We start from the raw sequence: 183843 nt of genomic DNA, 5'->3' as shown, positions 1-183843 counted from the left end.
CCCCCACCCCCGAAACACCCCCGAGCACCCCACTGGAGGCCCGCAGTGAACGACGCTCTCGACGTCGCCCTGCGACTCCTGATCGTCTTCGTCGTCTTCCTCACCTTCCCCTTGATCATCGGCCAGACCGAGCACAAGGTGATGGCCCACATGCAGGGCCGCCTTGGCCCCATGTACGCCGGCGGCTTCCACGGCTGGGCACAACTCGTCGCGGACGGCGTCAAGTTCGCCCAGAAGGAAGACGTCGTCCCGGCGGGCGCGGACCGCCGCATCTTCCAACTCGCCCCCGCCGTCGCCCTCCTGCCCTACCTCCTCGTCCTCCTCGCCATCCCGATCGGCCCCGGCGAGGGCGCCGTCGGCGAGGTCGTCGACGCGGGCGTCTTCTTCGTGCTCGCCGTGATGGGTGTGGGCGTCCTCGGTTCCCTCATGGCCGGCTGGGCCTCCGCCAACAAGTTCTCCCTCCTCGGCGGCCTCCGCACCGCCGCCCAGCTCCTCGCCTACGAACTCCCGATGCTGCTCACCGCCGCCTCCGTGGCGATGGCCGCCGGGACCGTCTCCCTTCCCGGCATCCTCGACGCCTTCGAGTGGTGGTGGCTGCCCTGGCAGATCGTCGGCGCGGTCGTCTTCTTCATCGCCGGCCTCGCCGAACTCCAGCGCCCTCCCTTCGACATGCCCGTCGCCGACTCGGAGATCATCTTCGGTGCCTACACCGAGTACACCGGCCTCCGCTTCGCCCTGTTCCTCCTCGCCGAGTACGCCGGAATCGTCGTCCTGTGCGGCCTCACCACCGTCCTCTTCCTGGGCGGCTGGCACGGCCCCTGGGGCGCCGACGGCCTCGGCTGGGTCTGGACCCTCCTCAAGACAGCCCTGCTCGCCTTCCTCGTCATCTGGCTTCGCGTGACCTACCCCCGCCTGCGCGAGGACCAGCTCCAGAAGCTCTCCTGGACCCTCCTCGTCCCCCTCTCCCTCGCCCAGATCGCCCTCACCGGCATCGTCAAGGTGGTGATCCAGTAGCCATGGCCCCGATTCCTGGCAGCGGCCTCGCCAAGGGCCTGGCCGTCACCCTGCGCACGATGACGAAGAAGACCGTCACCGAGCAGTACCCCGACACCCAGCCAGACCTCCCGCCCCGCACTCGCGGAGTGATCGGCCTGTTCGAGGAGAACTGCACGGTCTGCATGCTGTGCGCGCGTGAGTGCCCCGACTGGTGCATCTACATCGACTCCCACAAGGAGACGGTCCCCGCCGCGACTCCCGGTGGCCGCGAACGCAGCCGGAACGTCCTCGACCGTTTCGCCATCGACTTCTCCCTCTGCATGTACTGCGGTATCTGCATCGAGGTGTGTCCTTTCGACGCCCTGTTCTGGTCCCCCGAGTTCGAGTACGCCGAGACCGACATCCGCGACCTCACCCACGAGCGGGACAAGCTCCGCGAGTGGATGTGGACCGTCCCGGCCCCACCCGCCCTCGACCCCGGCGCGGAGGAACCGAAGGAGATCGCCGCCGCCCGCAAGACCGCCGAAAAACTGGCCACGACCCAGCCCGAGCCTGCGGACCCGACCGGATCCAACGCCGAGCCGAAGGACTCAGCTGGGCCCAAGTCCGGCCCGATGGACCCAGCTGGGCCAAAACCCGGACCGACGGACCCAGCCGGATCGACGGACCCAGCCGGACCGACGGACCCAGTCGGACCGACGGGCCAAGCCGGATCGAAGCCTGAGCCCGCCGAGCCGCGCCCCCGGCCGACCGAGCCGCCGACCCAGCCGCCCGCCGGGCCGACCGCCCCTGAGGGAGACGCCCCGTGACCCTCGCCTCAGCCACCGCGACGGCGGCGCACCCCACGCTCACCACAGTCGCCGCCGCATCCCACGGCTTCCTCTCCCCGACCGGCGTCGAGGTCGCCTTCCTGCTCGTCGGCCTGGTCACCTTCGGCGCCGCGCTCGTCACCGTCACCACCAAGCAGCTGGTGCACGCGGCCCTGTGGCTGGTGGTGGCCCTCGGCGGTCTCGCCGTCGAATACCTCCTGCTCACCGCCGAGTTCATCGCCTGGGTCCAGGTCCTCATCTACGTCGGTTCCGTAGTCGTCCTCCTTCTGTTCGGTCTGATGCTCACCAGGGCCCCCATCGGCCGTTCTCCGGATGCCGACTCCGGCAACCGCTGGGCCGCCCTCGTGGTGGCCGTCGCCGCGGCCACGGCTCTGGTCTGGGTGGTCGCCGACGCCTTCCGCACCACCTGGATCGACCTGGACGGCCCCGCCGCCGGCTCCACCGAGGTCACCGGCGCCAGCCTCTTCCAGAACTGGGTCCTCCCCTTCGAGGCCCTCTCCGTCCTGCTCCTCGCGGCCCTGGTCGGCGCGATCGTCCTGTCCCGCAAGGCGAAGGCGGAGTCGAGCTCTCCTCCTCTGAACTCCCGAGCCGCGACCGGTAGTTCCCCATCCGCTCCGAATTCCCGTAATCACCCGATCGGGCGAAATGGGCGATCGGAGGCAACCCGATCGGCGGCGGGAACCGAGCCGACGGCCAGGGGAGCCGAGCCGACGGCCAGGGGAGCAGCGTCGACGACCAAGGAAACCGGGCCGGCCGAAGCAACCAACCCGGCCGAGGAAACCAACCCGGCCCGGCAGGAAGGCGCCCGCTGATGCACCTCGCCTATCCCGCCGTACTCGCCGCCCTCCTCTTCTGCACCGGCCTCTACGGAGTCCTCGCCCGCCGCAACGCGATCCTCGTCCTGATGTCGGTCGAGCTGATGCTCAACGCCGTCAACCTGAACCTGGTCGCCTTCGACGTCTGGCTCAGCAAGGCCGCCGAGGAGACCCTGCACTCCGGTCAGGCCCTGACTCTGTTCACCATCGCCATCGCCGCAGCCGAGATCGGCATCGGCCTCGCGATCGTCCTCGCCGTCCACCGCAACCGCGGCACCGCCGACATCGACAAGCTCCGCGACACCGCCGAGGGCCACGGCCCCGACGACACCGACGACGACGCCCCCACGGCCGAGACGGCCGCGGAGACCGGGCGGACCGGGAAGGCTGAGGCCACCGCGTGACCACGACCACCCTCGCCGTCCTCGTCCCCCTCCTTCCGTTCCTGGGTGCCGCGGCCGGCCTGCTCCTGGGCCGCACCGCCCCCGGCTTCGTGCGCCCCCTCGCTGTCGTCCCGACGCTGGCCGCCCTCGCGCTGGCGGCGGTGGTCGCCGTACGCCAGGGCGGGGACCAGGCGGTGAACGCGGCCACCGAACTCACCCCGACCGGCTCGGTCCCGATCGAACTCGCCCTGTACATCGACGGCTTCGCCGCCCTCGTCGCCGTCCTGGTGGCCTTCGTCGCCACCTGCGTGCAGATCTACTCGACGGGCTATCTGCGCGACGACCCGCGCTACCCCTCGTACGCCGCTCTCGTCTCCCTGTTCACCTCCGCGATGCTGCTCGTCGTCTACTCCGGCGACCTGATCGTGCTGCTGGTCGGCTGGGAGGTCATGGGCATCTGCTCGTACTTCCTCGTCGGCCACTACTGGGAGACCCCCGAGGCCCGCGCCGCCTCCCTCAAGGCCTTTCTGGTGACCAAGCTCGGCGACGTCCCCTTCCTGATCGGCCTGTTCGCGCTGGCCACCGACGCCGGGTCCTTCCGGATCACGAAGGTCCTCGACGCCGTCGCGCACGGCGGACTCGACCACCCGACCCTGATCGCCCTGCTCCTCCTGGCGGGCGTGGCGGGCAAGTCGGCGCAGTTCCCGCTGCACACCTGGCTTCCCGACGCGATGGCGGGCCCCACGCCCGTCTCCGCGCTCATCCACGCCGCCACGATGGTCGCCGCCGGTGTCTACTTCATCGCCCGTCTTCTTCCGGTCTTCGAGGCCTCCCGGGCCGCGATGGTGGTCCTCGCCGTCATGGCCGCCGTGACGATGCTCGGCTCCGGTCTCGCCGCGCTCGCCCAGGACGACATCAAGCGCGTCCTCGCCTATTCGACGATCGGTCAGCTCGGCTACATGACCGGCGCCCTCGCCGTCGGCGACCGCGGCGCCGCCGTCTTCCACCTCCTGTCCCACGGCGCCTTCAAGGCGCTCCTGTTCCTCGCGGCGGGCGTGATCATCCACGCGGCCGGCACCAACTCACTGGCCGCCATGTCCCGCATGAAGGACCTGCGCCTCCGCATTCCCGACGCCTTCTGGACGATGACCGTGGCGCTCCTCGCGCTCGCCGCGATCCCGCCCTTCAGCGGCTTCTTCTCCAAGGAGTCCGTCCTCGGCGCCGCCGAGCACGTCGCCACCGGCCACACCGAGCACGTCCCCGGCGCCGCCGGCTGGATCACCCTGGTCGCCGGCCTGATCACAGCCCTGCTCACCGCGGCGTACGCGACCCGCCTGTGGCTGCTGGCCTTCCACGGGCGAGGCGCCGAAGCGCCCGACCACGGCCGCCAGCCGCTGACGATGAACGTGGTGCTGTGGGTTCTCGCAGTCCCCTCCCTCGCCCTCGGCGCCTTCGCCTACCGCGTGCTGCCCGACTGGTTCGACGGACGCGACCTCACCCCGACCCTCACCACCTCCGTCCTCGGCACGGGCGTGGCCCTGATCGGCGGCCTGGTCACCTACGCCGCCTGGCGCCACACCAGCGCGGTCGCGGCCCGCGTCCCGCTGGGTGCGGTCGCCGCCCACCCCGAGGGCGACGCCGGACTGGTCGAGGCCGAGGCCATCGCCACGCACGAGCCCGCCTACGGGGACGTGGCCTACGCGTCCGACCCCGCCGACCCCGGACGGCTGCTGCTGGGGCCCCTGCACCGCCACGCGGCCGTCGGCTTCCACCTGGACGCCCTCTACACGGCCGTCCTCGTCCGCCCCGTCCAGGCCGGAGCCACCCTTGTGCGGTTCCTGGACCGGGAGGTCGTCGAGACGTACGTGCGCGGCGCGGGCGCGTTGCCCCGCTGGCTCGGCGTCGCCGTTCGGCGAGCCCAGACCGGCAATCTCCAGACCTATGTGAGCGCGCTGCTCGCCGGCACCGTCGTCCTCGCGGTCGCCGTCGTCCTCGTCGCCACGGGAGCGTGAGCAGGCGTGATCGATATCAACGAGTCCGTGATGCAGTTCCTTCTGGCATTGATCGTGGCCGGTCCGCTCCTCGGCGCCGTCACGGCCCTGCTGCCCGCCCCGCCCGGACTGAAGGGGAAGTCGCCCGAGCAGGCGGTGCTGCGGCACGGCGTCACGGTCACCGGCGTGATCCTCATCGCCGCGATCGTCCTCGCGCTCGGCTTCGACCACGACCATCCGTCGAAGATGCAGGCCACGACCGACATCGGCTGGATCCCTGCTCTCGACGTGCGCATCCACCTCGGCATCGACGGCATCTCCCTCCCCCTTCTGGTCCTGACCGCGCTGCTGACCTTCCTCTGCGCGCTCTACTCCTACTTCAAGCAGCAACATCAGCCGCTGACGCGGCGGGCTTCGGGGCCGACCCCGAAGGCCTTCGTCGCGCTGCTGCTCGTCCTCGAGTCCGGCACCCTCGCAACCTTCGCCGTCCTCGATCTGCTGCTGTTCTTCCTCGCGTTCGAGACGGTGCTCATCCCGATGTACTTCCTCATCGCCCGCTGGGGCGGCGCGGAACGCCAGGCCGCCGCCTGGCGCTTCATCCTGTACACCCTGCTCGGTTCGGTCGTCATGCTGCTCGGCCTGCTCCTGATCGGGATCAGGGCGGGCACATTCGACATGGTGGCACTCGCCACTGACAACGGCCGGTCACTGACCACATCCGTGCAGGTCATCGCCGTTCTGGCGATCGGAATCGGGCTCGCGGTCAAGACCCCGATGTGGCCGTTGCACAGCTGGCTGCCCGACGCCCACACCGCCGCCCCCACCGTCGGCTCGGTCCTGCTGGCCGGTGTCCTGCTGAAGATGGGTACGTACGGGTTCGTCCGCATTCTGCTGCCGGTCGCACCCGACGGCTTCCGCGAGTTCGCGCCGTACCTCGCCGCGTTCGCCGTGGTGGGGATCATCTACGGGTCCCTGGCCTGCCTCGCCCTCGCCAAGAGAGGAGCGAAGGGCGACCTCAAGCGCCTCATCGCCTACTCCTCCGTCGGCCACATGGGCTTCGTCCTCCTCGGCATCGCCACCATGACCCCGACCGGCGTGAACGGCGCCCTGTTCGCCAACATCGCCCACGGCCTCATCACCGGACTCCTGTTCTTCCTGGTCGGCGCGCTGAAGGACCGTACGGGCACCACCGATCTCGACACCCTCGCCGAGGACACCGGCGCCGCCCTGTACGGCAAGGCCCCCCGTCTCGGCGGCCTGCTGGCCTTCGGAGCGGTCGCCTCGCTGGGGCTCCCCGGGCTCGCCGGGTTCTGGGGCGAGATGCTGGCCCTGTTCGGCGCGTTCAAGCCCGCCGACGACCTCAGCCGCCCCGCCTTCCTCACCTTCATGGCGATCGGCGCGTTCGGCACCCTCCTGACGGCCGCGTACATGCTCGTCGTGGTCCGCCGCGTCTGCATGGGCGCCGTACCCCAGGACGCCCCGCAGCTCGCCGACGTCCACACGTACGAGTTCGCCGCATGGACGCCACTCGTCGCCCTCACCGTCGTAGCGGGCCTGTGGCCGAAGGCCCTCCTGGGCCTGACCGACCCGGCCGTGCAGCAGCTCCTCGCAGGAGGCAAACGATGAGCACCCTGGCCGCCGTGGCCCAGCCATTGGCATCCACGGCCGAGTCGCCGGCCGCGATGGCCGCGAACCTCGTCCAGTCCGTCGACTGGCTCGCCATCGCACCCCCCACCCTCGCTGCCGTCGTCGGGCTTGTCGTCCTGGTCGCCGACCTGTTCGTGGGCGACCAGAAGAAGGCGCTGCTCGGCTGGCTGTCGGTGGCGGGCCTCGCCGCCGCCGCGCTCCTGCTGCTGCCCCTCCTGGACGCTGACCGCAGCACCTTCTGCCTGACCGGCGACACACGCGTGTGCAGCTACACGGTGGACCGGTTCACACTCGTCATCCAGTTCCTCGTCCTCGGCGGCGCCCTTCTGGCGGCCCTCCTGTCGGTCACCACCCTCAAGGACGCCGACAAGCAGCTCCCCGAAGGGGAGTACTGGTTCCTGCTGCTCTCCTCCGCGGCCGGCGCCGCCCTCCTGCCCGCCTCCCGCGACCTGGCCACCCTGATCGTCGCCCTGGAGGTCGCCTCCCTGCCCGCCTTCGCGCTCGTAGGCATCCGGCACGGCGACAGCAAATCGTCCGAAGCGGCCCTGAAGTTCTTCCTGTCCTCGGTCACCGCGACCGCGGTCAGCCTCATGGGCATCAGCTTCGTGTACGCCTCGACGGGCACCCTGTACCTCACTCAGGTCGCCGACCGCATCCAGCATGTCGACGGACAGCTCCACACCCTCGCTCAGACCGGCGTCGTCCTCACCCTCGTCGGCTTCGCCTTCAAGACGGCCGCGGTGCCCTTCCACTTCTGGGTGCCCGACACGTACGTGGGCGCGCCCCTCCCGATCGCCGCCTACTTGTCGGTCGTCGGCAAGGCGGTCGGTTTCTCCGGCCTGATCCTCATCACCGTCGTGGCCCTGCCGTCGTACGCCGACGTCTGGGGCCCTGCACTCGCCGCGCTGGCCGCCCTCACCATGACCGTCGGCAATCTGGGCGCATTGCGGCAGCAGGCCACGCGCGCGTACAGCGCGGTACGACTGCTCGCCTGGTCCTCGGTCGGCCAGGCCGGCTACCTCCTCGTCCCGATCGCCGCGGCCGCGTACTCCGACGATGCCGAGCGGTCCGTGGGCTCCACCGTCGCCTACGCCCTCATGTACGCCGCCGTGAACCTCGGCGCCTTCGCGGTGGCCGCGCTGGTGGGCCGTACGAGGACCGCGAACCGCCTCTCCGACTACCGCGGCCTCTACGCGTCCAACCCCCTCGCTGCCCTCCTCCTGGCGTTCTTCCTGCTCTGCCTTGCCGGGTTGCCACCGGGGATCATCGGCCTGTTCGCCAAGGTCACCGTCTTCTCGGCGGCCGTGGACGCGGGACTCGGCTGGCTCGCCGTGGTCATGGCCGTCAACGTCGTGATCGCGCTGTTCTACTACCTCCAGTGGACGACCCAGCTGTTCCGGGCCCCCGAGGGCGCACCGGCCGCGCACCGCGTTCCCGCCCCCCTGACCGCAGCGCTCGCCCTGACCGGCGTCCTCGGTCTCGCCCTCTCCGGCGCACCCCAATTGGTGCTGCGCTTCACCGACACCGGCCTCTTCTGAAGCCACCGGCACAGAAGCGAGCCGTCGCCCTCCCGGAACCCGAACCCCGACCTGTCTCCCGACCCGTCACCCGGACGGCCCACCTGGGCCTCCACGCCCACCAGGGAACTCGTGGCCTCCGCCTGGCGTTGAGGAGAACGGAAGGGTCCACTGGACGTGACACCACGGACCAGTGGCTCGGAAGACATCGGAGACCAGTAAGCAAAGGTTCCTCTGCGGCACCACTTGGAGGGCGCACCGTGCACCGCCGGCACAACGGGCTCAGGACCGCAGTCCTCCTCGGGGGGCTGTCCGCACTCATCATCGTCATCGGCAGCTTCTTCGGCCGCATGGGGCTGATCGTGGCGGTCCTGATCGCGCTGGGCACCAACGCGTACGCGTACTGGAACAGCGACAAGCTGGCTCTACGCGCGATGCGCGCTCGTCCGGTGAGCGAGTTCGAGGCGCCGGCCCTGTACCGCATGGTCCGCGACCTCTCCACCCAGGCCCGCCAGCCCATGCCGCGCCTGTACATCTCGCCGACGGAGGCACCCAACGCCTTCGCGACCGGCCGCAACCCGCGCAACGCCGCGGTGTGCTGCACCGACGGCATTCTGCGGATCCTGGACGAGCGCGAACTGCGCGGTGTCATCGGCCATGAGCTCAGCCATGTCTACAACCGCGACATCCTGATCTCGTCGGTCGCCGGCGCGCTCGCCTCCGTGATCATGTTCCTGGTCAACTTCGCCTGGCTGATCCCGGTCGGCCGTTCCGACGACGACGACGGCCCGGGCCTGCTCGGCATGTTGCTGATCATGATTCTCGGGCCGCTGGCGGCCAGCCTCATCCAGCTGGCGATCAGCCGCTCCAGGGAGTACGAGGCGGACGCCTCCGGAGTCCAGCTCACCGGCGACCCCCTCGCGCTCGCCAGCGCCCTGCGCAAGCTCGAAATGGGCACCCAGCAGCTGCCGTTGCCCCCGGAACCACGCATCGAGACCGCGAGTCACATGATGATCGCGAACCCCTTCCGCCCTGGCCAGGGACTGTCCAAGATGTTCTCGACGCACCCGCCGATGGCGGAGCGCATCGCCCGGCTCGAGAAGATGGCAGGTCGCCCCCAGTGAAAACCATCCTGAACGTCATCTGGCTCATCCTGAGCGGCTTCTGGCTCTTCCTCGGATACCTGGCCGCGGGTGTGCTGCTCTGCATCACGATCATCGGCATCCCGTTCGGGGTGGCCGCCTTCCGTATCGGCGTCTACGCCCTGTGGCCCTTCGGGTACACCACGATCGAGCGCCGGGACGCGGGCGCGCCCTCCTGCCTGGGCAACGTCCTGTGGCTGGTCCTCGCGGGCTGGTGGCTCGCCCTGGGCCACATCGCCACCGGACTCGTCCTCTGCCTGACGATCATCGGAATCCCGTTCGGCATCGCCAACTTCAAGCTGATCCCCGTGTCCCTCTTCCCTCTGGGCCGGGAGATCGTCCCCACGGACGTACCGTTCGCGGCCCGCTGACGGGCGGGCCGGGGGAGTAGGGGCACCGAAGTACGTCCTGCTGTCGTACGACCGCCAGGCCGAGTCGGACCGGTAGTTGTCCACAGGTCGATGGTTGTCCACAGGCCCGCCCGACTGTCGGTGCCGCCCTGCATCATGAATGCATGACCGAGAGCGAGCAGTTGCTGGCGCGGGTGGCGGACAAGGCCCGCAACACCCGTCCGTGGGGCTGGGCTTCCCTCCCCGAGCCGGTGGACGCGGCCACCCTGAGCCGCGCCGAGGCCGCGCTGGGCTTCCGCCTGCCCCCGCTGCTCGCGGATCTCTACCTGCACATAGGAGACGGTGGATTCGGCCCGGAGTACGGGCTGTTGACCCTTCTCGACAGCCCGCCGGCCGGCGAGCCCGCGGCTGTCGTGCAGTACCTCGCCAACCGCAAGAGCGGCCGCAAGGACCCCGACTGGCCCTGGCCCGAAGGCGTCCTGCCCATATCCCACTGGGGCTGCGCGATGTACGCGTGCGTGGACTGCCACACCGAGGGAGCCCCGGTTCTGCTCTTCGAGCCCAACGCGGGCGACTGCGAGCACTCCTGGTTCGTCGACAGCGCCACCCTCGCCGACTGGCTGCGAGCGTGGGTCGACGGCACGGGCTGGTACGAGGAGATGAACGAGGAACTGGAGATGACCCCTTGGGCGGAGTTCCGAATACGCACGAGCCGGTCAGTTCAGGCGTCCTGACGACACAGGGGACCCCGACGCCGCACGCCGCGGTGCGGCGAGTGCGACTCGGGCGGGGTTGACAACAGGCCGCGCGGGCCACGCCCGGCCCCCGGTAGGGCACGCACCACGGCCGAACTGTCAGCCGCACTGCCCCGACGGAGCCGCCCCACGTACGCCGCTGCTTCCCCCTACCGCGTCCGCCACTTCCGTACGCCGTACGCGACCGCCCCGACGCCCAGTACTCCCGCCCCCACAACCACCGAAACCGCCGGCAGCGCGAACGCCAGCACCCCGCACCCGAGGAGACCCACCGCCGGAACGACCCGAGCCACCGAACCCCAACCCCCACCCGAACCCGAACCTGCATCCGAAGCCGAACCCGCAGACGATCCCGATCCCGATCTCGAAGGCGAACCCAGCGTCCACGCCGATGCGTTGGCCACGGCGTAGTACGCCAGCACACCGAAGGAGGAGAACCCGATCGCGCCCCGCACGTCCACCGTGGCGGCGAGGACCGCGACCACCGCACCCACGGCCGCCTCAGCCCGGTGCGGCACCTGGAAACGGGGGTGGACGGCGGACAGCGCGCGGGGCAGATGTCCGTCCCGTGCCATGGCCAGCGTCGTCCGTGAGACACCCAGGATCAGGGCGAGCAGCGAGCCGAGCGCGGCCACGGCGGCACCGACCCGCACCACCGGCGCGAGCCCCGGCACCCCGGCCGCCCGCACCGCCTCGACCAGCGGCGCACCCGCACGTCCCAGAGCATCGGCACCGAGCACGGAAAGGACAGCCACCGCCACCGCCGCGTAGACGACCAGCGTGATGCCCAGGGCCAGGGGGATCGCGCGGGGGATGGTGCGCGCGGGATCCCGTACCTCCTCGCCGAGGGTTGCGATGCGCGCGTAACCCGCGAACGCGAAGAACAGCAGGCCGGCAGCTTGCAGCACCCCGCCCGCGCCGCCGGAGGCCCCCACGTCCAGCCGCCCGGCCTCGGACGCGCCCGACCCCAGACACACGACCACGACGGAGGCGAGGACAGCGAGGACCACCGCCACGATCACCCGGGTCAGCCAGGCGGACTTCTGGATGCCGCCGTAGTTCACCGCGGTCAGTGCCACCACGGCCGCGACGGCCACGGCATGAGCCTGTCCCGGCCAGACGTACGCCCCCACCGTCAGAGCCATCGCCGCGCAGGAGGCCGTCTTCCCGACCACGAACGACCAGCCCGCGAGGTAGCCCCAGAACGGGCCGAGCCGTTCGCGTCCGTACACATACGTGCCGCCCGAGGCGGGGTACAGGGCGGCCAGCCGAGCCGAGGACGTGGCGTTGCAGTAGGCGACCACGGCGGCGACGGCGAGTCCGAGCAGCAGCCCGGAACCGGCGGCCCCGGCAGCCGGACCGAGGGCGGCGAAGATGCCGGCGCCGATCATCGAACCGAGCCCGATCACGACGGCGTCGGTCACCCCCAGGGTGCGCCGCAGTTCGGCAGCGGATTGCGTCATGAGCCGCACCCTACTGACCGAATGCAACCGCGGAGTGTGGCCCTGACGTCCTCTTCGGCAGGATCCGCATGGTTCGCCGGGACGTAGATCACAGTCCTCGGACCGTGCGGGCACAGCGCGGGAAGGGCAGGTTCAGGGCATGAGCATCATCGGCTGGATCATCCTCGGGCTGTTGGCCGGAGCCATCGCCAAGTTCCTGCTGCCGGGGCGCGACCCGGGCGGCATCCTCGGGACGACACTCATCGGAGTCGCGGGCGCGTTCATCGGCGGCTGGATATCGGCCCGTTGGCTGGACCACCCGATCTCGAAGGACTTCTTCGACGGCGCCACCTGGGCGGCCGCGATCGGCGGCTCACTCGTTCTCCTGATCGCCTACCGCCTCCTGTTCGGCAACTCCCGCGACTGAGTCACCCCGAACCGCAGCCAGCAGGCGAGAAGGGTGGGCACCGGCCAGGCGCCCACCCTTCCTCGTGAAGCCGAAGCCGTGAAGCCGAAGCCGTGAAGCCGAGAAGCCGTCGGTTCAGCGGCCTGGTGGCTCAGTGGCTCACCGGTAGTTCACGAACTGGATCGCGAAGTCGAAGTCCTTGCCCTTCAGCAGGGCGATGACGGACTGAAGGTCGTCGCGGCTCTTCGAGCTGACCCGCAGCTCGTCGCCCTGCACCTGGGCCTTCACACCCTTCGGACCCTCGTCACGAATGATCTTCGCGACCTTCTTCGCGTTGTCCTGGGAGATGCCCTCCTCGATCGACGCGAAGATCTTGTACTCCTTGCCGGAGAGCTGCGGCTCGCCCGCGTCGAGCGCCTTCAGCGAGATCCCACGCTTGATCAGCTTGGACTGGAAGACGTCGAGGACCGCGTTGACCCGGTCCTCGGAGTTCGCCTCCATCAGGATCTTGTCGCCGGACCACGAGATCGAGGCACCCACGCCCTTGAAGTCGTAGCGCTGGGAGATCTCCTTGGCGGCCTGGTTGAGGGCGTTGTCGACCTCCTGCCGCTCGACCTTCGAGACGATGTCGAAACTGGAGTCGGCCATGTCCTGTGGCTCCTTGTATCGGGGTGCGTGTCTGCGTGCGTACGGATGCGTATCGGCGTACGTGGGGGCGGGCGCCGAGCCCGTCGTGGACCCGGGCCGCATCCGCCCAAGCCTAGTCACCCCACGCCCCGCGGGCGCAGATCAATCGGGTGGCGAAGCACCCCTGGGCATCGGGTATTGTTTACGTCGTTGCCACGGAGCACCGCCGAAAGACGGTTCGAAGTGCAGCATCCCCGGCGGTGTGCCCGAGCGGCCAAAGGGAGCAGACTGTAAATCTGCCGGCTCAGCCTTCCCAGGTTCGAATCCTGGCGCCGCCACGCTGAGAAAGAGACCCCCTCCGAACTGCGGAAACGCAGAGCGGAGGGGGTCTCTTCGTGTGCTGGGGTACGAGGTGATTTGCCTCACCGGGGTGGGGCGGGGCGGGGCGCCGGATCAGGACACGTGTTCGTGTTCTTCCCGCAAGGCCGAGCGCATGTAGCCGTAACGCTCCATCGTGCGGCGGCGCATCCAGAGGATCCAGAGGCAGAAAGCTGCCGTGCCCAGGGTGAAGACGAGCGGGAAGACCAGCGAGCCGGTGACCGCTCCCAGGGCGAGCAGCGCGGCCGCGGCCAGACCCATGAGGCCCAGCCAGTACGGCAGCCAGCGGGCGCTGCGTTCGAGCCGTTGCTGCTGGTCGTCCACCAGCTTGCGCATGGCCGCCCGTTCCCCGGGGTCGGTCGGCACCTCGCGATGGCGGATCCGGCGGCCCAGTTCGGCGAGTCCGCGTGCGTCGGTGCCTGCCGCGCGGCGGGCCCTGCGGCGCTGTACGGCGACGATCGTCACGGCGATGGCGGTGTAGAGCGCCGCTCGCACCACCCACAGCACCGGGTCCCGGTCCCAGCGGATCAGGGCCGTGACGCCCACGCACACAAGAAAGATCAAGACCGCCTGTGCGGCCAGACTGCGGTCGAGCCAGCGCTTGAAGGAGCGCACGGCACGTACCTCCTCGGAATCGACGGTTACCGCTGTCGTTTCCGAATACCCCTTCGGGGATGGCCTATTGGGGCGAGGGGAGCGAGCGGGTGGGGCAGTGCCGGTCGAGTCCGTCGGCACGCCCCGAACCCTCCGCCCGCCCACGGTCCCCGAACCCTCCGCCCGCCCACACCCCCTTAACCCTCCGCGCGCCCACGGTCCAGGTGCTCAGACCGCCCACGGTCCCCGGCCCTTCGACCGCCCAAGACCCCGGATCCTCCGACCCGCCCGCGGTCCCAGACGCACGATCCCCGCTCGTCCGGGGCACACTGACTGCATGTCCAGTCGTCGCAGGCTCTGCCCCGAGTGCCGTCGAGAGATCGCGGTCGTCGCCGGTCGCTTCGCACGGCACGATCCGCCCGGAGCCCGCGAAAGAGGTCAGCTGGTCTCCTGCCCGGGTTCCCGTAGACAGGCGGAACTCGGAGCGGCACAGCCGTCGTTGGACGGGTACACGGTCCCCGTGGTCCCCGGCCAGCTCCCGCTGTTCTGAACGCCTCCCCAGTCAACCTCAGTTGCCCGCCACCGACTTGACCGCCACCGACACCGGCGTGGAACCGCTGATCAGTTCCAGCGTCAGCCCGGCCGTCGCGGGTGTGTCCAGCAGTTCCGCGAGTACGGCGGCCACGTCGTCGCGCGGGACCGGACCCCGCCCGGTGTGCGCCTCCAGCCGTACGAGGCCCTTGCCGGGGTCGTCCGTGAGGGCGCCCGGGCGCAGGATCGTCCAGTCCAGGGCGTGCAGGCCGCTCACATGGGCGTCCGCCTCACCCTTGGCGCGCAGGTACACGTCGAAGATCTCGTCGCCCTCGTGGTGCGGGTCGGCGCCCATGGACGACACGATCACGAAGCGCCGTACGCCCGCCCGTACCGCCGCGTCCGCGAACAGCACCGCCGCGGCCTTGTCCACCGTGTCCTTGCGAGCCACTCCGCTGCCGGGGCCCGCGCCCGCCGCGAAGACCGCTCCGTCGGCGCCTCGCAACGAAGCCGCGACCTCCTCGACCGAGGCCGACTCCAGGTCCAGCACGACCGGTTCGGCGCCGGCGTCCCGAAGGTCGTCGCCCTGTTCCGCGCGGCGGATGATCCCCGCGACCTCGTCTCCGCGCGCGGCGAGCAGCCGCTCCAGCCGCAGCGCGATCTGACCATGTCCACCAGCGATGACAATGCGCATGTCTTCGACCGTACGCCCCAACAGCCGCATCCGCCTGTGCCGTCCGGCGGACACGGACCCGCTGCGGCCGACCGCTCGGCGACCGCTCAGGCGACCGCTCAGGCACCTCGTGGCGCCCAGGCGCGGCCTGCGTCTCCACGTCCCGCGACCGCTACGGCACCTCCCCCCGCCCCTGCCGAGGCAGCCCCGACTCCGCTGTCCCCGCCGAGTTGCAGTACTCCCGTACCGCGCTTGTCCGTGCCACCACGCGCCCCCTGTGCACCACGATCCGGCTGTACGCGAGGGAGAGCGCGCCGGCCAGGCGGTCGCCGCGTACCGCGAGCAGCTCGGCCGGGAATCCCGCCTCCACGCGCACCTCGGGCAGCCCGAGGACGGCCCGCGCTGAGCCGCTCACCGTGTCGTAGGCGTCCTCGGGCCGCAGCCCGTGCCGGGAGGCGAGCTGATACGCGGCCTCCAGGGGGTCACCGCGCCCCACCGGGTTCGAGACGTCCCGCAGCGCACCGCTTCCGGCCGCCACCCGGACCCCGGCCGCCCGCAGCAGCCGTACCGGAGCCGCGGCCGCCGTGGCCGTCGTGTCCCTCCGGTCGACGCCGGCGCAGCCGCCCTGCGGCAGGCACACCACCGCCACCCCGGCCGCCGCGAGCTGGTCGGCGGTCCGGGACACCACCTCGGCGGGCAGCCGGTCGAGACCCGCGCAGGGGCCGAGGGTCACACCGGGCCGCAGTCCGCCGGCCATCGCGGCGAGGCGGGCCAGGCGGGCCGGGTCGGCGGCGTCGGTGTGCAGGTCGACGGCGCAGCCGTACTCCGAGGCCACCTCCAGGACCGCCTCCGCGTAGCCCGTCGGATCGGGGTCGAGGTCCGGGCAGCCGCCCACCACCGACGCGCCCATCTTCAGCGCGTCCCGCAGCATCGCCAGCCCCTCGGCCCCGGCCGCCCCGGTCAGCACCCGCGGCATCGCCACCGCCGTCAGCTCGGCGAGCCCGCGCAGCGAACGCCGTGCCTGGAGCACGGCCGCCAGTGCGCTCAGCCCCTGGACGTCCCCCACGCGCACATGGGCCCTGAGCGCGGTCGCGCCGTGTCCGAGCTGGAGCAGGGCGGCCTCGGTGGCCCGGCGCTGGACGTCGTGGGGGTCGTACGAGAGCGGTCCCTCGACGTCGGCCGACAGGGCGGTGTCGCCGTGGGCGTGCGGTTCGGCGGGGGCCGGCAGCAGCAGATAGCCGGTGAGGTCCACACGCGCCCCACGCGCGCGTGGCCCGCCCGCGGCCAGGCTCCCGGCCGTACCGACCGCCTCGATGCACCCGCCGCCCAGCCGCACGTCCACGGTCCGGCCGTCGGTGAGCCGCGCCCCGCACAACAAGAGGCCGGCTGCGTCCGGTCCGCCCGACGAGGGGGCACCCGACCAGGACGACGAGGAGTGGTGCGGCTGCGGCTGGCTGTCGGGCATCGCGCTCCAGGGGCTCGGGGCTGCGCTGCCCGGAGCCGCCGGAACCGCGCAAGGGACGCAAGATCACGCAGAGTGAGTCGAGCCTAGGGCGGCGCCGCCGCCGTCACCGGGAGGAGCGCAATAGTCGTACCGGTGTGGTCCGCCGTGCCGGAGAGGCTCCAGAGGCCTTCGGGAAGGCCGTGGATCAAGGCACCCGGGGCGCCACGAAACGGATTTGGGCGAACGGCTGCGGACCGTGTAATGTCTTCATCGCTCGCCCCAATAGCTCAGTCGGCAGAGCGTCTCCATGGTAAGGAGAAGGTCTACGGTTCGATTCCGTATTGGGGCTCTGGTGTGTGAGGTTCCCGTCGTAAGGCGGGAACGGATCGCATCACAGCGGTGTAGCTCAGTCGGTAGAGCAAGCGGCTCATAATCGCTGTGTCACCGGTTCAAGTCCGGTCACCGCTACAGACAGTAGCCGATTGTGGGGTCGGTCCTTCGATCGGCTACTCTTCTATGCGTTAAACCTGTCCCATCCGTTCGTCAAGGAGCACTCACGTGGCTGCCACCGACGTCCGCCCGAAGATCACGCTGGCCTGCGTGGAGTGCAAGGAGCGGAACTACATCACCAAGAAGAACCGGCGTAACAACCCGGATCGTATGGAGATGAAGAAGCACTGCCCGCGTTGCAACGCGCACACCGCGCACCGCGAAACGCGATAAATCAGGCTCGTACGCGAGGCCGTCCCCGAGAAATCGGGGGCGGCCTCGCGTCGTTGAGGGACCCCGTACCGGCCAGTAGAGCAAGCAGGAGGTGCCGAGCCCATGGCGCTCGACCAGTCCTTCGTGGGGCGGAGCTACCCGCCCACCGACCCCTACGAGGTGGGCCGGGAGAAGATCCGCGAGTTCGCCGAGGCGGTGGGGGACACCAACCCCGCGTACACGGACCCGGAAGCCGCCAAGGCGCTCGGCCACCCCGATGTGATCGCCCCGCCGACCTTTGTCTTCTCCATCACCTTCAGGGCGGCCGGACAGGTCGTCCAGGACCCGCAGCTCGGCCTGGACTACAGCCGCGTGGTGCACGGCGACCAGAAGTTCGCCTACGTCCGCCCGGTCAGGGCCGGCGACCGCCTCACCGTCACCTCCACCATCGAGGCGATCAAGTCCATGGCGGGCAACGACATCATCGACATCCGCGGTGAGGTCCACGACGAGGCGGGCGAGCACGTCGTGACCGCGTGGACCAAGCTGGTCGCCCGCGCGGCCGAGGGGGCGTGACGAGGAACATGACGGCGAAGATCGCATACGGCGACGTCGAGGTCGGCACCGAGCTGCCTGCCCAGTCCTTTCCCGTGACCCGTGCCACTCTCGTCCAGTACGCGGGCGCTTCCGGGGACTTCAACCCCATCCACTGGAACGAGAAGTTCGCCAAGGAGGTCGGGCTGCCGGACGTCATCGCGCACGGCATGTTCACCATGGCCGAGGCGATCCGTGTGGTGACCGACTGGACCGGCGACCCGGGCGCGGTCGTCGAGTACGGCGTCCGCTTCACCAAGCCCGTCGTCGTCCCCAACGACGACCAGGGCGCCACGATCGAGGTCAGCGCCAAGGTCGCCGCCAAGCTCGACGACAACACGGTCCGCGTCGACCTCACCGCGACCAGCGCCGGCCAGAAGGTCCTGGGCATGTCGCGAGCGGTCGTACGACTGGCCTGAGGCCCGGCCGCCAACTGCCGATGTGCCGCGTGAACCGGTGGCGATGACTGCGCGTGACCCGGTGGCGGTGACCCAGGTGCCGATGTAAGGAGCGCCCTCCATGGTGGGGCGCTCCTTACATCCCCTGCCCTGTCCAGCCCTTGCCAAGTTAGTGATTGAGTACTAACTTACCCGCATGGCCAGGATGAGTGCAGAAGAGAGGCGCGAGAGCGTCATCCGTGCGGCGATGATCGAGTTCGCCCGCGGCGGCTACCACGGCACCTCGACCGAGGCGATCGCCAAGCGGGTCGAGGTCTCGCAGCCGTATCTCTTCCGGCTCTTCCCTGGCAAGAAGGCGATCTTCCTGGCGGCGGCGGAGCGCTGCGTGGAGGACACCATCCGTACCTTCGAGGAGGCGTCCAAGGGCCTGGAGGGCGAAGAAGCCCTGCATGCCATGGCGGACGCGTACACCCGGGTCATCACGGAGCACCCCGAGCGGCTCCTGATGCAGATGCAGATGTACGTCGCAGTGGGCGCCGCCGAGCAGGAGGGCGACCACGAGTTCGGCGAGGCGGTGCGGACCGGCTGGATGCGGCTGTGGGACACCGTCCACCTGCCGCTCGGCGCCGACGTCGAGGAGACGACGACCTTCCTGTCGTACGGAATGCTGATCAACTGCCTGGTGGCGATGGGGTTCCCACCCCAGCACCGGGTATGGGAAGGGCTCTACCCGTCCGCGCGGGTCACGGGCCGGCTGGAGAAATGAGCTCGGGAGAAAGCGTCAACGGCGCCTTTTCATGATCGCGAAACTTAGTAATCAATAACTAATCAAACTGAGCTCGCTGGAGGAGCGATGTCACAGCAAGAGCGAGAGCAGGCCCTGCCGACCGCACGCCGCGGGGGAGCCGTCTGGGCCCTCGTCATCACCAGCGTCGCCGGATTCATGGCGGCCCTCGACAACCTCGTCGTCACCACCGCCCTGCCCTCCATCCGCGAGGACCTCGGCGGAGCGCTGCACGACCTCGAATGGACCGTCAGCGCCTACACGCTCACCTTCGCCGTCCTGCTGATGACCGGCGCGGCACTCGGCGACCGCTTCGGCCGCCGTCGCCTCTTCCTCGTCGGCATCGCGATCTTCACCGGGGCCTCGACCGCGGCGGCCCTGGCCCCCGGCATCGACTCCCTCATCGCCGCCCGCGCGGTCCAGGGCGTCGGAGCGGCGATCATGATGCCCCTCACGCTGACCCTCCTCACCGCGGCCGTGCCCGCCGCCCGGCGTGGAATGGCGTACGGCATCTGGGGCGCCGTCAACGGACTCGCCGTCGCCTCCGGCCCGCTGATCGGCGGCAGCCTCACCGAGCACGTCTCCTGGCAGTGGATCTTCTGGCTGAACGTCCCGCTCGGCCTCGTCCTGCTGCCCCTGGCCCGCCTCCGCCTCGCCGAGTCCCACGGCACCGGCGCACGCCTCGACATCCCCGGCACGCTGCTCGCCAGCGGCGGTCTCTTCGGTGTCGTCTACGGCCTGGTCCGCGGCCCGTCCGACGGCTGGACCGACGCGCTGGTCCTGCTGGCGCTGTTCGCCGGCGCGGCCCTGCTCGCGGCCTTCGTCCTCTACAGCACGCGGGCCAAGAACCCCATGCTCCCCATGCGGCTGTTCCGCTCCCGGGCCTTCTCCGGCATCAACGCGGCCAGCCTCCTGATGTTCCTCGGCATGTTCGGCTCGATCTTCCTGCTCAGCCAGTACATGCAGGGCGTCCTCGGCTACTCGCCCACCGAGGCGGGGCTGCGGATGCTGCCCTGGACCGGCATGCCGATGCTCGTCGCGCCGATCGCCGGGATCCTCTCCGACCGCATCGGCGGGCGCCCCGTCGTCGCCACGGGGCTCTTCTTCCAGGCGGCGGGCCTCGCCTACATGGCCTCCGTGGTCACCGTCGACGCGTCCTACGGCTCGCAGCTGCCCGGTCTCATCCTCAGCGGCATCGGCATGGGCCTGTTCTTCGCCCCCGCGTCCAACCTGGTCATGTCGAGCGTGCGCGCCTCTGAGCAGGGGATCGCGTCCGGAGCCAACAACGCGCTGCGTGAGGTGGGCGGGGCGCTGGGAATCGCCGTCATGGCGTCGATCTTCTCCGCGCAGGGCGGCTACGAGACCGGCCAGTCCTTCGTGGACGGCCTCCAGCCGGCGCTGGTCACGGGAGCGGCGGTGGTGGCGGCCGCGGGGGTGGCGGCGCTGCTGATTCCCTCGCGGGGGGCGGTTGCGGCGGATGTGGTGCGAGGGGCGTCTGAGGGGGCGCGGGAGTTGGAGACGGTGAGCTGACTTAGTGGTGCCGACGGTCCCGTCCGGGGGAGGGCGGGGCCGTTTCGCTTGAGCGGGGCGCCTACTGAGCTGCCGGGTACGGTTCGTGGGCGGTTGCGGGCCGTCGTGGCTGGTCGCGCAGTTCCCCGCGCCCCTAGGGGGTTGCAGTCACGTACGCCGCAACAGAGCCCTTGGTCACGTGCGCCAGGACGAAACCTCAGCAGCCGCGCCCGCCCCCACCGGACCCATTCGCCGCTCGCGCCCGCCCACCTGACCGTCAGCCGCGCGCCCGCCCGCAGCGGCCGGCGTCCGGAACCGGGCCCTGTGAAAAGAGACCGAGCCGCCGGACCGAGGACGGACACCCCCCACCCCGGCACCGACCCACCCACCGGGCCGCACGCGCTACGCACGCCCCCACCGAAGCCGGACGGGCCGCCGCAGGCATTTCAGGGGCGCGGGGAACTGCGCAAAACGCCCGCCCCCACCCAGCCGCAGACAACCAACCACCCCCACCCCCGTACCCTGTACCGCGTGCAGGAACGACACGACGCCCCCCTCGCCCCCCTCACCACCTTCCGTCTGGGCGGCCCCGCCACCCGCCTCGTCACCGCGACGACCGACGCCGAGGTGATCGAAGTCGTCCGTGAGGCCGACCGCACCCGCACCCCCCTCCTCGTCATCGGCGGCGGCTCCAACCTCGTCATCGGGGACAAGGGATTCGAGGGCACCGCTCTCGTCATCGGCACCCAGGGCTTCGAACTCTCCGGCACCCACCTGGAACTCGCCGCCGGCGAGGTATGGACCGACGCAGTCGCCCGCACCGTCGACGCCGGACTCGCCGGCATCGAGTGCCTCGCCGGCATCCCCGGCTCCGCAGGCGCGACCCCCATCCAGAACGTCGGCGCCTACGGCCAGGAAGTGTCCTCCACCATCTCCGAGGTCATCGCCTACGACCGCCGCACCGGAGAGACCGTCACCCTCACCAACGACGAGTGCGCCTTCTCCTACCGCCACAGCCGTTTCAAGGAAGACCCGACCCGGTACGTCGTCCTGCGCGTCCACTTCGAGCTGCAAGACGCCGACGGTCTCTCCGCGCCCATCAAGTACGCCGAGACCGCCCGCACCCTCGGCGTGGAACCGGGCGACCGCGTCCCCCTCGCCGACGCCCGCGAGAGCGTCCTCAAGCTGCGCGCGGGCAAGGGCATGGTCCTGGACCCCGACGACCACGACACCTGGTCGGCCGGCTCCTTCTTCACCAACCCGATCCTCACGGACACCCAGTTCGCCGAGTTCCACGCGCGCGTGAAGCAGCACTTGGGCGCGGACGCCGAACCCCCCGCCTACCCCGCGGGCGACGGCCACACCAAGACCTCCGCGGCCTGGCTGATCGACAAGGCCGGCTTCACCAAGGGCTACGGCAACGGCCCCGCCCGTATCTCCACGAAACACACCCTGGCCCTCACCAACCGGGGTGACGCGACCACGGAGGACCTCCTCGCCCTGGCCCGAGAGGTCGTGACGGGCGTACGGGACACCTTCGGGATCACCCTGGTCAACGAGCCGGTGACGGTGGGCGTCAGCCTGTAGGGCAAGGACGCGGCAGCCTCTAGGGCAAGGACGCGGCGGAAACCCGGTTGTCGGTACCCGCCCCCGACGACCACCCTGGACACATGCCGACCAGGACCCCCGTATGCGGCTGAACCTCACCGAGTTCAGACCCCGCACCGGCCCCCGAGAACACCGCGTCGTCCAGCCCCGCGACACCCTGCGCCACACCTCGCTGACCGCCCCGGAACCGGTCGGCATGATCCTCGGCGACCACGACGGACTGAACCGGCTCGCAGGCCTGTTCTCCTTCGCCGCGTACTCACGCCACACCGTCGTCCACATACCGCTGCGGGACGGGGTCCCGCCCGACGAGGGATGGGGGCAGCGGGTCGATCTGGTCCTGTCGCACCACTCGTACGGACTGCGCCCCAGCAAGTGGCCCGAGCTGCGGCACGCCCTCACGGCCGGCTGCCCCCTGTCCGTACGGACCGACGAGGCCCGCACCGAGCGGGACGCCGTCGGCTGGCGCCGGCGCTGGGGGCGCGCGGACTTCCGGGACCACCTGCGGCACACCACGCACGCGCGGACGTTCTTCCTCTTCGGCAGCCGGGACGTCTTCGCCGAGTCGGCCATGGCCCTCGCCCACGCGGCGGGCTGGGGTCCGCGGCAGGAACGTGTCGCCCAGGGGTACTCGGCCCTGGTCTCCGGGATCGCGGGCCTGACGCAGCCGCCCGGCGGCGGACATCCCTACGAGGTGATGGTCTGCTTCAAGGCCTATCCGCCCTACGCCCACTTCAAAAGGCCCGGTGCCTGAGCCGCGTCGCCCCTAGGCGTCCGGGTGACCGAGCCAGTCGTCCACCCCCGACAACAGCTTCGCCTTCACGTCCTCCGGTGCCGCCGAGGCGCGGATCGACTGGCGGGCCAGTTCCGCGAGTTCCGGGTCCGTGAAGCCGTGGTACCGCCGGGCGATCTCGTACTGCGCGGCCAGCCGTGAACCGAACAGCAGGGGGTCGTCGGCGCCCAGCGCCATCGGCACCCCCGCCTCGAACAGTGTCCGCAGCGGCACGTCCTCCGGCTTCTCGTAGACACCGAGCGCCACGTTCGACGCCGGACACACCTCGCACGTCACCTGCCGGTCCGCCAGCCGCTTCAGCAGCCGCGGGTCCTCCGCCGCGCGCACCCCGTGCCCGATCCGGTTGGCGTCCAGGTCGTCCAGGCAGTCCCGTACCGACGAGGGGCCGGTCAGCTCACCGCCGTGCGGTGCCGAGAGGAGACCGCCTTCCCGTGCGATGTGGAAGGCGCGGTCGAAGTCCCTTGCCATGCCCCGGCGTTCGTCGTTCGACAGGCCGAAGCCGACCACGCCCCGCTCCGCGTACCGCACCGCGAGCCGGGCCAGTGTGCGCGCGTCCAGCGGGTGCTTCATGCGGTTCGCGGCCACCAGCACCCGCATCCCGAGCCCGGTCTCCCGCGAGGTCGTCTCCACCGCGTCCAGGATGATCTCCAGCGCCGGGATCAGCCCCCCGAGCCGGGGCGCGTACGACGTGGGGTCGACCTGGATCTCCAGCCACCCCGAGCCGTCGCGCACGTCCTCCTCCGCGGCCTCCCGCACCAGCCGCCGGATGTCCTCGGGCTCCCTGACGCACGAGCGGGCGGCGTCGTACAGCCGCTGGAACCGGAACCAGCCCCGCTCGTCGGTGGCCCGCAGCCTCGGCGGTTCCCCGCTGGTCAGTGCGTCGACCAGCGCCTCGGGCAGTCGTACCCCGTACTTGTCGGCCAGTTCCAGAACCGTCCCCGGGCGCATCGAGCCGGTGAAGTGCAGATGCAGATGGGCTTTCGGCAGCTCAGAGACATCACGTACACGCTCCATTCGCCGATCCTGCCGTACGTCACGGGCGTCCCGGTACCGCTTTCCCCTTTAGTGGTCTTGCTCGCACAAAAAAAGGGACCAGCCACTCGCGTGAGCAGCTGGTCCCCTGTGCAGCGATCTCAGTCCCGCGCCTCCGCCAGCAGCTTCTGGATCCGGCTGACGCCCTCGACGAGATCCTCGTCACCCAGCGCGTACGACAGCCGCAGGTAGCCCGGCGTGCCGAAGGCCTCGCCCGGGACGACCGCGACCTCGGCCTCCTCCAGGATCAGCGCGGCCAGCTTGACCGAGTCCTGCGGGCGCTTGCCGCGGATCTCCTTGCCGAGCAGCTCCTTGACCGACGGATAGGCGTAGAAGGCGCCCTCGGGCTCCGGGCAGAGGACGCCGTCGATCTCGTTGAGCATGCGGACGATCGTCTTGCGCCGGCGGTCGAAGGCCGTGCGCATCTCCGCCACCGCGTCGAGGTTGCCGGAGACCGCGGCGAGGGCGGCGACCTGGGCGACGTTCGACACGTTGGAGGTGGCGTGCGACTGGAGGTTGGTCGCGGCCTTGACGACGTCCTTCGGGCCGATGATCCAGCCGACCCGCCAGCCCGTCATGGCGTACGTCTTGGCGACACCGTTGACGACGATGCACTTGTCGCGCAGTTCGGGCAGGAGCGCGGGCAGCGAGGTGAACTTCGCGTCGCCGTAGACGAGGTGCTCGTAGATCTCGTCGGTCAGCACCCACAGGCCGTGCTCGACGGCCCAGCGGCCGATGGCCTCCGCGTCGGCCTGGCTGTAGACCGCGCCGGTCGGGTTGGAGGGGGAGACGAAGAGGACGACCTTGGTCTTCTCGGTGCGGGCCGCCTCCAGCTGCTCGACGGAGACCCGGTAGCCGGTCGTCTCGTCGGCGACCACCTCCACCGGGACACCGCCGGCCAGCCGGATCGACTCCGGGTAGGTCGTCCAGTACGGCGCCGGGACGATGACCTCGTCGCCCGGGTCGAGGATCGCGGCGAAGGCCTCGTAGATCGCCTGCTTGCCGCCGTTGGTCACCAGGATCTGGGACGGGTCGACCTCGTAACCGGAGTCCCGCAGCGTCTTCGCGGCGATCGCGGTCTTCAGCTCGGGGAGGCCGCCGGCCGGCGTGTAGCGGTGGTACTTCGGGTTCGAGCAGGCCTCGATCGCGGCCTGGACGATGTAGTCCGGGGTCGGGAAGTCCGGCTCACCGGCGCCGAAGCCGATCACCGGACGCCCGGCGGCCTTGAGGGCCTTGGCCTTGGCGTCCACGGCGAGGGTGGCGGACTCGGAGATCGCGCCGACTCGGGCGGAGACCCGGCGCTCGGTGGGAGGGGTTGCAGCGCTCATGGGACCCATCGTTCCAGACCGGAAACTCCCCCGGCACACGGGTTTCACAGACTGAACATCGGTTGAACAACCGTCCGGATTCGGACCGCACGCTGGGCGATCTTCCGTCCCCAAGGCCCGTACGGGCGCTTTCTGTTCGACGGAGGGCCGCGGACCACGTACACTCACACCTCGTTGGCCTTCAGCAGCCGCCCCGGCAGGTGCACACCGAGCACCTGGTTGGATGCGGTACGTTGGGGGGCACACAAAGGGTCGTAGCTCAATTGGTAGAGCACCGGTCTCCAAAACCGGCGGTTGGGGGTTCAAGTCCCTCCGGCCCTGCAACACACACACCTTCGCCAGGATGTGTGCGCATGTACGTACAGCAATGCACCGCCGTGCGGCTCCAACCGGGCGCGGCACGGCCACGACCCGGGAACAGGTGAGGACGAATGGCGGACGCCGTGGGCTCCATCGACACGCCTGGCGCCCAGGACGAAGCGCCGGAGACCCAGAAGAAGGCCCGCAAGGGCGGCAAGCGTGCCAAGAAGGGCCCGCTGAAGCGTCTGGGGACCTTCTACCGGCAGATCGTCGCAGAACTCCGCAAGGTCGTCTGGCCGACGCGGAACCAGCTGACGACGTACACGACCGTGGTGATCGTCTTCGTTCTCGTCATGATCGGTCTGGTGACCGTGATTGACTATGGACTGAACCACGCCGCCAAGTACGTATTCGGCTGAGCACAGAGCGAAGGGCGCCGAGGTTACCGGCGCCCCTTTTCGCATGTTCCACCCCTTGTATCCAGGAAGAAGCAGCCACCGTGTCTGACCAGAACCTGAACGACGCCATCGAGCCCGACGAGTCTGTCGACGACGAGCTCGACATCGTCGAGGGCGCGGACGAGGACCTGGACGAGGTCGAGGCTGCCGACGCCGAGGCGGGCGAGCCCGCCGAGGAAGCCGCTCTCCACGCCGAGGACGACACCGAGGACGACTCCGAGGAGGAGTCCGGCGGTGACGTCGAGGCCGTCGAGGACGAGATCGAGGAAGAGCCGGCCGAGCCGGTCGATCCGGTCGCCGCCCTGCGCGAGGAGCTGCGGACCCTGCCCGGCGAGTGGTACGTCATCCACACCTACGCCGGTTACGAGAACCGCGTGAAGACCAACCTCGAACAGCGTGCCGTCTCGCTGAACGTCGAGGACTACATCTTCCAGGCCGAGGTGCCGCAGGAAGAGGTCGTCCAGATCAAGAACGGCGACCGCAAGACGATCCGTCAGAACAAGCTCCCCGGCTATGTGCTGGTGCGCATGGACCTGACGAACGAGTCCTGGGGCGTCGTCCGCAACACCCCCGGCGTGACCGGCTTCGTGGGCAACGCCTATGACCCGTACCCGCTGACCCTGGACGAGATCGTCAAGATGCTCGCCCCGGAGGCCGAGGAGAAGGCCGCCCGCGAGGCCGCCGAGGCCGAGGGCAAGCCGGCTCCGGCCCGCAAGGTCGAGGTCCAGGTCCTGGACTTCGAGGTCGGCGACTCGGTCACCGTCACCGACGGCCCCTTCGCCACCCTCCAGGCCACGATCAACGAGATCAACGCCGACTCCAAGAAGGTCAAGGGCCTGGTGGAGATCTTCGGCCGCGAGACTCCGGTCGAGCTGTCCTTCGACCAGATCCAGAAGAACTGAGCCGCTTGGCCGACCCAGCCAGAACCGACGAGGGCGTCCCCCCGGTGCAGACCGGCAGGGGGCGTCTTCGTCGCTTTCGGCTGCCCGTGATCCTTCTGGTGCTGGCGGCGCTCTTCGCGACGGCTCCCGTCTCTGTGTGGGTCGTCCAGGGGCGGCGGGTGACCCAGGTCGAGGACGGGGTGCGCGCGGTCGGGACCTTCCACGCGGAGGGTGCCAACTGCTGGCGGCACCGGTGCTGGGTCGACTTCGTGGCCGACGGCAAGCGGGTGGAGGCCGATCTGCCCGCCCTCACCGCGGCCCGGAAGAACAAGGTCGCGCGTGACGGTGAACCGATCACCGTCCGGTACCTGGCCTCGGACCCGACGGTGGTCGCCGAGGAGCGCGGCACGGGCTACGTCCTCGCCATGACCGCACTCACCGGGATTCCGGCGTTTGTGCTGTTCGCAGCCGCGTTGACCAGCGGATTTCATGTCCGGAGGGCCAAGCGGCTATCGTAGTGCGGTATGCCATTTGCTGGATGAATCATCCAATTGACGCATCCGATTGACGCAGGTGGCACTCAACCTCTCACTAAGGACCCGGAGAGAGCATGCCTCCCAAGAAGAAGAAGGTCACGGGGCTCATCAAGCTCCAGATCCAGGCCGGTGCCGCCAACCCGGCTCCGCCGGTCGGCCCCGCGCTGGGTCAGCACGGCGTCAACATCATGGAGTTCTGCAAGGCGTACAACGCCGCGACCGAGTCGCAGCGTGGCTGGGTGATCCCGGTGGAGATCACGGTCTACGAGGACCGCTCCTTCACCTTCATCACCAAGACGCCGCCGGCCGCGAAGATGATCCTCAAGGCCGCGGGCATCGAGAAGGGCTCCGGCGAGCCGCACAAGACCAAGGTCGCCAAGATCACCGAGGCGCAGGTCCGCGAGATCGCCACCACCAAGCTCCCCGACCTCAACGCCAACGACCTGGACGCCGCCGCGAAGATCATCGCCGGTACCGCGCGTTCCATGGGCGTCACCGTCGAGGGCTGAGCCCCAACCCCCCGTACAAAGCAGAAGTGGCAGGGCCGGCTCGGCCCGTACCACGACTCCTAAGAACACACAGGAGCAGTTGTGAGCAAGCGCAGCAAGGCCCTTCGCGCTGCGGACGAGAAGATCGACCGGGAGAAGCTGTACGCCCCGCTCGAGGCCGTCCGTCTCGCCAAGGAGACCTCCACGACCAAGTTCGACGGCACCGTCGAGGTCGCCTTCCGTCTGGGTGTCGACCCGCGCAAGGCCGACCAGATGGTCCGTGGCACCGTGAACCTCCCGCACGGCACCGGTAAGACCGCCCGGGTCCTGGTCTTCGCGACCGGTGACCGTGCCGAGGCCGCTCGTGCCGCGGGCGCCGACATCGTCGGCGCCGACGAGCTCATCGACGAGGTGTCGAAGGGCCGTCTGGACTTCGACGCCGTCGTCGCCACCCCGGACCTCATGGGCAAGGTCGGCCGCCTCGGCCGCGTGCTCGGTCCCCGTGGTCTCATGCCGAACCCCAAGACCGGCACCGTGACCCCGGACGTGACGAAGGCTGTCACGGACATCAAGGGCGGCAAGATCGAGTTCCGCGTCGACAAGCACTCGAACCTGCACTTCATCATCGGCAAGACGTCCTTCGAGGACACCAAGCTGGTGGAGAACTACGGCGCGGCCCTGGAGGAGATCCTCCGTCTGAAGCCGTCCGCCGCCAAGGGCCGCTACATCAAGAAGGCCGCCATCAGCACCACGATGGGCCCCGGCATCCCGGTCGACTCCAACCGCACCCGCAACCTCCTCGTCGAGGAGGACCCGGCCGCGGTCTGAGACACCGGCAGGTTCACGGGCCCCGCACCTTTCGAGGTGCGGGGCCCGTTCCCATGTGCGGTGCCAGTGCTCTGAGTTAGCGTGCGAGCAGGGCACTTGTACCGGGGGGACGTATGAACAGGACGACGGCTGCGGTCCGGGTCGCGGCGGTCGCCGCGCTGACGGGACTGGCCGCCTGCACCTCCTCCGGCGCACCCGACGGGCCGGAAGCCGGGCACACCGCCTCGGCCCCCGCCGCCCTCCCTGCCCTGCGCACGGCCGAACGCTCCACCCACCAGGCCGGGACGGCCCGGGTGCGGTCCACCACCGTGATGGGCAGCCAGCTCTCCCTCACCGCCGACGGCCTCCTCGCCTGGCGCGACGGGCTCTCAGGCAGCCTCACCCTCCGCTACACCGGCGGCACCGCGGCCACGACCATGCGCGGTCTCGGTGTCACCTCCATGCAGGCCCGCTACCTCCACGACGCCTACTACGCGCGCATGGGCGACGCCTTCGCCGCGAAGACGGGCGGCAGACACTGGCTCAGGTACGGCTACGAGGACCTGAAGAGTCTCGGCGGCGGCGCCGACCTCGCCGAGCAGATGCGCTCCACCACCCCCGACCAGTCGGTGCGGCTGCTGCTGGACTCCGAGGACGTCCGCGCGGTCGGCGAGGAGACCGTGGACGGCCGGGCCGCCACCCACTACTCCGGCACCGTCGCGGTCGGTGACGTCACCGACGCCGGGCTCCGGCAGCGCCTCCAGAGCGCCGGCGTCACCGGGGAGAGCCTCGACATCTGGATCGACGAGAAGAACCTCCTGGTCAAGAAGGTCGAGAAGAGCAGCGCGGCAGGCGGCAAGGTCACCCAGACCGCCCACTACAGCGACTACGGCGTCACGGTCGCCGTGCGCAGGCCGCCGGCCGCGGACACCCAGGACTTCAAGGCGCTCCTGTCACAGTCAGGCACCAACCCCTCCTGAGCGCCGGAGAATTCACCGACCCCTCCCTTCACTCTCGGATAGGCTCGCGGTCTTGCTGTGAATCGACCATGTGTTCCTTGGGGGGAATCAATGGGTACCTCTGTACGACGTTCCGCGCGCTGTCGGACCATCGGTGTCGGCCTCGCCGCCGTGGCCCTCGCCTCGGGTGCGGTGAGCTGTTCCAAGGGGAGCGACGAGTCGCCGGAGATGTCTCCCGCGGCCGCCGTCGCCAAGGCGGCGAAGAACACGGAGGAGATCACCTCCTTCCACTACCGCATGAAGGGCGAGATGCCCGAGGCCGGGCAGGTCCAGGCCGAGGCCGCCATGCGCACCAAGCCCGACCTCGCGATGAGCATGAAGATGACCGCGGCCGGTCAGGGCTCCGCGGAGATCCGTCTCGTCGACAAGGCCATGTACATCGGGGGCAACCCCGAGCTGGCCAAGGAGATGGACGGCAAGAAGTGGATGAAGTTCGACCTGTCCGCGCTCGGCAAGGACGGCGGCCTCGGCGCTGCCGCTCCCGGCGCCGGCCAGGCCGACCAGAACCCGGCCTCCATGTCCTCCTTCCTCAACGGCGCCAAGGACGTGAAGAAGGTCGGCACCGAGACGATCGACGGGGTCAAGACGACCCACTACGCCGGCGACGTCACGCTGGCCGAGCTCAAGGCCTCCTTCAAGGACGCCGACAAGTCGGTGCGCGAGCAGCGCGAGAAGAGCACCGAGCAGCTCGAGAAGCTCGGCCTGGACAAGTTCACGATGGACATGTGGGTCGACGCCCAGCAGCACGCCAAGCAGTTCCGCATGCAGGGCGACGCCACCAAGGGCAAGTTCGACATGACCTTCACGTTCCTCGACTACAACAAGCCCGTCACCGTCGAGGCCCCGCCGGCCAACGAGACGGCGGACCTGGCCCAGATGATGAAGGAACTCCAGAGCAGCTGATCGTCGTAGGACCGGATTTGCTTGACAGGGATCCGGTCACGTACGCTCCTCCAGAAGCCAAAGACCGCTGGTCGTTGTCGTGTCCTCGCGAGAGGGTGCGGTGGCCGAAGGATCCGCTGAGAATCGCGGACGACCCGCGCAGGTGACTGTGGAAGTTGCTCCTGGATCTCGCTGCCTCAGGGTCGCGTGTTCCGGTAGAGCTACGCCCCGTGCGCCTGCGCCGGGGCGTTTCGTTTTGTTCAGCCCCTTCTGAGCGGTCCTCATCACCCGGAAGGAGGCCACGCTTATGGCAAGGCCCGACAAGGCTGCCGCGGTAGCCGAGCTCGCGGACCAGTTCCGCAGCTCGAACGCCGCTGTGCTGACCGAGTACCGGGGTCTCACCGTGGCGCAGCTCAAGACGCTGCGTCGTTCGCTCGGTGAAGACGCCCAGTACGCCGTGGTGAAGAACACGCTGACCAAGATCGCGGCCAACGAGGCCGGGATCTCGACGCTCGACGACCTGTTCAACGGTCCGACGGCGGTTGCCTTCATCACCGGTGACCCGGTGACGTCGGCGAAGGGTCTTCGTGACTTCGCCAAGGACAACCCGAACCTCGTCATCAAGGGCGGTGTCCTTGACGGCAAGGCGCTGTCCGCCGACGAGATCAAGAAGCTTGCGGACCTCGAGTCCCGCGAGGTTCTGCTCGCCAAGCTGGCGGGTGCCTTCAAGGGCAAGCAGACTCAGGCTGCTCAGGTCTTCCAGGCGCTCCCGTCGAAGTTCGTCCGCACCGCGGAGGCGCTTCGTGCCAAGCAGGCCGAGCAGGGCGGTGCCGAGTAATTCGGCTCGCGCATTGATCCGCGTCGCATGACGCGCGGGTCGTAGCGGGCCGTCAGTACGCCCGCCGTATCGATACATCCGGCACCAGCCGAATTAGTGGAAGGATCGCCCCTCATGGCGAAGCTCAGCCAGGAAGACCTGCTCGCGCAGTTCGAGGAGATGACCCTCATCGAGCTCTCCGAGTTCGTGAAGGCCTTCGAGGAGAAGTTCGACGTCACCGCCGCCGCGGCCGTCGCCGTCGCGGGCCCGGCCGGTCCGGCCGCCCCCGCCGAGGCCGCTGAGGAGCAGGACGAGTTCGACGTCATCCTCACGGGTGCCGGCGACAAGAAGATCCAGGTCATCAAGGTCGTGCGTGAGCTGACCTCCCTGGGCCTGAAGGAGGCCAAGGACCTCGTGGACGGCGCCCCGAAGCCCGTTCTCGAGAAGGTCGCCAAGGAGGCCGCCGAGAAGGCTGCCGAGTCCCTCAAGGGCGCCGGCGCCTCGGTCGAGGTCAAGTAACACCCCACAGGTCCCGCTGGGCCTGTAACGCGTAAGCGCCGAGGAGCGATCATCCATCCGGGTGGTCGCTCTTCGGCGTTCCTGGAGGCGCGGTCACGGTTGCCTTGCGACCTCTTGGGCGAGGGGTATGGTGATCTTCGTCGTGTCTCCCGAACCCCGGGTTCGGGCGGGGAGGCCTTGACGAACCGCACGCAGCGCGCAATTCTCAGGACGCGTCGCCAGAACGGTCCGAATCCGAGGCATGGATCGGCGACGAAGAGGGCAGTATCAACGTGCGTTGAGGGCACCATGCCGAGGACGTTGAGGGCAGCGAGAGTTTTTGAAGACCGGACAGAAAAGCAGGGCTGGACATCAGTGCGCCAAGTGGCTACACTGACCCTTTGCGCTGCCTGTTAGCTGTCCCCTGCCCGTCACCAGGGGTCTGCCCTCGCCCCAGCATCGATGATCAGACCATCTCTGACCTGGCCTTTTGGTCAAATCGGCGATAGCTGTCTCTGTGCCGTGGGAGAGGGTCCGGGGAGCGCGTAGTGAGTCCGAGCCCTCGGAAGGACCCCCTCTTGGCCGCCTCGCGCACTGCCTCGACCGCGAATACGAACAACGCCGCCAGCACAGCCCCGCTGCGCATCTCTTTTGCAAAGATCAAGGAGCCTCTCGAGGTTCCCAACCTGCTCGCGTTGCAGACCGAGAGCTTTGACTGGCTGCTCGGGAACACCGCCTGGCAGAGTCGGGTCGAGGAGGCTCTGGAGTCAGGTCAGGACGTCCCCACCAAGTCCGGTCTGGAGGAGATCTTCGAGGAGATCTCTCCGATCGAGGACTTCTCCGGGTCGATGTCGCTGACGTTCCGCGACCACCGTTTCGAGCCGCCGAAGAACAGCATCGACGAGTGCAAGGACCGCGACTTCACGTACGCGGCCCCGCTCTTCGTGACGGCCGAGTTCACCAACAACGAGACCGGCGAGATCAAGTCCCAGACGGTCTTCATGGGCGACTTCCCGCTCATGACCCACAAGGGCACCTTCGTCATCAACGGCACCGAGCGTGTCGTGGTGTCGCAGCTGGTCCGCTCGCCGGGTGTCTACTTCGACTCCTCCATCGACAAGACGTCCGACAAGGACATCTTCTCGGCCAAGATCATCCCGTCCCGGGGTGCCTGGCTGGAGATGGAGATCGACAAGCGCGACATGGTCGGTGTCCGCATCGACCGCAAGCGCAAGCAGTCCGTCACCGTCCTCCTGAAGGCTCTCGGCTGGACCACCGAGCAGATCCTCGAGGAGTTCGGCGAGTACGAGTCGATGCGCGCCACCCTGGAGAAGGACCACACCCAGGGCCAGGACGACGCGCTGCTCGACATCTACCGCAAGCTGCGCCCGGGCGAGCCGCCCACGCGTGAGGCCGCGCAGACGCTTCTGGAGAACCTGTACTTCAACCCGAAGCGCTACGACCTCGCCAAGGTGGGCCGTTACAAGGTCAACAAGAAGCTGGGTGCGGAGGCTCCGCTCGACGCGGGCATCCTGACCGTCGAGGACATCATCTCGACGATCAAGTACCTGGTGAAGCTGCACGCGGGCGAGACCGAGACGGTCGGCGACAGCGGCACGAACATCGTCGTCGAGACCGACGACATCGACCACTTCGGCAACCGTCGTCTGCGCAGCGTCGGCGAGCTCATCCAGAACCAGGTCCGCACGGGTCTGGCTCGTATGGAGCGCGTCGTCCGTGAGCGCATGACGACTCAGGACGTCGAGGCGATCACGCCGCAGACCCTGATCAACATCCGGCCGGTCGTCGCCTCCATCAAGGAGTTCTTCGGCACCAGCCAGCTGTCGCAGTTCATGGACCAGAACAACCCGCTGTCGGGTCTCACCCACAAGCGCCGCCTGTCGGCTCTTGGCCCGGGTGGTCTCTCCCGTGAGCGGGCCGGCTTCGAGGTCCGTGACGTGCACCCCTCGCACTACGGCCGCATGTGCCCGATCGAGACGCCCGAAGGCCCGAACATCGGTCTGATCGGTTCGCTCGCCTCCTACGGCCGCGTCAACGCGTTCGGTTTCGTGGAGACGCCGTACCGCAAGGTCGTCGACGGCCAGGTCACCGACGAGGTGGACTACCTGACGGCCGACGAGGAGGACCGCTTCGTCATCGCGCAGGCCAACGCCACGCTCAACGACGACATGCGGTTCGAGGAGGCCCGGGTCCTGGTCCGCCGTCGTGGCGGAGAGGTCGACTACGTCCCCGGTGACGACGTCGACTACATGGACGTCTCGCCGCGCCAGATGGTGTCGGTCGCGACCGCCATGATCCCGTTCCTCGAGCACGACGACGCCAACCGTGCCCTCATGGGCGCGAACATGATGCGTCAGGCCGTGCCGCTCATCAAGAGCGAGGCCCCGCTCGTCGGCACCGGCATGGAGTACCGCTCCGCCGTCGACGCCGGCGACGTGGTCAAGGCCGAGAAGGCGGGTGTGGTCCAGGAGGTCTCCGCGGACTACATCACCACCGCCAACGACGACGGCACGTACATCACGTACCGCCTGGCCAAGTTCGCCCGCTCCAACCAGGGCACCTCGGTCAACCAGAAGGTCATCATCGACGAGGGCGACCGCGTCATCGAGGGCCAGGTCCTCGCCGACGGCGCGGCCACCGAGAACGGTGAGATGGCGCTGGGCAAGAACCTGCTCGTGGCGTTCATGCCGTGGGAGGGTCACAACTACGAGGACGCGATCATCCTGTCGCAGCGCCTCGTGCAGGACGACGTCCTCTCCTCGATCCACATCGAGGAGCACGAGGTCGACGCCCGTGACACCAAGCTCGGCCCCGAGGAGATCACCCGGGACATCCCGAACGTCTCCGAGGAGGTCCTCGCCGACCTCGACGAGCGCGGCATCATCCGCATCGGTGCCGAGGTCATCGCCGGTGACATCCTCGTCGGCAAGGTCACGCCCAAGGGTGAGACCGAACTGACGCCGGAGGAGCGCCTGCTGCGGGCGATCTTCGGTGAGAAGGCCCGTGAGGTCCGTGACACCTCGCTGAAGGTGCCGCACGGCGAGACCGGCAAGGTCATCGGCGTCCGCGTCTTCGACCGCGAGGAGGGCGACGAGCTTCCCCCCGGTGTGAACCAGCTGGTGCGCGTGTACGTGGCGCAGAAGCGCAAGATCACCGACGGTGACAAGCTCGCCGGCCGACACGGCAACAAGGGTGTCATCTCGAAGATCCTGCCGATCGAGGACATGCCGTTCCTGGAGGACGGCACCCCGGTCGACATCATCCTCAACCCGCTGGGTGTCCCGTCCCGAATGAACCCGGGACAGGTCCTGGAGATCCACCTCGGCTGGCTCGCCAGCCGCGGCTGGGACGTCTCCGGCCTCGCCGAGGACTGGGCGCAGCGCCTCCAGGTCATCGGCGCCGACCAGGTCGCCCCGGGCACCAACGTCGCCACCCCGGTGTTCGACGGTGCGCGTGAGGACGAGCTCGCGGGTCTGCTGAACCACACCATCCCGAACCGCGACGGCGAGCGCATGGTGCAGCCGACCGGCAAGGCGAGGCTGTTCGACGGCCGCTCCGGTGAGCCGTTCCCGGACCCGATCTCGATCGGGTACATGTACATCCTCAAGCTGCACCACCTGGTCGACGACAAGCTGCACGCCCGCTCGACCGGTCCGTACTCGATGATCACCCAGCAGCCGCTGGGTGGTAAGGCCCAGTTCGGTGGCCAGCGCTTCGGTGAGATGGAGGTGTGGGCGCTGGAGGCTTACGGCGCCGCGTACGCCCTCCAGGAGCTGCTGACCATCAAGTCCGACGACGTGACCGGCCGCGTGAAGGTCTACGAGGCCATCGTCAAGGGCGAGAACATTCCCGAGCCCGGCATCCCCGAGTCCTTCAAGGTGCTCATCAAGGAGATGCAGTCCCTGTGCCTCAACGTGGAGGTGCTGTCCTCGGACGGCATGTCCATCGAGATGCGCGACACCGACGAGGACGTCTTCCGCGCTGCGGAAGAGCTCGGCATCGACCTGTCCCGGCGCGAGCCGAGCAGCGTCGAAGAGGTCTGACGGGAGTCCGGCCGGAGGACCTGGTGAGGATCCTCCGGCCGGCCCCAGGACCCCCGTATCAGACCCCGTGACTTACAACCCTGAGAGGGATTGACGCATAGTGCTCGACGTCAACTTCTTCGACGAGCTCCGGATCGGCCTGGCCACCGCTGACGACATCCGTCAGTGGAGCCACGGCGAGGTCAAGAAGCCCGAGACCATCAACTACCGCACCCTCAAGCCCGAAAAGGACGGACTCTTCTGCGAGAAGATCTTCGGTCCGACCCGGGACTGGGAGTGCTACTGCGGCAAGTACAAGCGCGTCCGCTTCAAGGGCATCATCTGTGAGCGCTGCGGCGTCGAGGTCACTCGCGCCAAGGTGCGTCGTGAGCGGATGGGTCACATCGAGCTGGCCGCTCCCGTCACCCACATCTGGTACTTCAAGGGCGTTCCGTCGCGCCTTGGCTACCTGCTCGACCTCGCTCCGAAGGACCTGGAGAAGGTCATCTACTTCGCGGCGTACATGATCACGTACGTCGACGAGGAGCGCCGCACCCGCGACCTGCCCTCCCTGGAGGCGCACGTCTCCGTGGAGCGCCAGCAGGTCGAGAACCGCCGGGACGCCGACCTCGAGGCCCGCGCCAAGAAGCTGGAAAGCGACCTGGCCGAGCTCGAGGCCGAGGGTGCCAAGGCCGACGTGCGCCGCAAGGTGCGCGAGGGTGCCGAGCGTGAGATGAAGCAGCTGCGCGACCGTGCGCAGCGCGAGATCGACCGTCTCGACGAGGTGTGGACCCGCTTCAAGAACCTCAAGGTCCAGGACCTCGAGGGTGACGAGCTGCTCTACCGCGAGCTGCGGGACCGCTTCGGTACCTACTTCGACGGTTCGATGGGTGCCGCGGCGCTTCAGAAGCGCCTGGAGTCCTTCGACCTCGACGAGGAGGCCGAGCGTCTCCGCGAGATCATCCGTACCGGCAAGGGCCAGAAGAAGACCCGTGCGCTCAAGCGCCTCAAGGTCGTCTCCGCGTTCCTCCAGACCAGCAACAGCCCCAAGGGCATGGTGCTGGACTGCGTGCCGGTCATCCCGCCGGACCTTCGCCCGATGGTGCAGCTGGACGGTGGCCGCTTCGCGACCTCCGACCTGAACGACCTGTACCGCCGTGTGATCAACCGCAACAACCGCCTGAAGCGGCTTCTCGACCTCGGCGCGCCCGAGATCATCGTGAACAACGAGAAGCGCATGCTCCAGGAGGCCGTCGACGCGCTCTTCGACAACGGCCGTCGTGGTCGCCCGGTCACGGGCCCCGGCAACCGTCCGCTGAAGTCGCTGTCCGACATGCTCAAGGGCAAGCAGGGTCGCTTCCGTCAGAACCTGCTCGGCAAGCGTGTGGACTACTCCGCGCGTTCCGTGATCGTCGTCGGTCCGCAGCTGAAGCTGCACCAGTGCGGTCTGCCGAAGGCGATGGCGCTGGAGCTCTTCAAGCCGTTCGTGATGAAGCGCCTGGTCGACCTGAACCACGCGCAGAACATCAAGAGCGCCAAGCGCATGGTGGAGCGCGGCCGCACGGTCGTGTACGACGTCCTCGAAGAGGTCATCGCCGAGCACCCGGTGCTGCTGAACCGTGCTCCCACCCTGCACCGCCTCGGCATCCAGGCCTTCGAGCCGCAGCTGGTCGAGGGCAAGGCCATCCAGATCCACCCGCTCGTCTGCACCGCGTTCAACGCGGACTTCGACGGTGACCAGATGGCCGTGCACCTGCCGCTGTCCGCGGAGGCGCAGGCCGAGGCCCGCATCCTGATGCTGTCCTCGAACAACATCCTCAAGCCCGCCGACGGCCGTCCGGTGACGATGCCGACCCAGGACATGGTCCTCGGTCTGTTCTTCCTCACCACCGACGGTGAGCTGCGTGACACCAAGGGCGAGGGCCGCGCGTTCGGCTCCACGGCCGAGGCGATCATGGCGTTCGACGCCGGTGAGCTGGCGCTCCAGTCGCCGGTCGACATCCGCTTCCCGGTGGGCACCATCCCGCCGCGTGGCTGGACGCCGCCGGTGGCCGAGGAGGGCGAGCCGGAGTACCAGTCGGGCGACAGCTTCCGGCTGCGCACGACCCTGGGCCGCGCGCTCTTCAACGAGCTGCTGCCCGAGGACTACCCGTTCGTCGACTACTCGGTGGGCAAGAAGCAGCTCTCCGAGATCGTCAACGACCTGGCCGAGCGCTACCCCAAGGTCATCGTGGCGGCGACGCTCGACAACCTGAAGGCGGCCGGCTTCTACTGGGCGACCCGTTCCGGTGTCACCGTGGCCATCTCCGACGTCGTCGTTCCCGAGGCGAAGAAGGAGATCGTCAAGGGCTACGAGGCGCAGGACGAGAAGGTCCAGAAGCAGTACGAGCGCGGTCTGATCACCAAGGAAGAGCGCACTCAGGAGCTCATCGCGATCTGGACCAAGGCGACCAACGAGGTCGCCGAGGCGATGAACGAGAACTTCCCCAAGACGAACCCCATCTTCATGATGGTTGACTCGGGTGCCCGAGGAAACATGATGCAGATGCGGCAGATCGCCGGTATGCGTGGTCTGGTGTCGAACGCCAAGAACGAGACGATCCCGCGTCCCATCAAGGCGTCCTTCCGTGAGGGCCTGTCCGTGCTGGAGTACTTCATCTCCACGCACGGTGCCCGTAAGGGTCTGGCCGACACCGCCCTGCGTACCGCCGACTCGGGTTACCTGACCCGTCGTCTGGTGGACGTCTCGCAGGACGTCATCATCCGCGAGGAGGACTGCGGCACCGACCGCGGCCTCAAGCTCAACATCGCGGAGGTCGGCGCGGACGGCGTGCTGCGCAAGGCGGACGACGTCGAGACGTCCGTGTACGCGCGCTGCCTCGCCGAGGAGATCGTCGTCGACGGCAAGGTGCTGGCCCCGGCCGGCACCGACCTGGGCGACGTGCTCATCGACGAGCTGGTCCGCCACGGTGTCTCCACGGTCAAGACCCGCTCGGTCCTGACCTGCGAGTCCGCCGTCGGCACCTGCGCCATGTGCTACGGCCGCTCGCTGGCCACCGGCAAGCTGGTCGACATCGGTGAGGCGGTCGGCATCATCGCCGCCCAGTCCATCGGTGAGCCCGGTACCCAGCTGACGATGCGTACCTTCCACACCGGTGGTGTGGCCGGTGACGACATCACCCAGGGTCTGCCGCGTGTCGTCGAGCTCTTCGAGGCCCGTACCCCGAAGGGTGTCGCCCCGATCTCCGAGGCCCAGGGCCGCGTGCGGATCGAGGAGACCGAGAAGACCAAGAAGATCGTCATCACGCCGGACGACGGCAGCGACGAGACGGCGTTCCCGATCTCGAAGCGCGCGCGTCTTCTGGTCAGCGAGGGCGAGCACGTCGAGGTGGGCCAGAAGCTCACCGTGGGTGCCACCAACCCGCACGACGTGCTGCGCATCCTGGGCCAGCGTGCCGTCCAGGTCCACCTGGTCGGCGAGGTCCAGAAGGTCTACAACTCGCAGGGTGTGTCGATCCACGACAAGCACATCGAGATCATCATCCGGCAGATGCTGCGCCGCGTGACGATCATCGAGTCCGGCGACGCCGAGCTGCTGCCCGGTGAGCTGGTCGAGCGCTCGAAGTTCGAGACCGAGAACCGTCGTGTGGTCCAGGAGGGCGGTCACCCGGCCTCCGGTCGTCCGCAGCTGATGGGTATCACCAAGGCCTCGCTGGCGACGGAATCCTGGCTGTCGGCCGCCTCCTTCCAGGAGACGACCCGAGTCCTGACGGACGCGGCGATCAACGCCAAGTCCGACAGCCTCATCGGCCTCAAGGAGAACGTCATCATCGGTAAGCTCATCCCGGCCGGTACGGGTCTGTCCCGCTACCGCAACATCCGGGTGGAGCCGACCGAGGAGGCCAAGGCCGCGATGTACTCGGCCGTCGGCTACGACGACATCGACTACTCGCCGTTCGGCACGGGGTCCGGCCAGGCTGTTCCGCTGGAGGACTACGACTACGGGCCGTACAACCAGTAAGGCCTGCGTCTGAACGACTGAAGGGCGGTCACCCCGTTTCGTACGGGGTGACCGCCCTTCGGCGTGCTCGGCGGAGTCCCGTGGCGTCTCGGAGCGTCCTGCCGGAGTGCAGGTGATGCGGAACCTGTCCCGGTATCGCAGCGTTGGAGCATCATGGAGGCATTCGACCTCTCAGGGGGTGCTCCGTGTCGCAACCGTCGTGGCAGTCGTGGCAGGACAAGGACGAGTGGCCGTCAGGGCCGGGCAGAGACGCTCCGGTGGACGTTCCGGCCGCCCGGCCCTGGACCGGTCCGCGCGGCCCTGTGGCGCGGCCCTGGCCCGGGTACGCGGCCCCGCAGCCCGGTGCCTCCCCGTACCCCGGTGCCTCCGCCATGCTCGCCTCCCATGCCGACCGTGAGCGGGCCGTGGACGTGTTGCGGGCCGGGTACGGCGAGGGGCGGCTGGAGAAGGGGGAGTTCGACAAGCGGGTGGAGCGGGCGTACGCGGCGCGGACCGTGGGGGAGCTGGCGCTGCTCGTGTCCGATCTGCCGCTCGGGCCGGTGCCGCAGCCGGCGCCCTTCACCGCCGTGCCCCGGACGTTCCTGCCGCCTCCGCGGCCGCGGGCGAACGGGAAGGCGGTCGGAGCCGCGGTGTGCGGGCTGCTGTGCGTGCCGACGTTCGGGTTCACCGGCATCCCCGCGGTGATCCTCGGGCACGCGGCGCGGGCGGAGATGGAGCGGACGGGGGAGAGCGGCGACGGGCTCGCGCTGACCGGGCTGGTGCTCGGCTGGCTCTCGGTCGCCGCGTGGTCGGTGCTGGTGACGTTGATGGTGGCGGTGGGGCTCGCTTCCGGGTGACGCCGGAGGGGTGGGGGGCGGTGGTCCTGCCTGCGGGTGGCTCCGGCCGGTGGTCTTGCCTGCGGGTGCGGGTGCGGGTGCGGGTGCGGGTGCGTGACGTCCGCGGGTGCGGGTTCGGTGGGGGCGGGCGTTTTTGCGCAGTTCCCCGCGCCCCTGAAATGCCTGCGGCGGCCCCTTGCGGTCCGGTGGTCCTGCCGTGGTCCTGTCCGACCGTGGTTCTCCATGTGCGGATCGTGAAATCGAAGATCGTCCGCGGCGTAGGGGCTTGACATGGAGTGCATAACGATGCGGCCCGACCCCATTTGTTTTGACCGCAGCGAATGAGCTAGGTACGCTCAGACCTTGTGCCTGGGGTGTGCCCTGGCTCTCGTGCGTGCCTTCAACCGCATCGCGAGCTGTGAGCGGCCACCGTAATCTGTGCTCTTTTCGCCTTGCGGCGGGAGTCCGCCGGATTCGACACACCCGACCGCGTGGGTCGGCGACGTTCCAGGTTAGCTTCACCATTCGGCACACAGAAACCGGAGAAGTAGTGCCTACGATCCAGCAGCTGGTCCGCAAGGGCCGGCAGGACAAGGTCGAGAAGAACAAGACGCCCGCACTCGAGGGTTCCCCTCAGCGTCGTGGCGTCTGCACGCGTGTGTTCACGACCACCCCGAAGAAGCCGAACTCGGCCCTGCGTAAGGTCGCGCGTGTGCGTCTGACCAGCGGGATCGAGGTCACTGCTTACATTCCGGGTGAGGGACACAACCTGCAGGAGCACTCCATCGTGCTCGTGCGCGGCGGCCGTGTGAAGGACCTGCCCGGTGTTCGCTACAAGATCATCCGCGGCTCCCTTGACACCCAGGGTGTCAAGAACCGCAAGCAGGCCCGCAGCCGCTACGGCGCCAAGAAGGAGAAGTAAGAATGCCTCGTAAGGGCCCCGCCCCGAAGCGCCCGGTCATCATCGACCCGGTCTACGGTTCTCCTCTTGTCACGTCGCTCATCAACAAGGTGCTGCTGAACGGCAAGCGCTCCACCGCCGAGCGCATCGTGTACGGCGCCATGGAGGGCCTGCGCGAGAAGACCAGCAACGACCCGGTCATCACGCTGAAGCGCGCGCTGGAGAACATCAAGCCCACGCTTGAGGTCAAGTCCCGCCGTGTCGGTGGCGCCACCTACCAGGTGCCGGTCGAGGTCAAGCCCGGCCGCGCCAACACGCTGGCGCTGCGCTGGCTGGTCGGTTACTCCCGCGCCCGTCGCGAGAAGACCATGACCGAGCGTCTGCTCAACGAGCTTCTCGACGCTTCGAACGGCCTCGGTGCGGCCGTCAAGAAGCGCGAGGACACCCACAAGATGGCCGAGTCCAACAAGGCCTTCGCGCACTACCGCTGGTAGTCGCAGACCCCATCGAGACCGAGAGAAGACCGAAGCCTTATGGCTACCACTTCACTTGACCTGGCCAAGGTCCGCAACATCGGGATCATGGCCCACATCGACGCGGGCAAGACGACCACCACCGAGCGGATCCTCTTCTACACCGGCGTCAGCTACAAGATCGGTGAGGTCCACGACGGCGCCGCCACCATGGACTGGATGGAGCAGGAGCAGGAGCGTGGCATCACGATCACCTCTGCTGCCACCACCTGTCACTGGCCGCTCGAGGACAACGACTACACGATCAACATCATCGACACCCCCGGGCACGTCGACTTCACGGTCGAGGTGGAGCGTTCGCTCCGCGTTCTCGACGGTGCCGTCACGGTGTTCGACGGTGTCGCGGGTGTGGAGCCGCAGTCCGAGACGGTGTGGCGTCAGGCCGACCGTTACGGTGTGCCGCGCATCTGCTTCGTGAACAAGCTGGACCGTACCGGCGCCGAGTTCCACCGCTGCGTGGACATGATCTCGGACCGTCTGGGTGCCGTCCCGCTCGTCATGCAGCTGCCGATCGGTGCCGAGATGGACTTCAAGGGCGTTGTGGACCTGGTCCGCATGAAGGCGCTCGTGTGGTCCGCCGAGGCGGCGAAGGGCGAGATGTACGACGTCGTCGACATCCCGGCCACGCACACCGAGGCCGCCGAGGAGTACCGCGGCAAGCTGGTCGAGGCCGTCGCCGAGAACGACGACGAGATCATGGAGCTGTTCCTGGAGGGCCAGGAGCCCACCGAGGAGCAGCTGTACGCCGCGATCCGTCGCATCACGATCGCGTCCGGCAAGTCCGACGGCGTCACCGTCACCCCGGTGTTCTGTGGCACCGCGTTCAAGAACAAGGGCGTCCAGCCCCTGCTCGACGCGGTCGTGCGCTACCTGCCGACCCCGCTCGACGTCGAGGCCATCGAGGGCCACGACGTCAAGGACCCCGAGGTCGTCGTCAAGCGCAAGCCGTCCGACGACGAGCCGCTGTCCGCGCTGGCGTTCAAGATCATGAGCGACCCGCACCTGGGCAAGCTCACCTTCGTCCGGATCTACTCCGGTCGCCTGGAGTCCGGCTCCGCCGTGCTGAACTCCGTCAAGGGCAAGAAGGAGCGCATCGGCAAGATCTACCGTATGCACGCGAACAAGCGTGAGGAGATCGAGTCGGTGGGCGCTGGCGACATCGTCGCCGTCATGGGCCTGAAGCAGACCACCACCGGTGAGACGCTGTCCGACGACAAGAACCCGGTGATCCTGGAGTCCATGGACTTCCCGGCGCCGGTCATCCAGGTCGCCATCGAGCCCAAGTCCAAGGGTGACCAGGAGAAGCTGGGTGTCGCCATCCAGCGTCTCGCGGAGGAGGACCCCTCCTTCCAGGTCCACTCGGACGAGGAGACCGGCCAGACCATCATCGGTGGTATGGGCGAGCTGCACCTCGAGGTGCTGGTCGACCGTATGCGCCGTGAGTTCAAGGTCGAGGCCAACGTCGGCAAGCCGCAGGTCGCGTACCGTGAGACGATCCGCAAGGCCGTCGAGCGCGTGGACTACACCCACAAGAAGCAGACCGGTGGTACCGGTCAGTTCGCCAAGGTGCAGATCGCGATCGAGCCCATCGAGGGCGGCGACGCCTCGTACGAGTTCGTGAACAAGGTCACCGGTGGCCGTATCCCGAAGGAGTACATCCCTTCGGTGGACGCCGGTGCGCAGGAGGCCATGCAGTTCGGCATCCTGGCGGGCTACGAGATGACGGGCGTCCGCGTCACGCTCATCGACGGTGCCTACCACGAGGTCGACTCCTCCGAGCTCGCGTTCAAGATCGCCGGCTCGCAGGCCTTCAAGGAGGCCGCGCGCAAGGCGTCCCCCGTGCTGCTCGAGCCGATGATGGCCGTCGAGGTCACCACGCCCGAGGACTACATGGGTGAGGTCATCGGCGACATCAACTCCCGCCGTGGTCAGATCCAGGCCATGGAGGAGCGGGCCGGTGCCCGCGTCGTGAAGGGCCTCGTGCCCCTCTCGGAGATGTTCGGCTACGTCGGAGACCTCCGCAGCAAGACGTCGGGTCGCGCAAGCTACTCGATGCAGTTCGACTCCTACGCCGAGGTTCCGCGGAACGTCGCCGAGGAGATCATCGCGAAGGCCAAGGGCGAGTAACGCACCGCGTTCGCACGCTTTAGGCTTGACTCCGGAGCCCGGAGGGGCATTCACCCGCATTTGTGGGAGAGTGCCCCCGGGCCGAGGCTTTCCAGCAAAGATCACCTGGCGCCGATGAAGCAAGGCGTTCAGAACCACTCCACAGGAGGACCCCGTGGCGAAGGCGAAGTTCGAGCGGACTAAGCCCCACGTCAACATCGGCACCATCGGTCACATCGACCACGGTAAGACGACCCTTACGGCCGCCATTACCAAGGTGCTGCACGACGCGTACCCGGACCTGAACGAGGCCTCGGCCTTCGACCAGATCGACAAGGCTCCCGAGGAGCGCCAGCGCGGTATCACCATCTCCATCGCGCACGTCGAGTACCAGACCGAGACGCGTCACTACGCCCACGTCGACTGCCCCGGTCACGCGGACTACATCAAGAACATGATCACGGGTGCGGCGCAGATGGACGGCGCCATCCTCGTGGTCGCCGCCACCGACGGCCCGATGCCGCAGACCAAGGAGCACGTGCTCCTGGCCCGCCAGGTCGGCGTTCCCTACATCGTCGTCGCCCTGAACAAGGCCGACATGGTGGACGACGAGGAGATCCTGGAGCTCGTCGAGCTCGAGGTGCGTGAGCTCCTCTCCGAGTACGAGTTCCCGGGCGACGACGTTCCCGTCGTCAAGGTCTCGGCGCTCAAGGCTCTCGAGGGCGACAAGGAGTGGGGCCAGTCGGTCCTGGACCTGATGGCCGCCGTCGACGAGGCGATCCCGCAGCCCGAGCGTGACGTCGACAAGCCGTTCCTGATGCCGATCGAGGACGTCTTCACGATCACCGGTCGTGGCACCGTCGTCACCGGTCGTATCGAGCGTGGTGTCCTCAAGGTCAACGAGACCGTCGACATCATCGGCATCAAGACCGAGAAGACCACCACCACGGTCACCGGCATCGAGATGTTCCGCAAGCTGCTCGACGAGGGCCAGGCCGGTGAGAACGTCGGTCTGCTCCTCCGTGGCATCAAGCGCGAGGACGTCGAGCGCGGCCAGGTCATCATCAAGCCGGGTTCGGTCACGCCGCACACCCAGTTCGAGGCCCAGGCCTACATCCTCTCCAAGGACGAGGGTGGCCGCCACACGCCGTTCTTCAACAACTACCGTCCGCAGTTCTACTTCCGTACGACGGACGTGACCGGCGTGGTGACCCTCCCCGAGGGCACCGAGATGGTCATGCCGGGTGACAACACCGAGATGAAGGTGGAGCTCATCCAGCCCGTCGCCATGGAAGAGGGCCTGAAGTTCGCCATCCGTGAGGGTGGCCGGACGGTCGGCGCCGGCCAGGTCACCAAGATCACCGCCTGATCTTGACCTGACAGGTCTCCGAGACCTCTAGGTCTCTGAAGGGGCCCGTACGACTTCGGTCGTACGGGCCCCTTCGCCTGTCCGGCGGCCTGTGTGGCGCCTGTCCGGTTGCATGCGGAGCGGGTGAAGAGTCGGCGAACTCTGCGGGACGTTCCTTGGATGCTTCGGCCAACTCCCCGCCGAGGGTGCCCTGAATGTTCCTGTCTGGTCGCTGTGAGGTGGTTGTGGCGGTCGTAGCCTGAGGCGTCCGGTCGCCGCTCCGGCCCGGACTCGGCCGAGAGGACGGACGGACCCGCAGGTGTCGATGCAGGATGCGCAGCGCAGAACGTCGATACCCCGACGGGTCCTGAGCGGCCTGCACCAACCGCTTCCGCCGGGCACCGTGCCGGTGCGGCCCACCGCCCGTGCCACGCCTCGTGCCGCCGTGGTACGCGAACGCGCCGGCCGTCGGCTCTACGCCATCGACGGCATCCGGCTCCTGGCCGCCCTCATGGTCGCGGTGCACCACTACGCCGGCACCAACCGGGTGGACCAGCCCGGCAACCGGGTCTGGGACCGGCCGGTGTCCGACATCATGCCCACGGTCTTCCGGTTCGCCTCCTACGGCTGGATCGGTGTCGAGATCTTCTTCGTGATCAGCGGCTTCGTGATCTGCATGTCGTGCTGGGGTCGCAGTCCGCGCCAGTTCTTCGTGTCACGGGTGATCCGCCTCTACCCGGCGTACTGGTTCGCCGTCGCCTTCACCACCGTCGTCCTGACGCTGCTGCCCGGCGTCTGGGACCGCCTGCGCACCCGGGACGTCCTCCTCAACGTCACGATGCTCCAGTCCGGTTCGGGCGTCATGAACGTCGACGGCGTCTACTGGACCCTGTGGTCGGAGCTCCGCTTCTACCTGCTCTTCCTGGTCGTGGTGTGGACGGGCCTGACCTACCGCAAGGTCGTCGTCTTCTGCTGCGTCTGGGGCGCCGCGGCGATGCTCGCCCCGATCTCCAAGCTCCCCCTGCTCGAACTGGTCGCCAACCCGGAGGGCGCCTGGTACTTCATCGCCGGCCTCGCCCTGTACCTGATGCACCGCTTCGGCCAGGACGTGCTGCTGTGGGGCATCCTCGCGATGGCCTGGCTGATGGGCCAGCGCGAACTGGGCATCCGGATCGACGAGGTCGAGCATGTGTCGGGATGGCGGGGAAGCGTGCTGATCTTCACCGTGTTCCTGCTGGCCATGGTCGCCATCGCCCTCGGCGCCACGGACCGCGTCCGCGGCAGGTGGCTGGTGACGGCGGGCGCGCTGACGTATCCGCTGTACCTGATGCACTACGCGGCCGGCACGACGCTGATCAACCGCCTCCGCGACACGATGGACGCCCGTCTGCTGGTCGTCTCCGTCATCGCCGGGTTCATGCTGCTGAGCTGGCTGGTGCACCGGTTCGTGGAGCGGCCGGTGGCGGGACTGCTGAAGCGGGGGCTGGACACGTCGTTCGCGCGGCTGCGGAACGCGGGGGCCTGAACTCCGTCGCGCCGACGGTTCTTTCTGAGTACGAACGCTCATGCGGCCGGGGATGTCCGCGCGCTGTGATGGACCCATGCCGGACCTCATACCCGACGACGACCGCGCGACCGGAGCCTGGGTCGCCCCGCTGGTCTCGACGCTTCTGACCCTGCCCGCCTGTGTGCTCGTGTACTTCATCGGCGGCTTCTCGGCGATGGCCTGCGACTCCTGCTCGGCCCCCGAGGCCGACCGCTTCGAGTCGAGCTTCGGCGTCGCGTTTCCGGTGCTGCTCGGGGGGCTGGGCCTTGCGCTGTTCCTGCTGGCCGCCGGATGGGCGTTGCCGTGGGAGCGTCGCAACGCGGCCCGGCGAGCAGGGCTCGCACTCGCGGCACCGGCGCTGGTGCCGGTCGTGTACGTCCTGTTCGCGGCGCTGGTGGACTGGCCTTAGCCCTGGAGTCAGACCCCCGTGCCCGCCGGTTCGTGTCGGCCGACAGGCGAGGAAGGCTCCGGCGCGGCGGGCCGCAGCCGGTCGTGGGCTTTGACTCCCTGCCGCAAGCGGGACAGGAGGAGGCCGCGTCCGGTGCCGAGCGCGGGCGTGACTCCCCTGGGCGCGTCGGCGACGGCCGAGTCGACGGCGAGACGCGTCCTTTCGGTTTCCCGTCGGTAGCGGACCCCGGACACGTTCGCGCGGTTGCTCACCCGCATCAGCGTGGTGTCGTGGCCGACGTGCTCGATGTGCTCCAGCTTCGCGAACAGCCACTCGCGCCGGGTACGGCCCATGAACACCAGCCGCTGGTCGGTGACCACCAGGGTTCCCGAGTCGCGTACGGCGATCTCCTGGCCGTTCGTGGCGGGCTGAACCATGTCGGCGTCGGTCACCCACCACACGGACTCGTCCCGTCGTCGCCGGCCCCAGGCCGCGAGCCATCCCCCGGTACCCGACCCCTCCTGCCCCAACTCGGCGGCGAACTCGGCGAGTTCGACCAGCCGGGCCCGCTCGCGCTCCCAGCCGGCCAGGTCCCGCTCGTACTGGTCGACCGCACGCCTGGTCCGACGCGCCTCGCGGGCCGGCCGGGTGCGGCGGAGGATGTACAGGACGGCGACGATCAGTCCGAGGAGCAGGAACAGCTGCACCAGCAGGACCAGCCAGTCACCGGCGGTACGCCGGTCGTCCACCGTCACGCTGAGCCTCTTGGTCGTGACATTGCCGTAGGGGTCCGTGGCGGTGACCGTCACTCCGTACGTACCGGGGGAGAAGGCCCTGCTCACCGTGGTCGCCTGTCCCGAGGCGGTGAAGTGGTCCTGGACGTCTGCGTCGTATGCCACCGTGATCCGGGTGCGTGCCTCGGCTGTCACGGCCAGAGACAGGTCACCGTGAGCTGCGCGGTTGCTGTCCGGCCTGACCGTCAGCACTGGAGCGACGGTGTCGACGACCAGCTTCCGGCCGCTTGTACGCCCCTGGCGCCCGTAGCGGTCGGTGACCTCGACGACCGGTGCCGGATATCTGCCGTCCGGCAGCTCCGCGCTGACCTCGGCCAGCCCGTGGCTGTCCGTCGTGAAGACCCGTCGCACGGTGTCGCCCAGGGTGAGGCTGCCCCTGCTCTGCGGCGGGGCGGTGACAGTGAACCGCACATGGTCGGCCCCCGACGCCTGTTCGGCAGTCAGCCGAGGGGCGAGCTCGCCGAGGGCCACGCGCAGCTTCCGTTCTGCATGCCTGGCGTTGCCCGCTGCGTCCGTGACCGTGAGCCGGAGGGTGTAACTGCCGTCGGGGAGGACGAGTGCTGCGTCCGAGACACTGCCGCCGCTGTCGATCGTGCCGGTCAGCCGCTCCTTGCGGCCCGACACGGTCAACGCGTATGCGGCACCGGCCTCGGAGTCGAACGACACCGCGGCGGTGGCGCTGGTCGGATCCGGATCGGTGGTGGAGAAGCCCGCGATCTCAGGGGCCTCGGCGTCCACGTCCACGGTGATGTCGTCCGCGGCGTCACTCACGTTGTCGGCGCTGTCCGTGGCGGTGACCGCATAGGTGTGGCTGCCGTCGCCTGCCTTGAAGGTGATCGTCTGGGGGCCGCCGGTGGCCGTGGCCGTCGCCACGGTGTCCTCGGCGATGCCGAACCCGTCGGTCTCGGCCACCTCGATCCGTGAGCCCTTTTCCGCCGTGACGGTCAGACGGACCCGCCCTCCGCTGACCGCGTGCGGCCGGGCGATCCTCGGCTGCTCCGGTGCGGTCAGGTCCAGGGACTCCGACAGCCCGCCTCCTCCTGAGCCCCCGCAGTAGGTGTCGTAGCCGAGGTCCCCGCAGACGTACGACCCCGTGTCGGACGGGCATGAGTGCCAGCGGTGGCACCCGTCGCGGTGCGCCTCGGCGGTGACCGGCAGCAGCCCGAGGATCAGGACGGCCGTACCCATGGATATTCCCGCCCGCAAGAGCGGGCGACCGGATCTGCGCAGCACTGATGACATGTGCAAGCCCCCAACCCCCCGAGCGCGTCCCCACGCGCTCTGTGTGCACCAGGCGACACAGCGTAGACCAGCACCGGAAGGCATACGTCCGGTCCGGCGTTTTCCGGCGGAGAGAGGGACCTATGTTTGACCTGCGTCACTCTCGGGGTATTGTCTCCCGCTCGATTGGCCAGGCCCGTGCCCCGTATGGCAGACTAGCGGGGTTGCTCGGTCGAGTGTTGATGCTGCGCGCCTCCCGCCGGGGGGACCGGAAGCGAGTCCCACAGTACTCGTCGTTCCAACTGCCGTAAGGCAGCGCTGGGGCGGACGTACGGGAATCTTCCGGGAAGTGTCAGTGCGGCGCCGACCAGGCACCCGGTGGACCTCTTTCTCAGGCAAAAGATGTTCGAACAAGGGACATCTGTGTCAGTGAGGGTGCGACACACCCGACCGCGTGGGTCGGCGGAAGTCAAGGGAACACCGGGTTCCAGAGCTGTAGAGAGACAGGACTAACGAGTAGCCATGGCGGGACAGAAGATCCGCATCCGGCTCAAGGCCTACGACCACGAGGTCATCGACTCCTCGGCGAAGAAGATCGTCGAGACGGTGACTCGCACTGGTGCGTCGGTCGCGGGCCCGGTGCCGCTGCCCACTGAGAAGAACGTGTACTGCGTCATCAAGTCGCCGCACAAGTACAAGGACTCGCGCGAGCACTTCGAGATGCGCACGCACAAGCGCCTGATCGACATCCTCGACCCGACCCCCAAGACCGTTGACTCTCTGATGCGACTCGACCTCCCGGCCGGTGTCGACATCGAGATCAAGCTCTGAGGCCGGTGATCTGAACGATGGCTAAGCAGATCAAGGGCATCCTGGGCGAGAAGCTCGGCATGACGCAGGTGTGGGACGAGAACAACCGTGTTGTTCCGGTCACCGTCGTCAAGGCCGGCCCCAATGTCGTGACCCAGGTCCGTACGAACGATGTCGACGGCTACGAGTCCGTCCAGATCGCGTTCGGCGAGATCGACCCGCGCAAGGTGAACAAGCCCCTCAAGGGCCACTTCGCCAAGGCCGATGTCACCCCGCGTCGTCACCTCGTCGAGATCCGCACCGCGGACGCCTCCGAGTACACCCTCGGCCAGGAGATCACCGCTGAGGTGTTCGAGGCCGGGATCAAGGTCGACGTGACCGGCAAGAGCAAGGGCAAGGGCTTCGCCGGTGTCATGAAGCGTCACAACTTCAAGGGCCTCGGCGCCGGTCACGGCACCCAGCGCAAGCACCGCTCGCCCGGTTCCATCGGTGGCTGCGCCACCCCGGGCCGCGTGTTCAAGGGCCTCCGCATGGCGGGTCGCATGGGCAACGAGCGGGTCACCACCCAGAACCTGACCGTTCACGCCGTTGACGCGGAGAAGGGCCTGCTGCTCATCAAGGGCGCGGTTCCTGGTCCGAACGGCGGCCTCGTCCTGGTCCGCACCGCGGCCAAGGGGGCCTGAGGATATGAGCACCATTGACATTCTGTCGCCCTCCGGCGACACCGCCGGGACCGTCGAGCTCCCGGCCGAGATCTTCGACGTCGAGAAGGTCAGCATCCCGCTGATCCACCAGGTCGTCGTCGCGCAGCTGGCCGCTGCCCGTCAGGGCACGCACAAGACCAAGACGCGTGGCGAGGTCCGTGGTGGCGGCAAGAAGCCGTACCGCCAGAAGGGCACCGGCCGCGCCCGTCAGGGTTCGACCCGTGCGCCGCAGTTCGCCGGCGGTGGCGTCGTCCACGGCCCCGTGCCGCGTGACTACTCGCAGCGGACCCCGAAGAAGATGAAGGCCGCGGCCCTGCGCCACGCCCTCACCGACCGGGCCCGTCACAACCGGATCCACGTCGTCTCCGGCGTCGTCGAGGGTGCGAACCCGTCGACGAAGGCCGCCAAGACGCTGTTCGGCAAGATCTCGGAGCGCAAGAACCTGCTCCTGGTCGTCGACCGCGCCGACGAGGCCTCGTGGCTGTCCGCCCGCAACCTGCCCCAGGTCCACATCCTGGAGCCGGGCCAGCTGAACACGTACGACGTTCTCGTCTCGGACGACGTGGTCTTCACCCAGGCCGCTTTCGAGTCCTTCGTGTCCGGCCCGAAGGCCAATGACACCGAAGGGAGCGAGGCCTGATGGCTACGCGTCACCCGAGCATCGCCTCCAAGGCTGCGAAGGCCGCCAAGGCCGCGCGCGTCGCCAAGGCGCGCCGCCACGCCGCCGAGGGCAAGAACACCGTCGTCACCGCGCCGAGCAAGGCGTTCACGGACCACCGTGACGTGCTGCTGAAGCCGGTCGTGTCCGAGAAGAGCTACGCGCTTCTCGACGAGGGCAAGTACACGTTCATCGTCGCCCCCAACGCCAACAAGACCCAGATCAAGCAGGCCGTCCAGGCGGTCTTCTCGGTCAAGGTCACCGGCGTGAACACGCTCAACCGCCAGGGCAAGCGCAAGCGCACGAAGACCGGTTTCGGTCAGCGTGCGGGCAGCAAGCGCGCGATCGTGACCCTTGCCGAGGGCGACCGTATCGACATCTTCGGCGGTCCGACCGCGTAAGCGGGTCGGATCGTCCGATATCGGACGAGGACTGAGAAATGGGAATCCGCAAGTACAAGCCGACTACGCCGGGCCGTCGTGGCTCCAGCGTCGCCGACTTCGTCGAGGTCACGCGGTCCACGCCGGAGAAGTCGCTGGTCCGCCCCCTGCACAGCAAGGGCGGCCGTAACAACGCCGGTCGTGTGACCGTTCGCCACCAGGGTGGCGGACACAAGCGCGCCTACCGCGTGATCGACTTCCGTCGTCACGACAAGGACGGCGTGCCGGCGAAGGTCGCGCACATCGAGTACGACCCCAACCGCACCGCGCGCATCGCGCTGCTGCACTACGCGGACGGCGAGAAGCGCTACATCCTCGCCCCGCGCAACCTCCAGCAGGGTGACCGCGTCGAGAACGGTCCCGGGGCCGACATCAAGCCGGGCAACAACCTGGCGCTCCGCAACATCCCGGTCGGTACCACGATCCACGCGATCGAGATCCGTCCCGGTGGCGGCGCCAAGTTCGCCCGCTCCGCCGGTGCCTCGGTGCAGCTGCTCGCGAAGGAGGGCACCATGGCCCACCTCCGCATGCCGTCCGGTGAGATCCGCCTGGTCGACCAGCGCTGCCGCGCCACGGTCGGCGAGGTCGGCAACGCCGAGCAGAGCAACATCAACTGGGGCAAGGCCGGCCGCAAGCGCTGGCTGGGCGTCCGCCCGACCGTCCGCGGTGTGGCGATGAACCCGGTTGACCACCCCCACGGTGGTGGTGAGGGCAAGACCTCCGGTGGTCGCCACCCGGTCAGCCCCTGGGGTCAGAAGGAGGGTCGTACTCGTTCGCCGAAGAAGGCTTCGAACAAGTACATCGTCCGCCGCCGCAAGACGAACAAGAAGCGCTAGGAGCGGGTTTAGATGCCGCGCAGTCTCAAGAAGGGGCCCTTCGTCGACGACCACCTGATCAAGAAGGTGGACGCCCAGAACGAAGCCGGTTCCAAGAACGTCATCAAGACCTGGTCCCGTCGCTCGATGATCGTCCCGGCCATGCTCGGCCACACGATCGCGGTGCACAACGGCAAGACCCACATCCCGGTGTTCGTCACCGAGTCGATGGTCGGCCACAAGCTCGGCGAGTTCTCGCCGACGCGCACCTTCCGGGGTCACGTCAAGGACGACCGGAAGTCGAAGCGCCGCTAGTAGCGGATCGCATTCAGACACGTAAGTAACTGAGAGGGACAACCATGGAAGCCAGGGCCCAGGCGCGGTACATCCGCGTTACGCCCATGAAGGCCCGCCGAGTGGTGGACCTTATCCGTGGCATGGATGCCACGGAGGCTCAGGCTGTTCTGCGATTCGCTCCGCAGGCAGCCTCAGTGCCCGTCGGCAAGGTGCTGGACAGCGCCATCGCCAACGCCGCGCACAACTACGACCACACCGACGCCGACAGCCTCTTCATCTCCGAGGCGTACGTCGACGAGGGCCCGACCCTGAAGCGGTTCCGTCCGCGTGCCCAGGGCCGTGCCTACCGGATCCGCAAGCGGACCAGCCACATCACCGTGGTCGTCAGCAGCAAGGAAGGAACCCGGTAATGGGCCAGAAGGTAAACCCGCACGGGTTCCGGCTCGGTGTCACGACCGACTTCAAGTCGCGTTGGTACGCCGACAAGCTGTACAAGGACTACGTCAAGGAAGACGTCGCCATCCGTCGGATGATGACGTCCGGCATGGAGCGCGCCGGCATCTCCAAGGTGGAGATCGAGCGCACCCGTGACCGTGTGCGTGTGGACATCCACACCGCTCGTCCGGGCATCGTGATCGGCCGCCGTGGCGCCGAGGCCGACCGCATCCGCGGTGACCTCGAGAAGCTCACGGGCAAGCAGGTCCAGCTGAACATCCTCGAGGTCAAGAACCCCGAGACGGACGCTCAGCTGGTTGCTCAGGCCGTTGCCGAGCAGCTCTCCTCCCGCGTCTCCTTCCGTCGCGCCATGCGTAAGAGCATGCAGTCGGCGATGAAGGCCGGCGCCAAGGGCATCAAGATCCAGTGCGGTGGCCGCCTCGGTGGCGCCGAGATGTCCCGCTCGGAGTTCTACCGCGAGGGCCGTGTGCCCCTGCACACGCTCCGCGCGAACGTGGACTACGGCTTCTTCGAGGCCAAGACGACCTTCGGCCGCATCGGTGTGAAGGTCTGGATCTACAAGGGCGATGTCAAGAACATCGCCGAGGTCCGCGCCGAGAACGCTGCGGCCCGTGCGGGTAACCGCCCGGCCCGTGGTGGCGCCGACCGCCCGGCCCGTGGTGGCCGTGGTGGCGAGCGCGGCGGGCGCGGTCGTAAGCCGCAGCAGGCTGCCGGCGCCGAGGCCCCCAAGGCCGAGGCCCCCGCCGCCGCCGCTCCGGCTGAGAGCACCGGAACGGAGGCCTGACCGACATGCTGATCCCCCGTAGGGTCAAGCACCGCAAGCAGCACCACCCGAAGCGCCGTGGTCAGGCCAAGGGCGGTACGACGGTCGCGTTCGGCGAGTACGGCATTCAGGCCCTCACGCCGGCGTACGTGACCAACCGCCAGATCGAGGCGGCCCGTATCGCGATGACCCGCCACATCAAGCGTGGCGGCAAGGTCTGGATCAACATCTACCCGGACCGCCCGCTCACGAAGAAGCCTGCCGAGACCCGCATGGGTTCCGGTAAGGGTTCGCCGGAGTGGTGGATCGCGAACGTGCACCCGGGCCGGGTCATGTTCGAGCTGTCCTACCCCAACGAGAAGATCGCCCGTGAGGCCCTGACTCGCGCAGCCCACAAGCTGCCGATGAAGTGCCGGATCGTCAAGCGCGAGGCAGGTGAAGCGTGATGTCGGCCGGTACCAAGGCGTCCGAGCTGCGCGAACTGGGTGACGAGGAGCTGCTGAACAAGCTCCGCGAAGCCAAGGAAGAGCTGTTCAACCTCCGCTTCCAGGCGGCGACCGGTCAGCTCGAGAACCACGGTCGGCTCAAGGCCGTCCGTAAGGACATCGCGCGGATCTACACCCTGATGCGTGAGCGCGAGCTGGGCATCGAGACGGTGGAGAGCGCCTGATGAGTGAGAGCAACGTGACTGAGCAGACTGCAGAGGCCCGCGGCTTCCGCAAGACCCGTGAGGGTCTCGTCGTCAGCGACAAGATGGACAAGACCGTCGTCGTCGCCGTCGAGGACCGCGTCAAGCACGCGCTGTACGGCAAGGTCATCCGCCGTACCAACAAGCTCAAGGCGCACGACGAGCAGAACGCTGCCGGCGTCGGCGACCGGGTCCTCCTCGCGGAGACCCGCCCGCTGTCGGCGACCAAGCGCTGGCGCGTCGTCGAGATCCTCGAGAAGGCCAAGTAATTCCTGCGGGGATCATCCAGCAGGACAGTTCCGCCAGGCTCCGGGCGGGTGTGTAACTTGCACACCCGCCCGGGGAACCGGCAGACAAACAGGAGATAGACGTGATCCAGCAGGAGTCGCGACTGCGTGTCGCCGACAACACTGGTGCGAAGGAGATCCTTTGCATCCGTGTGCTCGGTGGCTCCGGTCGCCGCTACGCGGGCATCGGTGACGTCATCGTCGCCACCGTCAAGGACGCGATCCCCGGTGGCAACGTGAAGAAGGGTGACGTCGTCAAGGCGGTCATCGTTCGCACCGTCAAGGAGCGCCGCCGTCCGGACGGCTCGTACATCCGCTTCGACGAGAACGCCGCCGTCATTCTGAAGAACGACGGCGACCCTCGCGGCACCCGCATCTTCGGCCCGGTCGGGCGTGAGCTGCGCGAGAAGAAGTTCATGAAGATCATCTCGCTGGCTCCGGAGGTGCTGTAAGCATGAAGATCAAGAAGGGCGACCTGGTCCAGGTCATCACCGGTAAGGACAAGGGCAAGCAGGGCAAGGTCATCGCGGCCTTCCCCCGCGAGGACCGCGTCCTGGTCGAGGGTGTCAACCGGGTCAAGAAGCACACCAAGGCCGGTCCGACCGCTCGCGGTTCGCAGGCCGGCGGCATCGTCACGACCGAGGCCCCGATCCACGTCTCCAACGTCCAGCTGGTCGTGGAGAAGGACGGCAACAAGGTCGTCACGCGTGTCGGTTACCGCTTCGACGACGAGGGCAACAAGATCCGCGTTGCCAAGCGGACGGGTGAGGACATCTGATGGCTACCACCACGACTCCGCGTCTCAAGACGAAGTACCGCGAGGAGATCGCGGGCAAGCTGCGTGACGAGTTCAAGTACGAGAACGTCATGCAGATCCCCGGCCTCGTCAAGATCGTGGTCAACATGGGTGTGGGCGACGCCGCCCGCGACTCCAAGCTGATCGAGGGCGCCATCCGCGACCTCACCACGATCACCGGTCAGAAGCCGGCCGTCACCAAGGCCCGCAAGTCCATCGCGCAGTTCAAGCTGCGTGAGGGCCAGCCGATCGGTGCCCACGTCACGCTCCGTGGCGACCGCATGTGGGAGTTCCTGGACCGCACCCTGTCGCTCGCGCTGCCGCGCATCCGCGACTTCCGTGGTCTGTCCCCCAAGCAGTTCGACGGCCGTGGCAACTACACCTTCGGTCTCACCGAGCAGGTCATGTTCCACGAGATCGACCAGGACAAGATCGACCGTACCCGGGGCATGGACATCACCGTGGTGACCACGGCGACCAACGACGCTGAGGGCCGCGCGCTCCTTCGTCACCTCGGCTTCCCCTTCAAGGAGGCGTGAGCGAGATGGCGAAGAAGGCTCTGATTGCCAAGGCTGCTCGCAAGCCCAAGTTCGGTGTGCGTGCGTACACCCGCTGCCAGCGCTGCGGCCGTCCGCACTCCGTGTACCGCAAGTTCGGCCTGTGCCGCGTGTGCCTTCGTGAGATGGCTCACCGTGGCGAGCTGCCGGGCGTGACCAAGAGCTCCTGGTAATCCCCTAGTTGGGGTTACCTGAAGCTCTCGGTAAGCAAAGGGTTTGGTCAGGGGCCCACCCCTCCATGGCTTAGGCTAGGAGGGTTGGGCGCCCTGACGCCCGTACGACTTACTACGCCGTAGGTCCACCGCACCGCACCCGCCTCGTCTCGGATCGAGGAGAGGGATGGGCACCTGGAAACCCCGGCGAGAGAGGCCGAAGGCCAATTCATGACCATGACTGATCCGATCGCAGACATGCTTACGCGTCTGCGGAACGCGAACTCGGCATACCACGACTCCGTGACGATGCCGGCGTCCAAGATCAAGTCGCACATCGCGGAGATCCTCCAGCAGGAGGGCTTCATCACGGGCTGGAAGGTCGAGGACGCCGAGGTCGGCAAGAACCTCGTCCTCGAGCTGAAGTTCGGCCCGAACCGTGAGCGCTCCATCGCGGGCATCAAGCGGATCTCCAAGCCCGGTCTCCGGGTGTACGCGAAGTCCACCAACCTGCCGAAGGTGCTCGGCGGCCTGGGCGTGGCCATCATCTCCACGTCCCACGGGCTCCTCACCGACAAGCAGGCCGGCAAGAAGGGCGTAGGCGGAGAAGTCCTCGCCTACGTCTGGTAGCGGAAAGGAATCGGAGGAAACAGCTATGTCGCGTATTGGCAAGCTCCCCATCACGGTTCCCGCCGACGTGGACGTCACCATCGACGGCCGTACGGTTTCGGTGAAGGGCCCCAAGGGCACCCTCTCGCACACCGTCGCTGCGCCGATCGACATCGCCAAGGGTGAGGACGGCGTTCTCAACGTCACCCGCCCCAACGACGAGCGTCAGAACAAGGCCCTGCACGGCCTGTCCCGCACGCTGGTGGCGAACATGATCACCGGCGTGACCCAGGGTTACGTGAAGAAGCTCGAGATCAGCGGTGTCGGTTACCGCGTGACGGCCAAGGGTTCGAACCTCGAGTTCGCTCTCGGCTACAGCCACCCGATCACCGTCGAGGCCCCCGAGGGCATCACCTTCAAGGTGGAGGCCCCCACCCGGTTCTCGGTCGAGGGCATCGACAAGCAGAAGGTCGGCGAGGTTGCGGCCAACATCCGCAAGCTGCGCAAGCCCGACCCGTACAAGGCCAAGGGCGTCAAGTACGAGGGCGAAGTCATCCGCCGCAAGGTCGGAAAGGCGGGTAAGTAAGCCATGGCATACGGACAGAAGATCCTGAAGGGCGACGCCTACAAGCGCGCCGCGATCAAGCGCCGTCACATCCGGATCCGCAAGCGGATCTCCGGTACGGCGGAGCGTCCCCGTCTGGTCGTTACCCGCTCCAACCGCCACATCGTGGCCCAGGTGATCGACGACATCAAGGGTCACACCCTGGCGTCGGCGTCCACCCTGGACACCACGGTGCGCGGTGGCGAGGGCGACAAGTCGGCGCAGGCCAAGCAGGTCGGTGCCCTGGTCGCCGAGCGCGCCAAGGCCGCCGGTGTCGAGGCTGTCGTGTTCGACCGTGGTGGCAACCAGTACGCCGGGCGCATCGCCGCCCTGGCGGACGCCGCCCGCGAAGCCGGCTTGAAGTTCTGAGCCGTTCGTAGCTAGCGGAAAAAGAGAGAGGTAATTCCAATGGCTGGACCCCAGCGCCGCGGTGGCGGTGCCGGTGGCGGCGAGCGGCGGGACCGGAAGGGCCGTGACGGCGGCGCTGCTGCCGCCGAGAAGACCGCGTACGTTGAGCGCGTTGTCGCGATCAACCGCGTCGCCAAGGTTGTGAAGGGTGGTCGTCGCTTCAGCTTCACCGCGCTGGTCGTGGTGGGCGACGGTGACGGCACCGTGGGTGTCGGTTACGGCAAGGCCAAGGAGGTGCCGGCCGCCATCGCCAAGGGTGTTGAGGAGGCCAAGAAGCACTTCTTCAAGGTCCCCCGTATCCAGGGCACCATCCCGCACCCCATCCAGGGTGAGAAGGCTGCCGGCGTTGTGCTCCTGAAGCCCGCGTCGCCCGGTACCGGTGTTATCGCCGGTGGTCCGGTGCGTGCCGTGCTCGAGTGCGCCGGTATCCACGACGTGCTGTCGAAGTCGCTCGGCTCCGACAACGCGATCAACATCGTGCACGCGACCGTGGAGGCCCTGAAGGGTCTGCAGCGTCCCGAGGAGATCGCGGCCCGCCGTGGTCTGCCGCTCGAGGACGTCGCTCCCGCGGCTCTTCTCCGTGCGCGTGCCGGGGCGGGTGCGTAATCATGGCGCAGCTCAAGATTACGCAGGTCAAGTCCTACATCGGCAGCAAGCAGAACCACCGTGACACCCTGCGCTCCCTTGGTCTCAAGGGCATCAACACGCAGGTCGTCAAGGAGGACCGCCCCGAGTTCCGCGGCATGGTGCACACCGTCCGCCACCTCGTGACGGTCGAGGAGGTCGACTGATCATGGCGGAGAACAACCCGCTCAAGATCCACAACCTCCGTCCCGCCCCGGGCGCCAAGACCGCCAAGACCCGTGTGGGTCGTGGCGAGGCGTCGAAGGGTAAGACGGCTGGTCGTGGTACCAAGGGCACGAAGGCCCGCTACCAGGTTCCGGAGCGCTTCGAGGGTGGGCAGATGCCCCTCCACATGCGTCTCCCGAAGCTGAAGGGCTTCAAGAACCCGTTCAAGACCGAGTTCCAGGTCGTGAACCTCGACAAGCTGGCCGCGCTCTACCCCGAGGGTGGCGAGGTCACCGTCGAGGGTCTGGTGGCCAAGGGTGCCGTTCGCAAGAACAGCCTCGTCAAGGTCCTCGGCCAGGGCGAGATCTCCGTGGCGCTTCAGGTGACGGTCGACGCCGTCTCCGGCTCCGCCAAGGAGAAGATCACCGCCGCCGGCGGCACGGTCACCGAGCTCGTCTGAGCGCGATGACGTAAAGCAGTACCCACCGGGGATACCTCACAACGAGGTATCCCCGGTTGGTCGTTCCACGGGGGGCCGTGTCGCCGGTAAGGTGGCCTGCACTGCTTTCTCTCATATTCGTCGAACCTCAAGACCGTCACCCTTGACGCAGTAGCGCGGGGGTCGCAGGAGGCACCGTGCTCACCGCGTTCGCCCGGGCGTTCAGGACGCCCGACCTGCGCAAGAAGCTGCTCTTCACGCTCGCCATCATCGTGGTGTACCGCGTGGGTACCCACATTCCGATCCCTGGCGTCGACTACAAGTCCGTCCAGGAGTGCGTGGACCAGGCGTCCGGCAACACGGGACTCTTCGGTCTGGTCAACATGTTCAGCGGTGGCGCGCTGCTCCAGATCACGATCTTCGCGCTCGGCATCATGCCGTACATCACGGCGAGCATCATTCTCCAGCTGCTCACCGTGGTCATCCCTCGTCTGGAAGCCCTCAAGAAGGAGGGCCAGGCCGGTACGGCGAAGATCACGCAGTACACCCGTTACCTCACGGTGGCGCTCGCCATCCTCCAGGGCACCGGTCTGGTGGCCACCGCCCGCAGCGGCGCGCTCTTCTCCGGCTGCACCGTGGCGTCGAGCATCGTCCCGGACCGCGCGATCTTCACCACGATCGTCATGGTCATCACGATGACCGCCGGTACCGCCGTCGTCATGTGGCTCGGTGAGCTCATCACCGACCGCGGCATCGGCAACGGCATGTCGATCCTGATGTTCATCTCGATCGCCGCGACCTTCCCGTCCGCGCTGTGGGCCATCAAGAAGCAGGGCACCCTGGCCGACGGCTGGATCGAGTTCGGCACCGTCATCCTGGTCGGCCTGGTCATGGTCGGTCTGGTGGTCTTCGTCGAGCAGGCCCAGCGCCGCATCCCGGTGCAGTACGCGAAGCGCATGATCGGCCGCCGGTCCTACGGCGGTACGTCGACGTACATCCCGCTGAAGGTCAACCAGGCGGGTGTGATCCCGGTCATCTTCGCGTCGTCGCTGCTCTACATCCCGGCTCTGGTCGCGCAGTTCTCGAACGGCAACTCGGGCTGGAAGACCTGGATCGAGCAGAACCTCGTCAAGGGCGACCACCCGATCTACATCACGCTCTACTTCTTGCTCATCGTTTTCTTCGCGTTCTTCTACGTGGCGATCTCCTTCAACCCCGAGGAAGTCGCCGACAACATGAAGAAGTATGGTGGCTTCATCCCGGGCATCCGGGCTGGCCGACCGACCGCTGAGTACCTCAGCTACGTACTCAACCGGATCACCTGGCCGGGTTCGCTGTACTTGGGTCTGATCGCTCTTGTGCCAACGATGGCGTTGGTCGGCTTCGGGGCAAGCCAGAACTTCCCGTTCGGCGGTACCAGCATCCTGATCATCGTGGGTGTCGGTCTCGAGACGGTGAAGCAGATCGAGAGCCAGCTCCAGCAGCGCAATTACGAAGGGTTCCTCCGCTGATGCGTATCGTCCTCGTCGGGCCGCCGGGTGCCGGCAAGGGAACGCAGGCCGCGTTCCTCGCCAAGAACCTGTCGATCCCGCACATCTCCACGGGCGACCTGTTCCGCGCCAACATCAGCCAGCAGACGGACCTCGGCAAACTCGCGAAGTCCTACATGGACGCCGGCAACCTGGTTCCGGACGAGGTCACCATCGGGATGGCCAAGGACCGCATGGAGCAGCCCGACGCCGAGAACGGCTTCCTGCTCGACGGCTTCCCGCGCAACGTCTCGCAGGCCGAGGCGCTCGACGAGATGTTGCACACCGAGGGCATGAAGCTGGACGCGGTGCTGGACCTGGAGGTACCCGAGGAGGAGGTCGTCAAGCGCATCGCCGGCCGCCGCATCTGCCGCAACGACTCGGCGCACGTCTTCCACGTCTCGTACAAGGCGCCCCAGCAGGACGGCGTCTGTGACGTCTGCGGCGGCGAGCTGTACCAGCGCGACGACGACTCCGAGGAGACCGTCCGCAAGCGGCTGGAGGTCTACCACACCCAGACCGAGCCGATCATCGACTACTACAAGGCCCAGGGCCTGGTGGTCACGATCTCGGCGCTCGGCAAGGTGGAGGACGTCACCGGTCGCGCGATGGAGGCCCTCAAGCGCGAGGACCACGCCGCGTAGCGGTTTCACGGCGTATTGCAGCCGCGGTCCCCTTCCGAGGGGGCCGCGGCTGCTGTGTGGGTGCACGTATCGTTGATGGCGCCCGTCCCTCTTTCTCCGAAAGGCCCCCGCAGCATGGTGCAGATCAAGAACCCCGAGCAGATCGCCAAGATGCGTGAGGCGGGGCTGGTCGTCGCCGCCATCCACGCGGCCACCCGTGAGGCCGCGGTGCCCGGGGCCACGACCAGGGATCTCGACCAGGTCGCGCGCAAGGTCCTCGCGGAGCACGACGCCAAGCCGAACTTCCTGGGGTACGGCGGCTTCCCGGCGACGATCTGCACCTCGGTGAACGAGGTCGTCGTCCACGGCATCCCGTCGGACGAGGTGGTCCTCAAGGACGGCGACATCATCTCCATCGACTGCGGCGCGATCATCGACGGCTGGCACGGGGACGCGGCGTTCACGGCGTTCGTGGGCTCTGGTCACGCCCCGGAGCTGATCGAGCTCTCCCGGGTGACCGAGGAATCCATGTGGGCCGGGATCGCGGCGATGAAGCAGGGGAACCGGCTGGTCGACGTCTCCCGGGCCATCGAGACGTACATCCGCCGCCAGCCGAAGCCGGGCGGCGGCAAGTACGGGATCATCGAGGACTACGGCGGCCACGGCATCGGCACCGAGATGCACATGGACCCGCACCTGCTGAACTACGTCGACCGGCGGCGGGGGAAGGGGCCGAAGCTGGTGCCGGGGTTCTGCCTGGCGATCGAGCCGATGGTGTCGTTGGGTACGCCGAGGACCGAGGTCCTGTCGGACGACTGGACCGTGATCACGACGGACGGGACGTGGTCCTCGCACTGGGAGCACTCGGTTGCGTTGACGGAGGAAGGGCCCTTGGTGCTCACGGCTCCGGATGGCGGCAAGGCGAAGCTTGCGGAGCACGGGGTTGCCGCGGCGCCGGATCCGCTTGCCTAGGTCGTATGCCCTCAGCGCTTAAGGATCTCCCTGGCGGGGCATGGATCCTCGATTCGTCTTTTCTGGTAGTGCTGACGTAGACTGACTCGTCGACTCTCGTGTGCCCGCATGTCTTCATGCGTTGGCGGGAGTCGATCAAGGTAGTCGATTCGAAGGGCGAAGCGTGGCCAAGAAGCAAGGTGCCATCGAGATCGAGGGCACTGTCGTCGAGTCTCTTCCGAACGCCATGTTCAAGGTCGAGCTCCAGAACGGCCACCAGGTCCTGGCACACATCAGCGGCAAGATGCGGATGCACTACATCCGTATCCTCCCTGACGACCGGGTCGTGGTGGAGCTGTCTCCGTACGACCTGACGCGTGGCCGGATCGTCTACCGGTACAAGTAGATCCCTCTGACTCGGAGAACCTCGATCCCATGAAGGTCAAGCCGAGCGTCAAGAAGATCTGCGACAAGTGCAGGGTGATCCGCCGTCACGGCCGGGTCATGGTCATCTGCGAGAACCCGCGCCACAAGCAGCGCCAGGGTTAATCGCAAACCGGCCTCACCCTCTGCATCCGCAGAGATTCGCGCGACGCGAGCTGAATATGTAAATACGCGGAACCCGGGCGGCCAGTGCACGCCCGACACCCTCGGTTCGGAGGCCGAGGACCCGATTCGTACCTGGTACGGCGGTCGGGATCCGGTTCTGCGTCAGACCTCCGAAGATCAACTGGAGCCATTGAATGGCACGCGTTTCCGGTGTTGACATCCCGCGCGAAAAGCGCGTGGAGGTCGCCCTGACCTACGTGTTCGGCATCGGCCGGACTCTTTCGCAGCAGACGCTGGCGGAGACGGGTATCGACCCGAACACCCGTGTTCGTGACCTGAGCGAAGAGCAGCTCGTCGCGATCCGCGAGTACGTCGACAACAACATCAAGACCGAGGGTGACCTCCGTCGCGAGATCCAGGCCGACATCCGCCGCAAGGTCGAGATCGGCTGCTACCAGGGTCTGCGCCACCGCCGTGGTCTGCCTGTCCGTGGTCAGCGCACCAGCACGAACGCCCGCACCCGCAAGGGCCCGCGTCGCGCCATCGCCGGCAAGAAGAAGCCGGGCAAGAAGTAGTCCTCAGCGGACAACGCTTCATCAGCGGTCTTCGCTGTAGGACCGACCACCTCCCCGTAGGAGTTTGTAGATGCCCCCCAAGGGTCGTCAGGGCGCTGCCAAGAAGGTGCGCCGCAAGGAAAAGAAGAACGTCGCTCACGGCCACGCGCACATCAAGAGCACGTTCAACAACACGATCGTCTCCATCACGGACCCGTCCGGCAACGTGATCTCCTGGGCCTCCGCCGGCCACGTCGGCTTCAAGGGCTCCCGGAAGTCCACGCCGTTCGCCGCGCAGATGGCCGCCGAGTCGGCTGCCCGTCGCGCGCAGGAGCACGGCATGCGCAAGGTCGACGTGTTCGTGAAGGGTCCGGGTTCCGGTCGCGAGACCGCGATCCGTTCGCTCCAGGCCACGGGCCTCGAGGTCGGCTCCATCCAGGACGTCACCCCGACCCCCCACAACGGCTGCCGTCCGCCTAAGCGTCGTCGCGTCTGACCTCGCTTTATTCGGGCTTCTCGGGCGGTACGGCTCTGTAAGGGTCGTATCGCCCGTACCCTTGTAGCAGTACCTCAGGGCATCAAATAGTGGGTGCCCCTGAACTGAAGGATTCACATGCTGATCGCTCAGCGTCCCTCGTTGACCGAAGAGGTCGTCGACGAGTTCCGCTCCCGGTTCGTGATCGAGCCGCTGGAGCCGGGCTTCGGCTACACCCTCGGTAACTCCCTCCGCCGCACCCTCCTGTCGTCGATCCCCGGCGCTGCTGTCACCAGCATCCGCATCGACGGCGTCCTGCACGAGTTCACCACCGTGCCGGGCGTCAAGGAGGACGTCACCGACCTGATCCTCAACATCAAGCAGCTGGTCGTCTCCTCGGAGCACGACGAGCCGGTCGTGATGTACCTGCGCAAGCAGGGCCCGGGTCTGGTCACCGCCGCCGACATCGCGCCCCCGGCCGGTGTCGAGGTGCACAACCCCGACCTCGTCCTCGCCACGCTCAACGGCAAGGGCAAGCTGGAGATGGAGCTGACGGTCGAGCGTGGCCGCGGTTACGTCTCCGCCGTGCAGAACAAGCAGGTGGGCCAGGAGATCGGCCGTATCCCGGTCGACTCCATCTACTCGCCGGTTCTCAAGGTCACCTACAAGGTCGAGGCGACCCGTGTCGAGCAGCGCACCGACTTCGACAAGCTGATCGTCGACGTCGAGACCAAGCAGGCCATGCGTCCCCGTGACGCCATGGCGTCGGCCGGTAAGACCCTGGTCGAGCTGTTCGGTCTGGCCCGCGAGCTCAACATCGACGCCGAGGGCATCGACATGGGCCCGTCCCCGACGGACGCCGCCCTGGCCGCCGACCTGGCGCTGCCGATCGAGGAGCTGGAGCTCACCGTTCGGTCGTACAACTGCCTCAAGCGTGAGGGCATCCACTCCGTGGGTGAGCTCGTCGCCCGCTCCGAGGCCGACCTGCTCGACATCCGCAACTTCGGTGCGAAGTCGATCGACGAGGTCAAGGCGAAGCTGGCGGGTATGGGCCTGGCGCTCAAGGACTCGCCTCCCGGGTTCGACCCGACTGCTGCGGCGGACGCGTTCGGCGCGGACGACGACGCGGATGCCGGGTTCGTGGAGACCGAGCAGTACTAAGAGCTCGGGCTGTACGGTTCGATTTCGGGTGCGGGTGCGCTGTGGCTTGTCGCGCAGTTCCCCGCGCCCCTTCCGGACGATGCGCCCCTTCGGGGCTTGTCGTCCGGATCTCTGACAGGCGACCGTCTGCTCAGATACTGACTCCGGTACCTGGTACGGCCGGGGCAGACACCTAGGAGAAACATCATGCCGAAGCCCACCAAGGGTGCCCGTCTGGGCGGCAGTGCCGCGCACGAGAAGCTGCTGCTCGCGAACCTCGCGAAGAGCCTCTTCGAGCACGGCCGTATCACCACCACCGAGGCGAAGGCCCGTCGGCTGCGGCCGTACGCCGAGCGTCTGGTCACCAAGGCGAAGAAGGGCGACCTTCACAACCGCCGTCAGGTGCTCCAGGTGATCACGGACAAGAGCGTCGTCCACACGCTCTTCACCGAGATCGGCCCGCGCTACGAGAACCGTCCGGGTGGTTACACCCGTATCACCAAGATCGGTAACCGCCGTGGCGACAACGCGCCCATGGCCGTCATCGAGCTGGTCGAGGCGCTGACGGTCGCGCAGCAGGCCACGGGTGAGGCCGAGGCCGCCACCAAGCGTGCCGCCAAGGACGCCGAGGCTGCTCCGGTCGCCGAGGAGACCAAGGTCGACACGGCCAAGGCCGAAGAGACCGAGGCTGCGGAGACCGAGGAGTCGAAGGAGGCGTAAGCCGTCCTTTGGCTGCCGGTCCGTCGTGGCTGGTCGCGCAGTTCCCCGTGCCCCTGAAGGGGCGCGTCAGCGGGTCCGTTCCTTTCGAGGGGCGGGCCCGCTTCGGTGTTCTTGAGAGGATCTGTGGGTGAGTGACGAAGTAGCGCCCGGTCATGTCCGTGTCCGTCTCGACCTGTCCTACGACGGGACCGAGTTCTCCGGCTGGGCCAAGCAGGCCGGTGGTCGGCGGACCGTGCAGGGGGAGATCGAGGACGCGCTGCGGACCGTGACGCGGTCCGGGGACGTGACGTACGAGCTGACGGTGGCCGGGCGCACCGACGCCGGAGTGCATGCGCGGGGGCAGGTGGCGCATGTGGATCTGCCCGTGGAGTTGTGGGAAGAGCATCGCGGGAAGCTGCTGAAGCGGCTCGCCGGGCGGCTGCCCAAGGACGTGCGGGTGTGGTCCCTGCGGGAGGCCCCAGCCGGGTTCAACGCCCGGTTCGCGGCACTGTGGCGGCGATACGTCTACCGGGTGGGGGACCGGCCCGGTGGTGTGGACCCGCTGCTGCGCAACCATGTGCTGTGGCACGACTGGGAGCTGGATGTCGCCGCCATGGACGCCGCCGCCGAGTCCCTCGTCGGGGAGCACGACTTCGCGGCGTACGCGAAGAAGCGTGAGGGAGCGACGACGATCCGCGAGATCCTCGACTTCGGGGTGCGGCGGCGGGCGGACGGGGTCGTGGAGATCGAGGTCCGGGCCGACGCGTTCTGCCACAACCAGGTGCGGTCCATGGTCGGCGCGCTGCTGTTCGTGGGGGACGGGCACCGGGGCGTGGAGTGGCCGCGGAAGGTGCTGGACGCGGGTGTCCGGGACAGTGCCGTCCATGTCGTACGGCCGCACGGGCTGACGCTCGAGGAAGTCGGGTATCCGGCGGACGAGTTGTTGGCGGCACGGAACAAGCAGGCGAGGAACAGGCGGACGTTGCCTGCGGCCGGCTCCTGAACCGGCCGCAGGCGGAGCTCACGTCCTGACGGTGAAGTACTGCCAGGCTCCCCACGTGTCGAGGTTGGTGTTGTCCCGGCTGCTGTGCACGTACTGCGCGGCCACCCGGTACCGGTTGTTCAGCCCGTTGGTGAGGGACATCTTCTGGCGGCCGGTGCTGCTGGAGCTGAGGGCCGCGCAGGCCGACGTGGACTGCGTGTGCCAGGCACCGCTGTAGTACCGCTGCACCCGGTACTTGACGCACTGGCCGGCCTTGTTGGGCGCGACGGTGACGTCGAGCTGCTCCTTGGCGGTGCGGTGGTACACCCGGTAGACGGTGCTCCCGATGGTCGTGTTCGTGTAGTAGCCGGACAGCTTCTGCGAGACCCCCGCGTAGGTGTGCACGGCGCGGGCGGCCGTCTTCGGGGCGTACCGGTGGTCGCCCGTGAACACCGCGCTGAACGTGGTGTTGCGGGTGAGCTTGTACGACGCCGTCAGGTTGCCGTTCGAGTCCACCTTGGCGGACTTCACCAGGACCTTGCTGCCGCTGTACGGCTGCGCGTAGATCGCCACCGTACGGCTGTTGTAGGTGGTGCCGAGATGGGCGGTGACCTTGGCGGTCTGGCCGTACTTGTACGTCCCGTGGTCGGTGGCCACCGTCAGGGACGTGGCGGCCCGGGACACCTGGACGGTGGCGCTGCCGCTGCCCTGGGTGTGCGAGAGGTCGCCGCCGTAGGACACCTTGTACACGTTGGCGCCGCCGATCTGCGGGGTGTCCGGGAAGGAGAACGAACCGTCCGCGGCGACCTTCGCGTCCGCCAGCGCGGTGCCGGACGTGTGGCCCAGGTCGGTCTTCGTGACCTTGACGACCCCGCCGGCGGCGAAGGGCGCACCGGAGAGCTTGCCCGACACGGTCAGCTTCTGCGCACGGGGGGCCGTGGCCGGGGCCGTCACGCTGACCGAGGTGGTCAGCTTGGTCACCTGGACGAGACCGGTGGCGTTCGCCGCCGCGTGGGTCGCGTCGCCCGCGTAGCTCGCGGCGTAGGTGTAGGTGCCCTCCGCCGGCGGGGTGTCGGTGAAGGCGAAGGTGCCGTCCGCCTTCGTCGTCACGTCGGGCAGCGCGGTGCCGTTCCGGGTGAGGTGCGCGACCTGGCCCGCGGGAAGGGCCGCGGTCGAGGTCAGGGTGCCGGTGACGGTGAGCTGCCGGCCCGGGACGCCCTTGCTCGGAGCGGTGAGCTGGAGCGAGGTGCTCGCTTTCGGCTCGGTGACTGGCGCCGCCTCGCTGACGACCGGGCCGCTCACCGTCTGCACGTCGGCGGTGTCGCCAGTGGCACCGGAGAAGGCCAGGAGCGCGGTGGACGTCAGCGTCGGTGTCGCGTCCATCACCTGCGTCCCGTCGATCCAGACGTACAGATGGCCGGCGGCGACCTGGAGGTCGACCTGGTGCGTGCCCTGGCGCAGGGCGATCCCGAGGGTGTTCGCCGACGGGTAGTCGATCGCCGGGGAACCGGCCGTGCTGCGGCCCACGGCGACGAAGTTCTGCGTCTTGAGCGTGTCGTTCCAGCCGGTGCCGAACGCCACCACCGTGCCCGGCCGCCCGGCGATGCCGAGGCCGTCACCGGAGTCGCCCAGTGCGGAGGCGGAGTCCTGGGCCGGGTCGAGGAGGGCGAACGTCATGCCCTTCCCGCTGGTGCCGGGGCCGAACTTCGCGGTGAAGGTGGCGCGCAGACCGTCGGTGCGCACCGGCTGGGTGTACACCGCCGAGCCCGCCTGGTAGCTGGTGGCCGGGGTCAGCTGGACCCCGCCGCCGTCGGCGGGTACCGCCGAGCCGTTGGTCTGCCACTTCCCGTCGGCGGTCGAGGTGGTCGTGGCGCTGCCGGTGCCGGTGCCCTTGATCTGCACGTACATGGCGCCCTGGCTGCTGCCGTTCGCGTCGGTGCCGGTGCCGGTGACCTCGTAGAAGGCGCTCAGGTCCGTGCCGGAGCGCGGGGTGAACGTCACGCTCTGCACCGCGGTCTGCTCGGGGCCGATGACCAGGCCCTCCGAGAGCTGCACCGGGCTGTTGAAGTCACCGGTGGGTGCCTTGGCCTTGGTCACCTTCACCGGGATGTTGCCGGTGTTGGTGATCGTGAACGACAGCGACTTCGAGCTGCCGACCGGGACCTGGCCGAAGTCCAGCGAGTCCGTGGAGAACTCCAGGTGTCCCTGACCGGTGATGGCCGTCGCGGTGAGCGGCACGCTGAGCGTGTGCGTGGCGCCGCCGCCGCTGCTGCTGACCACGAGCGCGTCGGTGTCGACCTGGTCGCCGTCCGGTGTGTAGGTGACCGAGAGCACGAACGAGCCGCCGGCCGGTACGACCGTGCCCGTGCCGGGCAGCCCCGAGGCGGAGAAGGCGCCGCCGGGCGCGTCGACCGCGTCGATGGTCTCGGGGGCGGTGCCGGTGTTGGTGACCTGGAGGTTCAGCGTGGAGGTGCTGCCGGTGGGGACTTCCCCGAAGTCCAGGGCGCCGGGTGCGGCTCCGAAGCCGGGCCGGGTGCCGACGCCGTGGACGGCGAAGACCAGCTTCTGGCCGTCGGAGAGGTTCGCGGTCAGGGTGCCGTTGATGCCACCGGTGGTGGTGGGGGCGAAGCTGATCGGTACGTCCAGGGTGGCGTCCGTGGCCAGCGCGGTGGGCCGGTCGGGGGTGGGCACGGCGGACGGGTCGACCGAGAACGCCCCGGAGGCCTTGAGGCCGGTGATGCTGACGTCCTGCGTGGCGGTCAGCTTCATCGTGGCCGCGCTGCTGTCACCCATGCCGACCTGGCCGAAGTTCAGCGAGGCCGCGGTCAGAGCGGTGCGCGCGGGGCTGCCGAAGCCGTAGAGGACACCGTCGCGGGTGCCGACGTAGACCTTGCCGTGGTCGGCGGTCGGGGTGCTGAACTTGGTGGCGGTGCCGATGGGCGCGGACCACAGCAGCTGGAGCAGGCCGTTGCCGTCGGGGGTGGGGCTGTAGGCGCGCAGGCTGCCGTCGGCTCCGGAGGTGTTGCTCGCGGAGGTCATCCACACCAGGGCGCTGGACTCGTCGTCGCCGTCGGAGGTGACCAGGGGGGAGCCGCTGGTGTAGCCGAAGGTGTCCTGGCTCTGGCCGGTCAGGGTCAGCGTGGGCGTACCGCCGTTGCGCACGCCGTACTTGAGGGCGCGCAGCGGACCCTGGTTGCCGACGACGTAGACGTAGCCGCCGTCGCCGCCCCAGAACGCGGGGTGGCCCCACATGCCCTGGTAGGGGCCGGACACGCTCACCGCTGCGTCGCCGCCCTGGGGGCCCTGGCCCATGCCGCCGAGGTTGTCGCGGTCGAGCAGGAAGACCCGCCCGTCCTTGCCCTGCTGGACCAGCAGATGGGGGTGGCCGGCGGTGCCGAAGCCGTCGGGGAGCGCCATCGGGGCGCCCGAGGAGATGTCCTGGTCGGTCAGGTCCAGGGTCGCGGCGTCGCTGGGGCTGAAGAAGTCGGCGGTGCTGAGGCTGTTGTCCGCGCCGACCTGGAGGCGGACGACGGACTCGGCCAGGGTGCCCTGGACGGTCTTGCCGGGGCCGGGCGCCGGGCTGATGCCGTTGCCGGTGCTGAAGAAGATCCGGCCGGAGCCGTCCGAGACCAGTCCGCCGCCGGACTGCCAGATGCCGGCGCCGCCCGTGGTGGCACCGGTCACCGTGGCCCACATCGAGCTGATGTTGTGTCCGGTGGTGCTTACGCCGACGACGTAGCCGCGGTACGGCCAGGCGTCGCAGTGGGCGCCGAAGCCGGCGTAGACGATGCCGTCCATCAGCAGCAGGCCGGGGCGCTGCTGCTGGTAGTAGGCGTCGAAGCTGACGCTCGGGTCGTTGACGGGGCTGCCGGCGATGGTGACCGGCCATCCCGGGCGCTCGGTCCCGGACGCCGGGTCCACGGAGTGCATCAGCCACTTCGGGTTGCGGTGCGTGGCGGTGCCGTCGTCGACCTTGGTGGTGAAGTAGAGGGAGCTGGTGGCGGGGTCGTAGACGGGGGTCGCGGTCGCCCCGATGTCGGGCGTCAGGTCCCCGCAGCCGATCGCCGAGGCGGGCCAGGACGGTCCGTAGTTCTTGCTCCACTCGATCGCGCCGGTGGTGCGGTCGAGGCCGTACAGGGTGTTTCTCTCCGTGACCGCGATCACCTGGTCGCCGAGGACCAGCGGCTGGGCGTAGATCTGCCCGTCCAGCTTGGTGGCGAAGAGCCGGCCGAAGGCGGAGGACTGGACGACCGCGGGGGAGAGCGCGGATTCGTCCTGGTCCCAGTTGGTGCGGAGGTTGTCCACACCCGCGGTGTTCTGGTCGGCCTGGGCGGAGGACGCGATCAGGCTGATCATCGTGCCGATCAGCGCCGCGACGGCCGTGGCGACGACGGACAGCAGCCATGTGCGCCGCCGACCGCGGTGCCTGCCGGTGCGTGCGGGCATGGAAAACCCGGGCAAGACGGAACCCCCCTCTGGTGTCCGCGCCCGGAACGGTCACAGGTACGGCACAAACGTGAAGACTGAGTGGTTGTTCTTATCATCTGTTGACCCGATTGCCCACTGGGGCGACAGCTGTTACCCGTGTGATCCGTGATGAAACCCTCACTTAACAAGAAAGTTGAGGCGTAAAGCGCAAAGCCGGTTATGCTTTCGCGGTCCGGCTGAGAGTTCGATTTATGGGGATGGTCGGTCATCCGGAGGGGTAGGCAGGGCCGGTTCGGCCCTGGGGGGTTTGATGACTAGTGCAGTCGGCACCGCCGCGCGTTCTCGCCGGCGCAGGCGAGTCGAGGAGACCCACGGGCTCCTGCCGCAGCCGCCGGACGACGTGGAGAAGTACTCCTACACGCGCCGCCACCTGTGGGTCCTGACGGCGGGTTCGCTGATCAGCTTCGCCTGCCTCGCGGTGAGCCAGCTCCTGTTCACGGCGTCCAGCCCCTGGTTCTGGCTGACCCTGCCGCTGCTGGCGTTCGTCATCGCGGACTACCTGATCTCGCTGTACCTCGACGGGCTCAGCAAGGACTTCGACGTCAAGAAGCACAAGCGCCTCGTCCGCGCGTGGCAGCCCGCCCGGTACCCGAGCGTGGACATCTTCCTGCCGGTGTGCGGTGAGCCCCTGGAGGTGCTGCACAACACCTGGGTCCATGTGAACCGGCTGGCCGGCAGCTACCAGGGCGTGGTGCGCACCTACGTCCTCGACGACGCCGCCGAGGACGAGGTCGGGGCCATGGCCGCCGACTTCGGCTTCCACTACGTGGTGCGGCCCAACCGCGGCTGGTTCAAGAAGGCCGGCAACCTCAACCACGCCTTCGAGAAGACCGACGGCGACCACATCCTCATCCTGGACGCCGACTTCGCACCGCGCGCCGACCTGCTCGACGAGCTGCTGCCGCACATGGACGACGACGAGAAGGTCGCCATCGTGCAGTCGCCGCAGTTCTTCCGCATCGTCGACGCGCAGAACTGGATCGAGCGGGGCGCGGGCGCCGTGCAGGAGCAGTTCTACCGCTCCGTGCAGACCTCCCGTGAGGACCACGACGGGTCCATCTGCGTCGGCTCGTGCGCCATCTACCGGCGCGCGGCCCTGGAGCAGACCGGCGGCATCACGCTGATCGAGCACTCCGAGGACATGTACACCGGCTTCGACCTGCGGGCGCTGGGCTGGAAGCTGCGCTACGTGCCGGTGGCGCTGTCCGCCGGCGTGTGCCCGGACACGGCAGGCGCCTTCCACAACCAGCAGTACCGCTGGTGCATGGGTTCGCTGGAGCTGCTCACCAGCAAGCGGTTCTGGGAGATGGACCTCAAGTTCAAGACGCGGCTCTGCTACGTCTCGGGCTTCCTCTACTACCTCCAGACCGCCCTCGCCACGTTCATCGCGCCGATCATCCCGCTCGGCCTGATGATCCTGCGCCCGGACCTGATGCGGGCCGAGGCCACCCTCTGGGTGCTGCCGAGCGTCGCCTACGTCACGCTGGTGCTGCCGCTGTGGCACCGGGCGCCGTACCGGCTGGAGGCCTGGGCCGTCCGTGTCATGTACGGGTGGTCGCACGTCTTCGCCGTCTGGGACGTGATGCGGGGCCGCCCCATGGGCTGGAAGCCCACCGGTTCGGCGGGCGCCAAGAAGAACGGCATGCGCCGCTACTGGAACTGCATGATCTTCTGGACCGGCGGCACCGCCGTGGCCTGGATCCTCGTCGCGGCCTGGCGCATGCTCACCCTCTATCCGCCGGACTTCGCGCTGATGATGTCCGCCGGCCTCTTCTACGCCATGGTCGTCGGCCGTGTTCTCGTCCAGCCGCACGCCCAGGAAGTGCAGGAAGCGACCGCATGAGTTTCTCCGTACGCCAGGTACGAGCCCCGCGTCCGGTACGGGCGCTGGCCGCCGTCCTGCTCGCCGGCGCCCTGCTGGCCGGATGCAGCACGTTCTCCGACGAGGGCCGCGCCCAGTACGAGCGCGGCCAGGGCGAGAACCCGGACGCCACCGGCACGGCCGAGGCCACCGGGTCGGCGAAGCCCGAGCCGCCGTACGACGTGCGGCCGCTGCTGGACCCGGAGAAGAAGTACCTGGGGGTGGCCGCCGACGGCGCCCCCGCCAAGATGACGGCCGTCCAGGACTTCGCGAAAAGGGCCGGCAAGAAGCCCAACCTGGTGGAGTTCTACTCGGCCTGGGGTGACCAGTACGAGCAGCGGCTCGTGCAGAACTCCTGGGACTACGGCGCGGTGGCGTTCATCGCCTGGGAGCCGTTCAAGACGAGCCTGAAGGACATCGCCTCGGGCAAGCAGGACGCCTACATCCGCGAGTACGCGCAGTCTGTCGCGGACCTGAACCTGCCCGTGGCGATCAGCTTCGGGCACGAGATGAACGGCTTCTGGTACCCGTGGGGCACCAAGAAGGCCACCGCCGCGCAGTTCACCGCCGCGTACAAGCACATCCACGACATCTTCGACGACGAGGGCGCCACCCAGGTCATCTGGGTGTGGAGCCCGAACGTCACGCACCCGATGCCGGACGTGAAGCTCAAGCCGTTCTGGCCGGGCGACGACTACGTCGACTGGGTCGGTGTCATCGGCTACTACGGGGCCACCGGTCCGAACACGTACAAGACGCTGTACGGCCCGACGATGACCGAGATCCGCGGCTTCACGAAGAAACCGTTCATCATCGCGGAGACCGCCGCCCAGGCCGGTGAGCGCAAGCCCGCCGACATCACGTCCCTCTTCCAGGGGACCGCCGACCGCGACGACGTCATCGGGTTCGTCTGGTTCAACTTCGACAAGGAGACGGACTGGCGCATCAACAGCGGTCCGCTGTCCGAGAAGACGTTCAAGGAGCAGGCCGCGAACCCGGACTTCGGATTCGATGTGACGAAGCCGTGAGCGATCGCACCACGCCCACGTGGGCGGACGAGCCCGAGGTGCACGACCCGTACGGATACGGGCAGCAGTACGGCGACGGCGGCCACGGACCCGCGCGACAGGACCGGCGGCAGGAGCAGCGGGAGAGCCTGCGGCAGTACGCGCAGCAGGCCCCGGCCCGCCCCCGGGCGCAGCAGGCCCACGCGCCCGCGGGGGAACAGGCCGGCGACTACCAGCCCGGCTACTTCACCGAGACCGGCAGCTGGCGCTTCGACGTCCAGGGCCGGACGTCCCAGTACACCGACCAGCAGGCCTACGACACCTTCGCGCCCTTCGACCCGTACGCCTCCTACACCGCCGTCGAGCCCGCACAGGCGGCACCCGCCGCCGCGGAGCCCGAGCCGAAGAAGCCCGGATACACGCTGCCGCCCGTGGCCGAGTCGTCGTGGGCGGTGGACACCCGGCGCAGCAAGCTGCTCGGGCGCGGGGTGCTGCTGTTCATCCTGCTCGTTCAGGCGGGGCTCTCCCTGCGGCTGACCGGGACGGCCTTCCAGGACGAGGCGCTCTACGTCGCGGCGGGCCACTACGAGCTGGCCAACCTGCTGCACGGCACCAAGCTGCCGGTGGACTTCGCGGCCTACTTCTCCGGGCACCCCAAGCTGTACCCGGTGCTCGCCGGTGCCGTGGACAGCTACTTCGGCCTCGCCGGCGTACGCGTGGTCAGCCTGCTGTTCATGCTGGGCGCCACCGCGCTGCTGTACGCGCTGACCCGGCGCCTGTTCAACCTGCGAGCCGCGCTCGGCGCGGCCGCGCTCTTCTCGGTGCTCCAGTCGACGATCGTGCTCGGCAACTTCGCCACCTACGACGCGGCCGCCATCTTCCTGCTCGCGCTGTCCGCCTGGGCGGTGGTGCGCACCGACCGGATGAAGGCCTTCGCCGTGCTGCTCGCGGCCCCGCCGGCCGCGCTGGCGTTCGGCGTGAAGTACGCCTCCGGTCTGTACCTCCCGACCCTGGTGGTGCTCGCGGTGATCACCGCGCACCGGCACCGCGGCATCCGCGCCCTGGGCCGCGGTGTGGTGCTGGGCACGGGCATCGCCGCCCTGCTCGGGATCGGCTACTGGTTCTCCGGTCCGCTGGGCGGCATCAGCTCCACCACCACCGACCGCGCCAAGGGCACGGACACGGCGGCCACGATGCTCCAGCACAGCGCGGAGTGGGGCGGGCTGGTCTTCCTGGCCGCGCTCGGCGGCACGATCGCCTACGTGCTGCGCGGGCGGATGGGCGAGATGCCCTGGATCGAGGGCGAGACCCCGGGGCGCGTACGGCGCGCCGCGCTCGGCCTGGTCCTGACGGGCACCGCGCTGCTCGCTCCCGCCTACCAGATCCACCTCCACACCGAGATCTCGCTCTACAAGCACGTCGGCTTCGGACTGTTCTTCGCGGCGCCGCTGGCCGGCCTCGGCATGGCCCGGCTGGTCGGCCCGCACTTCCGGCATCCGCAGCTCGGGATCCTGCTGTACGTCGCCACCCTCGTGTTCGGCATGGTGCAGGCCCAGCGGGCGTACAGCTTCCCGGACTCCACGCAGATGACCGCGTACCTGAGCACGGTCGTCGACAGGAAGGGCACCTACCTCGCCGAGGAGCAGGAGGTCCCCGCCTACTACCTCCGGGACAAGACCAACTGGACGCAGTGGCAGAACACCTACTTCATGGACTACCGGGGCAAGGACGGCAAGCAGTACACCGGCCCCGACGCGTTCCGCCAGGCCGTCCGTGACGGAAAGTTCGACGCGATCGTGATGCACGGCGACGTCAGCCCGGTGACGTACCAGGCGGTGAAGGAGGGGTTGAAGAACAACTCCCACTACCGGCTGGCGGCCGTGTTCCCGTACACCACGAGCAGCGGAGAGCACGCCTACCGGATTTGGGTGAAGCGATGAGTCCGCACGCCCCCGCTCCCTACGGAGGCGGGTACCCCGACCCCTCGGGCGGCCACGATCCCTACGCCGGGCAGGGCACGTACGCCGGCTCGGCGCAGGGCACCTACGCCGACCCGGGCGCGTACGGCGCTCCCGGGCAGTACGCCGACCGGGGCGGGTATCCGGGAGGGCAGGACACGTACGCCCCCGAGCCCACCGCCCCCGAACCGGTCGACCCTCAGCCGCCCACGGACGAGCCGGCCGCCGAGGAGCCCGCGGCCCGGAAGGGCGGACGGCTCGCCGCCGCGGTGGTCTTCCTGGTGCCCACGGCGCTCGCCCTCGCGCTGATCCTGCACGGGATCGGCGACCGCGAGCTGTGGCGCGACGAGCACGCCACCTGGTGGGCGGCCACGCTGTCCTTCCACGACCTGAGCCTGCTGATCCGCTCCATCGACGTCGTCTTCACGCCGTACTACGTGCTCATGCACCTCTGGATCGCCGTGGCCGGGGACTCCCCGACCGCGATGCGTATCCCGGGTGCGGTGGCCATGGCGGCCTCCGCGGGCCTGCTCGCCCTGCTCGGGCGGCGGCTGTTCACCCCGCAGGCCGGACTGCTCGCGGGGCTCGCCTTCGCCGTCGTGCCGACCACCACGCGGTACGGGCAGGAGATCCGCCCGTACGCCTTCGCGGTGGCCGCGGTGCTGCTGTCGACGCTGCTGCTCGCCAGGGCGCTGGACAAGCCCTCGTTCAAGGTGTGGGTCGCCTACACGCTGTCGGTACCCATGATCGGCTGGAGCCACCTGGCCTCGATGGCCGTCCTCGGCGCGCATCTGGTGATGATCCTCATCGCCCGGCGGTCCGGTGACAAGATCGTGGGCTGGGCCTTCGCCGCGGCCTGCACGCTGGGCCTGTGCTTCGTCATCCCCATGGCCGTCTCCGGCTCGGGGCAGAGCGGACAGATCGCCTGGAACAATCCGACGGTCAAGGACCTGCTCGACTTCCCGAAGAACCTCTTCGGGACCTGGGCGGTGGCCGTGCCGGTCATGGCGCTCGGCGCGCTCGGGCTGTTCTTCGCCGGACGGCGTGCCCTTCCGCTGGCCGTCTGGATCGTGCTGCCGCCCGTGGCGACCTACGCCACCGCCGCGCAGCTGCACCTCTTCCTGCCGCGCTACCTGCTCTTCACCGCACCCGCCTGGGTCCTGCTCGCGGCCGTCGCCGTGGTGCGGATCGCGGGACCGGTGGCCGGGGCGAAGGCCGGCACGGGAGCGGCGGTGCGGCGGGGCTTCGGCTGGGTACTCGTGGCGGCGGCAGTCGCCGGGCTCGCCTTCCAGGCCCTGCCCGGCATCCGTGAGACCCGGTACAACGCCCTGGGCGAGCCCGACTTCCGCGGCGCCGCCCAGCTCATCGAGGCCGGGCAGAAGAAGGGTGACGGCATCGTCTTCAGCGGTGTGATGTCCGAGCGCCGGGCCATGGACTACGAACTGCGCGACGACGCCGGCCGCCCGCGCGACTCGCTGATGTACCGCACGCCCCAGCAACTGGGGTCGTTCGGCGCGCTCGAATGCCCGGACGCCGCGAGGTGCCTGGCCAAGGCCGACCGGCTGTGGCTCGTGTCGACGACGCTCGACGGACAGCCGTTCAGCGGCATGCCGAAGACGACGGCGAAGGCGATCCGGAAGAGCTTCAAGGTCGTGCGGACCAAGAAGCTGCCATACCTCCAGCTCGTGCTCCTCGAAAGGACACGCGCGGCGACGGACGACCCGTCCGCGGACAGGGACGACGCCGCCAAGCGCAAGGTGCATACCTGAGTTGGGTTCCGGACGCGGGACGACCCGTGTCCGGCGGGGGGAGCAATCAATTGGGGAGGGAAAAGAAGATGACGTACGACGTGGGGGCGGACGTGGCTGTCACCGTGGTGATGCCCACGTACAACGAGGCCGCCAACCTGCCGCGCATGGCGGAGCTGGTGCTCGGGCTGCCCATCGAGGGGCTGCACCTGAAGGTCGTCGACGACTCCAGTCCGGACGGCACCGGACGGATCGCCGAGGAGCTCGCCGAGAAGTACAACTGGGACGGGCGGCGCCGGATGAGCGTGCTGCACCGGACCGAGAAGGACGGTCTCGGCCGGGCGTACGTCGCCGGCATGAGCGCCGCGCTCGACGAGGGCGCCGAGTACGTCGTCCAGATGGACGCCGACGGCAGCCACCCCGTGGAAGCGGTCCCACGCATGCTCGGTACGGCCCTGGCGTCCGGGGTCGGCCTGGTCGTCGGCAGCCGGTACGTGGAGGGCGGCTCGCTGGACGAGGACTGGGGCAGGCACCGCGTGCTGCTCTCGCGCTTCGCCAACCGCTACGCCCGGACCGTGCTCGGCACCAAGATCAGGGACATCACCGCCGGGTTCAACCTGTGGTCGGCCGCCACGCTGCGGGACATCGATCTCACGACCCTGGACAGCGCCGGCTACAGCTTCCAGGTCGAGCTGAAGTTCAAGGCCGTCCGGGCCGGACACAGCGCCGTGGAGATCCCGATCCGCTTCGAGGAGCGCACCGAGGGCGTCTCGAAGATGAATCTCTCGACGCAGATCGAGTCGGCGGTGATGCCCGTACGGCTGCGACTGCGCAACCGACGGGGCTGAACGGGACGGTGAGCAGCGGACGTCACGCGCTTCCCTCCCGATTCGGGAAGCTGTACCGCGAGATCGCGAAGTTCGGCATGGTGGGTGCCTCGGGCTTCGTGGTCAACCTCGCGGTCTTCAACCTCATCCGGACCGTCACCGAGTGGCAGACCGTCCGGGCCAGTGTCCTGGCCACGGTCGTCGCGATCCTCAGCAACTACCTGGGCCTGCGGTACTTCGCGTACCGCAACCGTGACCAGGAGGACCGCAACAGCCGCAGGAAGGAGCTGACGCTCTTCCTGCTGTTCAGCGCGATCGGCCTGGTGATCGAGAACTCGGTCCTCTACGCGACGACCTACGGGCTCGGCTGGGACGGCACGCTCGCCACCAACGTCAGCAAGTTCCTCGGCATCGGGATCGCGACCCTCTTCCGGTTCTGGTCCTACCGCACCTGGGTCTTCAGGGCCACGGGGAGCCGACGGACCGCTGACGAGTCCCCCGACCCCGTCGTGCCGTACCCCGAGCCTGCTCTGAGCGGCTCCTGGGAGCGTGGCTGACCTGAGTCGGCCGCTGATCTGATCCGGCCGGAGTGACCCGGCGCGCCCTCGGGGGGCGCCGGGTCACTCGCCCGCCGCGGTGGAGGCCTGCGCCTCGCCCCGGCGGTGGATCTGGCGGAAGGTGAACTCGGCCAGGTTGTCGCCGATGCTGAAGACCGCGGTGTCCTTCTCCGTGACGTTCTTGCCGCCCGCGAAGCCGGAGATGGTGAAGTAGGCGTAACGGCCGTAGGAGTTCGAGGTCGTGCGGCAGATCGCGGCGTTGCAGAACGGCTTGACCGCGCCGCCGGACAGCGACTTCACGATGTCCTTCTTGGTGTCGACCTGCCCCTTGGCCTTCTGCGCCTGGGCCTCGGTGTCGAAGACCGCCACACCGACCGTCACCGAGACGCCGTCCTTGGTGTAGCTGACGCGCATGAACTGGGTGCAGCCGTCGGCCTTGAGGATCTTGCCGAGGCTCGCCTGGACGGTGTCCGCGGCCGCGCAGTTCTTGGTGTCGGAGGTCTCGCCCTTCTTGTACACGGTGGAGCCCATGGTCAGCTGGGTCCCCGGGAAGAGGAGCCTGGCGCTGAGCGGGGCCGTGTCCTTGGCCTTGCTGGCGATGAACTCCTTCGGGTCCAGCGGCGGCGGGGCGCTGGTCGGCGCGAACGACGGCGCGGTCCCGGTGGCGCTCGGGATGTCGGCGGTCGCCGGCAGCGACGAGGTCGGCTTGTTGGCCTGGTCGTCTCCGTTGTTCGCCGACACGACGGCCATCGCGACGGCGGTGCCTATGCCGACCGTGGCGAGCGCGCCGCCGACGATGAAGAACAGCCGACGGCGCCTGTTGCGGATCTCGGAGGCCTCGGCGAGCGCGGCCCAGTCCGGAGTCTGCTCGCCCCCGCCGCTGCTCCACGGCTGCTGCGACTGCGGTTTCCAGGGATCCCACTGGGACGGGGGTCCCCCCTGCTGCCCAAAGCTCATGGGGCGCATCTTAGACGGGGGACGGAGGGTGCTGTCGGGCCTGTGGACACCGGCCCGGGGGACCTTTCCGGCACCCGTGCACATCTCGGCCGCGAAGCTTTCCGCGACGGCCGGAAAGGTGTCTGCACCGGCCCGCCCGAGGGGTGGCTCGGGGCTCGTTTTGACCCGTCCGTGGGGGCGCGGGTATCCTGCTTCTTCGTTGTGTATAGGCGCGCTCGTTCTCATGCGAGAGGCCTCTACCTAGGTTCCCTGGAGCAGTTACCAGTGGGCGGCATACGGGCATCGTCCCGGCATATTTGTCGTCCCCAGCTGCACGATCGCTTCAGTGATGCCATGTGTCAGCACCCATCCACTGAAGAAGAAGGCTGCGAAGTGCGTACGTACAGCCCCAAGCCCGGTGATGTGACTCGCCAGTGGCACGTCATTGACGCTCAGGACGTCGTCCTGGGCCGTCTGGCTACCACTGCCGCGAACCTCCTCCGTGGCAAGCACAAGCCGACCTATGCCCCGCACATGGACATGGGCGACTTCGTCATCATCATCAACGCCGACAAGGTTCACCTGTCCGGCAACAAGCGGACCCAGAAGATGGCGTACCGCCACTCCGGCTACCCGGGTGGTCTGCGCTCGGTCCGTTACGACGAGCTCCTCGACAAGAACCCCGAGAAGGCCATCGAGAAGGCCGTCAAGGGCATGATCCCCAAGAACAGCCTGGGCCGTCAGATGCTCACCAAGCTGAAGGTCTACTCGGGCGACCAGCACCCGCACGCTGCCCAGCAGCCGGTGCCGTTCGAGATCACCCAGGTCGCGCAGTAAGTCCGGCCACCCCCTAAGACTGAAGAGAATCTGAGGAGCATCGTGGCCGAGACCACCGTCGAGACGCCCGTCGAGGGCGAAGAGATCGTCGACATCGACAGCTACACCACCGAGTCCGAGGTCCCCGTCGAGGGCGACTACACCTCGGAGTCGCTCGCGGGCCGCTTCGGTGACCCGCAGCCCGCGGCCGGCCTGGGCCGTCGCAAGAACGCCATCGCCCGCGTCCGGATCGTCCCGGGCACCGGCAAGTGGAAGATCAACGGTCGCACCCTCGAGGACTACTTCCCGAACAAGGTGCACCAGCAGGAAGTCAACGAGCCCTTCAAGGTGCTCGAGCTCGAGGGCCGCTACGACGTCATCGCCCGCATCGCGGGTGGCGGTGTCTCCGGTCAGGCCGGTGCCCTGCGCCTCGGCGTGGCCCGCGCGCTGAACGAGGCCGACGTGGACAACAACCGCGGCGCCCTCAAGAAGGCCGGCTTCCTCCGCCGCGACGACCGTGCGGTCGAGCGCAAGAAGGCCGGTCTCAAGAAGGCCCGCAAGGCCCCGCAGTACAGCAAGCGTTAAGCTTCGCTGCCTGTCTGCTCGTACCGGCTCGTATCCGCGGGTCAGCAGTACGTCCGTTCGCCCCGGCGGCACGCCACAGTGCCGTCGGGGCGTTCGTTTATCACTGCCTGAGGCGTATAACGGCACAAGGCGCTCAAAGGCTCATGTGATCGGATGATCTCCGTAACTGACGCTTCCCCAGGAGGACAAGTGGGACGACTCTTCGGCACGGACGGCGTGCGCGGTGTCGCCAACGCGGATCTGACGGCTGAGATGGCGCTCGGTCTGTCGGTCGCGGCGGCGCACGTGCTGGCCGAGGCGGGTTCGTTCGAGGGCCACCGGCCTACGGCGGTCGTCGGACGTGATCCCCGCGCGTCCGGGGAGTTCCTGGAGGCCGCCGTCGTCGCGGGCCTCGCGAGCGCCGGCGTGGATGTGCTGAAGGTCGGCGTCCTGCCCACGCCCGCGGTGGCGTACCTCACCGGCGTCCTCGGCGCCGACCTCGGCGTCATGCTCTCCGCGAGCCACAACGCCATGCCCGACAACGGCGTCAAGTTCCTCGCCCGCGGTGGCCACAAGCTCGACGACGAGCTGGAGGACCGGATCGAGGCGGTCTACGACGCGCACCGGCACGGTGAGCCGTGGGAGCGGCCGACCGGTGCCGGAGTCGGCCGGGTGCGGTCCTACGGCGAGGGGTTCGACCAGTACGTGGCGCACCTCATCGCCGTACTGCCGAACCGGCTGGACGGGCTGAAGATCGTCCTCGACGAGGCGCACGGCGCCGCCGCCCGGGTGTCGCCGGAGGCGTTCTCGAGGGCCGGGGCCGAGGTGATCACGATCGGGGCGTCTCCGGACGGCCTCAACATCAACGACGGCTGCGGGTCCACCCACCTCGACCTGCTGAAGGCGGCGGTCGTCGAGCACGGGGCCGCGCTCGGCATCGCGCACGACGGGGACGCGGACCGGTGCCTGGCCGTCGACCACACCGGTGCGGAGGTCGACGGCGACCAGATCATGGCCGTGCTCGCGCTGGCCATGAAGGAGCGGGGCGCGCTGCGGTCCGACACGGTCGTCGCCACGGTCATGTCCAACCTCGGGTTCAAGCTGGCGCTGGAGCGGGAGGGGCTGCGGCTCGTCCAGACCGCGGTGGGGGACCGGTACGTCCTCGAGGAGATGAAGGAGCACGGCTACGCGCTCGGGGGCGAGCAGTCCGGGCACGTCATCATCCTGGACCACGCGACGACCGGGGACGGGACGCTGACCGGGCTGATGCTTGCCGCTCGGGTCGCGGAGAGCGGGCGGTCGCTGCGGGAGCTGGCGGGTGTGATGGAGCGGCTGCCGCAGGTTCTGATCAACGTGCCTGACGTGGACCGGTCCCGGGTGTCGACGTCCGCGGAGCTGGCGTCCGCGGTGGCGGAGGCGGAGCGGGAGCTCGGTGAGACGGGGCGGGTGTTGTTGCGGCCGTCGGGTACGGAGCCGTTGGTTCGGGTGATGGTCGAGGCGGCGGACATTGATCAGGCGCGGTCTGTTGCCGGGCAGTTGGCGGATGCGGTGAAGTCTGCGCTCGGCTGATCTCCGGGTTCGGGGGGGGGGTCTGTGCTTTGCGGGCTGCGGCGCCGTCGTGGCTGGTCGCGCCCACGCGGCGGAGCCGCATATCGGACAGAGCCCCGCGCCCCTAACGGGGCTTTCGCCAGAGCCACTTCTGGAGGAGCAGGGTCGTGATGCCTGCCAGGACGATGCCCAGCAGGTTCAGCAGGAGTTGTTCCGTGGACCCCCAGGCCTGCTTGTACTCGCTGTAGCTGAAGGCCACCGCGGCGTTGGCGGCCGCGGGGACCGTGGTCACCGAGATGGCCACGCCCACCAGGGCACCCGACTTGGCCGAGGTCAGGGAGAGGGTGCCCGCGCAGCCCGCGAGGACGGCCACGACGAACGAGAACCAGTCGGGGCGGTAGATGAAGTTGGTGTTGGGGCGTTTCGCGTCCAGCTGCTCTGCGCTGAACAGGTGCACGGCGTCCATGAAATAGCTGAAGCCGACCGTCACGAGCATCGCCGCCGCGAAGCCCACGAGCAGCGCCGTCAGGGACCGCAGCGCCAGGCGGGGATGACGTTGGACCAGGGCCGTGCAAACGCCTGCCAGCGGGCCGAACTCCGGGCCCACCGCCATCGCGCCCACGATGAGGATCGCGTTGTCGAGGACCACGCCGCAGGCCGCGATCATCGTGGCGAGGACGAGGAAGGCGAGGTAGGTGACGGAGAGCGTCGACTCCTCGTGGGTGGCGTCCGTGAGGTGCTCCCACAGGACCGCGTCGGCGCCCTCGCCGGGGGCTTCGTCCTCGGCCTTGTCGGCCCGCTTGGAGAGCGACAGGTCGATGTTCTCCACGGCGATGGAGCCGGACTTGTCGAGGTCCAACTCCCGTAGTGCACCGATGAGTTCGTCACCGGCTTCGCGGGCCACGTCACACATCACGACGTCGCCGGCCGGGTTGCGGGCGGCGCCCGGCAGCACGACGAGGTGGGTGGTGCCGACCGTGTTCTCGATCAGGCGGACCACGTCGTCGGTCTTCCCGGCCGGTGTGATGAGGCGCAGATGCAGCATGACGCCCTTTCTAACAGGCGCCCGTGATCAGAGTTTGCGGAGGCTGAGCTTGCGCACCTTGTGGTCCTGGCCCTTGCGGATGACGAGGGTGGCCCGGCCGCGGGTGGGGGCGATGTTCTCCACCAGGTTGGGCTTGTTGATGGTGCGCCAGAGGGTGCGGGCGTAGTCGAGGGCCTCCTCCTCGGACACCTGGGTGTACTTCCTGAAGTACGACTCGGGGTCCTGGAAGGCGGTCTGGCGGAGCTTCTTGAACCGGCTCAGGTACCAGCGCTCGATGTCCTCGGTGCTCGCGTCGACGTACACGCTGAAGTCGAAGTAGTCGGCGAGACCGACGCGGGTGCGGCCGTCCGTGCCGGGGAGAGCGGGCTGGAGGACGTTCAGGCCCTCGACGATCAGGATGTCGGGGCGGCGGACGGTGAGCTTCTCGCCGGGGACGATGTCGTAGATCAGGTGGGAGTAGACCGGCGCCGAGACCTCGTCCTTGCCCGCCTTGATGTCGGCGACGAAACGGGTCAGCGCCCGGCGGTCGTACGACTCGGGGAAGCCCTTGCGGGACATCAGACCGCGGGCCTGGAGTTCCCGGGTGGGGAGCAGGAAGCCGTCCGTGGTGACGAGCTCGACGCGGGGGTGCTCGGGCCAGCGGGAGAGCAGGGCGCGCAGGAGCCGGGCGACGGTGGACTTGCCGACGGCGACCGAGCCCGCGACGCCTATGACGAAGGGGGTGCCGGACTGGGAGCCCTGTTCGCCGAGGAACGTGTTCAGCGCCCCTCGCAGCCCGTCCGTGGCACCGACGTAGAGGTTGAGCAGCCGGGACAGCGGGAGGTAGATGTCCCGCACCTCGTCGAGGTCGATGACGTCACCGAGACCGCGCAGCTTCTCGACCTCCTCGGCGTTCAGCGGAAGCGGCGTCTTCTCACGCAGCGCACTCCACTCGGCTCGGGTGAGGTCGACGTAGGGAGTCGCCTCCGGCTTGTGCCGGTGGGCGCTCCGGGGCATCGGGGAGACCGGAGAGATCACAGTCCATTGTTAACGGAGTTTGAACGGGGTGGGGGGTGGGGTGGGTCACGTCGGCGGCGGTGCCGCAGGTGACGCAGTACGGACGGATGCCGGAGGCCGGGGCGGCTGTGGCCTGGATCGGGCCCCTACGGACCCAGCCTCGTTCCTGGCCGCAGCGGAGGCAAGGGAAGTCGGACGTCTTCAGGTGACCGGTCGCCTACGGGTCGGGGCGGTACGGGAACCAGGGGGTGACCGGGCGAGGGCGGGCTCCGGCTGGGGGCGACGACCTGCGCGATCGCCCGTCCCGTGAGGGCCGCGGGCGGAACCGTGATCGCCTCGGCCGGGAAGTACCCCCCGGGGGGGGGTGTCTGCGGTCGGCCTCGTTCGGCAGGATCGTCGGGCAGTCCGGCGGCATGACCATCGTGCCAGTGCGGCAGATCGGTTCCGGACGCCGTCAAGGAGCGCGCCGCCGGAGACATCGGTCTCCCGTCCTGCGCGGCGGGCCCTCGCCGAAGCCGGTACAGCTCGGCTTCGGCGAGGGCCCGCCGGTCGGATCAGGGCTGGGAGCCCGTGACCCGGACGAGACTTCCATGGGTGTGGCCGTCCGGTACCTCGACCTGGAACCCCGCCGAGGCGAGGATGCCGACAAGGGCATCCTGCATGGTCTTGACGACGGTGTTGTGGTGGCGGACGACCGGAGGCGGATTCGAGTAGTCGATTCCCTCCGCGAACAGGTCGAGAGCGGCGGTGCTCAGTTCGGCGTCGGTGTTCCAGTCCACGTACACCCCGCCATCCACATGGCGTGTCGCGTACACCTTTGCCCCTGGCTGTCCGTGGGGACCGTCGCCGAGGTCGCTCCGGTGAACGGGAAATCCGGCGCGGGCCAGTTCACGGCACACCTTGTCAGCCAGTGCGCTGCGCTTGGCGACGACTCCCGGAGGGGCTTGGGGAGGCAGGCCGGATTCGGGTTCACTCATGTGCTTCTTCCTCCGCAGCCCGCTGACCTTCTGTCTTGGAACGTGCCAGCCCCCTGCCGTCGGCCCGCCTGACGTACTGGTCCAGCAGCTCCCGTGCCGCTTCCGCGTAGTCGGGGTGGTAGGGGACCGACCAACTGACGGGTGTGCCCGGCGGGAGGGCGTCGTCCAACTCCGAGGCGCAGACGGGGCAGGGCTTGCGTTCCGTGTACAACCCCTTGATCTTGCTGAAGTCGACCTTCTCCGCTCTCAGCATGTCAAGGATCTGCGTCTCCGAGTGACCGTTGAAGCCGCTGCTGGCGTACACGTAGCCGACCTTCTGGCCCTTCCAGCCCTCCACCATCGCGACAGCGACGTTGTGGTCCCCCTCGTAGAATCCGGAGTCTTTCCTGAACTGGTACGCCCGCCTGCTGAGGTCGTCGCTGTTGTAGCGCACGATCCCCGTGGGGCATCCCTCGGCGGCCATGGCCGCTCGTGAGAGCAGGGGGGTTCGGACCTTGACGCAGGTCTCGACGAATTCATCGAGTCCCTTGACCCCGATCGAGAGGGCCACGTCCTCGGCCAGGCCGAGGGTACGGAGGGCCTGGTAGGCCTCGGTGAAGCCGATACCGGTCCGCGCGGCCGCGTCCACCGCCCTGACCGCGTCCGCGATGGGACGGAGGATCTTGCCCGCGAAGAGGCTGGCGACGTCCACGGCCGCCCAGGCGCAGCCGGTCCAGTTGCCCCCCGAGACGCCGGGGGTGACCTTCTTGATGCAGTTGATCCAGCTGCCGAAGAGGATGTCGATCGGGTCGATGTTCTCCTGGTACTCGGCGATCGTGATGGTGTGCGTGACCTCGGTGGAGAGTTCCTTGGTCGGGTATTCGCCGAGGTAGACCGTCGCACCGGTGGGGCACATGTACCGCTGCGGGTCCATGTCCTGCGCCGTGCACATGTACAGGTCGAGGACCGCCTTGAACCGGATCTTCGAGGTGATCGTGCAGTCGCCCTTGTAGGCGAGCTTGTCGATCCAGCCGTCGCAGCCGCCCGTCTTCTTCACGACCTCCGGATCGCCGACCTTCTCGATGTGGTCGACGGTGTAGAACATGCCGCCGATGAGCGCACCGGTCTCGTCGGGGACGGTTCCCGCCTCGATCTGGTCCGCGTGGCCCTGTCGCTCGGTCCGGTCGGCTGCGGCCTGAGCTTCGTCGGCGTACCTGTCCGCGTCCTTCGCCGCCTGCTCCGCCTCCGTCGCCGCCGCGTCCGCGCGGTCGGCTGCGGCTCGGGCGTCCTTGGCCGCCTGTTCGGCCTCCGTCGCGGCCGCGCGCGCCGCCGCCGCGTCCAGGGCGGCCTGGTCGGCCGCCGCGCGGGCGGAGGAGGCGTAGCCCTCGGCGCGGCCGGCTGCCGCGTCGGCGGCTGCCGCGTCTTCGGTGGCCTGGCGGTCGTACTCGGTCGTGCGGGCCAGGGACTGGGTGGCCTTGGCGGCCGCCTCCGCCGCGTCGGCCGCGTAGCCCAGCGCCTCCTTGGCATAGCCGCGGGCGTCCCGCGCGTAGCCGGCGGCCTTGGCCGCGTGCTGGAGGGCCTCCTTCGCGTCGGCCGACGCCTGGTCGGCGATGACCTGGGCGGCGGCAGCCTCCTCCTGCGCGTTCTTCGCGTGGGCGTCGGCCACCGCCTGCTGCTGCTCGGCGATGGTCTTCGAGGCCTGCCCGCTCAGGACGACCAGGGAGGCCGCCGCGTCGGTGGTGACATACGGCGAGCCCAGCTGGATCGCGTCGTTGGCCGGGGCCGCGACCTGTTCGGCGGACTTCGCCGCGTCCACGGCCGCCTGGGCCGTCACGTGGGCGAAGCCGAGGGACCTGGCCGCGGCGAGACGCGCGTTCGCGGCCTCCTTGAGAGCCTCGTTCGCGTGGCCCCTGGCCTCCTTGGCGTGCGCCTCCGCCTCGTCGGCCAGCTTGACGGCCGTCTTCGCCTCCTCGGCGGCGTGCGCGGCGGCCTTCACGGCGTCGGCGACCGCCGCGGTGGCGGTGCGCACGGCGGCGTCGGCCTTCAGCTTGGCGGCCTGGGCGGCGTCCGAGTCGGCGCGCGCCCGCTTGGCGGCGGCCTCGGCACGGGTGGCGGCCGCGTCCGCCTCGGCGGCGGCACGCGTGGCGGCGTCGGCGGCGGAGCGGGCATTGGCCGCGGCCGTCTCGGCGGCATCCGCCTGCCGGTCCGCCTCGTCGGCGGCGGCCCGGGCGGCGGTGGCCGCGTCGCCCGAGTCCAGCGAGTCGGCGTAGGCGCCCTTGGCGTCTGCCTTCGCACGAGCGGCGTCGGCCTTCTGCTCGGCGTCCCAGGCGTCGTCCCGCTTGGCCTTGGCCTTGTCGCGGGCCCCGACCGCGTCGTCCCGTCTGCTCTGGGCGGTCCGCTCGGCGGACTCGGCCCTGTCCTTGGCGTCGTTCGCCTTCGACGCCTCGGCCTGGGCGGTCTGCTTGTACTGGTTCGCCTCCGCCTGCTTGGCCTCGGCGGTCTCCTTCTCCTTCTTCGCGGTGGCTTCCTCGGCCTCGGCCGCAAGACGCCGGGCGTGCGCCTCGGCGGCGGCGGCCTTGGCGTCGCCCTCCGCGTTCAGGGCCTCGGTGAGCTTGGCCTCCGCGGTCTCCTTGTCCTTCTTGGCGTTGTCGCGGTGGACCTTGGCCGCGTCCGCGGCGGCCTTCGCCTGGAGTTCGGCCTTGGCGGCGGCCTCCTTGCGGAACTCCGCCTTGACCTGCGCGGCCTGGGCGAGCGCCCGCTGGGTGATGGTCGCGCTGTCCGCGGCGGCGGCGCGCGTGGCCGCCTCGGCGGTCTCGCCGGCCTTCACCATCGCCGTGAGAGCGGCGACGGCACCCTTGGTGACCTGTGCCTTCTGCTGTCCTACGAGCAGTCCGCGGCCCCGGGGCGCACCTTGGCCGTCCGCGATCGTGTACGCGGCCTGCTCTGCGGTGTCGGAGGCGGTGGCCGCCTTCTGCGCGGCGGCTAGCTGGCTCTTCACGGCGGCGAGCTTGTTCGCGGCGGCGGCCTGCGCCTTGGCGATGTTGGCCTTGGCCTTGGTGAACTGGGCGGCCGGCGGCACGGTCCCGGTGTGCCCGGACGGCTTGACCGTGACCTTCTGCGGGGTCCCGCCGGAGCAGGTCCACAGCCGGGTGTCCTGACCGCTGTCGTAGGTCGCCAGGTCCAGGCACTTCCCGGTGCCGACGTTCTTCAGCGGGGTGGCGGCGCGGACGTTGTACTCCCAGGTCTGTGCCGGGGAGCCGCTGCACGTCAGCAGCTGGATCTTCGTGCCGTTCGCGGAGTTGTTTCCGGCCACGTCCAGGCACTTGAGGGACTTGACGTTGCGCAGGTGCAGGCCCTTGTCGTCGCCCTCGACCCGCCACTGCTGTCCGGCCGCGCCGTTGCAGGTGTAGATCTGGACGACCGTGCCGTTGGCCGTGGCGCCGCCCGCCGCGTCGAGGCACAGGCCCGACTTGCCGGTGACTCCGATGGTGGTCGGCGCGTCGCCGATCCAGCCGACGCCGCCCTCGGACCAGTAGTCCTGCCAGCGGGTGAGGCGGTCGGCGGCCCAGGACTGGCCGAGCAGGTCGCCGAGCGCCTTGGAACCGGCGGCGAGGGCCGCGACGGTGTCCTTGTTGGCGGTCAGGATCTGGTTGCGCTGGGCGGCCTGGGAGGCGATCTCCTGCTGCCACTCGGCGGCCGCGGTGGCCGTGGCGTCGGAGAGCACGCCGTTCGGGTCGAGCGGGTCACGCCAGGCGCAGCCCGCGAAACGGGACTTGAGGTTCTCGACGGCGATCCGGTACTCGGCGCTGTCGGACGCGGGGGCGGTGCGGGGGAAGCCGCCGGACTCCAGGAAGATCCGGGCGTCGTCGGCGCCCGCGTTGGTCCCGGGGCCGCCGTGCATCCACTCGAAGGCGCTGCGTTCCGCGAGGGCGCGGTTCCATTCACCTGTCGGCAGGCTCGGGTCCGGAGCCGTGCCGTAGAGCGGGGTGCCCAGGGCGTCGACGGCGTTGAGCGTTTTGCCGTCGGCGCTGGGTGTCGCGTCCTCGTAGAAGTCGTCGTCGTCCTGCCAGAACCGGTCGGAGATCCACTTGGTCAGGCCGGTCTGGCCGTAGAAGCTCTGCTGTCCGTCGTTGTTGGTGCCGGGCGGCCAGTGGAAGCCGGTATCGGTGAACCCGGCCGGGGTGGTCAGTCCCTCGACGGGAACCTTCCAGGCGTCCCGGAGGGCGTTGATGGCGTCGAGTTCCCGAGCCGAGGAGTCGCGGTCCTTCTGGTACGCCGTCGCCAGCGGCGTCTGCTCCCAGTGGGCCCGGTCGGCCAGGGTGTGCAGCTTGTCCTGCGGCTGGTTGAGCGCGTCCTGCGCGGTGGCGGCCATGGAGGTCCCGCCGAGGCGCAGGACGTCGGTCATCAGGCACTGGTCCTGCCGGAGCTGCTCGGCGGCGGTGTCCTGGTACCAGGGGTAGCTGTCGCTCGCGGGGGCGGCGTCCCGGCCGATGTCCTGGACGACGGGACCCGAACCGACGGCTATGCCGGCGAGGAGCGCGGTGGCGAGGACGGGCGGGAGGAGTCGGGCGGTCGCCCTGGCGGCGATCCGTCCCGGTCTGGTGGACGGACTGGGTCTCAGGCGCACGTGTGGTTCCCCTGTCAGGGGGAAATCCGCGCATCGCGCACGGCGGAGGCCCGTGCGCAGGCTCTGCGGCCATGCTTGCGTGACCCCGTGGCGGCGACGTTGTTCCCCCGGTCGCTGGCGTGAAATGCGCGCCGACGGGCTGGTCATGGTCCAGTCAAGCGCGCGTCACTTTAGGCAGCTGATGGGTGGTTCGGGCAAGAACTTTCGGTCAGTTGGTCGACGGTGGCGCGAAGTCGCCGGTGGCCTTCGGGTGGCTGTGTGCCGATGTGGATTCGTCTGAGCGCTGGAGTGTTCCGTGGTGCTCCTGTGGTTTTCCTGTGTGCGCGTGACGCCTTGGACAGCAAAGTTGGCTGGATCGCGCCCCCGGCCGCAATATCCGAAACCGGGCACCAAGTGCCGTGTCCCGTCGCCCTCCGCCCCCTAGGCTGCCCCGCATGTGCGGAATCGTGGGATACGTGGGGGCGCAGTCGGCGCTCGATGTCGTGATGGCCGGGCTGAAGAGGCTGGAGTACCGGGGGTACGACTCGGCGGGGGTCGCCGTGCTGGCGGACGGGGGTCTTGCCGCGGCCAAGAAGGCCGGGAAGCTGGTGAATCTGGAGAAGGAGCTGGTCGACCGGCCGTTGCCGTCGGGGCCCACCGGGATCGGGCACACGCGGTGGGCGACGCACGGCGGGCCCACGGACGCCAACGCGCATCCGCATCTGGACAACGCCGGCCGGGTGTCCGTCGTCCACAACGGGATCATCGAGAACTTCGCCGCGCTGCGCGCCGAGCTGGAGGACCGGGGGCACACCCTCGCCTCCGAGACGGACACCGAGGTCGTCGCGCATCTGCTCGCCGAGGAGTTCTCCGCCACCGCCGATCTCGCCGAGGCCATGCGGCTGGTGTGCCGGCGGCTGGAGGGGGCGTTCACGCTGGTCGCGGTGCACGCCGACGAGCCGGACGTGGTCGTCGGGGCGCGGCGGAACTCACCGCTCGTCGTCGGGGTCGGCGAGGGGGAGGCGTTTCTCGCCTCCGACGTCGCCGCCTTCATCGCGCACACCCGGTCGGCCATCGAGCTGGGGCAGGACCAGGTCGTGGAGCTGCGGCGCGACGGCGTGACCGTCACCGGGTTCGACGGGCGGCCCGCCGACGTCCGCTCCTACCACGTCGACTGGGACGCCTCCGCCGCCGAGAAGGGCGGCTACGACTACTTCATGCTGAAGGAGATCGCCGAGCAGCCCAAGGCGGTCGCCGACACCCTGCTGGGCCGGATCGACGCGGCCGGCTCGCTCAGCCTGGACGAGGTGCGGATCCCCACCGCCGAACTGCGGGAGGTGGACAAGGTCGTCATCGTCGCCTGCGGTACGGCCTTCCACGCGGGCCTCATCGCCAAGTACGCCATCGAGCACTGGACCCGTATCCCCTGCGAGGTGGAGCTGGCCAGCGAGTTCCGCTACCGGGACCCGATCCTGGACTCCCGGTCCCTCGTCATCGCCATCTCCCAGTCCGGGGAGACCATGGACACCCTCATGGCGTTGCGGCACGCCCGCGAGCAGGGCTCCAAGGTGCTGGCGATCTGCAACACCAACGGGTCCACGATCCCCCGGGAGTCCGACGCCGTGCTGTACACGCACGCCGGGCCCGAGGTCGCCGTGGCGTCGACGAAGGCGTTCCTGACCCAGCTGGTGGCCTGCTACCTGGTCGCGCTGTACCTCGGACAGGTGCGCGGGACCAAGTGGGGCGACGAGATCTCCGCCGTGATCCGGGACCTGTCGCGCATCTCCGGTGAGGTCGAGCGGGTGCTGGAGACCATGGAGCCGGTGCGGGCGCTGGCGCGGTCGCTGGCCGACAAGAACACCGTGCTGTTCCTCGGCCGGCACGTCGGCTACCCGGTGGCCCTCGAAGGCGCGCTCAAGCTCAAGGAACTCGCCTACATGCACGCCGAGGGCTTCGCGGCGGGCGAGCTGAAGCACGGGCCGATCGCGCTGATCGAGGAGGACCTGCCGGTCGTGGTCGTCGTGCCGTCGCCGCGCGGGCGGTCGGTGCTCCACGACAAGATCGTGTCCAACATCCAGGAGATCCGGGCCAGGGGTGCGCGCACCATCGTCATCGCGGAGGAGGGGGACGAGACGGTGGTGCCGTACGCCGACCACCTGATCCGGATCCCGGCCACCCCGACCCTGCTCCAGCCGCTGGTGGCGACGGTGCCGTTGCAGGTGTTCGCCTGCGAGCTGGCCACGGCCCGCGGCAACGAGGTGGACCAGCCGCGGAACCTGGCGAAGTCGGTGACGGTCGAGTAGGGCTGGGACGCCGTTACTTCCTCCGGCCGGTCCGCAGCAGCCGGGTCATGAGCGACTCGCCCCGCACGGCCCCCGTCTTCTTCCGGTTCCGGGGGGCGGCGGGTGGCCGGGGGCCGGCACCCTCGCGCGGCTGAGGGACGTCCGCCGCGGGGCGTGCGGGCAACGGGACGATCGCGGCGGGCGGAACGGACTTGTCCAGTACGGCGATCCGCTCGTCCGTGACATCCCCGAACAGGGTCGGTTCCACGCTCACCTGGAACCCGTCGAGACCGATCAGGCACCGGCCTCCGTCGGGGCGAGTGGTCATCGCGGCACAGTTGTCGTACCGCACGGTGACCAGACCGGCCGGCGTCGACAGGGTTACGCCCGCGGCCCCGATGATCAGCGTGACGTCGTCGTCCTCCAGGGACGGGTGCAGGGTGCCGGAGACCCCGGACGGTGAGAAGTGGGGGGCCTGGGTGAGACCCGCCCAGTCGGCACCCGCGCCCGGCACCTGGAGCAGCCCGCCGTCCCACGCCTCGCGGGCGACCTCGCGCAGATCCTCGACCGTGACCGCCCGCAGTTCCTCCCGGTATCGATCGGGAGTCAGGATCCGGTGGCCGGTCAGCAGGCTCAGCGCGTACGACGGCAACAGGGCCGCGCCCAGGTCGGGGACGTCGTAGCGCTTGAGCAACTTGCCGCGCGCGGAGTCCAGTTCGGACCGCTCGATGCGGCCCGCGCGCAGCCGGGCGAACGCGTCGACGAACCCGCCGACCGCCGCGTCCTGCTTCTGCGGCAGCGCGTCGGCGTACGCGGTGACGGTGGCGAAGTCGGCGTCGCGCGGGGAGCAGTCGGCCTCCGCCGAGTACGAGTAGCCGCCTTTCTGCCGCAGGTCCTGGAAAAGGGCGCGGCCCAGCACCTCGGCGAACACGGAGGCCGCGGTGGAGCGGCGGACGACGGAGGTGAAGACGACATGGCCGTCCTCGCCGTGCAGCCAGGCGGGGGTGACGGGGAGCGTGCTGGTCGCGGGCGGGGTGGGGAAGCGGCGGCCGGCGGGCAGGGTGAGGTCCAGGCCGTCCGGGACGCGGTCCGCGGTGAGGAACAGGACGGCGTTGTCCCGGGTGAAGCGGGTCTCGGCCCAGTCGCGCACCTGGTCGGCGGTCAGGCTCCAGGTGCCGAGCTCGTCCTGGCTCCCCAGGCCGTAGCCCTGGGCGCCGTAACGCCACAGCGGCATCCGGGACAGCGGACCCTTGCCGCGGCCGCCCGCCTCGGTGCGCAGGATCTCCTTCTCCGTCTCCATCCGGCCCATCGGGAGGTCATGCAGGGCCGCGCACACGCCGTTGAGATACGTGACGACCTCGTCCTCGTCACCCGTGACGTGGAAGAGCGTGTACGTGCTCGCCGTGGCGCCGTTGTAGTGCAGGTCGGACAGGCCCAGGTGGTGGAGCGCGAGGTGCTCGACGAGGTGGGTGATGCCCCTGGTGGGCAGGGTCTCGTCGGCGTGGCCGACCCGGAAGGTGAGACCGGCGGTGATCTGGCGGTCGGAACTCGGGGCGAAGAGGGTGGGGATGCCGTGGATGGTGGTGCGGCGGACGAAGCCGTCGAGTGCGTCGAAGCCGTCGGGGGCGGCGAGGCAGTTCGCCGTCGGGACGGTCGGGTGCTCCTGTGCGGTCATGTCGGGGGTCCCCTCCCTCAGAGCGTCGCCAGTGCGGCGGCGCGGTACTCGGTGAACCGGGTCCGCCAGTCGCGCACGTTCCGCCAGAAGGACTCCGACACCGTGTCGCCCAGGGTGGCGAAGTGCGGGACGGCGTTGCCGACATGGCCGCCGAGGGAGAAGGCCAGGGCGAAGGCGCTGTGGCTGTCGGTCCAGTGCCAGCCGCGGCGGTGGTCCGGGTGCAGGACGGACGCGCGGGCGGCGCGGAGCAGTTCGTCGTGGACGGCCGTGCTCCGCAGGTACTCCTCGGCCTCGGCACCCTCCAGCGCGGCCCAGTGCGCGAGGTGGGCCTCGGCGACCAGGACCCCGGCGTGCGATCCGTCCGGTGCGGCGCTCGCGCACTCCTCGGCGAAGCCGTGGGCCGCCTCCCAGGAACCGCCCCACTCGGGGGACAGCTGCCGCAACAGCTCCGACTGCGCGCGGACGTGGTGCGGGTGGTGCTCGGCCAGCCGGTCGTAACGCCGCCGCGCCTCGGACTGCCCGAGCCCCAGCCCACGCGCGGTCCCCAGCCGGGCCGTCCACGCGGGGACGCACGCGGGCTGCTCCGCGCACACCTCGATCAGCAGCAACTCCGCCTTGCACAGCCGCTCATGGCACTGCTGAGCGGCGTCCCACGAGACGCTCTCGGCGGGGCCGCGGCCGCGGGCGCGCCAGCCGAGGTGGATGTACCGCTCGGCGAGGAGCGTGCGGGGGAGGGGGTCGGCGGGCCGGTCCTGCACCGCCTTCTCCAGAAACCACTCGGTCCGCTCGACCCCGGCGAGAAGTGCGGCGGCGAAGGACACGTCCTCGACGCCGGTGGCCTCGTCGGTGGGGATCCCCTCGAAGAACGCCCGCACGGCCGCCCAGTCCCCGTCCCATGCGGCGTCCCGGAGCGGGGCGAGGGCGGGCTCGGCGTCGAAGGGATCGGTGACGAGGGGTCTGTCCCCGCCGACAGTACGTTCGCCCATACGACGGTCCCCCTGGCCTTTGTCGCGTGCGGTGTGCTGCGCAGGCTAACAGGAGGGGTTACGCGGGGTTACCGGGTTTCGGGAGTGCGCTTGAGGGCGTCGAGGAAGGTGGTGAAGGCGGGGGCGGGGAGGGTGAGGGTGGCTCGGGTGGGGGCTTTGGAGTCGCGGATGGATACGTGGGTGGGGGAGGTGGATATCTCGACGCATTCGTTGCCGTCGCCCTCACCCGAGTAGGAGGACTTCTGCCAGTGGTCCATGGGGGCTCACAGCTCCTTTGCCAGCCGGTGGATGAAGTCGCGGGACTCGTTCGGTTCGAGTGATACGGCCTCCACCATATGGAAGCGGGTGCGGTAGATGGAGAGTTGTGCTTCGGAATCGATGAGGACCGAACCATGAGGCGCGTCTCGCACCACGGTGTCCAGCCTGGGCAGGGGGCCGCCCGCGTACGTCATCGTGCTGGAAGCGACGAAGCCGTCCAGGTCGAAGGGGATGGCGCGCAAGGTGACGTGGTCCGCTTCCGAGAGCTCGAGAAGCCGTGCGAGCTGTGCCTTTGAGGTGGCGCGGTCTTTGACCCGGATCCGAAGGGCCGCCTCATGGATCAGCGCCTGGTACGGGATGGTGATCTGCTGGCGCGCCTTTCGGTGCTGGATGCGCAACTCCAGCTCCTCATCGGGCAGTTCGGGCAGCCTGGACGAGAAGACGGCACGGGCGTAGTCCTCCGTCTGCAACAGGCCCGGCACGTACAGGACGGCCACGTGGTGCAGGAACCGGGCATGGTGCTCCAGCTCGGACAGGTCGAGGAAGGGGGTGGGCAGCAGGCCCCGGTACTCCTCCCACCAGCCGCGTGTCCGGTCGGTGGCCATGGCGACCAGCGCGTCGATGAACTCCTGGTCGGTGCAGACGTAGTGGGAGGCGAGGCGGCGCACCCGTTGCTCGCTCACGCCGGTGATGCCGGATTCGATGTGTGTGATCTGAACCCGGTTCACCCCCAGCAGTGCCGCGGCTTCGATGGTGGTCAGCCCTGCGGCTTCACGGAGCCTTCGGAGTTCGATACCGAGGCGCATCTGCCGTGCGGTCGGTTCGCGCCTCTGGACCATCTACCACTCCTCGTTCGGGGTCGGTTTCCCTGATCGCCTTGCTCCGACACACATGTTACTCCTACTCTCGGTGACGCAACGCTCACTCTGCGGAAGTGCACCGCTCCGTCCTGCCATGACGGACGCGGCACCGCCACCGCACCCAACCCCCGCTCACCGATACGGAGTTGACCCATGCCCTCAGCCGACCCCTGGGAGTACACGCTGTACATCCCCAACGACCTCCGAGCAGTCACCGTCGCCCGCAGAACCCTCCGTCTCATCCTGACGATGCACGGCCTGATCCGCCTCGTGGACACCGCGGAGCTCCTCGCCGCGGAGTTGGTCTCGAACGCCGTACGGCATACGAAGGGCCCGGCCGCGCTGCGGGTGCGGTGGTCGGCCGGGGTGTTGCGGATCGGGGCGTGGGACGCGGACCCCGAACCTCCTCCGCCGCCCGGTGAGTTGGAGGTGCCGGGGGAGGAGGGGAGGGGGTTGGCCTTGGTCGCGGCCTGTGCGGATCTGTGGGGGTGGCAGCCGTTGGCCAGACACGGCAACCGGGGGAAGTACGTGTGGTGCGAGCTGTCCGCGGCCTGAACGAGGGCGTCAGACGTGGGACTCGGGCGGGAAGCCGGTCCAGCGCAGGTCGGCGGGCAGGTGGCGCATGTCGTTGGTGACGAGGACGGCAGGGGCCCGGTCGGGCGGGTAACGGATCACCGTGAGCGCCGCGTTGGCGTGGTTGAGACCGAGCCAGCGCCACCTGGGGGCGTGCAGGGCGTCCCGCACGAGCCAGGCGACGAGGAAGTTGTGGGTGACGACCACCTCGTGCCGGTCCTCGTCGCCGTCGACCGGGCCGGTGAAGAGGTCGAGCGCCTGGTCTGCCAGCACGGCACCTCGCTCACGCTCCTCGTCGGTGGTGCCGGCGAGGAAACGGAGGTAGAAGTCGGCGGATGCTGAGGGGAGTTCGACCGCCGGGGGAACGTAGGGGACGTAGTCGCCGGCGACGTCCGAGGCGAGCAGGGGGACGTTCGTCAGCTGCTCGTGGACCAGACGGGCGGTCTGCACTGCCCGTGGCAACGGCCCGTGGTGAACGGCCGTGAGCGGGACACGCCGAAGCCGCCGACCGAGCAGCACGGCCTGCTGCCGGCCCGCCTCGGTCAACCCGCTCTCATCCGGCAGCGCCTCACCGTGCCGGGCGAGATAGAGGTAGCGGGTGGCTCTGCCGTTCATCGCGGGCTCCTCCGCGCACGCTGGTGATCATGCACATCGACGGACGCGTCGTCCCCGGTCCCCGGTTCCCGCGTGATCGTAAAGTGCCCGCATGAGCATCATCGGGGTAGGTATCGACGTCGCCGAGATCGACCGGTTCGCCGCGTCGTTGGAGCGGACGCCCGGGCTGGCGCAGCGGCTGTTCGTGGACGGTGAGTTGCTGTTGCCGAGCGGGGAGCGGCGAGGGGTCGCCTCGCTGGCCGCCCGGTTCGCCGCCAAGGAGGCGCTGGCCAAGGCGCTCGGGGCTCCGGCCGGGCTGTACTGGACCGACGCCGAGGTGTACGTCGAGGACAGCGGGCAGCCCCGGCTCCGGGTGACCGGGACCGTGGCTGCGCGGGCCGCCGAACTCGGGGTCCAGTCCTGGCACGTGTCGCTCAGCCACGACGCGGGGGTCGCCTCGGCGGTGGTGATCGCGGAGGGGTGACGGCGCTGCGGAACAGCGACCGCCCCTGAACCTGGGCGCTCGGCAACCGCTCCTCAACCCCGCTCAGCCGCCCCCACCGCCGCGAACAACTCCTCCAGCGGGGCCGGCACCCGGTCCGCCTCCAGCGCCTCGACCAGCAGATGGCCGTAGCGGATCTTGCGGCCCTTCTTCGTGCCCAGGAAGCGCCGCAGCTGCTGGTCGCGAGGGCGGCCGTGCTGGGCGGGCTGGGAGAGGAAGGTCTGCCAGGGGCGCAGGTCGCCGTCCGCCTCGACGATCTCCTCGACCCTCGCCGTACCCAGCGCGCGGATCAGCTCGTCCTCCAGGTCCGCCACGCACACGAAGTACACCGCGTCGGCCGCGCCCGCCCGCTGGAGGCCCCGCTCGTAGAAGGGCTCCTCGCGGACGTCGCACAGGCCCGTCAGGCGCAGGTCGAGGCCCGGCGGTCCGAGTACCGCGGCGAAGCGGGCGATGCTCATCGCGCCGCCCATCGACACCGCGGCCACCCCCTCCGCGGCCAGGTCCCGGCCCCGCCGCGCCGCCAGCGTCTCCACGGCCGCCAGATCGCTCGGGCCCTCCAGCAGCACCGCCGCCCGTACCCCCAGCCGCTCGGCCAGTTCACGCGCCGCCTCGCCGGAACCCCCGTTCGCCCAGTCGGTCACCGCGTCCCGGAACGCCCCCATGTCTGCCATGTGCCGAGTCTGCACCCCCGGTCCGGGCGACGGCACGGAATATCCGGGTACCACGAGAGGCAGCCGGGACCACGGAAGGAAGGGGAGACTCGGACCCATGCGAACTGCGTACAGCGTGGAGACGGTCAGGGCGGCCGAGCGGGAGCTGATGGCCCGGTTGCCGGAGGGTGCGCTCATGCAGCGGGCGGCAGCCGGGCTCGCGGCGGCCTGCGCGGACCTGCTGGGTCGGGTGTACGGCCGCCGGGTCGTGCTGCTCGTCGGCAGCGGCGACAACGGCGGGGACGCCCTCTACGCGGGCGCACGCCTCGCGCGGCGCGGCGCCGGGGTCACCGCCGTGCTCCTCGCGCCCGAGCGGGCCCACGCCGGGGGGCTCGCCGCCCTGCGCCGGGCCGGTGGGCGAACCGTCGACATCATCGAGACCGCCGACACTGCCCAGACCATCGAGACCGCCGAGCACGCGATCCGGGATGCCGACCTCCTCCTCGACGGCATCGTCGGGATCGGCGGGAAGGGCGGGCTGCGGCCCGACGCGGCACGGCTGGCCGCGGTCGCCGACGGCGCGCGCTGTGCCGTCGTGGCCGTGGATCTGCCGAGCGGGGTCGACGCCGACACCGGGGAGGTGCGGGGGGCCGCCGTACGGGCCGACCTCACCGTCACCTTCGGGACGCACAAGCCGGGGCTGCTGGTCGATCCGGCGCGCGAGTACGCCGGGTCCGTACGGCTGGTCGACATCGGCCTCGACCTTCCCGGGCAGCCCGTCCTGGAGGCCCTCCAACACGCCGATGTACGGCGGCTGTTGCCGGTGCCGTCCGGAGAGAGCGACAAGTACCGGCGCGGTGTCGTCGGCATCGCCGCCGGATCCGCGCGCTATCCCGGGGCCGCCGTGCTCGCCGTGGCCGGGGCGCTGCGCGGCGGCGCCGGGGCCGTGCGGTACGTCGGGCCCGCCGGGGACGCCGTGCTCGCCCGCTTCCCCGAGACCCTCGTCTCCGACCGGGGGCCGCAGCAGGCCGGACGGGTACAGGCCTGGGTGGTCGGGCCGGGGGCCGGTGACGACGCCTCGGCCGTCGGTGAGGTGCTGGCCTCCGACGTGCCCGTGCTCGTCGACGCGGACGGGCTGCGCCTCGCCGACCGGGACGCCGTACGCGCGCGGACCGCGCCGACCCTCATGACCCCGCACGCCGGCGAGGCCGCCGCGCTCCTCGGGGTGCCCCGGGAGGAGGTCGAGGGGGCCCGGCTGGCCTCCGCGCGGGAACTCGCCGCCCGCTATGACGCGACCGTGCTGCTCAAGGGCTCGACCACACTCGTCGCCGACCCGGGCGGCGGGGCCGTACGCGTCAATCCGACCGGGACGGCCTGGCTGGCCACCGCCGGCAGCGGAGACGTGCTGTCCGGTCTCGCGGGCTCCCTGCTGGCCTCGGGGCTCGGTGCCCTGGACGCCGGCAGCACGGCGGCGTACCTGCACGGGCTGGCCGGGCGGTTCGCGGCGGACGGGGCACCGGTGGGGGCGCACGACGTCGCCGAGGCGGTGCCGGAGGCCTGGCGGGACGTGACGGACCTCAACGACTGACGGAGGCGTGAGCGCGGGGCGGCAAATGGACGACGGGCCCCGAACTACTACCTGATGGGACCAATACCGCTCGGTCGAATATGCGGCGCCGAAAGAGCGATGTTTCGCTGGCCGCATGGATGAGCCAAATATACGCGGCACCACCCGGCGTGAGTGGCTGGGCGGCGCGGCAGTCGTTCTGGGGAGTCCCGTTCTCGGTTTCCGTGAGGACTCCCCGGATCCCCCCAACCCCCCTGATACGTCGGCGGAGGAGCCCCAAGGCACCTGCGCCGGCGACGACTACGACGAGGAATTCGAGAAACAGCTGGCGGCCACCGAGGACGTCGAGGTCGGTGACAGCGACCGCGCCCTCGCCCCAGCCAAGTGGAGCAGACCCATCCGCAAGCGAGCCCGGGTGACGATGCGTTACCGGGTGCGGGGCAACTGGCTGGTGGGATACCACACCGGAGTGGATCTTGCCGTGCCCAAGGGCACCCCGGTTTACGCGGTCGGCACCGGCGTCGTCGTCCTGGCCAGCTGGTCGGGGTCGTACGGGAAGGCCGTGACGATCAAGCTGAGCGACTCCCGGTACGTCGTCTACGGCCATCTCTCGCGGATCTCGGTCGCCCGCGGTGCCAAGGTCAAGGCCGGAACCCGCATCGGCAGCAGCGGTGCCACCGGGCGTGCCACCGGCCCGCACCTGCACTTCGAGGTGCGCGCCAAACGCGGGTACGGCTCGGACATCGACCCCGTGAAGTACCTGGCCCGGCACGGCCTGACCCTCTGACACCTTCATGTGAGGGCGTCCCCCGGGGACGTGCTCATCGGTGGTGTCGGTCGCCTCTGAGACACTGGGGGCGCCATGAACGAGACAGCCACCGCCCCGACCGCGCCGCTCCGCGCCCGAGCCGAGATCGACCTGGCCGCGCTGCGGGCCAATGTGCGGACCCTGCGCGCCCGCGCGTCCGGGGCCGCCCTCATGGCGGTGGTCAAGTCCGACGCCTACGGCCACGGCGCGGTGCCCTGTGCCCGCGCCGCGGTCGAGGCGGGTGCCGAGTGGCTGGGCACCGCCACCCCGGAGGAGGCCCTCGCGCTGCGCAAGGCGGGTCTGCCGGGGCGGATCATGTGCTGGCTGTGGACCCCCGGCGGGCCCTGGCGGGAGGCGATCGAGGCCGATCTCGACGTGTCCGCCAGCGACCTGTGGGCGCTGCGCGAGGTCGCCGACGCGGCCCGCGCGGCGGGCCGGCCCGCGCGCGTGCAGCTCAAGGCCGACACCGGGCTCGGGCGCGGCGGCTGCCAGCCCGGCGAGGACTGGGCCGAGCTGGTCGCCGAGGCCCTGCGCGCCCAGTCCGAGGGACTCCTGCGCGTCACCGGCCTCTGGTCCCACTTCGCCTGCGCCGACGAGCCCGGGCACCCCTCCATCGCCGCCCAGCTCGCCCTCTTCCGCGAGATGGTGGCCTACGCCGAGGGCCAGGGGGTCACCCCCGAGGTCCGGCACATCGCCAACTCGCCCGCCACGCTCACCCTTCCGGAGAGCCACTTCGACCTGGTCCGCACCGGGATCGCGGTCTACGGCATCTCGCCCAGCCCCGACCTCGGCGCCCCCGCCGACTTCGGACTGCGCCCGGTGATGACACTGTCCGCGTCGATCGCCCTGGTCAAGCGCGTCCCGGGCGGCCATGGCGTCAGCTACGGCCACCGCTATGTGACCCCCGGTGAGACCACCCTCGGACTCGTCCCCGTCGGTTACGCGGACGGCGTCCCCCGGCACGCCTCCGGGGCCGGCCCGGTCCTGGTCGACGGCAAGTGGCGTACGGTCGCCGGGCGGGTCGCCATGGACCAGTTCGTCGTGGACCTCGGCGGCGACGAACCGCCGGCCGGGGCTCCGGCCGTACTCTTCGGGCCCGGCGACGGGGGCGAGCCCACCGCCGAGGACTGGGCCCAGGCCGCGGGCACCATCGCGTACGAAATCGTGACCCGCATCGGAACCCGCGTTCCGCGCGTCTATGTGAACGAGGAACAAGCGGGGTAGTCGCACAGTGCGTGTCAGAACCACGCCTCGTGCCACACCCGTGTCACCCGACCCAGCGACACCTGACCCAGCGAACAGGAGCGGTACGTGAGCGAGAGCAGTGCGGAGGCCGTCGTGGACGCCGCCACGGTGGCCCTCGCCTCCGCGGCGGGGGCGGGCGCCGGCTGGCGCCGGGCGACCGGGATCGCGGGCGCCGCGATAGGCGTGATCGCCGCGGGCGCCGCGGCGGGCGTCGCCGTCGAGCGGCTCACCGTCGGACGCGGCATGCGGCAGAAGGCACGCCTCGCCCTCGACTCGGCCGGTCCGTACGGCGCGCTGCGCGGCACCCCCGGCAAGGCGTACGCCGACGACGGCACCGAGCTGTACTACGAGGTCGACGACGTGGACCCGGAGGCCGTGCCCGCGCTGTCGCCGCGCCGGCGCCGGCTGTTCGGGCGCAAGGCCCCCGCCCCCGTCACCGTCGTCTTCAGCCACGGCTACTGCCTCAGCCAGGACTCCTGGCACTTCCAGCGGGCCGCCCTCAGGGGTGTCGTGCGGACCGTGCACTGGGACCAGCGCAGCCACGGCCGGTCCGGGCGGGGCGTGCGGCAGGTGCAGGACGGGGTGCCGGTCGACATCGAGCAGCTCGGACGCGACCTGAAGGCCGTCATAGACGCGACCGTCCCCGAGGGGCCCATCGTGCTCGTCGGACACTCCATGGGCGGCATGACCGTGATGGCGCTGGCCGATCAGTTCCCCGAGCTGATCCGTGACCGGGTGGTCGCGGTGGCCCTGGTCGGCACCTCGTCCGGCAAGCTCGGCGAGGTCAACTTCGGGCTGCCGGTCGCCGGGGTGAACGCCGTACGGCGGGTGCTGCCGGGCGTCCTCAAGGCGCTGGGGCAGCGGGCCGACCTGGTGGAGAAGGGGCGCCGGGCCACCGCCGACCTGTTCGCCGGGATCATCAAGCGGTACTCCTTCGCCTCCCGGGACGTCGACCCGGCCATCGTGCGGTTCGCCGAGCGGATGATCGAGGGCACCCCGATCGACGTGGTCGCCGAGTACTACCCGGCGTTCGACAACCACGACAAGACCGCCGCCCTCGCCCACTTCGCCGACAAGCCGGTCCTCGTGCTCGCCGGAGTGGGGGACATGGTCACCCCCAGCGAGCACAGCGAGGCGATCGCCTCCCTGCTCCCCGAGGCGGAACTCGTCCTGGTCCCGGACGCCGGGCACCTGGTCATGCTGGAACACCCGGAAGTGGTCACCGACCGCCTCGCCGACCTCCTCACCCGCGCGGGGGCGGTGCCCGCAGGGGCTACCGTTGGCGGTTATGGAAGCAGTACCGCGCAACCCGGTTGAGACCGAGCTGACCGTCACCTCCCCCGAGCAGATGCGCGAGCTGGGCCTGAAGCTCGCCAAGCTGCTGCGCGCGGGGGACCTGGTGATGCTCAGCGGGGAGCTCGGCGCGGGCAAGACGACCCTGACCCGCGGACTCGGTGAGGGACTCGGGGTACGGGGGGCCGTGACCTCGCCGACCTTCGTGATCGCCCGGGTGCACCCGTCCCTGGGGGACGGGCCGCCGCTCGTGCACGTCGACGCGTACCGCCTGGGCGGCGGGCTCGACGAGATGGAGGACCTCGACCTCGACGTGTCGCTGCCGGAGTCGGTGATCGTCGTGGAGTGGGGCGAGGGCAAGGTCGAGGAGCTGACCGACGACCGGCTGCACGTGCAGATCCACCGGGCGGTCGGTGACACCACCGACGAGGTGCGGCACGTGACGCTGACGCCGGTCGGGGAGCGCTGGACCGCGGCCGACCTGAGCGTGCTCACGGCCTGAGCGTCCCTCACGGCCTGAACGCCTGGTCGCTGTGTCCGCCGTAGGACGGGCGGTTTCCGTGAACGTTCCGACAACGCGTCGGCAAGATATTGCGTTCGGCATCCCGTGCGTGGTCACATGGTACCCAGCCCGTAGTTAGGTGTGCCTAACTACGCCCGCCCCCGAACCTCAGGAGGCGTCCATGTCGGCCACCGAGAACCGGCCCCGCCAGCAGCCGTACGCGATCGTCGCGGGGGTGTCCATGCGCGATCTGCTGGCGTCCTGCGCCGCGGCGGAAGCCGTCTCCACCCCGCCGCGGCTGCCCGACCCGGGGACCGGCGGCGACGCCGTGGAGCGGGACCGGCCCCGGGCCGCCTGAGCCCTCCAGGGCCGCCCGGCCGTGCTCAGGGGACCACGACGACCTGCGCGCCGATCATCGCGAAGGTCCACATCGCGTCGCCGTCCGCGCGGGACTCCCGGATGCCGCCCGTCCGCACGGTGCCGGTGCCGGTGTCTGCGAGGGGCGTGGGGTCCGGACCGGGCGCCGCGTCCCGCACGGCCGCGCTGAAGCCGATGGCCACGCCGTCGACGTCGGAGGCGAAGCGGACCACGTGCTCGACGGGGATGCCGTCGGTGCCGGTGATCAGGTTGGACCGGGAGCCGACCGCGTAGACGCCGGGGGCGGGGTCGACGTTCCCCGGGGTCACCTTGAAGGTGCGGGTGACCGCGTCGCCGGGGCCCACCAGCCAGACCCGGTCGTCGTCCAGGGAGTACACGACGCGTGCGCCGGTGCCGGAGGCGGCGGGGAGAGCGGTGGGGTCCTTCCGGTGCTGGGTGGCCTTCGAGGTGACCGCCACGGGGGTGCTGTCCGTGCGGTTCTTGGCGGGGGCGGTGGTGGAGGCCTGGTAGCCGAGGAGGCCGACCGTCGCGAGGGCCGCTGTGGTGAGGGCGGTTACGAAGCCTGCGCTGCTGGGTGCCACCGGTGACCTCTTGTGTATTTAGTCCTGATTTGTGGCGACGGTAGCAGCTCGAGGTCGCCCGCTGCGCCGAAGTCGGCCTGAGGCCGCCCCGTCCTCCCGGGAGCCGTAGGCTGTTCGCGTGCTGTTGCTCGCTCTGGATACCGCCACCCCTGCCGTGACCGTCGCCCTGCACGACGGGCGGGACGTTCTCGCCTCCTTCGCCCAGGTGGACGCCCGTCGGCACGGGGAACTGCTCCTCCCGGCCGTCGACCGTGTGCTCCGTGCGGCGGGGGTGAAGCTGGACGCCGTGACCGGGGTGGTCGTGGGAACCGGTCCCGGGCCCTACACCGGGCTGCGGGTCGGACTCATGACCGCGGACACCTTCGGGCTCGCCCTCGGGGTGCCCGTGCACGCGGTGTGCACCCTGGACGGGCTCGCGTACGCGGCCGACATCCCCGAGGGGCCTTTCGTGGTGGCCACCGACGCGCGCCGCAAGGAGGTCTACTGGGCGCTGTTCGAGGACTCCCGTACCCGAACCGGTGAACCCTCGGTCGACCGGCCCGCCGACATCGCCGAGCGGGTCGCGGGACTGCCGGCCGTCGGAGCCGGGGCCCTGCTCTACCCCGACACCTTCCCCGACGCGCGCGAACCCGAGCACGTCAGCGCCGCCGCGCTCGCCGCCCTCGCGGCCGAGCGGATCGCGGCCGGGGAGGAACTGCCCGCACCCCGCCCGCTGTACCTGCGGCGGCCCGACGCCCAGGTGCCCAAGAACTACAAGGTGGTCACCCCCAAGTGACCACCCCCGTGAAGCCCGTACTGCGCGAGATGCGCTGGTGGGACATCGACCCCGTCCTGGAGCTGGAGCGGGACCTCTTCCCCGAGGACGCCTGGTCCCGGGGCATGTTCTGGTCCGAGCTGGCGCACTCGCGCGGTCCCGAGGCGACCCGGCGGTACGTGGTGGCCGAGGAGGGCGAGCGGATCGTGGGGTACGCGGGGCTCGCCGCCGCCGGCGAGCTGGCCGACGTACAGACCATCGCGGTCGCCCGTGACCACTGGGGGACCGGACTCGGGGCCACCCTGCTGACCGAGCTGCTGCGGGCCGCGACCGCCTTCGAGTGCGCCGAAGTGATGCTGGAGTGCCGGATCGACAACCTCCGCGCCCAGAAGCTCTACGAGCGCTTCGGCTTCGAGGCCATCGGGTTCCGGCGCGGCTACTACCAGCCGGGCAATGTGGACGCCCTGGTCATGCGACTGACCACCGCACCCGACAGCGACTCCGCCGCGGGGTCGACTTCCGTACGAGGAACCGAGATCAATGGCTGACGAACCACTTGTCCTGGGCATCGAGACCTCCTGTGACGAGACCGGCGTCGGCATCGTCCGGGGGACCACCCTGCTGGCCGACGCCATCGCGTCCAGCGTGGACGAGCACGCCCGGTTCGGGGGTGTCGTCCCCGAGGTCGCCTCGCGGGCGCACCTCGAGGCGATGGTGCCGACCATCGAGCGCGCTTTGAAGGAGGCCGGGGTCTCGGCCAGGGACCTCGACGGCATCGCCGTCACCGCCGGCCCCGGACTCGCCGGCGCGCTCCTCGTCGGGGTCTCCGCGGCGAAGGCGTACGCCTACGCCCTCGGCAAGCCCCTCTACGGCGTCAACCACCTCGCCTCGCACATCTGCGTGGACCAGCTGGAGCACGGAGCGCTGCCGGAGCCGACGATGGCGCTGCTGGTCTCCGGCGGCCACTCCTCCCTCCTGCTGTCCTCGGACATCACCTCCGACGTACGGCCCATGGGCGCCACCATCGACGACGCGGCCGGCGAGGCCTTCGACAAGATCGCCCGGGTGCTGAACCTCGGCTTCCCCGGCGGCCCGGTCATCGACCGGTACGCGAAGGAGGGCGACCCGAACGCGATCTCCTTCCCGCGCGGACTGACCGGGCCCCGCGACCCGGCGTACGACTTCTCCTTCTCCGGGCTGAAGACGGCCGTCGCCCGCTGGATCGAGGCCAAGCGGGCCGCGGGGGAGGAGGTGCCGGTGCGCGACGTGGCGGCCTCCTTCCAGGAGGCGGTCGTGGACGTGCTGACCCGCAAGGCCGTGCGGGCCTGCAAGGACGAGGGCGTCGACCACCTGATGATCGGCGGCGGTGTCGCCGCCAACTCCCGCCTCCGGTCCCTGGCCCAGGAGCGCTGCGAGGCCGCCGGCATCCGGCTGCGGGTCCCGCGGCCCAAGCTGTGCACCGACAACGGCGCTATGGTCGCCGCGCTCGGCTCGGAGATGGTGGCCCGCGGCCGCCCGGCCTCCAGCTGGGACCTCTCCGCCGACTCCTCGCTCCCGGTGACCGACCCGCACGTGCCGGGCCACGACCACGACCATGTGCACGGACTCGGCGGCTCGGGCCACGACCACGTGCACGAGGTCGGCGAGGGGAACCTCTACTCGTGACGGTCGCGCTGATGTGGGAGGCCCGGGCGGCCGACGGGCGAGGCCACGAACTCCTCGCCTGGGCCCGCCGCCAGGAGCTTCCGGTACGGCCGCTGCGGCGGGAGACCCTCCGGGCCGAGGGGGACCGCGTCCTGGTCATCACGTGGTGGGACGCGGCCTACGACGCCGAGCTGCCGGAACTCCCGGAGCCGGGAGATGAGTTGGTCGCCCGGGCGGTGCACCGGTGGCGGTTCGAGTCGGTCGACGGCGACACATGACGGCGCAGGTCAGCGCCCGATGAGTCGCCGCAGGGAGTCGATCAGGGCCACCACTCCGGTGCCGGCTGCCGTGCTGTCCTGAATCGTCGCCAGCAGTCGGTGTATCCGGGACGCGTCCACGGCTCGGTCCTCCTCCGCGCCTTCGAGTTCCTCCCGCAACTCCTCGGCCGGACCGGCCTGGTCGCCCAGTGCGCCGACCAGCTCGTCGGCCTTGTCGCAGGCGGCCGCCAGAGCTTCGGGGGTCAGGACGATCCGGCCGCCGTCGCCGAAGTTGCTCACGCCTTTGATGTCGGCGCCGTTGTGGAAGTTGAAGGTGCTCATGTGTCCCCCTTGTCGTCGTCCTCGGCCTGCTTCTCTCCGCTCCCACCGCCTCCGTCGTCCATCGCCGGGCCCGGATGTGAGCCCGCGCCGGACGCGAAGTTGACGCCGTAGTCGCCGAAGATGTTCTGGCCGCTGATCGGGCCCTTGAAGTTGTACGTCTGTCGGTTGATCGTCGTGCGGGCCTCCTTCAGGTCGGAGACGTCGACGTTGTGGTCCTTCAGGAACTGCTCGGTGGCGAGCAGCACACCCTGCTGGATGCGCTGGTAGGAGTCCTTGGCGTCCATCTGCTGGGTGAAGTCGCGGCGGCGTCCGAAGTCCGTGGCCGCCGCGCGCAGGGTGCCCGCCGTGCCGTAGTCGAAGTAGCCCCGGGCGATCCTGGCGAGGTCCCGGCGGCGGCGCAGCTCCTGGACGAGCAGCCGGGACGGCAGGCCGAGTACGCGGCGCAGGGAGCCGAACAACTGTGAGCGCAGTTCGCGGCGGGTGAAGCCGAGCAGCCGCCACGCCTGCTCGAAGGGGCCGAAGCTGCGGGTGTCGGCGTTGTTGAGGAACGCGTACACGGGCGGCAGGTAGTAGGCGCCGATCTCCCAGGAGAGCCGGTCGTGGGCGAGCCGGGCGCGTACGTTCACCGTCACGACGTACGAACCGCTCGCCCCGACGCGCTCCATGACGAGGTAGGTGCGCATGACGTCCTGGGTCTCCGAGATGCCCGCGTCGACGAGAGCGGTCTCGATCCTGGTCGCGGGCCGGTGCCGCCCGTCGTCCGGGAGCAGCCCCGGCACGTCGCCGGCGTGCTGACCCATCACGTGCAGGCGGTTACGGGCGCGGAGCCCGTCGAGCCCGGCGAGGTGGCCGACGTGCTCGGCGACGTAGTAGTGCAGATCGACCTCGTCGAACAGCTTCCGGGTCAGCTCGACGCCCTGGTCGTCCTTGGCCGGCTTGCTCACGTCGATGCCCGCCCACACACGCTCCATGACGTAGACACCGGCGCCTATGAAGGGATGCTCGACGTACTGTCCCGCAGTGGCGTAGGCGACGACATTGGACTCGTCAAGGGAGTCCAGCTCCTTCTCCAGGTCCTCGCGCACCGGGTCGGCGCCCTCGCGCGGCGGTGCGGTGCCCCACTGCACGGCCTGCGCCGCCCGCCACAGCACCCAGCCCCAGATGTACACGGCGACCGCGCCGGCGAGACATCCGCCGACGGCGATGAGCGCGCACGTGCCCAGTTGGCCGACATCGCGCGCCCACAGCGCCGAGATCGCCCCGACGGCGCCCACCAGGGCGGCGGCGGAGCACAGGGCGAGCAGTGTGTCCCGTAGCAGGAACAGCCGCCGGGCCCGGACCGCGTGCCGGGCCACGGCGACGAGATCGACGCCCATGGGCTGCCCATGGGCGCGGAGCCGGTCCGTCACGAACGTGTCGACCACGCTCGTGGCGAAGACCGGATCGCGATAGGTGTGACCGCACAACTGCCGCGTGACCATGTCCGTGTGGTACTTCGGCAACGCGGCCCGTCCCCCTGGAGCCATGGCGTCCCCCTCGCCGGTCAGTCCTCCCAAAGTAGAGGCGGCGGGGCCGGCTGGCGAGAGGTCGGAAGGTCAGGAAACGGGTAGTTCCTGCGTCTCGCAGCGCAGTCGTCGATCTGGCCCCAACTCCCTCACGGTGCCCGTAAGTTGAAGCCGCGTCGTATACCTTGTCTCCGCGCTCGACGATGCCAGCCGCAGTTCCAGGTCGCCCGGCTCCACGATCCTCCGGCCCCTGCGGTCGGTGAAGGCGGACAGGTCCGTGTGGAAGCGGAAGGTGACCCGGCGGGACTCGCCCGGAGTCAGCTCCACCCGCCGGTAGCCGATCAGGCGGACGTCCGGGCGGGTCACCGAGGCGACCGGGTCGTGCAGATACAGCTGGACCACCTCGGCGCCCGCGCGGTCGCCGGTGTTGCGGACGGTGACGGCGAGGTCGTAGGAGCCGTCGGTGGAGATGTCCGGCGTCGAGCCCTCGACGTCCTCCCACACGAACTCCGTGTAGGAGCGGCCGTGTCCGAAGGCGTACAGCGGGGTCGGGTCCAGGTTGCTGACCTCGCCCGCGAGGCCGAGCGGCGGCTGGAGGTAGGTCCAGGGCTGGCCGCCGGGCACCTGCGGGACGCTCACCGGGAGGCGGCCCGAGGGGTTCACCCGGCCCGAGAGGACCCCGGCGAGCGCCGGGCCGCCCTCCTCGCCCGGGAAGAACGCCTGGACGACCGCGCCGAGCCGGCCCTGCCAGCGGCCCAGCGCGTAGGGGCGGCCGGTGAGCAGGACGAGGACGACCGGGACGCCGGTCGCGACCAGGGCGTCCAGCAACTCGCCCTGGACGCCCGGGAGTCGCAGGTCCGTCACATCGCAGCCCTCGCCCGAGGTGCCCCGGCCGAACAGGCCCGCCCGGTCGCCGAGCACCGCCACGCAGACGTCCGCCTCGGCCGTGCGGGCCACCGCCTCCTCGAAGCCTCCGGTGTCCGGGTCGTCGACCCCGCAGCCCTCGGTGAACGTCACCTTGGCGTCCGGGAGTTCGGCGCGCAGGGCGTCCAGGACCGTCGGGATCTCGATGCCCGTCGGGACGTCCGGGTGGTGGGTGAGCACATGGGAGGGGAACGAGTAGCAGCCGAGCATCGCCAGCGCGTCGGCGGCGCGCGGGCCGACGACCGCGATCCGGGTGTCCGGGGCGAGCGGGAGCAGACCGTCCGGGTTGTCGAGCAGGACCACCGACTCCTCGGCGAGGCGGCGGGCAAGCGCCCGGTTCGCCGTCGAGTCGAGGTCGATCCGGCCGGTGGGTTCCGGGTCCCAGTCCTCGTCCAGCAGGCCCAGTTCGCACTTCTGGAGCAGGACCCGGCGGGCCGCCCGGTCGATCAGGTCCTCGGGGATCTCCCCGGCCCGGACCGCCTCGACGAGCGGACGGCCGTAGCACTTCACCGTCGGCAGTTCGACGTCCAGCCCCGCCTCCAGGGCCGCGCGGGCCGCGCCCGCCTCGGTGCCGGCGACCCGGTGCTGGGTCTGGAGGAACCCGACGCCGAAGTAGTCGGCGACGACCGTGCCGGTGAACCCCCAGTCCCCGCGCAGGAGTTCGGTCAGCAGTCCGGGATCGGCGGAGGCCGGCACGCCGTCGGTGTCGGTGTACGCGGCCATCACCGAGCGCGCCCCGCCCTCGCGCAGCGCGAACTCGAAGGGCGGCAGGGTGATGTCGGCGAACTCCCGCACACCGGCCCGTACCGGCGCGAGGTTGCGGGCCCCCGCCGAGGAGGCGTACCCGGCGAAGTGCTTGAGCGTGGCGACGATCCCGGCCCGTTCCAGACCCCGCACGTATGCGGCGCCGATCGTGCCCACCAGGTACGGGTCCTCGCCGATCGTCTCCTCGACCCGCCCCCAGCGCGGGTCGCGAACGACGTCCAGAACGGGGGCCAGGCCCTGGTGGACGCCGACCGTACGCAGGTCGCGGCCGATGGCGCCGGCCATCTCCTCGACCAGTTCGGCGTCCCAGCTCGCACCCCAGGCGAGCGGGACCGGATAGGCGGTCGCCCGCCAGGTGGTGAAGCCGGCCAGGCACTCCTCGTGGGCCAGCGCGGGGATGCCGAAGCGGCCCGCCTCGGCGATTCGGCGCTGGGCGCGGGCCAATGCCTGCGCGCCCAGCGCCGGGTCCACGGGGGCGGTGCCGAAGGGGCGGGTCAGCTGGCCGAGCCCCCGGGTGATCAGCTCGTCCCAGTCGTACTCGGCGGTCATCTCGCGTTGCAGGGGAGCGACGCCGTCCCCGTCCGTGCTGGCGCCCACCCACACGCCGTACAGCTGGGCGGTCTTCTCCTCCAGGGTCATCCGGGAGAGCAGGTCGTCGACGCGGGCGGCGGCGGTCAGGGCGGGGTCACGCCAGGGCGCGGTGGTCATGTAACTCCTGTCGGGCTCGACTGTCGGGTCGACGACCTTCGCGAATGTTTCGATATTAAATCCGAATGTTTTGGGAACCTAGGGCCGTCAGGAGGGTTCGTCAAGAGGTCGCGCAGGGATACGATCGCCGCCATGACACCCCCGGAGCCCGCTGAAACCCGGACGACTTCCCCTGCGGTGGGGCGGTCGCAGCAGACCGCGACCCTCGCCGAGATCGCTCGGGAGGCCGGCGTATCGGCGCCGACAGTTTCGAAGGTCCTCAACGGCAGGGCCGATGTCGCGCCCGCGACCCGTGCCCGCGTCGAGGACCTGCTGCGCGCGCACGGCTACCGGCGCCGGCGCGCCGAGGCGAGCCGTTCGCCCCTGATCGACCTGGTCTTCCACGAACTGGAGAGCGCGTGGGCGATGGAGGTGATCCGGGGTGTGGAGAACGTGGCCCGGGACGCCGGGCTCAGCGTGGTGCTGAGCGAGAGCGCGGGCCGGCTCACCCCCGGCCGCACCTGGGCCGACCAGGTCGCCGCCCGTCGCCCCTACGGCGTGGTCCTCGTGCTGTCCGGGCTCGACGAGTCCCAGCGCGCGCTGCTGGGCAGCAGGTCGATCCCGTTCGTGGTGATGGACCCGGCCGGCGATCCGGGCGCCGACGTGCCCTCGATCGGCGCCACCAACTGGCAGGGCGGGCTGGCCGCCACCCGGCACCTGGTCGACCTCGGGCACCGGCGGATCGGCGCGATCACCGGGCCCTCCCGCATGATGTGCAGCCGGGCGCGCGTCGACGGCTACCGGGCCGCCCTGGAGACCGCCGGACTGCCGGTCGACCCCGGGCTGATCATGGCCGGCGACTTCCACCACGAGACCGGCTACCGGCGGGGTCTGGAACTCCTGCGCCGCCCGGACCGGCCGACGGCGGTCTTCGCCGGCAACGACCTCCAGGCGCTCGGCCTGTACGAGGCCGCGCGCGAGCTGGGGCTGCGCATCCCGGAGGACCTGAGCGTGGTCGGGTTCGACGACCTTCCGGTGGCGCGCTGGGTGGGGCCGCCGCTGACGACCGTACGGCAGCCCCTGACCGAGATGGCCGAGGCCGCCGCCAAGCTGGTCCTCGACCTGGGCCGCGACGCCGGCACCCCGGCGGCGACCCGGGTGGAACTGGCGACGAGCCTGGTGGTCCGCAGCAGCACGGCATCGCCTCCGGCGGGGTGAACGGGGTGGCGTGACCAGGGAGGACGTTCCGCCGACGCGCCGCCCGCCCCGAGCCGGGGGGCGTGCGGCCACACGGATTCGAAGCCAGTCGACTTTGAGGTCGAAACTTTCGACGTCTCTTCTGCGGAGTCCGGCGGCGCTCGGCGGAGCCGGGAGGCACCCTCCGCGGAGCGCTCCGTGACACCGGGATGAGAAGTCTGAGAATTTCCGAAGTAATGGGGTCTCAAGGTTCCTGCCCGTAATAATTCGGACTTACGTTCTTGCCCGTGACGGGACAGAACGGGGACGGGGACGCCGGGAGAAGACCAGGTCGGCGGCCGGGGGTGTGGAAGGTCGCCGGTCTCGCTTTCGCGGGTCTGCTGGTGGTGGGCGCGGGGGCGGCCGGCTGGGCCTACTGGCATCTCAACAACAACATCAAGAGCGTCGACATCAACACCGCGCTCGGCGACGACCGACCCCCCAGGGCGACCCCGACCCCCTCACCCTCCACCACCACGGCCGCCCTCCCCACCGAAGCCGTCAACATCCTGGTCCTCGGCTCGGACTCACGCAGCGGCAAGGAGAACAAGGCACTCGGCGGCGGCGACAGCACCGGCGCCCGCTCCGACACCGCGATGGTCGTGCACGTCGACGCCGGACGCACCGGGGCCACGATCGTCAGCATCCCCCGCGACACCCTCCTCACCCGCCCTTCCTGCCCCCTCAAGAGCGGCGGCTCCTCGGCGGTGGCGTACGGCGCGATGTTCAACAGCGCCTACTCGGTGGGCGGTCCGGTGTGCGCCGTGAAGACCGTCGAGTCGCTCACCGACGTCCGCATGGACCACTACCTCGAGATCGACTTCTCCGGCTTCGCCAAGCTGGTGAACGCCCTCGGCGGGGTCACGGTCACCACGGACGAGGACATCGACGACGACGACAGCCACCTGCACCTGAAGGCGGGCACCCACCACCTGGACGGAAAGAAGGCCCTCGCGCTCGCCCGCACCCGGCACGGCATAGGCGACGGCAGCGACCTGGGCCGCATAGGCCTCCAGCAGACCCTCGTGAAGGCCCTGCTGGAGCAGATGGCCGCCACGAACCTCCTGACCAGCCCCACCAGGCTGTACACCGTCGCCGACGCGATCACCGGCAGCATCACCACCGACACCGGTCTCGCCTCCCTGTCCGATCTCATCGACCTCGGCGAGAGCCTGAAGGGCCTGCCGAGCGGCGAGGTGAGAACGGTGACCATGCCGGTGGTGCCCGCGCCCTCGAACCCCAACCGGGTGGTGGCCGAGGAGCCCGCCGCGAGCAAGCTCTGGAAGTCCCTCCGGTGAACTCTCCCCGAGTTCCCGCTGACGTGTTCACCGAAAAAACTGGATGACTGCTGCAACCAGCGCGCGTCCAGTGATGTCTGTTGCGGTGACCACATTGCAGTAACCAGGGGGAAACACAGATGTCCAACTCGCGTGCGTACAAAGCCTGGTCCGTGCCGCTGATCGCCGGAGTGCTCGCGCTCGGCGCCGTCCCCGCCCTCGCCGGCAGCGCCTCGGCGGCCGAGTCGAAGGCCGTCCAGGACGACTTCAACGGCGACGGCTACAAGGACCTCGCCGTCGGCGCCCCGACCGCCACGATCGGCGGCAAGCAGGGGGCGGGCTACGTCACCGTCATGTACGGCGGCCCGCACGGCCTGACCAAGGACAGCCGCACCATCATCAGCCGTTCGACCAGCGGCATCCCGGGCGATCCCGCCGCGGGTGAGAACTTCGGCTACCAGCTGTCCACGGGGGACCTGGACGGCGACGGCCGCACCGACCTGATCATCGGCCAGGCCTCCTCGACCCGGGACGCGGTCGTCGTCTGGGGATCCAAGGAGGGCCTGTCCGGCGGGGTGTCGGTGCCCGCGGCGACCACCCAGGCGGGCGACTTCGACGGCGACAGCTGGCCGGACCTGGTCCTGTTCCGCGGCGGCCGCTCCCAGGGCGACGACCCGCTCGGCACCAAGGCCACCGTCTGGCGGGGCCCGATCTCCCGGGACGGGAAGCCGACCGCCACGCAGGACTTCGGCTCGACCAGGGTGAACCCCTACGACGTGACGTACGCGGCCGCCGGGGACGTCAACGGCGACGGGCGCGACGACCTCGCGCTGACCGTCTACACCGGTGACGGAGGCGTCGGCTCCCAGCTGTACCTGGCCAACGCCTCCGGAGGCGGGTTCACCTACGCCGACTCCCCGGCGGGCAGCGGCCAGGTCGCCTTCGGCGACGTCAACGGCGACGGCTTCGACGACGTCGTCCGGGGCGTCCCGAACGACTCCTCGGTCACGGTGGCCCTCGGCTCGGGCTCCGGTCTGAAGCCGGCCTCGACCTGGAAGTCGTACAGCCAGGACACCGAAGGGGTCCCCGGCGCCAAGGAGGAGGGGGACGCCTTCGGCTACGCGGTGTCCGCCGGTGACGTCGACAACGACGGCTTCGCGGACGTGGCCGTGGGCTCGCCCGGCGAGAAGCTCGGCGACAAGGACGGGGCCGGCATGGTCAACGTCCTCTACGGCGGTCGCGGCGGTCTGACCGGCACGGGCGCCCAGGGCTTCACCCAGGACACGGACGGAGTCCCCGGTGCCGCGGAGGCGAGCGACAACTTCGGCGACGCGGTCAGCGTCCTCGACATCAACGGCAACGGCTACGCGGACCTCGCGGCGTCGGCGTCCCGCGAGAACATGGTCGAGGGCGGGAACGCCGGCGAGGGCGCGGTCTGGTCGCTGCGCGGGCGTCCGGCCGGCATCGTGACGGACGCGGCCTTCACCTTCGGACCCCGCACGGTCGGGGCGCCGATCGAGCGGGCCTCGTTCGGCGGCTCGCTGTCGTAGCAGGTCAGGGCGATGATGAAGGGCCCGGGAAGAATTCTCCGAAGAAATCCGCGGAGTCTGTCGATCCCGGGCCCTTCCGATCGACGCACTGGTGAGAGGCCGGGAAGGACCGGCCCCGCAGCGACCGAGGAGTCACCATGCCGCGTTACCTGTCGATGGTCCAGATCGACGAGAAGACCGCTCCCGCCGAGGGTCCCTCCGAAGCCCTGATGCAGCGCATGGGCGAGCTGATCGAGGAGATGACGAAGGCCGGGGTGCTGCTCGACACCGCCGGACTGACGCCGACCGCGCAGGGGGCCCGGGTCCACTGGGAGAAGGGCGAGCTGTCGGTGACCGACGGGCCCTTCACCGAGGCCAAGGAGGTCGTCGGCGGGTACGCGATCGTGCAGGCCAAGGACATGGCCGAGGCGATCGAGTGGACCAAGCGCTTCCTGAAGGTCCACGAGGAGCACTGGACGGTCACCTGCGAGGTGCGGGAGATCGCGGAGGGCTGAGACCGGGAAGCCGGGCCGTCTTCCTCGGCCTTCCTTGGCCAGGGGACCGCACGGGTGTCGAATGGGGGGCTGTGACCACCTCACAGCCCTCCCGCGCCGACGCCCGCACCTCCGTCGAGACCGTCTTCCGTCTGGAGTCGCCCCGGATCATCGCCGGCGTCACCCGGGTCGTCCGGGACGTCGGCATCGCCGAGGAACTCGCCCAGGACGCGCTGGTCGCGGCCCTGGAGCAGTGGCCGCGTGACGGCGTCCCGGACAACCCGGGCGCCTGGCTCATGGCCATCGCGCGGCGCAAGGCCGTGGACCTGGTCCGGCGCCGTGAGAACTACGCCCGCAAGCTGGCCGAGATCGGCCGGGACCTGTCGGAGACCGCCCCGCCCGAGGAGCCCGCCGACCCCGACGACATCGACGACGACCTGCTCCGGCTCGTCTTCACCACCTGTCACCCGGTGCTGTCCGCGGAGGCCCGCACCGCGCTCACCCTGCGCCTGCTCGGCGGCCTGGCCACCCCCGAGATCGCCCGCGCCTTCCTGGTCCCGGAGGCCACGGTCGCCCAGCGCATCGTGCGCGCCAAACGGACCCTCGCCACGAAGAACATCGCCTTCGAGGTGCCCTACGGCCCCGACCGCGAGGCCCGCCTCGGCTCGGTCCTGGACGTCATCTACCTGATCTTCAACGAGGGTTACGCGGCCACCGCGGGCGACGACTGGCTGCGCCCCTCCCTGTGCGAGGACGCCCTGCGCCTGGCCCGGCTGCTGTCCGCCCTCATGCCCAAGGAACCCGAAGTGCACGGCCTGGCGGCCCTGTTGGAGTTCCAGGCGTCTCGGACGGCCGCCCGCACCGGACCGCGCGGCGAACCCGTCCTCCTCAAGGACCAGAACCGCAGCCGCTGGAACCGCATGCTCGTCGCCCGCGGCATCAAGGCCCTGTCCCGCGCGGAGGCCACGACCGTCGGCGCTCCCGGCCCCTACGTCCTCCAGGCGGGCATCGCCGCCTGCCACGCGCACGCGTACTCCTACGAGGAGACCGACTGGCGGGCCATCGCCACCCTCTACGCCCTGCTCGCCGCCCGCGCCCCCTCCCCGGTCGTCGAACTCAACCGCGCGGTCGCCGTCTCCATGGCCGAGGGCCCGGCCCCGGCCCTGGAGATCGTCGACGCGCTCACCGGCGAACCCGCCCTGCACGACTACCACTTGCTGCCGAGCGTCCGCGGCGACCTCCTCGCCCGCCTCGGCCGTACGAAGGAGGCCCGGACCGAGTTCGAACGCGCGGCCGCGCTGACACGCAACGAACGGGAGCGGGAGCTGCTCCTGGAGCGGGCCAGGGAGTGCGGATCGTGACCCGAAGCGGATCGTGACCTGAATTCGCACAGGTGTTTACTCGTAACTCGGTTCCCTCGCGTTTCCTTGCGATTTAAAGTGACACGGCCCCCAGTACGGGGGCTGTGACATCCCATGGGGGGACGACAACTTGAGACAGACCATGCGCCGCCGTGCCCCGGCGCTCGCGACCGCGGCGGCCCTCGCCGCGGTGGGCACCCTGGCCGCCGCACCCGGCGCCACCGCCGACGACGCGGGCCCCTGGCCCGGCACCGAGGGCCGCATCCTGACCGACGGGCCGGTGCTCGTCGACACCGTCACCGGCAAGCAGACCGCGGTGCCCAACACCGGCGGCTGGTATGCCGCCTGGGCCCCGGACGGCAGCCGGCTGGTGACCTCCTGGAGCCAGATCACCAGCATCCGCCCCAGCGGCGGCTCGAAGTTCGACCTGCCCTGGGCCGAAGGCATGCGCTCCAGCGCCCAGTACCAGGACCTCGCCTTCTGGTGGGGTGGCCGTTACGTCGTCTTCTCGACCGGCGGCCAGCTCGCCTACGGCCCCTCCGACGCCTCCTGGGCACCCCGCCCGCTGCTGTCGTCGGCCCTGGAGCCGTCCACCGTCTGCGACACCGACCCGACGGTGAGCCCGTCCGGCACGGTCGCCTTCGAACGCCGTATCAACTACGGCTGCTACGACAACGCCGGAGTGTACGTCTACGACCCGGCCGCCAAGACGGTCAAGCGGGTCCTCGCGAACGCCGGGCAGCCCGCCTACTCGCCCGACGGCACCCAGCTGGCCTTCGTCCGCAACGACGCCGACGGCAAGCAGCAGATCTTCACGGCCAAGGCCGATGGCACCGACGTCAAGCAGCTCACCACCGGCTCGGGCTACGTCGCCAACCCGTCCTGGTCGCCGACCGGCAAGCGCATCGTCTTCGACGCGCACACCTCGGGCGGCAGCAGCGACGTCCACACCACCGAGTACGCCGACGTGGCCACGGGTGAGCGCACGGCCGTCCCGGGCACCCCGCAGGGCAGCAACCCGAGCTGGCAGCCGCTGCGCAAGAACAACACCGCCCGGATCTGGGGCTCCGGCAGTACCCCGACCGTCGTCGCGGCCTCCCGCTGGACCTGGAACAAGGTCGGACAGCACGTGCCCGGCCTGATGGACGCCAAGGCGGCCGTGCTGACCAACCAGGACAGCACCGCGTACGCGCTGACCGCGCCCGCGCTGGCCGGCAAGAAGCAGGGGCCGGTCCTGGCGACCCCGAAGGGCGGGCTGTCGGCGGCGGCGAAGGCCGAGCTGAAGCGGGTGCTGAAGCGGGGCGCCAACGTCTATCTCCTCGGCTCCACATCCGTCCTGAGCTCGGCGGTCACCTCCCAGGTGAAGGCCCTCGGCTTCACGCCCAAGCGGCTGACCGGCGCGGACCGCTTCGCCACCTCGGTGGCCGTGGCCAAGACCATCACCACCAGCCCGAAGTACGTCTTCCTGGCCTCCGGCACCGACGCCTACGCGTCCCTCCCGGCGGCCGCCGCGGCCGGTGCCGACGGCACGGGCAGCGCGGGCGGTCTGGTCCTCACCAACGGCAAGTCGCTGACGTCGTCGGTGAAGTCGTACCTCAACGGTCTGAACCCGAACAAGACCATGGTCATCCCGGTGGGGGCGGACGCCAGGTACGCGCTGACCCACACGAACTTCTCCCGGTGGCCCTCCACGTACTCGTACTACCCGATCTCGGGGAAGACCAGGGCGGCTCTCTCGGTGGCCGTCGCCAAGTTCTGGTGGAGCACGCCGAGCAACGTGGCGCTCGCCTACTCCGGTTCCTGGCGCGACGGGCTGTCGGCGGCCGGGGCGATGAACGTCTTCGGGCCGGTGCTGTGGACCTCCCGCGCTTCTCTCTCGTCCGAGCTGACGAGCTATCTGCTGCGTGAGTCCGCGAGCACCAACTCCGTGATCGCCTTCGGCGGCACCGGCAACCTCTCGGCGGGCACGCTCAGTTCGGCGGGCGCCTCGGTCGCCGCGAACAGCGCCCAGGTCGTCTACACGCCGTTCCGCAACGGTGACGAACCGGCGAGCAGCCGGACCGCCGCCCTGCGCACCGGCGGCGACGCGACCCTGAACGCCACCGCGGCGCGGACCGGGCCGGTCGGCGCCGACCCGCACCTGGAGCCGCTCAGGACGGTCCAGCACCAGTGACGGCCCTCGCGGGGGCGCCGACCAGCATGGTCGGCGCCCCCGCGACCCGCGTCAGGAACACCGTCACCGCGTTCGTGCCCTGCGGCTTCGGCAGTGCCTTGCGCCGCAGCTCCTCCGGCTCGACGGCCGACCCCCGCTTCTTCACGGTCAGGATGCCGACCTCCCGCTCCCGCAGCAGCGCCTTCAACTTCTTCACGTTGAAGGGGAGTTGGTCGGTGATTTCGTACGCCGTCGCGTACGGCGTCGCACGCAGGGCGTCCGCGGTGACGTAGGCGATGGTCGGGTCGATCAGCCCGCCGTCGAGCTCCTCGGCCGCCTCGGCGACCAGATGGGCCCGGATGACGGCACCGTCCGGCTCGTACAAGTACCGCCCCACGGACCGGACTTCGGGGTCGGGGAGCCCCCGGCCCAGCAGGGTCCGCGGTCCCGGCAGCAGGGTGGCCCGTACGGCGCCCGGGGTGCCGCCGAACCACAGCACGGCCTCCTTCACGTCCCCGCCGTCGGAGATCCACTCCGCCTCGGCCTCCTCGGGGACCGCCTCGTGCGGGATGCCGGGCGCCACCTTCAGCGCGGCGTGCGGGGCCCCGAGGGCCGCCTGGACGGCCCAGGAGAGCGGGGGCGAGTAGGCCTCCGGGTCGAAGATGCGCCCGCGTTTCGTGGAGCGCCGGGCCGGGTCCACGAACACGGCGTCGTACGCGGCCGTGTCGACCTCCGTGACGTCCGCCTCCCGCACCTCGATCAGGTCGGCGAGCCCCAGCGCGTCCGCGTTCGCCCGCGCGGCCGCCGCGGTCAGCGGGTCCCTGTCCACCGCGAGGACCCGGATCCCGGCCCGCGCCAGCGCGATCGCGTCCCCGCCGATCCCGCAGCACAGGTCGGCGACGGAGGTCACCCCCATCGCCCGGAAGCGCTCGGCCCGGTAGGCCGCGACACTCGCCCGCGTCGACTGCTCCACCCCGTTCGGCGTGAAGAACATCCGCCCCGCGTCCTCGGCCCCGAACTTCGCCACCGCCCGCTGCCGCAGCCGCGCCTGGCCGAGCGCGGCGGAGACCAGTTCGGCCGGGTGCTCGCGGCGCAGCCGGGTGGCGACGGCGAGTTCGTCGGCGGGGGCGGTGCCGCGCACGGAGTCGAGGAGGGCGCGGCCCTCGGGGGTGAGGAGGGGGGCGAGGTCGTTCACCGGGTCATTGTGGGCCAGTCGGTGGACGGCGTGCTCCCCGGTGGCGGTGTCGCCCCGGGACCAGGGGAGTGACCTGCGAGGATCCGGCCCATGCGAACGGTGGGACAAAAGTATAAAAACAGTGCATTCATGGTGTCGATCCGCAGCGGACTCGTCCTTCTGGCCGTAGCCGCCCTGGTCTCCGGCTGCGCCGAGCGGAACGGAACCGGCGCCCGGCACCAGTCGGCCGGCATCCGGGCGGGCCAACCCCTGAAGGCGCCCCCGGCCCCCGCCGCCGACCTCACCGACGTCCAGGCCGACAAGACCCGCATCCGCGCCGCCGAGTTCCGCGCCGAGCAGGCCCGCATCGCCGCCGCCAGGCACTGGGGTCTGAAGCGGGTCCCGCTCACGGCACCGCCGGCCCCCGCGCAGAAGCCCCGCATCACCACCCGCCGGGGCTTCGAGGTCGACGGCCACGAGGAGGACGGGCTCCCACCGGTCTTCACCACGATCCCCACTGACCGGAAGATCGTCTTCCTGACCATCGACGACGGCGCCGAGAAGGACCCCGCCTTCCTGCGGATGACGACCGAGCTGAACCTGCCGTACACCGCCTTCCTCAGCGACTACCTGATCAAGAGCGACTACGGCTACTTCGCGAGGATGCGGGACCGCGGGGTCGTGCTCGACAACCACACCCTCCACCACCCCTACCTGCCCGCACTGTCGTACGCCCGCCAGAAGCACGAGATCTGCGGGATGCAGGACGTCATCGAGAAGCGCTACGGCACCCGGCCCCGGCTCTTCCGCCCGCCCTACGGCAACTACAACGCGGACACCTTGCGCGCGGCGAAGTCCTGCGGGGTGCGGTACGCGCCGATCTGGAACGAGGAGGTCTTCGCCGACCACTGGGAGTACCGCGAGACGGACCAGGACATCCACCCCGGTGACATCGTGCTCAGCCACTTCCGGGGCCGGTCGGACGGCAAGGGCACCATGCCCGACATGGTCCGCCGCTTCCTGGACAAGGTCACGGCCGAGGGATACGCCGTCGCGCGCCTCGAGGACTACCTGTGAAACAGCGGGCCCTGGTCGCCGCCGGGCTGGCGGCCGTACTGCTCACCGGATGCGCCCAGTCCGTCGACCCCATCGAACGACTGGGCCGCAAGGCCGCCCAGCGCGTGGGCTCCTACGGCCCGCCCGGCGCCGACGGACGGCCGTACCGCCACTGGGGCCTCACCGCCTCGCTGCCCGCACCCCCGGAGCACCCTGCCCGCCCCGTACCGGTGGACCCGGGCGGCCCGCTCCCGGTGGTGAAGCGGGTGCCGACGACCGACAAGGTCGTCTTCCTCACCTACGACGACGGCGCCGAGCGGGACCCGCGCTTCGTCGACCTGGTCCGTGAACTGCGGCTCCCGGTCAGCATGTTCCTCACCAACAGCGTGGTCGGTCCCGGGTACGGCCACTTCGCCCGCCTCCAGTCGGTCGGCGCGAGCATCCAGAACCACACCCTCGACCACCCCGCCCTGCGTGGCCTGCCCTATGCGGGCCAGCGCGCCGAGATCTGCGGCCAGCAGGAGAAACTCCACGCCCGCTTCGGAATCCGCCCCCGCCTGTTCCGCCCGCCCTACGGCACGTACGACACCACGACCCGCCATGCGGCGACCGACTGCGGCCTCTCCGCCCTCGTCCTGTGGAGCGTCTCGGTACAGGGCCGTGCGTTGCAGCACCCGCTGCGCCCGGGGGACATCGTCGCGGTGGCCTCGGGCGAGGAACAGGGCCCGGGCCTGACCCAACGCACGACGACGGTACTGAGGGAGATCGAGCGGCGGGGCCTGACGGTCGGGCGCCTGGAGGATTACCTGTAGCCATCCAGCTCGTCCGGCTGGCGCTTCCAGCCCGTCCGGCGTTTGAGGACGAGGCCGCAGGCCGACGGGGGTCCGGGGGCGCAGCCCCCGGGGCGCGAACCCCCACCCACCCGCACCCGATCCGGCACAGCCAGCGCAGCGAATTGGCACTCCGCTTGACCGAGTGCTAATCGCGGTCATAGTCTCGGCTCTGGCACTCCGCAGGTGAGAGTGCCAACACAGCGACGGGCAGGTCCGGCACCCGCGACGACGGATCCACCTGGTCGCCACCTCAGACAGTTAACCCCGTGAGATCTCCGAAGGGGGAGGTCGGATCGTGACGACCACCAGCTCCAAGGTTGCCATCAAGCCGCTCGAGGACCGCATCGTGGTCCAGCCGCTCGACGCCGAGCAGACCACCGCCTCTGGCCTGGTCATTCCGGACACCGCGAAGGAGAAGCCCCAGGAGGGCGTCATCCTCGCCGTGGGTCCGGGCCGCTTCGAGAACGGCGAGCGCCTGCCGCTCGACGTGAAGGTCGGCGACATCGTGCTGTACAGCAAGTACGGCGGCACCGAGGTGAAGTACAACGGCGAGGAGTACCTCGTCCTCTCGTCCCGCGACGTGCTCGCGGTCATCGAGAAGTAAGGGGGTCTGGGGGTCACCCCCAGAAACCCAGTACCTCAAGCACATTTTGCTTGTGAGCTGCGCCCCGGGCCCCCGCCACCTTATGAAGCCGGGCGTCTGGGGCGCAGTTCGTTTCACCCACATTTTCCGAGAGGGCTGAACCGCTCCCATGGCGAAGATCCTGAAGTTCGACGAGGACGCCCGTCGCGCCCTCGAGCGCGGCGTCAACAAGCTTGCCGACACGGTCAAGGTGACGATCGGCCCCAAGGGCCGCAACGTCGTCATCGACAAGAAGTTCGGCGCTCCCACCATCACCAACGACGGTGTCACGATCGCCCGCGAGGTCGAGATCGAGGACCCGTACGAGAACCTCGGCGCCCAGCTGGTGAAGGAGGTGGCGACCAAGACCAACGACATCGCGGGTGACGGCACCACCACCGCCACCGTGCTCGCCCAGGCGCTGGTGCGCGAGGGCCTGAAGAACGTCGCCGCGGGTGCCTCCCCGGCCGCCCTGAAGAAGGGCATCGACGCCGCCGTCGCCGCCATCTCCGAGGACCTCCTCGCGACGGCCCGCCCGATCGACGAGAAGTCCGACATCGCCGCCGTGGCCGCGCTGTCCGCCCAGGACTCGCAGGTCGGCGAGCTCATCGCCGAGGCGATGGACAAGGTCGGCAAGGACGGTGTCATCACCGTCGAGGAGTCCAACACCTTCGGTCTGGAGCTGGACTTCACCGAGGGCATGGCCTTCGACAAGGGCTACCTGTCCCCGTACATGGTCTCCGACCAGGAGCGTATGGAGGCCGTCCTCGACGACCCGTACATCCTGATCAACCAGGGCAAGATCTCCTCGATCCAGGACCTGCTGCCGCTGCTCGAGAAGGTCATCCAGTCGGGTGCCTCCAAGCCGCTGCTGATCATCGCCGAGGACGTCGAGGGCGAGGCCCTGTCGACCCTGGTCGTCAACAAGATCCGCGGCACCTTCAACGCGGTCGCGGTCAAGGCCCCCGGCTTCGGTGACCGCCGCAAGGCGATGCTCCAGGACCTGGCGACCCTCACCGGCGCCGAGGTCATCTCCGAGGAGGTCGGCCTCAAGCTCGACCAGGTCGGCCTGGAGGTGCTGGGCACCGCCCGCCGTGTCACGGTCACCAAGGACGACACCACGGTCGTCGACGGCGCCGGTGACTCCGCCGCCGTCGCGGGCCGCGTCGCCCAGATCAAGGCCGAGATCGAGAACACCGACTCCGACTGGGACCGCGAGAAGCTCCAGGAGCGCCTCGCGAAGCTGGCCGGCGGCGTGTGCGTGATCAAGGTCGGCGCCGCCACCGAGGTGGAGCTGAAGGAGAAGAAGCACCGTCTGGAGGACGCCATCTCCGCGACCCGCGCCGCGGTCGAGGAGGGCATCGTCTCCGGTGGTGGCTCCGCTCTGGTGCACGCCGCCAAGGTGCTCGAGGGCGGCCTCGGCAAGACCGGCGACGAGGCCACCGGTGTCGCCGTCGTCCGCAAGGCCGTCGTCGAGCCGCTGCGCTGGATCGCCGAGAACGCGGGCCTCGAGGGCTACGTCATCACCTCCAAGGTCGCCGAGCTCGACAAGGGCCAGGGCTTCAACGCCGCGACCGGCGAGTACGGCGACCTGGTCAAGGCCGGCGTCATCGACCCGGTCAAGGTCACCCGCTCCGCCCTGGAGAACGCCGCCTCCATCGCCTCCCTCCTCCTGACGACCGAGACCCTGGTCGTCGAGAAGAAGGAAGAGGAGGAGCCGGCCGCCGGTGGTCACAGCCACGGCCACTCCCACTGAGCGCACCGCTCGTAAGGAGGCCCCCGTTCCCCGCGTCGTGCGGAGAACGGGGGCTTTCCCCTTCGCGGGTCACCGGTCCCCGTGCTCAGTCCCCGAGTACCCCCAGCTGCTCCATCAGCCCCGCCCGGTCGTACTCCCACCACCCCTCGCAGATCCTGCCGTCCCGGAACCGGTGCCAGGTGGTCCCGGTCATGGTCACGTTCTGCCCGGTGGCCGGGATCCCCACGAAGTCGCCCGTGTGCTTCCCGGCCCACGCCCACCGGGTGCACACCCGGTCGTCCTGGGCGATCTGGTCGTCCACCCGGAAGCTGAAGACGAAGGCCCGCCGCCATCCTTCGTACTCCTCCCGGGCGCCGGCCAGCCGCAGATCCTCCGCGTTGGCGGGGTCGTGATCGAGGTAGTCCTCGTCGAACCGCTCGAACAGCTCCGCGGTCCCGCTGCGCCCGGCCCGCTCGAAGAACTCCCGCGCGACGACCGCGTTCAGCCGCTCGTCCCGCACCACGTCGAGGTCCATGAAGGTGGGCGGCGCGTCGCACAGCGCGACCATCTCCTGGGCGATCCGCTCGGTCTCCGGCAGCCCGGAGTTGCGCATCGCCTCCTCGTACGACGGGAACTCCACGATCTCCACGAAGTGCGACGCGTCGGCCCGGTCCTTCCCGATGGTGGCGTGCGTCGCCGTGCGCTTTCCGCTGGTCTGCTCGACCCAGCTGTCCAAGAGCCGGTTCATCTCGTCGAACCGGCTGGTCCTGCACTCGATGAGCTGTACGAAGGTCATGCCACACCGCCTCCGGCCCCCCTGGGTCCGGCTGGAACGTCACCATTGTCCGCCCTGGGGTGTCCTGGCGTCCTGCGGTGACGGGAAAAGTGCCTGTCCCGTGGCCGTTCCCTCCGCGGCTCTACTGCGGTCCGTACTTCCGACCTGTCCTCGACGAGACCCCGCCCAGCAGTCCCCGGGGCGTCACCTTCACCAACCCCATGAGGGCCTTGTAGCGGGGGTCGGGGATCGACAGGGTCCTGCCGCGGGCCAGGTCGCTCAGGGCCGCTGCGACCAGCTTGTCCGCGTCGAGCCACATCCAGTTCGGGATGTTGTCCGTGCCCATCCCCGCCCGCTGGTGGAACTCGGTGCGGACGAAGCCGGGGCACAGGGCCATCAGGCGTACGCCGGTGCCCGCCAGGTCCTTCGCCACGCCCTGGGTGAACTGCACGACCCACGCCTTCGAGGCGCCGTAGGTCCCGCGAGGGACGAACGCGGCCACCGAGGCGACGTTCACGACACCCCCGCGCCCCCGCTCCCGCATCGCCTCCGACGCCGCCGACGTCAGTCGCAGCACCGCCTCGCAGTGCACCTTGAGCATCTTCAGCTCGTCGGCCATGGAGACGTCGAGATAACGGCCCTTGTTGCCGAAGCCGGCGTTGTTGATGAGCAGGTCGACGGGGGCTTTGCGGTCGGAGAGGCGGGCGGCGACCGTCTCGATGCCGTCGTCCGTGGCGAGGTCGGCGGTGCGGACCTCCACCTCGACGCCGTGCCGGTCGTGGAGTTCGGTCGCCTGCTCCTGGAGCCGCTTGGTGTCGCGGGCCACCAGCACCAGGTTGTGCCCGTCGGACGCGAGCCGTCGTGCGAACGCGGCACCGATGCCCGCGGTCGATCCCGTAATCAATGCCGTTGTCATGGCGCAAGGTTAATGACCGGGACCGACAGCGCCCGCGTCCCCGGGGTGCGCCGGACGCCGTACCGCGCGCCACACTCGAAACCATTAGGACAGCCGTCGCTTTCGACGTCGCGTCAAAGCGCCGCTTATCCTCGGGCCGTGATCGAGGCCCGTCATCTCCGTGTCCTGCGTGCCGTCGCCGCCACCGGCTCCTTCTCCGCCGCGGGACGTGAGCTGGGCTGCACCCAGCCCGCCGTCAGCCAGCAGATGAAGGCCCTGGAGGCGTCGGTGGGCACGCCCCTGGTCGTCCGCAGCGGGCGCGAGATGCGGCTGACGCAGGCGGGCGAGGCCCTGGTGCGGCACGCCGCCGGGATCCTCGCCGGGCTCACGGCGGCCGAGGAGGAGGTCGCCGCGATCGCCGGGCTGCGGGCCGGACGGGTCCGGCTCGTGTCCTTCCCCAGTGGCAGCTCCACCCTGGTCCCCACCGCCCTCGCCGCCCTTCGCGCCGCCCACCCCGGCACCCGGGTCTCCCTGGAGGAGGCCGAACCGCCGCAGTCCGTCCGCCTGTTGCGGGAGGGCGACTGCGACCTCGCGCTCGCCTTCCGCTACGAGGGGGCGGCCCTGGAGGGGGAGTGGGACGACCTCGTCGTACGGCCCCTGCTCACCGACCGGCTCGTTGCCCTCGTACCGGAGCGGCACCGGCTCCCGCGCGCGGGGTCCGTGGCCATCGGGGAGCTCGCCGAGGAGTCGTGGATCGCCGGATGCCCGCGCTGCCGGGGCCAGTTGGTCGAGGTCTGCAAGAGCGCCGGCTTCACGCCCCGCATCGACTTCGCGACCGACGACTACCCGGCCGTCGTCGGCCTGGTGGGCGCAGGCCTTGGAGTCGCCGTACTGCCGCAGCTCGCGATCGAGTCCGTACGGCCACGGGGCGCGCGCACGGTGACGCTGGAACCGGCGGTCCGGCGCGAGATCGTCGCGCTCACCCTGCCCGACCTGGCCCGGGTGCCGGCCGTGGCGGCGACGCTGGAGCAGCTCGCGGTCGCGGCGGGTCGGAAATGAGGGGCGCACGGAAATGAGGAAGGGCACGCGCGTGCGTGCCCTTCCTCTGATCCTCTGAAGAAACGTTCCTTCAATTGTTCGATGCGCCGCTCCCGACGGACGACGCCGACACCAGCCGGTGCCTCGCCCGCCCCATGAGCTCCTCGCGCTCGTCCTCGGTCAGCCCGCCCCACACGCCGTACGGCTCTCTCACCGCCAGCGCGTGCGCCGCGCACTGCGCGCGCACCGGGCACCTCATGCAGACCTCCTTGGCCGAGTTCTCGCGAGCGCTCCGAGCCGCACCGCGCTCGCCCTCCGGATGGAAGAAGAGCGAGCTGTCCACCCCGCGGCAGGCAGCCAGGAGCTGCCAGTCCCACAGGTCCGCGTTCGGTCCTGGAAGGCGGGAGAAATCTGCCATTGCGTGACCCCTTGTAGCCGTTCTGGGCGGATACGGTGTCCACGACCGTACATCTACGATCTAAGGAGATGAAAATATGACTCATTGCGAATCTAGCCTCAGACACCAGGAAATGGGAAGAAAAGGGTCTGAATGGGGCATGGGTTGTGATGAAACGTTGTGGGTCCGCCCTGCATGTCTGCACCGTGTCCGCGCCCTCACGTAGAGTGCCGAAGACAGTGCACAGCCCCGTAACTCTTTCGGGTGACCGTCGTTGAGAGTGCGGAGGCGGTTGAAGCAAGAAGTGCTCGGGCAGGCGTCCGAGACGGTCGACCGCTCAGGTGACGATTTCGTACCAGCCTGGAGGCTCAAGGTGACGTGCATCAGCTGCGGAGGGCGGCCATGACATCCGTCCTCGTCTGCGACGACTCCCCGCTTGCCCGAGAGGCGCTGCGCCGCGCGGTCGCGACCGTGCCCGGTGTCGAGCGCGTGACGACCGCGGCCAACGGCGAGGAAGTCCTCCGCCGCTGGGGTGCGGACCGTTCGGACCTGATTCTGATGGACGTACGCATGCCCGGTCTGGGCGGCGTCGAGACCGTGCGCCGGCTGCTGTCCGCCGACCCCGGCGCGCGCATCATCATGCTCACCGTCGCGGAGGACCTCGACGGGGTCGCCCTCGCGGTGGCCGCGGGTGCGCGGGGCTACCTCCACAAGGACGCCTCCCGCGCGGAGTTGCGCGCCACCGTCACCCAGGCGCTCGCCGACCCGACCTGGCGGCTCGCCCCGCGCCGGCTGCGGTCCGCCGAGATGGGCGCCGCGCCGACGCTCACGGCGCGTGAGATCCAGGTGCTCGAGGGCATGAGCCACGGGCGGTCCAACGCGGAGATCGGGCGGGAGCTGTTCCTCTCCGAGGACACGGTCAAGACTCATGCTCGGCGGTTGTTCAAGAAGCTCGGTGCGTCCGACCGGGCGCATGCCGTCGCTCTTGGGTTCCGGTGGGGTCTGGTTCGCTGAGAGCTCGGTCGTATCGGTCGTCGTACGAGTGCGGGCCTGTTGCGGCTGGGCGCACCCACGCGGCGGAAGCCGCATGTTGATGCCGTCCCGCGCCCCTGACGGGGCGCGGTAGCGGCCGTCGGTCAAGCGGTCCACTCGGCGTCCAGTGCTTGTTTCGGCGCGGATGCCGCATCCTTGAGATGTGGAGTCTCTCGGGGACGAGTCGGTCGAGCGGAAGGGGAGGGCGCAGGGTATGGGTTCCGGCGCACCTGCTCATAACGCTTCGGTGCACAACAACCAGCGCGATGCCACGGATCCAACGACGCCAGGGCACCATGGACCGATGCGCGACGACGAGGCGGCTCATCCCCATGGGGCGATCGGTGCGCTCGTCCACAGCGCCGTCGAAGGGGACGAGCAGGCCACGCACGACCTGCTCGCCCATGTCCACCCCCTGGCCCTGCGGTACTGCCGCACCCGTCTGTCCCGTCTCCCGGGCGACGCCCGGCATTTCGTGGAGGACCTCGCGCAGGAGGTCTGCGTAGCCGTCCTCCTCGCCCTGCCGCGCTACCGGGACACCGGGCGCCCCTTCGAGGCGTTCGTCTTCGCCATCGCCGCCCACAAGGTCGCCGACCTCCAGCGGGCCGCCATGCGGCACCCGGGATCCACGGCGGTCCCGTCCGACGAGATGCCGGAACGCCCCGACGACTCCCTCGGCCCCGAGGAGCGCGCGCTGCTCAGCAGTGACGCCGAGTGGGCCAAGAAGCTGCTGGCCAACCTCCCCGAGAACCAGCGTGAGCTGTTGCTGCTGCGCATCGCGGTGGGGTTGACGGCGGAGGAGACGGGTCAGATGTTGGGAATGTCACCCGGTGCGGTCCGGGTGGCGCAGCACCGGGCGCTGAGCAGGCTGCGGGCCCTGGCCGAGCAGTAGGCGCGCTGGACAAGGGCGCGCTCCTGAACGGGCGGCGCGCCGTTTCCGTACGAACATACGAAGCCCGGAGCGGGTCCGGACCGTGGAATCGGTGGAATTTGCCACCCTTGCTTCCCGTTAGCATGGACATCCGCACCGATCAAGGCCATTGGGGAAGGTGTCATGACTGCAAACGTCGACGGAGTGCCTGCCAAATTCGCGACGCTCGGGCTGACCTACGACGACGTGCTGCTGCTGCCGGGAGCGTCCGAGGTGCTCCCCAACGCGGTCGACACCTCGTCCCGCATCTCCCGCAATGTCCGGGTGAACATCCCCCTGCTGTCCGCCGCCATGGACAAGGTCACCGAGTCCCGTATGGCGATCGCGATGGCCCGCCTCGGCGGCGTCGGCGTGCTGCACCGCAACCTCTCCGTCGAGGACCAGGTCAACCAGGTCGACCTCGTGAAGCGGTCCGAGTCCGGCATGGTCACCGACCCCATCACCGTGCACCCCGAGGCGACGCTCGCCGAGGCCGACGCGCTGTGCGCCAAGTTCCGCATCAGCGGTGTCCCGGTCACCGACCCGGCCGGCAAGCTCCTCGGCATCGTCACCAACCGCGACATGGCCTTCGAGTCCGACCGCAGCCGCCAGGTGCGCGAGGTCATGACGCCGATGCCGCTGGTCACCGGCCAGGTCGGCATCTCCGGCACCGACGCCATGGACCTGCTGCGCCGCCACAAGATCGAGAAGCTGCCGCTGGTCGACGACGCCGGTGTCCTCAAGGGCCTGATCACCGTCAAGGACTTCGTCAAGGCGGAGAAGTACCCCAACGCCGCCAAGGACGCCGAGGGCCGCCTGCTCGTCGGTGCCGCCGTCGGCGCCAGCCCCGAGGCCCTGGAGCGTGCCCAGGCGCTCGCCGAGGCCGGGGTGGACTTCCTGGTCGTCGACACCTCGCACGGCCACAACAGCAACGCGCTCAGCTGGATGTCGAAGATCAAGTCGAGCGTCGGCGTCGACGTCATCGGCGGCAACGTCGCCACCCGCGACGGCGCCCAGGCGCTCATCGACGCCGGTGTCGACGGCATCAAGGTCGGTGTCGGACCGGGCTCCATCTGTACGACCCGTGTCGTCGCCGGTATCGGCGTCCCGCAGGTCACCGCGATCTACGAGGCCTCCCTCGCCGCCCGCCCGGCCGGCATCCCGCTGATCGGTGACGGCGGCCTCCAGTACTCCGGCGACATCGGCAAGGCGCTCGCCGCCGGTGCCGACACCGTGATGCTGGGCTCGCTGCTGGCCGGCTGCGAGGAGTCGCCCGGCGAGCTCCAGTTCATCAACGGCAAGCAGTTCAAGTCGTACCGCGGCATGGGCTCGCTCGGTGCCATGCAGTCGCGCGGCCAGGCGAAGTCGTACTCCAAGGACCGCTACTTCCAGGCCGAGGTCGGCTCCGACGACAAGCTCGTGCCCGAGGGCATCGAGGGCCAGGTGCCCTACCGCGGCCCGCTCTCCAGCGTCCTGCACCAGCTCGTCGGCGGTCTGCGCCAGACCATGGGCTACGTGGGCGCGGCCACCATCGACGAGATGGAGTCCAAGGGCCGCTTCGTGCGGATCACCTCGGCGGGCCTCAAGGAGTCGCACCCGCACGACATCCAGATGACGGTCGAGGCACCGAACTACAGCCGTAAGTAGGTATCTGTACGGGCATCTGTCCGATGGGGCGGCTCCGGGAGCATCCGGGGCCGCCCTTGTCGTACCCGTCGGGGATACTGGAAGGCGCTGCAACGCATCAGGGAAAGGCCACACACGTGACTGAGATCGAGATCGGGCGCGGCAAGCGCGGCCGCCGGGCGTACGCCTTCGACGACATCGCCGTCGTCCCCAGCCGTCGTACGCGCGACCCGAAGGAGGTCTCGATCGCCTGGCAGATCGACGCCTACCGCTTCGAGCTGCCCTTCCTGGCCGCCCCCATGGACTCGGTCGTCTCCCCGGCCACCGCGATCCGCATCGGCGAGCTCGGCGGCCTCGGCGTGCTGAACCTCGAAGGCCTGTGGACGCGGCACGAGGACCCGCAGCCGCTGCTCGACGAGATCGTCGGCCTCGACTCCGAGACGGCGACCCGGCGGCTCCAGGAGATCTACTCCGCCCCCATCAAGGAGGAGCTGATCGGCGCGCGCATCAAGGAGGTGCGCGACTCCGGCGTGGTCACCGCCGCGGCGCTCTCCCCGCAGCGCACGGCGCAGTTCTCCAAGGCCGTGGTGGACGCGGGCGTGGACATCTTCGTCATCCGCGGTACGACGGTCTCGGCGGAGCACGTCTCCGGTTCGCACGAGCCGCTGAACCTGAAGCAGTTCATCTACGAGCTCGACGTCCCGGTGATCGTCGGCGGCTGCGCGACCTACACCGCCGCCCTGCACCTGATGCGCACCGGCGCGGCGGGCGTCCTGGTCGGCTTCGGCGGCGGCGCGGCCCACACCACGCGCAACGTGCTCGGCATCCAGGTGCCCATGGCGACCGCCGTGGCCGATGTCGCCGCGGCCCGCCGCGACTACATGGACGAGTCCGGCGGCCGGTACGTGCACGTGATCGCCGACGGCGGTGTCGGCTGGTCCGGCGACCTCCCCAAGGCGATCGCCTGCGGCGCGGACGCCGTGATGATGGGCTCCCCGCTCGCCCGTGCCACCGACGGCCCCGGTCGCGGTCACCACTGGGGCATGGAAGCGGTCAACGAGGAGCTGCCGCGCGGCAAGAAGGTCGACCTCGGCACGGTCGGCACCATCGAGGAGGTCCTCACCGGCCCGTCGCACATCCCGGACGGCTCGATGAACTTCTTCGGCGCGCTGAAGCGGGCGATGGCGACCACCGGGTACAGCGAGCTGAAGGAGTTCCAGCGCGTCGAGGTGACGGTGGCGGACTCGCAGCACAAGCGGTAGCGGCAGGGCTTACGGCGGCTTGAGGGCCGGTCATCCCGGGTGGGGTGGCCGGCCTTTTGCGTGCCCAAGTGGACTGGTGGGGGCGTGTGTTGAGGGGAGGGGGCGCGTGGTTGCGTTCGGGGCGAATGTGGGCCGAACGGGCGTAATGGGGCGGTAGTGTCCTTGATCGGTGACCCGCTCTTGGGTCGCCCCCTTCCAAGGAGCACGTCTCCGGACCCGGTGGCCCGGGGCCCGGCCCGGAGCTCCAGCGGACCGCCCACCGGGCTTACTGGGCGGCGTCACGGAAGGGGGCGTGCCCATGGGCCGTCACCGCAAGCCCACCCGTTGGGACCGGATTCGTCTTCGGATGGTCCAAAGCCGAAGGAGGTGGGTTCTGCGGATCTTTGGCTGGTGAGCGGCCGCCCCCATAAGAGGTAGGGGCGGACACCCGTAAACCAGCCAGGAGCCTGCCGCAGTAAGCCCCTGCGGTGGGCTCCACCTTGGTGGCGTGATGGTGAGCAGCCGTCCCTACAGACAGTAGGGCGGACACTCAGTGATCCATCCACGGGCCTGCCGCAGTTCCCGCTGCGACCGACCCCACCTGTCTCCGTAAGGTACCCGCGCGGCGCCCTGCTTGCCACCAGCACCAGAGCCTGCCGCACCCACGCGCCCCCCGTCACCACCGATGCGCCGCCCCTTCGCCGGGCACCGGCAGCGTCAGAGCGCCGCCTTCCTGGCGCCGGTGAAGGCGACGTACGCGGCGATCGCGAAGAACACGAACGTCAGCGGGTCGGCGTCCGCCTTCCAGGCCTGCTGGAGGACGTCGAAGTGCTGGAAGAAGAGTTCGCTGAAGCTCAGCGTGGTCTCCTTGGCGCCGATCATGGCCTCGCCCACCAGCTGGCCGATGTAGACGGAGCCCAGCGACAGGACCGCGCTCGCGACCGGCAGCACGGGGTTGCGGCCACCGAGGCGCCCCGCGGCGAGGCCGACCAGGAAGCCCACGCCGACCGCCGCCCAGCCGATCTCGTGCTTGGTCAGGCCGATGATCGCGCCGTAGACGCCGGCAGCGACCACGGCCGCGACGAACGCGGCCACCAGGCCGAGCCCGAGGTTGTTGCGCGCCGGAGCGGGGGCGGCTACGTACGGGAGCCCCGTTGCCGACGGCGGGGGTACAGCGCCCGGCTGCGGGACGTACGGAGCGGCGTCGGCCGACTGCGGCGCGGACGACGGTGTGGCGTCGACCGGCTGGGGCTGCGGCTCGGCGGGCTGCTCGGCAGACGGCTGGGCAGGCGATGGAGCTGACTGGCTCATGACAGAAATCCCCCCACGGGACAGAACGAGCGGAATGGTGAAGCAGAGATGTGTGCGCACAACTGTGCGACGAGTGAGGGGAGGTTAACAGGTGGGTCCGACACAGCCACCTGCGTTTTGACGTCAGAGGCGGTGCGCCGCCCCCGTCGGCGTGGCCCCGCGCGTGTCCAGCAGGAGCTGGGCCTTCACCGACAGTCCCTGGAGGTCGTACGTGCGGTGCTGCTGGAGCAGGATCGTCAGGTCCGCGTCGGCCGCCGCCTCGTAGAGGGAATCCGCGCGGGGGACCGGGCGGTCCAGGACGCTCCAGGACGGGACGTGGGGATCGTGGTAGCTGACGGACGCGCCGAGCTCCATCAGGCGTACGGCGACCTCCTGGGCCGGGGTGGCCTGCTGGTCGGCGAGGTCGGGCTTGTACGTGACACCGAGCAGCAGGATCCGGGCCGCGCGGGCCGACTTGCCGTGCTCGTTGAGGAGGGCCGCGGCGCGCTGGACGACGTAACGCGGCATCTGGTCGTTGACCTGCCGGGCGAGTTCGACCATGCGCAGGGAGCGGCCGGCCCTGCTGAGGTCGCGGGGGATCGCGTGGCCGCCGACGCCCGGCCCCGGACGGAACGCCTGGAAGCCGAACGGCTTGGTCTCGGCGCAGCGGATGACGTCCCACAGGTCGACGCCGAGGTCGTGGCAGAGGACGGCCATCTCGTTGACGAGGGCGATGTTGACGTGGCGGTAGTTGGTCTCCAGGAGCTGGACCGTCTCCGCCTCGCGCGGGCCACGCGCGCGTACCACCTTGTCGGTGAGGCGCGAGTAGAAGGCGGCCGCCGACTCGGTGCACGCCGGGGTGAGGCCGCCGATCACCTTGGGGGTGTTGGCGGGCGTGAAGTCGCGGTTGCCGGGGTCCACGCGGGTGGGCGAGTAGGCGAGGTGGAAGTCGCGGCCCGCGCGCAGGCGCGAGCCCTCTTCGAGGATGGGGCGCAGGAGATCCTCCGTGGTGCCGGGGGGCACCGGGGACTCCAGGATCACCGTGGTGTGCGGGCGCAGGTGCGTGGCCAGGGTGCGGGCTGCCGTCTCGACCTGGCTCAGGTCCAGGCCGCCGTCCGGCCCTGCCGGGGTGGGTGCGCAGATGACCGCCGTACGGACCCGGCCGAGTTCGGCGGGGCCCGCGGCCGTCCGGAAGCCCCCCGAGAGCATCCGGCGCAGTTCGGCGGGGCTGAGGGAGCCGGGTTCGGGGCCCGTGCGGTAGCCGACCGTGGCGATGCCGGCGGCGACGGCGGCCTGGGCCAGGGGCAGTCCGTAGGGGCCGAGGCCGATCACGGCGAGATCTGCGGGCATGGCGGGGGCCGTCCTTCCCAGTAACCGAAGCGGGACAGGTGCGCAAGCCCGGTGGACTGGATGAGCGAGCGCAATGTCAGACTAGGAGTAAATATGACCGAAATACGGGATTGGTTCCGTGTGTCTTTCCGGTCGGCGGTGAGCGCAGGTGGCCTTCGGGGTACGCGCCAGTGAAAGTTGTCCACAGGCTGGGGGCGACTGGTGGCTGAAGTCGGGCGGGCCGGTCAGACTCGACAGGGGTGGGACACGTGTGAGACCGGCGTGACCGACAGCGGGAGGCAGTGGTGAGGACAGCGACACTGGGACCGGCGCAGCGCGCCGAGTCACTCGCATCGATGGCCGAGCGCGAACTGGACGTGCTGGTGGTGGGTGGCGGAGTGGTCGGAGCGGGCACCGCGCTCGACGCGGTGACCCGGGGCCTGTCCGTGGGCCTGGTCGAGGCGCGTGACTGGGCGTCCGGAACCTCCAGCCGCTCCAGCAAGCTGGTCCACGGCGGCCTGCGCTATCTGGAGATGCTCGACTTCGCCCTCGTGCGCGAGGCGCTGAAGGAGCGCGGCCTGCTCCTGGAGCGGCTCGCCCCGCACCTCGTGAAGCCGGTGCCCTTCCTGTACCCCTTGCAGCACAAGGGCTGGGAGCGGTGGTACGCCGGGTCCGGCGTCGCGCTCTACGACGCGATGTCGATGGCCCGCGGGCATGGTCGCGGGCTGCCCGCGCACCGGCACCTGAGCCACCGTCACGCCCTGCGCGTGGCACCCGCGTTGCGGAAGGACGCGCTGGTCGGGGCACTTCAGTACTACGACGCCCAGATGGACGACGCCCGTTTCGTGGCCACCCTCGTGCGCACCGCGACCGCCTACGGCGCCAGGACCGCCAACCGCGCGCGGGTGACCGGGTTCCTGCGCGAGGGCGAGCGGGTGGTCGGGGCCCGGGTGCAGGACGTCGAGGCGGGCGGGGAGTACGAGATCCGCGCCAAGCAGGTCGTCAACGCGACGGGGGTGTGGACCGACGACACCCAGGCCATGGTCGGCGAACGCGGGCAGTTCCACGTCCGTGCCTCAAAGGGCATCCACCTCGTCGTGCCCAAGGACCGCATCCACTCCACGACCGGGCTGATCCTGCGCACCGAGAAGTCCGTGCTGTTCGTCATCCCCTGGGGCCGGCACTGGATCATCGGCACCACCGACACCGACTGGGACCTCGACAAGGCCCACCCGGCGGCCTCCAGCGCGGACATCGACTACCTGCTGGAGCATGTGAACTCGGTGCTCGCGGTCCCGCTGACCCGGGACGACGTCCAGGGCGTCTACGCGGGCCTGCGTCCGCTGCTCGCCGGGGAGTCGGACGCCACCAGCAAGCTCTCTCGCGAGCACACCGTGGCCCATCCGGTGCCGGGACTCGTCGTGGTGGCGGGCGGCAAGTACACGACCTACCGGGTGATGGCCAAGGACGCCGTCGACGAGGCCGTGCACGGGCTGGACGCGCGGGTCGCCGAGTGCGTCACGGAGGACGTGCCTCTGCTGGGCGCGGAGGGGTACCGGGCGCTGTGGAACGGGCGGGCGCGGATCGCGGCCCGGACCGGACTCCATGTGGTCCGCGTGGAGCATCTGCTGAATCGGTACGGCTCCCTCGCGGAGGAAGTTCTCGAACTCATCGCCGCGGACGCCTCGCTGGGCGAACCGCTGCACGCTGCCGACGACTACCTGCGCGCCGAGATCGTGTACGCCGCCTCCCACGAGGGCGCGCGGCACCTGGACGACGTGCTGACCCGGCGCACCCGCATCTCCATCGAGACCTTCGACCGGGGCGTGCGCTCCGCCCGGGAGGCCGCCGAGCTGATGGCGCCGGTGCTGGGCTGGGACAAGGACCAGATCGAGCGCGAGGTCGAGCACTACGAGAAGCGGGTGGAGGCCGAGCGGGAGTCGCAGCGGCAGCCGGACGACCTGACCGCGGACGCGGCGCGCTTGGGGGCGCCGGACATCGTGCCGTTGTAGTCCGGCGGGCGGGCCGTGGCACTCCGGCGGACGTGCCGTTGCGGTCCGGCGGAGTGCCGTTGCGATCCGGCGGACGTGCGCCGGACATCGTGCCGTTGCAGTCCGGCGGAAGGGAGCCGGCCCACTTCACTCGAACGAGTGTCGTGAGCCGGGATCTTCGTTCGGAACCCGGTCGTTCTACGAGGTGCGGGGGCAGAACTCGGCGGTGAGCAGGGCCGGTTCGAGGTCGGGGTCTGCCATCGACGTCGTGTTCACGCGGAAGGTGAGGACGCGGCGGCCGCCGACCGTGGCTGCGGTGCGCACGTAGCTGCCGGTGATGCGGCCGTTGTGCCCCCACACCGTCGTGCCGCACGGCAGCTTCACCGGGAACAGCCCCATGCCGTACAGGCCGTGTGCGGCGCGGGTGTCGGTCATCTCGTGCAGCCAGTACGGGGACAGCAGCCGGCCGCCGAGCAGCGCCGCGTAGAAGCGGTCCAGGTCGGCGAGCGTGGTCACCAGCTCGCCCGCGGCCCCGGCCACCCGCGGGTCGAGCGAGGTGACGTCGGCGCCGTCGGTCGTGTAGGCGCGGCCGTGCGGGGAGGGCAGAGAGGTGCGTGAGCCAGGGAAGGAGGTGCCCGTCAGACGCAGGGGAGCGAGGATGCGCCGCTCGGCCTCGGCGGCGTAGGAGCGGCCGGTGACCTGCTCGATCACCAGGCCGAGGACCACGTAGTTGGTGTTGGAGTAGGAGTAGTGGCCCGGTCCGGGCGAGGGGTGGGTGAGGGCGAGGCGGACGGCCTGACGAGGGCTGAGGGGGACCAGGCCCCCGGTGTCCGAGGTGAAGTCGTGCAGACCGCTGGTGTGGGTGAGCAGGTGGCGCAGGGTCAGGGTGCGGCCGTCGTTGCCGTGCGCTCCACGCAGCAGCCCCGGCAGGTGCTGCTCCACGGTGTCGGACAGCTTCAGCCGGTGTTCGGCGGCGAGTTGGAGGGCGAGCACCGCGAGGAAGGTCTTGGTGATGCTGCCGGCGCGGAAGTGGTCGGCGCGGGCGATGCCGGTACCGGCGGACGCGTAGCGGGTTCGGGTGCCCTCCTCGGCGAGCAGGGCCGCGGCAGGGGCGTGGCCCTGGGCGACCAGCAGCGGGAGCACGGTCTCCGCGGACGGGCCCAGTGGTGCCGACAGGGCGGTCGGCGCGAGGAGGAACAGCACGAGGCACACGAGGGTGGCCGTCGTCGCCCGCAGCGGTGCCATCGGTGATCCTCCCTTGTCGCGGCCCATCATGCAGGCCGCCGAGGGAGGACTCGCGGAGGGGAAAGGGGGGACTTGGGAAGAGCGACGCGGTGACGTGCGTCGGGTGGGTGGCGCCGGACACCTGGACAGAGCGCGTGCGCCCGGCATATGCGCCGAGGTGGGGAACGGTGTCGGCGGGACGTCGGTCGGCGGGGGACCGTCCCACGCGGCCCAGCCACCCCCACGGCATCGGGCACTTGTCGGGTGAGGGACAATGGAGGCTCTGTCAGGGCGGGTTCATGAGGGGACGCATGTCGGACGCGGAGCGGGCGGGAACATCCCGGCAGAACGAGAGCGAGCGTCTCCTCGCCGGGCGGTACCGGCTGGGAGGAGTGCTCGGCCGCGGAGGCATGGGCACGGTGTGGCGTGCCGAGGACGAGACCCTGGGCAGGACGGTGGCCGTCAAGGAACTGCGGTTCCCGGCCAGCATCGACGAGGACGAGAAGCGCCGGCTGATCACCCGCACCCTGCGCGAGGCCAAGGCGATCGCGCGGATCCGCAACACCAGCGCGGTGACCGTGTACGACGTGGTCGACGAGGACGACCGGCCCTGGATCGTGATGGAGCTCGTCGAGGGCAAGTCGCTCGCCGAGGTCATCCGGGAGGACGGCCTGCTGGAGCCGAAGCGCGCGGCGGAGGTGGGCCTCGCGATCCTCGACGTGCTCAGGTCCGCGCACCGCGAGGGCATCCTGCACCGTGACGTGAAGCCGTCCAACGTGCTGATCTCCGAGGACGGCCGGGTCGTGCTCACCGACTTCGGCATCGCCCAGGTCGAGGGCGACCCGTCCATCACCTCCACCGGCATGCTCGTCGGCGCCCCCTCCTACATCTCCCCGGAGCGGGCCCGCGGGCACAAGCCGGGCCCCGCGGCCGACCTGTGGTCGCTCGGCGGGCTGCTGTACGCGGCGGTCGAGGGTGCCCCGCCGTACGACAAGGGCTCCGCGATCGCGACGCTCACGGCGGTGATGACCGAGCCGTTGGAGGAGCCGAAGAACGCGGGACCGCTCAGGGACGTCATCTACGGCCTGCTCAGCAAGGACCCCGCCCAGCGCCTCGACGACAGCCGTGCCCGGGCCATGCTCACCGCGGTGATCCACGGGCCCGAGCCGAAGGAGGCCGAGCCGGAGCCGCCGTCGGACGCGACCCGGGTGGTGCCGCTGCCGGCCCAGCCGGAGGAGCGAGCGGGCGGGGAGCGGCTGCGCGGGGCGCTGCGTTCCATGCGCAAGGCCGCCGGGGCGGCGGCGACGTCCGCGGCCGCGTCACGGACCAAGTCCGGTGGCGGTACGGCGGCTTCGGGCACGGCGGGCTCCGGGGCCGCCGGTTCGGGCTCGGCGGGGTCTCGGGCGGCGGGGTCCGGCGCTTCGGGGTCGGGTGGGTCCGCTTCCGGTGCGTCGGCTTCCGGCAAGTCCGCTTCGGGTGCGTCCGCTTCGGCCGGGGGGAAGGTGCCCGCTCAGGCTTCCGAGCCCACCGCGGCGGCTCCGGCTGCCTCTGCGGCGTCCGCGCCGGTCAAGTCCTCTCCCTCGGCCAAGCCCTCGACGCCGGCCAAGGACGCTCCGGTCTCCGCTGCCGCGTCCTCGGGGTCCACGGCCGGTGGCGCTGCCGGGGTGCGGGACGGGCAGACGCAGCAGGCCAACGCGGTCTCGGACGGGCGTAGTTCGGGGTGGCCCGTGATGACGCCACCGGACGGCCTGGCCCCGAGGCCGGTGCCCAGGGCGCCGCTGACCGACGTGGTGCCGCGGCGCACGCTGGTGATCATCGCGGTGGTCGTCCTGCTCGCGATCCTCGGCATCGTCCTGGCCCTCACGCTCGGCGGCGGGGACGAAGGCACCGACGGAGCCAAGGGGGGCGGCACCAAGGCGACGGCCAGCGCGGGCGGAAGCGCCGACACCAAGGAGGACAAGAGCGGGGGCACCAAGACCGACGGTGCCACCACCGGGTCCCCCTCCTCGGACACCGGTGCGGGCGGCGCGAACACGCCCAGCACCGAGGAGAGCGGCCGGAGTTCGGCCGGGTCCTCGGGTTCGGGCGACTCCTCCGGGGACAGCGCGGTCGCCAAGACGTACAAGGGAAGCCAGGGCTACTCGATAGGTCTGCCGGAGGGCTGGAGCTTCCAGACCTCCGGCTCCGCGGGTGACCGCTTCACCGGGCCCGACGGGCAGAAGCTGCTCGTCGCCTGGACCAGCACGCCGAAGGGTGACCCGGTGGCGGACTGGGAGAACCAGGAGCGGAGCATGGTCCGCGCGCAGTACACGAAGATCCGTATAGCGAAGGTGAGCTACCGCGGCTGGAACACGGCCGACTGGGAGTTCACCTACGTGGAGAACGGGACGAAGTACCGGACGATCGACCGCGGTTTCGTCGTGAACGACCATCTCGGATATGCGCTGATGTACACGGCGAAAGCCGCGAACTGGGGCACTGAGCTGCGCGAGGACACATGGCAGACGCTCGCTCGTACCTTCGAACCGAAGTCGTGAGGCGCTGTCGGCCGAGTGGTCCCGTGTTTGGGCCCTGAGATCTGGAATCCCCTCTTGGCGGGTTGCCTCCGGCACGTATCGTGAGTGTTTGCGAACCGTCCGCATCCAGGTCCGGGCACGGAACGGGCCGTAAGGCGAACGGAATTGACCAACCGGGCGGCCGGGGGAGGCAAAGTGGACGACTACGCGGGTCGGGTGCTCGCCGACCGCTACCGCCTGCCGCTGCCCCCGTCCGACGAGTACGAACTCACCGAGACGCGCGCCTTCGACACCTACAGCGGGCAGGAAGTCCTGGTCAGGCAGGTTCCGTTGCCCGAGGTCGTCGAGGCGGAGGTGCTCGACGCGGAGGGGCTCCCGGACGGGTTCACGGCCCGGGATCCCCGGGGCTCGCGGCGGAGCCCTGGGCGGGGCGTCACGCGCCGGCCCACGGAGCCCGCGGTGCGCAGGGCCGTCGAGGCGGCGCAGGCCGCCGCGCGGATACCCGACCATCCGCGGCTCGACCAGGTCTTCGACGTGTTCGCCGAGGGCGGTTCGCTGTGGATCGTGAGCGAGTCGGTGGCCGCGCGGCCGCTGGCGGCGCTGCTCGCCGAGAAGCCGCTGACGCCGTACCGGGCTGCCGAGGTCGCCTCCGACGTGCTGATGGCGCTGCGGGTGCTGCATGCGCACGGCTGGGTGCACCGCAACATCACCGCCCGCACGGTGCTGGTCTGCGACGACGGCCGTGTGATGCTGACCGGCCTCGCGGTGGGCGCGGCCGAGGAGGCGCTGTGCGGCTATGACCCGGTGCCGGTCGAGGCGGGTGAATGGGGCTCCGGGGACGGGGAGTTCGGGGCCGGGACGCAGGACGCCGGGGCCGGCGGGCACGGGGTGCCGGCCGGGCACCGGGTTCCCGGGCAGGCCGTGGGCGAGGGACCGGTCGGCGGGCCCACGGCGCTCGGCGGGGCGGGCGGATCCGGAGCGGCCTTCGGAATCGGCGCTGTCACGCAGGGAGTGGGGCCGGGACCGGTCTCTGCGGGCGGGTTCGGCGGGAACGATCCCGACCCCGAGGCGGCTCGGCGGGCGGCGATCGAGGCGCGGGAGTCGCGGGGGCTCCCGAGCGCCGGGGTGGAGTCGGTCGACGACGCCGGTTCCGCCGGTGCGTTGGTCCGACGGGAGCCCGACGGCGGCACGGACATCAGGGCGGCGCGGGCGGGGGCGATCGCCGCGTACCGCGCGGGGGCGCGAGCGGCGGCCCGGGTCCAGGAGGCGCAGAACAGCCGAGCGGCCCTCCCGGGAGCCCGCCCGGCACCGGACAGCGACTTCTCGGCGGCGCGGGGCAACCCTCAGGAACTGACGTACCCGGCTGCCGGGGGCCCGGGACAGGCATACCCGGCAGTGGGCAGTCCCGGACAGGCGTATCCGGCGGTGGGCGGTCCGGGGCAGACGCCGTACCCCTCGGGGAACGGCGTCGGGCAGCCCGCGCAGAACGCCGGGAGCGGTATCGAGCATGTGCCCGGGAGTGTGCCACCGGGGCAGATAGCCGATCCCTACGGTGTGCGGCCCGCCTCCTGGCACGGGGCCGTACCGCGCGGTGGGGTCAGCGGGACGGTGAGGGGCGGCGCAGCGGGCGCGGTCGAGGGGCAGGTGCCCGGTCTCGGTGCCGTGCCGACGGGCGGGCCCGTGACCGGAGGTGTCGTGGACGCCGGTGGGCCTGCGGCTGGGCCCGAGGGAGGCGTGGGTGCGGCTCCCACGCGGTGGGACGACCTCGCCCACACGGCTCCCGCCGCCCGCCGTGGTCCCGCCACCGCGCTCGCCGCGGAGCGGGCCCGGCAGGCGCGGATGGCTGTGGTGGGGCCCGTCACCGAGCGGTGGGCGCCCGAGCAGGCCGGGCCGGTGCACGAGAACTGGCAGCTCGCCGCGCCGATCGGGCCCGCGACCGATCTGTGGGCCCTCGGGGCACTGCTGTTCCGGGCCGTGCAGGGACACGCGCCCTACCCCGAGGAGTCGACGGCCGAGCTGGTGCAGCTGGTGTGCGCCGAGCCGCCCGCCTTCGCGGAGGAGTGCGGGCCGCTGCGGCCGGTCGTGGAGTCGCTGCTGCGGCAGGACCCCACCGAGCGCCTGGACTTCGAGGAACTGCGCGGCTGGCTGCGGTCCCTGGTGCGCTCGGCGCCCGAGCCGGAGGCCGGCGTCCATGTGGTGGCCGCGCCGCCCGTGGACAAGAGCCGGTTGCCGATCGTGCGCCGCCGGGGCGAGTTGGTGCGCAGGCGGCGGGCCGGCCTGCCCGCGACCAGTGCGCACGGCCGGCACAAGCGGGCTCGGGAGGAGGCCGGTACTTCGCCGCGCCGCCTGGGCCGCAATCTGCTGCTGCTGATCCTGCTGGTGATGGCAGCGGCGATCGCGTACGCCATGTACTTCATGCCCAAGGCGGATCCCGACGACCAGGGCGCGGACAAGACGGGTTCCACGAGTCAGGCCGGACCCGCCCAGCCGTCGGGCGCGAGCAGCGAGCCCCGGCCTGAGCAGACCACACCCGCGCCGACCACTCCGGAGCCTTCGCGCTCCAGCGGTGCCGCCGAGACCCAGACCGCCGGGCCCGAGGTCGCCGACGGCTTCGTCGTGCGCACGGACCCGGAGGGCTTCAAGGTCGCCGTGGCCAACGGCTGGAACCGCACCCCGAGGAACGGCCGCGGTCAGGTGGTCTACTCCCAGGGCAACTTCGAGCTCATCGTCGTACCCGGGCGGGACACCGCGGCGGCGAACGGCGACGATCCGATGGTCTATCAGCGCGAGAAGGAGCCCGAGCTCCAGCCCTACCGCGACTCCAGCTGGGCCACCGCCACCGGGCTGAAGTCGATCCAGGTGGGCACCAGGAGCATGGCCGAGGGGCAGTTCACCTGGACCGGCGACGACGGGCGCGAGCTGTACGTGCGCAACCTCGCGATGCTGGTCGGCGGGAAGTACCACGTGGTGCAGGTGCGCGGCCCGGAGGCGGAGCGGGACGAGGTGACCCGGCTGTACGAGCAGGCGTCGGCCACCTACCAGGTGACCGGCTGACGGACGCCGTACCGGTGCCGCTTGGTGGCTGACGGACGCCGAATCGGTGCCGCGGGGTGGCTGACGGACGCCGTGGCGGCGCCCCGGGTTCACCCGTGCTTCGCGGAAGCGACAACCGTCACAGTGAGGTCTCCTTGACGCCCCCCTGGTTCCCCTCGCCGCGGGCCGGTCCTTAGTCTGACTGCGTCAAGAGCATTGCGGGGCAACGTGAATCAGATGCAGGGCCTGCTCCTCGCGGGGCGTTACCGGCTCGCCGACCCGATAGGCAAGGGCGGCATGGGCCGGGTTTGGCGTGCCCACGATGAGGTGCTGCACCGGGCCGTGGCCATCAAGGAGTTGACCGCCGCGCTCTATGTCTCCGAGAGCGACCAGGCCGTCCTGCTCGCCCGCACCCGTGCCGAGGCCCGCGCGGCCGCCCGGATCAACCACTCGGCCGTCGTCACCGTGCACGACGTGCTGGACCACGACGGCCGGCCCTGGATCGTGATGGAGCTGGTCGAGGGCCGCTCGCTGGCCGACGCCGTCAAGGAGGACGGCCGGGTGGAGCCGCGCGAGGCCGCCCGGATCGGGCTGTGGGTGCTGCGGGCCCTGCGCGCCGCGCACTCCGCCGGTGTCCTGCACAGGGATGTGAAACCCGGCAACGTCCTGCTCGCCCAGGACGGCCGCGTCCTGCTCACCGACTTCGGGATCGCCCAGATCGAGGGCGACACCACCATCACCCGCACCGGAGAGGTCGTCGGCTCGGTCGACTACCTCGCCCCCGAGCGGGTCCGCGGCGCCGACCCCGGTCCGTCCGCCGACCTGTGGGCGCTGGGCGCCACGCTGTACACGGCAGTCGAGGGCCGTTCGCCGTTCCGCCGTACGACCCCGCTGGCCACCATGCAGGCCGTCGTGGACGAGCACCCCGCCGAGCCGCGTGACGCCGGTCCGCTCACACCCGTCATCGCCGCGCTGCTGAACAAGGACCCCGCGGGACGGCCCGACGCGGCCGAGGCCGAACAGCTGCTCGCCGAGGCGGCGGAGGGGCGGCGGCCGGGTGCGGCGCAGGCGTACGTGCCGACGGGGTCGGTGCGGTACGACACGGGGGGCACGACCGGCGGTGCCGGCACCGGAACGGGCACCCGGCCTGTGCAGACGGCCGCTGCCACGCCCTATTCCTCGACCACGCCCTATCCCTCGGGCGCCGGCACGCCCTACCCTCCGGTCACGGCCACGTCGTACCCCCCGGTCACGGCCCCGCCCGCGCGGCGGAAGCTGCGGCGCCTGCGCACGTTCGCCCTGCTGGTCGCCTTCGCGGCGATCGTCGGCGCGAGTACCTTTGTCGCGTTGCAGCAGTTCGGTAAGGACAGCCCCACCGGCTCCGGCGACGCCTCGCGGACTCCGAGCGCCACGCCGACCGACCAGGACGGCCAGCCAGGGGTTCCCGCCGATTGGCAGCGCCACAACGATCCGGCGGGCTTCACCATCTACCTGCCCCCGGGATGGAAGCGGTCCATCTCCATCGACCAGGACGGCCTCACGCAGGTCGACTACTCGCCCGACAAGGGCAAACACCTCGTGCGCGTCGCCGTCGACACCGCCCCGGACTTCGCCACCTCGTACGAGCACATGAGCAACCTGAACGCGCAGATCTCAGGGCTCCAGAACTACAGGCAGCTGAGCCTCAGGAAGGCGCTCTTCCGCGACCTGCCCGGTGCGCGCTGGGAGTACACGTGGAATGCGCTGGCCAAGGACCCGCCGCATTACTTCGCGGCTCCTTACCACGCCATCGACGTCGGGTTCATGGAACGTGACGGCACCGAGTACGCCATCTACGCGTCTTCGCCGACCGTCGACTGGGCCACCGCGCGCAAGCAGTTCGACTGGATTCTGCGGAGCTGGCAAGAGGGCGAAGCGCAGCAGTGAGAGCAGCACGACTTCGGCGGAGTTCCGTGCACAGGCTCCGCCGAACACGACCGTTGAATTGGACCGTTTGTCCGTCGGTGGTCGACGCGTAAGTGGTGAAGGCGAGAGGCGCACCATTTCCGCCGTATTCATGACGCTGTGCAGGACAGCAGGATTCCAGACATCCGGGTTGTCGAATACCGGGCCCATGTCCTCGTGTTGTGCCACGCTTTGCAACCGTTCAGAAACCGGCCATGGCTGGGAAAGGAGCGCTCTTGGGCGCGAGTGAGCTCGAGCTCGGCGTGGCGCTGGACCACCTCCGGGAGAGCGATTCCCGCTTGGCCGGTCAGCGTCCCGGAAGGGGTCCGTCCGGCGCGGCATCATGGGACGCATGAGCACCCCGGGGGACGACTTCCGTGTGATCGCGAGCCGTTACCGCCTGGAGGCGCGGATCGGCCGTGGCGGCATGGGCGTGGTGTGGCGGGCGACGGACCAGCTGCTCGGCCGGCAGGTCGCCGTCAAGGAGATCCCGCTCGACGAGAGCCTCTCCGCCGAGGACGCCAGGCTCCAGCGCGACCGCACGCTGCGTGAGGCGGGTGCGGTCGCCCGGCTGCGTCACCCGCACATCATCGTGGTGCACGACGTCGTCGAGCAGGACGAACGGCCCTACATCGTCATGGAGTTGATCGACGGCGGCTCCCTCGCCGAGCGGATCTCCGCCGACGGCCCGGTCGACGCCGGTGAGGCCGCCCGGATCGGCGCCGACCTGCTGAGCGCGCTGCGCGCCGCGCACACGGCCGGGGTGCTGCACCGGGACATCAAGCCCGCCAACGTCCTCGTCGAGTCGGACACCGGCCGGGTCGTCCTCACCGACTTCGGCATCGCCCAGGTCGCCGGCGCCACCACGCTCACCGAGACCGGTTCCTTCGTCGGCTCGCCCGAGTACACCGCGCCGGAGCGGATGTCCGGGGCCAGGACCGGCCCGGAGGCCGACCTGTGGTCGCTGGGCGCCCTGCTGTGCACGGCCCTCAGCGGTGAATCGCCGTTCCGCCGCGACTCGTTGGGCGGCATCCTGCACGCCGTCGTCATCGACGAGATCCGGCCGCCCGCGCAGGCCGCGCCGCTGCTGCCCGTCGTACGGGGGCTGCTGGAGCGCGATCCCGAGCTGCGCCTGGACGCGGTGGAGGCGGAGCGGATGCTGCGGGTGTACCTGGAGACGGGCCGCACCCCGACCCGCCGGGTGCCCGATCGCCCGTACACACCGACCGAGCGCGACCTGCCGTTGCGGCGGTCCCGGGAGCATCAGGATTCCTCGGAGCGGCGGTCCCAGGAGCGGCAGGACTTCTCCTCCGTGGGGCCGTCCCCGGTGCCCTCCGCGAACGGTGGGCCCCGGGCGGTGCGGGCCCGGTCGAGGCGGGCCGTGCTCATGGCGGCGCTGCTGGTCGCCGCGCTGGCGGGGGCGGGGGCGTCGGCGGCGGTCCTGCTGACGCACCAGGGCGGGGACGGCCGTACGCCGACGAGCAGTTCGGCGCCCGGGACAGCGGCCGGCACCACGCCGCGCACACCCGTCGGCACCACTCCGCACACCCCGGTGGGCAGCTCGCCGAAGACGCCCACGAGCCCGTCCTCCCGGCCGCCCACGGTGACGCTCCCGTCCGCCCCCTCCGGCTACCGGGTCGCAGACGACCCCGCCGGGTTCGCGCTCGCCGTGCCGGACGGGTTCACCCGTGCGCCGCAGGGGCAACGGGTCTTCTACATGTCACCAGGGGAGACCTTCCACCTCGGCATCAAGGTCGGCGAGCCCCAACCCGGCGGCCCCCTGGGCGTGATGAGCCGCGCGGCCGCCAAGGGGCCTGACACCAACCCCGGTTACCGGGACGGCCGGGTCACCTCGGTCACGCACCGCGGACACCCCGCCGCCCTCTGGGAGTTCACCTGGGACGGCTTCAGCGCGGCCGAGGGCGCCCGGCACACCTACGACCTGTGCTGGGAGGAGAACGGACGGCTGTACGACGTGTGGGTCTCGGCACCGGTCGGGAAGGTGCGGGAGGCGAAGGAGTACTTCGACGTCGCACTGGACACCTTCACCCGGACATAGCGGGCGATAAGCCGCGTCACGGGTCACGGGTCTGTGACCGGATCGCGTTCCCTGTGGAAGCGGAGGCGCAGGGCGCGATAGGGATGAACCCATGAGCAGCAGCGGGGGAGTCGGCCACGAGTCCGACGAGACGACGAGTTATGTTCTGCAACCGCCTAGACCTGCCCCCTCGGAGCCGGGTGTGGGGCGGCTCATAGCCGGCCGCTACCGGCTGCTCGCCAAGCTCGGCCACGGTGGCATGGGCACGGTGTGGCGGGCCCAGGACGAGACCGTGGACCGCGAGGTGGCCGTCAAGGAGCCTCGCGTGCCCGATCATCTTCCCGAACGCGAACAGGGGAACGCCTTCGAGCGGATGCGTCGTGAGGCGCGTGCCGCGGCCCGGCTCGACCATCCGTCCGTCGTGAACGTGCACGACGTGGCGGTCGTGGACGGCCGGCCGTGGATCGTGATGGAGCTGGTGCGGGGCCGCTCGCTGGGCGACGTGTTGCAGGAGGGCACCCTCGGGACGCGGGAAGCGGCGAGAATCGGCCTCCAGGTGCTCGGCGCGCTGGAGGCCGCGCACGCGGCGGGCGTTCTGCACAGGGATGTAAAACCGGACAACGTCCTCCTCGGCCGTCACGACCGGGTCGTGCTCACCGACTTCGGCATCGCGCAGATCGAGGGCGAGACCAGCCTCACCGACACCGGCGGCTTCGTCGGCTCGCCCGAGTTCATCGCCCCGGAGCGGGTGCTGGGCCAGCGCCCCGGGCCCGCCTCCGACCTCTGGTCCCTCGGTGTGGTCCTGTACGCGGCGACGGAGGGCGTCTCGCCGTTCCGCCGCAGCAACACCCCGGCCACCCTCCAGTCCGTCCTCAACGCCGTGCCCGCGCCGCCCGCCGCCGCGCCCGGTCCGCTCGCCGACGCCATCAGCGGCCTCCTCCAGAAGGACCCGGCGCGCCGGCCCACCGCCGCACAGGTCAGGGCACTCCTGGAGGCCACCGCCAACCCGCCGGCCCCGGAGCCCGAGCCGATCGTGCGGACCGTGGAGGTACCGGCGGGTGGCGGCGTCCGGCTGGGCCGCAGGACGCTGCTCGGGCTCGGTGCTGCGGTCCTCGCGGCCGCGGCGGTGGCCTGCCTGGTAATCGCGGACCCCTTCGCGGGACCGCTCCCGGACGGCTGGACCAAGCGGCACACCAAGGACGTCGCCGCGACCCTGGCGGTCCCCGCGGGCTACCGGCCCACCACGCCCGACCGCAAGACCGACAAGGACCACTGGATCAGGTACGCCGACGAGAGCGGCGCCATCTGGATCGGCCTGCGCCTGGACCGGAAGGCCGAGGACGCCGCGCATGAGATCGCGGGGTCCGCGGCGGCCGAGATGTACGACGACGACAGCCGGTTCAAGGAGAGCGGCGACTACGAGCTCGGCATGTCGAAGACGTCGCGGACCCGGCCCGAGGACAGGACCTACCAGGGCGCCAAGGCCGCCGGGAACACCGTCAGGTACGACACCACCGACAGCCAGAACCCCCGCCCGCGCGAAGTCCGGATCTTCTACTACCGGACCACCGCCGGCGACATGTACAAGCTCACCGTCGGCTATCCGGGCCGGGGCGACTTCACCGCGCGGGGGCGTGAGGTGGCGAGGACGGCGATCGCCAACCTGAGCGTGGACCGGCCCTGAGCCCGTCGCTTAGACAAGGGCGGGACGCGCAAGGTACTCATGTGCCATGAGTGAAGACGGCGAACTCCCGTCCGACGGACGCCTGATCGGTGCGCGGTACCGGCTCGTCGAGCGGATCGGGGCCGGGCCGGGCGGCACGGTGTGGCGGGCTCACGATGAGCAGGACGAGCGGTACGTCGCCGTCAAGGAGCCCCGGCTGACCGGGGATCCGCGGGACGAGGAGCGGCGGCGGGCCGTGCAGCGGCTGCCGCACGAGGCGCGGGCCGCGGCCTGGGTCGACCATCCGTCGGCCGTCACCATTCACGACGTCCTCCTTGAGGACGAACTGCCCTGGATCGTCATGGAGTTGGTGGAGGGCGAGTCGCTGGAGGCCGCTCGGGCGGCGCGCGGGCCGCTGCCGGACGCCGAGGCCGCACGGATCGGGCTCGCCGTCCTCGGCGCGCTCCACACCGCGCACGGGGTCGGCATCGTCCACCGGGACCTCAAGCCCGCCAACGTCCTCCTCGAAGCGGGGAGCGGGCGGGTCGTCGTCACCGACTTCGGGATCGGCGGCGGTGCCGGGTACGCCGGTGGCCGGGAGACCTCCGCCGGATTCATCGCCCCGGAGTGCGCCTCGGGACCGGGGGCGGGGCCCGCGTCCGACCTGTGGTCGTTGGGGGCGGTGCTCCGGGCAGCCGTGGCGGAGGCCCGGCCCGGTCCGCTGGGCACCCTGCTGGAGCGACTCCTCGTCCCCGAGCCCGAGCAGCGGCCCCTGGCGGAGGAAGCCGCCCGGCTCCTGGCAGACGTTGCCGGGGCGCCCGTACCGGAGTGGGCCGTGGAAGCGAAGACTCCGGACGCCGGGGAGCGGGCCGCCGTGCCGGACGCCGGTGCGCACCCCGTGGCCGCCGCGACGGCGGATCCCGCGCTCCAGGGCGCCGGCGCGACCGTCACGTCGGCCGGTGCGCGAGCCTCGGCCGCGGACCCCGCCTCCCCGGACGTCACGACAGCGCCCGCCGCGTCCCCCGGCGCCGACGGCCACGACCCGTCCGCCCCACCGGCGGCCACCCCCGCCCCCGACCCGCAGCCGCGCCGGCTCACCGCTCTCTCCGCCTTCGGTCTCCTCCTCCAGAAAAAACCGGAACGCGGTTGATCGTCGCCGCGGGGCGCCCGTCCAACGCCCTGATCAGCGCATTCCCTGCCAGTCATCACTGGCGGCATGTGCGCAGTCGGTGAACGCCTGTTACCGACGGGTACCCAAAGCGCCCCGTCCCGCATACCCTGCGGCTCATGACGGACGCGCAGGCCCCGGCCAAGACCGGCACCAACCCCCTCGCCCCCGCCCCTGAGGGCGCCCGTACCGCGGCCGACGTGGTCACCCCGGAGCTGGTCGCCCAGCTCACCAAGGGTGTCGTCGGTTCCCGCCGTACCGCGAACCACACGCCGTTCACCGGTGAGAAGCTGGCCGACCTGCCCGAGTCCACCCCCGAGGACGTACGGAAGGCCTACGAGGCGGCCCGCGCGGCGCAGCCGGTGTGGGAGCGGACCCCGGTGCGGCAGCGCGCCGCCGTCCTGCTCCGCTTCCACGACCTGGTCCTGGAGCGCCAGGCCGAGGTCCTCGACCTCATCCAGCTGGAGACCGGCAAGGCCCGTCTGCACGCCCACGAGGAGGTGCAGGCCGTCGCGGTCGCGGCCCGGCACTACGGCCGCAAGGCGCCCGCCTACCTCAGGCCCAAGCGGCACGCGGGAGCCGTGCCCACCCTCACCAAGGTCACCGAACTGCGTCACGCGCGCGGGGTCGTCGGCCAGATCGCCCCCTGGAACTACCCGCTCGAACTGTCCGTCGGTGACGCGCTCCCCGCCTTCGCCGCGGGCAACGCGGTCGTGATGAAGCCGGACACCGAGACCTGCCTGACCGCCCTGTGGGCACGGGATCTGCTGATCGAGGCCGGGCTGCCGGCCGACGTCTTCCAGGTCGTCCTCGGCGAGGGCCCCGTGGTCGGCCCCGAGGTGGTCCGGCACGCCGACTACGTCTCCTTCACCGGCTCCACCCGCACCGGCCGCGAGGTCGCCCAGGGCGCCGCCGCCCGGCTGGTCGGCGTCTCCCTCGAACTCGGCGGCAAGAACGCCATGCTGGTCCTCGAGGACGCCGACGTCGAGAAGGCCGCCGCCGGTGCCGTCCGCGCCTGCTTCTCCTCCGCGGGCCAACTCTGCATCTCCATCGAGCGGTTGTACGTCCACGAGTCGATCGCCGACGCGTTCGTCGAGCGCTTCGCCGCCCGCACCAAGGCCATGCGCCTCGGCACGTCCCTCGCCTACGGCGCCGACATGGGCTCCCTGGTGGGGGAGCGGCAACTGGAGACCGTCACCCGGCACGTGGACGAGGCCGTCGAGAAGGGCGCCAAGCTCGTCGCCGGTGGCGTCGCCCGCCCGGACATCGGCCCGTACTTCTACGAGCCGACCATCCTCGACGGCGTCACCGAGCCGATGGCCGTGTGCGCCGAGGAGACCTTCGGGCCGGTCGTCTCCATCTACCGTTTCAAGAGCGAGGACGAGGCGATCGAGCTCGCCAACTCCACGCCGTACGGCCTGAATTCCTCGGTGTGGACGAAGGACGGCAAGCGGGGCCGCGAGGTCGCCTCCCGGGTGCGCGCCGGCACGGTCAACGTCAACGAGGGCTACGCCTCCGCCTACGGCAGCGTCCAGTCCCCGATGGGCGGCATGAAGGACTCCGGCCTCGGCCGCCGGCACGGCTCCGAGGGCATCCTCAAGTACACCGAGGCCCAGACGATCGCCCAGCAGCGGCTCCTGCCGATGGCGCCCTCGCTGGGCATGGACGACGAGAAGTACGCCCAGTTCATGAGCCGCAGCCTGCGACTCATGAAGGCGTTCCGGTTCAAGTAGGAACGCCCGCTCCAGACGACGTTCTCAACGAGGAGAGCACGTGCCCCAGGACACCTACGACTACGACGTCATCGTCGTCGGCTCCGGCTTCGGCGGCAGCGTCACCGCGCTGCGTCTCACCGAGAAGGGCTACCGCGTAGGCGTCCTGGAAGCCGGCCGCCGCTTCACCCGCGAGACCCTGCCCAAGAACTCCTGGGACCTGAAGAACTACCTCTGGGCCCCGAAGCTCGGCCTGTACGGCATCCAGCGCATCCACCTGCTCGGCAACGTCATGGTCCTCGCGGGCGCCGGCGTCGGCGGCGGCTCGCTGAACTACGCCAACACCCTCTACGTCCCCCCGAAGCCCTTCTTCGAGGACCCCCAGTGGCGTGACATCACCGACTGGCAGGAGGAGTTGGAGCCGTACTACGACCAGGCCCGCCGCATGCTCGGCGTCCGGCTCAATCCGACGATGACCCCCTCCGACGTCCACCTCAAGGCGGCCGCCGAGCGGATGGGCGTCGGCGACACCTTCCACATGGCCCCGGTCGGCGTCTTCTTCGGCGACGGCGAGGACGCGGAGGGCAAGAGCAAGGCGGCTCCCGGCGAGCAGGTCGCGGACCCCTACTTCGGCGGGGCCGGCCCCTCCCGCCGGGCCTGCACCGAGTGCGGCGAGTGCATGACCGGCTGCCGGCACGGCGCCAAGAACACCCTGAACGAGAACTACCTCCACCTCGCCGAGAAGGCCGGCGCGGTCGTCCACCCCCTCACCACCGTCGTCTCGGTCACCGACGACTCCCAGGGCGGCTACGCGGTCGCGACCCTGCCCACCGACGACCGCCGCAAGTCCTCGCGGGGCCGCACCTTCAAGGCCCGCCAGGTCGTCATCGCCGCCGGCACCTACGGCACCCAGACCCTGCTGCACCGCATGAAGGCCGGCGGCCAACTGCCGTACATCTCGGACAAGTTGGGCGAGCTCACCCGCACCAACTCCGAGGCCCTGGTCGGCGCCCAGACCGACAACCGCCGCTACCGCAAGGCCACCGGCACCCCCAAGGTCGACTTCACCCAGGGCGTCGCCATCACGTCCTCCATCCACCCGGACGAGAACACCCACATCGAGCCGGTCCGCTACGGCAAGGGCTCCAACTCGATGGGCGGCCTCTCGATCCTCCAAGTGCCCTACGCGGAGGGCTCGTCGAGGGTGGCGGCCTGGCTGGCGAACGCCGCCCGGCACCCCCTCCTGGTCCTTCGCTCCCTCTCCAACCGCCGCTGGTCGGAGCGGACCATCATCGGCCTGGTCATGCAGTCGCTGGACAACTCCCTGACGACGTACCTGAAACCGGACGGCGTCGGCAAGGGCCTGCTCACCGCCCGCCAGGGCCACGGCGCCCCCAACCCCAAGCAGATCAGGGCCGCTTCACAGGCCGCGTCCGCCGTCGCCGCCGACATCAACGGCTTCGCCGGCTCCAACGTCGGCGAGCTCATGGGCACCCCGCTCACCGCCCACTTCCTCGGCGGCTGCCCCATCGGCTCCTCCCGCGAGACCGGTGTCATCGACCCGTACCACCGGCTCTACGGCCACCCCGGGATCTCGGTCGTCGACGGCGCCGCGGTCTCCGCGAACCTCGGCGTGAACCCCTCGCTGACGATCACCGCGCAGGCCGAGCGGGCGATGTCGTACTGGCCCAACAAGGGCGAGCCGGACCCCCGTCCGGCCCAGGGCGAGGCCTACGAGCGACTCCACCCCGTCGAGCCCAGGTCACCGGCGGTCCCGGCGGAGGCCTTCGGCGCGCTGAGGCTGCCGTTCCTGGGGATACCGGCGGTGCCGAAGAAGCCGTAGAGCCGGAAGACGCCAAAGAGAAGGACCTGCGCCCCCCTCCGAGCGCAGGTCCTTCTCTTTTTCTCTTTTTCTTGCGTCAAGCTGTATTTACGGCGTTTGCGGCCCTACGACTCAGGCGTGGGCGCCGTTCACGCCCTTGCGCCGCTTCATCGCGAAGACGACACCGGTACCGGCGACGACGGCGAACCCGCCGACGAGGCCGATGACCGGAAGGGCCGAGCTGGAACCGGTCTCGGCGAGCTGACCGTCCACGTCGACGCCGTTGACGTCCTTGATGGCGCTCTTGCCGCCGGTCTGCGGCTTGGCGTCGCCCGGCTTGCCGGCGTCGGAACCGGCCGGCAGGACCTCGAAGTAGTAGATGCCGTAGTTGTCGTCCTGGGAGACCCAGCAGCCCTGTTCGTCGGAGTACTCGGCGAGGCCGATGGCGATGCCGATCGCGCTCGGGACCTCACGGTCGACCTTCACCCGCAGCTGGTAGCTGACGGAGTCGCCGCCGTCCAGGCTGAAGGAGTTGAAGGAGCCGCCCTCGCCGAACTGCGTGGCCACGTCGACCCAGGAACCGCCCTGCTTCACCTGGACGGTGATCAGGTCGCTGTAGTCCTCGTCGAAGTTCCAGTCGACCGCGCCGACGGCGACGATCGGCTGGATGTCCTTGATGGTGTCGTCGCCGGAGTTGCTGACGTTGAACTTGAAGTTCGTCCAGCCGCTGCCCGCCACGACGGACTCGGGCAGACCGGTCAGCGAGCTGTGCAGCACGTCGCTGTCCTCGAAGACCGGGCCGCTGTCCTCGTCGATCTCGCACTGGTCGCCGGGCTCGCCGCTCTCGCTCGGGGAGGGGCTGCTGGTGGCGGAGGCCGAGCCGGTGGGGCTCGTCGAGGGGCTGCTGCTGGCGGTGGCCGAGCCGGACGCGCCCGTGGTCGGGGTTCCGGTGGCGGTGGTGGTGGTCGTCGGGTCCGCCGGGGTCGTGGCCGGGTCCGCCGGGGTGCTCGTGGCGTCGGCCGGGGTGGCGTCGGCGGCGGGCGTGCTCTCGGCCGCGGTCGGCGTGGGGGTCTCGTCCGCGAAGGCGCTCGGCGCGGCGAACAGCGCCAGCGGCGCTATCGCGGCGGTCGCGGCCGCGGCGGCACATGCACGACGAAGCTTCATGAAGACCTCAGGAGTCAGGTGTGCCGCGCTGCGCGCACCACACATCAGGAGGCCTCCGCGTGTGGGGCGCGGGTGGGGCCCGTGGTTCGTGAGGTTTGATCCACGCCAACTGTGAAAGGTTGTGCGGCCATTCACAGAAAACTTATGTGTGCTGAGTCACATACCAGTTCTTCTTGTGAACACGCTTTCCAAGGCCCTACAACTGACCCACGTGGCAGAAGACCCCAAGATTCCGGACGACGTCTGGGAACGATTCGTTCGTGACACCGAACGGGACATCCGAGACACCGCCCCCAAGGAACCCTCCGCGCGGGCCCGTGAGGTGGCCGAGCGGCTGCGGCGACAGGAAGCGCGCGGAGAGCTGCCGGAGGGCTGGCGCACTGGTCCGGCCTGGCAGCGGAAGAAGAGCCGGCGGGGCCTGTGGGGCGTCCTCGGGATCGCCGTCGCGGTCGTGGTGGCCGTCGTCGCGGTGAAGCCGTCGCTGATACCGGGCGACCTCTTCGGCGGCAAAAGCTCAGCGGAGTCCGCCGCCTCCCCGCTGCCCCAGGAGACGGCCGCCCCGACCACGGCCCCGGCTGCCGTGGACCCCGAGATCCCCACCCTCGACGACCCGTTCGCCGGTTCGCCGGCCAAGCGGTGGGCCGACGGCGAGTCCGGGATCGTCGTACCGAAGGCGAAGGCCGTCTCCGGCCAGTCCGCGGCCAAGGTCGGCCAGGCCCTGGAGCTGACCAAGAAGCTGCTGGTCGAGTCCAACCTCGCTCCGGGCACGCTGCGCGGTGAACGGCCCGCCGCGGCGCTCGCGCTGCTGGACCCCAAGCAGGGCGACGTCCTCAAGCGCCTGAACGCCGGCCTGAGCAAGCCGGACAAGGACCACGACCCGCTGTCGATGTTCAGCCGCTTCGACCCCTCCCAGGTCCGGCTGGTCGGTGACGTGGTCAAGCTGCGGGGCCGGATGACGTTCAGGGCGGGCGAGCACGCCTCGGTGGCCGTGCACGCCGACTACACCTTCGTCTACCCGGTCGTCCGCACCGACGGCACCACCGAGGTGACCCGTACCATCGTCCGCCGCGTCCTCGACGTCGAACTGCCCGACCCGGCGAAGTACCAGGTCACGCCGGGCAAGCTCAATGTCCTGCGCTACGACGAGAGCGCCGGCAACACGACCTGTGACGTCCACGACGGTTTCCTGCACCCGGAGTTCCCCACCACGGCGGAGCCCAGCGGGCCGGCCCCCACGGGTCCGACGCGGGACCCCTACGACCGCAGCGAGGACATCGGCCGGATCAAGGACTGCGGGACGGCGTCCCGGGTCTAGCCGGCCTGTGCGAGTCCGGTGAGCCTGCGCAAGCGAAGGGCCCCGCGGGGCGGAACCGCGGGGCCCTTCTTTCGTCAGCACCGACGTCAGGGCAGCGCCGGTGCCGGGGAGCGGCGCCGGGGGGTTGCGCCGCCTGCTCTTCGCGCCGTCGTACTCGCCGCCCCTTGGTCTGGACCTCTGGCAATGACCTCTGGGACCTCTGCCAATGACCTCTGGCAATGCGGCGAGACAAGACGAATACGGTTGTCTGCGGAGGGACTTGGGGGCTTTCTAGGCATCGTGCTGGATGGGCGCGGCCTCCGCAACCGTTTGACCCAGCCTGGTGCCGGTACTTGTCCCGCCGGCCGGCCCCGGGCGTCCCCGGAGCCGGCCGTTCTCTTGGGTGACCGGGCTGCTGTCCCCTGCCGTCCGGTCACTACTGGAGCGAGGTCCCACGACGCACGGCACGTTCCGTGCGTCTCATCGCTCCAGCGAGCCACGCGTGGTTCTGTCGGGCCCGCCCCTGGCTGGCACGGACACCACCACCAACGAGCCGGTGGGCGCGGCGGTCACGCGCCGTACGGGTGAGGCGGTGCCCGAACTCAGATGCGACCCCTGCACAGTTCGAGGAGCGTCATCGCGAGGCCGGTGCCGGGCTTGCCCAGGGCGTCCCGGTAGCGGCCGAGGATCTCCATCTCGCGCGCGAGGTGGACCCGCCGTCCGCCCGAGGCGATGCGGGTCTGCTGAACGACGGCGGAGACGGCCATCCGTTCCTGGATGAGACCGATGATCCGGTCGTCGAGCGCGTCGATGCGCTCACGGGCGTCTGCGATGGTCGCTTCCGGTGTGGTGGTCACGTAGGGCTCCTGGTGGGGTGGATGCCCCGGAGCGGCAAGGTCCGGAAAACACGGGCGCCCCGGACCTTGTCGGCCCGGGGCGCCTGGGAAGTCGCTTGTCAGTTGCTCAAGCAGCACGACCATGGCAGCCGGCGGGCCGGGTGCCATAGGTAAACAGGTAGGTCGTCTGCGTGAGCATGGGAGCAGTATGCAGGGCCCCGCGGCGCCGTCCAACCCGGTTCGCATCCTGAGACCGGGCTCGGCCCCGGTCGGGGCCCGCGGGTCCCGGTAGACTCGGCCCCACACACACCTCGCTCACCGCCGGAAGGCAACCCGTGTCCTCAGCGAACCCCGCCGCCGCCCCCGACACCGTCCTGGTCGTCGACTTCGGTGCGCAGTACGCCCAGCTCATCGCCCGTCGTGTCCGCGAGGCCCGGGTCTACAGCGAGATCGTGCCGAGCACCATGCCGGTCGCGGAGATGCTCGCCAAGAACCCGGCGGCGATCATCCTCTCCGGCGGCCCCTCGTCGGTGTACGCGGAGGGCGCCCCGCGCCTGGACCGCGCGCTCTTCGAGTCCGGCGTCCCGGTCTTCGGCATGTGCTACGGCTTCCAGCTGATGGCCACCACCCTCGGCGGCACCGTCGACAACACCGGCGCGCGTGAGTACGGCCGCACGCCGCTGCACGTCTCGAAGTCCGGCTCGACCCTCTTCGAGGGCACCCCGGACGAGCAGTCGGTGTGGATGTCCCACGGCGACGCCTGCTCCGCCGCCCCCGAGGGCTTCACCGTGACCGCGTCCACGGACGTCGTCCCGGTCGCCGCCTTCGAGAACGACGAGAAGAAGCTCTACGGCGTCCAGTACCACCCCGAGGTCATGCACTCCACGCACGGCCAGCAGGTCCTGGAGCACTTCCTGTACCGGGGTGCCGGTCTCAAGCCCGACTGGACCACCGGCAACGTGATCGAGGAGCAGGTCGCCGAGATCCGCTCGCGCGTCGGCGACAAGCGCGCGATCTGCGGTCTGTCCGGCGGCGTGGACTCCGCGGTGGCCGCGGCCCTGGTCGCGCGTGCCATCGGCGACCAGCTGACCTGCGTGTACGTCGACCACGGTCTGATGCGCAAGGGCGAGACCGAGCAGGTCGAGAAGGACTTCGTGGCCGCGACCGGCGTCAAGCTGGTCGTCGTCGACGCGGAGGAGCGCTTCCTCACGGCCCTCAAGGGTGTCTCGGACCCCGAGGAGAAGCGGAAGATCATCGGCCGGGAGTTCATCCGCGTCTTCGAGCAGGCCCAGGCCGAGATCATCGCGGACGAGGGCCCGGCGGTGGAGTTCCTCGTCCAGGGCACGCTCTACCCGGACGTGGTCGAGTCCGGCGGCGGCACCGGCACCGCCAACATCAAGTCGCACCACAACGTCGGCGGCCTGCCCGAGGACCTCGAGTTCCAGCTGATCGAGCCGCTGCGCAAGCTGTTCAAGGACGAGGTCCGGATGGTCGGCCAGGAGCTGGGCCTGCCGGAGGAGATCGTCCAGCGCCAGCCCTTCCCGGGCCCCGGCCTCGGCATCCGGATCGTCGGCGAGGTCACCAAGGAGCGCCTGGACCTGCTGCGCGACGCCGACGCCATCGCCCGCGAGGAGCTGACCGCGGCCGGCCTGGACCGCGACATCTGGCAGTGCCCGGTCGTCCTGCTCGCGGACGTCCGCTCGGTCGGCGTCCAGGGCGACGGCCGCACCTACGGCCACCCGATCGTCCTGCGCCCGGTGTCCAGCGAGGACGCCATGACGGCCGACTGGTCGCGACTGCCGTACGACGTCCTGGCGAAGATCTCGACGCGGATCACCAACGAGGTGGCCGACGTCAACCGCGTGGTGCTCGACGTGACGTCGAAGCCGCCGGGCACCATCGAGTGGGAGTAGGCCCTGGCGGGCCCTAGGTCCGCTTGAGGGTGCGCACCGGCTCCCCGGGCTTCCAGACCTGGACGACGAGGTAGGTGTCGTCCTCGACGTAGGTCCGCACGACCTCCGTCAGCTCGGTGCGGAAGAGGTGGAACGGCTCCGGCGGTTCCACCTCTTCGCCGTACCGGGCCTTGGTCTGCGGATCGGTGACCTCGCGCGCGTGACCGCTGATCCGTACGTCTCCGCCGCCCATGGTCTGGCCCTCGCCGGGGTTGGCCTGGAGGGAGAAACGCGGGTCCCGCAGCAGGTCCCGCGCCTTGAGCGAGTCCGGCATCATGCCGAGCCAGAGTTCGCCGTTCAGGAAGCGGACCTCCAGGCCCGTGGTGCGCGGAGAGCCGTCCTTGCGGAGGGTGGCGAGGGTGTGGTGGGTGAAGGCGCCGAAGCGCTGCTCCACGGTCCTGGCGAGGCCGGGTTCCGCGGAGGAGAAGTCTGCCCAGTTCATACCGTGCAGTCTTGCGCCCATACCCGACATCTTCTGTCCGGTATCCGCTGTGTGCACCATCTTTACAAACCACCCCTGTTCTCCTGCGCTGCCCGACGGTAACTTCCGCCCCGTAAGCAACCCAGTGCTGGAGGAACAGATGCACGGGACACCCCTCGGGCCGACTCCGCCGATGCCCGTGCCCACCGAGAAGCTCCAGTTCGCGATGCCGCCGATGCACGACTCCGTCGAGGAGGAACGCCGGCACCGCAAGGAGCGGCTTGCCGGCGCGCTGCGCACCTTCGGACGGCTCGGCTTCGAGGACGGCGTCTCCGGACACATCACCGCCCGCGACCCCCAGTTCACCGACTGCTTCTGGGTCAACCCCTTCGGCATGCCCTTCAGGCACGTCACCGTGAGCGACCTGGTGCTCGCCAACTCCGACGGCCAGGTGATCGACGGCCGCCACCACGTCAACCAGGCCGCGTTCACCGTGCACTCCCAGGTGCACGCCGCCCGCCCCGACGTCGTGGCCGTCGCCCACTGCCACTCCGTGCACGGGCGGGCACTGGCCGCCCTCGGCGAGCTCCTCGACCCGATCACCCAGGAGAGCTGCGCCTTCTACGAGGACCACGCGCTGTACGACACCTACACCGGCGTCGTCGTGGACGCCGAGGAGGGCCGCCGGATCGCCACCGCGCTCGGGTCCCGCAAGGCCCTGGTCCTGCGCAACCACGGGCTGCTGACCGTCGGGGACTCGGTGGACGCGGCGGCCTGGTGGTTCATCTCGATGGAACGCTCCAGCCAGGTCCAGCTGACGGCCCGGGCGGCGGGCCGCCCCGTGCTCATCGACCACCGGGCGGCGGTGGCGACACGGGAGCAGCTGGGCGGGGACCTGGTGGCGTGGATCAACTACCAGCCGATGTGGCAGGACATCAGCCGCAGCGAGCCGGATCTGCTGAGCTGAAGCACGGGAGTCCGGCCGGCGCCTGTTGAGCCGAAACGCGGGAGTGGGGCCGGTGCCTGCTGAGCTGAAGGTCCGGAGTGGGGCCGCTGCGCTAGAAGCCCCGCAGTACGGCGGCCTTCGTTGCGGCGAACTCCTCGTCGGTGAGCACCCCTTCGCGGTACAGCTCGCCCAGCTCCCGCAGCCTGCGTAGCAGTACGTCGTGGTGATCGGCCGCCGGCGGCAGGGCCGAGGCCGTCGACCGGGGCCGCAGGGCCCGCTCGTCGTCGTACTCGAGGCCGCCCCGGGTCGACGGGTGCGGCAGGCGGGCCGTGACCGCCGTCGCGACCAGAGCCGTGAGCAGGTCACGGCGGGTGCTGCCCCACAGGTCGAGGGCGTACGGGTCCTTCTCCGGCGGCAGTTTCGAGAACGACGTCTCACGGGTCACGAACCGCATGAACCCGTCCTCGTAACCGGAGTTGGGCAGCCACTCCACCTGCACGAGGTCGCCCACGTTGATGATCCGCGGGCCGGTCGCACGCTTGACGCGGTCGGAGGTGTCGGCCCAGTCGATGCGCACCTGGATGCCGTCGAAGGAGACCGTACCGTCGGAGGAGCGCACCGAGACCGGGACCGGCGGGCCGGGGAGCAGGTACGTCTTCGTCGGCTCCTTGGGGATCTGGTCGAGGAGGAGGGACCGTCGGATCTCCTCGGCCACGTACTCGGCGACTCCGGCGCGGTCGACATCCACGACCAGCCGGTACGGATCGGCCGAGTCCGGCAGCCGTCCGCCGGTCGCGTGCAGGAGGGGGTCCGCACCCTCGCGCAGCCGCATCCGGAGCCGGCCGCGTTTGCGCTCCGGCTCGAACGCCACGCCCGCGATGGCCTCCAGGGGCACGGCGATCTCGCCGTACGTCTGCCGGAACAACGGCACGGAACGGTGGAGTCCCGGCGTGATCCTGACCGTTGTGCCGTCGAAGACCCAGGTCCCGTCACGCTGGATGATCTCGGCCATACGCAAATTCTCGCAGCCGGGTCAACACGGCGGGGCCTGCTTCACCCGTCGCTTCACTTGCGCGGACCGGACCTGCCGGGTCCGGGCGGTGTGCCGTAGGGCACAATTCGCTGTCATCGCCGGGGAGTTGTTCGGGGTTTCTCGGGGGTCTTCAGGGGGCTTCACAGGTCTTCGCGCGGTGGGAACGCCGTGCGGTGGGTGACCGGGCTTCCGCGGGGCCAGAGGTTCACCAGGGTCGTGGTCGTGGGAAGGCGGGCGTCGGGCGTGGCGGTGCAGGAAGCGAGACAGGGCGTGGACGGGGGTGCGTTCGGTGCCTCCAGAGGGCCGGGGGGTGCGCATGACGGTGGCTGCACCTGCGGGGACTGTCCGCACGGGGCGCGGACCGGGCATCGGCGCGCGGTCGCCGAATTCCTGCTGAAGCGGGACGAGTTCGCCGCCGGACAGGGGCTGCCTGCCGCAGTGGCGCACTCGGCGTCGGCCTCCCGGCAGTGGATCTCGGAGGAACTCACCCAGTCCGCGGAGCTCGTGGCCGAGCGCGGACGGGCCGAGGGCGCGGCCTGGCTCGCCCGGCTGTGGCGTCGTACGGCGGGTGCGGTGTGGGCCGCTGTCGTGGTGCTGGTGCTCGTCCAGGCGCTCACGGCGATCGGCGCGGGGTGGACCGCGGCGCGAACGGCGGGGCTGCTGGCCGCGCTGGTGGTGGCCGGTTCGCTGACCGCCGCGTCCTGGTTCCACCGGGCCCGCGGCGGGGTGCTCGCGCCGGTGATCGGCGAGGACAACCGGCTCTCCACGTCACGCGCGGTCGCCGTGGCGTGGGTGCTGTTCGTCGCGTACGCGGTGCTGGTGCTGGTGGGACGGCTCGCCGCGGCCTCCTCCCACGCGGAACGGGACACGCTGATCTCCGGGCTCGAACTGGCCCGGGGCGCGGGTGTCGTGACCGTTCTCGCCGTGGTGTGCGGGATCGCCGTGCTGGTACGGCGGGTGGTCGGGCTGCGGGTGCTGGGGCAGCGGCTCCAGAAGGTGCGGGCGGACCGCCCGCGGGCGGCGGACCTGCTGACGGACGACTCCGGGCGGGGCAGCTTCGCCGACATCCAGTACGTCGTGATCGGCGGGGTCGCGCTGCTGTTCGCGGCCGTCCGACTTGCCCGGCGGCCGGACCAGTTGCCGGATCTGCCGTGGGGACTCGCGGTGGTGGTGCTGGTGTCCGCGGCGACGTATGTGGCGGGGAAGTACGCGGAGGGCGGCCGGCCGGTGATCCTCTCCGTGGTGCGGTCGCGCGAGGCGGGCGACCTGGACGGACCGATCCGCACCGGCGACGACATCGAGATCCGCGGCGCCGGGTTCGTGCCGCCGGGGGCGCAGCGGGCGGACCGGCTGGCGCGGATGGTGGTGCGGATCGGCCCGGTGAACGTGCAGGTGCCGCTGGTGCCGGTCGCCGGTGGCTTCAGCAACCCGGCGGACGATGTGCTGACCGTGCCGGTGCCGGCCGATGTGGAGGCGGGACGGGTGGAGGTGCAGGTGGTCACTGCGGCGGGGGTGGAGACGAACCGGTATTCGATCGACGTGACGGACTGAGATTCGCGGTGGTTGTCTGCGGCTGGGTGAGGTCGGGCGTTTAGCGCAGTTCCGCGCGCCCCTGAAGGCCTGCGGCGGCCCGTTGCGCTCCGGCGGGGGCGGGCACGGCGACTGACGGTCCCGTATTGGCTCAAGTGCACTGCACCCCCAGGGGCGCGGGGAACTGCGCGATCAGCCACAGCGGACCCGCACCCGCCCGCCAACCGAACCCGGCACCCCTCCGGCGCTCTCGAAAACTCCTCCGAACTGGATTGAGCCGCGCAGCCCCTCCATGCGTATCGTCTTGTGAGGGGTCTCGGCTCGCTGGTGAGAGGCGGCTCGGAGCGATGACTCATAGTTTTCGTACGGACACGCACGCCCCCTATTACGACGAGGCACGGTCCTGGCGGGACAACATCAGCCAGTACGCCCTGCTTCCCCTGCGCATCTTCCTGGGCGTCACTTTCATATACGCCGGCTTGGACAAGCTGACCGACAGTGCCTTCATGAAGGACTCCGGCTCGGGCTCCATCGGCGACATGATGCGCAGCGTGCGGGATTCGTCCGCGATTCCCGCGCTGGTCGACCTGTCCCTGAAGAACCCCGTCGGGTTCGGGTACGCCATTGCCTTCGGTGAACTCGCCGTAGGTATCGGCACCTTGCTCGGCATCCTGGCACGCCTGGCCGCACTGGGCGGCGCGCTGATCTCGCTCAGTCTCTGGCTGACGGTGAGTTGGGCCTCCGATCCCTACTACTACGGCAACGACCTCGCCTACCTGATGGCCTGGCTGCCGCTCGTGCTCGCGGGTGCTTCCGTGTTCTCCGTGGACGCCGCCTTGCGGTCCCGACGACGGCAGCGGGCGGGAGGTTACCGGTAGGTCCGGTCGGCGGAGCTACCGGTGTCGAGGTGACCGGTAGCTTCCCCCTCACGGTCAGTGTGGTGAGGGCGGCTGTGCCCTTTCCTCCTCCTTCGGGGGTGCCTCTGTGCGGTGTCTGGCGCGGCGGCCGCGTATCGCGCGGGTCAGCAGTCCGACCGTGCCTGCCAGGCAGAGGCCGCCCACGACCATCGGGATCACCGCGAACCACGGTGTGTCCCAGGCGCCGCCCGCGTCCCCGACGTACGTGATGCCGGCGAGGGTGAGGAAGACCCCGGCGACCAGTCTTCCCGGCTGGAACTCATGACGCAGCACGGCTCACCTCCGCCTGTCCGATGCCGACCCGCAGATCCAGGTCGAGGGTGCCGGTGTTCTTGCTGTCCGAGGTCGCCGGCAGGGTGACCTCCTTGCGTTTGCCGGGCTGCACGTCCACGTCCTGCTGGTCGTCGCCCGGCAGCTGGACGTCGCCCACTCCCACGTCGATGCTCGCCTTCACGGTCACGTCCGGCGGCACGATCACCACCAGCCGGCCGACACCCACCTCGGCGTGGGTCGTCACGGTCCGGCCCTTGGTCACGTCCAGCTTGGTCAGGTCCAAGGTCCCCACGCCGGTGCCGAGTTCGTACTCCGGGCGGACTTCCGTCACCGCCGCCGGTTTCCAGGTGGTGCGGACCCAGTGCGTGGTGATGTCCTTCGGCAGGGCCGCGGAGGTGGCCAGCAGTCCTGCCGTGATGACGGCGAGGAAGAGCGAGCCCGCTCCCGTGCGGCCCAGGAAGGAGCTGATGGCCATGCCGACGCCGAAGACGATCAGCGCGCAGGCCAGGCCGGTCTGAAGACTCGTGCCGAGCGGGTGGTGCTCCCAGGTCGCTCCGGTGGCGAGACCGCCCGCCAGCAGGGCGAACAGGAAGATCCAGCCGCCGATCCAGCGCGGGCCGCGGGGCTTGGGGGGCCGGGTGTGGGCCGCGCGGAGGTCCTCGCGCCGGTTCCACGGGGTGCCGCGGCCGATGTTGACGGCCGCCGCGATGTCACGGTCGCGGGAGTCCAGGGGCCCCCACAGATAGCCCGTGCCGCCGACATGGGTGCCGTCCTTGACGATGGGGTCGCGCCACCAGGAAGGGGAGCCGGCCGGTACCGGCGGGGCCTGGGCCTCCGGCGGGGCGTCGGCGACGGCCTGCGCGGAGAGCGGGTCCGGGTCGGGGGTGCCCCGGTTGCGCGACCAGTAGCCGGCGCCCGCGAGGAGCAGGGAGAGCACCAGGGCGAAGGTCAGCACGCCGGTGTTGCTCAGCATGGTGAGGAAGACTCCGCAGCCGACCAGGGCGAACAGCACTCCCGTCAGTGCCTGGCCGTCCACCCGGCCGGTGAGGAGCTTGTGCACCTCGTTCTCGTCCTCGTCCTCGTACGGGACTACGAGCCAGGCGAAGCCGTAGAAGATGAGGCCGATACCGCCCGTCGCCGAGAGCACGGCGAGGGTGATCCGGAAGATCACCGGGTCCATGTCGCACTGCCGCCCCAGCCCGGCGCACACCCCGGCGAGCTGCTTGTGCCGCCGGTCGCGCCGGAAGGAGAGGGGGGCGGGGTCCGGGCCGGGCTCCGTGTTGGGCTGCTGGGTGGGGCCCTCGGTGCCGTGTACGGCCGTGGGTGGTGCCGTGCCTCCTTCTTCCCTGTGCGCGCCCACGCCCGTGCCGGCGCCGGTGCTCCGGTCCGGGCCTCCGCCGGATCCGGCGGCTGCGGCGTGCTGGTGATCTGTCATGTGTCCATGGTGACGGGCGGGAGGGCCCGGCGGGAGTCGGAACGACCCTGGCCGGACCCTGATATCGGCCCTGAGAGGGGGGAGGGAGGTGTTCGGAGGGCATGCCGTTCGAAGATCAGGGGAGTCTCGGGGGCCAACCCTGATGCCCCCGCACCCCGGCCGTGTGACGATCGATGGCATGCCGGAAGCCGCAGCAGCGCCCCTCGTCGAACCGCGGCCGCCGCGCAAGCTCTACCGCAGCAGTGACGGACGCTGGCTGGGTGGTGTAGCGCGGGGGCTCGCCGGGCATCTCGGCCTGCCCGTCATCTGGGTGCGGCTCGTCTTCGTCGGCCTGTTCATGGCGGACGGCCTCGGTGCCCTGCTGTATGCCGCGTTCTGGTTCTTCGTGCCGCTCGGCGTCGGCGGGGTGGGTGGACAGCGGCCCCCGTCCCTGGTCACGACGGAGACCTCGCCGGACGGCCGCCGCAGACTGGTCGCCCGCCGCCCCGACAAGGGCCAGATCGTGGCCCTGCTGCTCATGGTCGTCGTGGCCATGGTCTTCGTCGGCAATGTGAACGTGGGCAATGGGGCCAAGGCGTATCTCTGGCCGGCCGTCCTCGTCGGCGCCGGCGTCGCCCTCGTCTGGCGCCAGGCGGACAATGCCCGCCGGGCCCGCTGGATGGAGGTCGGCCGCCGTCGGCGCACCCTGAGCCTGCTGCGTGCCGCGGGCGGTGTCCTCCTCGTCACGGCGGGTGTCTCCGGGGTCTTCGTCCTCCAGGGTTCCGCCGCCCACCTCGGCTCCGTCCTCCAGGCGGCACTCGCGGTCCTCGTGGGGATAACACTGCTCGCGGGGCCGTATCTCGTCCGGATGACCCAGGACCTCTCCGAGGAGCGTCTGATGCGCATCCGCGCCCAGGAGCGCGCCGAGGTCGCCGCCCATGTCCACGACTCCGTGCTGCACACCCTCACCCTGATCCAGCGCAACGCGGAGAACCCCGGCGAGGTCCGCCGCCTCGCCCGCGCCCAGGAGCGTGACCTGCGCACCTGGCTCTACAAACCCGAGGGCACCGGCAAGGACGAGGCCGACGAACCCACCGACCTCGCCGACGCGGTGCGGCGCAATGCGGCCGAGGTGGAGGACAAGCACGGCGTCCCCATCGAGGTCGTGGTCGTCGGGGACTGCCCGCTCGACGAGCGGACCGGCGCGCAGATGCAGGCCGCGCGCGAGGCGATGGTCAACGCCGCCAAGTACGGTGGCGAGGGCGGCGCCGTACAGGTCTACGCCGAAGTCGAGGGCAGGACGGTCTTCGTGTCCGTCCGGGACCGCGGCCCCGGCTTCGACCTCGACTCGATACCCGCCGACCGGATGGGTGTCAGACAATCGATCATCGGCCGCATGGAGCGCCACGGCGGCACGGCCCGGCTGCGCGCGGTGCCGGGCGGTGGCACGGAGGTCGAGCTGGAGATGGAGAGGGCGGAGAAGACGTCATGAGTGACCCCACCGAGGCGAACACCGAACCCGTGGAGCCCGCGGGGGGCGCGGGCGAGCGGCACGTGCGCGTGGTCCTCGTCGACGACCACCGCATGTTCCGTACCGGCGTCCAGGCCGAGATCGGCCGGACCGAGGAGACCGGTGTCGAGGTCGTCGGGGAGGCCGCGGACGTCGAGCAGGCCGTCACCGTCATCACCGCGACCCGCCCCGAGGTCGTCCTCCTCGACGTCCATCTCCCGGGCGGCGGCGGGGTCGAAGTGCTGCGCCGCTGCGCCCCGTTGATGGCCGACCCCGAGCAGCCCGTCCGCTTCCTCGCCCTGTCCGTCTCGGACGCTGCCGAGGACGTGATCGGGGTGATCCGGGGTGGTGCGCGCGGCTATGTGACGAAGACGATCACGGGCACGGACCTCGTGGACTCCGTCTTCCGCGTCCAGGAGGGCGACGCGGTGTTCTCCCCGCGGCTCGCGGGCTTCGTCCTGGACGCCTTCGCCTCCACCGACGCCCCGCCGGTCGACGAGGACCTCGACCGTCTCACCCAGCGCGAGCGCGAGGTGCTGCGGCTCATCGCGCGGGGCTACGCCTACAAGGAGATCGCCAAGCAGCTGTTCATCTCGGTGAAGACGGTCGAGTCCCATGTCTCGGCGGTGCTGAGGAAGTTGCAGCTGTCCAACCGTCATGAGCTGACGCGATGGGCGACCGCACGGCGACTGGTCTGACCCCGCGCCTGTCCGGGGCGCGCTCGCCCGGGCCTCACTCGTCGGGGGCCCGCTCACACCACCCGGGTGGCTCCCGCGAAGGGCATCTCGTCGATCGGCGCTTCCCGTACCGGTGCCGACGGGTTCGGGGCGTGGATCATCATGCCGTTGCCGATGTAGAGGCCGACATGGCTGATGCCGGAGTAGAAGAACACCAGGTCGCCGGGGAGGAGTTCGGAGCGGGAGACGCGCCGGCCGGCGTCGATCTGGGCGTAGGTCGTGCGAGGCAGGGAGATGCCGGCGGAGCGGTACGCGGCCTGGACGAGGCCCGAGCAGTCGAAGGCGTCCGGGCCGGTGGCGCCCCAGACATAGGGGCTGCCGAGCTTGGAGTAGGCGTAGGAGACGGCTGCCGCGGCACGGGAGTTGGGGGCCTGCGCGGTGGCCGCGGCAGGTGTCGTCAGGCCCTGGCGTGCGCCCGTCGCGTCACGTGAGGCGCGAGCCCCGCCCTCACCCACCCCCGCGCGTTCCCCGGCCGGCAGCCGAGTGAGCAGGCGGCGGGCCGCCTCCAGCTTCCCGGTGATCGTCTTCTTGTGGCGCCTCAGCTCGGCCTGACGGGACTTCAGGGCATCCAGCTCGATGTGTGCGGCACCGCGCAGTTGCTCGATCTCCCGCAGCTGCCGGCGGACGTTCGCCACCGAGGCCGCCTGTCTGCTGCCGGCCCGTTCGACGAACTCGGCGCCGTCCAGGTAGTGGTCGGGGTTGTCGGAGAGGGCGAGCTGCATCGCGGGGTCGAGTCCGCCGCCCCGGTACTGCGCGGCGGCGATCGCGCCCAGCCCGTCCCGGGCATCGTTGAGCTGTGCTGTCCTGCGGGCCGCCTGGTCGCGCAGGGCGTTGAGCCGGGTTTCAGCGGCCTCCGCCTTCTCCTTCGCGCCGTTGTACTTCTCGGTGGCGGTCTCCGCCTCCTGGTAGAGCTGGTCCACCTTGGCCTTGACCTGCGCGGGCGTGAGCTGCGGCTCGGCGTGCCCGGTCCCGTCGAAGCCCGCCGCGGTCGCCGCCCCGGCGAGGGCGATCGTCGCCGCCGTACGGACCGTATGGCCGCCGGCCGAGCGTTGACGGGGCTTGCGGTGCGCTGCCACGTGGACTGCACGTCCTTTCGTCCGACCGCCGCCCCGGGACCCAGGGACGTACGGACGCCAGGAGGGAGCGGCCGTACGACCGCCCGGGGCGGTGTGCGCGTCCGGCGACGGCCCACACAGGGGGAGCGGACCGCCGCCGGACCTTCTCGGCGGTGGTGGCCGACTGCCGCCCCTGGCCCGGGCGGCGGTGGGGAGCCGGTCACCTGGTGGAGGACGCTAAACCTGCCTGTGTCCGGGAGGTAACGCGTTGTGCGGAAGTGCCGTCAGGTAATCGACTGGTGACCGAAGGTGACCGCGTTGCCAGGGTGCCGCCGTCGACTTCGCGTGGTGCGCTGACCGAAGTCGGGATTTTCTGCCGCTCAGGAGGTTTGGAGTGCTACGGACCGCATATATGCAGCATCTTCCGACGGGGGCGGTGCGGCCGCACCTAGGGGGCCGCAATAGGCTCCGGCCCCATGGACGTACTCATCCATCTCTTCGTCGGCCTGCACATCATCGGCATCGCCTCGCTGCTCGGCGGTTTCCTCACCCAGATGAAGGCGATGGGCCAGGGCGCCGCCCGGTTCGTCCCCGCGATGCTGCACGGCGCCGCGACCATGCTGGTCACCGGCGTGATCCTGGTCGGCCTCAACCAGGCCGACGACCAGCACGTCAACAACATCAAGATCGGCGTGAAGCTGGCCCTGTTGATCGTGATCCTCGGACTCGTCTACGTGAAGCGCGACGACGAGAAGGTCGACAAGGGGCTGTTCGGCCTGGTCGGCGCGCTGACCACGGCCAACGTCTTCATCGCGGTTCTGTGGACCTGAGAGCGGCACGCGCCTCGGCGACCGCTCCCACGGCGACGGCCAGCCAGGCCGCCACCGCGATCCACAGCAGCACCTCACCCGGCACCTTCAGCCAGGAGACGTCCACGGCGGCGGCGACGGACAGGGTCGCCGCGGCGGACATGCCCATGGGGAAGACGGTGGCCCAGCGCCGCACGTCGTAGCGCGGCCGCGGCCGCATGCACTCGGCCACCAGCAGCACGGCGTACCAGGCCAGGTCCAGCACCAGCAGCGTGACGGTCACCGCGCGCAGTACGCCCAGGTCGTCGTCGTTCCACAGGTACAGGGGCGCGCTGTCCGCGGCGATCAGCTGCGCGCCGACCAGGGCCGAGATGCCGAGCGCGCCGCCCGCGATCCAGTGGTCCCCGTGGCCCTCGAGCACCTGGCGCGGGTCGAAGCGGAAGAGCGCGACGCCGTAGAGGACCAGACCGAGCCAGAACAGCACGAGCGCGGTGTGCGCGAGCCAGGCCGCAGACTCGGCCGTCGCGAGGGTGGCGCCGAGGACCGCGAGACCCTCGGTCGCCACGCAGCTCAGGAACACTCCGCCGGGCATCCGCCGTGTCCAGTGGCGCACGACGAACACGATCAGCACCGGCCACAGCAGCGCGGCCAGCGCGAGCAGCGCCTCGGCCAGGGACTGCCGGCCGAGCGCGGAGAAGCGGGTGCCGAGGACGGTGGTCGCCGCCACCGCGGTCAGGGCGCCCGGCGTCCCGGCCTCGGCGGCCCATCGGGCGCGCTCCCGCAGCAGTCGTACGGCGAACTCGGCGGCCAGTCCCAGCCAGGCCGCGCAGCCGATCACCAGGGCGATCCGGGACAGCGTCTCGTAGCCCGTCAGATGCAGCCCGACCGACAGGATGCCGGTCGCCAGCACGGCGGCCCCGGCGGCGGGCGGGCGCTGCGTCCACCAGACGCGCAAGGGGGAGTGCGGGGAGGTACCGGCCATGGACCGATGCTAGGAAGCTCCGCGCGGCCCGTGAGCGGGGCGCGCACGCGCGCGTGGGGGAAATCGCGCGGGCGCAGGTGCGCCGCCCGAGTCACGGGACCTCATGCCGGTCGCACCACGCTGTGGATCGCCGACTCGCCGTCGTAGTAGATCGACTCCTCGCGGACGTACGCGCCCGGCTTGGGGGCGTGGATCATCATGCCGTTGCCGATGTAGAGGCCGACGTGGCTGATGTCGTCGTAGAAGAAGACCAGGTCGCCGGGCTGGGCGTCGGCCAGGGAGACCGTGGTGCCGGCGTTGACCTGGTCGTAGGTGACGCGGGGGAGGGTGACGCCGGCGGCCTTCCAGGCGGCCTGGGTGAGGCCCGAGCAGTCGTAGGACCCGGGGCCGGTGGCGCCCCACACATAGGGTTTGCCGATCTGCGCCCGGGCGAAGGCGAGGGCCTTGGCGGCCCTGGTGGCGTACGAGGGGTCGGTCGCCGTCGAGGTGCCGGTGCCCGGCGTGCTCTCCTGCCGGCCCGCCTCCTGACCCGCCCCCTGCGCGGCCTTCTCCGCGGCCGCCTGCTGCCGGGCCAGCTCCGCCGCCTTGCGGGCCGCGGCCTCCTGCTTCAGCTTCTCGATCGCCGCGAGGCGAGCCTTCTCCTGGGCCGTCAGCTCCGACAGCAGCTCGCGCGCGTCGGCGAGCTTCTTCTGGACGGTCGCCTTCGCGGTCTTCAGGTCGCTCTGCGTCTCGGTGAGCGACTGGAGGCTCTGGGAGGCCTCCTGACGCTTCTTCATCGTCGCCGACTGCTCGGAGACGTAGTCGTCCACCGCGCCCTTCTGACGGCTCGTGAGGCGGCCCATCAGCTGCGTCTGGTCGAAGTAGTCCTGCGGGGTGTCGGCGAGCAGGAAGGTCGCGGTGCCGGGCGCGGCGGCCCCGGTGCGGTACTGCTCGGCGGCGAAGGAACCGAGCTCCTCCCGCGCCTGGTTGAGTTTCTCGGTGCGCCGCGCGACGTCGTCGAGGAGGGTGTCGACCCGCTTGCGCTGCTTGGTCGTCCTCTCCTTGGCCGCGTTGTAGGTGTCGGTCGCCGACTCGGCCTGGCGGTAGAGGTCGTCGACCTTCTTCTCGACCTCTTCGAGACTGGCTCGGTCATCGGCCGGCGCGGCGTTCGCCGACTGGGACAGCAGGGCCACGGAGGTGAGGGCGGCCGTCGCGAGGGCCGGGGTCCGTATGCCTGCTACGCGCGTACCAGCGGGACGCGACTTGCGGTGCGACGCCAAGGGAGGCGACTCCTTCCGTGCTCCGCCTACCGGGTTAGCTGTCGGGTTCGGGCGGGAAGGGTTGCCCTACGGCGCTCCCGTGGGCGGGAGTCGGCCGATTCACCCCGGGGTTCGGTGGGTCCCCGGCTCCGGGCGCGCGGCGGCGCTGTCGGACTCGGCGGAGGCCGCGCGGCCCGGCGACGTTCGCCGGAGGGGGTCGTACGGCCTACCGGGAACGGTAGCCAACTGGTGCGGCCCCTGTGAAGGTTGATGTTCGATATGCCCGATACATTTTCGTGACCTTCGGGCAGGGGCGCGTCTCTGACCCGTGATCTTCAGTCAGGGGTGCGTGCCCGTGACCTTCGATCAGGCGGGCGTGCCTGACGGTCGGCGCCGAGTGGTCTGTCGCGGCTCGAGTGCTCTGGTGGGGCGTGCTCGCGAGGCGGAGGAAGGGCGGTTCGGCGCGGTCGCTGTGCCCGTCCGGTGGGCCGCGGAGCGTGACGGGGTGGTTCCGGAGGGTCCTGGACCGGCGTCGGGCGGACGGGCCGGGGCAGGTGCCGCGGACCTGCGCCCGGGCGCCGGGCGTCCCCGATTCCGGCGATGTTCTCAGGGCGGCGGCGGGCTGTCAGTGGGGCACCCTAGACTCGGAGAGCGATGAGCAGCCTCTTTGACGACAGCTTCCTGGCGGACCTCCAGGCCCCTCGCGGGCACGCGGAGGAACCCCCGCCGCCGCCCGAGGACGACCACGTGCCGGAACCCGTTCCGGACGATCTGTTCGGCGGGAAGTTCGACGTGCCCCCGGACCGGGACGCCTACTACCGCGACGGCGCCCCCCGCCCCGTGCTGGACCCGGCCGCGCTCCTGGACGGGCTGAACGAGAACCAGCGCGCCGCCGTCGTGCACTCCGGCACCCCGCTGCTCATCGTGGCCGGCGCCGGCTCCGGCAAGACCCGGGTGCTTACACACCGCATCGCCCACCTCCTCGGCGAGCGCCAGGTCCACCCGGGCCAGATCCTCGCGATCACCTTCACCAACAAGGCCGCCGGCGAGATGAAGGAGCGCGTCGAGCAGCTCGTCGGCCCGCGGGCCAACGCGATGTGGGTCATGACCTTCCACAGCGCCTGCGTGCGGATCCTGCGCAGGGAGTCGAAGAAGCTCGGGTTCACCTCCTCCTTCTCGATCTACGACGCCGCCGACTCCAAGCGTCTGATGGCCCTGGTCTGCCGCGATCTGGACCTCGACCCCAAGAAGTTCCCGCCGAAGTCCTTCAGCGCCAAGATCAGCAACCTGAAGAACGAGCTGATCGACGAGGAGGACTTCGCCGCCCAGGCCGCCGACGGCTTCGAGAAGACCCTCGCCCAGGCCTACGCCATGTACCAGTCGCGGCTGCGCGAGGCCAACGCCCTCGACTTCGACGACCTGATCATGACGACGGTCAACCTGCTGCGCGCCTTCCCGGACGTCGCCGAGCACTACCGCCGCCGCTTCCGGCATGTCCTCGTCGACGAGTACCAGGACACCAACCACGCCCAGTACGCGCTGGTCAGGGAGCTGGTCGGCACCTCCGAGCACCCCGTCGACGTACCACCGGGCGAGCACGACCTGCCGCCCGCCGAGCTCTGTGTCGTCGGTGACGCCGACCAGTCGATCTACGCCTTCCGCGGTGCGACCATCCGCAACATCCTCCAGTTCGAGGAGGACTACCCGGACGCGACGACGATCCTCCTGGAGCAGAACTACCGCTCCACCCAGACGATCCTCACCGCCGCCAACGCCGTCATCGAGCGCAACGAGTCCCGCCGCCCCAAGAACCTGTGGACCAACGCCGGCGCGGGCGCGCGCATCACCGGCTATGTCGCCGACACCGAGCACGACGAGGCGCAGTTCGTCGCCGACGAGATAGACCGTCTCACCGACGCGGGCGACGCGAAGGCCGGCGATGTCGCGGTCTTCTACCGCACCAACGCACAGTCCCGTGTCTTCGAAGAGGTCTTCATCCGCGTCGGCCTGCCCTACAAGGTCGTCGGCGGCGTCCGCTTCTACGAGCGCAAGGAGGTCCGGGACGTCCTGGCCTACCTGCGCGTCCTCGCCAACCCGGAGGACTCGGTGCCGCTGCGCCGGATCCTCAACGTGCCCAAGCGGGGCATCGGCGACCGCGCGGAAGCGATGATCGACGCCCTCTCCCAGCGCGAGAAGATCAGCTTCCCGCAGGCGCTCAAGCGCGTCGACGAGGCGTACGGCATGGCCGCGCGCTCCACCAACGCCGTCAAGCGCTTCAACGTGCTGATGGAGGAGCTCCGGACCATCGTCGAGTCCGGCGCGGGCCCGGCGACCGTCCTGGAAGCCGTCCTCGAACGCACCGGTTACCTCGCCGAGTTGCAGGCCTCCACCGACCCCCAGGACGAGACCCGCATCGAGAACCTCCAGGAACTCGCCGCCGTGGCCCTGGAGTTCGAGCAGGAGTCCGGCGAGGGCGAGGAGACCGGCTCGCTCTCCGACTTCCTGGAGCGGGTCGCGCTCGTCGCCGACTCCGACCAGATCCCCGACGAGGACGAGGACGGCTCCGGCGTCATCACCCTGATGACCCTGCACACCGCCAAGGGCCTGGAGTTCCCGGTCGTCTTCCTCACCGGCATGGAGGACGGCGTTTTCCCGCACATGCGCGCCCTCGGCCAGACCAAGGAACTGGAGGAGGAGCGGCGCCTTGCGTACGTCGGCATCACGCGCGCGCGTGAGCGGCTGTACCTGACCCGGTCCTCCCTGCGCAGCGCCTGGGGGCAGCCGTCGTACAACCCGCCCTCCCGCTTCCTGGAGGAGATTCCGGCACAGCACGTCGACTGGAAGCGCACGGGGGCGACCGCCGCTCCCGCGGGACCGGTCTCGGGCATCGCCGCCTCGCTGTCCTCGTCCCGGTCGCGTTCCTCGGCGTCGGGTGCGTCCGGCTTCGCGACGCGCCGGACCTCGGAGAAGCCGGTGGTCGCGCTCGCTGTCGGCGACCGGGTCACGCACGACCAGTTCGGGCTGGGCACCGTGGTCGGGGTCAAGGGCACCGGCGCCAACGCCGAGGCGACCATCGACTTCGGGGAGGCCAAGCCGAAGCGGCTGCTGCTGCGGTACGCGCCGGTGGAGAAGCTGTAGCTGCGCGAAAGCGAAAGGGCCGGTCCGGGGGTTCTGCTCCGGGTCCGGCCCGGTATGTACGGCCTGGGTCGACTCGTGGGTCGGGTTCGTACGGCCCGGGCGGCTGGTGTTTCGGTTCGTACGGCCCGGGGCGGTTGGTGGTTCGGGTTACGTCGGGTCCAGCCCGTGGCTGCGCAGCCACGGCAGGGGGTCTATGGCCGCACCGCCGGCCGGGTGCACTTCGAAGTGCAGGTGGGGGCCGGTCGAGTTGCCGGAGTTGCCGGAGTAGGCGATCGGGTCGCCGGCCTTGACCGTCGTACCGGAGGAGACGCGGTAGCTGGAGAGGTGGCAGTACCACGTCTCCGTGCCGTCCTTCGCCGTCACGACCATCATGTTGCCGTACGCGCTGTTCCACTGCGTGCGCACGGTGCCGTCGGTCGCGGCCATCACCGTCGTGCCGTACGACACCGGGAAGTCGATGCCGGTGTGGACGGACATCCAGTTGACGCCGGCCTGCCCGAAGTAGGCGCTGAGACCGCGCTGCGCGACCGGGAGGGCGAACTTCGGGCGCAGCCGCTCCTTGCGGGCCGCCTCCTCCGCCGCCTTCCTCTTCTCGGCCACCTGCTGGGCCTTGAGGTCGATGCGTTCCTGAGTACGGCTGGCCCGGTCGGCGAAGTCGTCGGCGCCGGCCGAGAGGCTCTCGAGCTGGGTGGCCAGCTTGTCGTTCGCGACGGACGGCTTGACCGCGGTCGGGTCCGCCAGCGTCTTCGCGGTGCTCTGCTCGCCGCCGGTCAGCGTGCCGACCGAGGCGGCGGCGATCCCGGCGACCCCCATGACACACGCCGAGGGAACGGCGATCGTCAGCAGCGCGGAGCGCTTCGCGGGCGTACGGCGGCGGGAGCGGTTGGCGGTGCGGGCGGCGACGCGGGAGCCCGGGGCGGGCGCCTCGGCCGAGGGAGCCTCCTCCTGGTCGTCCAGGAGCCGGCCGTCGATGTCGTGCACGGCGGGCATCTCGCCGGTCCCGGTGAGGGCGGTGTCGGTGGACTCGCCGTCGTGCGAGGTGTGTTCGGCGTAGCCGTCGCCGTAAGGATTCGCCTCGTCGTACGCGTGGCCGTCGGCGTAGGCGTGGGTCTCGTCGTACGCGTGGCCCTCGTCGTAACCGGCCTGCTCGAAGGTCGTCGTCGCCTGCGGGTCGGCCGCCGGGCCGTCGGAGTTCCACTGCGTCGCGTCGTACGCGCCGGTGTCGAAGGCCTGCGTGCCCCATTCCCACTGCTGGGTCCGGTCGGCCTGGTGCGCGGAGGGGTCGAGCTGCTGCCAGGCGCCTGCGTCCCACTCGCCGCTGTGGTCGGGGCCGCCCGACTGCGGGGGGATCGCGCCGAGGTGCTGCTGGTCGCCGCTCCACTGCGTGGCGTCGTACGCGCCGGTGTCGTAGGCGGCGTGGTGCTGGGCCGCGTACATGTCGTAGTTCAGGGTCTGGTGGCCGCCGGTGTTCCACGTGGAGGCGTCGTAGGAACCGGTGCCGTCGCCCGGCATGTTGCCGAAGAGCGGGTCGGTCTCGAAGGTGCCGGTGGCGTTTGAGGCGTCCGAGGCCGGGAAACCAGTGGCGTCGTAACCGCCGTACGTGGTGAAGTCGCCGTACTGGGCCTCCTGGGAGCCGTACGACGCATAGGGCGACGAGTCGGCGTCGGAAGCCGGAGCCGGGGTGGTCATTGTCCCCGACGGGTGACGGTCGTTCACCAACTTCTCTTTCGCCTCGACAACAGGGGCTGCCAGAGCAGTGCGGCGACTGTACCCGGCGGTACGCGGGCGCGACAATCTTCAACTGGTTTCGGGCGCGCAGGAAACGGGCATTCGGCCGTGTTTCGGGGGAGTGCGGGCGCGAGTTTGGCCCTGTGTTCGAGAGTTGTTCGATGCCGGTTGGCGGCCTGAAGGCTGTCGGCGGGCTGTTGACGCCCTGTCGACGCCCTGCGCCCGCCGCCCGATACGGCCCTTACTGCCGTTACGGCCCGTAAAGTCCTTACGGCCGTTACGCCACGGTCAGTCCGCCGGTGCGGCCCGCCGTCTCCTCTCCGGGGCGCGCGGTGTCGAGCACCTGCCGTATGCCGCTCGCCACGGCGGGGTGCACGGGCAGGGCGAGATGGCCGATCCCGCTCACCCGGACGTTCTCCGCCAGCAGGTCGGCGTGGTCGATGCACGCGGCATCCAGCGGGTCCATCAGGTGATCCAGGTCGCTCCAGAAGCTCACGAAGTGCGTACGGCACCCCGGAGCCGGCTGAGTGAGTTCCTCCAGCAGCTCCGAGCCGGGGCGCATCTGGCGCACGATCGGGTGCGCGTTCGCCAGTGGCGCCACCCGGGTGCCGGAGTGCGGGGTGCCGAGCGTGACCAACGTGCGGACCCGGGCGTCGCCGCCCAGACGCTGCACGTAGTACCGGGCGATGAGACCCCCGAGGCTGTGCCCGACGACATCGACCTGTCGGCTGCCCGTGCGCTCGCAGATCCCCTCGATGTGCCGGCCCAGCAGCTCCGCCGCGACGCGGATGTCGCAGGTCAGCGGGGAGTAGTTCAGGGACTCGATCTGCTGCCTGCCGTGCTGGGCGAGGCTGCGGCGCAGGAGGACGAACACGGAGCGGTTGTCGATGAAGCCGTGCAGCAGCACGACCGGCGGCTTGGCCTCGGTCGGAAGCTGGGCGGCGCCGTCCTCCGGGGAGGGGAGCGAGGGGAGCGCGGAGCGGCGCTCCTGGGCGATACCGGAGGGGTAGAGGAGGAGGTGGCCCGCGAGGATCGCCATCTCGAGGGCGGTGGCTTTCAGGAGGGCCATGGAGAGTCCCGCCAGTCTGCCGGGCAGCAGGCGCTGGCAGAGGGGGAGAAAGGGCAGCGCCGCCTTGGTGACCTTCATGGCCGACCTCCTGTCGGCACACGGGTGGACAGCTCCGTCCCCCGTGTGCGCTCGTGGGAAGCCGCGGCGAAGGTCGTCATCGGCGTCGACGGAGCGCGAGTGGGGCTCGCGGGGCGGGTGCGGCGTGCGGCGCGGGGTTCCGGGGGCGCCGGATGGTCCGGCGGTGCCGAGGAGGTGGGCGGTGCTGTTGTTGCCGTTTGTACTTGTGTTCGTCCTTGTCGGGCCGATGGTGTCCGTGGTGCTGGTGGTGCGCCGGTGACGTGAGGGGTGTCCTTGTCGGTGTGGCGACGAGGCTCCCCGCTGTCGTGCCTTACCTGTCCTGCATGCCCTTCGTGCCGTCGCCGGTGCGCCGCACCGCCGTGGCGCGCAGACTGCGGCGCGGCGGTGCGACGACCTCGTTGCGGCTCCCGAACGTGTCCCATCATCTGATTTCCCCCTCGATGACCATCGGAAACAGCCGGTCGCGGTACGGCGGCGACAACGTCCGTTCACATTCCCGGTCCGTGCGGTACTAGTCGGTAGGAACGCAGTCGCTTCATGGAGGCAGTGATGGGTGTGGCAGCCGGTCCGATCCGCGTGGTGGTGGCCAAGCCGGGGCTCGACGGGCACGACCGTGGAGCCAAGGTGATCGCGCGGGCCCTGCGTGACGCGGGCATGGAGGTCATCTACACCGGGCTCCATCAGACTCCCGAGCAGATCGTCGCCACCGCCATCCAGGAGGACGCCGACGCGATCGGCCTCTCCATCCTCTCCGGGGCCCACAACACGCTCTTCGCGGCGGTGATCGACCTGCTGAAGGAGCGGGAAGCGGAGGACATCCTCGTCTTCGGCGGCGGGATCATCCCGGAGGCGGACATCCCGGCGCTGAAGGAGAAGGGCGTCGCGGAGATCTTCACGCCGGGGGCGACTACGCAGGCGATCGTGGACTGGGTGCGGGACAATGTGCGGCGGCCGACGGGGGCGTAGGAGGCCGTGCGGTGAGTTTTGGGTGCGGACCGGTCGGGCGTGGGGAGCCTTGCGGTGAGTTTTGGGTGCGGACCGGTCGGGCGTGGGAAGTGTTGCGGTCGGTTTGCGGGGGCAGGCCGGTGGGGGCTGGTCGCGCAGTTCCCCGCGTCCCTGGGTGGTTTCGGGCAAGTCGGCCAGGCCGCCAGGCGGGTCGGCTGAGGGAACCGAACCCCCGGCGGCACGCCGGACGGCATCACGCTTCCGGCTCCCCCTCCAGTTCCTCCGCCATCGCGCCCCGCAACCGCAAGGTCGTCACCAGGCGCTGGAAGGCCTCCGCCCAATAACCCCCCGCGCCGGGGCTCGCGTCCTCTCCCTCGTCCGGGACCGCCATCAGGCCCTCCAGCCGCCCCGCCTCCCCCGGATCGAGACACCGCTCCGCCAGCCCCATCACCCCACTGAAACTCCACGGATAACTCCCCGCGTCCCGCGCGATGTTGAGCGCGTCCACCACCGCCCCTCCCAGCGGCGCAGCCCACGGCACGGTGCAGACTCCGAGCAACTGGAACGCCTCGGACAGGCCGTGCGTCGCGATGAACCCCGCCACCCACCCGGCCCGCTCCTCCGCCCCCAGGGTGCCGAGCAGCTTGGCCCGCTCGGCCAGCGACACCGCCCCCGGCCCACCGGCTTCCGGCGCCGCCGGAACCCCGAGCAGGGCGCGGGCCCACCGGGCGTCCCGTTGCCGTACGGCGGCCCGGCACCACGCCGCGTGCAGCTCGTCGCGCCAGTCGTCCGCCACCGGCAGGGACACGATCTCCTCGGGGGTCCGTCCGCCCAGCCGGTCCGGCCACCCGCTCAGCGGCGCCGCCTCCACCAACTGCCCGAACCACCACGACCGTTCACCCCGACCCGAGGGCGCCTTCGTCACGACGCCGTCGCGCTCCATGCCCGGGTCGCACTCGTGCGGTGCCTCGACGATGATCGTCGGCGTGGCATGGGTACGGTCGACGGCCACGCACGCCCCGGCCCTGACCGCCATCCGGGCCGCCAGCGCCGAGCCCGGCAGCGCCGACAGCAACTCCGCCGCCGTGGCCCGCACATTGCGGCTCCGGTCCGCGAGTGCCTGCTCCAGGAACGGCTCGTCGTCCGCGCTCAGTCCCGTCCGCAACGAGTCGAGGAACATCAGCCGGTCCTCGGCGCGCTCGGTCGCCCAGGTCGTAGCGAGCAACTCGCGGGCGGCGGCGGCCTCCCGGGCCCGGATCGCCGCGAGCAGCGCGACCCGCTCCGCGAACAGCCCCTCCTCCCAGAGCTGTCGCACCGCCGCGGTGTCCTCCGCAGGGGGCAGCGCCGTCCCGCCGCCCGGTGTCGCGCGCAGGGCGAACCGCCAGTCCGGGTTCAGCCGGGCGAGCCAGGTGGCCCGCGGTCCCGCGAAGGCCAGTGCGGCCGGCCGCAGGTCCGTACGCCCCCGGGCCGCGTCCAGCAGGGCGGGCACCAACTGCGGGGGCGCCGCGTAGCCGTGTGCGTTGGCCGCCGAGAGCCACTGCGGCAACAGCTCCATCAGATCCGGTGCCGTTCCCCTGCGGCCACTGCTTCCCGCGCCCGGCCGGTCGGCCAGCAGCATCGAGAGCCGACGGGACGCGGCGGCGGGCAGCGCAGGGCGGGAGTCCTCTGGCGCGGGCTGCGGGCGCTCCGCCGCACGCGTGGGCCGCAGTCCGGCCCGTCGCCGTACGGTCTCCACGGCCGCCGCGTCCAGCAGAGCCGTCGGTGCGTCGGGGCCGGGGACGACGCCGGGCGGCGTACGGCGCGCGGTGCCGAGCAGAGCCGAGGTGACCAGCTCCTCCCAGACGTCCGGGGCGGGGGCGGAGGTCTTGTTCATGCGGTTCCTTTCCGTCCGGTCGGGGTGGGGGGTTTCGTGCGACATGTGCGCGTGGTCGCAGCCGGCCGTCTGGTGTCGGTCAGCACAGTTGCACCGCCTCGCCCGCGCCCTCCGGCCAGGCCGTCAGGGGGGTGAAACCTCGGTGGCCGCACTCGCCGAAGACCTTGACCGGGGCGCCGCCCGAGAGGGCGACCAGGCGCCACAGGCCGGGGCGGGAGCGGGCGGAGGGGGTGAGGGGCAGCGCCGAGTCGCCGTCGGCGTCGGCCAGTTGCCAGGAGTCGCCGTCCGGGGCCGGTATCACCCGGTCCAGGGTCACGGGGACGGAGTCCAGCCAGGGGTCGTCCCGCAGTGCCTCGCCGTAACGGGCGGCCGCCTGGTCCGTCGACACTCCCGGTGGCCGGGTCGCCGAGGGCGCGGGGGGTGCGAACTGCTCGCCGAGGGCCGCGCGGAGCTGCCCCTTGCCGGGGTAGGCGGACACCTCCGCCTCCAGCTCCAGCCCCACCGGCAGCGCCAACTCGGGGGCGCGGCCGGCGGCGCCGTAAGAGAGGAGCAGTGCGGTGCGGCCCGAGTCCGTGCCGTGCAGCCAGATCCGGCGGGTCGTCAGGCGGGCGTCCGCGGTGTCGTACTGGGCGAGGACCAGCCAGCGGTCCCGGAGCGGCGGTCCGTCGGCCGAGGCGGGCAGCCCGATCCGGGAACGGACCGTCGACGCCAGGCCGTCCGGCAGCCGCTCGCGGCGCAGCCAGCCCTGGTCGAGGAGGTGAATGAGGGCGCACTCCTCCAGCAACCGCACCGGCCAGC

The 183843-nt window shown here is 70.2% G+C and carries 168 protein-coding genes, 4 tRNA genes and 1 riboswitch (1 of these 173 only partly in view); of the genes, 128 read left to right on the top strand and 44 right to left on the bottom strand.

What is annotated here, in order from left to right; all coding sequences use genetic code 11:
- Window positions 1–45 precede the first annotated feature (45 nt).
- The 10 genes from IF54_RS0111900 to IF54_RS0111855 all read left to right on the top strand — a co-directional run bounded on the left by IF54_RS0111900 (window position 46) and on the right by IF54_RS0111855 (window position 10405).
- Window positions 46–1014, top strand: a complete 969-nt coding sequence (locus tag IF54_RS0111900) for a complex I subunit 1/NuoH family protein (RefSeq protein ID WP_030317380.1) — start codon at window positions 46–48, stop codon at window positions 1012–1014.
- 2 nt (window positions 1015–1016) lie between these two features.
- Window positions 1017–1805 carry a NuoI/complex I 23 kDa subunit family protein gene (locus IF54_RS39555; RefSeq protein ID WP_078851940.1) on the top strand — a complete coding sequence of 263 codons (789 nt, stop codon included), beginning with the start codon at window positions 1017–1019 and terminating at the stop codon, window positions 1803–1805.
- Window positions 1802–2638 carry an NADH-quinone oxidoreductase subunit J gene (locus IF54_RS0111890; RefSeq protein ID WP_051735409.1) on the top strand — a complete coding sequence of 279 codons (837 nt, stop codon included), beginning with the start codon at window positions 1802–1804 and terminating at the stop codon, window positions 2636–2638. Before IF54_RS39555 ends, IF54_RS0111890 begins: the two co-directional genes overlap by 4 nt.
- Window positions 2638–3045: an NADH-quinone oxidoreductase subunit NuoK gene (nuoK, locus tag IF54_RS0111885; RefSeq protein ID WP_030317377.1), complete on the top strand. Its 408-nt coding sequence runs from the start codon at window positions 2638–2640 to the stop codon at window positions 3043–3045. Before IF54_RS0111890 ends, nuoK begins: the two co-directional genes overlap by 1 nt.
- Window positions 3042–5036 carry an NADH-quinone oxidoreductase subunit L gene (locus IF54_RS0111880; RefSeq protein WP_030317376.1) on the top strand — a complete coding sequence of 665 codons (1995 nt, stop codon included), beginning with the start codon at window positions 3042–3044 and terminating at the stop codon, window positions 5034–5036. Before nuoK ends, IF54_RS0111880 begins: the two co-directional genes overlap by 4 nt.
- Window positions 5037–5042: 6 nt before the next feature.
- Window positions 5043–6641 carry an NADH-quinone oxidoreductase subunit M gene (locus tag IF54_RS0111875; RefSeq protein WP_030317375.1) on the top strand — a complete coding sequence of 533 codons (1599 nt, stop codon included), beginning with the start codon at window positions 5043–5045 and terminating at the stop codon, window positions 6639–6641.
- Window positions 6638–8200: an NADH-quinone oxidoreductase subunit N gene (locus IF54_RS0111870; protein ID WP_030317374.1), complete on the top strand. Its 1563-nt coding sequence runs from the start codon at window positions 6638–6640 to the stop codon at window positions 8198–8200. Before IF54_RS0111875 ends, IF54_RS0111870 begins: the two co-directional genes overlap by 4 nt.
- Window positions 8201–8439: 239 nt before the next feature.
- Window positions 8440–9303, top strand: coding sequence for a zinc metalloprotease HtpX (htpX, locus tag IF54_RS0111865; protein WP_030317373.1), 864 nt, complete (start codon window positions 8440–8442; stop codon window positions 9301–9303).
- Window positions 9300–9692 carry a YccF domain-containing protein gene (locus IF54_RS0111860; RefSeq protein ID WP_030317372.1) on the top strand — a complete coding sequence of 131 codons (393 nt, stop codon included), beginning with the start codon at window positions 9300–9302 and terminating at the stop codon, window positions 9690–9692. Before htpX ends, IF54_RS0111860 begins: the two co-directional genes overlap by 4 nt.
- Before the next feature lie 143 nt (window positions 9693–9835).
- Entirely contained in the window at window positions 9836–10405 is a 570-nt protein-coding gene (locus IF54_RS0111855; RefSeq protein WP_030317371.1) for an SMI1/KNR4 family protein, read from the top strand.
- A 170-nt stretch (window positions 10406–10575) separates the two neighbouring features.
- Here the strand turns inward: IF54_RS0111855 and IF54_RS0111850 are convergent, their stop codons facing one another.
- Window positions 10576–11889 carry an APC family permease gene (locus IF54_RS0111850; protein WP_030317369.1) on the bottom strand — a complete coding sequence of 438 codons (1314 nt, stop codon included), beginning with the start codon at window positions 11887–11889 and terminating at the stop codon, window positions 10576–10578.
- Between the two features lie 139 nt (window positions 11890–12028).
- Here IF54_RS0111850 and IF54_RS0111845 point away from each other — a divergent pair, with 139 nt between their 5' ends.
- Window positions 12029–12295 (top strand): GlsB/YeaQ/YmgE family stress response membrane protein, encoded by a 267-nt coding sequence (locus tag IF54_RS0111845; protein ID WP_020135873.1) that lies wholly within the window; start codon window positions 12029–12031, stop codon window positions 12293–12295.
- A gap of 138 nt (window positions 12296–12433) precedes the next feature.
- Here IF54_RS0111845 and IF54_RS0111840 read toward each other — a convergent pair whose 3' ends face one another.
- Window positions 12434–12922, bottom strand: a complete 489-nt coding sequence (locus IF54_RS0111840) for a YajQ family cyclic di-GMP-binding protein (RefSeq protein WP_007384029.1) — start codon at window positions 12920–12922, stop codon at window positions 12434–12436.
- Window positions 12923–13157: 235 nt separating this feature from the next.
- On the opposite strand from IF54_RS0111840, the gene IF54_RS0111835 reads away from it, so the two are divergent.
- A tRNA-Tyr gene (locus IF54_RS0111835) sits at window positions 13158–13239 on the top strand.
- 115 nt (window positions 13240–13354) lie between these two features.
- Here the strand turns inward: IF54_RS0111835 and IF54_RS0111830 are convergent.
- Entirely contained in the window at window positions 13355–13894 is a 540-nt protein-coding gene (locus tag IF54_RS0111830) for a hypothetical protein (protein WP_030317365.1), read from the bottom strand.
- 316 nt (window positions 13895–14210) lie between these two features.
- On the opposite strand from IF54_RS0111830, the gene IF54_RS43320 reads away from it, so the two are divergent.
- Window positions 14211–14423, top strand: a complete 213-nt coding sequence (locus IF54_RS43320; RefSeq protein ID WP_078616641.1) for a hypothetical protein — start codon at window positions 14211–14213, stop codon at window positions 14421–14423.
- Window positions 14424–14441: 18 nt separating this feature from the next.
- On the opposite strand, the gene IF54_RS0111825 is transcribed toward IF54_RS43320, so the two are convergent.
- Complete coding sequence (locus tag IF54_RS0111825) at window positions 14442–15098, bottom strand: SDR family oxidoreductase (protein WP_030317363.1); 657 nt, start codon at window positions 15096–15098, stop codon at window positions 14442–14444.
- A gap of 151 nt (window positions 15099–15249) precedes the next feature.
- Complete coding sequence (locus tag IF54_RS0111820; RefSeq protein ID WP_030317360.1) at window positions 15250–16542, bottom strand: hydrolase; 1293 nt, start codon at window positions 16540–16542, stop codon at window positions 15250–15252.
- Window positions 16543–16797: 255 nt separating this feature from the next.
- On the opposite strand from IF54_RS0111820, the gene IF54_RS0111815 reads away from it, so the two are divergent.
- The 9 genes from IF54_RS0111815 to IF54_RS0111775 all read left to right on the top strand — a co-directional run bounded on the left by IF54_RS0111815 (window position 16798) and on the right by IF54_RS0111775 (window position 22870).
- Window positions 16798–16870: transfer RNA gene (locus tag IF54_RS0111815), tRNA-Thr, on the top strand.
- A 46-nt stretch (window positions 16871–16916) separates the two neighbouring features.
- Window positions 16917–16989 (top strand) — tRNA-Met (locus IF54_RS0111810).
- Between the two features lie 90 nt (window positions 16990–17079).
- The gene (gene rpmG, locus IF54_RS0111805; RefSeq protein ID WP_018834916.1) at window positions 17080–17244 is read left to right on the top strand and encodes a 50S ribosomal protein L33; all 165 of its coding nucleotides are present in this window, start codon (window positions 17080–17082) and stop codon (window positions 17242–17244) included.
- A gap of 102 nt (window positions 17245–17346) precedes the next feature.
- The gene (locus tag IF54_RS0111800; protein ID WP_030317355.1) at window positions 17347–17799 is read left to right on the top strand and encodes a MaoC family dehydratase N-terminal domain-containing protein; all 453 of its coding nucleotides are present in this window, start codon (window positions 17347–17349) and stop codon (window positions 17797–17799) included.
- 8 nt (window positions 17800–17807) lie between these two features.
- Entirely contained in the window at window positions 17808–18236 is a 429-nt protein-coding gene (locus tag IF54_RS0111795) for a MaoC family dehydratase (RefSeq protein WP_030317354.1), read from the top strand.
- Window positions 18237–18411: 175 nt separating this feature from the next.
- On the top strand, window positions 18412–18981 hold the full coding sequence (locus IF54_RS0111790; RefSeq protein WP_030317351.1) for a TetR/AcrR family transcriptional regulator: 570 nt from the start codon (window positions 18412–18414) through the stop codon (window positions 18979–18981).
- A gap of 87 nt (window positions 18982–19068) precedes the next feature.
- Window positions 19069–20529 carry an MFS transporter gene (locus IF54_RS0111785; protein WP_030317345.1) on the top strand — a complete coding sequence of 487 codons (1461 nt, stop codon included), beginning with the start codon at window positions 19069–19071 and terminating at the stop codon, window positions 20527–20529.
- 510 nt (window positions 20530–21039) lie between these two features.
- Window positions 21040–22095, top strand: coding sequence for a UDP-N-acetylmuramate dehydrogenase (locus tag IF54_RS0111780; RefSeq protein WP_030317344.1), 1056 nt, complete (start codon window positions 21040–21042; stop codon window positions 22093–22095).
- 103 nt (window positions 22096–22198) lie between these two features.
- On the top strand, window positions 22199–22870 hold the full coding sequence (locus IF54_RS0111775; protein ID WP_030317342.1) for a hypothetical protein: 672 nt from the start codon (window positions 22199–22201) through the stop codon (window positions 22868–22870).
- Between the two features lie 12 nt (window positions 22871–22882).
- Here the strand turns inward: IF54_RS0111775 and IF54_RS0111770 are convergent, their stop codons facing one another.
- Together IF54_RS0111770 and IF54_RS0111765 are read right to left on the bottom strand one after the other, a co-directional pair.
- Window positions 22883–23923, bottom strand: coding sequence for an adenosine deaminase (locus IF54_RS0111770; protein ID WP_030317340.1), 1041 nt, complete (start codon window positions 23921–23923; stop codon window positions 22883–22885).
- A gap of 119 nt (window positions 23924–24042) precedes the next feature.
- Entirely contained in the window at window positions 24043–25269 is a 1227-nt protein-coding gene (locus tag IF54_RS0111765; protein WP_030317338.1) for a pyridoxal phosphate-dependent aminotransferase, read from the bottom strand.
- Window positions 25270–25517: 248 nt separating this feature from the next.
- Here IF54_RS0111765 and IF54_RS0111760 point away from each other — a divergent pair.
- From IF54_RS0111760 to IF54_RS0111670, 19 genes are all read left to right on the top strand, one after another.
- Window positions 25518–25590 (top strand) — tRNA-Trp (locus IF54_RS0111760).
- Window positions 25591–25700: 110 nt separating this feature from the next.
- Entirely contained in the window at window positions 25701–25988 is a 288-nt protein-coding gene (gene secE, locus IF54_RS0111755) for a preprotein translocase subunit SecE (protein ID WP_020135829.1), read from the top strand.
- A gap of 80 nt (window positions 25989–26068) precedes the next feature.
- On the top strand, window positions 26069–26929 hold the full coding sequence (gene nusG / locus IF54_RS0111750; RefSeq protein ID WP_030317337.1) for a transcription termination/antitermination protein NusG: 861 nt from the start codon (window positions 26069–26071) through the stop codon (window positions 26927–26929).
- 86 nt (window positions 26930–27015) lie between these two features.
- On the top strand, window positions 27016–27426 hold the full coding sequence (locus IF54_RS40485) for a hypothetical protein (protein ID WP_051735408.1): 411 nt from the start codon (window positions 27016–27018) through the stop codon (window positions 27424–27426).
- A 92-nt stretch (window positions 27427–27518) separates the two neighbouring features.
- The gene (rplK, locus tag IF54_RS0111740) at window positions 27519–27953 is read left to right on the top strand and encodes a 50S ribosomal protein L11 (protein WP_030317334.1); all 435 of its coding nucleotides are present in this window, start codon (window positions 27519–27521) and stop codon (window positions 27951–27953) included.
- 81 nt (window positions 27954–28034) lie between these two features.
- The gene (gene rplA / locus IF54_RS0111735; protein ID WP_020135825.1) at window positions 28035–28760 is read left to right on the top strand and encodes a 50S ribosomal protein L1; all 726 of its coding nucleotides are present in this window, start codon (window positions 28035–28037) and stop codon (window positions 28758–28760) included.
- A gap of 113 nt (window positions 28761–28873) precedes the next feature.
- A complete protein-coding gene (locus tag IF54_RS0111730) occupies window positions 28874–29719 on the top strand; it encodes a hypothetical protein (RefSeq protein WP_030317333.1) in 846 nt (281 codons plus the stop codon).
- Window positions 29720–29809: 90 nt separating this feature from the next.
- Window positions 29810–30661 (top strand): LppX_LprAFG lipoprotein, encoded by an 852-nt coding sequence (locus tag IF54_RS0111725; RefSeq protein WP_030317331.1) that lies wholly within the window; start codon window positions 29810–29812, stop codon window positions 30659–30661.
- Window positions 30662–30947: 286 nt separating this feature from the next.
- Window positions 30948–31478 (top strand): 50S ribosomal protein L10, encoded by a 531-nt coding sequence (gene rplJ / locus IF54_RS0111720; RefSeq protein ID WP_020135822.1) that lies wholly within the window; start codon window positions 30948–30950, stop codon window positions 31476–31478.
- A 114-nt stretch (window positions 31479–31592) separates the two neighbouring features.
- Window positions 31593–31976, top strand: a complete 384-nt coding sequence (gene rplL / locus IF54_RS0111715; RefSeq protein ID WP_020135821.1) for a 50S ribosomal protein L7/L12 — start codon at window positions 31593–31595, stop codon at window positions 31974–31976.
- 557 nt (window positions 31977–32533) lie between these two features.
- Window positions 32534–36019, top strand: a complete 3486-nt coding sequence (rpoB, locus tag IF54_RS0111710) for a DNA-directed RNA polymerase subunit beta (protein WP_020135820.1) — start codon at window positions 32534–32536, stop codon at window positions 36017–36019.
- Window positions 36020–36119: 100 nt separating this feature from the next.
- Window positions 36120–40019: a DNA-directed RNA polymerase subunit beta' gene (locus IF54_RS0111705; RefSeq protein ID WP_030317330.1), complete on the top strand. Its 3900-nt coding sequence runs from the start codon at window positions 36120–36122 to the stop codon at window positions 40017–40019.
- 371 nt (window positions 40020–40390) lie between these two features.
- Window positions 40391–40855 (top strand): DUF1707 and DUF4190 domain-containing protein, encoded by a 465-nt coding sequence (locus IF54_RS0111700; RefSeq protein WP_030317329.1) that lies wholly within the window; start codon window positions 40391–40393, stop codon window positions 40853–40855.
- Window positions 40856–41384: 529 nt separating this feature from the next.
- On the top strand, window positions 41385–41756 hold the full coding sequence (gene rpsL, locus IF54_RS0111695; protein ID WP_003948652.1) for a 30S ribosomal protein S12: 372 nt from the start codon (window positions 41385–41387) through the stop codon (window positions 41754–41756).
- Window positions 41757–41758: 2 nt separating this feature from the next.
- Window positions 41759–42229 (top strand): 30S ribosomal protein S7, encoded by a 471-nt coding sequence (gene rpsG, locus IF54_RS0111690; RefSeq protein WP_007384059.1) that lies wholly within the window; start codon window positions 41759–41761, stop codon window positions 42227–42229.
- 39 nt (window positions 42230–42268) lie between these two features.
- Window positions 42269–44395: an elongation factor G gene (fusA, locus tag IF54_RS0111685; RefSeq protein ID WP_030317328.1), complete on the top strand. Its 2127-nt coding sequence runs from the start codon at window positions 42269–42271 to the stop codon at window positions 44393–44395.
- Between the two features lie 154 nt (window positions 44396–44549).
- Window positions 44550–45743, top strand: coding sequence for an elongation factor Tu (gene tuf / locus IF54_RS0111680; RefSeq protein WP_007384061.1), 1194 nt, complete (start codon window positions 44550–44552; stop codon window positions 45741–45743).
- Between the two features lie 298 nt (window positions 45744–46041).
- Window positions 46042–47247 carry an acyltransferase family protein gene (locus IF54_RS0111675; protein ID WP_030317327.1) on the top strand — a complete coding sequence of 402 codons (1206 nt, stop codon included), beginning with the start codon at window positions 46042–46044 and terminating at the stop codon, window positions 47245–47247.
- 76 nt (window positions 47248–47323) lie between these two features.
- Window positions 47324–47677 carry a hypothetical protein gene (locus tag IF54_RS0111670; protein WP_051735406.1) on the top strand — a complete coding sequence of 118 codons (354 nt, stop codon included), beginning with the start codon at window positions 47324–47326 and terminating at the stop codon, window positions 47675–47677.
- 8 nt (window positions 47678–47685) lie between these two features.
- Here IF54_RS0111670 and IF54_RS0111665 read toward each other — a convergent pair whose 3' ends face one another.
- Entirely contained in the window at window positions 47686–49638 is a 1953-nt protein-coding gene (locus tag IF54_RS0111665; RefSeq protein ID WP_030317323.1) for a PKD domain-containing protein, read from the bottom strand.
- 555 nt (window positions 49639–50193) lie between these two features.
- Between IF54_RS0111665 and rpsJ the strand changes: the two genes are divergently transcribed.
- The 31 genes from rpsJ to truA all read left to right on the top strand — a co-directional run bounded on the left by rpsJ (window position 50194) and on the right by truA (window position 67466).
- Window positions 50194–50502, top strand: a complete 309-nt coding sequence (gene rpsJ, locus IF54_RS0111660; protein ID WP_003948644.1) for a 30S ribosomal protein S10 — start codon at window positions 50194–50196, stop codon at window positions 50500–50502.
- Window positions 50503–50519: 17 nt separating this feature from the next.
- A complete protein-coding gene (gene rplC, locus IF54_RS0111655) occupies window positions 50520–51164 on the top strand; it encodes a 50S ribosomal protein L3 (RefSeq protein WP_020135811.1) in 645 nt (214 codons plus the stop codon).
- 4 nt (window positions 51165–51168) lie between these two features.
- Window positions 51169–51825 (top strand): 50S ribosomal protein L4, encoded by a 657-nt coding sequence (gene rplD, locus IF54_RS0111650; RefSeq protein WP_020135810.1) that lies wholly within the window; start codon window positions 51169–51171, stop codon window positions 51823–51825.
- Window positions 51825–52244, top strand: a complete 420-nt coding sequence (gene rplW / locus IF54_RS0111645; RefSeq protein ID WP_020135809.1) for a 50S ribosomal protein L23 — start codon at window positions 51825–51827, stop codon at window positions 52242–52244. The genes rplD and rplW overlap by 1 nt, the downstream gene beginning before the upstream one ends.
- Before the next feature lie 38 nt (window positions 52245–52282).
- Window positions 52283–53119, top strand: coding sequence for a 50S ribosomal protein L2 (gene rplB / locus IF54_RS0111640; protein ID WP_030039757.1), 837 nt, complete (start codon window positions 52283–52285; stop codon window positions 53117–53119).
- Between the two features lie 12 nt (window positions 53120–53131).
- Window positions 53132–53413, top strand: coding sequence for a 30S ribosomal protein S19 (gene rpsS / locus IF54_RS0111635; RefSeq protein WP_007384069.1), 282 nt, complete (start codon window positions 53132–53134; stop codon window positions 53411–53413).
- A gap of 44 nt (window positions 53414–53457) precedes the next feature.
- A complete protein-coding gene (gene rplV, locus IF54_RS0111630; RefSeq protein ID WP_003974262.1) occupies window positions 53458–53805 on the top strand; it encodes a 50S ribosomal protein L22 in 348 nt (115 codons plus the stop codon).
- Window positions 53805–54635 (top strand): 30S ribosomal protein S3, encoded by an 831-nt coding sequence (gene rpsC, locus IF54_RS0111625; protein ID WP_030317320.1) that lies wholly within the window; start codon window positions 53805–53807, stop codon window positions 54633–54635. The genes rplV and rpsC overlap by 1 nt, the downstream gene beginning before the upstream one ends.
- 5 nt (window positions 54636–54640) lie before the next feature.
- The gene (rplP, locus tag IF54_RS0111620; RefSeq protein ID WP_004927269.1) at window positions 54641–55060 is read left to right on the top strand and encodes a 50S ribosomal protein L16; all 420 of its coding nucleotides are present in this window, start codon (window positions 54641–54643) and stop codon (window positions 55058–55060) included.
- Window positions 55060–55284 carry a 50S ribosomal protein L29 gene (gene rpmC, locus IF54_RS0111615; RefSeq protein WP_005481220.1) on the top strand — a complete coding sequence of 75 codons (225 nt, stop codon included), beginning with the start codon at window positions 55060–55062 and terminating at the stop codon, window positions 55282–55284. The genes rplP and rpmC overlap by 1 nt, the downstream gene beginning before the upstream one ends.
- The gene (gene rpsQ, locus IF54_RS0111610) at window positions 55284–55571 is read left to right on the top strand and encodes a 30S ribosomal protein S17 (protein WP_007384073.1); all 288 of its coding nucleotides are present in this window, start codon (window positions 55284–55286) and stop codon (window positions 55569–55571) included. The genes rpmC and rpsQ overlap by 1 nt, the downstream gene beginning before the upstream one ends.
- A gap of 101 nt (window positions 55572–55672) precedes the next feature.
- Window positions 55673–56041 (top strand): 50S ribosomal protein L14, encoded by a 369-nt coding sequence (gene rplN, locus IF54_RS0111605; RefSeq protein WP_003998823.1) that lies wholly within the window; start codon window positions 55673–55675, stop codon window positions 56039–56041.
- Window positions 56042–56043: 2 nt separating this feature from the next.
- On the top strand, window positions 56044–56367 hold the full coding sequence (rplX, locus tag IF54_RS0111600) for a 50S ribosomal protein L24 (protein ID WP_003992365.1): 324 nt from the start codon (window positions 56044–56046) through the stop codon (window positions 56365–56367).
- On the top strand, window positions 56367–56924 hold the full coding sequence (rplE, locus tag IF54_RS0111595; protein WP_020135807.1) for a 50S ribosomal protein L5: 558 nt from the start codon (window positions 56367–56369) through the stop codon (window positions 56922–56924). Before rplX ends, rplE begins: the two co-directional genes overlap by 1 nt.
- Window positions 56925–56929: 5 nt before the next feature.
- Window positions 56930–57115 carry a type Z 30S ribosomal protein S14 gene (locus IF54_RS0111590; RefSeq protein WP_003956452.1) on the top strand — a complete coding sequence of 62 codons (186 nt, stop codon included), beginning with the start codon at window positions 56930–56932 and terminating at the stop codon, window positions 57113–57115.
- 210 nt (window positions 57116–57325) lie between these two features.
- Window positions 57326–57724: a 30S ribosomal protein S8 gene (gene rpsH / locus IF54_RS0111585; protein WP_007384075.1), complete on the top strand. Its 399-nt coding sequence runs from the start codon at window positions 57326–57328 to the stop codon at window positions 57722–57724.
- A 25-nt stretch (window positions 57725–57749) separates the two neighbouring features.
- Window positions 57750–58289, top strand: coding sequence for a 50S ribosomal protein L6 (rplF, locus tag IF54_RS0111580; RefSeq protein WP_030317317.1), 540 nt, complete (start codon window positions 57750–57752; stop codon window positions 58287–58289).
- A gap of 3 nt (window positions 58290–58292) precedes the next feature.
- On the top strand, window positions 58293–58676 hold the full coding sequence (gene rplR, locus IF54_RS0111575) for a 50S ribosomal protein L18 (RefSeq protein ID WP_030317315.1): 384 nt from the start codon (window positions 58293–58295) through the stop codon (window positions 58674–58676).
- Window positions 58677–58715: 39 nt separating this feature from the next.
- Window positions 58716–59321 carry a 30S ribosomal protein S5 gene (rpsE, locus tag IF54_RS0111570; protein ID WP_009190144.1) on the top strand — a complete coding sequence of 202 codons (606 nt, stop codon included), beginning with the start codon at window positions 58716–58718 and terminating at the stop codon, window positions 59319–59321.
- Between the two features lie 2 nt (window positions 59322–59323).
- Complete coding sequence (rpmD, locus tag IF54_RS0111565; RefSeq protein ID WP_003974250.1) at window positions 59324–59506, top strand: 50S ribosomal protein L30; 183 nt, start codon at window positions 59324–59326, stop codon at window positions 59504–59506.
- Window positions 59507–59508: 2 nt separating this feature from the next.
- Window positions 59509–59964, top strand: a complete 456-nt coding sequence (rplO, locus tag IF54_RS0111560; protein ID WP_003974249.1) for a 50S ribosomal protein L15 — start codon at window positions 59509–59511, stop codon at window positions 59962–59964.
- Between the two features lie 176 nt (window positions 59965–60140).
- A complete protein-coding gene (gene secY / locus IF54_RS0111555; protein ID WP_030317309.1) occupies window positions 60141–61454 on the top strand; it encodes a preprotein translocase subunit SecY in 1314 nt (437 codons plus the stop codon).
- Window positions 61454–62116: an adenylate kinase gene (locus tag IF54_RS0111550; protein ID WP_030317307.1), complete on the top strand. Its 663-nt coding sequence runs from the start codon at window positions 61454–61456 to the stop codon at window positions 62114–62116. Before secY ends, IF54_RS0111550 begins: the two co-directional genes overlap by 1 nt.
- Window positions 62117–62230: 114 nt before the next feature.
- A complete protein-coding gene (map, locus tag IF54_RS0111545; protein ID WP_030317304.1) occupies window positions 62231–63067 on the top strand; it encodes a type I methionyl aminopeptidase in 837 nt (278 codons plus the stop codon).
- Between the two features lie 163 nt (window positions 63068–63230).
- Window positions 63231–63452: a translation initiation factor IF-1 gene (gene infA, locus IF54_RS0111540; protein WP_003948620.1), complete on the top strand. Its 222-nt coding sequence runs from the start codon at window positions 63231–63233 to the stop codon at window positions 63450–63452.
- 29 nt (window positions 63453–63481) lie between these two features.
- Window positions 63482–63595, top strand: a complete 114-nt coding sequence (gene rpmJ, locus IF54_RS0111535) for a 50S ribosomal protein L36 (RefSeq protein WP_003998809.1) — start codon at window positions 63482–63484, stop codon at window positions 63593–63595.
- Between the two features lie 194 nt (window positions 63596–63789).
- The gene (gene rpsM / locus IF54_RS0111530; RefSeq protein WP_020135802.1) at window positions 63790–64170 is read left to right on the top strand and encodes a 30S ribosomal protein S13; all 381 of its coding nucleotides are present in this window, start codon (window positions 63790–63792) and stop codon (window positions 64168–64170) included.
- 70 nt (window positions 64171–64240) lie between these two features.
- Window positions 64241–64645, top strand: a complete 405-nt coding sequence (gene rpsK, locus IF54_RS0111525) for a 30S ribosomal protein S11 (RefSeq protein ID WP_003956432.1) — start codon at window positions 64241–64243, stop codon at window positions 64643–64645.
- A gap of 117 nt (window positions 64646–64762) precedes the next feature.
- Window positions 64763–65785 carry a DNA-directed RNA polymerase subunit alpha gene (locus IF54_RS0111520; RefSeq protein WP_003966937.1) on the top strand — a complete coding sequence of 341 codons (1023 nt, stop codon included), beginning with the start codon at window positions 64763–64765 and terminating at the stop codon, window positions 65783–65785.
- Between the two features lie 186 nt (window positions 65786–65971).
- On the top strand, window positions 65972–66484 hold the full coding sequence (rplQ, locus tag IF54_RS0111515) for a 50S ribosomal protein L17 (RefSeq protein ID WP_030317301.1): 513 nt from the start codon (window positions 65972–65974) through the stop codon (window positions 66482–66484).
- 127 nt (window positions 66485–66611) lie between these two features.
- The gene (gene truA / locus IF54_RS0111510; protein ID WP_030317299.1) at window positions 66612–67466 is read left to right on the top strand and encodes a tRNA pseudouridine(38-40) synthase TruA; all 855 of its coding nucleotides are present in this window, start codon (window positions 66612–66614) and stop codon (window positions 67464–67466) included.
- 18 nt (window positions 67467–67484) lie between these two features.
- Here the strand turns inward: truA and IF54_RS0111505 are convergent, their stop codons facing one another.
- The gene (locus IF54_RS0111505; RefSeq protein WP_030317297.1) at window positions 67485–71891 is read right to left on the bottom strand and encodes a choice-of-anchor D domain-containing protein; all 4407 of its coding nucleotides are present in this window, start codon (window positions 71889–71891) and stop codon (window positions 67485–67487) included.
- 292 nt (window positions 71892–72183) lie between these two features.
- On the opposite strand from IF54_RS0111505, the gene IF54_RS0111500 reads away from it, so the two are divergent.
- The 6 genes from IF54_RS0111500 to IF54_RS0111475 all read left to right on the top strand — a co-directional run bounded on the left by IF54_RS0111500 (window position 72184) and on the right by IF54_RS0111475 (window position 79891).
- Window positions 72184–73776: a glycosyltransferase family 2 protein gene (locus IF54_RS0111500; RefSeq protein ID WP_051735405.1), complete on the top strand. Its 1593-nt coding sequence runs from the start codon at window positions 72184–72186 to the stop codon at window positions 73774–73776.
- On the top strand, window positions 73773–74822 hold the full coding sequence (locus IF54_RS0111495) for a glycoside hydrolase family 26 protein (protein WP_030317294.1): 1050 nt from the start codon (window positions 73773–73775) through the stop codon (window positions 74820–74822). Before IF54_RS0111500 ends, IF54_RS0111495 begins: the two co-directional genes overlap by 4 nt.
- Window positions 74819–76741 (top strand): ArnT family glycosyltransferase, encoded by a 1923-nt coding sequence (locus IF54_RS0111490; RefSeq protein WP_234438964.1) that lies wholly within the window; start codon window positions 74819–74821, stop codon window positions 76739–76741. Before IF54_RS0111495 ends, IF54_RS0111490 begins: the two co-directional genes overlap by 4 nt.
- Complete coding sequence (locus IF54_RS0111485) at window positions 76738–78528, top strand: glycosyltransferase family 39 protein (RefSeq protein ID WP_030317292.1); 1791 nt, start codon at window positions 76738–76740, stop codon at window positions 78526–78528. The genes IF54_RS0111490 and IF54_RS0111485 overlap by 4 nt, the downstream gene beginning before the upstream one ends.
- A 68-nt stretch (window positions 78529–78596) precedes the next feature.
- The gene (locus tag IF54_RS0111480; RefSeq protein ID WP_030317290.1) at window positions 78597–79355 is read left to right on the top strand and encodes a polyprenol monophosphomannose synthase; all 759 of its coding nucleotides are present in this window, start codon (window positions 78597–78599) and stop codon (window positions 79353–79355) included.
- Between the two features lie 8 nt (window positions 79356–79363).
- Window positions 79364–79891 carry a GtrA family protein gene (locus IF54_RS0111475; protein ID WP_051735404.1) on the top strand — a complete coding sequence of 176 codons (528 nt, stop codon included), beginning with the start codon at window positions 79364–79366 and terminating at the stop codon, window positions 79889–79891.
- Window positions 79892–79954: 63 nt separating this feature from the next.
- On the opposite strand, the gene IF54_RS0111470 is transcribed toward IF54_RS0111475, so the two are convergent.
- Window positions 79955–80848, bottom strand: a complete 894-nt coding sequence (locus IF54_RS0111470) for a hypothetical protein (protein ID WP_030317288.1) — start codon at window positions 80846–80848, stop codon at window positions 79955–79957.
- 372 nt (window positions 80849–81220) lie between these two features.
- Between IF54_RS0111470 and rplM the strand changes: the two genes are divergently transcribed.
- The 3 genes from rplM (at window position 81221) to glmM (ending at window position 83776) form a co-directional block, all read left to right on the top strand.
- Window positions 81221–81664: a 50S ribosomal protein L13 gene (gene rplM, locus IF54_RS0111465; protein WP_028809313.1), complete on the top strand. Its 444-nt coding sequence runs from the start codon at window positions 81221–81223 to the stop codon at window positions 81662–81664.
- Window positions 81665–81706: 42 nt separating this feature from the next.
- Window positions 81707–82228, top strand: a complete 522-nt coding sequence (gene rpsI / locus IF54_RS0111460; protein ID WP_030317286.1) for a 30S ribosomal protein S9 — start codon at window positions 81707–81709, stop codon at window positions 82226–82228.
- A gap of 189 nt (window positions 82229–82417) precedes the next feature.
- Window positions 82418–83776, top strand: a complete 1359-nt coding sequence (gene glmM, locus IF54_RS0111455) for a phosphoglucosamine mutase (protein ID WP_030317284.1) — start codon at window positions 82418–82420, stop codon at window positions 83774–83776.
- Between the two features lie 103 nt (window positions 83777–83879).
- Here the strand turns inward: glmM and IF54_RS0111450 are convergent, their stop codons facing one another.
- The 4 genes from IF54_RS0111450 to IF54_RS0111435 all read right to left on the bottom strand — a co-directional run bounded on the left by IF54_RS0111450 (window position 83880) and on the right by IF54_RS0111435 (window position 91379).
- Window positions 83880–84800 (bottom strand): DUF389 domain-containing protein, encoded by a 921-nt coding sequence (locus tag IF54_RS0111450; protein ID WP_030317282.1) that lies wholly within the window; start codon window positions 84798–84800, stop codon window positions 83880–83882.
- Window positions 84801–84827: 27 nt separating this feature from the next.
- Entirely contained in the window at window positions 84828–85796 is a 969-nt protein-coding gene (gene coaA / locus IF54_RS0111445; protein ID WP_051735403.1) for a type I pantothenate kinase, read from the bottom strand.
- Window positions 85797–86350: 554 nt separating this feature from the next.
- Window positions 86351–86773, bottom strand: a complete 423-nt coding sequence (locus tag IF54_RS0111440) for a hypothetical protein (RefSeq protein ID WP_030317278.1) — start codon at window positions 86771–86773, stop codon at window positions 86351–86353.
- Window positions 86766–91379: an RICIN domain-containing protein gene (locus IF54_RS0111435; RefSeq protein WP_030317276.1), complete on the bottom strand. Its 4614-nt coding sequence runs from the start codon at window positions 91377–91379 to the stop codon at window positions 86766–86768. The genes IF54_RS0111440 and IF54_RS0111435 overlap by 8 nt, the downstream gene beginning before the upstream one ends.
- 434 nt (window positions 91380–91813) lie before the next feature.
- Here IF54_RS0111435 and glmS point away from each other — a divergent pair, with 434 nt between their 5' ends.
- Window positions 91814–93661: a glutamine--fructose-6-phosphate transaminase (isomerizing) gene (gene glmS, locus IF54_RS0111430; protein ID WP_030317274.1), complete on the top strand. Its 1848-nt coding sequence runs from the start codon at window positions 91814–91816 to the stop codon at window positions 93659–93661.
- A gap of 13 nt (window positions 93662–93674) precedes the next feature.
- Here the strand turns inward: glmS and IF54_RS0111425 are convergent, their stop codons facing one another.
- The 4 genes from IF54_RS0111425 to IF54_RS0111410 all read right to left on the bottom strand — a co-directional run bounded on the left by IF54_RS0111425 (window position 93675) and on the right by IF54_RS0111410 (window position 97398).
- Window positions 93675–95315: a M16 family metallopeptidase gene (locus IF54_RS0111425; protein ID WP_030317273.1), complete on the bottom strand. Its 1641-nt coding sequence runs from the start codon at window positions 95313–95315 to the stop codon at window positions 93675–93677.
- Between the two features lie 17 nt (window positions 95316–95332).
- Window positions 95333–96301, bottom strand: a complete 969-nt coding sequence (locus IF54_RS0111420) for a hypothetical protein (RefSeq protein WP_030317271.1) — start codon at window positions 96299–96301, stop codon at window positions 95333–95335.
- 68 nt (window positions 96302–96369) lie between these two features.
- Window positions 96370–96558, bottom strand: coding sequence for a DUF397 domain-containing protein (locus IF54_RS0111415; RefSeq protein WP_030317269.1), 189 nt, complete (start codon window positions 96556–96558; stop codon window positions 96370–96372).
- A 6-nt stretch (window positions 96559–96564) separates the two neighbouring features.
- A complete protein-coding gene (locus IF54_RS0111410; protein WP_030317268.1) occupies window positions 96565–97398 on the bottom strand; it encodes a helix-turn-helix domain-containing protein in 834 nt (277 codons plus the stop codon).
- A 174-nt stretch (window positions 97399–97572) separates the two neighbouring features.
- Here IF54_RS0111410 and IF54_RS0111405 point away from each other — a divergent pair, with 174 nt between their 5' ends.
- Window positions 97573–97974: an ATP-binding protein gene (locus IF54_RS0111405; RefSeq protein WP_030317267.1), complete on the top strand. Its 402-nt coding sequence runs from the start codon at window positions 97573–97575 to the stop codon at window positions 97972–97974.
- 9 nt (window positions 97975–97983) lie between these two features.
- Here the strand turns inward: IF54_RS0111405 and IF54_RS0111400 are convergent, their stop codons facing one another.
- Window positions 97984–98607 carry a histidine phosphatase family protein gene (locus IF54_RS0111400; protein WP_030317262.1) on the bottom strand — a complete coding sequence of 208 codons (624 nt, stop codon included), beginning with the start codon at window positions 98605–98607 and terminating at the stop codon, window positions 97984–97986.
- A gap of 91 nt (window positions 98608–98698) precedes the next feature.
- Here IF54_RS0111400 and IF54_RS0111395 point away from each other — a divergent pair, with 91 nt between their 5' ends.
- A complete protein-coding gene (locus IF54_RS0111395) occupies window positions 98699–99070 on the top strand; it encodes a holo-ACP synthase (protein ID WP_020135778.1) in 372 nt (123 codons plus the stop codon).
- A gap of 53 nt (window positions 99071–99123) precedes the next feature.
- On the opposite strand, the gene IF54_RS0111390 is transcribed toward IF54_RS0111395, so the two are convergent.
- Window positions 99124–99759: a TOPRIM nucleotidyl transferase/hydrolase domain-containing protein gene (locus tag IF54_RS0111390; protein WP_030317256.1), complete on the bottom strand. Its 636-nt coding sequence runs from the start codon at window positions 99757–99759 to the stop codon at window positions 99124–99126.
- Window positions 99760–99856: 97 nt separating this feature from the next.
- Here IF54_RS0111390 and IF54_RS0111385 point away from each other — a divergent pair, with 97 nt between their 5' ends.
- The 6 genes from IF54_RS0111385 (at window position 99857) to IF54_RS42980 (ending at window position 105511) form a co-directional block, all read left to right on the top strand.
- The gene (locus IF54_RS0111385) at window positions 99857–101326 is read left to right on the top strand and encodes a bifunctional ADP-dependent NAD(P)H-hydrate dehydratase/NAD(P)H-hydrate epimerase (protein WP_030317255.1); all 1470 of its coding nucleotides are present in this window, start codon (window positions 99857–99859) and stop codon (window positions 101324–101326) included.
- A 115-nt stretch (window positions 101327–101441) separates the two neighbouring features.
- Window positions 101442–102092: a M23 family metallopeptidase gene (locus IF54_RS0111380; protein WP_030317254.1), complete on the top strand. Its 651-nt coding sequence runs from the start codon at window positions 101442–101444 to the stop codon at window positions 102090–102092.
- 75 nt (window positions 102093–102167) lie between these two features.
- Entirely contained in the window at window positions 102168–103337 is a 1170-nt protein-coding gene (gene alr / locus IF54_RS0111375; RefSeq protein ID WP_030317253.1) for an alanine racemase, read from the top strand.
- A gap of 87 nt (window positions 103338–103424) precedes the next feature.
- Window positions 103425–104675 (top strand): alpha/beta fold hydrolase, encoded by a 1251-nt coding sequence (locus tag IF54_RS0111370; protein ID WP_030317252.1) that lies wholly within the window; start codon window positions 103425–103427, stop codon window positions 104673–104675.
- Complete coding sequence (gene tsaE, locus IF54_RS0111365) at window positions 104647–105153, top strand: tRNA (adenosine(37)-N6)-threonylcarbamoyltransferase complex ATPase subunit type 1 TsaE (RefSeq protein WP_030317251.1); 507 nt, start codon at window positions 104647–104649, stop codon at window positions 105151–105153. Before IF54_RS0111370 ends, tsaE begins: the two co-directional genes overlap by 29 nt.
- Window positions 105154–105334: 181 nt before the next feature.
- On the top strand, window positions 105335–105511 hold the full coding sequence (locus IF54_RS42980; protein WP_199821198.1) for a hypothetical protein: 177 nt from the start codon (window positions 105335–105337) through the stop codon (window positions 105509–105511).
- Window positions 105512–105536: 25 nt separating this feature from the next.
- On the opposite strand, the gene IF54_RS0111355 is transcribed toward IF54_RS42980, so the two are convergent.
- Entirely contained in the window at window positions 105537–106112 is a 576-nt protein-coding gene (locus IF54_RS0111355) for a hypothetical protein (RefSeq protein ID WP_030317250.1), read from the bottom strand.
- Window positions 106113–106230: 118 nt separating this feature from the next.
- Here IF54_RS0111355 and tsaB point away from each other — a divergent pair, with 118 nt between their 5' ends.
- From tsaB to IF54_RS0111335, 4 genes are read left to right on the top strand one after another with little or no spacing between them, the layout of a single operon-like run.
- On the top strand, window positions 106231–106887 hold the full coding sequence (tsaB, locus tag IF54_RS0111350) for a tRNA (adenosine(37)-N6)-threonylcarbamoyltransferase complex dimerization subunit type 1 TsaB (protein WP_030317249.1): 657 nt from the start codon (window positions 106231–106233) through the stop codon (window positions 106885–106887).
- The gene (gene rimI / locus IF54_RS0111345) at window positions 106884–107414 is read left to right on the top strand and encodes a ribosomal protein S18-alanine N-acetyltransferase (protein ID WP_030317248.1); all 531 of its coding nucleotides are present in this window, start codon (window positions 106884–106886) and stop codon (window positions 107412–107414) included. Before tsaB ends, rimI begins: the two co-directional genes overlap by 4 nt.
- Window positions 107407–108531: a tRNA (adenosine(37)-N6)-threonylcarbamoyltransferase complex transferase subunit TsaD gene (tsaD, locus tag IF54_RS0111340; protein ID WP_030317246.1), complete on the top strand. Its 1125-nt coding sequence runs from the start codon at window positions 107407–107409 to the stop codon at window positions 108529–108531. The genes rimI and tsaD overlap by 8 nt, the downstream gene beginning before the upstream one ends.
- On the top strand, window positions 108528–108788 hold the full coding sequence (locus IF54_RS0111335) for a hypothetical protein (RefSeq protein ID WP_030317244.1): 261 nt from the start codon (window positions 108528–108530) through the stop codon (window positions 108786–108788). The genes tsaD and IF54_RS0111335 overlap by 4 nt, the downstream gene beginning before the upstream one ends.
- A 9-nt stretch (window positions 108789–108797) precedes the next feature.
- Here IF54_RS0111335 and IF54_RS0111330 read toward each other — a convergent pair whose 3' ends face one another.
- The 3 genes from IF54_RS0111330 to IF54_RS0111320 form a co-directional block, all read right to left on the bottom strand.
- The gene (locus tag IF54_RS0111330; protein ID WP_051735402.1) at window positions 108798–109109 is read right to left on the bottom strand and encodes a hypothetical protein; all 312 of its coding nucleotides are present in this window, start codon (window positions 109107–109109) and stop codon (window positions 108798–108800) included.
- Window positions 109106–110635, bottom strand: coding sequence for a hypothetical protein (locus tag IF54_RS0111325; protein WP_159002114.1), 1530 nt, complete (start codon window positions 110633–110635; stop codon window positions 109106–109108). Before IF54_RS0111325 ends, IF54_RS0111330 begins: the two co-directional genes overlap by 4 nt.
- A 69-nt stretch (window positions 110636–110704) precedes the next feature.
- Window positions 110705–113011, bottom strand: coding sequence for a glycoside hydrolase family 3 N-terminal domain-containing protein (locus tag IF54_RS0111320; RefSeq protein ID WP_030317240.1), 2307 nt, complete (start codon window positions 113009–113011; stop codon window positions 110705–110707).
- A 132-nt stretch (window positions 113012–113143) separates the two neighbouring features.
- On the opposite strand from IF54_RS0111320, the gene IF54_RS0111315 reads away from it, so the two are divergent.
- The 6 genes from IF54_RS0111315 to IF54_RS40480 all read left to right on the top strand — a co-directional run bounded on the left by IF54_RS0111315 (window position 113144) and on the right by IF54_RS40480 (window position 121060).
- Entirely contained in the window at window positions 113144–114208 is a 1065-nt protein-coding gene (locus IF54_RS0111315) for a LacI family DNA-binding transcriptional regulator (protein ID WP_030317238.1), read from the top strand.
- Window positions 114209–114474: 266 nt separating this feature from the next.
- A complete protein-coding gene (locus IF54_RS0111310) occupies window positions 114475–115524 on the top strand; it encodes an LCP family protein (RefSeq protein WP_234438963.1) in 1050 nt (349 codons plus the stop codon).
- Window positions 115525–115643: 119 nt separating this feature from the next.
- Window positions 115644–117053 carry an FG-GAP repeat domain-containing protein gene (locus IF54_RS0111305; RefSeq protein ID WP_030317233.1) on the top strand — a complete coding sequence of 470 codons (1410 nt, stop codon included), beginning with the start codon at window positions 115644–115646 and terminating at the stop codon, window positions 117051–117053.
- Between the two features lie 137 nt (window positions 117054–117190).
- Window positions 117191–117547 carry a YciI family protein gene (locus IF54_RS0111300; protein ID WP_030317231.1) on the top strand — a complete coding sequence of 119 codons (357 nt, stop codon included), beginning with the start codon at window positions 117191–117193 and terminating at the stop codon, window positions 117545–117547.
- A gap of 71 nt (window positions 117548–117618) precedes the next feature.
- Window positions 117619–118887 (top strand): RNA polymerase sigma factor, encoded by a 1269-nt coding sequence (locus tag IF54_RS0111295; RefSeq protein WP_030317230.1) that lies wholly within the window; start codon window positions 117619–117621, stop codon window positions 118885–118887.
- Window positions 118888–119017: 130 nt separating this feature from the next.
- Complete coding sequence (locus IF54_RS40480) at window positions 119018–121060, top strand: cell wall-binding repeat-containing protein (protein WP_234438962.1); 2043 nt, start codon at window positions 119018–119020, stop codon at window positions 121058–121060.
- Here the strand turns inward: IF54_RS40480 and IF54_RS0111285 are convergent.
- On the bottom strand, window positions 121038–122234 hold the full coding sequence (locus IF54_RS0111285) for a class I SAM-dependent methyltransferase (RefSeq protein ID WP_030317227.1): 1197 nt from the start codon (window positions 122232–122234) through the stop codon (window positions 121038–121040). The genes IF54_RS40480 and IF54_RS0111285 overlap by 23 nt on opposite strands.
- Window positions 122235–122363: 129 nt before the next feature.
- On the opposite strand from IF54_RS0111285, the gene IF54_RS0111280 reads away from it, so the two are divergent.
- The 4 genes from IF54_RS0111280 to groL all read left to right on the top strand — a co-directional run bounded on the left by IF54_RS0111280 (window position 122364) and on the right by groL (window position 126480).
- Entirely contained in the window at window positions 122364–123290 is a 927-nt protein-coding gene (locus tag IF54_RS0111280) for a polysaccharide deacetylase family protein (RefSeq protein ID WP_030317225.1), read from the top strand.
- Window positions 123287–124081 (top strand): polysaccharide deacetylase family protein, encoded by a 795-nt coding sequence (locus IF54_RS0111275; protein WP_030317223.1) that lies wholly within the window; start codon window positions 123287–123289, stop codon window positions 124079–124081. The genes IF54_RS0111280 and IF54_RS0111275 overlap by 4 nt, the downstream gene beginning before the upstream one ends.
- Before the next feature lie 316 nt (window positions 124082–124397).
- On the top strand, window positions 124398–124706 hold the full coding sequence (groES, locus tag IF54_RS0111270; RefSeq protein ID WP_013001368.1) for a co-chaperone GroES: 309 nt from the start codon (window positions 124398–124400) through the stop codon (window positions 124704–124706).
- 148 nt (window positions 124707–124854) lie between these two features.
- Window positions 124855–126480 carry a chaperonin GroEL gene (gene groL, locus IF54_RS0111265; RefSeq protein WP_030317219.1) on the top strand — a complete coding sequence of 542 codons (1626 nt, stop codon included), beginning with the start codon at window positions 124855–124857 and terminating at the stop codon, window positions 126478–126480.
- An 85-nt stretch (window positions 126481–126565) separates the two neighbouring features.
- On the opposite strand, the gene IF54_RS0111260 is transcribed toward groL, so the two are convergent.
- Window positions 126566–127255, bottom strand: a complete 690-nt coding sequence (locus tag IF54_RS0111260; protein ID WP_030317216.1) for an ester cyclase — start codon at window positions 127253–127255, stop codon at window positions 126566–126568.
- A 121-nt stretch (window positions 127256–127376) separates the two neighbouring features.
- A complete protein-coding gene (locus IF54_RS0111255) occupies window positions 127377–128150 on the bottom strand; it encodes an SDR family NAD(P)-dependent oxidoreductase (RefSeq protein ID WP_030317214.1) in 774 nt (257 codons plus the stop codon).
- A gap of 138 nt (window positions 128151–128288) precedes the next feature.
- Between IF54_RS0111255 and IF54_RS0111250 the strand changes: the two genes are divergently transcribed.
- Window positions 128289–129188 carry a LysR family transcriptional regulator gene (locus IF54_RS0111250; RefSeq protein ID WP_030317211.1) on the top strand — a complete coding sequence of 300 codons (900 nt, stop codon included), beginning with the start codon at window positions 128289–128291 and terminating at the stop codon, window positions 129186–129188.
- A gap of 70 nt (window positions 129189–129258) precedes the next feature.
- Here the strand turns inward: IF54_RS0111250 and IF54_RS0111245 are convergent, their stop codons facing one another.
- Window positions 129259–129585: a WhiB family transcriptional regulator gene (locus IF54_RS0111245; RefSeq protein ID WP_007384136.1), complete on the bottom strand. Its 327-nt coding sequence runs from the start codon at window positions 129583–129585 to the stop codon at window positions 129259–129261.
- Window positions 129586–129966: 381 nt separating this feature from the next.
- Between IF54_RS0111245 and IF54_RS0111240 the strand changes: the two genes are divergently transcribed.
- The 4 genes from IF54_RS0111240 to IF54_RS0111225 all read left to right on the top strand — a co-directional run bounded on the left by IF54_RS0111240 (window position 129967) and on the right by IF54_RS0111225 (window position 134394).
- Complete coding sequence (locus tag IF54_RS0111240; RefSeq protein WP_003948568.1) at window positions 129967–130578, top strand: response regulator transcription factor; 612 nt, start codon at window positions 129967–129969, stop codon at window positions 130576–130578.
- Window positions 130579–130900: 322 nt separating this feature from the next.
- Window positions 130901–131488, top strand: coding sequence for a sigma-70 family RNA polymerase sigma factor (locus tag IF54_RS0111235; protein ID WP_007384137.1), 588 nt, complete (start codon window positions 130901–130903; stop codon window positions 131486–131488).
- Between the two features lie 162 nt (window positions 131489–131650).
- Window positions 131651–133153 carry an IMP dehydrogenase gene (gene guaB / locus IF54_RS0111230; RefSeq protein ID WP_030317209.1) on the top strand — a complete coding sequence of 501 codons (1503 nt, stop codon included), beginning with the start codon at window positions 131651–131653 and terminating at the stop codon, window positions 133151–133153.
- 116 nt (window positions 133154–133269) lie between these two features.
- Window positions 133270–134394, top strand: coding sequence for a GuaB3 family IMP dehydrogenase-related protein (locus IF54_RS0111225; RefSeq protein ID WP_020135750.1), 1125 nt, complete (start codon window positions 133270–133272; stop codon window positions 134392–134394).
- A gap of 696 nt (window positions 134395–135090) precedes the next feature.
- Here IF54_RS0111225 and IF54_RS0111220 read toward each other — a convergent pair.
- Window positions 135091–135684, bottom strand: coding sequence for a hypothetical protein (locus IF54_RS0111220; protein WP_030317205.1), 594 nt, complete (start codon window positions 135682–135684; stop codon window positions 135091–135093).
- 123 nt (window positions 135685–135807) lie between these two features.
- On the bottom strand, window positions 135808–137013 hold the full coding sequence (locus IF54_RS0111215) for a nucleotide sugar dehydrogenase (RefSeq protein WP_030317203.1): 1206 nt from the start codon (window positions 137011–137013) through the stop codon (window positions 135808–135810).
- Window positions 137014–137297: 284 nt separating this feature from the next.
- Here IF54_RS0111215 and IF54_RS0111210 point away from each other — a divergent pair, with 284 nt between their 5' ends.
- A complete protein-coding gene (locus tag IF54_RS0111210; RefSeq protein WP_030317201.1) occupies window positions 137298–139004 on the top strand; it encodes a glycerol-3-phosphate dehydrogenase/oxidase in 1707 nt (568 codons plus the stop codon).
- Between the two features lie 177 nt (window positions 139005–139181).
- Here IF54_RS0111210 and IF54_RS0111205 read toward each other — a convergent pair whose 3' ends face one another.
- Complete coding sequence (locus tag IF54_RS0111205) at window positions 139182–140228, bottom strand: serine hydrolase domain-containing protein (protein ID WP_030317198.1); 1047 nt, start codon at window positions 140226–140228, stop codon at window positions 139182–139184.
- 290 nt (window positions 140229–140518) lie between these two features.
- On the opposite strand from IF54_RS0111205, the gene IF54_RS0111200 reads away from it, so the two are divergent.
- The 8 genes from IF54_RS0111200 to IF54_RS0111165 all read left to right on the top strand — a co-directional run bounded on the left by IF54_RS0111200 (window position 140519) and on the right by IF54_RS0111165 (window position 156124).
- Entirely contained in the window at window positions 140519–142744 is a 2226-nt protein-coding gene (locus IF54_RS0111200; protein WP_030317196.1) for a serine/threonine-protein kinase, read from the top strand.
- 174 nt (window positions 142745–142918) lie between these two features.
- Window positions 142919–145777, top strand: coding sequence for a protein kinase (locus IF54_RS0111195; protein ID WP_030317193.1), 2859 nt, complete (start codon window positions 142919–142921; stop codon window positions 145775–145777).
- A gap of 216 nt (window positions 145778–145993) precedes the next feature.
- On the top strand, window positions 145994–147682 hold the full coding sequence (locus IF54_RS0111190; protein ID WP_030317192.1) for a serine/threonine-protein kinase: 1689 nt from the start codon (window positions 145994–145996) through the stop codon (window positions 147680–147682).
- A gap of 370 nt (window positions 147683–148052) precedes the next feature.
- A complete protein-coding gene (locus IF54_RS0111185; protein WP_030317190.1) occupies window positions 148053–149759 on the top strand; it encodes a serine/threonine-protein kinase in 1707 nt (568 codons plus the stop codon).
- 91 nt (window positions 149760–149850) lie between these two features.
- Entirely contained in the window at window positions 149851–151422 is a 1572-nt protein-coding gene (locus IF54_RS0111180) for a serine/threonine-protein kinase (protein ID WP_030317187.1), read from the top strand.
- 46 nt (window positions 151423–151468) lie between these two features.
- Window positions 151469–152551, top strand: coding sequence for a protein kinase domain-containing protein (locus IF54_RS0111175; protein WP_030317186.1), 1083 nt, complete (start codon window positions 151469–151471; stop codon window positions 152549–152551).
- A gap of 137 nt (window positions 152552–152688) precedes the next feature.
- Window positions 152689–154302, top strand: coding sequence for a succinic semialdehyde dehydrogenase (locus IF54_RS0111170; protein WP_030317184.1), 1614 nt, complete (start codon window positions 152689–152691; stop codon window positions 154300–154302).
- Between the two features lie 40 nt (window positions 154303–154342).
- Window positions 154343–156124 (top strand): GMC family oxidoreductase N-terminal domain-containing protein, encoded by a 1782-nt coding sequence (locus IF54_RS0111165; protein WP_030317182.1) that lies wholly within the window; start codon window positions 154343–154345, stop codon window positions 156122–156124.
- Between the two features lie 111 nt (window positions 156125–156235).
- On the opposite strand, the gene IF54_RS0111160 is transcribed toward IF54_RS0111165, so the two are convergent.
- Window positions 156236–157267, bottom strand: a complete 1032-nt coding sequence (locus IF54_RS0111160) for an LPXTG cell wall anchor domain-containing protein (protein WP_030317180.1) — start codon at window positions 157265–157267, stop codon at window positions 156236–156238.
- A 211-nt stretch (window positions 157268–157478) separates the two neighbouring features.
- On the opposite strand from IF54_RS0111160, the gene IF54_RS0111155 reads away from it, so the two are divergent.
- Window positions 157479–158582: a hypothetical protein gene (locus IF54_RS0111155; RefSeq protein ID WP_078851939.1), complete on the top strand. Its 1104-nt coding sequence runs from the start codon at window positions 157479–157481 to the stop codon at window positions 158580–158582.
- Between the two features lie 581 nt (window positions 158583–159163).
- Here the strand turns inward: IF54_RS0111155 and IF54_RS0111150 are convergent.
- Window positions 159164–159418: a chorismate mutase gene (locus IF54_RS0111150; RefSeq protein ID WP_030317169.1), complete on the bottom strand. Its 255-nt coding sequence runs from the start codon at window positions 159416–159418 to the stop codon at window positions 159164–159166.
- 314 nt (window positions 159419–159732) lie between these two features.
- Between IF54_RS0111150 and guaA the strand changes: the two genes are divergently transcribed.
- Window positions 159733–161310, top strand: coding sequence for a glutamine-hydrolyzing GMP synthase (gene guaA, locus IF54_RS0111145; RefSeq protein ID WP_030317166.1), 1578 nt, complete (start codon window positions 159733–159735; stop codon window positions 161308–161310).
- A 13-nt stretch (window positions 161311–161323) separates the two neighbouring features.
- On the opposite strand, the gene IF54_RS0111140 is transcribed toward guaA, so the two are convergent.
- Window positions 161324–161791 carry a pyridoxamine 5'-phosphate oxidase family protein gene (locus IF54_RS0111140; protein ID WP_030317164.1) on the bottom strand — a complete coding sequence of 156 codons (468 nt, stop codon included), beginning with the start codon at window positions 161789–161791 and terminating at the stop codon, window positions 161324–161326.
- A 139-nt stretch (window positions 161792–161930) separates the two neighbouring features.
- Here IF54_RS0111140 and IF54_RS0111135 point away from each other — a divergent pair, with 139 nt between their 5' ends.
- Complete coding sequence (locus IF54_RS0111135; RefSeq protein WP_030317162.1) at window positions 161931–162737, top strand: class II aldolase/adducin family protein; 807 nt, start codon at window positions 161931–161933, stop codon at window positions 162735–162737.
- Between the two features lie 91 nt (window positions 162738–162828).
- Here the strand turns inward: IF54_RS0111135 and IF54_RS0111130 are convergent, their stop codons facing one another.
- Window positions 162829–163728, bottom strand: coding sequence for a DUF4429 domain-containing protein (locus IF54_RS0111130; RefSeq protein ID WP_030317161.1), 900 nt, complete (start codon window positions 163726–163728; stop codon window positions 162829–162831).
- A gap of 264 nt (window positions 163729–163992) precedes the next feature.
- Here IF54_RS0111130 and IF54_RS0111125 point away from each other — a divergent pair, with 264 nt between their 5' ends.
- The gene (locus tag IF54_RS0111125) at window positions 163993–165300 is read left to right on the top strand and encodes a hypothetical protein (RefSeq protein ID WP_030317160.1); all 1308 of its coding nucleotides are present in this window, start codon (window positions 163993–163995) and stop codon (window positions 165298–165300) included.
- Between the two features lie 326 nt (window positions 165301–165626).
- A complete protein-coding gene (locus IF54_RS0111120; protein WP_030317158.1) occupies window positions 165627–166157 on the top strand; it encodes a DoxX family protein in 531 nt (176 codons plus the stop codon).
- 54 nt (window positions 166158–166211) lie between these two features.
- Here the strand turns inward: IF54_RS0111120 and IF54_RS0111115 are convergent, their stop codons facing one another.
- Window positions 166212–166469 carry a hypothetical protein gene (locus tag IF54_RS0111115; RefSeq protein WP_030317156.1) on the bottom strand — a complete coding sequence of 86 codons (258 nt, stop codon included), beginning with the start codon at window positions 166467–166469 and terminating at the stop codon, window positions 166212–166214.
- Window positions 166456–167904, bottom strand: coding sequence for a PspC domain-containing protein (locus IF54_RS0111110; RefSeq protein ID WP_030317154.1), 1449 nt, complete (start codon window positions 167902–167904; stop codon window positions 166456–166458). The genes IF54_RS0111115 and IF54_RS0111110 overlap by 14 nt, the downstream gene beginning before the upstream one ends.
- Before the next feature lie 142 nt (window positions 167905–168046).
- On the opposite strand from IF54_RS0111110, the gene IF54_RS0111105 reads away from it, so the two are divergent.
- Both IF54_RS0111105 and IF54_RS0111100 read left to right on the top strand, forming a co-directional pair.
- A complete protein-coding gene (locus tag IF54_RS0111105) occupies window positions 168047–169375 on the top strand; it encodes an ATP-binding protein (RefSeq protein ID WP_030317152.1) in 1329 nt (442 codons plus the stop codon).
- Window positions 169372–170091 (top strand): LuxR C-terminal-related transcriptional regulator, encoded by a 720-nt coding sequence (locus IF54_RS0111100; RefSeq protein WP_030317151.1) that lies wholly within the window; start codon window positions 169372–169374, stop codon window positions 170089–170091. Before IF54_RS0111105 ends, IF54_RS0111100 begins: the two co-directional genes overlap by 4 nt.
- Window positions 170092–170144: 53 nt before the next feature.
- Here IF54_RS0111100 and IF54_RS0111095 read toward each other — a convergent pair whose 3' ends face one another.
- On the bottom strand, window positions 170145–171206 hold the full coding sequence (locus IF54_RS0111095) for an NlpC/P60 family protein (protein WP_030317150.1): 1062 nt from the start codon (window positions 171204–171206) through the stop codon (window positions 170145–170147).
- A gap of 455 nt (window positions 171207–171661) precedes the next feature.
- Here IF54_RS0111095 and IF54_RS0111090 point away from each other — a divergent pair, with 455 nt between their 5' ends.
- Window positions 171662–172015 carry a hypothetical protein gene (locus IF54_RS0111090; RefSeq protein WP_030317148.1) on the top strand — a complete coding sequence of 118 codons (354 nt, stop codon included), beginning with the start codon at window positions 171662–171664 and terminating at the stop codon, window positions 172013–172015.
- On the opposite strand, the gene IF54_RS0111085 is transcribed toward IF54_RS0111090, so the two are convergent.
- Complete coding sequence (locus IF54_RS0111085) at window positions 171993–172976, bottom strand: tellurite resistance/C4-dicarboxylate transporter family protein (protein ID WP_030317143.1); 984 nt, start codon at window positions 172974–172976, stop codon at window positions 171993–171995. The genes IF54_RS0111090 and IF54_RS0111085 overlap by 23 nt on opposite strands.
- A 101-nt stretch (window positions 172977–173077) precedes the next feature.
- Window positions 173078–174235, bottom strand: a complete 1158-nt coding sequence (locus tag IF54_RS0111080) for a C40 family peptidase (RefSeq protein ID WP_030317141.1) — start codon at window positions 174233–174235, stop codon at window positions 173078–173080.
- 8 nt (window positions 174236–174243) lie between these two features.
- Window positions 174244–174390: riboswitch (cyclic di-AMP (ydaO/yuaA leader) on the bottom strand.
- 478 nt (window positions 174391–174868) lie between these two features.
- Between IF54_RS0111080 and pcrA the strand changes: the two genes are divergently transcribed.
- Window positions 174869–177352 (top strand): DNA helicase PcrA, encoded by a 2484-nt coding sequence (pcrA, locus tag IF54_RS0111075; protein WP_030317139.1) that lies wholly within the window; start codon window positions 174869–174871, stop codon window positions 177350–177352.
- Between the two features lie 147 nt (window positions 177353–177499).
- Here the strand turns inward: pcrA and IF54_RS0111070 are convergent, their stop codons facing one another.
- Entirely contained in the window at window positions 177500–179041 is a 1542-nt protein-coding gene (locus IF54_RS0111070; RefSeq protein ID WP_030317136.1) for a M23 family metallopeptidase, read from the bottom strand.
- Between the two features lie 316 nt (window positions 179042–179357).
- Window positions 179358–180227 carry a lipase family alpha/beta hydrolase gene (locus IF54_RS0111065; protein WP_030317134.1) on the bottom strand — a complete coding sequence of 290 codons (870 nt, stop codon included), beginning with the start codon at window positions 180225–180227 and terminating at the stop codon, window positions 179358–179360.
- A 549-nt stretch (window positions 180228–180776) separates the two neighbouring features.
- On the opposite strand from IF54_RS0111065, the gene IF54_RS0111055 reads away from it, so the two are divergent.
- Window positions 180777–181193, top strand: a complete 417-nt coding sequence (locus IF54_RS0111055; RefSeq protein ID WP_030317130.1) for a cobalamin B12-binding domain-containing protein — start codon at window positions 180777–180779, stop codon at window positions 181191–181193.
- 232 nt (window positions 181194–181425) lie between these two features.
- Here IF54_RS0111055 and IF54_RS0111050 read toward each other — a convergent pair whose 3' ends face one another.
- Window positions 181426–183045, bottom strand: coding sequence for a DUF5691 domain-containing protein (locus IF54_RS0111050; protein ID WP_030317128.1), 1620 nt, complete (start codon window positions 183043–183045; stop codon window positions 181426–181428).
- 79 nt (window positions 183046–183124) lie between these two features.
- A protein-coding gene (locus IF54_RS0111045; RefSeq protein WP_030317126.1) for an SWIM zinc finger family protein crosses the window boundary here: on the bottom strand, window positions 183125–183843 show its 3' portion. Its footprint extends 637 nt past the window's final position; the window shows 719 of its 1356 coding nt (coding positions 638–1356); its start codon lies off the right edge, out of view; the stop codon is at window positions 183125–183127.

The sequence above is a fragment of the Streptomyces sp. NRRL B-3229 genome, assembly GCF_000719505.1.
GTDB lineage: Bacteria > Actinomycetota > Actinomycetes > Streptomycetales > Streptomycetaceae > Streptomyces > Streptomyces griseorubiginosus.
The sequence above is the reverse complement of the archived record's forward strand: the minus strand, read 5'-3'. Positions and strand labels throughout refer to the sequence as shown.

Excerpts from the sequence above, each read along its gene's own strand:
- IF54_RS39555 (WP_078851940.1), top strand. The coding sequence starts at position 1,017 with ATGGCCCCGATTCCTGGCAGCGGCCTCGCCAAGGGCCTGGCCGTCACC.
- nuoK (WP_030317377.1), top strand. The coding sequence starts at position 2,638 with ATGCACCTCGCCTATCCCGCCGTACTCGCCGCCCTCCTCTTCTGCACC.
- IF54_RS0111870 (WP_030317374.1), top strand. The coding sequence starts at position 6,638 with ATGAGCACCCTGGCCGCCGTGGCCCAGCCATTGGCATCCACGGCCGAG.
- IF54_RS0111855 (WP_030317371.1), top strand. The coding sequence starts at position 9,836 with ATGACCGAGAGCGAGCAGTTGCTGGCGCGGGTGGCGGACAAGGCCCGC.
- IF54_RS0111850 (WP_030317369.1), bottom strand. The coding sequence starts at position 11,889 with ATGACGCAATCCGCTGCCGAACTGCGGCGCACCCTGGGGGTGACCGAC.
- IF54_RS0111845 (WP_020135873.1), top strand. The coding sequence starts at position 12,029 with ATGAGCATCATCGGCTGGATCATCCTCGGGCTGTTGGCCGGAGCCATC.
- IF54_RS0111840 (WP_007384029.1), bottom strand. The coding sequence starts at position 12,922 with ATGGCCGACTCCAGTTTCGACATCGTCTCGAAGGTCGAGCGGCAGGAG.
- IF54_RS43320 (WP_078616641.1), top strand. The coding sequence starts at position 14,211 with ATGTCCAGTCGTCGCAGGCTCTGCCCCGAGTGCCGTCGAGAGATCGCG.
- IF54_RS0111825 (WP_030317363.1), bottom strand. The coding sequence starts at position 15,098 with ATGCGCATTGTCATCGCTGGTGGACATGGTCAGATCGCGCTGCGGCTG.
- IF54_RS0111820 (WP_030317360.1), bottom strand. The coding sequence starts at position 16,542 with ATGCCCGACAGCCAGCCGCAGCCGCACCACTCCTCGTCGTCCTGGTCG.
- IF54_RS0111800 (WP_030317355.1), top strand. The coding sequence starts at position 17,347 with ATGGCGCTCGACCAGTCCTTCGTGGGGCGGAGCTACCCGCCCACCGAC.
- IF54_RS0111795 (WP_030317354.1), top strand. The coding sequence starts at position 17,808 with ATGACGGCGAAGATCGCATACGGCGACGTCGAGGTCGGCACCGAGCTG.
- IF54_RS0111790 (WP_030317351.1), top strand. The coding sequence starts at position 18,412 with ATGGCCAGGATGAGTGCAGAAGAGAGGCGCGAGAGCGTCATCCGTGCG.
- IF54_RS0111785 (WP_030317345.1), top strand. The coding sequence starts at position 19,069 with ATGTCACAGCAAGAGCGAGAGCAGGCCCTGCCGACCGCACGCCGCGGG.
- IF54_RS0111775 (WP_030317342.1), top strand. The coding sequence starts at position 22,199 with ATGCGGCTGAACCTCACCGAGTTCAGACCCCGCACCGGCCCCCGAGAA.
- IF54_RS0111770 (WP_030317340.1), bottom strand. The coding sequence starts at position 23,923 with ATGGAGCGTGTACGTGATGTCTCTGAGCTGCCGAAAGCCCATCTGCAT.
- IF54_RS0111765 (WP_030317338.1), bottom strand. The coding sequence starts at position 25,269 with ATGAGCGCTGCAACCCCTCCCACCGAGCGCCGGGTCTCCGCCCGAGTC.
- secE (WP_020135829.1), top strand. The coding sequence starts at position 25,701 with ATGGCGGACGCCGTGGGCTCCATCGACACGCCTGGCGCCCAGGACGAA.
- rplK (WP_030317334.1), top strand. The coding sequence starts at position 27,519 with ATGCCTCCCAAGAAGAAGAAGGTCACGGGGCTCATCAAGCTCCAGATC.
- IF54_RS0111730 (WP_030317333.1), top strand. The coding sequence starts at position 28,874 with ATGAACAGGACGACGGCTGCGGTCCGGGTCGCGGCGGTCGCCGCGCTG.
- IF54_RS0111725 (WP_030317331.1), top strand. The coding sequence starts at position 29,810 with ATGGGTACCTCTGTACGACGTTCCGCGCGCTGTCGGACCATCGGTGTC.
- rplJ (WP_020135822.1), top strand. The coding sequence starts at position 30,948 with ATGGCAAGGCCCGACAAGGCTGCCGCGGTAGCCGAGCTCGCGGACCAG.
- rplL (WP_020135821.1), top strand. The coding sequence starts at position 31,593 with ATGGCGAAGCTCAGCCAGGAAGACCTGCTCGCGCAGTTCGAGGAGATG.
- IF54_RS0111700 (WP_030317329.1), top strand. The coding sequence starts at position 40,391 with ATGCTCGCCTCCCATGCCGACCGTGAGCGGGCCGTGGACGTGTTGCGG.
- rpsG (WP_007384059.1), top strand. The coding sequence starts at position 41,759 with ATGCCTCGTAAGGGCCCCGCCCCGAAGCGCCCGGTCATCATCGACCCG.
- fusA (WP_030317328.1), top strand. The coding sequence starts at position 42,269 with ATGGCTACCACTTCACTTGACCTGGCCAAGGTCCGCAACATCGGGATC.
- IF54_RS0111670 (WP_051735406.1), top strand. The coding sequence starts at position 47,324 with ATGCCGGACCTCATACCCGACGACGACCGCGCGACCGGAGCCTGGGTC.
- IF54_RS0111665 (WP_030317323.1), bottom strand. The coding sequence starts at position 49,638 with ATGGGTACGGCCGTCCTGATCCTCGGGCTGCTGCCGGTCACCGCCGAG.
- rpsJ (WP_003948644.1), top strand. The coding sequence starts at position 50,194 with ATGGCGGGACAGAAGATCCGCATCCGGCTCAAGGCCTACGACCACGAG.
- rplC (WP_020135811.1), top strand. The coding sequence starts at position 50,520 with ATGGCTAAGCAGATCAAGGGCATCCTGGGCGAGAAGCTCGGCATGACG.
- rplD (WP_020135810.1), top strand. The coding sequence starts at position 51,169 with ATGAGCACCATTGACATTCTGTCGCCCTCCGGCGACACCGCCGGGACC.
- rplW (WP_020135809.1), top strand. The coding sequence starts at position 51,825 with ATGGCTACGCGTCACCCGAGCATCGCCTCCAAGGCTGCGAAGGCCGCC.
- rplB (WP_030039757.1), top strand. The coding sequence starts at position 52,283 with ATGGGAATCCGCAAGTACAAGCCGACTACGCCGGGCCGTCGTGGCTCC.
- rpsS (WP_007384069.1), top strand. The coding sequence starts at position 53,132 with ATGCCGCGCAGTCTCAAGAAGGGGCCCTTCGTCGACGACCACCTGATC.
- rplV (WP_003974262.1), top strand. The coding sequence starts at position 53,458 with ATGGAAGCCAGGGCCCAGGCGCGGTACATCCGCGTTACGCCCATGAAG.
- rpsC (WP_030317320.1), top strand. The coding sequence starts at position 53,805 with ATGGGCCAGAAGGTAAACCCGCACGGGTTCCGGCTCGGTGTCACGACC.
- rplP (WP_004927269.1), top strand. The coding sequence starts at position 54,641 with ATGCTGATCCCCCGTAGGGTCAAGCACCGCAAGCAGCACCACCCGAAG.
- rpmC (WP_005481220.1), top strand. The coding sequence starts at position 55,060 with ATGTCGGCCGGTACCAAGGCGTCCGAGCTGCGCGAACTGGGTGACGAG.
- rpsQ (WP_007384073.1), top strand. The coding sequence starts at position 55,284 with ATGAGTGAGAGCAACGTGACTGAGCAGACTGCAGAGGCCCGCGGCTTC.
- rplX (WP_003992365.1), top strand. The coding sequence starts at position 56,044 with ATGAAGATCAAGAAGGGCGACCTGGTCCAGGTCATCACCGGTAAGGAC.
- rplE (WP_020135807.1), top strand. The coding sequence starts at position 56,367 with ATGGCTACCACCACGACTCCGCGTCTCAAGACGAAGTACCGCGAGGAG.
- IF54_RS0111590 (WP_003956452.1), top strand. The coding sequence starts at position 56,930 with ATGGCGAAGAAGGCTCTGATTGCCAAGGCTGCTCGCAAGCCCAAGTTC.
- rpsH (WP_007384075.1), top strand. The coding sequence starts at position 57,326 with ATGACCATGACTGATCCGATCGCAGACATGCTTACGCGTCTGCGGAAC.
- rplF (WP_030317317.1), top strand. The coding sequence starts at position 57,750 with ATGTCGCGTATTGGCAAGCTCCCCATCACGGTTCCCGCCGACGTGGAC.
- rplR (WP_030317315.1), top strand. The coding sequence starts at position 58,293 with ATGGCATACGGACAGAAGATCCTGAAGGGCGACGCCTACAAGCGCGCC.
- rpsE (WP_009190144.1), top strand. The coding sequence starts at position 58,716 with ATGGCTGGACCCCAGCGCCGCGGTGGCGGTGCCGGTGGCGGCGAGCGG.
- rpmD (WP_003974250.1), top strand. The coding sequence starts at position 59,324 with ATGGCGCAGCTCAAGATTACGCAGGTCAAGTCCTACATCGGCAGCAAG.
- rplO (WP_003974249.1), top strand. The coding sequence starts at position 59,509 with ATGGCGGAGAACAACCCGCTCAAGATCCACAACCTCCGTCCCGCCCCG.
- IF54_RS0111550 (WP_030317307.1), top strand. The coding sequence starts at position 61,454 with ATGCGTATCGTCCTCGTCGGGCCGCCGGGTGCCGGCAAGGGAACGCAG.
- map (WP_030317304.1), top strand. The coding sequence starts at position 62,231 with ATGGTGCAGATCAAGAACCCCGAGCAGATCGCCAAGATGCGTGAGGCG.
- rpmJ (WP_003998809.1), top strand. The coding sequence starts at position 63,482 with ATGAAGGTCAAGCCGAGCGTCAAGAAGATCTGCGACAAGTGCAGGGTG.
- rpsM (WP_020135802.1), top strand. The coding sequence starts at position 63,790 with ATGGCACGCGTTTCCGGTGTTGACATCCCGCGCGAAAAGCGCGTGGAG.
- rpsK (WP_003956432.1), top strand. The coding sequence starts at position 64,241 with ATGCCCCCCAAGGGTCGTCAGGGCGCTGCCAAGAAGGTGCGCCGCAAG.
- IF54_RS0111520 (WP_003966937.1), top strand. The coding sequence starts at position 64,763 with ATGCTGATCGCTCAGCGTCCCTCGTTGACCGAAGAGGTCGTCGACGAG.
- rplQ (WP_030317301.1), top strand. The coding sequence starts at position 65,972 with ATGCCGAAGCCCACCAAGGGTGCCCGTCTGGGCGGCAGTGCCGCGCAC.
- IF54_RS0111505 (WP_030317297.1), bottom strand. The coding sequence starts at position 71,891 with ATGCCCGCACGCACCGGCAGGCACCGCGGTCGGCGGCGCACATGGCTG.
- IF54_RS0111500 (WP_051735405.1), top strand. The coding sequence starts at position 72,184 with ATGACTAGTGCAGTCGGCACCGCCGCGCGTTCTCGCCGGCGCAGGCGA.
- IF54_RS0111495 (WP_030317294.1), top strand. The coding sequence starts at position 73,773 with ATGAGTTTCTCCGTACGCCAGGTACGAGCCCCGCGTCCGGTACGGGCG.
- IF54_RS0111485 (WP_030317292.1), top strand. The coding sequence starts at position 76,738 with ATGAGTCCGCACGCCCCCGCTCCCTACGGAGGCGGGTACCCCGACCCC.
- IF54_RS0111480 (WP_030317290.1), top strand. The coding sequence starts at position 78,597 with ATGACGTACGACGTGGGGGCGGACGTGGCTGTCACCGTGGTGATGCCC.
- IF54_RS0111470 (WP_030317288.1), bottom strand. The coding sequence starts at position 80,848 with ATGAGCTTTGGGCAGCAGGGGGGACCCCCGTCCCAGTGGGATCCCTGG.
- IF54_RS0111450 (WP_030317282.1), bottom strand. The coding sequence starts at position 84,800 with ATGCTGCATCTGCGCCTCATCACACCGGCCGGGAAGACCGACGACGTG.
- coaA (WP_051735403.1), bottom strand. The coding sequence starts at position 85,796 with ATGCCCCGGAGCGCCCACCGGCACAAGCCGGAGGCGACTCCCTACGTC.
- IF54_RS0111440 (WP_030317278.1), bottom strand. The coding sequence starts at position 86,773 with ATGAGTGAACCCGAATCCGGCCTGCCTCCCCAAGCCCCTCCGGGAGTC.
- glmS (WP_030317274.1), top strand. The coding sequence starts at position 91,814 with ATGTGCGGAATCGTGGGATACGTGGGGGCGCAGTCGGCGCTCGATGTC.
- IF54_RS0111425 (WP_030317273.1), bottom strand. The coding sequence starts at position 95,315 with ATGACCGCACAGGAGCACCCGACCGTCCCGACGGCGAACTGCCTCGCC.
- IF54_RS0111420 (WP_030317271.1), bottom strand. The coding sequence starts at position 96,301 with ATGGGCGAACGTACTGTCGGCGGGGACAGACCCCTCGTCACCGATCCC.
- IF54_RS0111415 (WP_030317269.1), bottom strand. The coding sequence starts at position 96,558 with ATGGACCACTGGCAGAAGTCCTCCTACTCGGGTGAGGGCGACGGCAAC.
- IF54_RS0111410 (WP_030317268.1), bottom strand. The coding sequence starts at position 97,398 with ATGGTCCAGAGGCGCGAACCGACCGCACGGCAGATGCGCCTCGGTATC.
- IF54_RS0111405 (WP_030317267.1), top strand. The coding sequence starts at position 97,573 with ATGCCCTCAGCCGACCCCTGGGAGTACACGCTGTACATCCCCAACGAC.
- IF54_RS0111400 (WP_030317262.1), bottom strand. The coding sequence starts at position 98,607 with ATGAACGGCAGAGCCACCCGCTACCTCTATCTCGCCCGGCACGGTGAG.
- IF54_RS0111395 (WP_020135778.1), top strand. The coding sequence starts at position 98,699 with ATGAGCATCATCGGGGTAGGTATCGACGTCGCCGAGATCGACCGGTTC.
- IF54_RS0111390 (WP_030317256.1), bottom strand. The coding sequence starts at position 99,759 with ATGGCAGACATGGGGGCGTTCCGGGACGCGGTGACCGACTGGGCGAAC.
- IF54_RS0111385 (WP_030317255.1), top strand. The coding sequence starts at position 99,857 with ATGCGAACTGCGTACAGCGTGGAGACGGTCAGGGCGGCCGAGCGGGAG.
- IF54_RS0111380 (WP_030317254.1), top strand. The coding sequence starts at position 101,442 with ATGGATGAGCCAAATATACGCGGCACCACCCGGCGTGAGTGGCTGGGC.
- alr (WP_030317253.1), top strand. The coding sequence starts at position 102,168 with ATGAACGAGACAGCCACCGCCCCGACCGCGCCGCTCCGCGCCCGAGCC.
- tsaE (WP_030317251.1), top strand. The coding sequence starts at position 104,647 with ATGGAAGCAGTACCGCGCAACCCGGTTGAGACCGAGCTGACCGTCACC.
- IF54_RS42980 (WP_199821198.1), top strand. The coding sequence starts at position 105,335 with ATGTCGGCCACCGAGAACCGGCCCCGCCAGCAGCCGTACGCGATCGTC.
- tsaD (WP_030317246.1), top strand. The coding sequence starts at position 107,407 with ATGGCTGACGAACCACTTGTCCTGGGCATCGAGACCTCCTGTGACGAG.
- IF54_RS0111330 (WP_051735402.1), bottom strand. The coding sequence starts at position 109,109 with ATGAGCACCTTCAACTTCCACAACGGCGCCGACATCAAAGGCGTGAGC.
- IF54_RS0111325 (WP_159002114.1), bottom strand. The coding sequence starts at position 110,635 with ATGGCTCCAGGGGGACGGGCCGCGTTGCCGAAGTACCACACGGACATG.
- IF54_RS0111320 (WP_030317240.1), bottom strand. The coding sequence starts at position 113,011 with ATGACCACCGCGCCCTGGCGTGACCCCGCCCTGACCGCCGCCGCCCGC.
- IF54_RS0111315 (WP_030317238.1), top strand. The coding sequence starts at position 113,144 with ATGACACCCCCGGAGCCCGCTGAAACCCGGACGACTTCCCCTGCGGTG.
- IF54_RS0111305 (WP_030317233.1), top strand. The coding sequence starts at position 115,644 with ATGTCCAACTCGCGTGCGTACAAAGCCTGGTCCGTGCCGCTGATCGCC.
- IF54_RS0111300 (WP_030317231.1), top strand. The coding sequence starts at position 117,191 with ATGCCGCGTTACCTGTCGATGGTCCAGATCGACGAGAAGACCGCTCCC.
- IF54_RS0111280 (WP_030317225.1), top strand. The coding sequence starts at position 122,364 with ATGGTGTCGATCCGCAGCGGACTCGTCCTTCTGGCCGTAGCCGCCCTG.
- groL (WP_030317219.1), top strand. The coding sequence starts at position 124,855 with ATGGCGAAGATCCTGAAGTTCGACGAGGACGCCCGTCGCGCCCTCGAG.
- IF54_RS0111260 (WP_030317216.1), bottom strand. The coding sequence starts at position 127,255 with ATGACCTTCGTACAGCTCATCGAGTGCAGGACCAGCCGGTTCGACGAG.
- IF54_RS0111255 (WP_030317214.1), bottom strand. The coding sequence starts at position 128,150 with ATGACAACGGCATTGATTACGGGATCGACCGCGGGCATCGGTGCCGCG.
- IF54_RS0111245 (WP_007384136.1), bottom strand. The coding sequence starts at position 129,585 with ATGGCAGATTTCTCCCGCCTTCCAGGACCGAACGCGGACCTGTGGGAC.
- IF54_RS0111240 (WP_003948568.1), top strand. The coding sequence starts at position 129,967 with ATGACATCCGTCCTCGTCTGCGACGACTCCCCGCTTGCCCGAGAGGCG.
- IF54_RS0111235 (WP_007384137.1), top strand. The coding sequence starts at position 130,901 with ATGCGCGACGACGAGGCGGCTCATCCCCATGGGGCGATCGGTGCGCTC.
- guaB (WP_030317209.1), top strand. The coding sequence starts at position 131,651 with ATGACTGCAAACGTCGACGGAGTGCCTGCCAAATTCGCGACGCTCGGG.
- IF54_RS0111220 (WP_030317205.1), bottom strand. The coding sequence starts at position 135,684 with ATGAGCCAGTCAGCTCCATCGCCTGCCCAGCCGTCTGCCGAGCAGCCC.
- IF54_RS0111215 (WP_030317203.1), bottom strand. The coding sequence starts at position 137,013 with ATGCCCGCAGATCTCGCCGTGATCGGCCTCGGCCCCTACGGACTGCCC.
- IF54_RS0111205 (WP_030317198.1), bottom strand. The coding sequence starts at position 140,228 with ATGGCACCGCTGCGGGCGACGACGGCCACCCTCGTGTGCCTCGTGCTG.
- IF54_RS0111200 (WP_030317196.1), top strand. The coding sequence starts at position 140,519 with ATGTCGGACGCGGAGCGGGCGGGAACATCCCGGCAGAACGAGAGCGAG.
- IF54_RS0111190 (WP_030317192.1), top strand. The coding sequence starts at position 145,994 with ATGCAGGGCCTGCTCCTCGCGGGGCGTTACCGGCTCGCCGACCCGATA.
- IF54_RS0111185 (WP_030317190.1), top strand. The coding sequence starts at position 148,053 with ATGAGCACCCCGGGGGACGACTTCCGTGTGATCGCGAGCCGTTACCGC.
- IF54_RS0111180 (WP_030317187.1), top strand. The coding sequence starts at position 149,851 with ATGAGCAGCAGCGGGGGAGTCGGCCACGAGTCCGACGAGACGACGAGT.
- IF54_RS0111175 (WP_030317186.1), top strand. The coding sequence starts at position 151,469 with ATGAGTGAAGACGGCGAACTCCCGTCCGACGGACGCCTGATCGGTGCG.
- IF54_RS0111170 (WP_030317184.1), top strand. The coding sequence starts at position 152,689 with ATGACGGACGCGCAGGCCCCGGCCAAGACCGGCACCAACCCCCTCGCC.
- IF54_RS0111160 (WP_030317180.1), bottom strand. The coding sequence starts at position 157,267 with ATGAAGCTTCGTCGTGCATGTGCCGCCGCGGCCGCGACCGCCGCGATA.
- IF54_RS0111140 (WP_030317164.1), bottom strand. The coding sequence starts at position 161,791 with ATGAACTGGGCAGACTTCTCCTCCGCGGAACCCGGCCTCGCCAGGACC.
- IF54_RS0111135 (WP_030317162.1), top strand. The coding sequence starts at position 161,931 with ATGCACGGGACACCCCTCGGGCCGACTCCGCCGATGCCCGTGCCCACC.
- IF54_RS0111130 (WP_030317161.1), bottom strand. The coding sequence starts at position 163,728 with ATGGCCGAGATCATCCAGCGTGACGGGACCTGGGTCTTCGACGGCACA.
- IF54_RS0111120 (WP_030317158.1), top strand. The coding sequence starts at position 165,627 with ATGACTCATAGTTTTCGTACGGACACGCACGCCCCCTATTACGACGAG.
- IF54_RS0111110 (WP_030317154.1), bottom strand. The coding sequence starts at position 167,904 with ATGACAGATCACCAGCACGCCGCAGCCGCCGGATCCGGCGGAGGCCCG.
- IF54_RS0111105 (WP_030317152.1), top strand. The coding sequence starts at position 168,047 with ATGCCCCCGCACCCCGGCCGTGTGACGATCGATGGCATGCCGGAAGCC.
- IF54_RS0111100 (WP_030317151.1), top strand. The coding sequence starts at position 169,372 with ATGAGTGACCCCACCGAGGCGAACACCGAACCCGTGGAGCCCGCGGGG.
- IF54_RS0111090 (WP_030317148.1), top strand. The coding sequence starts at position 171,662 with ATGGACGTACTCATCCATCTCTTCGTCGGCCTGCACATCATCGGCATC.
- IF54_RS0111085 (WP_030317143.1), bottom strand. The coding sequence starts at position 172,976 with ATGGCCGGTACCTCCCCGCACTCCCCCTTGCGCGTCTGGTGGACGCAG.
- pcrA (WP_030317139.1), top strand. The coding sequence starts at position 174,869 with ATGAGCAGCCTCTTTGACGACAGCTTCCTGGCGGACCTCCAGGCCCCT.
- IF54_RS0111070 (WP_030317136.1), bottom strand. The coding sequence starts at position 179,041 with ATGACCACCCCGGCTCCGGCTTCCGACGCCGACTCGTCGCCCTATGCG.
- IF54_RS0111065 (WP_030317134.1), bottom strand. The coding sequence starts at position 180,227 with ATGAAGGTCACCAAGGCGGCGCTGCCCTTTCTCCCCCTCTGCCAGCGC.
- IF54_RS0111055 (WP_030317130.1), top strand. The coding sequence starts at position 180,777 with ATGGGTGTGGCAGCCGGTCCGATCCGCGTGGTGGTGGCCAAGCCGGGG.
- IF54_RS0111050 (WP_030317128.1), bottom strand. The coding sequence starts at position 183,045 with ATGAACAAGACCTCCGCCCCCGCCCCGGACGTCTGGGAGGAGCTGGTC.